The organism is Streptomyces sp. NBC_00727 (assembly GCF_045161745.1).
Lineage (GTDB): Bacteria > Actinomycetota > Actinomycetes > Streptomycetales > Streptomycetaceae > Streptomyces.
This window is the reverse complement of the sequence record NZ_CP108981.1, coordinates 5,875,974-6,105,358: the sequence shown is the minus strand read 5'-3', so window position 1 is coordinate 6,105,358 and position 229,385 is coordinate 5,875,974. Positions and strand designations below refer to the sequence as shown.

At 72.7% G+C, this 229,385-nt stretch carries 202 protein-coding genes and 4 pseudogenes (2 of these 206 cut by a window edge); 91 read left to right on the top strand and 115 right to left on the bottom strand.

Features of this window, described 5'->3' with window-relative positions:
• The 13 genes from OG242_RS27610 to OG242_RS27550 all read left to right on the top strand — a co-directional run.
• Window positions 1-7,945: the 3' portion of an amino acid adenylation domain-containing protein gene (locus tag OG242_RS27610; RefSeq protein ID WP_405900718.1), read on the top strand. The gene continues 4,715 nt to the left of window position 1, outside the view; 7,945 of the gene's 12,660 nt are visible here — the last part of the coding sequence; its start codon lies off the left edge, out of view; the stop codon is at window positions 7,943-7,945.
• Entirely contained in the window at window positions 7,942-8,724 is a 783-nt protein-coding gene (locus OG242_RS27605; protein ID WP_405900717.1) for a thioesterase II family protein, read from the top strand. The genes OG242_RS27610 and OG242_RS27605 overlap by 4 nt, the downstream gene beginning before the upstream one ends.
• A 43-nt stretch (window positions 8,725-8,767) precedes the next feature.
• Entirely contained in the window at window positions 8,768-9,805 is a 1,038-nt protein-coding gene (locus OG242_RS27600) for a TauD/TfdA family dioxygenase (RefSeq protein ID WP_405900716.1), read from the top strand.
• A gap of 8 nt (window positions 9,806-9,813) precedes the next feature.
• The gene (locus tag OG242_RS27595; protein ID WP_405900715.1) at window positions 9,814-11,637 is read left to right on the top strand and encodes a non-ribosomal peptide synthetase; all 1,824 of its coding nucleotides are present in this window, start codon (window positions 9,814-9,816) and stop codon (window positions 11,635-11,637) included.
• 62 nt (window positions 11,638-11,699) lie between these two features.
• A complete protein-coding gene (locus OG242_RS27590; protein ID WP_405900714.1) occupies window positions 11,700-15,509 on the top strand; it encodes a condensation domain-containing protein in 3,810 nt (1,269 codons plus the stop codon).
• Window positions 15,510-15,686: 177 nt separating this feature from the next.
• The gene (locus tag OG242_RS27585; protein WP_405900713.1) at window positions 15,687-22,826 is read left to right on the top strand and encodes an amino acid adenylation domain-containing protein; all 7,140 of its coding nucleotides are present in this window, start codon (window positions 15,687-15,689) and stop codon (window positions 22,824-22,826) included.
• Window positions 22,823-23,038 carry an MbtH family protein gene (locus OG242_RS27580; RefSeq protein WP_405900712.1) on the top strand — a complete coding sequence of 72 codons (216 nt, stop codon included), beginning with the start codon at window positions 22,823-22,825 and terminating at the stop codon, window positions 23,036-23,038. Before OG242_RS27585 ends, OG242_RS27580 begins: the two co-directional genes overlap by 4 nt.
• A 162-nt stretch (window positions 23,039-23,200) precedes the next feature.
• Entirely contained in the window at window positions 23,201-23,614 is a 414-nt protein-coding gene (locus OG242_RS27575) for a cobalamin B12-binding domain-containing protein (RefSeq protein WP_405900711.1), read from the top strand.
• Complete coding sequence (locus tag OG242_RS27570; protein WP_405900710.1) at window positions 23,611-25,962, top strand: amino acid--tRNA ligase-related protein; 2,352 nt, start codon at window positions 23,611-23,613, stop codon at window positions 25,960-25,962. Before OG242_RS27575 ends, OG242_RS27570 begins: the two co-directional genes overlap by 4 nt.
• Complete coding sequence (locus tag OG242_RS27565; RefSeq protein ID WP_405900709.1) at window positions 25,959-27,257, top strand: glutamate synthase-related protein; 1,299 nt, start codon at window positions 25,959-25,961, stop codon at window positions 27,255-27,257. The genes OG242_RS27570 and OG242_RS27565 overlap by 4 nt, the downstream gene beginning before the upstream one ends.
• Entirely contained in the window at window positions 27,254-27,700 is a 447-nt protein-coding gene (locus tag OG242_RS27560; RefSeq protein WP_405900708.1) for a hypothetical protein, read from the top strand. The genes OG242_RS27565 and OG242_RS27560 overlap by 4 nt, the downstream gene beginning before the upstream one ends.
• Before the next feature lie 78 nt (window positions 27,701-27,778).
• Window positions 27,779-29,068 carry an MFS transporter gene (locus OG242_RS27555; RefSeq protein ID WP_405900707.1) on the top strand — a complete coding sequence of 430 codons (1,290 nt, stop codon included), beginning with the start codon at window positions 27,779-27,781 and terminating at the stop codon, window positions 29,066-29,068.
• A 7-nt stretch (window positions 29,069-29,075) separates the two neighbouring features.
• Window positions 29,076-29,837, top strand: a complete 762-nt coding sequence (locus OG242_RS27550; protein WP_405900706.1) for a 4'-phosphopantetheinyl transferase family protein — start codon at window positions 29,076-29,078, stop codon at window positions 29,835-29,837.
• A gap of 118 nt (window positions 29,838-29,955) precedes the next feature.
• Here the strand turns inward: OG242_RS27550 and OG242_RS27545 are convergent, their stop codons facing one another.
• The 6 genes from OG242_RS27545 to OG242_RS27520 all read right to left on the bottom strand — a co-directional run bounded on the left by OG242_RS27545 (window position 29,956) and on the right by OG242_RS27520 (window position 36,581).
• Complete coding sequence (locus OG242_RS27545) at window positions 29,956-30,561, bottom strand: class F sortase (RefSeq protein ID WP_405900705.1); 606 nt, start codon at window positions 30,559-30,561, stop codon at window positions 29,956-29,958.
• Window positions 30,562-30,610: 49 nt separating this feature from the next.
• Window positions 30,611-31,291 carry a hypothetical protein gene (locus OG242_RS27540; protein ID WP_405900704.1) on the bottom strand — a complete coding sequence of 227 codons (681 nt, stop codon included), beginning with the start codon at window positions 31,289-31,291 and terminating at the stop codon, window positions 30,611-30,613.
• A gap of 206 nt (window positions 31,292-31,497) precedes the next feature.
• Window positions 31,498-32,355 carry an ATP-binding cassette domain-containing protein gene (locus OG242_RS27535; RefSeq protein WP_405900703.1) on the bottom strand — a complete coding sequence of 286 codons (858 nt, stop codon included), beginning with the start codon at window positions 32,353-32,355 and terminating at the stop codon, window positions 31,498-31,500.
• Window positions 32,352-34,079, bottom strand: a complete 1,728-nt coding sequence (locus OG242_RS27530) for a dipeptide/oligopeptide/nickel ABC transporter permease/ATP-binding protein (RefSeq protein WP_405900702.1) — start codon at window positions 34,077-34,079, stop codon at window positions 32,352-32,354. The genes OG242_RS27535 and OG242_RS27530 overlap by 4 nt, the downstream gene beginning before the upstream one ends.
• Window positions 34,076-35,017, bottom strand: coding sequence for an ABC transporter permease (locus tag OG242_RS27525; protein WP_405900701.1), 942 nt, complete (start codon window positions 35,015-35,017; stop codon window positions 34,076-34,078). Before OG242_RS27525 ends, OG242_RS27530 begins: the two co-directional genes overlap by 4 nt.
• A 28-nt stretch (window positions 35,018-35,045) precedes the next feature.
• On the bottom strand, window positions 35,046-36,581 hold the full coding sequence (locus OG242_RS27520) for an ABC transporter substrate-binding protein (RefSeq protein WP_405900700.1): 1,536 nt from the start codon (window positions 36,579-36,581) through the stop codon (window positions 35,046-35,048).
• A 158-nt stretch (window positions 36,582-36,739) separates the two neighbouring features.
• On the opposite strand from OG242_RS27520, the gene OG242_RS27515 reads away from it, so the two are divergent.
• Window positions 36,740-37,369, top strand: coding sequence for a TetR/AcrR family transcriptional regulator (locus tag OG242_RS27515; protein ID WP_405900699.1), 630 nt, complete (start codon window positions 36,740-36,742; stop codon window positions 37,367-37,369).
• Between the two features lie 4 nt (window positions 37,370-37,373).
• Here the strand turns inward: OG242_RS27515 and OG242_RS27510 are convergent, their stop codons facing one another.
• Entirely contained in the window at window positions 37,374-38,294 is a 921-nt protein-coding gene (locus OG242_RS27510; RefSeq protein WP_405900698.1) for an SGNH/GDSL hydrolase family protein, read from the bottom strand.
• A 313-nt stretch (window positions 38,295-38,607) separates the two neighbouring features.
• Here OG242_RS27510 and OG242_RS27505 point away from each other — a divergent pair, with 313 nt between their 5' ends.
• Complete coding sequence (locus OG242_RS27505; RefSeq protein ID WP_405900697.1) at window positions 38,608-40,902, top strand: glycoside hydrolase family 3 C-terminal domain-containing protein; 2,295 nt, start codon at window positions 38,608-38,610, stop codon at window positions 40,900-40,902.
• A gap of 1 nt (window position 40,903) precedes the next feature.
• Window positions 40,904-42,079, top strand: coding sequence for a serine hydrolase domain-containing protein (locus tag OG242_RS27500; RefSeq protein WP_405900696.1), 1,176 nt, complete (start codon window positions 40,904-40,906; stop codon window positions 42,077-42,079).
• Between the two features lie 61 nt (window positions 42,080-42,140).
• Here the strand turns inward: OG242_RS27500 and OG242_RS27495 are convergent, their stop codons facing one another.
• Together OG242_RS27495 and OG242_RS27490 are read right to left on the bottom strand one after the other, a co-directional pair.
• Window positions 42,141-42,728 carry a TetR/AcrR family transcriptional regulator gene (locus OG242_RS27495; protein WP_405900695.1) on the bottom strand — a complete coding sequence of 196 codons (588 nt, stop codon included), beginning with the start codon at window positions 42,726-42,728 and terminating at the stop codon, window positions 42,141-42,143.
• 10 nt (window positions 42,729-42,738) lie between these two features.
• On the bottom strand, window positions 42,739-44,034 hold the full coding sequence (locus OG242_RS27490) for a glycoside hydrolase family 1 protein (RefSeq protein WP_405900694.1): 1,296 nt from the start codon (window positions 44,032-44,034) through the stop codon (window positions 42,739-42,741).
• A gap of 219 nt (window positions 44,035-44,253) precedes the next feature.
• Here OG242_RS27490 and OG242_RS27485 point away from each other — a divergent pair, with 219 nt between their 5' ends.
• Window positions 44,254-45,822 carry a family 20 glycosylhydrolase gene (locus tag OG242_RS27485; protein WP_405900693.1) on the top strand — a complete coding sequence of 523 codons (1,569 nt, stop codon included), beginning with the start codon at window positions 44,254-44,256 and terminating at the stop codon, window positions 45,820-45,822.
• 7 nt (window positions 45,823-45,829) lie between these two features.
• Here the strand turns inward: OG242_RS27485 and OG242_RS27480 are convergent, their stop codons facing one another.
• On the bottom strand, window positions 45,830-46,504 hold the full coding sequence (locus OG242_RS27480; protein WP_405900692.1) for an ArsR/SmtB family transcription factor: 675 nt from the start codon (window positions 46,502-46,504) through the stop codon (window positions 45,830-45,832).
• 65 nt (window positions 46,505-46,569) lie between these two features.
• Between OG242_RS27480 and OG242_RS27475 the strand changes: the two genes are divergently transcribed.
• The gene (locus tag OG242_RS27475) at window positions 46,570-48,297 is read left to right on the top strand and encodes an isocitrate lyase/phosphoenolpyruvate mutase family protein (protein ID WP_405900691.1); all 1,728 of its coding nucleotides are present in this window, start codon (window positions 46,570-46,572) and stop codon (window positions 48,295-48,297) included.
• Here OG242_RS27475 and OG242_RS27470 read toward each other — a convergent pair.
• The 8 genes from OG242_RS27470 to OG242_RS27435 all read right to left on the bottom strand — a co-directional run bounded on the left by OG242_RS27470 (window position 48,259) and on the right by OG242_RS27435 (window position 56,367).
• Window positions 48,259-48,855, bottom strand: a complete 597-nt coding sequence (locus OG242_RS27470) for a hypothetical protein (RefSeq protein ID WP_405900690.1) — start codon at window positions 48,853-48,855, stop codon at window positions 48,259-48,261. The two genes, OG242_RS27475 and OG242_RS27470, sit on opposite strands and share 39 nt — an antisense overlap.
• A 14-nt stretch (window positions 48,856-48,869) precedes the next feature.
• Window positions 48,870-50,033, bottom strand: a complete 1,164-nt coding sequence (locus OG242_RS27465; RefSeq protein WP_405900689.1) for an ROK family glucokinase — start codon at window positions 50,031-50,033, stop codon at window positions 48,870-48,872.
• A gap of 109 nt (window positions 50,034-50,142) precedes the next feature.
• Window positions 50,143-50,985 (bottom strand): ATP-binding cassette domain-containing protein, encoded by an 843-nt coding sequence (locus OG242_RS27460; RefSeq protein ID WP_405900688.1) that lies wholly within the window; start codon window positions 50,983-50,985, stop codon window positions 50,143-50,145.
• Window positions 50,982-52,028 carry an ABC transporter permease gene (locus tag OG242_RS27455; protein WP_405900687.1) on the bottom strand — a complete coding sequence of 349 codons (1,047 nt, stop codon included), beginning with the start codon at window positions 52,026-52,028 and terminating at the stop codon, window positions 50,982-50,984. Before OG242_RS27455 ends, OG242_RS27460 begins: the two co-directional genes overlap by 4 nt.
• Window positions 52,025-53,008, bottom strand: a complete 984-nt coding sequence (locus tag OG242_RS27450; RefSeq protein ID WP_405900686.1) for a sugar ABC transporter substrate-binding protein — start codon at window positions 53,006-53,008, stop codon at window positions 52,025-52,027. Before OG242_RS27450 ends, OG242_RS27455 begins: the two co-directional genes overlap by 4 nt.
• A gap of 171 nt (window positions 53,009-53,179) precedes the next feature.
• A complete protein-coding gene (locus tag OG242_RS27445; protein WP_405900685.1) occupies window positions 53,180-54,355 on the bottom strand; it encodes a cytochrome P450 in 1,176 nt (391 codons plus the stop codon).
• Window positions 54,356-54,439: 84 nt separating this feature from the next.
• A complete protein-coding gene (locus tag OG242_RS27440) occupies window positions 54,440-55,150 on the bottom strand; it encodes a response regulator (RefSeq protein WP_405900684.1) in 711 nt (236 codons plus the stop codon).
• Window positions 55,147-56,367 carry a sensor histidine kinase gene (locus tag OG242_RS27435; protein ID WP_405900683.1) on the bottom strand — a complete coding sequence of 407 codons (1,221 nt, stop codon included), beginning with the start codon at window positions 56,365-56,367 and terminating at the stop codon, window positions 55,147-55,149. The genes OG242_RS27440 and OG242_RS27435 overlap by 4 nt, the downstream gene beginning before the upstream one ends.
• A gap of 146 nt (window positions 56,368-56,513) precedes the next feature.
• Between OG242_RS27435 and OG242_RS27430 the strand changes: the two genes are divergently transcribed.
• Entirely contained in the window at window positions 56,514-56,717 is a 204-nt protein-coding gene (locus OG242_RS27430) for a hypothetical protein (protein WP_405900682.1), read from the top strand.
• Between the two features lie 5 nt (window positions 56,718-56,722).
• Here OG242_RS27430 and OG242_RS27425 read toward each other — a convergent pair whose 3' ends face one another.
• Window positions 56,723-57,646, bottom strand: coding sequence for a DMT family transporter (locus OG242_RS27425; RefSeq protein WP_405900681.1), 924 nt, complete (start codon window positions 57,644-57,646; stop codon window positions 56,723-56,725).
• Window positions 57,647-57,801: 155 nt separating this feature from the next.
• Here OG242_RS27425 and OG242_RS27420 point away from each other — a divergent pair, with 155 nt between their 5' ends.
• From OG242_RS27420 to OG242_RS27400, 5 genes are all read left to right on the top strand, one after another.
• Window positions 57,802-58,446 carry a TetR/AcrR family transcriptional regulator gene (locus tag OG242_RS27420; protein ID WP_405900680.1) on the top strand — a complete coding sequence of 215 codons (645 nt, stop codon included), beginning with the start codon at window positions 57,802-57,804 and terminating at the stop codon, window positions 58,444-58,446.
• A gap of 179 nt (window positions 58,447-58,625) precedes the next feature.
• Complete coding sequence (locus OG242_RS27415) at window positions 58,626-59,060, top strand: hypothetical protein (RefSeq protein ID WP_405900679.1); 435 nt, start codon at window positions 58,626-58,628, stop codon at window positions 59,058-59,060.
• Window positions 59,061-59,088: 28 nt separating this feature from the next.
• A complete protein-coding gene (locus tag OG242_RS27410; RefSeq protein ID WP_405900678.1) occupies window positions 59,089-59,673 on the top strand; it encodes a TIGR03086 family metal-binding protein in 585 nt (194 codons plus the stop codon).
• Between the two features lie 97 nt (window positions 59,674-59,770).
• Window positions 59,771-60,517, top strand: a complete 747-nt coding sequence (locus OG242_RS27405; protein WP_405900677.1) for an SDR family oxidoreductase — start codon at window positions 59,771-59,773, stop codon at window positions 60,515-60,517.
• 84 nt (window positions 60,518-60,601) lie between these two features.
• Window positions 60,602-61,432, top strand: coding sequence for an aldo/keto reductase (locus tag OG242_RS27400; protein ID WP_405900676.1), 831 nt, complete (start codon window positions 60,602-60,604; stop codon window positions 61,430-61,432).
• Window positions 61,433-61,454: 22 nt separating this feature from the next.
• Here OG242_RS27400 and alc read toward each other — a convergent pair whose 3' ends face one another.
• Both alc and allB read right to left on the bottom strand, forming a co-directional pair.
• Window positions 61,455-62,570, bottom strand: coding sequence for an allantoicase (alc, locus tag OG242_RS27395; protein WP_405900675.1), 1,116 nt, complete (start codon window positions 62,568-62,570; stop codon window positions 61,455-61,457).
• Entirely contained in the window at window positions 62,567-63,916 is a 1,350-nt protein-coding gene (gene allB / locus OG242_RS27390; protein WP_405900674.1) for an allantoinase AllB, read from the bottom strand. The genes alc and allB overlap by 4 nt, the downstream gene beginning before the upstream one ends.
• A gap of 314 nt (window positions 63,917-64,230) precedes the next feature.
• On the opposite strand from allB, the gene OG242_RS27385 reads away from it, so the two are divergent.
• Window positions 64,231-65,031 (top strand): IclR family transcriptional regulator, encoded by an 801-nt coding sequence (locus OG242_RS27385; RefSeq protein WP_405900673.1) that lies wholly within the window; start codon window positions 64,231-64,233, stop codon window positions 65,029-65,031.
• Between the two features lie 51 nt (window positions 65,032-65,082).
• On the opposite strand, the gene OG242_RS27380 is transcribed toward OG242_RS27385, so the two are convergent.
• Together OG242_RS27380 and OG242_RS27375 are read right to left on the bottom strand one after the other, a co-directional pair.
• A complete protein-coding gene (locus tag OG242_RS27380; RefSeq protein WP_405900672.1) occupies window positions 65,083-65,763 on the bottom strand; it encodes an ABC transporter ATP-binding protein in 681 nt (226 codons plus the stop codon).
• Window positions 65,760-66,839, bottom strand: a complete 1,080-nt coding sequence (locus tag OG242_RS27375) for an ABC transporter permease (protein ID WP_405900671.1) — start codon at window positions 66,837-66,839, stop codon at window positions 65,760-65,762. Before OG242_RS27375 ends, OG242_RS27380 begins: the two co-directional genes overlap by 4 nt.
• Before the next feature lie 110 nt (window positions 66,840-66,949).
• Between OG242_RS27375 and OG242_RS27370 the strand changes: the two genes are divergently transcribed.
• Window positions 66,950-68,353, top strand: a complete 1,404-nt coding sequence (locus OG242_RS27370; RefSeq protein ID WP_405900670.1) for a sensor histidine kinase — start codon at window positions 66,950-66,952, stop codon at window positions 68,351-68,353.
• Window positions 68,350-68,982, top strand: coding sequence for a response regulator transcription factor (locus OG242_RS27365; RefSeq protein WP_147969653.1), 633 nt, complete (start codon window positions 68,350-68,352; stop codon window positions 68,980-68,982). Before OG242_RS27370 ends, OG242_RS27365 begins: the two co-directional genes overlap by 4 nt.
• Before the next feature lie 19 nt (window positions 68,983-69,001).
• On the opposite strand, the gene OG242_RS27360 is transcribed toward OG242_RS27365, so the two are convergent.
• Entirely contained in the window at window positions 69,002-69,304 is a 303-nt protein-coding gene (locus OG242_RS27360) for a DUF5955 family protein (protein ID WP_405901743.1), read from the bottom strand.
• A 198-nt stretch (window positions 69,305-69,502) separates the two neighbouring features.
• Here OG242_RS27360 and OG242_RS27355 point away from each other — a divergent pair, with 198 nt between their 5' ends.
• Together OG242_RS27355 and aceB are read left to right on the top strand one after the other, a co-directional pair.
• Complete coding sequence (locus OG242_RS27355; protein WP_405900669.1) at window positions 69,503-70,096, top strand: NTP transferase domain-containing protein; 594 nt, start codon at window positions 69,503-69,505, stop codon at window positions 70,094-70,096.
• A gap of 232 nt (window positions 70,097-70,328) precedes the next feature.
• Window positions 70,329-71,948, top strand: a complete 1,620-nt coding sequence (gene aceB, locus OG242_RS27350; RefSeq protein ID WP_405900668.1) for a malate synthase A — start codon at window positions 70,329-70,331, stop codon at window positions 71,946-71,948.
• Window positions 71,949-72,245: 297 nt separating this feature from the next.
• On the opposite strand, the gene OG242_RS27345 is transcribed toward aceB, so the two are convergent.
• The 9 genes from OG242_RS27345 to OG242_RS27305 all read right to left on the bottom strand — a co-directional run bounded on the left by OG242_RS27345 (window position 72,246) and on the right by OG242_RS27305 (window position 80,866).
• Window positions 72,246-72,428 (bottom strand): DUF397 domain-containing protein, encoded by a 183-nt coding sequence (locus OG242_RS27345; RefSeq protein ID WP_405901742.1) that lies wholly within the window; start codon window positions 72,426-72,428, stop codon window positions 72,246-72,248.
• 17 nt (window positions 72,429-72,445) lie between these two features.
• A complete protein-coding gene (locus tag OG242_RS27340) occupies window positions 72,446-73,330 on the bottom strand; it encodes an IS3 family transposase (RefSeq protein ID WP_405900667.1) in 885 nt (294 codons plus the stop codon).
• Window positions 73,327-73,578: a transposase gene (locus tag OG242_RS27335; protein ID WP_405900666.1), complete on the bottom strand. Its 252-nt coding sequence runs from the start codon at window positions 73,576-73,578 to the stop codon at window positions 73,327-73,329. The genes OG242_RS27340 and OG242_RS27335 overlap by 4 nt, the downstream gene beginning before the upstream one ends.
• Window positions 73,579-73,826: 248 nt before the next feature.
• Entirely contained in the window at window positions 73,827-74,189 is a 363-nt protein-coding gene (locus OG242_RS27330; protein ID WP_405901741.1) for a hypothetical protein, read from the bottom strand.
• A gap of 632 nt (window positions 74,190-74,821) precedes the next feature.
• Window positions 74,822-75,742, bottom strand: coding sequence for a sucrase ferredoxin (locus OG242_RS27325; protein WP_405900665.1), 921 nt, complete (start codon window positions 75,740-75,742; stop codon window positions 74,822-74,824).
• Window positions 75,739-76,950, bottom strand: a complete 1,212-nt coding sequence (locus OG242_RS27320; RefSeq protein WP_405900664.1) for a cupin domain-containing protein — start codon at window positions 76,948-76,950, stop codon at window positions 75,739-75,741. Before OG242_RS27320 ends, OG242_RS27325 begins: the two co-directional genes overlap by 4 nt.
• On the bottom strand, window positions 76,947-77,267 hold the full coding sequence (locus tag OG242_RS27315; RefSeq protein WP_361340950.1) for a BatC protein: 321 nt from the start codon (window positions 77,265-77,267) through the stop codon (window positions 76,947-76,949). The genes OG242_RS27320 and OG242_RS27315 overlap by 4 nt, the downstream gene beginning before the upstream one ends.
• A gap of 145 nt (window positions 77,268-77,412) precedes the next feature.
• Window positions 77,413-79,701, bottom strand: a complete 2,289-nt coding sequence (locus tag OG242_RS27310; RefSeq protein WP_405900663.1) for a glycosyl hydrolase family 18 protein — start codon at window positions 79,699-79,701, stop codon at window positions 77,413-77,415.
• A 169-nt stretch (window positions 79,702-79,870) separates the two neighbouring features.
• Complete coding sequence (locus OG242_RS27305; RefSeq protein WP_405900662.1) at window positions 79,871-80,866, bottom strand: fibronectin type III domain-containing protein; 996 nt, start codon at window positions 80,864-80,866, stop codon at window positions 79,871-79,873.
• A gap of 132 nt (window positions 80,867-80,998) precedes the next feature.
• Here OG242_RS27305 and OG242_RS27300 point away from each other — a divergent pair, with 132 nt between their 5' ends.
• Both OG242_RS27300 and OG242_RS27295 read left to right on the top strand, forming a co-directional pair.
• A complete protein-coding gene (locus OG242_RS27300; protein WP_405900661.1) occupies window positions 80,999-82,060 on the top strand; it encodes an amidohydrolase family protein in 1,062 nt (353 codons plus the stop codon).
• A 37-nt stretch (window positions 82,061-82,097) separates the two neighbouring features.
• A complete protein-coding gene (locus OG242_RS27295; RefSeq protein WP_405900660.1) occupies window positions 82,098-82,688 on the top strand; it encodes a TIGR03086 family metal-binding protein in 591 nt (196 codons plus the stop codon).
• A 46-nt stretch (window positions 82,689-82,734) separates the two neighbouring features.
• Here the strand turns inward: OG242_RS27295 and OG242_RS27290 are convergent, their stop codons facing one another.
• A complete protein-coding gene (locus tag OG242_RS27290; protein ID WP_405900659.1) occupies window positions 82,735-83,418 on the bottom strand; it encodes an alpha/beta fold hydrolase in 684 nt (227 codons plus the stop codon).
• A 60-nt stretch (window positions 83,419-83,478) separates the two neighbouring features.
• Here OG242_RS27290 and OG242_RS27285 point away from each other — a divergent pair, with 60 nt between their 5' ends.
• Window positions 83,479-84,303, top strand: a complete 825-nt coding sequence (locus tag OG242_RS27285; RefSeq protein WP_405900658.1) for a chitosanase — start codon at window positions 83,479-83,481, stop codon at window positions 84,301-84,303.
• 55 nt (window positions 84,304-84,358) lie between these two features.
• Here the strand turns inward: OG242_RS27285 and OG242_RS27280 are convergent, their stop codons facing one another.
• The 4 genes from OG242_RS27280 to OG242_RS27265 are packed head-to-tail and all read right to left on the bottom strand — an operon-like array spanning window position 84,359 to window position 86,418.
• Window positions 84,359-85,072, bottom strand: a complete 714-nt coding sequence (locus tag OG242_RS27280) for a helix-turn-helix transcriptional regulator (RefSeq protein ID WP_405900657.1) — start codon at window positions 85,070-85,072, stop codon at window positions 84,359-84,361.
• A gap of 41 nt (window positions 85,073-85,113) precedes the next feature.
• Complete coding sequence (locus OG242_RS27275) at window positions 85,114-85,290, bottom strand: DUF6104 family protein (RefSeq protein ID WP_405900656.1); 177 nt, start codon at window positions 85,288-85,290, stop codon at window positions 85,114-85,116.
• Complete coding sequence (locus OG242_RS27270) at window positions 85,287-85,724, bottom strand: cupin domain-containing protein (protein WP_405900655.1); 438 nt, start codon at window positions 85,722-85,724, stop codon at window positions 85,287-85,289. Before OG242_RS27270 ends, OG242_RS27275 begins: the two co-directional genes overlap by 4 nt.
• Entirely contained in the window at window positions 85,717-86,418 is a 702-nt protein-coding gene (locus tag OG242_RS27265) for a DUF2249 domain-containing protein (RefSeq protein WP_405900654.1), read from the bottom strand. Before OG242_RS27265 ends, OG242_RS27270 begins: the two co-directional genes overlap by 8 nt.
• 185 nt (window positions 86,419-86,603) lie before the next feature.
• Here OG242_RS27265 and OG242_RS27260 point away from each other — a divergent pair, with 185 nt between their 5' ends.
• A complete protein-coding gene (locus tag OG242_RS27260) occupies window positions 86,604-87,032 on the top strand; it encodes a hypothetical protein (protein WP_405900653.1) in 429 nt (142 codons plus the stop codon).
• Between the two features lie 204 nt (window positions 87,033-87,236).
• Here OG242_RS27260 and OG242_RS27255 read toward each other — a convergent pair whose 3' ends face one another.
• The 10 genes from OG242_RS27255 to OG242_RS27210 all read right to left on the bottom strand — a co-directional run bounded on the left by OG242_RS27255 (window position 87,237) and on the right by OG242_RS27210 (window position 96,735).
• Complete coding sequence (locus tag OG242_RS27255) at window positions 87,237-88,688, bottom strand: nucleobase:cation symporter-2 family protein (RefSeq protein WP_405900652.1); 1,452 nt, start codon at window positions 88,686-88,688, stop codon at window positions 87,237-87,239.
• Window positions 88,689-88,961: 273 nt separating this feature from the next.
• Window positions 88,962-90,359 carry an 8-oxoguanine deaminase gene (locus OG242_RS27250; RefSeq protein ID WP_405900651.1) on the bottom strand — a complete coding sequence of 466 codons (1,398 nt, stop codon included), beginning with the start codon at window positions 90,357-90,359 and terminating at the stop codon, window positions 88,962-88,964.
• A 42-nt stretch (window positions 90,360-90,401) separates the two neighbouring features.
• The gene (locus OG242_RS27245; RefSeq protein ID WP_405900650.1) at window positions 90,402-91,799 is read right to left on the bottom strand and encodes a nucleobase:cation symporter-2 family protein; all 1,398 of its coding nucleotides are present in this window, start codon (window positions 91,797-91,799) and stop codon (window positions 90,402-90,404) included.
• Between the two features lie 67 nt (window positions 91,800-91,866).
• Window positions 91,867-92,790, bottom strand: coding sequence for a factor-independent urate hydroxylase (pucL, locus tag OG242_RS27240; protein ID WP_405900649.1), 924 nt, complete (start codon window positions 92,788-92,790; stop codon window positions 91,867-91,869).
• Between the two features lie 7 nt (window positions 92,791-92,797).
• The gene (uraH, locus tag OG242_RS27235; RefSeq protein WP_405900648.1) at window positions 92,798-93,190 is read right to left on the bottom strand and encodes a hydroxyisourate hydrolase; all 393 of its coding nucleotides are present in this window, start codon (window positions 93,188-93,190) and stop codon (window positions 92,798-92,800) included.
• A gap of 19 nt (window positions 93,191-93,209) precedes the next feature.
• Window positions 93,210-93,719, bottom strand: coding sequence for a 2-oxo-4-hydroxy-4-carboxy-5-ureidoimidazoline decarboxylase (gene uraD, locus OG242_RS27230; RefSeq protein WP_405900647.1), 510 nt, complete (start codon window positions 93,717-93,719; stop codon window positions 93,210-93,212).
• A 176-nt stretch (window positions 93,720-93,895) separates the two neighbouring features.
• The gene (locus OG242_RS27225; protein ID WP_405900646.1) at window positions 93,896-94,273 is read right to left on the bottom strand and encodes a helix-turn-helix domain-containing protein; all 378 of its coding nucleotides are present in this window, start codon (window positions 94,271-94,273) and stop codon (window positions 93,896-93,898) included.
• A complete protein-coding gene (locus tag OG242_RS27220) occupies window positions 94,270-94,521 on the bottom strand; it encodes a hypothetical protein (RefSeq protein ID WP_093704808.1) in 252 nt (83 codons plus the stop codon). The genes OG242_RS27225 and OG242_RS27220 overlap by 4 nt, the downstream gene beginning before the upstream one ends.
• 65 nt (window positions 94,522-94,586) lie before the next feature.
• Window positions 94,587-95,774 carry a lactonase family protein gene (locus OG242_RS27215; RefSeq protein ID WP_405900645.1) on the bottom strand — a complete coding sequence of 396 codons (1,188 nt, stop codon included), beginning with the start codon at window positions 95,772-95,774 and terminating at the stop codon, window positions 94,587-94,589.
• Between the two features lie 121 nt (window positions 95,775-95,895).
• Window positions 95,896-96,735 (bottom strand): GntR family transcriptional regulator, encoded by an 840-nt coding sequence (locus tag OG242_RS27210; protein ID WP_405900644.1) that lies wholly within the window; start codon window positions 96,733-96,735, stop codon window positions 95,896-95,898.
• 227 nt (window positions 96,736-96,962) lie between these two features.
• Between OG242_RS27210 and OG242_RS27205 the strand changes: the two genes are divergently transcribed.
• The 8 genes from OG242_RS27205 to OG242_RS27170 all read left to right on the top strand — a co-directional run bounded on the left by OG242_RS27205 (window position 96,963) and on the right by OG242_RS27170 (window position 106,997).
• Window positions 96,963-98,231, top strand: coding sequence for an extracellular solute-binding protein (locus tag OG242_RS27205; RefSeq protein WP_405900643.1), 1,269 nt, complete (start codon window positions 96,963-96,965; stop codon window positions 98,229-98,231).
• A gap of 45 nt (window positions 98,232-98,276) precedes the next feature.
• Window positions 98,277-99,266: a carbohydrate ABC transporter permease gene (locus OG242_RS27200; protein WP_405900642.1), complete on the top strand. Its 990-nt coding sequence runs from the start codon at window positions 98,277-98,279 to the stop codon at window positions 99,264-99,266.
• Window positions 99,263-100,105: a carbohydrate ABC transporter permease gene (locus OG242_RS27195; protein WP_405900641.1), complete on the top strand. Its 843-nt coding sequence runs from the start codon at window positions 99,263-99,265 to the stop codon at window positions 100,103-100,105. Before OG242_RS27200 ends, OG242_RS27195 begins: the two co-directional genes overlap by 4 nt.
• A gap of 91 nt (window positions 100,106-100,196) precedes the next feature.
• On the top strand, window positions 100,197-101,825 hold the full coding sequence (locus tag OG242_RS27190) for a beta-N-acetylhexosaminidase (RefSeq protein WP_405900640.1): 1,629 nt from the start codon (window positions 100,197-100,199) through the stop codon (window positions 101,823-101,825).
• 40 nt (window positions 101,826-101,865) lie between these two features.
• A complete protein-coding gene (locus tag OG242_RS27185; RefSeq protein ID WP_405900639.1) occupies window positions 101,866-103,299 on the top strand; it encodes a cellulose binding domain-containing protein in 1,434 nt (477 codons plus the stop codon).
• A 230-nt stretch (window positions 103,300-103,529) separates the two neighbouring features.
• A complete protein-coding gene (locus OG242_RS27180; protein WP_093704824.1) occupies window positions 103,530-104,369 on the top strand; it encodes a TIM barrel protein in 840 nt (279 codons plus the stop codon).
• Window positions 104,370-104,413: 44 nt separating this feature from the next.
• The gene (locus OG242_RS27175) at window positions 104,414-105,313 is read left to right on the top strand and encodes a 2-hydroxy-3-oxopropionate reductase (RefSeq protein WP_405900638.1); all 900 of its coding nucleotides are present in this window, start codon (window positions 104,414-104,416) and stop codon (window positions 105,311-105,313) included.
• Window positions 105,314-105,539: 226 nt separating this feature from the next.
• A complete protein-coding gene (locus OG242_RS27170) occupies window positions 105,540-106,997 on the top strand; it encodes a catalase (protein ID WP_405900637.1) in 1,458 nt (485 codons plus the stop codon).
• 242 nt (window positions 106,998-107,239) lie between these two features.
• On the opposite strand, the gene OG242_RS27165 is transcribed toward OG242_RS27170, so the two are convergent.
• Window positions 107,240-107,533 carry a DUF1330 domain-containing protein gene (locus OG242_RS27165; protein ID WP_405900636.1) on the bottom strand — a complete coding sequence of 98 codons (294 nt, stop codon included), beginning with the start codon at window positions 107,531-107,533 and terminating at the stop codon, window positions 107,240-107,242.
• 35 nt (window positions 107,534-107,568) lie between these two features.
• Window positions 107,569-108,135: a carboxymuconolactone decarboxylase family protein gene (locus tag OG242_RS27160; RefSeq protein ID WP_405900635.1), complete on the bottom strand. Its 567-nt coding sequence runs from the start codon at window positions 108,133-108,135 to the stop codon at window positions 107,569-107,571.
• A gap of 82 nt (window positions 108,136-108,217) precedes the next feature.
• Between OG242_RS27160 and OG242_RS27155 the strand changes: the two genes are divergently transcribed.
• Both OG242_RS27155 and OG242_RS27150 read left to right on the top strand, forming a co-directional pair.
• Window positions 108,218-108,574 carry a winged helix-turn-helix transcriptional regulator gene (locus tag OG242_RS27155; RefSeq protein WP_405900634.1) on the top strand — a complete coding sequence of 119 codons (357 nt, stop codon included), beginning with the start codon at window positions 108,218-108,220 and terminating at the stop codon, window positions 108,572-108,574.
• A 46-nt stretch (window positions 108,575-108,620) separates the two neighbouring features.
• Complete coding sequence (locus OG242_RS27150) at window positions 108,621-108,863, top strand: cold-shock protein (RefSeq protein WP_405900633.1); 243 nt, start codon at window positions 108,621-108,623, stop codon at window positions 108,861-108,863.
• Between the two features lie 173 nt (window positions 108,864-109,036).
• On the opposite strand, the gene OG242_RS27145 is transcribed toward OG242_RS27150, so the two are convergent.
• The 7 genes from OG242_RS27145 to gcl form a co-directional block, all read right to left on the bottom strand.
• A complete protein-coding gene (locus OG242_RS27145; RefSeq protein WP_329029649.1) occupies window positions 109,037-109,861 on the bottom strand; it encodes an alpha/beta hydrolase in 825 nt (274 codons plus the stop codon).
• A gap of 172 nt (window positions 109,862-110,033) precedes the next feature.
• On the bottom strand, window positions 110,034-110,732 hold the full coding sequence (locus OG242_RS27140; RefSeq protein ID WP_405900632.1) for an IMP cyclohydrolase: 699 nt from the start codon (window positions 110,730-110,732) through the stop codon (window positions 110,034-110,036).
• Between the two features lie 159 nt (window positions 110,733-110,891).
• Window positions 110,892-111,203: a hypothetical protein gene (locus OG242_RS27135; RefSeq protein ID WP_405900631.1), complete on the bottom strand. Its 312-nt coding sequence runs from the start codon at window positions 111,201-111,203 to the stop codon at window positions 110,892-110,894.
• Entirely contained in the window at window positions 111,200-112,585 is a 1,386-nt protein-coding gene (locus OG242_RS27130) for a hypothetical protein (RefSeq protein WP_405900630.1), read from the bottom strand. Before OG242_RS27130 ends, OG242_RS27135 begins: the two co-directional genes overlap by 4 nt.
• A gap of 7 nt (window positions 112,586-112,592) precedes the next feature.
• Entirely contained in the window at window positions 112,593-112,733 is a 141-nt protein-coding gene (locus tag OG242_RS27125; RefSeq protein WP_405900629.1) for a hypothetical protein, read from the bottom strand.
• Window positions 112,730-113,116 (bottom strand): hypothetical protein, encoded by a 387-nt coding sequence (locus OG242_RS27120; protein WP_405900628.1) that lies wholly within the window; start codon window positions 113,114-113,116, stop codon window positions 112,730-112,732. Before OG242_RS27120 ends, OG242_RS27125 begins: the two co-directional genes overlap by 4 nt.
• A 154-nt stretch (window positions 113,117-113,270) precedes the next feature.
• Window positions 113,271-115,046 carry a glyoxylate carboligase gene (gene gcl, locus OG242_RS27115; RefSeq protein ID WP_405900627.1) on the bottom strand — a complete coding sequence of 592 codons (1,776 nt, stop codon included), beginning with the start codon at window positions 115,044-115,046 and terminating at the stop codon, window positions 113,271-113,273.
• Window positions 115,047-115,384: 338 nt separating this feature from the next.
• Between gcl and OG242_RS27110 the strand changes: the two genes are divergently transcribed.
• Entirely contained in the window at window positions 115,385-116,083 is a 699-nt protein-coding gene (locus OG242_RS27110) for a hypothetical protein (protein ID WP_330454547.1), read from the top strand.
• Between the two features lie 153 nt (window positions 116,084-116,236).
• Window positions 116,237-116,461 (top strand): hypothetical protein, encoded by a 225-nt coding sequence (locus OG242_RS27105; RefSeq protein ID WP_132901000.1) that lies wholly within the window; start codon window positions 116,237-116,239, stop codon window positions 116,459-116,461.
• A gap of 24 nt (window positions 116,462-116,485) precedes the next feature.
• Here OG242_RS27105 and OG242_RS27100 read toward each other — a convergent pair whose 3' ends face one another.
• Window positions 116,486-118,093 carry an AMP-binding protein gene (locus tag OG242_RS27100; protein ID WP_405900626.1) on the bottom strand — a complete coding sequence of 536 codons (1,608 nt, stop codon included), beginning with the start codon at window positions 118,091-118,093 and terminating at the stop codon, window positions 116,486-116,488.
• Entirely contained in the window at window positions 118,090-119,766 is a 1,677-nt protein-coding gene (locus tag OG242_RS27095) for an AMP-binding protein (protein ID WP_405900625.1), read from the bottom strand. The genes OG242_RS27100 and OG242_RS27095 overlap by 4 nt, the downstream gene beginning before the upstream one ends.
• A 136-nt stretch (window positions 119,767-119,902) precedes the next feature.
• On the opposite strand from OG242_RS27095, the gene OG242_RS27090 reads away from it, so the two are divergent.
• Window positions 119,903-120,748: a response regulator transcription factor gene (locus tag OG242_RS27090; RefSeq protein ID WP_405900624.1), complete on the top strand. Its 846-nt coding sequence runs from the start codon at window positions 119,903-119,905 to the stop codon at window positions 120,746-120,748.
• Window positions 120,749-120,782: 34 nt separating this feature from the next.
• Here the strand turns inward: OG242_RS27090 and OG242_RS27085 are convergent, their stop codons facing one another.
• Window positions 120,783-121,928, bottom strand: a complete 1,146-nt coding sequence (locus OG242_RS27085) for a winged helix DNA-binding domain-containing protein (protein ID WP_405900623.1) — start codon at window positions 121,926-121,928, stop codon at window positions 120,783-120,785.
• Window positions 121,929-122,043: 115 nt separating this feature from the next.
• Here OG242_RS27085 and OG242_RS27080 point away from each other — a divergent pair, with 115 nt between their 5' ends.
• Window positions 122,044-122,922 (top strand): DMT family transporter, encoded by an 879-nt coding sequence (locus tag OG242_RS27080; protein WP_405900622.1) that lies wholly within the window; start codon window positions 122,044-122,046, stop codon window positions 122,920-122,922.
• A gap of 112 nt (window positions 122,923-123,034) precedes the next feature.
• Here OG242_RS27080 and OG242_RS27075 read toward each other — a convergent pair whose 3' ends face one another.
• Both OG242_RS27075 and OG242_RS27070 read right to left on the bottom strand, forming a co-directional pair.
• Entirely contained in the window at window positions 123,035-123,619 is a 585-nt protein-coding gene (locus OG242_RS27075; RefSeq protein WP_405900621.1) for a TerD family protein, read from the bottom strand.
• A gap of 233 nt (window positions 123,620-123,852) precedes the next feature.
• The gene (locus OG242_RS27070) at window positions 123,853-124,083 is read right to left on the bottom strand and encodes a DUF6296 family protein (RefSeq protein ID WP_405900620.1); all 231 of its coding nucleotides are present in this window, start codon (window positions 124,081-124,083) and stop codon (window positions 123,853-123,855) included.
• A gap of 171 nt (window positions 124,084-124,254) precedes the next feature.
• Between OG242_RS27070 and OG242_RS27065 the strand changes: the two genes are divergently transcribed.
• Entirely contained in the window at window positions 124,255-124,716 is a 462-nt protein-coding gene (locus OG242_RS27065) for a DUF5709 domain-containing protein (protein ID WP_405900619.1), read from the top strand.
• Window positions 124,717-124,837: 121 nt separating this feature from the next.
• A complete protein-coding gene (locus tag OG242_RS27060) occupies window positions 124,838-125,200 on the top strand; it encodes a nuclear transport factor 2 family protein (protein ID WP_405900618.1) in 363 nt (120 codons plus the stop codon).
• Between the two features lie 26 nt (window positions 125,201-125,226).
• Here the strand turns inward: OG242_RS27060 and OG242_RS27055 are convergent, their stop codons facing one another.
• The 6 genes and pseudogenes from OG242_RS27055 to OG242_RS27030 all read right to left on the bottom strand — a co-directional run bounded on the left by OG242_RS27055 (window position 125,227) and on the right by OG242_RS27030 (window position 131,499).
• The gene (locus OG242_RS27055; protein ID WP_405901740.1) at window positions 125,227-126,612 is read right to left on the bottom strand and encodes an LLM class flavin-dependent oxidoreductase; all 1,386 of its coding nucleotides are present in this window, start codon (window positions 126,610-126,612) and stop codon (window positions 125,227-125,229) included.
• Window positions 126,613-126,654: 42 nt separating this feature from the next.
• Window positions 126,655-127,410 (bottom strand): annotated as a pseudogene (locus OG242_RS27050) (ABC transporter ATP-binding protein); the annotation flags it as partial.
• Window positions 127,386-128,258 (bottom strand): ABC transporter permease, encoded by an 873-nt coding sequence (locus OG242_RS27045; RefSeq protein ID WP_405900617.1) that lies wholly within the window; start codon window positions 128,256-128,258, stop codon window positions 127,386-127,388. The pseudogene OG242_RS27050 and the gene OG242_RS27045, both read right to left, overlap by 25 nt.
• Window positions 128,255-129,322: an ABC transporter substrate-binding protein gene (locus tag OG242_RS27040; protein ID WP_405900616.1), complete on the bottom strand. Its 1,068-nt coding sequence runs from the start codon at window positions 129,320-129,322 to the stop codon at window positions 128,255-128,257. The genes OG242_RS27045 and OG242_RS27040 overlap by 4 nt, the downstream gene beginning before the upstream one ends.
• A gap of 20 nt (window positions 129,323-129,342) precedes the next feature.
• Window positions 129,343-129,867, bottom strand: a complete 525-nt coding sequence (locus tag OG242_RS27035; RefSeq protein WP_405900615.1) for a flavin reductase family protein — start codon at window positions 129,865-129,867, stop codon at window positions 129,343-129,345.
• 363 nt (window positions 129,868-130,230) lie between these two features.
• Complete coding sequence (locus OG242_RS27030) at window positions 130,231-131,499, bottom strand: ROK family protein (protein ID WP_405900614.1); 1,269 nt, start codon at window positions 131,497-131,499, stop codon at window positions 130,231-130,233.
• Window positions 131,500-131,852: 353 nt separating this feature from the next.
• Here OG242_RS27030 and OG242_RS27025 point away from each other — a divergent pair, with 353 nt between their 5' ends.
• Window positions 131,853-134,303 (top strand): endonuclease/exonuclease/phosphatase family protein, encoded by a 2,451-nt coding sequence (locus OG242_RS27025; RefSeq protein WP_405900613.1) that lies wholly within the window; start codon window positions 131,853-131,855, stop codon window positions 134,301-134,303.
• Between the two features lie 21 nt (window positions 134,304-134,324).
• Here OG242_RS27025 and OG242_RS27020 read toward each other — a convergent pair whose 3' ends face one another.
• The 3 genes from OG242_RS27020 to OG242_RS27010 all read right to left on the bottom strand — a co-directional run bounded on the left by OG242_RS27020 (window position 134,325) and on the right by OG242_RS27010 (window position 136,907).
• Entirely contained in the window at window positions 134,325-135,245 is a 921-nt protein-coding gene (locus tag OG242_RS27020; protein ID WP_405900612.1) for an alpha/beta fold hydrolase, read from the bottom strand.
• 187 nt (window positions 135,246-135,432) lie between these two features.
• On the bottom strand, window positions 135,433-136,677 hold the full coding sequence (locus OG242_RS27015; RefSeq protein WP_405900611.1) for a beta-ketoacyl-[acyl-carrier-protein] synthase family protein: 1,245 nt from the start codon (window positions 136,675-136,677) through the stop codon (window positions 135,433-135,435).
• Complete coding sequence (locus OG242_RS27010; protein WP_405900610.1) at window positions 136,674-136,907, bottom strand: acyl carrier protein; 234 nt, start codon at window positions 136,905-136,907, stop codon at window positions 136,674-136,676. The genes OG242_RS27015 and OG242_RS27010 overlap by 4 nt, the downstream gene beginning before the upstream one ends.
• 330 nt (window positions 136,908-137,237) lie before the next feature.
• On the opposite strand from OG242_RS27010, the gene OG242_RS27005 reads away from it, so the two are divergent.
• A complete protein-coding gene (locus OG242_RS27005) occupies window positions 137,238-138,767 on the top strand; it encodes a peptidoglycan-binding protein (RefSeq protein ID WP_405900609.1) in 1,530 nt (509 codons plus the stop codon).
• 41 nt (window positions 138,768-138,808) lie between these two features.
• Here the strand turns inward: OG242_RS27005 and OG242_RS27000 are convergent, their stop codons facing one another.
• Window positions 138,809-139,369, bottom strand: coding sequence for a dihydrofolate reductase family protein (locus OG242_RS27000; protein WP_405900608.1), 561 nt, complete (start codon window positions 139,367-139,369; stop codon window positions 138,809-138,811).
• Between the two features lie 101 nt (window positions 139,370-139,470).
• Between OG242_RS27000 and OG242_RS26995 the strand changes: the two genes are divergently transcribed.
• Window positions 139,471-140,517, top strand: a complete 1,047-nt coding sequence (locus OG242_RS26995) for a hypothetical protein (protein WP_405900607.1) — start codon at window positions 139,471-139,473, stop codon at window positions 140,515-140,517.
• A 62-nt stretch (window positions 140,518-140,579) separates the two neighbouring features.
• Here the strand turns inward: OG242_RS26995 and OG242_RS26990 are convergent, their stop codons facing one another.
• The 6 genes from OG242_RS26990 to OG242_RS26965 form a co-directional block, all read right to left on the bottom strand.
• Complete coding sequence (locus OG242_RS26990) at window positions 140,580-144,335, bottom strand: S8 family serine peptidase (RefSeq protein ID WP_405900606.1); 3,756 nt, start codon at window positions 144,333-144,335, stop codon at window positions 140,580-140,582.
• A 118-nt stretch (window positions 144,336-144,453) separates the two neighbouring features.
• Entirely contained in the window at window positions 144,454-145,605 is a 1,152-nt protein-coding gene (locus OG242_RS26985) for an XdhC family protein (protein ID WP_405900605.1), read from the bottom strand.
• A gap of 33 nt (window positions 145,606-145,638) precedes the next feature.
• Window positions 145,639-147,096: an NCS2 family permease gene (locus OG242_RS26980; protein ID WP_405900604.1), complete on the bottom strand. Its 1,458-nt coding sequence runs from the start codon at window positions 147,094-147,096 to the stop codon at window positions 145,639-145,641.
• A 273-nt stretch (window positions 147,097-147,369) separates the two neighbouring features.
• Window positions 147,370-149,754, bottom strand: coding sequence for a xanthine dehydrogenase family protein molybdopterin-binding subunit (locus tag OG242_RS26975; RefSeq protein ID WP_405900603.1), 2,385 nt, complete (start codon window positions 149,752-149,754; stop codon window positions 147,370-147,372).
• A gap of 3 nt (window positions 149,755-149,757) precedes the next feature.
• Window positions 149,758-150,354, bottom strand: a complete 597-nt coding sequence (locus tag OG242_RS26970) for a (2Fe-2S)-binding protein (RefSeq protein ID WP_093704893.1) — start codon at window positions 150,352-150,354, stop codon at window positions 149,758-149,760.
• Between the two features lie 2 nt (window positions 150,355-150,356).
• Window positions 150,357-151,247: an FAD binding domain-containing protein gene (locus OG242_RS26965; RefSeq protein WP_405900602.1), complete on the bottom strand. Its 891-nt coding sequence runs from the start codon at window positions 151,245-151,247 to the stop codon at window positions 150,357-150,359.
• A gap of 257 nt (window positions 151,248-151,504) precedes the next feature.
• Between OG242_RS26965 and OG242_RS26960 the strand changes: the two genes are divergently transcribed.
• Window positions 151,505-153,211: a PucR family transcriptional regulator gene (locus OG242_RS26960; RefSeq protein WP_405900601.1), complete on the top strand. Its 1,707-nt coding sequence runs from the start codon at window positions 151,505-151,507 to the stop codon at window positions 153,209-153,211.
• 161 nt (window positions 153,212-153,372) lie between these two features.
• Window positions 153,373-154,158, top strand: a complete 786-nt coding sequence (locus tag OG242_RS26955; RefSeq protein ID WP_405900600.1) for a hypothetical protein — start codon at window positions 153,373-153,375, stop codon at window positions 154,156-154,158.
• Window positions 154,159-154,205: 47 nt separating this feature from the next.
• Here the strand turns inward: OG242_RS26955 and OG242_RS26950 are convergent, their stop codons facing one another.
• On the bottom strand, window positions 154,206-154,970 hold the full coding sequence (locus OG242_RS26950; RefSeq protein WP_405900599.1) for a GntR family transcriptional regulator: 765 nt from the start codon (window positions 154,968-154,970) through the stop codon (window positions 154,206-154,208).
• 147 nt (window positions 154,971-155,117) lie between these two features.
• Here OG242_RS26950 and OG242_RS26945 point away from each other — a divergent pair, with 147 nt between their 5' ends.
• Window positions 155,118-155,966: a (2Fe-2S)-binding protein gene (locus OG242_RS26945; RefSeq protein WP_405900598.1), complete on the top strand. Its 849-nt coding sequence runs from the start codon at window positions 155,118-155,120 to the stop codon at window positions 155,964-155,966.
• Between the two features lie 205 nt (window positions 155,967-156,171).
• Window positions 156,172-157,251, top strand: coding sequence for a DUF2637 domain-containing protein (locus OG242_RS26940; protein WP_405900597.1), 1,080 nt, complete (start codon window positions 156,172-156,174; stop codon window positions 157,249-157,251).
• Between the two features lie 51 nt (window positions 157,252-157,302).
• On the opposite strand, the gene OG242_RS26935 is transcribed toward OG242_RS26940, so the two are convergent.
• Window positions 157,303-157,668 carry an ATP-binding protein gene (locus tag OG242_RS26935; RefSeq protein WP_405901739.1) on the bottom strand — a complete coding sequence of 122 codons (366 nt, stop codon included), beginning with the start codon at window positions 157,666-157,668 and terminating at the stop codon, window positions 157,303-157,305.
• Between the two features lie 156 nt (window positions 157,669-157,824).
• Window positions 157,825-159,690 (bottom strand): serine/threonine-protein kinase, encoded by a 1,866-nt coding sequence (locus OG242_RS26930; RefSeq protein ID WP_405900596.1) that lies wholly within the window; start codon window positions 159,688-159,690, stop codon window positions 157,825-157,827.
• A 220-nt stretch (window positions 159,691-159,910) separates the two neighbouring features.
• Here OG242_RS26930 and OG242_RS26925 point away from each other — a divergent pair, with 220 nt between their 5' ends.
• From OG242_RS26925 to OG242_RS26915, 3 genes are all read left to right on the top strand, one after another.
• Window positions 159,911-160,501: a TetR/AcrR family transcriptional regulator gene (locus OG242_RS26925; protein ID WP_405900595.1), complete on the top strand. Its 591-nt coding sequence runs from the start codon at window positions 159,911-159,913 to the stop codon at window positions 160,499-160,501.
• 150 nt (window positions 160,502-160,651) lie between these two features.
• Entirely contained in the window at window positions 160,652-161,044 is a 393-nt protein-coding gene (locus OG242_RS26920; RefSeq protein WP_405900594.1) for a ribonuclease domain-containing protein, read from the top strand.
• A gap of 71 nt (window positions 161,045-161,115) precedes the next feature.
• Window positions 161,116-161,505: a barstar family protein gene (locus tag OG242_RS26915; RefSeq protein WP_405900593.1), complete on the top strand. Its 390-nt coding sequence runs from the start codon at window positions 161,116-161,118 to the stop codon at window positions 161,503-161,505.
• 11 nt (window positions 161,506-161,516) lie between these two features.
• On the opposite strand, the gene OG242_RS26910 is transcribed toward OG242_RS26915, so the two are convergent.
• From OG242_RS26910 to OG242_RS26870, 9 genes are all read right to left on the bottom strand, one after another.
• Complete coding sequence (locus tag OG242_RS26910; RefSeq protein WP_405900592.1) at window positions 161,517-163,865, bottom strand: collagenase; 2,349 nt, start codon at window positions 163,863-163,865, stop codon at window positions 161,517-161,519.
• Between the two features lie 229 nt (window positions 163,866-164,094).
• A complete protein-coding gene (locus tag OG242_RS26905) occupies window positions 164,095-164,796 on the bottom strand; it encodes a GntR family transcriptional regulator (protein ID WP_405900591.1) in 702 nt (233 codons plus the stop codon).
• 69 nt (window positions 164,797-164,865) lie between these two features.
• Entirely contained in the window at window positions 164,866-165,867 is a 1,002-nt protein-coding gene (locus OG242_RS26900; RefSeq protein WP_405900590.1) for a proline racemase family protein, read from the bottom strand.
• A 15-nt stretch (window positions 165,868-165,882) separates the two neighbouring features.
• Complete coding sequence (locus OG242_RS26895; protein ID WP_405900589.1) at window positions 165,883-166,791, bottom strand: dihydrodipicolinate synthase family protein; 909 nt, start codon at window positions 166,789-166,791, stop codon at window positions 165,883-165,885.
• 41 nt (window positions 166,792-166,832) lie between these two features.
• On the bottom strand, window positions 166,833-168,260 hold the full coding sequence (locus OG242_RS26890; protein ID WP_405900588.1) for an FAD-dependent oxidoreductase: 1,428 nt from the start codon (window positions 168,258-168,260) through the stop codon (window positions 166,833-166,835).
• Entirely contained in the window at window positions 168,241-168,579 is a 339-nt protein-coding gene (locus OG242_RS26885) for a (2Fe-2S)-binding protein (protein WP_405900587.1), read from the bottom strand. Before OG242_RS26885 ends, OG242_RS26890 begins: the two co-directional genes overlap by 20 nt.
• Before the next feature lie 44 nt (window positions 168,580-168,623).
• Entirely contained in the window at window positions 168,624-169,790 is a 1,167-nt protein-coding gene (locus OG242_RS26880) for an NAD(P)/FAD-dependent oxidoreductase (RefSeq protein ID WP_405900586.1), read from the bottom strand.
• Between the two features lie 74 nt (window positions 169,791-169,864).
• Window positions 169,865-171,607 carry a pyruvate dehydrogenase gene (locus tag OG242_RS26875; RefSeq protein ID WP_405900585.1) on the bottom strand — a complete coding sequence of 581 codons (1,743 nt, stop codon included), beginning with the start codon at window positions 171,605-171,607 and terminating at the stop codon, window positions 169,865-169,867.
• Between the two features lie 114 nt (window positions 171,608-171,721).
• Complete coding sequence (locus OG242_RS26870; protein WP_405900584.1) at window positions 171,722-173,266, bottom strand: protein phosphatase 2C domain-containing protein; 1,545 nt, start codon at window positions 173,264-173,266, stop codon at window positions 171,722-171,724.
• A 265-nt stretch (window positions 173,267-173,531) separates the two neighbouring features.
• Between OG242_RS26870 and OG242_RS26865 the strand changes: the two genes are divergently transcribed.
• On the top strand, window positions 173,532-174,509 hold the full coding sequence (locus OG242_RS26865) for a helix-turn-helix domain-containing protein (protein ID WP_405900583.1): 978 nt from the start codon (window positions 173,532-173,534) through the stop codon (window positions 174,507-174,509).
• Between the two features lie 147 nt (window positions 174,510-174,656).
• Window positions 174,657-175,139, top strand: coding sequence for a DUF456 domain-containing protein (locus OG242_RS26860; protein ID WP_405900582.1), 483 nt, complete (start codon window positions 174,657-174,659; stop codon window positions 175,137-175,139).
• Here the strand turns inward: OG242_RS26860 and OG242_RS26855 are convergent.
• Window positions 175,136-176,533 (bottom strand): DNA-3-methyladenine glycosylase 2 family protein, encoded by a 1,398-nt coding sequence (locus OG242_RS26855; RefSeq protein WP_405901738.1) that lies wholly within the window; start codon window positions 176,531-176,533, stop codon window positions 175,136-175,138. The two genes, OG242_RS26860 and OG242_RS26855, sit on opposite strands and share 4 nt — an antisense overlap.
• A 71-nt stretch (window positions 176,534-176,604) precedes the next feature.
• Window positions 176,605-177,768: a ribosome small subunit-dependent GTPase A gene (gene rsgA, locus OG242_RS26850; RefSeq protein ID WP_405900581.1), complete on the bottom strand. Its 1,164-nt coding sequence runs from the start codon at window positions 177,766-177,768 to the stop codon at window positions 176,605-176,607.
• Between the two features lie 326 nt (window positions 177,769-178,094).
• Between rsgA and OG242_RS26845 the strand changes: the two genes are divergently transcribed.
• Window positions 178,095-178,595 carry a DUF5949 family protein gene (locus tag OG242_RS26845; RefSeq protein WP_405900580.1) on the top strand — a complete coding sequence of 167 codons (501 nt, stop codon included), beginning with the start codon at window positions 178,095-178,097 and terminating at the stop codon, window positions 178,593-178,595.
• Window positions 178,596-178,733: 138 nt separating this feature from the next.
• Here the strand turns inward: OG242_RS26845 and OG242_RS26840 are convergent, their stop codons facing one another.
• The 7 genes from OG242_RS26840 to OG242_RS26810 all read right to left on the bottom strand — a co-directional run bounded on the left by OG242_RS26840 (window position 178,734) and on the right by OG242_RS26810 (window position 182,046).
• The gene (locus tag OG242_RS26840; RefSeq protein WP_405900579.1) at window positions 178,734-179,144 is read right to left on the bottom strand and encodes a rodlin; all 411 of its coding nucleotides are present in this window, start codon (window positions 179,142-179,144) and stop codon (window positions 178,734-178,736) included.
• Window positions 179,145-179,267: 123 nt separating this feature from the next.
• Window positions 179,268-179,432 (bottom strand): hypothetical protein, encoded by a 165-nt coding sequence (locus OG242_RS26835; protein WP_405900578.1) that lies wholly within the window; start codon window positions 179,430-179,432, stop codon window positions 179,268-179,270.
• Between the two features lie 221 nt (window positions 179,433-179,653).
• Window positions 179,654-180,064, bottom strand: coding sequence for a rodlin (locus tag OG242_RS26830; protein ID WP_405900577.1), 411 nt, complete (start codon window positions 180,062-180,064; stop codon window positions 179,654-179,656).
• Window positions 180,065-180,223: 159 nt separating this feature from the next.
• A complete protein-coding gene (locus OG242_RS26825) occupies window positions 180,224-180,514 on the bottom strand; it encodes a hypothetical protein (protein ID WP_405900576.1) in 291 nt (96 codons plus the stop codon).
• 259 nt (window positions 180,515-180,773) lie between these two features.
• Window positions 180,774-181,007, bottom strand: coding sequence for a chaplin (locus tag OG242_RS26820; protein WP_132901047.1), 234 nt, complete (start codon window positions 181,005-181,007; stop codon window positions 180,774-180,776).
• A gap of 290 nt (window positions 181,008-181,297) precedes the next feature.
• The gene (locus OG242_RS26815; protein ID WP_018523736.1) at window positions 181,298-181,699 is read right to left on the bottom strand and encodes a rodlin; all 402 of its coding nucleotides are present in this window, start codon (window positions 181,697-181,699) and stop codon (window positions 181,298-181,300) included.
• Window positions 181,700-181,857: 158 nt separating this feature from the next.
• Window positions 181,858-182,046, bottom strand: a complete 189-nt coding sequence (locus OG242_RS26810; protein WP_405900575.1) for a hypothetical protein — start codon at window positions 182,044-182,046, stop codon at window positions 181,858-181,860.
• Between the two features lie 36 nt (window positions 182,047-182,082).
• Here OG242_RS26810 and OG242_RS26805 point away from each other — a divergent pair, with 36 nt between their 5' ends.
• The gene (locus OG242_RS26805) at window positions 182,083-182,988 is read left to right on the top strand and encodes a chaplin (RefSeq protein ID WP_405900574.1); all 906 of its coding nucleotides are present in this window, start codon (window positions 182,083-182,085) and stop codon (window positions 182,986-182,988) included.
• A gap of 87 nt (window positions 182,989-183,075) precedes the next feature.
• Here the strand turns inward: OG242_RS26805 and OG242_RS26800 are convergent, their stop codons facing one another.
• From OG242_RS26800 to OG242_RS26780, 5 genes are all read right to left on the bottom strand, one after another.
• Complete coding sequence (locus OG242_RS26800; RefSeq protein ID WP_405900573.1) at window positions 183,076-184,011, bottom strand: dihydrodipicolinate synthase family protein; 936 nt, start codon at window positions 184,009-184,011, stop codon at window positions 183,076-183,078.
• On the bottom strand, window positions 184,008-184,997 hold the full coding sequence (locus tag OG242_RS26795; RefSeq protein WP_405900572.1) for an ABC transporter ATP-binding protein: 990 nt from the start codon (window positions 184,995-184,997) through the stop codon (window positions 184,008-184,010). The genes OG242_RS26800 and OG242_RS26795 overlap by 4 nt, the downstream gene beginning before the upstream one ends.
• The gene (locus tag OG242_RS26790; RefSeq protein WP_405900571.1) at window positions 184,994-186,961 is read right to left on the bottom strand and encodes a dipeptide/oligopeptide/nickel ABC transporter permease/ATP-binding protein; all 1,968 of its coding nucleotides are present in this window, start codon (window positions 186,959-186,961) and stop codon (window positions 184,994-184,996) included. The genes OG242_RS26795 and OG242_RS26790 overlap by 4 nt, the downstream gene beginning before the upstream one ends.
• Before the next feature lies 1 nt (window position 186,962).
• Window positions 186,963-187,913 (bottom strand): ABC transporter permease, encoded by a 951-nt coding sequence (locus tag OG242_RS26785; RefSeq protein ID WP_405900570.1) that lies wholly within the window; start codon window positions 187,911-187,913, stop codon window positions 186,963-186,965.
• Between the two features lie 95 nt (window positions 187,914-188,008).
• Window positions 188,009-189,604, bottom strand: a complete 1,596-nt coding sequence (locus OG242_RS26780; RefSeq protein WP_405900569.1) for an ABC transporter substrate-binding protein — start codon at window positions 189,602-189,604, stop codon at window positions 188,009-188,011.
• A 170-nt stretch (window positions 189,605-189,774) separates the two neighbouring features.
• On the opposite strand from OG242_RS26780, the gene OG242_RS26775 reads away from it, so the two are divergent.
• From OG242_RS26775 to OG242_RS26765, 3 genes are all read left to right on the top strand, one after another.
• Window positions 189,775-190,494: a FadR/GntR family transcriptional regulator gene (locus tag OG242_RS26775; protein ID WP_405900568.1), complete on the top strand. Its 720-nt coding sequence runs from the start codon at window positions 189,775-189,777 to the stop codon at window positions 190,492-190,494.
• Between the two features lie 183 nt (window positions 190,495-190,677).
• Window positions 190,678-191,679: an acetylxylan esterase gene (locus OG242_RS26770; RefSeq protein WP_405900567.1), complete on the top strand. Its 1,002-nt coding sequence runs from the start codon at window positions 190,678-190,680 to the stop codon at window positions 191,677-191,679.
• 18 nt (window positions 191,680-191,697) lie between these two features.
• The gene (locus tag OG242_RS26765; RefSeq protein WP_405900566.1) at window positions 191,698-193,134 is read left to right on the top strand and encodes an exo-alpha-sialidase; all 1,437 of its coding nucleotides are present in this window, start codon (window positions 191,698-191,700) and stop codon (window positions 193,132-193,134) included.
• 54 nt (window positions 193,135-193,188) lie between these two features.
• Here the strand turns inward: OG242_RS26765 and OG242_RS26760 are convergent, their stop codons facing one another.
• Window positions 193,189-193,878: a FadR/GntR family transcriptional regulator gene (locus tag OG242_RS26760; RefSeq protein WP_405900565.1), complete on the bottom strand. Its 690-nt coding sequence runs from the start codon at window positions 193,876-193,878 to the stop codon at window positions 193,189-193,191.
• A 150-nt stretch (window positions 193,879-194,028) separates the two neighbouring features.
• On the opposite strand from OG242_RS26760, the gene OG242_RS26755 reads away from it, so the two are divergent.
• The 4 genes from OG242_RS26755 to OG242_RS26740 all read left to right on the top strand — a co-directional run bounded on the left by OG242_RS26755 (window position 194,029) and on the right by OG242_RS26740 (window position 198,174).
• Window positions 194,029-194,988 (top strand): dihydrodipicolinate synthase family protein, encoded by a 960-nt coding sequence (locus OG242_RS26755; protein WP_405900564.1) that lies wholly within the window; start codon window positions 194,029-194,031, stop codon window positions 194,986-194,988.
• Window positions 194,985-195,920 (top strand): ROK family protein, encoded by a 936-nt coding sequence (locus tag OG242_RS26750; RefSeq protein WP_405900563.1) that lies wholly within the window; start codon window positions 194,985-194,987, stop codon window positions 195,918-195,920. Before OG242_RS26755 ends, OG242_RS26750 begins: the two co-directional genes overlap by 4 nt.
• Window positions 195,917-196,597: an N-acetylmannosamine-6-phosphate 2-epimerase gene (locus tag OG242_RS26745; protein ID WP_405900562.1), complete on the top strand. Its 681-nt coding sequence runs from the start codon at window positions 195,917-195,919 to the stop codon at window positions 196,595-196,597. The genes OG242_RS26750 and OG242_RS26745 overlap by 4 nt, the downstream gene beginning before the upstream one ends.
• 62 nt (window positions 196,598-196,659) lie before the next feature.
• Complete coding sequence (locus tag OG242_RS26740; RefSeq protein ID WP_405900561.1) at window positions 196,660-198,174, top strand: sialate:H+ symport family MFS transporter; 1,515 nt, start codon at window positions 196,660-196,662, stop codon at window positions 198,172-198,174.
• On the opposite strand, the gene OG242_RS26735 is transcribed toward OG242_RS26740, so the two are convergent.
• From OG242_RS26735 to OG242_RS26705, 7 genes are all read right to left on the bottom strand, one after another.
• Window positions 198,105-198,956: an FAD-dependent oxidoreductase gene (locus OG242_RS26735; RefSeq protein ID WP_405901737.1), complete on the bottom strand. Its 852-nt coding sequence runs from the start codon at window positions 198,954-198,956 to the stop codon at window positions 198,105-198,107. The two genes, OG242_RS26740 and OG242_RS26735, sit on opposite strands and share 70 nt — an antisense overlap.
• A 146-nt stretch (window positions 198,957-199,102) precedes the next feature.
• A complete protein-coding gene (locus tag OG242_RS26730) occupies window positions 199,103-200,329 on the bottom strand; it encodes an acetyl-CoA C-acetyltransferase (protein ID WP_405900560.1) in 1,227 nt (408 codons plus the stop codon).
• A 151-nt stretch (window positions 200,330-200,480) separates the two neighbouring features.
• Window positions 200,481-202,682 (bottom strand): B12-binding domain-containing radical SAM protein, encoded by a 2,202-nt coding sequence (locus OG242_RS26725; RefSeq protein WP_405900559.1) that lies wholly within the window; start codon window positions 202,680-202,682, stop codon window positions 200,481-200,483.
• Entirely contained in the window at window positions 202,679-204,046 is a 1,368-nt protein-coding gene (locus OG242_RS26720) for an MFS transporter (protein ID WP_405900558.1), read from the bottom strand. The genes OG242_RS26725 and OG242_RS26720 overlap by 4 nt, the downstream gene beginning before the upstream one ends.
• Window positions 204,047-204,073: 27 nt before the next feature.
• Window positions 204,074-204,667 (bottom strand): flavoprotein, encoded by a 594-nt coding sequence (locus tag OG242_RS26715; protein ID WP_405900557.1) that lies wholly within the window; start codon window positions 204,665-204,667, stop codon window positions 204,074-204,076.
• A complete protein-coding gene (locus tag OG242_RS26710) occupies window positions 204,667-206,034 on the bottom strand; it encodes a radical SAM protein (RefSeq protein ID WP_405900556.1) in 1,368 nt (455 codons plus the stop codon). The genes OG242_RS26715 and OG242_RS26710 overlap by 1 nt, the downstream gene beginning before the upstream one ends.
• A gap of 94 nt (window positions 206,035-206,128) precedes the next feature.
• Window positions 206,129-206,326 (bottom strand): aroma-sacti cluster domain-containing protein, encoded by a 198-nt coding sequence (locus OG242_RS26705; protein ID WP_018100617.1) that lies wholly within the window; start codon window positions 206,324-206,326, stop codon window positions 206,129-206,131.
• Window positions 206,327-206,532: 206 nt separating this feature from the next.
• Between OG242_RS26705 and OG242_RS26700 the strand changes: the two are divergent.
• From OG242_RS26700 to OG242_RS26675, 6 genes and pseudogenes are all read left to right on the top strand, one after another.
• Window positions 206,533-206,691 (top strand): annotated as a pseudogene (locus OG242_RS26700) (helix-turn-helix transcriptional regulator); the annotation flags it as partial.
• Window positions 206,692-206,697: 6 nt separating this feature from the next.
• Window positions 206,698-207,072: an aroma-sacti cluster domain-containing protein gene (locus tag OG242_RS26695; protein ID WP_405901736.1), complete on the top strand. Its 375-nt coding sequence runs from the start codon at window positions 206,698-206,700 to the stop codon at window positions 207,070-207,072.
• Between the two features lie 35 nt (window positions 207,073-207,107).
• Window positions 207,108-210,182: an AAA family ATPase gene (locus OG242_RS26690; protein WP_405900555.1), complete on the top strand. Its 3,075-nt coding sequence runs from the start codon at window positions 207,108-207,110 to the stop codon at window positions 210,180-210,182.
• Between the two features lie 44 nt (window positions 210,183-210,226).
• Window positions 210,227-211,054 carry a S8 family serine peptidase gene (locus OG242_RS26685; RefSeq protein WP_405900554.1) on the top strand — a complete coding sequence of 276 codons (828 nt, stop codon included), beginning with the start codon at window positions 210,227-210,229 and terminating at the stop codon, window positions 211,052-211,054.
• 13 nt (window positions 211,055-211,067) lie between these two features.
• Window positions 211,068-211,592 (top strand): GAF domain-containing protein, encoded by a 525-nt coding sequence (locus OG242_RS26680; protein ID WP_405901735.1) that lies wholly within the window; start codon window positions 211,068-211,070, stop codon window positions 211,590-211,592.
• Window positions 211,585-212,574: a hypothetical protein gene (locus tag OG242_RS26675; RefSeq protein WP_405900553.1), complete on the top strand. Its 990-nt coding sequence runs from the start codon at window positions 211,585-211,587 to the stop codon at window positions 212,572-212,574. Before OG242_RS26680 ends, OG242_RS26675 begins: the two co-directional genes overlap by 8 nt.
• Here OG242_RS26675 and OG242_RS26670 read toward each other — a convergent pair.
• Entirely contained in the window at window positions 212,534-213,472 is a 939-nt protein-coding gene (locus tag OG242_RS26670) for a LysR family transcriptional regulator (RefSeq protein WP_405900552.1), read from the bottom strand. The genes OG242_RS26675 and OG242_RS26670 overlap by 41 nt on opposite strands.
• Before the next feature lie 151 nt (window positions 213,473-213,623).
• Between OG242_RS26670 and OG242_RS26665 the strand changes: the two genes are divergently transcribed.
• Window positions 213,624-215,177 (top strand): 3-hydroxyacyl-CoA dehydrogenase, encoded by a 1,554-nt coding sequence (locus OG242_RS26665; protein ID WP_405900551.1) that lies wholly within the window; start codon window positions 213,624-213,626, stop codon window positions 215,175-215,177.
• Between the two features lie 29 nt (window positions 215,178-215,206).
• Window positions 215,207-215,431: pseudogene (locus OG242_RS26660) on the top strand (VOC family protein); the annotation flags it as partial.
• Between the two features lie 79 nt (window positions 215,432-215,510).
• On the opposite strand, the pseudogene OG242_RS26655 reads toward OG242_RS26660, so the two are convergent.
• A pseudogene (locus OG242_RS26655) lies at window positions 215,511-216,029 on the bottom strand (helix-turn-helix domain-containing protein); the annotation flags it as partial.
• A gap of 161 nt (window positions 216,030-216,190) precedes the next feature.
• Between OG242_RS26655 and OG242_RS26650 the strand changes: the two are divergent.
• Window positions 216,191-216,535 carry a CU044_2847 family protein gene (locus OG242_RS26650; protein ID WP_405900550.1) on the top strand — a complete coding sequence of 115 codons (345 nt, stop codon included), beginning with the start codon at window positions 216,191-216,193 and terminating at the stop codon, window positions 216,533-216,535.
• 4 nt (window positions 216,536-216,539) lie between these two features.
• Here the strand turns inward: OG242_RS26650 and OG242_RS26645 are convergent, their stop codons facing one another.
• Window positions 216,540-217,667: a YihY/virulence factor BrkB family protein gene (locus OG242_RS26645; protein WP_405901734.1), complete on the bottom strand. Its 1,128-nt coding sequence runs from the start codon at window positions 217,665-217,667 to the stop codon at window positions 216,540-216,542.
• A gap of 74 nt (window positions 217,668-217,741) precedes the next feature.
• Between OG242_RS26645 and OG242_RS26640 the strand changes: the two genes are divergently transcribed.
• The 12 genes from OG242_RS26640 to OG242_RS26585 form a co-directional block, all read left to right on the top strand.
• The gene (locus OG242_RS26640; protein ID WP_405900549.1) at window positions 217,742-219,379 is read left to right on the top strand and encodes an acyl-CoA dehydrogenase family protein; all 1,638 of its coding nucleotides are present in this window, start codon (window positions 217,742-217,744) and stop codon (window positions 219,377-219,379) included.
• 267 nt (window positions 219,380-219,646) lie between these two features.
• Window positions 219,647-220,903 carry a GAF domain-containing protein gene (locus OG242_RS26635; protein WP_405901733.1) on the top strand — a complete coding sequence of 419 codons (1,257 nt, stop codon included), beginning with the start codon at window positions 219,647-219,649 and terminating at the stop codon, window positions 220,901-220,903.
• An 87-nt stretch (window positions 220,904-220,990) separates the two neighbouring features.
• A complete protein-coding gene (locus OG242_RS26630) occupies window positions 220,991-221,599 on the top strand; it encodes a GNAT family N-acetyltransferase (RefSeq protein ID WP_405900548.1) in 609 nt (202 codons plus the stop codon).
• Between the two features lie 149 nt (window positions 221,600-221,748).
• A complete protein-coding gene (locus OG242_RS26625) occupies window positions 221,749-221,832 on the top strand; it encodes a putative leader peptide (protein WP_309500612.1) in 84 nt (27 codons plus the stop codon).
• A 115-nt stretch (window positions 221,833-221,947) separates the two neighbouring features.
• Window positions 221,948-223,645 carry a nitrite/sulfite reductase gene (locus OG242_RS26620; protein ID WP_405900547.1) on the top strand — a complete coding sequence of 566 codons (1,698 nt, stop codon included), beginning with the start codon at window positions 221,948-221,950 and terminating at the stop codon, window positions 223,643-223,645.
• Window positions 223,642-223,821 (top strand): hypothetical protein, encoded by a 180-nt coding sequence (locus OG242_RS26615; protein ID WP_405900546.1) that lies wholly within the window; start codon window positions 223,642-223,644, stop codon window positions 223,819-223,821. The genes OG242_RS26620 and OG242_RS26615 overlap by 4 nt, the downstream gene beginning before the upstream one ends.
• On the top strand, window positions 223,818-224,534 hold the full coding sequence (locus OG242_RS26610; protein ID WP_405900545.1) for a phosphoadenylyl-sulfate reductase: 717 nt from the start codon (window positions 223,818-223,820) through the stop codon (window positions 224,532-224,534). Before OG242_RS26615 ends, OG242_RS26610 begins: the two co-directional genes overlap by 4 nt.
• Before the next feature lie 23 nt (window positions 224,535-224,557).
• On the top strand, window positions 224,558-225,103 hold the full coding sequence (cysC, locus tag OG242_RS26605; protein ID WP_405900544.1) for an adenylyl-sulfate kinase: 546 nt from the start codon (window positions 224,558-224,560) through the stop codon (window positions 225,101-225,103).
• Complete coding sequence (gene cysD, locus OG242_RS26600; protein WP_405900543.1) at window positions 225,100-226,035, top strand: sulfate adenylyltransferase subunit CysD; 936 nt, start codon at window positions 225,100-225,102, stop codon at window positions 226,033-226,035. Before cysC ends, cysD begins: the two co-directional genes overlap by 4 nt.
• Before the next feature lie 2 nt (window positions 226,036-226,037).
• On the top strand, window positions 226,038-227,375 hold the full coding sequence (locus OG242_RS26595; protein WP_405900542.1) for a sulfate adenylyltransferase subunit 1: 1,338 nt from the start codon (window positions 226,038-226,040) through the stop codon (window positions 227,373-227,375).
• Between the two features lie 234 nt (window positions 227,376-227,609).
• The gene (locus OG242_RS26590) at window positions 227,610-228,716 is read left to right on the top strand and encodes an aliphatic sulfonate ABC transporter substrate-binding protein (RefSeq protein ID WP_405900541.1); all 1,107 of its coding nucleotides are present in this window, start codon (window positions 227,610-227,612) and stop codon (window positions 228,714-228,716) included.
• A gap of 34 nt (window positions 228,717-228,750) precedes the next feature.
• On the top strand, window positions 228,751-229,385 hold the 5' portion of the coding sequence (locus tag OG242_RS26585) for an ABC transporter ATP-binding protein (RefSeq protein ID WP_405900540.1). The gene runs 154 nt beyond the window's last position; the window shows 635 of its 789 coding nt (coding positions 1-635); its start codon is at window positions 228,751-228,753; its stop codon lies beyond the right edge, outside the window.

Below are 229,385 nucleotides of genomic sequence, written 5' to 3'. Positions count from 1 at the left end.
GGGTCGGGGTGACCTGGCCGGGATTCTCCTGGAGCGCGACGCCACCTTCGCCACCGCACTCATCGCCGTACTCAAGACCGGCGCCGGCCATGTACTGCTCGACCCGGACTTCCCCGACGAGCGCCTGAGGTCCGCCGCCGACGAGGCCGCCATCAGCCACCTGGTCACGGGCCCGGAGCCGGCCGGCCGTCTCTCCGGGGCCTGGATCACCTGCACCGAGGGTCCGGACGGCTTCACCGACCACGACTCCGGCAACCTCGGTGTGCCCATCGGGGGCGACGACCTCGCCTGTGTGATGTTCACCTCCGGGTCCACGGGGCGCCCCAAGGGCATCCTCTCCTCGCACCGCAACCTCGTCTCCACCCTTGTCGGGCAGACCTACCTCCCGACGAGCCCGGACGAGGTGTTCCTCCAGTCGTCCCCCGTCTCCTGGGATGCCTTCAGCCTGGAGTTCTGGGGCCCGCTGCTGCACGGCGCGACGGCCGTCCTGCAGCCCGGGCAGAAGCCGGAGCCGGCGCTCATCGCGGAGCTGGCCCCGAAGCACCGCGTAACGACCCTGCTGCTGTCGGCCAGCCTCTTCAACTACCTCGTCGACGAGCACCCCGAGACGTTCGACTCGGTCACCACGGCTTACACCGTCGGGGAAGCCGCCTCCCCCGCCCACGTGCACAAGCTCCAGACCGCACGGCCGGGGATCAAGGTGATCAACGGGTACGGGCCGGCGGAGGCGATGATCTACGCCACCACCCACACCATCGAGCCGAGCGACGCACCGCACACCGCCATCCCCATCGGAACACCGCTGGTCAACAAGCCGTTGTACGTGCTCGACGCGGCCCTGCGCCTGTGCCCGCCGGGTGCGACGGGTGAGTTGTACGTGTCCGGGGACGGTCTCGCCCACGGCTACCTCAACCGCTCCGACCTCACTGCCGCGAGCTTCGTCCCCCACCCCTACGGGCCCGCCGGCAGCCGCCTCTACCGCACCGGCGACCTCGCCCACTTCGACCACGACGGACGCCTCCACTACGAAGGCCGCGCAGACCACCAGATCAAGATCCGCGGCTTCCGCATCGAACCCGCCGAGGTGGAGGCCGCCCTCCTCGCACACGACGGGGTCACCCAGGCCGTCGTCACCAGGCACCACGACCAGCTCTCCGCATACGTGGTCACGACCGGCGACGCGGTGAGCATGCCGGAGCTCCGGCGCCACCTGGTGGACCGCCTCCCCGAGCACCTCGTCCCCGCCCATCTCACCCCGCTCGACCGGCTGCCCCTCACCGCGAACGGGAAGATCGACAAGCGCGCACTGCCCGAGCCGGTCGCGCTGGTGGGCAGCGAGCGTGCGCCACAGAGCCAGCTCGAAGAGGTCGCGGTGGCCCTGTTCAGCAAGGTTCTCGGTACCCCGGGGCCGGTGGGTGTCGAGGACAGCTTCTTCGCCCACGGCGGGCACTCCCTGCTCGCCGCCCGCCTCACCAACCACCTCGCCGAGGTGCTGGGCGTCCGGCTGACCATCCGGGACGTCTTCCAGCACCCGACGCCCGCGCGCCTCGCGCAGTACATCGCCTCGCTGAAGGGGCGGCCCGCGCTGCCGCCCCTGGTCGCCGGGGAGGCGGGCGACGGCTGCGACAGCCCGGTCTCGTTCGCCCAGCGCCGCCTCTGGCTGCTGGCCGAGCTGGACGGCGGGAGCACCGCGTACAACGTGCCGATGGCCGTACGGCTGACCAGCCCCCCGGACGCCGACGCCCTTGAGGCCGCGCTCAACGACGTCATCGAGCGCCACGCTCCCCTGCGGACCGTCTTCGCGACTGTCGGCGGCGAGCCGAGGCAGCTCGTCCAGCCGGCCGAGCAGGCTCGGGTCACCGTCGAGCGCCGGACGTCCACGCAGGAAACCCTGGACGGCGACCTGGACGCGGCCGGCCGGCACCGCTTCGACCTGAGGACCGAGAACCCGCTGCGGGCCACCCTCTTCGAGGTCGGTGACGGCCACACCGTCCTGTTCCTGCTTTTCCAGCACATCGCGACGGACGGGCGCTCCGCCGGTGTGTTCTTCGACGACCTGTCCCGGGCGTACGAGGCGCGGAGCGCGGGTTCGACGGTGAGCGTGCTGGAGCCGCTGCCGGTGCAGTACGCGGACTACGCGGTCTGGCAGCAGCGGGTGCTGGGCTCGTCCGACGACACGGACAGCGTGCTCTCGCAGGAGCTGGCCTTCTGGCAGGGCGCCTTGGCTGAGTTGCCGGAGGAGCACGGGCTGAGCCTCGACCGCCCCCGTCCGGCAGTCGCCTCGCACCGGGGCGGTCAGGTCGAAGTGGCTCTGGACGACGACCTGTTCGAGCGCGTCGGTGAGCTGGCCCGCGCGGAGGGATGCACCCCGTTCATGGTCATGCACGCGGCCCTCGCCGCAGCCCTCACGCGGCTCGGTGCCGGCACGGACCTGGCCATCGGCTCCCCCGTCGCCGGCCGCACCGACGAAGCACTCCGCGACCTGGTCGGCTTCTTCGTCAACACCCTCGTCCTGCGCACCCACACCGACGGCAACCCCACCTTCCGCGAGTTGCTGGAGCGGGTCCGCAGCGCGGACCTCGACGCCTTCGCCCACCAGGACGCACCGTTCGACCTGGTCCTGGACGCCCTCAACCCGGCCCGCACGCTCTCCCGTCACCCGCTCTTCCAGATCTGCCTCACCCTGGAGGCCGGGGAAGCTCCGGCGCTGGACCTGGGCGGTGGCCGTACGGCCGAGGTGCGGGGGCTGACCAACGGGTCGGCCAAGTTCGACCTGGAGTTCCTGCTCCGCTCGGACGACAGCCGCCGCCTGCACGGCGCGGTGGTCTTCGCCGAGGACCTGTTCGACCACGCCACCGTGCAGCGCATGGTGACCGTCCTGGGCGAGGTCCTGCGCCAGGCGGTGGCCGACCCGGAGGTGCGTCTCGGGGCACTGGAGGTGGTGTCGGACGCGGAGCGGGAACTGCTGCTCGGGCCGTGGGCCGGGACCACCGCCGCCATCGAGGACGCGTCACTGGTCGCACGGTTCGAGGACCAGGTGGCCCGCACGCCGGAGGCCGTCGCGCTCATCGACGGCGACCAGCGGATCACGTACGAGGAGCTGAACGCCGCCGCCAACCGCTGGGCCCACGAGCTGCGGGCGCGCGGACTCGGCCGGGGTGGTCTGGCCGGCGTCCTCCTGGAGCGCGGCGCCACCTTCGCGGCCACCGTGATCGCGGTGGTCAAGGCCGGGGCCGGTTACACCCTGCTCGACCCGGACTTCCCGGACGAGCGACTGCGCTCCGCCGCTCACGACGCGGGTATCACCCTGCTCCTCACCGACGACGCCCTCGCGCCGCGCGTGGAGGGCCCCTGGGCCGTGGTCTCCTGCTCCGGCGGGGCACCGGCGGACATGGCGGACGGCAATCCGGGCGTGCTGGTCCGGGGCGACGATGTGGCGTGCGTGATGTTCACGTCCGGGTCCACCGGGCGGCCCAAGGGCATCCTGTCCTCGCACCGCAACCTGGTGTCCACGGTCACCGCGCAGACCTACGGCAACTTCGGACCGGACGAAGTCTTCCTCCAGTGCTCACCGGTCTCCTGGGACGCCTTCAGCCTCGAATTCTGGGGCGCACTCCTCCACGGCGGCACCACCGTCATCCAGCCCGGCCAGAAGCCCGAACCCGCCCTCATCGCCGAGCTCTCGCGCCGGCACGGCGTCACAATGCTCCAACTCTCCGCGAGCCTCTTCAACTACCTCACCGACGAACACCCCGAAGCGTTCGAGTCGGTCACGGTTGCCTATACGGGTGGTGAGGCCGCCTCCCCCAACCACGTCCACAAGCTCCAGCAACTCTCACCCCACACCACCGTCACCAACGGATACGGCCCCGCCGAATCCATGGGCTTCACCACCACCCACACCATCACTGCGGCAGCCGAACCCCACTCGACCATCGCCATCGGCACACCCCTCACCAACAAGGCCGCCTACATCCTCGACACCACCCTCCAACCCGTACCCCCCGGCGTCACCGGCCACCTCTACCTCACCGGCCACGGCCTCGCCCACGGCTACCTCAACCGACCCGACCTCACCGCCACCACCTTCATCCCCAACCCCCACGGAACCCCCGGCACCCGCCTCTACCGCACCGGCGACCTCGCCCACTTCGACCAGCACGGCCACCTCCACTACAACGGCCGCGCCGACAACCAGGTCAAGATCCGGGGCTTCCGGATCGAACCCGGCGAGATCGAGGCCGCGCTCCTCACCCACCCCCACATCACCCAGGCCACCGTCACCACCCACCACGACCAGCTCTCCGCCTACGTCGTCCTCGGCACGGCCACCGTGACGACGGAGGACATCCGCCGGCACCTGGTCGAGCGGCTGCCCGAGCACATGGTCCCCGCCCACCTCACCGTCCTCGACCGGCTCCCCCTCACCCCGAACGGGAAGATCGACCGGCGCGCACTGCCCGAACCGGCGACCGTCGTCTCCCAGGGCCGCGCACCGCGGAGCCAGCTCGAAGAGGTCGCGGTGGCCCTGTTCAGCAAGGTTCTCGGTACCCCGGGGCCGGTGGGTGTCGAGGACAGCTTCTTCGCCCACGGCGGGCACTCCCTGCTCGCCGCCCGCCTCACCAACCACCTCGCCGACGTGCTGGGCGTCCGGCTGACCATCCGGGACGTCTTCCAGCACCCGACGCCCGCGCACCTCGCCCGGCACATCGCCACCCTCGACGGCCGGCCCGCGCTCCCGCCGCTCACCGCCGGGGCCTGGACCGGCGACGGCGACGCGCCCGTGTCCTTCGCCCAGCGCCGCCTGTGGCTGCTGGCCGAGCTGGACGGAGGCAGCGCCGCGTACAACGTGCCGATGGCCGTACGGCTGACCGGCCACCTGGACGCCGAGCTGCTCGAAGCCGCGCTGCACGATGTGGTCGCACGCCATGCCCCGCTGCGGACCGTGTTCACCACGGTCGACGGCGCACCCCGCCAGCACGTTCTGCCTGTCACGGACGCCCGTGTGCCCGTCGAGCGGCGCGAGGTGACCAGCGACGGGCTGGACGAGGCCATGGCCGGGGCCGCACGCCATGTCTTCGACCTCGGGAGCGAACTTCCCCTACGGGCCTCTCTGTTCAAGGTCGACGACCGCTCCTGGGTGTTCTTCCTCCTGGTGCACCACATCGCGACGGACGGGCGGTCCACCGGTGTGTTCTTCGACGACCTGTCCCTGGCGTACGAGGCCCGGGTCGCCGGTTCGACGGTGAGTGTCCTGGAGCCGCTGCCGGTGGAGTACGCGGACTACGCGGTGTGGCAGCAGCGGGTGCTGGGCGCGTCCGACGACGCGGACAGCGTGCTCTCGCAGGAGCTGGCCTTCTGGCACAAGACACTGGAAGGGCTCCCCGAGGAGCATGCCCTGAACCTGGACCGCCCGCGCCCCGCACGGGCCTCGCACCGGGGCGGCCAGGTCGAAGTGGCTCTGGGCGACGACCTGTTCGAGCGCGTCGGTGAGCTGGCCCGCGCCGAAGGGTGCACCCCGTTCATGGTGGTCCACGCGGCCCTGGCTGCCGCCCTCACCAGGCTTGGCGCCGGCACGGACCTGGCCATCGGCTCCCCCGTCGCCGGCCGCACCGACGAAGCACTCCGCGACCTGGTCGGCTTCTTCGTCAACACCCTCGTCCTGCGCACCCACACCGACGGCAACCCCACCTTCCGCGAGTTGCTGGAGCGGGTCCGCAGCGCGGACCTCGACGCCTTCGCCCACCAGGACGCACCGTTCGACCTCGTCCTCGACGCCCTCAACCCCACCCGTACCCTCTCCCGCCACCCGCTCTTCCAGATCTGCCTCACCCTGGAAACCGAGGGTGTGCCGGAGCTGCGGCTCGGGGACGCGCGGGTCACCGCTGTCCCCGAGGTCACGAGCGGGGCGGCCAAGTTCGACCTGGAGTTCCTGCTCCGCACGGACAACGGCCAGGGTTTGCACGGCACGGTCCTCTTCGCGGAGGACCTGTTCGACCGCTCCACCGTCCAGCGCGTGGTGACCGTCCTCTCCACGGTCCTGCGCCAGGCGGTGGCCGACCCGGAGGTGCGTCTCGGGGCACTGGAGGTGGTGTCGGACGCGGAGCGGGAGCTGCTGCTCGGGCCGTGGGCCGGGACCACCGCCGCCATCGAGGACGCGTCACTGGTCGCACGGTTCGAGGACCAGGTCGCCCGGACGCCGGAGGCCGTCGCGCTCATCGACGGCGACCAGCGGATCACGTACGAGGAGCTGAACGCCGCCGCCAACCGCTGGGCGCACCAGCTGCGGGCGCGCGGACTCGGCCGGGGCGACCTGGCCGGGATTCTCCTGGAGCGCGACGCCACCTTCGCCACCGCACTCATCGCCGTACTCAAGACCGGCGCCGGCCATGTGCTGCTCGACCCGGACTTCCCGGACGAGCGACTGCGGTCGGCGGCGACCGAGGCCGCCATCAGCCACCTGGTCACACGACCGGAGCTCGCCGGTCGTCTCCCCGGCACCTGGACCACCTGCACCGAAGGCCCGGACGACGTGGCGCACCACGAGGCGGGCAACCTCGGCACACCGATCCGCGCTCAGGACGTGGCGTGCGTGATGTTCACGTCCGGGTCCACCGGGCGGCCCAAGGGCATCCTGTCCTCGCACCGCAACCTGGTGTCCACGGTCACCGCGCAGACCTACGGCAACTTCGGACCGGACGAAGTCTTCCTCCAGTGCTCACCGGTCTCCTGGGACGCCTTCAGCCTCGAATTCTGGGGCGCACTCCTCCACGGCGGCACCACCGTCCTCCAGCCCGGCCAGAAGCCCGAACCCGCCCTCATCACCGAACTCTCGCGCCGGCACGGCGTCACAATGCTCCAACTCTCCGCGAGCCTCTTCAACTACCTCACCGACGAACACCCCGAAGCGTTCACCACCGTCACCATCGCCTACACCGGCGGCGAAGCAGCCTCCCCCAACCACGTCCACAAGCTCCAGCAACTCTCACCCCACACCACCGTCACCAACGGATACGGCCCCGCCGAATCCATGGGCTTCACCACCACCCACACCATCACTGCGGCAGCCGAACCCCACTCGACCATCGCCATCGGCACACCCCTCACCAACAAGGGCGCCTACATCCTCGACACCACCCTCCAACCCGTACCCCCCGGCGTCACCGGCCACCTCTACCTCACCGGCCACGGCCTCGCCCACGGCTACCTCAACCGACCCGACCTCACCGCCACCACCTTCATCCCCAACCCCCACGGAACCCCCGGCACCCGCCTCTACCGCACCGGCGACCTCGCCCACTTCGACCAGCACGGCCACCTCCACTACAACGGCCGCGCCGACAACCAGGTCAAGATCCGGGGCTTCCGGATCGAACCCGGCGAGATCGAGGCCGCGCTCCTCACCCACCCCCACATCACCCAGGCCACCGTCACCACCCACCACGACCAGCTCTCCGCCTACGTCGTCCTCGGCACGGCCACCGTGACGACGGAGGACATCCGCCGGCACCTGGTCGAGCGGCTGCCCGAGCACATGGTTCCCACCTACCTCACCGTCCTCGACCGGCTCCCCCTCACGCCCAACGGGAAGATCGACCGGCGCGCACTGCCCGAACCGGCGACCGTCGTCTCCCAGGGCCGCGCACCGCGCAACCCGCTGGAGGAGACCCTGGTCGGTCTCTTCACGCGGACGCTGGGCGCCGAGAACGCGCTGAGCATCGACGACGACTTCTTCCACCACGGCGGCCACTCGCTCCTGGGCGCCCGGCTCACCAACCACATCGCCGTCTCCCTGGACGTCCGGCTCACCGTCCGCGACGTCTTCGAGCACCCGACGCCGGCCCGGCTGGCCGAGCACATCACCGCGCTGAAGACCGCGCCGGCCGCCAAGAAGGCCCGGCCCGCCCTCCGCCGTCGTACCGAGACAGAACGGATCAGCTCATGACCTCCGCGTCCCCCGCACCCGAAGACGTCGTCTGGGACCTTCCCGGTGACGGTCCGCACCGCCTGTCGCTGCTGGTGCTGCCCCACGCCGGGGGCAACGCCCACGCCTACGGCGGCTGGCGCGAGCACCTGCCGGCCGATGTACGGCTGCTGATCGGCCAGTACCCGGGCCGCGGCGCCCGCTACTGCGAGGACCTGCCGGTCTCGGTCGACGACCTGGCGCAGCCCGTGGTGGACTCGCTGCCCGCCGACACCGGGGAGCTGGTGGTCCTCGGGCACAGCATGGGGTCGTTGGTGGCCTTCGAGGTGGTACGTGCCCTGCGGGCCGCCGGCCGCACACCGCGGCTGCTGGTCGCCTCCGCGTGCCGGGCGCCCGTGCTGCCGAACCAGTGCCCGGTGCACCCGGAGCTGCTGGACGACGACCAGCTGGTCGCCGCCATCAAGGAGCGCGGCGGCACCGACGACGGCATCCTCGACGACCCGGAGCTGCGGGAGATCGTCCTGCCGTCCATCCGCGCCGACTTCGCGATCGACGACGCCTACCGGTGCACCGCCCCGGACGCCCGGCTGGACTGCCCGGTCGCCGTGTTCGGCGGGGACACCGACCCGATCGTCCCGGCGGAGATGCTCGCCGGCTGGTCGCTGGTGACCGGTCACGAAGTCGTGCCGCAGGTGCTGCCCGGTGACCACTTCTACTTCCAGCAGGACCTGGCGGGCTTCTTCGCCCACCTCAACCCGGTCCTCGACGCCCTGCGCGACTCCGCCGCCGCGTCCGCGTAACCACACACCCGACTTCGTTCGAGCCAAGGAAGAGGAACCCATCGTGACCGCTCTCGCCCAGCCGCCCGCCTCCGCCACCGGTATCACCCCCGTCCGGGAGCCCGGCAAGCCGGTGATCGTCCACACGCCGGAGTTCGGCTCCATGGCGGAGGCCACCGCGTGGCTGACCGTCCAGCGGCCCGCGATCCAGGCCGAACTGCACCGCTCCGGTGCGGTCATGCTGCGCGGCCTGCCGGTCCAGGACGCGGCGACGTTCGCCGAGGCACGTGACGCACTCGTCGCGGAGCGGGCCGGCTACAAGGAGAAGGCCACCCCGCGCACCGACTTCGGCGAGGGCGTGTTCTCCTCCACCGACCTGCCGGCCGTCCAGCCCATCCGGCTGCACAACGAGAACAGCTACACGCTGGACTTCCCCGGTGTGCTGCTCTTCGGCTGCGTCACCGCGCCCGAGACCGGCGGCGCCACCACCGTCGGGGACATGCGCGCCGCCCTCGCCATGCTGCCGCCGGAGCTCACCGCGCGGTTCGCGGAGGCCGGCTGGCTGCTCGTACGCAACTACTCGGACCTGGCGGGCATGCCCTGGCGCAAGGCGTTCTCCTCGGAGGACCCGGCCGGTGCCGAGGAGTACTGCGACGCGCACGCCATCGGCTACGAGTGGCTGGACGAGGACACCCTGCGTACGCGGCAGCGGCGTTCGGCGGTCATCACGCACCCGGTGACCGGTGAGCGGGTCTGGTTCAACCACTTCGCGTTCTGGAACGCCCGCAGCCTCGACGAGGACGTCCGCGAGGTGCTGGTCGAGACGTTCGGCGCGGACGGGCTGCCGTTCAACACCTTCCTCGGGGACGGCACCGCCCTCACCGACGCGGAGGTGGACGCGATCAACGAGGCGTACCGGGCGGTCACCGTACGGGAGACCTGGCAGGCGGGTGACGTGATGCTCGTCGACAACATCCTCTGCGCGCACGGCCGCGAGGCGTTCACCGGGGACCGGAAGATCCTCGTCGCCATGGGTGAGCCGGTGCCGCTGTCCGACTGCTCCCCCGCCTCCGTTCCCTCCACCACCCTGTACGGAAAGTGAGCCCCGCCATGACCGCCGTACTCCCCGAGCGCACGGCCGCCCCCGCCCTCGCCCATCCCGCCGGCTGCCCGTGCGAGACGTGCGCCGCCGCCGGGACCGGCGCCGCCGACCTGATGGCCCGGCTGGCGGCCGTGCCCGGTGACCGCACCGCCGTGGTCGCCGGCGATCAGAACCTCACCTTCCGCCAACTGCGGGAGCAGGCAGCCGCGTTCGCTGCCGGACTTGCCGCGAGAGGCGCCGGGCCGGAGAGCGTCGTGGCGCTGTGCCTGCCGCGCGGCGCCGCTCTGGTCACCGCGATCATCGGCACTCTCACGGCGGGCGCCGCGTACCTCCCGGTGGACCCGGCGCTCCCCGAGGAGCGGCGGCGGCTGCTCGTCGAGGACTCCGGGGCCGACCTGGTGGTCACCGACGGCACCGCTCCGGCACCCGCCGGGCCCCGTGCGGTCACGGCCGACGAGCTGACCGCCTTCCCGGGCGGGGTCTTCGCTCCGGTGCCGGTGGGACCGGGCGCTCTCGCGTACGTCATCTACACCTCCGGCTCCACCGGCCGGCCCAAGGGCGTGGAGATCGGGCGCGGTTCGGCCTCGCTGCTGCTGCGGGAGCTGGAGGACGAGGGTGCGGCGAGCGGCGAGGGCGGGCGCGTCGGGTGGAACGCGTCGCCGTCGTTCGACGCGTCGGTGCAGCAGTGGGTGCGGCTCTCGCGCGGCGACACGCTGGTGGTGATCGACGAGGAGACCCGCCGCGACCCGGCCCTGCTGGCCGCCTTCGTGGACGCGCAGGGGCTCACCGATCTCGACATCACCCCGTCGCACGCCGAACCGCTCCTGGACCTGCTCACGGCGGACGGCGGCCCGCGTCCGCTGACGCTGCTGGTCGGCGGCGAGGCGATCGGCCCGGCGCTCTGGGACCGGCTGGCCGCCGCGCACCGCTCGGGTGTGCTGCGCGCGGTCAACGTGTACGGGCCGACCGAGTGCACGGTCGACGCGACGGCCGGCTGGATCGAGGAGCCGGGCGAGCCGCACATCGGTGCCGTGCTCCCCGGGCTGCGGATGCGGCTGCTCGACGAGCACCTGGCGCCGGTCGGCCCCGGTGAGGCCGGGGAGCTGTATCTCGCAGGGCCCCGGATCGCCCGTGGCTACCGCCGAAGCCCGCACCTGACCGCCCAGCGTTTCGTCGCCGACCCGTTCGGCGCGCCGGGCGACCGCATGTACCGCACCGGGGACCGCTGCCGGCTGCTCCCGGACGGGCGGCTGGTGCACCTGGGGCGGCTCGACGGCCAGGTGAAGCTGCGCGGCCACCGCATCGAGGTGCAGGAGGTGGAGGCCGCCCTGACACGGGCGGGCGCGGCCGAGGCGGCCGTCGTCCTGGGCGAGGACGCCGGGGGCACCCCGTGCCTGATCGCCTACCACCGGGGCGGGGATGCCACCGCGCTGCGCACCGCTGTGGCAACCGCACTCCCGGCGTACATGACGCCGTCCGCGTTCGTCGCGGTCGGCCGGTTCGCGACGACGCCCAGCGGCAAGCTGGACCGGGGTGCCCTGCCGGCCCGGATCGGGGCGGCCGAGGCGGCCCCGGAGCAGGACTCGGGGCTCGACGGGCGGGCGGAGGAGCTGATCGCCCGGGTGTGGGCGCAGGTGCTGGGCGCCGCGTCGATCGGCCCGGACGACAACTTCTTCAAACTGGGCGGCCACTCGCTGCTCGCCATCAAGCTGGTCTCGCGCGTGCGGGCCGAACTCGCCGTGGCGCTGCCGGTGAAGGCGGTCTACGCCCACCCGAGACTGCGCGATCTCGCCGCCCACATCGAGGAGTTGCTGGCCGTCAAGGATGGCTGACCTCCGCCTCCGCACCGGCCCGTCCTCCCGCCCGCCCCCGCCATCCCCGAGGAGCAGCAACCGTGATCCCCCTCTCGTACGCCCAGCACCGGCTGTGGTTCCTGAACCGTCTCGAAGGCCCGTCGGCCGCGTACAACGCGCCCGTCGTGCTGCGCCTCGACGCGGCGCCCGACCGGGATGCCCTGGAGGCGGCGGTGCGTGACGTGGTGGACCGCCACGAGGTGCTCCGTACGGTCTACCGGGCCGTGGACGGGGAGCCGTACCAGGACATCGTCGGCGATCCCGACGTGCGCCTGGAGGTACGGGAGTGCGGGCCCGACGACGACGTGGACGCACTGGTCACCGCCTTCGTGCGCCTTCCGTTCGACGTCACCCGCGATCTGCCGCTGCGGGCAACGCTGTTCACGGTCGACGGCACACGTTCCGTGCTGGTGCTGCTCGTCCATCACATCGCGACCGACGGCTGGTCCGTCGGCTGCCTGCTCAACGACCTCGACCGCGCCTACACGGCCCGGTGCGAGGGCCGCGCACCCGGGTGGGAACCCCTGCCCGTGCAGTACGCGGACTACGCGCTGTGGCAGCGGGACATGCTCGGCGACCCCGCCGATCCCGAGAGCCTGGCGTTCGAACAACTCGCTCACTGGCGAGCGGCGTTGGAAGGTGCTCCGGCCGCGACCCGGCTGCCCGCCGACCGTTCCCGCCCCGCCGAGCCGAGTCACCGGGGAGCGCTGGTCACCGCCCGCCTCTCCGCCACCGCCCACAAGGCGCTCGCCCACACCGCCCGCGCCCACCGCGCGACGTTCTTCATGACCGCACGGGCCGCCCTCTGCGCCGCACTGGCGGCGGCGGGGGCGGGGCCCGACGTGGTGGTGGGGACACCGGTGGCGGGCCGGCCCGAGGAGGATCTGCACGACCTCGTCGGCTTCTTCGTCAACTCGCTCGCCCTGCGCGCCGATCTGTCCGACGACCCGGACCTCGGCACGCTGCTCGACCGGGTCCGCGAACGGGACCTGGCCGCCATGGCCCACGAGGAGCTGCCGTTCGACCTGCTCGTCGAGGACCTCAACCCGGAACGGTCCCTCGGCCTGCATCCGTTCTTCCAGGTCATGCTGACCACGCAGACCGAACAGGACACCACCTGCGTCCTGGGCGCCGTATCCGGCGCCCTCGACGTCGCGGACCTGGCCACCGCCAAGTTCGACCTGAGCTTCAACTGTGCCGAGACATACGGCCCGGACGGCGATCCCGCCGGGGTACTGCTCGGCCTGCAGTACGCGACCGACCTGTACGACGAGGAGACGGCACACCTGCTCCTCACTCTGTTCCACCGCGCGCTGACCGCGTACGCCGAACAGCCGGCCGGCACACCCCTCAGCCGGACCGGCCTGCTCACCGCCTCGGACCGCGAGGCGATCGACCGCCGTCACGAGGCCCTGACCCGGGCCGCAGAGCGGACCGCCGCCACCCAGGGCGAACCGCGCGACGGCGGGAGCCGGCGCACCTCCGACGCCGACCCCCGCGAGGAGATCCTTCGCGGACTGTTCGCGGAGGTGCTGGGCCGGGACGAAGTCGGCCCCGACGACAGCTTCTTCAAGCTGGGCGGGCACTCGCTGCTCGCCGGAAAGCTCACCAACCGCGTCCGCAAGGCGCTCGGCGTCCAGGCCGCCATCCGCGACGTGTTTCTCGCACCGACCCCCGCCCGGCTGCTGCGCCGCCTCGCCGAGCAGGGAGAAGGGCTGGTCCGGCCGCCGCTGCGACCGGTGCCCGCCTCCCTGCGCCCGGAGCGGCTCCCGCTGTCCGCCGCTCAGCAACGGCTGTGGTTCGTAGGTCAGTTGGAGGGACCGAGCGCCACCTACAACATTCCGGTCGTGATCCGGCTGCGCCGCCCGGTCGAACCGGCCGCGTTCCGGGCCGCGCTCGCCGACGTCGTACGACGCCACGAGGTGCTGCGGACGGTGCACAGGCCGGTGGACGGCGAGCCGTACCAGGAGGTGCTGGAGCACGCCGAGCCCGTCCTCGATGTGGTGCGGACGGAGGGGCCCGAGGAGCTGCGGGCGGCCGTGGACGCCGCCGCCGGGTACGTGTTCGACCTCGCCGCCGAGATCCCCTTCCGGGCCTGGCTCCTGGAGGAGGCCGGCGGGGGCCAGGTGCTGGTCCTGCTCGTGCACCACATCGCGGGCGACGGCTGGTCCACCGACTGCCTCCTCGCCGACCTGGACCACGCCTACCGGGCCAGGTCCGAGGGCCGGGCGCCCGGGTGGCAGCCGCTTCCCGTCCAGTACGCCGACTACACGTTGTGGCAGCACGAGTTGCTGGACGGTGAGCACGGGGTGGCCGGTGAGCAGCTCGCGTACTGGCGCACCGCTCTCGACGGGATGCCGCCGCTGCTCGCGCTGCCCACGGACCGGCCCCGCGGACCCGAGCCGGACGGGCGGGGCGCGCTCGCCCCGTTCGAGGTGGACGCCGGGACGCATCGGGCGCTGCTGCGGTGCGCCCGGCAGAACGGTGTCACGCTGTTCATGGTGGTGCAGGCCGCGCTCGCCGCCCTGCTGACGCGGCACGGGGCGGGCGAGGACCTGGCGATCGGCACCACCGTCGCCGGCCGGGGTGACGAGGCGCTGCACCCGCTCGTCGGGTTCTTCGTGAACACGCTGGTCCTGCGTACGGACACCTCGGGCGACCCGGCCTTCACCGAGCTGGTGCGCCGGGTCCGCGACACGGGCCTGGGCGCGTACAGCAACCAGGATCTGCCGTTCGACCGGCTCGTGGAGCACCTGAGCCCGCACCGCTCGTCCGCGCACGCCCCGCTCGTCCAGGTGATGCTCCAGGTGCACGCGGCGGGGGCGGCCGACGCCTCCGCGACCCCGTCCGCGCTCGACGGCGAGCCGGTGGCGTTCCCGGGTGCGGGCGCCAAGTCCGACCTGACCTTCGCGCTCACCGAGACCACCGGCCCGGACGGGGCGCCGGCCGGGCTGCGGGGTGTCCTGGAGTACGCCACGGCCCTGTACGACGCGGAGACCGCCCGGCTGCTGACCCGGCGGCTCGCGGAGACGCTGGACGCATGCGCCGCCGACCCCGGTGCCCTGCTCTCCGCGCTGGGTGAGGGGCGGCCCGCGCCCGGCGGCCCGGAGGCGGTGCTCGACGCGCAGGGGCGCCGCGCCCCCGTCCGGGTGCCGGGCGAGGTGCACGAGCCGGCGCCGGGCGGTGGTCTGCGGGCGACCGGGCGGCGCGCGTACCGGGACGCGGACGGGGTGCTGCGGCCCGTGGCCGACCGGACCGTGAACGGGTATCCGGTGGAGCCCGGGCAGATCGAGGGCGTCCTCACCCGGCACCCGGCGGTGACCGGGGCGCGGGCCCTCGTCCGTGACGGCCGGCTGGTGGCCTTCGTCACCTGCGCGCCGGGCACGCCGCCCGCCGAGAGCGCGCTGCGCGCCTGGGCCGCCGAGCGGCTGCCCGAGTACCTGGCACCGGCCCGGGTGGTGCGGGCGTCCTGGCTGCCCGCGCCGGGCGAGGAACCGGCGGTGCTGTCGGAGGAGGACGCGGCGGCGCCCGCAGCGGCGGCCGGCGGGGGCGCGGACGCGCGGCTGCTGGGGATCTTCCGGGAGGTGCTGGGCGGGCGGGACGTCGGGGCCGACGACAACTTCTTCAAGTCCGGCGGGCACTCGCTGCTCGCGGTGCGCCTGCTGAACCGGATCCGCTCCGAGTTCGGCCAGGACCTGACGCTCCGCGACGTGTTCCGCAACCCGACGGCGGCCACGCTCTCCCAGCGGCTCGCCGGTGCCGTGGCCGACGCGATCGAACCCGAGGACGCCGGTCCGGCCGCCGCCCCCGCGCTGCGCCGCCGGACCAGGGCGGGTGCCCGCCGGGGGTGAGCCGGCCGGGCGGGCGGGGGTGCGGAGCGGCAGCTCCGCACCCCCCTTTCTGCCGGTCCGAGCTGCCGGACGGACTGCCGAGGGGGGCAGTCCCGGGCCCCTAGCGTGAAGGCCACGGAGGCGAGAGGAACCGTTCGCCGCCCCGGTCTCTCGGCCCCAACCGGAGGAAAACCCAGGATGCCCCCCATCAGAACGGAAGACCTGCTCGACGGCGGTCCCTCTCCCTCGCCCGCCCCGCCGGTGCTCGACCTCATCGCCGGTCAGGCGCGCACCAGGCCCGACGCGCCGGCCCTGGTCCACGACACCGCGCGCCTCACATACGCGGAACTCGTGTACGCCGTACGGGAGCGGGCCCGCGCCCTCGCGGCCGAGGGCGCCGCCCCCGGCCGCCTCGTCGCCCTCCACCGCCCGCGCGGGATCGACGCCGTCGTCGGCCTCCTCGCCGTCCTGAGCACCGGAGCCGCCTACCTGCCGCTCGACATCCAGGCCCCCGACGCCCGGAACGCGGCCATCCTCAAGGCCAGTTGCGGCGACCTGGCGCCCACGCCCGCCGAGGTGGCCGCGGCCGGTGAACTCGTCCTGCCCGGCCCGGGTGCCTCGGCCGGCGCCGCCTACGTGATCTACACCTCCGGTTCCACCGGCACGCCCAACGGGGTCGTCGTCGCCCACGATTCGCTCGCCCACTTCGTCGCGGGCGCCGCACCCGCGTACGGCATCGGGCCCGCCTCCCGGGTCCTCCAGTTCTCGCCGCTCCACTTCGACGCCAGCGTGCAGGAGCTGTTCGCGACTCTCGGGGCCGGCGGGACGCTGGTGCTGCGTACGGACGACATGCTGGACGTACGCGATCTGCTCGCCGGCTGCGCACGGCACGGGATCACGCTGCTCGACCTGCCGGCCGCGTACTGGCACGAGCTGGTCCACGTCCTCGGCACCGGCTCGGTGCGGCTGCCCGGCTGTCTGGAGACGGTGATCATCTACGGTGAGGCCGCGCTGCCGGAGCGGGTCGCCCAGTGGCGCGAGCTGACCGGGGAGCGGGTGCGGCTGCTCAACGCGTACGGGCCCACGGAGACCACGGTGGTCGCGACGGTCGCGGACCTGACCCGCCACGGGGACGGGCCGGTGCCGATCGGCCGCCCGCTGCCCGGGGTCCGGGCCGCCGTCGTTGCCGGTGAACTCTGGCTGCTCGGTGGCGGGTTGTCGCGGGGCTACCTGGGCAACCCCGAGCTGAACGCCCGCCGTTTCACCGAGCTCGACGGGGAGCGCGCCTACCGCACCGGAGACCTCGTCACGATCGGCGAGGACCGCCAGATCCTGTACCACGGGCGGCTGGACGACGAGGTGAAGATCGGCGGGCAGCGCATCGACCCCGCCGCCGTCGACTCCGTCCTGTCGGCGCACCCGAAGGTCCGGGAGGCGGCCGTCGTCGCCCAGCAGGACGCCGACGGGGTCAAGCGGCTCGTCGCGTTCGTCGTCACCGAGGGCGGTGTCGGGGCCGAGGAGCTGCGCGGACTAGTGCGCGAGCGCATGCCGGCCGCGGCCGTCCCGGCCTCCGTCGGGATCGTCGCCGCCCTGCCCCGTACCAGCTCGGGGAAGATCAACCGCAAGGTGCTGCGGACCACGGACCCGCGTCTTTCGGTCGTCCACGAGGAGCCGCTGCCCGCCGAAGACCGGGTGCCGCTCTCGCACGCGCAGCGCCGGCTGTGGCTGCTCGACCAGCTCGACGGCCCGTCCTGCGCGTACAACATGCCGATCGTCCTGGAGCTGGACGGGGTCCCCGACCGGGCGGCGCTCGCCGCCGCGGTCACGGACCTGGTGGAGCGGCACGAGGTGCTGCGCACGGTGTTCCTCGCGCCGGAGGACGAGCCCTACCAGCACGTCCTGGCGGCCTCCACCGTCCGGGCCCGCATCGTCGAGTGCCGGGCCGGTGAACTCCGCGGCCGGGTGGCTGACTTCGTCTCCGAGACGTTCGACCTGGCGCGGGAACTGCCGTTGCGCGTGGCGCTGTTCGTGCCCGAGGACGCGGCCGGTGACGGACCGGCGGCGGTGCTGGCGGTACTGCTGCACCACGTGGCGGGCGACGGCTGGTCGCTGGAGCCGCTGATGAACGACCTCGCCACCGCGTACGCGGCCCGCCTCGCGGGCCGTGCGCCGGAGCAGGAGCCGCTTCCCGTCCAATACGCCGACTACACCCTCTGGCAGCACGACGTCCTCGGTTCGGCCGACGACCCGGACTCGGCCGTCTCGCGCGGGCTCGCGCACTGGCGGGCCGCGCTCGACGGGCTGCCCGCCGTCACCGATCTGCCGCTGGACCGCCCCCGGCCCGCCGTGCCGGACCACCGCGGCGGCCTGGTCACCACGCGCCTGGAACCGGCCACGCACACCGGACTCGCCCGGCTGGCCGACGCGTACGGCGCCAGCATGCTGATGGTGCTCCAAGCCGCGCTGGCCCTCGCCCTGCGCGCGGCGGGCTGCGGGGAGCGGGTGGCCGTGGGCACGCCGGTCGCGGGTCGCGACGACGAGGCCCTCGGGGCGCTGGTGGGCTTCTTCGTCAACACGCTGGTCCTGCCGACCGACACTTCGGGTGACCCGGCGTTCGTCGAGCTCCTTGAGCGGGTACGCGACACGGACCTCGCCGGCTACGACCACCAGAGCCTCCCCTTCGACCTGCTGGTCGAGCATCTGAACCCGCCGCGCACGCCCGGCGTGCACCCGCTCTTCCAGACGATGCTGACGCTGCTCACCGCCGCCCCGGACGACGCCCCGTTCGCCTTCGGCGGACTCACCGGCCGCTTCCGGGCTGACGGCCCCGCGACCACCAAGTTCGACCTGACCGCCGCGTGCGTGGAGCACCGGGACGCCGACGGCACGCCCGCCGGCCTCGAACTCGGCCTGGAGTACGCGTGCGACGTCCTCGACGAGGGCACCGCCCGCCTCCTCCTGGGCGCCCTGGAACGGGCACTCCGCGTGGCAGCCGCCGAACCGGAGGTGCCGGTCGCCGACGCCGCGCTGCTGGGCGAGGACGACCGCTGGTCCCTGGACCGGCGCCGTGAGCGCGTCGCGGCCCTCACCGCCCGGCAGACCGCCGACGCCGACGAAGCCGCAAGCAAGGGTGCGCCCGACGTGGAGCACGTCGACACGTTGCGGGAGATGTTCGCGGAGATCCTGGGGCTCGACGAGGTCGGCCCGGACGAGAGGTTCTTCGCCATCGGAGGCCACTCCATGAGCGGGGTGCGGCTCGCCAACCGGATCCGCGCCCGCCTGGGCGCCGACGTGCACGTACGGGACCTGCTGCTCGCCCCGACCCCGGCCGCGCTGGCCAGGCGCATCGCGGAGGCCCGGTCGGCCACGGAGGACGGGGGCCCCGCGCTCGTCCGCCGCACCGACCGGCCGGAGCGCCTGCCGCTGTCGCGGGCGCAGCGCCGGCTGTGGTTCATCGACGCGCTCGAGGGTCCCAGCGCCTCGTACAACATCCCGCTGGTCCTGCGTCCGGCCGAGCCGCTGGACGCCGGGGTGCTCGGCCTCGCCCTGGCCGACGTGGCGGAGCGCCACGAGGTGCTGCGGACCCGCTACCGGTCCGTGGACGGGGAGCCGCACCAGGAGATCCTGGGGAGCGCACAGCCCGTTCTCGACGTCCGGACCGTGCCGGCCGGGCAGTTCCGGGCCGCGGTCGCCTCGGCCGCCGGGCATGTCTTCGACCTCGCCGGTGAGATCCCGCTGCGGGCCGCCCTCCTGACCCCGGACGACGGCGGCGGGCAGGTGCTCGTGCTGCTCGTCCACCACATCGCGGCCGACGGCTGGTCCACCGGTCCGCTCCTCGCGGATCTGGCCACCGCCTGTGCCGCCCGCGCCGAGGGCCGCGTACCGGACTGGCAGCCGCTTCCCGTCCAGTACGCCGACTACACCCTCTGGCAGCAGGAGCTTCTGGACGGGCCGCCGGCGCACGACCACCTCACGTTCTGGGAACGTGCCCTCGCCGGTGCGCCGCCCGTCCTCGGACTCCCCGCGGCCCGTCCGCGTCCGGCCGAGGCCACCCACCGGGGCGGTCACGCACCGCTCACCGTGGACGCGGCCACCCACGAGGCGCTGGAGGTGCTGGCCCGGCGCCACGGCGCGACGCTGTTCATGGTCGTTCAGGCCGCCCTCGCGGCCGTCCTCACCCGGCACGGCGCCGGCACCGATCTGCCGCTGGCGACCATGACGGCGGGGCGCGACGACGAGGCGCTGAGCGATCTGGTCGGCTTCTTCGTCAACACGCTGGTCCTGCGCACCGACACGTCGGGCGACCCGGCGTTCGACGATCTCCTTGAGCGGGTACGCGACACCGACCTCGCCGCCTACGCCCATCAGCGGCTGCCGTTCGACCGGATCGTGGAGCATCTCAACCCGGCCCGCTCCACCGCCCACCACCCGCTCGCCCAGTACGTCGTGCAGCTCCACCACGACTACACCTCCGCCCCGGCCGATGGGCCGCTGCTGCGGCTCGAACCGGCGCCGCTGGAGGCGCTGTCCACCAAGTTCGACCTGACCCTCTCGCTGTGGGAGCGCAAGGACGACGAGGGGCGGCCGGCGGGTCTGGCGGGCGGTCTGGAATACGCCACCGATCTCTTCGACCCCGCCACCGCCGGTCTGCTCGCCGCCCACGTCGGACGACTGCTGCACACCGTCGCCGCCGACCCGGGGGTGCGCATCGGTGCGGTGGAGCTGCTCACCGACGCCGAGCGGTTCCGGCTGGTCGCGGAGTACAACGACACCGCCACGGTGACGCGGGACCGGGCCGCCGTCCACGAGGTGATCTCCCGCCGGGCCGCGCTCAGCCCCGAGCTGCCTGCCCTGATCACGGACACGGAGACCGTCGGCTACGGGGAACTCGACGCCCACGCCGATGCGTTGGCCGCCCGTCTGCAAGCGGCGGGGGTGCACGGGGGCGACACCGTCGGGGTGCTCCTTGAGCGGGGCGTGCCGCTGGTGGTGACCGCGTTGGCCGTCCTCAAGTGCGGTGCGGCGTACGTTCCGTTGGACCCGGCGCTGCCCGCGGCCAGGATCGCGCTGATGGTCGAGGACGCGGGTGTCCGCCTCGTCGCGACCGACGCCGGACAGGCGAGTGCGGTGCCGGATGAGGTCCCCGTACCGGTCCTCCTGGTCGACGCGCCCTCCGGGGCCGTCGCGCCCTCGGACCGCGAGGCCGTGGGGGCCGACGGGGTCGACGGGGACGACCTGATGTACGTGATGTTCACGTCCGGGTCGACCGGCCGGCCCAAGGGCGTCGGCGTCACCCACCGCAACGTCACCGAACTCGCCGCCGACCGGGACACCGCGTCGGGCGGCCCCCGCCGGATGCTGGTCCATTCCGCGACCGGGTTCGACGCCTCGGTCTTCGAGATGTGGGTGCCGCTCCTCAACGGCGGAAGCCTCGTCGTGATGCGGGGCGACGGCACCGACCTCGCGGAGACCGCCCGCGCCGTGCGCGAACACGGCGTCACCGCCGCCTACTTCACCACCGGCCTGTTCCATGTGATGGCCGACGAGGCGCTGGACACGCTGCGGCTGCTGCGCGAGGTGTGGACGGGCGGCGACGTCGCCTCACCGGCCGCCGTGCAGCGGGTGCTGACGCACTGCCCGGACACCGTCCTGGTCCACTCCTACGGCCCCACCGAGACGACGTTCGCCTCGCACAACCAGTGGCTCACCGGCGGCCGGGGCTCGCTCGGCGGGTCCGGGCTGCACCTGGGCCGGCCGATGGACAACACCCGCAGCCATGTCCTGGACGGGGCGCTGCGGCCCGTGCCGCCCGGGGTGCCCGGTGAGCTGTACATCGCCGGTTCGCATGTGGCGCGCGGCTACACCGGCCGGCCGGATCTGACCGCCGAGCGGTTCGTGCCCGACCCGTTCGAGGCCGACGGCAGCCGCATGTACCGCACGGGTGACCGCGTGGTGTGGACGCCGGAGGGCGAGCTGCGGTTCCTGGGGCGGGCGGACGGCCAGGTCAAGCTGCGCGGGGTACGGATCGAGCCCGGCGAGGTCGAACACGCGCTCGCCGCCCACCCCGCCGTGGGCCAGGCGCTCGCCGTGGTCCGCGAGGACCTGCCGGGCGAACGGAGCCTCGTCGGCTACGTGGTGCCGCGTGCGGGGTCCGCGGCCACCGGGGCGGAGCTCCTCGCCCTGACCCGTACCGCACTGCCCGCCCATCTGGTGCCTTCGGCGGTCGTCGTCCTGGACGCCCTGCCGCTGACCGTGAACGGCAAGCCGGACCGCCGGGCACTGCCGGCGCCGGACCGTCCTGCCGTCGAGCACCGGGCGCCGCGCAACGCCCGGGAGGAGGTGCTGTGCGGGCTGTTCGCAGAGATCCTGGGTGTCCCCCGGGTCGGTCTGGACGACAACTTCTTCACCCTGGGCGGGCATTCGCTGCTCGGTGTGCGCCTGGTGAGCCGGGTGCGTTCGGTGCTGGGCGCCGACCGGTCCGTCCGGGACCTGTTCCGCGCCCCGACCCCCGCCGGGCTGCTCGGCGCGCAGGACTCCGACGGCACGGCCGGCGCCATGGGCGTCCTGCTGCCGCTGAACACCCGGGGCACCCACCGCCCGCTGTTCTGCGTGCACCCCGGCACCGGCGTCGGCTGGTCGTACGCGGGCCTGGCCCGTCACCTCGGGGACGAGCAGCCGCTGTACGCCCTCCAGGCCCGCGCGCTGAGCGAACCCGGCTACCGCCCGCGCACCGTCGAGGAGATGGCCGACGACTATCTGGAGCGCATCCGCCAGGTCCAGCCCTGGGGGCCGTACCGGCTGCTGGGCTGGTCCTTCGGCGGGATCGTCGCCCACGCCATGGCCGTCCGGCTCCGCGCCGCCGGTCAGCGCGTCGAACTGCTCGCGCTGATGGACGTCCACCAGACCGGGCCGGGCAGCGTGTCCGTGCTGCCGCCCCAGGAGCGGGAAGCGGTGCTCGGGGAGGACGAGCTGCCGGCCGCAATGGAGCGGGTGCGCCGCGAGGACCCGGTGCTCGGCGGCTTCAGCACCGAGGAGATACGGGCCGTGCTGCGCGCCTCCGAGACCCACGCATCCCTCATGGCCCGGCACACGCCCGAGGTCGCCGACACCGGCGCGGTCTTCTTCACGGCCCACCGGCCCGGCGAACCGGAAGGCGCTCTCGCCGCCACCTGGAATCCGTTGCTGACGGGAACGGCCGAGAACCACACCGTGGAATCCAGTCATCTCCGGATGACCGAGGAAGAACCTCTCGCGCACATCGGGAAAGTCATCGCGGAGAAACTCTCCGCACTGCAGGAGAAGAACCTGCGGGAAAACGAAACGAGGAGTTATTCATGAGCGACATCGTGAACCCTTTCGACGACGCCGAGGGCTCCTTCCACGTCGTGGTGAACGACGAGGGACAGCACTCCCTGTGGCCGGCCTTCGCCGACGTCCCGGCGGGCTGGGACAGCGTCTGGGGGGCGGGGACCAGGGCCGACGCCCTGGAGTACATCACCACCCACTGGACCGACATCCGCCCCCGCAGCCTGGTCGCCCAGTACGCCTGACCGGCCCCATGCCGATGCCGCGCCCCGCATCTCCTGCGGGGCGCGGCATTTTCGTATGCTCGCCGGCCGGAAATCCGGGCACCTTCCCGGAAAGCGAAACTGCCGCCTGTTACTGCCGCTCGACTTCCGCCTGGAAAGCCTTCGGATAAATAATATCGAGGCATGAAGATACTCCTGAGCGGAACCGCTTCGGACTCCCACACCTGGAACCTCGTGCATCTCGGGCTGTTCCTGGAGGAGCGGGGGCACGACGTCGTCGCGCTGGGTCCCTGCGTGAGTCCCCGTCTGCTCACGGCCGCCTGTCGCCGGCATGCCCCCGACGTGGTCGTGCTGAGCAGCGTCAACGGCCACGGTTACCGGGACGCCCTCGCGGCGGTACGCGCGCTGCGCGTCGAACCGGAGCTGGCCGCGCTGCCGGTGGCCGTCGGCGGCAAGCTCGGCACCGCCGGCCTTTCCGGGGAGGCCGAGGCGGCCCGGCTGCGCGAGGCGGGCTGCGACGCCGTCCTCGGTGACGGGGCCGACGACCTGGAGGCCCTGTGCTCGTTCCTCGCGGCGCGTGCCCGGGTGGTGGCATGAGCACCGCCGAAGCCCCGCGCCCGTTCGGGGCGTTCGTCGCGGCCTCGGCTGCCGCCGGACGGCTCGTCGTCCAGCCCCGCATGGGCTTCGGCGACCCGGGAACCATGCGCACCGGCCTGGAGCGGACGAGATCGGCCACCGCGACGACCGTCGGCACCCTCACCATCGACAGCTACACCCGCGTCGGTGACCTCGACGGTGCCCGTGCCGCCCTCGCCGAGGGCGCCGGACTCAACGGCTACCCGATCGCCACGCACCCGCTGGACGTCACGCGCGCCCTGCTCGACGGACTGTACGACGACGACTTCCCGGTCCAGGTCCGGCACGGCTCCGCCCGCCCCCAAGCCATCGTCCGGGCCCTGGTCGCCGCCGGTCTCGACGCGACCGAGGGCGGGCCCGTCTCGTACTGCCTGCCCTACGGCCGCACCCCGCTCCGGAAGTCCGTCGCGGCCTGGGCCGAGGGGTGCGAGCTCCTCGCCGCGAGCGCCCTGCCCGGCTCGGTGCCGCATCTGGAGAGCTTCGGCGGCTGCCTGCTCGGCCAGCTCTGCCCGCCCGGCCTGCTGGTCGCGACGAGCGTGCTGGAGTGCCTGTTCTTCGCCCAGCACGGGGTGCGCAGCGTCTCGTTGAGCTACGCCCAGCAGACCGACCCGGGCCAGGACGAGGAGGCGATACGGGCCCTGCGCAGGCTGGCGGGTGAGTTCCTGCCGGCCGGCGTCGACCACCATGTCGTCCTCTACACCTACATGGGCGTCTACCCGCGCACCGAGCGCGGCGCGACCCGGCTCCTGGAGGCGTCCGCCCGGCTGGCGGTACGGGCCGGGGCGGACCGGCTCCTCGTCAAGACGACCGCCGAGTCCCGCCGTATCCCGACCGTCGACGAGAACGTCCGCGCCCTGGAGACCGCCGCCGCGGCCGCCGCGCTCGCCGGACCCCCGGTCCCGGCCGGCCCGGACGACGGGAGCGAGGTCTACGCGGAGGCGCGCGCCCTGATCGAGGCCGTCCTCGGTCTGCACCCCGACCTGGCCCGCGCGCTGCCCGCCGCCTTCGCACGCGGGCTGCTGGACGTGCCGTTCTGCCTCCACCCCGACAACGCGGGCCGCTCCCGCAGCGTGATCGGCGCGGACGGGCGGCTGCGCTGGTCGGACACCGGCGCAATGCCGATCCGCTCCGACGCCCCGGCCGACCTGGCGCCCCTCACCGCGAACGGCCTGCTCACCGCCCTCCACCACATGGCCGACCGCTACGACCGGCCGCCGGCCGACCCCGTACCGGCGTACACGCGCCCCGCCACCGCACGCGCTCTCCCCCCGACCCCTCACCACCGCCACGAACAGGAGCCCGTCATGGACCACGCCCCGCAGCCCGCAGGTCCCGCCCTCCCGCCCCCGCTCGGTGAGCACCTGCGCTCCCCGCAGCTGCGCGCCGCCATGCTCGTCCAGCAGGAGGCGCTCTCGGCGGCCCGCGACTTCCTGCGGCAGGCGGGCTTCACGGAGCTGCTGCCCCCGCTCGTCGGACCCGTCACCGATCCGGGCGGCCGGGGCGCCAAGGCCCTGGACGTCGACTACTACGGGCGCCCGTACAAGCTGATGACCAGCGCCATCCTCTACAAGCAGGCGTCGCTGCACGGCTTCCCGAAGCTGTTCTACATCGCGCCCAATGTCCGCGTGGAGCCGGAGGAGACCGCCACCACCGGCCGCCATCTGGTCGAGTTCCACCAGATCGACGTCGAGATCGCCGGTGCGAGCCGCGAGGACGCCCAGGAGGTCGCCGCCGGACTGCTCACCCACGTGGCCGAGCACGTGTGGACCGCGGTACCGGACGTCCTGGCCGAACTCGGCCGTCAGGAGGCGGACTTCGCCGATGTCCGCAGTGGCAAGTTCGACGTGTGCACCCATCAGGAGGCGGTCTCGCGGCTCGTGACGGCCGGCCACCCGCAGAGCCCGGACAGCGAGATCGACTGGACCGGTGAACGGCTCCTCTCGCTGGAGAGCGACCGGCCGTTCTTCATCAACGACTACCCGAAGGGATCGCGCGGCTTCTACGACCGCGAGGACCCCGAACGCCCGGGGGTCCTGCGGAACTTCGACCTCATCGCCCCGCACGGCTACGGCGAGCTCGTCTCGGGGAGCGAGCGGGAGTCGGACTACGCGACCATCGTCACGCGGATGCGCGAGAGCGGCGAGAACCCGGCCAAGTACGCCTGGTACCTGAAGGAGGCCCGCGAGGGCATCCCGGCCAGCGCCGGCTTCGGGATGGGCCTTCAGCGCCTCGTCCGCTTCCTCACCGGCCTCGACTCCCTGTGGCAGGTCAGCGCCTACCCGAAGCTCCCCGGGGTGGTGGCACCGTGAGCGCCCTCTCCGCCCCCGGCTTCCCCGAGCGCGAGATCCGCGCCCGCGCCCGGCGCGGCACCGCCGAGGTGTTCCCCGACCCCGGCTCGTACGGTGCCGAGCTCTACGGCCCCGGCGCGGCGGCCGGGGCCGACGCGCTCGACCGGGCCCGTATCGTCCCGCCCGTCTTCATGCCGGAGCGGCTGGAGAAGCTGATCGAGCTGGCCCGCGAGCCCGAGTCCGGTGACGTCGACCTGACGGTCCGGACCGGGGGCTTCACCGCCTCTCTACCGCTGTACCTGTCGGCCTTCGGGTCCACCCGGGCGGGCAGCGGTGACCTCGCCGTCCAGGCGTCCCGGCAGGCCGGCCACCTCGGCATCCCCATGGTCATCGGGGAGAACATGGTCCCCGTCCACGGCTACCGGCGCGGCGGCGGCGACGCCGCCCGCTCCGCGCTCCTCGCCCGCATCGACGCGTACCTCGAAGCGGCACCCGAGGGCGTCGGCGGGATCGTCGTCCAGCAGTCCACCGAGGATGCCGACTCGGAGGTCTGGAACCTCCTCTACAGCGACCCCGCCACCCGGCCCCTGCTCGAATCGGGGCGCCTGGCTTTCGAGTTGAAGACCGGCCAGGGCGCCAAGCCCGGTCTCGGCGGCATGACCGTCGTCGCGGGCGCCGAGGCGGCACAGCTGGCGGGCCGGTTCACGGTCACCGAGGCGTTCGGCCCGGACGACGAACGCCGGCTGCGCTGCGCCACACCGGGCACCTTCACCGACGAGATCCTGCGCCAGCAGCTGCGGTTCATGCGGAACAACTTCCCCAAGGCCCGTACGTGGGTGAAGTTCCACCCGGGCCGCGACATCGGCCTCGCCGTGCGCACCGCGTGGGGCGCCGGGGCGGATGCCGTCACGGTGGACGGCGCGGAGGGCGGGACGGGCTGGGCCCCCCGGGTCTTCCTCGACCAGGCGGGCCTGCCGCTCGCCGAGTGCCTGCGCCGGATAGGCCGGCCGCAGGGCTGCCTCCTCGCGAGCGGCCGGATGTGGGAGGGCGGACGGGCCGTGCGCGCCCTCGCCCTGGGGGCCACGGCCGTCGGCCTCGGCCGCGCCGCGCTGATCGCGGTCGACGAGGACCCGGAACACGGGCTGGTACGGCTCGCGGAGAGCATCGCGCTCGAACTGCGGCTTCTGGTGAGCGCGTTGGGCAAGTACGCGGTGGGTGCGCTGGCCCCGGATGACCTGTGGTGGCCGGAGGGCGGCGCCGTCGTCGCCGGGGCGCCGCTGCCCGCCGACCCGGCGTCCGAGGGAGCGACGCCGTGAGCGCGGGGGCGTATCGGAGGCGGGGACGGCCTGTCGGGCTGCGGTCACGGGATACCTCTCGCCTCGCCGGGCCCGGGCGCGCCGTCCGGCCCCCGTCCCGACAGGCCCCCGGCATCACCGGCCGCCGACGTACCGTCCGGGCCCGGTTCGAGCTGCGGGAGACCCCCGGTGTCACCGTCGGTTCCGCCGACGAAGGCCTACGGGACGCCGACACCCCGGGCCCCCTGGCCGACACCGCCCGGCTCGCCGCCCAGCGCGCCCTCACCGAGGCGGGCCGTGGCTATCTCGGCGGCCGCCTGGAACTCCGTACCCACGGCCCCGCCCGTGCCGCGCGCGACCGCCGTGCCCTGCGGCGCGCCGCCGGCCGGGCCGCCGCGCTGGCCGTCGCCGCGACGCTGCGCGGCGACGGCACCGGCGTCAGCGTCCGCGCGACGCGCCGCTGACCCGCCCACCTCACTCACGCACCGAGCCCGCCCCAGCCCGGCAGCAAGCCGGCCCACTCCCCCAGGAAGCCGAACCCCATGACAACGAACCCCTCCGCCCCGTCGGCCAAGACGGGGCCCGCCCCCGACTGGCGGCGCATCGGCAGCTTCGTCACCGGCCAGGCCGCCGTGCAGTGCGGCAGCTTCGCCCTGATCATCGCCATGAACTGGACGGCGGTCCAACTGGGCGGGCGGGGCGCGGTGACGCTCGTCATCCTCGCCTCCACACTGCCGCGAGCCCTGATGCTGCTGTTCGGCGGTGCCCTCGCCGACAGCCTCGGCCCCCGGGCCGTCCTGCTCCGGGCCACCGCCACCCGGCTGGCCGTCCTCGCGATCGGCGCCCTGGTCACGGCGGGCGCCGACAGCATCTGGCCGCTGGTCGCGGTCGCCGTGGTCGAGGGCTCACTGCTCGGCCTGACCGGTCCGGCGTCGGGCGTCCTGCTCACCCGGCTGGCCCCCACGGAGCACCTGGGCCGGGCCAACTCCCTGTTCTCCATGGTCATGCGGCTGGCCCCGATCGCCGGATCGCCGCTGGGTGCCTGGCTGGTCGTGGCCGGCAGCCTGTCCGGGGTCATGCTGGTCGCCGCGGCGGGGTGTGCGGTCTGGCTGGTCTGCGCGTTCCACGTGACCCGCGGCATGGCCCGGCCCGAGCGCGGCGCCGGGGCGGGTGGCACCTCGCTGTTCCGGCGCTCCGGCGACGGCCTGGCGCTGCTGGGCGGCCACCCCAGGCTGCGCTGGATGTTCATCGCCTGCTTCTGCATGGACTTCGCGTTCCTGTGGCCGGCCGAGGTCGCGCTGCCGTTGCGCGCGTCCGGCGAGGGCTGGGGCATCGGGTCGGTCGCGGCGGCCCTGACCGCGTTCAGCGCGGGCGCCCTGGCGTCGGCGGCGGCCGGTGCAGCCCTCGCGCACCGCATCCCCGTGCCGGTCAAGCTGATCGTCACCGGTACCGGGCTCGCCGTCGGCATGGGCTCCATGGCCCTGGTCCCCTCGCCGTCCGTCCTCGCGATCGTGGCGTGCACGGTCGGCCTGTTCTCGGGACTCAACGGACCCGCCCTGGTCACCGCGTACCAACAGGCCGTGCCCGAAGGGAAGCTGGGCGCCGCGATGTCCACGTTCTCGCTGTCCAGCATCGGGGCCGCGCCCCTGTCGCTGGCCGTCTTCAGTTCGCTGTCCGCCCCGCTGGGTGTGACCGGCACCTGGCTGCTGTGCGCGTGCGTCGCACTGTTCTCGCCGGTCGCCGCGACGCTCGCCCTGCGCGCGCCCCTGACGCGGAGCACCCCCACCACGAAGGTGTCCGCCGCCCCCGAGCCCACCGCCACAGCCGTGTGAGGCAGACATGTCCCTGCTGGAACCCAGCCCGTCGCCCGTCCTCGACTCCCTCCTCCTGCCCACCGCGCTCCCCCCGCTGCCCGCCACCCTGCCCCCGCTGACGGACCCCGGCCCCGGCCGCCCGCAGCTCTGGCTGGTCGCCACGGCCGTGCACGAGGAGACCGCGGCACGCTACGCCCCGCTGGTCCTCGGGCCTTCGGAGCTGGCCCGCGCCGAGGAGTTCCGCCGCCCCACCGACCGCGCCACCTACCTGTGCGCCCATGTCGGGCTGCGCCGGGTCCTCGGCAAGCACCTGGGCGTCGCGCCCCGGACCGTCTCGGTGGCCCGCGCCCCCTGCCCGTGCTGCGGCGAACCGCACGGCCGGCCCGTGCTCCCGGGCGAGCCCCTGCACTTCTCGCTGTCGCACTGCGAGGGCCTGAGCCTGATCGCCGTCGCCGCCGCTCCGGTGGGCGTGGACGTCGAGCCCGTACCGGACCCGCAGACGCTCGTCGAGGCCGCCGACGTCGTCCACCCCATGGAGGCGGCGGAACTCGCCGCCCTCGCACCCGCGTTGCGCCCGGCCGCCTTCGCCCGGGTGTGGACCAGGAAGGAGGCGTACCTGAAGGGCCTCGGCATCGGCCTGGGGGCCGACCCGTCGACGGATTACGTCGGCGCCGGGGAGGTGCCGGCCGCCCCGCCCGGGTGGCTGGTGGCCGATGTCGCCGTCCCCTACGGCCACCGGGCCGCGGTGGCCGTCCACCGCAGGTCCATCGGCGCCGGCCCCGACTGACCGGCACACCTGGGCGCACAACCCGACGGTGGCCCTCCTCGGGGACGCGGAAGGCCGGCGCCTCGCCCCCGAGGCACCGGCCATTCCCTACCGCTCGCGGCCATCAGGCTCTGTGCCGTCAGACCTTCTGCTTCTTCAGTGATGTCAGGTGGGCGAAGACGACCACGTTGGAGGCGTAGCCGTCCTTCTTGTTGAAGCGCCCGCCGCAGGTCATCAGGCGGAGTTCCGGACGGCCGGTACTGCCGTACACCTTGTCGTCGGGGAACTTGTCCTTCGTGTACGTCTCGACCGCGTCGACCGTGAAGACCGCGGTCTGCTTGTCGGCCCGGGTGACCGTCACCTTGTCGCCCTTGTGCAGGGCGTTGAGGTTGAGGAAGATCGCCGGTCCGGTCTCGGTGTCGCGGTGGCCGACGATCAGGGAGGTCCCCTTCTCGCCGGGCGAGGGCCCGTCGCGGTACCAGCCCACCTCCCTCGGCTTGCTCATGGGCGGGGCCTCGAGGTGCCCCTTCTTGTCGAGCCCGAGGCCGGTGACCGGCGCCTCGATGAAGATGGCGGGCACCGCGACCTTCACCGGACGCGACGGCGACAGGGGTGCGTGCGAGGCCGGCCGGTCGCCGCCGCCCGCGGCGTCGTTGCCGTGGGCGGCGGCGACCGGATCGTCGGACGAGTCGGAACTCGCCCAGACGATGCCGGTCACCAGCGAGGAGGTCACGCACAACGTCATGGTGAGACGACACGCCCGGCTCGGGCCCCGTCGGCGTCTTCTGCGCGGGTTATGCCTCGTTGCGGGCACGGCGGCGTGCGGCTCGGCGGACCATGATCAGCCCGGCGGCCCCGGCGGCGCCGGCCGCGATCGCGGCGGTGGTCCCGACGTTCGAGTCGCTCTCGGAGCTGATGCTGTCCATGTCCGGGACGCCGCCGCCGCCGGCGGGAACGCCGCCGGAGGGCTGCTCGTAGCCGCTGTCGGAGCCGGCCTCGGAGCCCGAAGCCTCCGAGCCGCGCTCGTTGTTGTCACCGGGGCCGTTGTGGCCGGACGGCTTGGTGCAGTCGACCTTAAACGCCTTGTTCTTCGGGCCGGACGGAACGATCCACACCAGCTGGTACGTGCCCTCGGGGAGCAGGTACTCCTGGCTGCGCGCCGAGCCGTTCACCAGGGGGAGGGTGCTGGCGAGGGTGTCCCCCGGGGGGACGGTCGGGGGCTGCGCGGTGATGGTCCACGGGACGGCCGGCATGTCGCCGAAGTTGCTGGCCTGGAGGACGAACTTGCAGACCTCGTGGCCGTCGCCGCCGCGCGCCGCCCAGCCGCCGGGGCGGATGTCGATGTCACCGCTGTCGCCGGGGGCGGCGAAGGCGGCGGTCGCCCCGCCCAGCGTGGCTGCGGCGACGGCGATCGCGGCGGCCGCGACGGCGCCCGCGCGGGCGCTGCGGGAACGGGCAGAAGCAGACATACGCATGCTGAACTCCTTCGAGCCGGGATGATTGTCGTACTGATCAATCGATCGCCTAAGAGATGCCATGACTCGGGGGATAAATGCTGCGTAACACTCTGAAAAGTGCGATAAGTAGCCTGAGTAGCCGATAGCGGCCCGGCCCGGAACGGCCCGCACACACGAACGGGGCGCCCGCCGGGCGCCCCGTTCCGCACTGCCGTCCGCGCAGGTCAGGCCGTGGATGCCCCCGCTCCGGCCGCCGCACGCCGCCTGCGCTGCTCGGCCACGTCCGCCACCGGCGAGGCGAGCAGCAGTGCGCGCGTGTAGGCGTGGCGCGGGTCGGAGGTGACCGTCGCGACGTCGCCCGTCTCCACGATCTCGCCGCGGTGGATCACCGACACGCGGTGGCTCATGAAGCGGACGACGGCCAGGTCGTGCGAGACGAAGAGGTACGAGACACCCGTCTCCTGCTGGATCTCCAGGAGCAGGTCGAGCACCGTCCGCTGGGTCGTCAGGTCCAGCGCGGACACCGGCTCGTCGCAGATGACCAGCCGGGGCCGCAGGGCCAGCGCCCGCGCGATGGCGACCCGCTGGCGCTGGCCGCCGGAGAACTCCCGGGGCAGCCGGCCCGCCGCGTCGGACGGCAGGTGGACGCGCTCCAGCAGCCCGGCGACCCTCCCCCGGGCGTCCCGCGCGCCCGTGCCCTGCCCGATCAGCGGCTCGGCGAGGGTGTCCCCGATGGTGCGGGACGGGTTCAGCGAGGTGTACGGGTCCTGGAAGATGACCTGGAGGTCGCGGCTGAGGGCCCGGCGGCGCCGGGCGTCGGCGTGTTCGATGCGCTCGCCGTCGAAGGTGATCGAGCCCGAGCGGACCGGGACGAGCCCCAGGACCGCACGGCCGATCGTGGACTTGCCCGAGCCGGACTCGCCGACCAGGCCGAGGGTCTCCCCCGGCCGGACGAACAGGCCGACGCCCTTGAGGACTTCGGTCTCCGGGGCGCGCCATCCCTTGCCGGGGAAGGAAACCCGCAGGTCGCTCACGTCGAGCAGGGCGTCAGCGGCGGACGCGTCGCCGGGGATCTTCTTCATGCGGTGACGGTCCTTGTTTCTCGGGGCTGCCAGGGTGCGCGGGCCGGGGCGTCGTCGAGCACGGCGGCCAGCAGGGTGCGGGTGTACGGGTCCTGGGGTGAGCCGAGGATCTGTTCGGTGGTGCCGGTCTCCACGATGCGGCCGGCGTTCATCACGGCCACCCGGTCGCAGACGTCCGCGACGACACCCAGGTTGTGGGTCACCAGGAGGACGCCGAGGCCGCGTTCGTCCCGCAGCCGGCGCAGCAGGTCGAGCACCTCGGCCTGGACGCGTACGTCGAGCGCGGTGGTCGGCTCGTCGGCGATGAGGAGGTCCGGGTCGCAGGACATCGCGCCGGCGATCAGGACGCGCTGGGCCATGCCGCCGGAGATCTCGTGCGGGTAGAGGCGCATGGTGCGGTCCGGGTCGGGGATCTCGACGAGGCGGAGCAACTCGCGTGCCCGGTCGGCGGCTTCCCTGCGGCCGAGCCCGAGGTGGTGGCGTACGGGCTCCATGAGCTGGCTGCCGATGGTGAAGGCGGGGTCGAGGTTACTCATGGGTTCCTGCGGTACGTACGCGAGGGTGCGGCCGCGCAGCGCTCGGTGGTCGCGTTCCCGCATGCCCGCCGTCTCGCGGCCGTTGACCGTGATGCTGCCCCGGGTGACGCGCCCGCCCTCCGGCAGCAGGCCGAGCACGGAGAACGCGGTCTGGGTCTTCCCGGACCCCGACTCCCCGACCAGGCCCACGATCTCACCGGGGCGCACATCGAGGTCGACGCCGTGCACGACCTCCTTGTCGGTGCCGTCGGGCCGGGCGTAGGCGACGGTGAGGCCGCGCACGGAGAGCAGTGCGGCCCGTGGCCCGGTGGACTCGGTGACCGGTTCCGGCGCCTCGGCGCGCCGGCGGCGGGCGGGCCGGGGTGCCTGGTCCTCCAGGGCGTCGCGTACGGCTCCGGCCAGCAGGACGAGGGCGCAGTTGGTGAGGCCGAGGGCGAGGCCGGGCCAGAGGATGAGCCGGGGCGCGCGCTGGATGTTCTGGAACGCCTCGTTGAGCATGGCGCCCCAGGTCGCCGACGATCCGCTGCCGACGCCCAGGAATTCGAGGCCGGCCTGGAGGGCGATGGCGATGCCGGCGACCAGCGCGACCTGGATGATGATGGGGCCGCGCACCACGGTCAGGACGTGGCGGGCGACGATCCGCGTGTCGGAGAGTCCGGAGACCTTCGCGGCGTCCACGTACAGCTCGCCCCGGACGTTGGCGACGATGCCGCGCACCAGGCGGAAGAAGCTGGGCGCCACCAGGACGCCGAGGACGATCATCAGGACGTGGACGTCCGGGCCGAGGATGGCGCGGGAGGCGAGCAGCACGACCATGGCGGGCAGGGCCATGACGAGGTTGACGGTCCAGTTGGCGGCGGAGTCGAACCGGCCGCCGCGGTATCCGGCGAAGAGTCCCGACGGCACGCCGAGCGCCAGGGCGATGGCGAGGGCGAGCAGCGCGCCGCCGAGAGTGGTGCGCCCGCCGTACAGCACCCGGGCGAGGATGTCGCGCCCCGCCGAGTCCATGCCGAGGGGGTGGTCTCCGCTCGGCCCGGCGAACGCCTCGCTCAGCGACGAGGCGCCGGGGTCCTGCGAGGCGATCAGGGGCGCGAGGAGCACGGCCGCGACGATGAGCAGGAGCAGGGCGGCGGACAGGCCGCCCAGGGGGTTGCGCAGGACCCTGCGCAGGGTGCGGCCGGTACTCATGCGACCCTCGCCTTGGGGTTGAGCCAGCCGATCAGGATGTCGACCAGGAGGTTGATCAGGACGACGCCGACGACGGTGAGCATGACGAGGGCCATGATCACCGGGATGTCGCCGCGGGTGGTGTAGGTGACGGTCATGGAGCCGATGCCGGGGAGCCCGAAGATCTGCTCGACGAGCACGGCGCCGCCGAGCAGGCCGACGAACTGCATGCCGAGCACGGAGAGCGCGGGCGCCGAGGCATTGCGCAGGACGTGCTTGAACACGATGCGGGACGCGGGCAGTCCGCGGGCGCGCAGGGTGCGTACGTAGTCCTGCCGCAGGGCGTCGATGACGGCGCCGCGCACCTGCTGGGAGACGCCCGCGACGGAGGCCACCGACAGCGAGAGCACCGGCAGGGTGATGGTGGAGAGCCAGCCGCTGGGCGAGTCGGTGAAACCGGTGTACCCGATGGCGGGGAACCAGCGGAGCCGTACCGCGAAGACCAGGACCAGGACCAGGGTCAGCAGGAATCCCGGCAGGGCGTACCCCACCACGCCCAGCACCTGCACGAAGCGGTCGGCGGCCCCGCGCCGCACCCCGGCCCACACCCCCAGCAGGAAGGCGAGGACCGTGGTGACGGCGGTGACGCCGAGCATCAGGCTGGCCGTGACCGGGAGGCGGTTGCCGACGGCCCGGCCCACGTCCTCACTCGTGAACCAGGAGGTGCCGAGGTCGCCGCGGACGGCATGGGAGAGCCAGGTCCCGTACTGCTGGAGCACCGGGTCGTCCAGGCCCAGCGACGCGTTCTTGGCGTCGATGGCGCTCTGGGAGGCGCTCTCGCCGAGCAGTTGCCGGCCCACGTCGATGTGCGGGACGGACAGCAGCAGGTAGGTGAGGAAGGAGATCACGACCAGGAGCACGGCTCCGGAGGCGATCCTGCGGGCGATGAAGTTCAGCATGACACTCGGTATCCGTCGGCGCGGGGCGTTACTTGGCGGGCGCGTAGTTGTAGATCGAGGGGACGGCCATGCCGGACTGCGGCGAGATCTTCACGGTGCCGTCCGAGACGTGCAGATAGCTCATCCGGTAGAAGGGGACGAACCAGGCGTCCTCGACCAGGTGCTGGTTGAGTTCGCGCGCGGCGGACTCGGCCTCGTCCTCGCTGCCGGCCGTGAGGGCGGGCAGCAGCTTCTGCGTCACCTTGTCCGTGGTGCCGAACATGTTGAAGGCGCCCGGGGTGACCAGCTCGTCGGCCGCCGCCCAGTCGGAGGCGGACTGGCCCATGTTCATGACCATGCCGGAGTAGAGGCGGTCCTTGAACACCTTCTGGATGGCCGATGCGCCGTCGAGCGTGTCCCAGACGAGCTTCACACCGATGGCCTTGAAGTCGGACTGCAGCGAGGCGGCGAGCGCGTCGTTGACGATCGCCGTGATGCGCGGCAGCTTCAGGGTGAAGCCCTTCGCGTAACCAGCCTGCTTCAGAAGGGACTTGGCCTTGGCGGGGTCGTGCGCGTAGTAGGTGTCGAGCTTCTTGTCGTAGGCCTGGGTCTCGGGACCGAAGACCTGCGAGGTGGTCTGCCCGCGGTTCTGGCGGATGCGGTCGAGCATGGTGTCGCGGTCGATGGCGTAGTTGAGCGCCTGCCGCACGCGTGCGTCGCGCAGGGCGGGGGTGAGCTTGCCGTCGCGGTCGAAGAGCAGCAGCCCCTGGAAGTCGAACTCCTGCTTCTCCGTCTTCACCTCCGGGTCGGACTCGATGGCGACCTGCTGGTCGGCGGACTGCAGGAGCGCCGCGTTGATCTGCCCGGTCTTGAGGCCGTTGGTGATCGCGGTCTCGTTGTCGAAGAAGCTGAAGTTGATGTTCTTGTACGGGAGTTCCTTGCCCCAGTAGTCGGCGTTGCGGCTGTAGGACCATTTGGTGCCGACGGTGGTACGCGTCTTGTCGAGGCGGTACGGGCCGGTGCCGTCCGGGGTGGTCTTGAGGCTGTCGCCGTTCGCGAACTGCTTGGGGTTGGCCATGAGGCCGGGCGCGTCGCTGAGGTAGAACTCCATCGCCGGGTTCGGCTGCTTGAGCTTCAGCGTGACGTGGGTGGCGTCGGTGACGTCGACGGCCTCCAGATCGTTCAGCCACTTCGCGGAGGCGCCGCCGCCCTTCTGGAAGCGGTCCAGGTTCGCCTTGACCGCCGCTCCGTCGAAGGCGGTGCCGTCGGCGAACTTGACGTCCTTGCGCAGGGTCAGCGCGAGGTGGGTGCGGGTCTTGTCGTACGTCCACTCCGTGGCGAGCATCGGGCTGAAGGTGCCGTCGGGCTCGCGCTTGATGAGGGTGTCGTACACGGCCTGGAAGTACGGCAGGGCGCTGCCGGTGGCGACCGCGGGGTCGAGGCTCTGCGGGAGGGTCATCGTCGCGATGTTCAGCGTGGACGATCCGGCACCCGCGGCGCCGCCGCTCTCGCCGGCGCATCCCGCGAGGGCGAGCGAGGCCGCGACGCAGGCGGCCATCGTCGCGGTTCGGGCAGTTCTGCTCATGTCTTTCGCTCCGTCTGGAGAGCCGGGGCGCCGCCCCGGCGAAGATTGCGGGTGAGCCTACCTACGGAATTAACCACTTGGTAGGTTTTCGCTCGGTGGAATTGACCGAGCGGTAAGTTCTGCCCGACGAGGCCCGACCGCGGCAGGAGACGACCGAAGTGACCGACCTCGCGCCCGAGGCGCCCCGGCGGCTGTCGAAGGGCGAGCGCACCCGCGCCCGCATCATCGGCTCCGCGACCGAGCTGTTCGCCCGCTCCGGCTACCTCGCGGTCTCGCTGCGCGACATCGCCGCGCACGCCGGGCTCACCCATGCCGGGCTGCTGCACCACTTCCCCGGCAAGGAGGCCCTGCTGCTCGACGTGCTGAGCCTGCGCGACGAGCTGGACGGGCGCCGGCTGTTCCCCGCCGTGCTGGCCCCGGGCACTCCGGAGCCGGAGCCCGCGGAGCGGTTGCGCGTGCTGCTGGACGTGGTCACCCGCAACGCCGGCACGCCGGGCCTGGTCGCGCTGTACGCGAAGCTGTCGGCGGAGGCGTCCGATCCGGAGCACCCCGCGCACCTCTACTTCGTGCGGCGCTACCAAATCCTGCGCCGCGAGCTCACCGGCCTGCTGGCGGAGCTGTTCGCGGCGGCGGACGTACGGGAGGACCCGGCGGCCGTGGCCCAGCAGTTGCTGGCCCTGATGGACGGGCTCCAGACGCAGTGGCTGCTGGAGCCGGACGCGGTCGACATGGCGGAGCAGGTCCGCGCCTTCCTCCGGCGGTACGGCGTACGGGCGGAGCTCGGCTGAGGCGTCAGTGACCGAGGGCGGCGAGGACGGCATCGGCCATGCTCCTGTGTCCGGACGCGTTCGGGTGGAAGCCCGCGCCCTGGTCCGAGTCGGCCGGTTCGATCCAGCGCACCCCCGCGGCCCGGCAGGCGTCGTGGCCGACGGACGGGCCGTAGGTGTCGACGTAGCCCGCGCCGTGCGTCCCGGCCCGCTGCGCCATCATCGCGTCGAGCTGCTTCTCCTTGTCCCGGACCCAGCCGAAGTCGCCTTCGGCGAGCGGGATCGTGGCACGGCAGGAGCTGCCGTCGTCGGGGAGCAGCGACGGGTAGCCGACGAGCATGACCCGGGCCTGCGGCGAGCGGGCGTGGATCGCGTCGAGCACCGCGTCGATCTTCGGTGCGGTGGCGTTGATGCGGGAACCGATCTCGTCCGTGCCGAACAAGGTGAAGCTGGTCCTGCACGGCGAGCCGTGCGGCGCGAGGTAACCGACCAGCACGCAGCGGGTGATGACCCCGGCCAGGTCGAGGTCGTTGCCGCCGACGCCCAGGGTGACCAGGGTGGTGTCGGGCCGCAGCGCGTCGAGCTGCGGGGCCACCGCGTCCTGCGGACCGGCCATGTGCGTGGTGTCGGCCCCCGCGCAGGTGACGTCGGTGAACGACTCGGCGCCCACCGCCGCCGCCACGAGCGACGGGTAGTTGCGGTCGGAGCGGCCGCAGACGGTGTCGGTCTGCTGCGGGATGCCGAGCCCGGAGCTGTACGAGTCGCCGAGCGCCACGTAGCGCACGGCGTCGCCGGACGCCGGGGCGGCCGGGGCCGCGACACCGGGCGAGGCGGCGCCCGCCAGCAGCGCGACGGCTGCCGCCGCCGCGAGGGCCAGGCGCGGGGCGCGGGCCGGGTGGCCCGCCTCTCGGAGCGCGGGGGTGGTCGACCGACCGGATACCGACATGACCGTTCCTCGATTCGTGGGAGTGCGGGGCGATTCATGGGAGTGCGGGGCCGATGAGGCGGTCGGCAGCAGGGAGCTCATCGGAGCGGACCGCCCGAGCTCGAAAACCGTACGGTGATCGGTTTCTGGCCGTCAAGAGGCGCGTCCAAAATGAAATCCGGCCGATCGAGGGGCCTTCGGACGCCGCACGCGGGGACCCTTGACAGCGAAAACCGATCACCATACGTTTTTGGGTCGCATGCCGTCTTGCCCCGATTCGCTCCACCGGACGCCCGGCCCGCCCCTCCTTCACGAAAGCCCGACAGGTACTCGTATGACTCAGCGATCCACCCCCAGCCCCTCCCCCGCCACCGGCCTCCCGCTCACCGAGAAGGCCGCTCTGACCAGCGGGTCCGGGGACTTCGTCAGCCAGGGGTCCGAGGCGGCGGGCATCCCCGCCGTCCGGATGTCCGACGGCCCGCACGGGCTGCGGCTGCCCCGGGAGAGCGGCGACGGCGGCCAGCTCGACCTGCACAGCGCGGGGCCGGCCACCTGCTTCCCGCCCGCCGTCGCCCTCGGCAGCAGCTGGAACCCGGAGCTGGCCGAGGAGGTCGCCGCCGCCATCGCGGCCGAGGCGGTGGCGCACGGCGTGCACGTGGTGCTCGGGCCGGGCATCAACATCAAGCGGTCACCGCTGTGCGGCCGGAACTTCGAGTACTTCTCCGAGGACCCGCTGGTCTCGTCGGAGCTGGGCGGCGCCATGGTGCGCGGGCTGCAGAACGCCGGGGTCGGGGCGTCCCTGAAGCACTACGCGGCCAACAACCAGGAGACCGACCGGATGCGGGTCAGCGCCGACATCGACGAGCGCCCGCTGCGCGAGATCTATCTGCGCGCCTTCGAGCGCGTCGTCCGCCGCGACCGCCCCTGGTCCGTCATGGCCTCCTACAACGGCGTCAACGGCGTGCCCGTCTCGCAGAACACCCGCCTGCTCACCGAGATCCTGCGCGACGAGTGGGACTTCGACGGGATCGTCGTCTCCGACTGGGGCGCGGTACGCGACCGGGTCGCCGCCCTCCGCGCCGGCCTCGACCTCCAGATGCCGGGCCCCGGCGGGCGCACGGACCGCGAGGTGGCCGCCGCCGTGGAGTCGGGCGCGCTGGACGAGGCGGTGCTCGACCGGACCGTCGAACGGCTCGCCCTCTTCGCCGGCCGCGCGACCGGCGGGACCGGCGCACCCGCAACGTTCGACGCGGACGCCTCGCACCGCATCGCCGGGCGGGCCGCCGACCAGTGCGTGGTGCTCCTGAAGAACGACGACGCGCTGCTGCCGCTGGACCCGGCGTCCGGCAGCGTGGCCGTCATTGGGGAGTTCGCCCGGACGCCCCGCTTCCAGGGGGCGGGCAGCTCGCAGGTCACCCCGACCCGGCTCGACGTTCCGCTGGACGCCCTGCGCGAGCTGGCCACGGGCGCGGACGTACGCTTCGCCGCCGGGTACGCGCTGCCGGGCGCGGAGGACGGGCCGACGGACGCCGAACTGGCGGAGGAGGCGGTACGGCTGGCTGAGTCGTCCGACACGGCGGTGCTGTTCCTCGGTCTGCCGGCGCAGGACGAGTCCGAGGGCTTCGACCGCGACCACCTGGACCTCCCGGCCGCCCAGACGGAGCTGCTGCGGCGGGTCCTGGAGGCCAGCCCGCGCGTGGTGGTGGTGCTGTCCAACGGCGGTGTCGTCCGCACCTCGCCCTGGCAGGAACGGGTGCCCGCGCTCGTCGAGGGCTGGCTGCTCGGCCAGGCGGGCGGCGGTGCCCTCGCCCGCGTCCTGTTCGGCGCGGTCAACCCGTCCGGGAAGCTGACGGGGACCGTCCCGCTGCGGTTGGAGGACTCCCCGAGCCATCTCTCGTTCCCCGGCGAGGAGGGCAGGGCCCGGTACGGCGAGGGGATCTTCGTCGGGTACCGGGGGTACGACGCCCAGCGCCGCGAGGTCGCGTTCCCGTTCGGCCACGGCCTGTCGTACACGACGTTCGGCTACGAGGACCTGGCCGTACGGACGGACGGCGACGGCTTCCACGTCACGCTGACCGTCACCAACACCGGCACGGTCGCCGGGCGCGAGGTCGTCCAGATCTACGTCTCCGGGCCGGACGGTTCACGCGTCCTGCGCCCGGTGCGCGAACTGCGGGGCTTCGCCTCGGTGTTCCTGGAGCCGGGCGAGAGCCGCGAGGTCGCGGTGCGCGTGGCGCGGCACGATCTGGCGTACTTCAGCGAGCGGGAGGGCGGCTGGAAGGTCGAGGGCGGCCGCTACCGGTTCGAGGCCGGCGCCTCCTCGCGCGACATCCGCGCCCATGTGGAGAACGAGGTGGAGGGCGACCCCTCCGGACTGCGGCTGACCGGCCGCAACACCCTCGCCGAGTGGTTCGAGCACCCGGTGGGCGGCCCGCTGCTGATGGAGGCGTTCGCGCAGGCCCGTACGGACGCCTCCTCGGGCGCGCTCGCCGATCCCGTGATGCGGCGGTTCCTCGCGGGGGTGCCAGTGGACGTGATCTGCGAGTTCCCGCAGAGCCCGTTGTCCCCCGAGAGCCTGCCCGCCCTGGCGGACGAGGTGGAGGCGCGCATGGAACAGCGGGAGGGCTGAGGTGCTCACCGGCTGGGTGGCGCCCGGCTGGGAGCCAGTCCGCGACGCTTTCGTACGCGGCTGCGCCGATGACCCCGGCGCGGCACAGCTGGCCGTCCACCATCACGGGCGCCCGGTGGTGGACCTCGCCGCCGGCCCGCCCGGCTTCGGGACGGACTCGGTCGGCGTGCTGATGTCGGTGACCAAGGGCCTCGTCGCGGTCTGCGCCCACCTGCTGAGCGAGCGGGGCGCCCTGGACCTCGACGCGCCCGTGGTCCGCTACTGGCCGGAGTTCGCCGCCGCCGGGAAGGCCGGTACGACGGTGGCCGACCTCCTCACGCACCGGGCGGGGCTGCCCGCGTTCTCGGCCGGCCCTGCGGGGTGCGGGCTGCCCGGGCTGTTCGACCGGGACGCCCGGGTGAGCGGCCTGGCGGCGATGCGGCCGGTGTGGGAGCCGGGCACGGCGTGCCTCTACCACGCGCTGACGTACGGGCACCTGGTCGGCGAGGTGGTGCGCCGGGTGAGCGGGCGGAGCGCCGGCGCGTTCTTCGCCGCCGAGGTGGCGGGGCCTCTGGGGCTCGACGTGTGGATCGGACTGCCGGCGCAGGAGGAGCACCGGTTCGCCCGGCAGTTCTCCGTACGCCCCGACCCCACGCCGGAGCAGGTCGCCGGCTTCCTCGCCGGGCTGGGGCTCGCCCCGGACGCGCCGCTGTCCCTCGCGCTCCGGGCGTCGCAGGCGGAAGTCGCGGCGGCGGTCCGGGGGCTGGCGACCCGCGAGGGCCGCGCAGCCGAGCTGCCCGGCGCCGGCGGGATCGGCAACGCCCGGTCGCTGTCGCGGATGTACGCCGCGCTCATCGGCCCGGTGGACGGGGTGCGGCTGCTGTCCCCGGCCACGCTGGGCCGGGCGGTCGCCCCGCGCGACGACGTGCCTCCCCCGCCACCGCTCGACGGCGGGGACCCTGCGGGCCGCTCCCGATTCGGGCTCGGCTTCGAGCTGCCCCGGAAAGGGCTGCCGATGCTGGGCGCCGGTTCGTTCGGGCACGCGGGGGCGGGCGGGCGGCTGGGGATGGCCGACCCCGCCGGCGGTCTCGCCGTGGGGTACGTGTGCACGGCGATGGCCTGGGAGCCGGCGGCCGGACCGGATCCGCGCTGGGCGGACTGGACGGAGGCGGTGACCGCGACGGCGGCGGCGCTCTGACCCGTACGGGAAAGGGAAAAGGAGGAGGGGCGGCGCACAGGCGCCGCCCCTCCTGCGCTGCTCAGGCCCCTTCGGGCGCCGTGCGCGGGTCGAGGATGGAGAGCAGGTCCTCGATGGGCTGTTCCATGTCCGTGGACCGGTCGATCAGCCACTGGAGCTGGATGCCGTCGGCCACGGCGACCAGGAGCACGGCCAGCCGCTCCGGGGGGATCGCGGAGCCGATCCGCCCCTCCGCGATCCCGTCCCGGACGAAGTCCGCGACGCGTTCGCGCACCACCGGGTAGCGCTCGGCGAAGTGGGCGTGGGCGGGGTGGGCCGGGTCGCTGGCGGCGGCGGCCATGGAGACGAACAGCTCGACCAGGCCGGGGGTCTTCGCGCCCTCCCGGATGATCTCGCGGTAGCCGTACGGATCGGCGCGCTCCGCCTGCCGCGCCCGCGCGGTCTCGTCACGCATGCGCAGGACCTGGGTGAGCAGGTCCTCCTTGGAGTCGAAGTAGTGCATCAGCCCGGGCAGGCTGAGACTGCACTTCGCCGCCACCTTCCGCAGGGAGGTACCCCGGTACCCCTCGGCGGCGAAGATCTCCAGTGCCGCGTGCAGGATCTCGCTGCGCTTGGCCTCGCCCTTCTCGTACGGGCCCCGTTTCGCCATGCCGGTCACCCTAACGCGAGGACGCGGCGGTCACCGAGTCGAGCTCCGCCGCCGCGGGCAGCCGGCGGTCCCGGGACAGGCCGCCCAGCCAGCGCGCCGACTCCTTGGGCGTACGGGCGAAGGTCTCGCGGTCCACCGCGATCAGCCCGAACGTCGGCCGGTAGCTCCCCCACTCGTAGTTGTCGAGCGCGCTCCAGTGCAGATAGCCGCGTACGTCGATGCCCTCGGCCATCGCCTCCGCGAGGCTCGCCAGGGCGCGGGCGGTGTAGGCGATGCGGCGCTCGTCGTCGTCGGTGGCGATGCCGTTCTCGGTGACCAGGATGGGCACGTGCCGGCCGACCACCTCCGCCGTGTGCCGCACCGCTTCCCCGAGCGCCTCGGGGTAGAACTCCCAGCCGGTGAGCGTCAGTTCGGCGCCCGGGGGCGGGGGCAGGGTGCCGTCGGCGCCGATCCGGTGGCGGGTGTACGCCTGTACGCCGATCCAGTCGTCCTCGCGGGCGGCCTCCAGGAAGACGTCCTCGCGGGGCCACGCGTGGGCGGTCGCGGCGGACTCGGCGCCCGGTTCGGGCTGGTAGACCTGGTTGGCCACGGTCCAGCCGACCTGAACGCCGGGCACGGTCTCCTTCAGGACCGCGGTGGCGGCCCGGTGGGCGCGGATCAGGGCCCGGATCACCTCGGCGTCCGGGGCGAAGGCGGCCGGGTCGACGGCGGCGGCCCCGGCCTCGCGGGCGGCGTTCGCCCCGTGCGCGATGCTCTCCCAGCCGTGCTCGGCGGCATGGCGTTTCAGGGCGTACATCAGGGCCATGATGTTGGGCTCGTTGATGGTGGCGACATGGCGGACGCCCTCGCGCAGGATGTCGGCGCAGGTGCGGGCGTAGGCGGCGAACAGTTCGTCCGCGCCGGTGGCCGTCCAGCCGCCGAGGTCGCTGAACCACTGCGGCGAGGTGAAGTGGTGGAGGGTCACGACCGGGGTCAGCCCGCGCTCCAGCGCGCCGCGCACCATGGCCCGGTAGTGCGCGACGGCGGCGCGCGAGACCCGGCCGCGCTCCGGTTCGACGCGCGCCCACTCGATGCTGAACCGGTATGAGTCGAAGCCGAGTTCGCGCAGGAGGTCCATGTCCTCGGGCCACCGGTGGAAGCTGTCGGCCGCGTCCCCGCTGGGCTCCTGGACGAAGCTCCCGGGGTGGTTCTCCAGGGTCCACCAGTCGCTGGAGACGTTGTTGCCCTCGACCTGGTGGGCCGCCGTCGACGCTCCCATGAGGAAGCCTTCCGGCAGGGCGAAACCGGGTCCGGCCTCGTGCACCATCGGGTTCTCCTTTCGCCCGGAGGCGGGCCGTTCGCCCCCTCCGCAAAAAGCGTTCATTGATCGGTTTTCGTGTTAGCGTACAGGTGGCAGCGGTACGGGAGAAGAGGCGGCCGGTCCGGTCTCACTCCGGCGCCGAATGCCCGGGGGGCCGGACTCGCCGGAACCTGACGCCGCCGCTCCGGCTCCCCGGTCCACAGCCCGCGCCTCAGGGAGAAGCCCGTGAACGCCGTCATCCCGCACGCCGACGCCCGACCGTCCTCCCCCGCCGGCGCACTGCCCGCCGCCGGCCCCTGGAACGTACGGGCGGCCGACCCGGCGCTGGAGGAAGTGGCCGCGACCGTACGGTCACTGCTCGGACCGCACCTGCCGGACGCGGCCGACGGCACGCCCCGCGCACTCGTCCTCGGTCTGGACGACGTGGCCTCCGCGCCGCCCCTGGGCATCGCCCCCGACGGCGGTACGGACCCGGTGGACGAGGGCTACCGGCTCCGCGTGGACGCCGACGGCATCACGTGCCTCGCCCGCACGCCGGAAGGGGTGTTCCGGGGCGCCGCGACGGCCCTCCAGCTCATCGCCACCGCCCGCGTCACCGGTGAACTGCCGTTCCAGGAGCTGGCGGACGCCCCCCGCTACGCCTGGCGCGGGCTCATGGTCGACCCGGCCCGCAGCTTCCTCACCCCGGACGAGGTGCGCCGGATCATCGACCTCGCCGCGCTCTACAAGCTCAACGTCCTGCACCTGCACCTCACCGACAACGAGGGCTGGCGCGTCGAACTGCCCGGCACCCCCGCCCTGACCGCCCCGGGCGCGGACTTCTACACGGTGGCCGACTACCGCGCGCTCCAGGAGTACGCGGCCCGGCGGTTCGTCACCGTCGTCCCCGAGATCGACCTGCCGGGCCACTGCGCGACGCTCCGGGCCGCCGTGCCCGGACTGCCCCCGGCCCCCGCCCCGGCCGGACTCGCCGACCGCTTCCCGTTCGTTCCGCCGCTCGACCTGACCGACGAGACGAGCCGCGCCGCCGTCACCCGTGTCCTCACCGAGGTCTGCGCGCTGACGGCCGGCCCCTTCGTGCACATCGGCGCCGACGAGGCGTTCGGCGCGACCCCGGAGAGCTTCGAGGCCTCCGTACGCGAACTGCGGGCGCTCGTCCGCGGATTGGGCAAGCGCCCGGTGGCCTGGCAGGAGTCCTCACGCGCCGGCGCCGGGCCCGATGACATCGCGCAGTACTGGGTGGACGTGCCCATGATGGACCTCCCGGACACGGCGGAGGAGCTGGCCGCCCGCCCCGAACTCGTGGCCGCCGGGCGGACCATGGAGATCATCACGGCGCTCAGGAAGTTCTTCGCCCCCACCGACGACGACCTCCGCCGCACCGTCGAGGGCGGCGGCCGCGTCCTGCTCTCGCCCCAGTCCCACCTGTATCTGGACCGCCCTTACGCGGCCGGGTTCGCCCCGCCCGAGCAGGCCGCCGAGGCCGCCCGGCTCGGCTTCGACGGATACCGCCCGCTGGGCGTCCGGCACACGGCGGCATGGAACCCGGCCGCGTACGAGATCCCGGACGCGAACGTCGCCGGCGTGGAGGCCACTGTTTTCGCCGAGCGCTTCAAGGGCTTCGAGGACGTCTCCGTACTCCTGCTGCCCCGGCTGCCCTCGGTCGCGGAGGCCGCGTGGTGCGGGCACGCGCCGGAGTGGGCGGAGTACCGCGACCGTCTGGCCCACCACGGCCGCCTGTGGACCGACCGGGACCTGCCCTACTTCGCGTCCACGGAGGTGGACTGGCGCTGAGGGCCGCTCACGCCCGCACCCCGAGCAGCGCCCCGAACGCCTCGGTCCCCGCCGGCGTCACCTTCACCGCGCGCCCCGAGCCGACGCGCCGGACCCAGCCGCGCTCCAGGGACGTCGTGCACAGCGCCGCGCCGAGGGCGCCGGCGAGGTGGGAGCGGCGCTCGGTCCAGTCCAGGCAGGTGCGGACGAGGGGGCGGCGGGCCCCGGCGGGCTGCCGGTAGTCCAGGGCGTCGGCCAGCCAGTCCCGGCCCGCCGGGGTGACGGCGGTCCCGGAGCCGGTGTCGACCAGGCCGCGCGCGGTCATCGCGTCCGCCAGGGCCACGCCGAGCCGGCCCGCCAGATGGTCGTAGCAGGTGCGCGCCCGGGCCTCCGCGTCCTGGCGCCCCGAGGCGGCCAGGGTGTGCGGGCGGGGCGTGCCGGGGGCGTACGCGGCCAGCGCCTCGGTCAGGGAGGCGGCCTCCGGGCCTGCCAGCCGGACGTAGCGGTGACGGCCCTGGCGCTCCTCGGCCAGCAGACCGCCGGCGACGAGGCGGGAAATCTGCTCGCTGGCCGTGGACGCGGTGACGCCCGCGTGCCGGGCCAGCTCGCCGGCCGTCCAGGCCCGTCCGTCGAGCAGCGCCTGGCAGAAGGCGGCCCGCGTGCGGTCGGCGAAGAGGGCGGCGGTGTCGGCGAGTGGGGACATGCCCTCATGGTGCCGCAGGGACGGTTCGGCGGGCGCCGAAGTGTTCCGGGCCTAGCGTCGGAGCCATGAGCCACGCGACGACGACACATGAGTTCAGCCAGTACGCGGAGGTCCGGGCGGCGCTCGCCGACCCCGCGCTCGTCCCTCCGGCACCGGCCCCCGACGCCGGACCGCGCGGCGCGAGCGTCGCCTGGCTGCGGGCCACGGTGGCGAGGTTCGCCTCCGGTGAGCCGCATCGGCGGCGCCGGGCCCTGGTGGAGGCCGAGCTGGCCCGGTTGGCCCCTGCCGACCTGCACCGGGCGGCGACGACACCGGCTTCCGGCGGGGAGGGCAACCTGCGCACACGCGTGGTGCGTGCCCTCGCCGCCGCCCTGGACATGCCGGAGCCGGAGCGGATCGCGCGGGAGGTGGATGTCGTGGCGGACGCGTACTTCGGGGCGGGGGGCCCGGCGAACGCCCCCGGCGCCGTGGACCGTGAACCGGCGGCCGCCGGTGAGGCCGGCCCGGCGGATCCCACCGACGGGGCCGTCGCCACGCCCGCCGACCACGCCGTGGCCCGGCTCGTGGCGCTGCTCGCGCCGGGGACGGCGGACGAAGCCGGTTTGGAGGCCGTCGCCAACCGTATCGGGCTGCTCGTGCAGGCCTGCGCCGCGACCGCCGCGCTGGTGGAAGCGGCCGGGGCGGGCGTGCCCACCGCCCGGGTGCTCGGGGAGGACCCGCCGGTGCGCGTCATGCGCCGGGTCGCCGCGCGGGCCACCCGCCTCGCCGGGCGGGAGATCGCCGAGGGCGACGAGGTGGTCCTGGACCTGGTGGCCGCCCAGCACGGGCACCCCGTGCCGCTCACCTTCGGGGCGCCGCCCCGGGTGTGTCCCGGCAGGGCGCACGCCCTCGCGCTGGCCGACGGGCTGCTCGGGCGGCCGATGACCCCGTTCGCCCGGCTCCACCACCGTGGCGAGGCCTTCCTGCTGCCGAACGCCTGGGACTGCGCGTCGGCCGCCGCGCTGGCCGCCGAGGGGTTCGAGGCGGTGGGGACCACGAGTCTCGGGGTCGCCGCGGGGCTCGGCCTGCCGGACGGGGCGGCGGCGACGAAGGAGGCGACCGTGGACCTGGCCCGGCGGCTAGGTCGTGTCTGGAGTTCCAGCGCGGACGCCGCGACGCCGCGGGGGAACTCCAGACAGGACCTGGGGCGCGGGTCGTTCCTGTTCAGCGTGGACGCCGAGGGCGGGTTCAGCGACGACCCGGCGGAGGTCGCGGCGCTGGCCCGCCGGCTGTACGAGGCGGGGGCGGCGGGGATCAACCTGGAGGACGGGCGGGCCGACGGCACCCTGGCCCCGGTGGGGCTGCACGCCGCGAAGATCGCCGCAGTCAAGGAGGCCGTGCCCGCGCTGTTCGTCAACGCCCGCACGGACACGTACTGGCTGGGGCGCGAACAGGAGCGGACCGCCGGCCGGCTCGCGGTCTACGAGCAGGCCGGCGCGGACGGGGTCTTCGTGCCGGGGCTGACGGACCGGGCGGAGATCGCCGCGCTGACCGCCGCCCTCGTCACCCCGCTGAACGTGCTGTACAGCCCGGCCGGGCCCACCGTCGCCGAGCTGAGCGCCCTGGGGGTGCGCCGGGTCAGCCTGGGCTCGCTGCTCTACCGGGAGGCGCTGGGCGCGGCCGCGGCCACCGCCGCCGCGATCCGGGACGGCGGGCCGGTGCGGGGCGGGGCACTGTCGTACGCCGATGTGCAGGCGCTGGCGACCGGTGCCGGGTCAGGGGGTCGCGGCGGAGACGACGTACACGACGGGTGACATCGGGTCCGTCATGTCGACGGTGATGTCCTGGGTGGGGCGCGGGTCCTCGTTGGTGTGGGTGGTGCCCGCCCAGGACACGCCGTCGCCGAAGTGCCAGCCGGCGATCTTCGTGTCGCGCTTGCTGATGGTGACCTTGCCGGGTTCCAGGGCGGCGCGGCCGGTGCCGAGGTTGGTCAGGAAGCTGTCCAGGCCGTTGGACGTCGTGCGGAACTGCACGTACATCCGACTGGCCTTCCAGTTGTTCGTCTCGTAGTACTGGACCTCGGTCGCGTAATAGGGGAGCGGGGTCTCGAAGATCCGGCGCAGCATCCGCGACGGCCAGCCGGGGCGCATCCCCTGTGCGGCGGCCTCGGCGGCCTTGTCCTGGCCCGAGCGGCGGCTCTGGCCCGCCGAGATCAGCAGATAGCCGGCCGGGACGCCGATGAGCAGCACGATGATCGTCGCGGTGATCAGGCGCCGGCGGATCAGGTGGCGGCGGGTCTCGGGCCGCTGTCCGTCGCCCTCGTCCGGCGGCGGGGACTGGCGCGGCACGACGGGGTGCTCGGCTGCGGTCATGGGTGTGGGGGTCCCTACGAAGTGCGGGTGTTGCGGTTGCTGCGGAGGGTGCTCGCGGCCTGGTCGTAGATCTGTGCGTACCGCTCGTACCGCTCGACGCGGCGGCGGTTGGTACGCCGGAAGCGCCGCGCGACCAGCCGGGCGAGGTCCGCCGCGCCGACCATACCGGCCTCCGGGCCGAGCTGCGCCTTGGCGATCCTGGCCTCGGGGCGGTAGCCGCGCCCGGTGAGCTGGCGCTTGAAGGCGTCCCGGGCCGGGCCGATGAGGAGGTCGTCGGCGGCGCTGACCCCGCCGCCGATGACGAAGCAGGAGGGGTCGAGCGCGGCGGCCAGATTGGCGATGCCGACGCCCAGCCACTGGCCGATGTCCTGGAGGAGCTCGACGCACATCGCGTCGCCCTCGCGGGCCAGTTCGGTGATGAGCGGTCCGGTGATGTCGGGGATGTTGCCCTTGACGCGCTCGATGAGCCCGTGGGCCACCGGCGAGTCGGCGGCGGCCAGCTCGCGGGCCTCGCGGACCAGCGCGTTGCCGGAGCTGTACTGCTCCCAGCAACCGCGGTTGCCGCAGGGGCAGCGGTGGCCGCCGGGCACCACCTGCATGTGGCCGAACTCACCGGCGACGCCGTACTTGCCGCGCTTGACCTGGCCGTCCTCCAGGATGGCGCCGCCGATGCCGGTGCCGAGGGTGATCATGACGAGGTGGTCCTCGCCGCGTCCCGCGCCGAAGCGCCATTCGGCCCAGGCGGCGGTGTTGGCGTCGTTGTCCACCATGACGGGGACGACGAGCCGGGAGGCGAGGGCGTCGCGCAGGGGCTCGTCGCGCCAGGCGAGGTGCGGGGCGAAGAGGACCTTGGAGCGGTCCGCGTCGACCCAGCCGGCCGCGCCGATGCCGACGGCGTGCACGTCGTGCCGGTCGGAGAGGTCGAGGACCAGCTCGACGATGGTGTCCTCGACGACCTTCGGGCTCTTGGACTTGTCCGGGGTCTCGGTGCGCACGGTCTCCAGGATCGTGCCGTCGGCGTCGACGACACCGGCCATGACCTTGGTCCCGCCGATGTCGATGCCGACGGTGGGGACCCGGGGCGCCGTGAGGTGCGAGCGCCTTTCCCGGGTGCCCACGGTCCGCAGGACGGTCGCGCGGGCGGAGCCGCGGTGTGCGAAGTCGCGGTACGTGCTCATCGTCCCTGGGTGGATCGGTGTGACCGGGAGGGGTGATCCCGGTGGCGGACGGCGCCCGTCCGTCCCGATTCTGCCACCCCTGAAGCGGCTGGGTCGCCGGGCGCCTCCGCTACACGGTGCCGGCGGGGCCCGGGCCGGTGGCGCGCTCCAGCTCGTGGCTCAGCTCCTCCAGCTCGCTGCCGCCCGCCATCTGCCGGGTCAGTTCGTCGAGCGTGACGCTCTCCTTGGTGTGGCTGCCGGCCATGACGCCCCGCTTCAGCAGGACGAACCGGTCGCCGACGAGGTACGCGTGGTGCGGGTTGTGCGTGATGAGGACCACGCCGAGGCCGGCGTCGCGGGCGGCCGCGATGTACTTCAGGACGACCCCGGACTGCTTGACGCCCAGCGCGGCCGTCGGCTCGTCCAGGACGAGCACCTTGGCGCCGAAGTGGACGGCCCGCGCGATGGCGACGCACTGGCGCTCGCCGCCGGACAGGGTGCCGATGGGCTGGTCCACGTCGCGCAGGTCGATGCCCATGCGCAGCAGCGCCGAGCGGGTCGTCTCACGCATCAGTCCGACGTCGAGCCGCTTGAAGGGACCGGCGCCGGTCGTCGGCTCGGAGCCCAGGAAGAAGTTGCGCCAGACGGGCATCAGGGGGACGACCGCGAGGTCCTGGTAGACCGTGGCGATGCCCCGCTCCAGGGCGTCGCGCGGGTTGGCGAGGGTGGTCTCCTCGCCGTCGACGAGGAACCGCCCGGCGTCGTGCCGGTGCAGCCCGGCGATGATCTTGATGAGGGTGGACTTGCCGGCGCCGTTGTCGCCGAGCACGCAGGAGATCTCGCCCGCGTGGACCTCCAGCGAGACCCCTTCGAGCGCCTTGATGTTGCCGTAGAACTTGGCCACGTCGTCGAGCTCGACGAGGGCCTGCCGGCCGGTGTCCTGGGGCCCGTCCTGGGCCTTGGGGGCCGTCATTTCGTCGCCTCCGCGCGCTTGCGTACCCATGCGTTGAGCAGGGTGGCCAGGAGCAGCATCGCCCCCAGGAAGAACTTGAACCAGTCGGGGTTCCACTCCGCGTACACGATGCCCTTGCTGGTCATGCCGAAGATGAAGGCACCGACCGCCGAGCCGATCGCGGAGCCGTAGCCGCCGGTGATCAGGCAGCCGCCGATGACGGCCGCGATGATGTAGATCAGCTCGTTGCCGACACCCTCGCCGGACTGCACGACGTCGTAGCTGAACAGCAGGTGCTGCCCGGAGACCCAGGCGGCGAAGGCGACGCCGAGGTAGAGCCCGATCTTCGTACGGATGACGGGGACGCCGACCGCGCGGGCCGCGTCGGCCCCGCCGCCGACCGCGAAGATCCAGTTGCCGAAGCGGGTGCGGAGCAGGATCCAGGTGGCGACGGCCACCAGGACGGCCCACCACAGGAGCGTCACCTTGAGTTCGACGCCGCCGACGGTCCAGTAGGAGGCGAAGAGCTTGCGGGCGGAGGGGAAGCCCTCCATGTTGCCGATGGTCTTCGTCGAGACGGTCCCGCTGATCAGCTTGGTGAAGCCGAGGTTCAGGCCGGTCAGCATCAGGAACGTGCCCAGCGTGATGATGAAGCTGGGCAGTTTCGTACGGGTCAGCATGAAGCCGTTGAACGCGCCGAAGGCGAGCGTGACCAGCAACGACACGAAGACGCCGACCCAGACGTTGGCCGTCATCTGATAGCTGAACATCGAGGAGATCAGCGCCGAGCTGGTGACCATCACACCGGCGGAGAGGTCGAACTCGCCGCCGATCATCAGCAGCGCGACGGGCGCCGCCATGATCCCGATGGTGGAGGCCGCGTACAGCACGGTCACGAAGCTGGTGGCGCGCAGGAAGCTGTCGGCGACGATCGCGAAGAAGAGGAAGACGGCGAGCGCGCCGACGACGGAACCCAGCTCCGGGCGGCCGAGCAGCTTGCGCAGCGGTGAGGTGCGCAGCAGCCGCTCGTCGACGACGGCCGACGATCCGGGGCCGGCCGTCATCGGGTGCCCCGGTCGGCGTACTCGGCGAGCTGGGCGGCGTCGTCGGAGGTGATGATCTGCGGGCCGGTCAGGACCGGACGGCCGCCGCCGAGGACGTTGCGGTTGTAGCGGTAGAGCCAGAGCAGGTCGACGGCCTCGTAGCCCTGGAGGTAGGGCTGCTGGTCGACGGCGAAGCCGAGGGTCTTGGACTGGAGCGAGGCGGCGACCTTGGGGTTCAGGTCGAAGGTGTCGATCTCGGCCTTGCTGCCGGCGGTCTGCTTCGCCTTGACGGCGGCGTCCGCGAAGGGTGCGCCGAGCGTGACGACCGCGTCGATGTCCTTGTCGGACTGGAGCTTGGCCTCGATGGACGACTGGACGTCGGGCATGTTGGTGCCCTCCACGTACAGGTTCTGCATCTGGCCGTCGAAGGTCTTCTTCGCGCCCGCGCAGCGCTGCTCGTGGCCCACGTTGCCCTGCTCGTGGAGGATGCACAGGGCCTTCTTGCGGCCGCGCTTGTTCAGTTCCTCACCGACGGCCTCGCCGGCGATGGACTCGTCCTGGCCGATGTGGGTGAGCGCGCCGTACTTCTTGGACTCTGCGGAGCCGGAGTTCACCGTGATGACGGGGATGCCGGCGCGGACGGCCTTGGCGACGACGTCCTTCATGGCGTCGGGCTTGGCGAGCGTGACGATCAGTCCGTCGACCTTCTTGTCGATGGCGGCCTGGACGAGCTGGGCCTGCTGCTGGCCCTCGTCGTTCTTCGAGTACACGAAGTTGATGTTGTCCTTCTTGGCCGCCATCTCGGCGCCCTTCTGGACGATGTCCCAGAAGGTGTCGCCGTCGCCCGAGTGGGTGACCATGGCGAAGGTCCAGCGGGGCGTGTTCACCGCGGACCGGCCTTCGGCGGCGGCCTTGGCCGCACGCTCCTCCGCCCGCTTGCCGCCGGTGCTGCTGCATCCCATGAGGGACACCCCCAGCACCGCCGCAAGCACGGCGCCCATCGCACGTACCCCTGTCCGAACCCTTGCCACGACGCCGTGCCCTTCTTGTGCTGCTCGCTGTGCTGCCGGTGGTGCCGGGGCCCTGTGGTCCCGGCCCGGCTGGGCAAGTATCCCCGAGCCCGCGCCGCCGCAACCCGGAGGGGCACGAAGAGTGGGGCGGCGGCGCGTCGCTCACCAGCGCACCGGCAGGCGGCGCACTCCGCGGATCAGGGTGCCGGGCAGCCAGTCGAACGGGGCGGCGTCCGGGTCGGCCTCCAGGCCGGGGCAGCGCTCCAGGAGCGTACGGACGGCGATGCGGCCCTCCATGCGGGCCAGCGGCGCGCCCATGCAGAAGTGGATGCCGTGTCCGAAGGCGAGGTGGCCGCGGGTGTCGCGCCGGATGTCGAAGCGGTCCGGCTCCGGGAAGCGGGCCGGGTCGCGGTCGGAGCCGGCCAGCGAGACCAGCACCGCTTCGCCGGTCCCGATGGTCCGGGAGCCGATTTCGACGCGTTCCCGGGCGAACCGGATGGTGGCCGTCTCCACGGGCCCGTCGTAGCGCAGCATCTCCTCGACCGCGCCGTCGAGCAGGGACGGGTCGGCGCGGAGCGCGGCGAGCTGGTCGGGGTGGTCGAGGAGGGCGCGTACGCCGTTGGAGATGAGGTTGACCGTCGTCTCGTGACCGGCGACGAGCAGCAGGAAGGCCATGCCGACCAGCTCGTCGGGCGACAGCGCGTCGTCGTCCTCGTCGCGGGCGGCGATCAGCGCGCTCAGCAGGTCGTCGCCGGGTGAGCGGCGCTTGTCCTCGATCAGCTCACCGAGGTAGACGCCCATGGCGCGGATCGACTCGCCCTCCTCCAGCGCGTTCGCGGGGGCGACCACCCCGTTGGACAGCTTGCGGAAGGCGGACCGGTCCAGGTCGGGGACGCCGATCAGCTCGCAGATGACGGTCATCGGCAGCGGGAAGGCGAGCGCGTCGACGAGGTCGGCGCGGCCTTCCGGGACCATCACGTCGAGCAGCCCGTCGGTGATCTCCTGGACCCGGGGGCGCAGCGCCTCGATCCGGCGCGGGGTGAACGCGCGAACGACCAGCTTGCGCAGCCGGGTGTGGTCGGGGGCGTCCATCTCCAGCATGTTGGCGTTGATCGGGTCGCCGCCCATCTCGCCGGGCAGCGCCCGCCAGTCCTTGCCGAAGCGCTGGTCGGCCAGGACGGCCCGGCCCTCTTCGTAGCCGACGACGAGCCAGATCCGTTCGAACTCGTCGGTGCGGATGAGGTGCAGGGGTCCGGCCGCGCGCATCTGCTCGTAGTACGGATAGGGGTTCGCGGTGAAGTCGGCCAACCCGCGCAGATCTATCTCGACTTCGGACATGGGCCCGCCCTCCCGTTCGCTTGGTTCCGGCCCTGGGGACCGGTCCGTTCAGCGTAGGCCGGGGGCCCGCCGGGGGCGGGTACTTCAGGGCGGGCTCGATCCGCTCTCGTCGTCGAGCAGACCGGCGTCGTGGACGAGCAGGGCGATCTGGACGCGGTTGTTGAAGCCGAACTTGGCGAGGATGCGGGAGACCTGGGTCTTCACGGTGGCGACGCTGAGGTAGAGCGTCGCGGCGATCTCCGCGTTGGACCGCCCCTGTCCGACTGCGACGGCAACCTCGCGCTCCCGGTCCGCGAGCAGCGCGACGCGCTCGCGTGCCCGCTCGGCCCGGTCCGCCTTGTCGTCGCGTCCGCCGCCGGCCGCCCTGGCCATGAGCTGCCGGGTGACCGCGGGCGACAGGACGGGGTCGCCGGCCGCGACCCGGCGCACCGATTCGACGATCTGCGCGGGCGGGGTGTCCTTGAGGACGAACCCGGCGGCTCCGGCGCGGATGGCGCGCAGCACCTGTTCGTCGGCGTGGAAGGTGGTCAGGACGATGATCTCGGGCGCGTCCGGGCGGCCGCGCAGGAGTTCGGTGGCGCTCAGCCCGTCCATGACCGGCATCCGGATGTCCATCAGGACCACGTCGGGCCGCAGCCGGTCGACGAGCGCGGCGGCCTCGCTGCCGTCGGCGCCCTCGCCCACGATGTCGATGTCGTCGGCGCCGCCCAGCATCAGGGTCAGCCCGGCCCGGACGAGCGGGTCGTCGTCGACGATGAGCAGCCGGACGGGCGCGGCGGGGGCGTCGGTGGTCATGGCGCCCACGGTAGCCAGGCGCGGACGGCGAACCCGCCCTCGGGTCCGGGTCCGTGGTCGAGACGGCCCCCGGCGAGGGTGGCCCGTTCGGTGAGGCCGATGAGCCCCTGGCCGGAGCCGGGGACCTGGGTGAAGGGTTCGGCGGGGGCCGGGTTGCGCACCTCGGCGGTGATGCCGGTGCCCGGTCCGCCGGTGACGGTGACGGTGACCTCGGCGCCGGGTGCGTGCTTGCGGGCGTTGGTCAGCGCCTCCTGGGCGATGCGGTAGACGGTGCGCCCGGAGGCGGCGGGCACGGTGCCGGGGTCGGCGATGCGGTTGTCGAGGGTGACCTTCATGCCGGCCTGCCGGGATTCGGCGATCAGCGCGTCGAGCGTGGCGAGGGTGGGCTGCGGGCGGTTGCCGTCGGTGTCGCCGTCGCGCGGGCTGCGCAGGACGCCGATGATCTCGCGGAGGTCCTGGAGCGCCTCGTGCGCGCTGTCCCGGATGACCCCGGCGGCGCGGGCGACTTCGGGTGGGGGCGCGTCGGGCCGGAACTCCAGGGCGCCGGCGTGGACGCTGAGCAGGGTCAGCCGGTGGGCCAGCACGTCGTGCATCTCGCGGGCGATGTCCTCGCGGGCGAGCCGCTGGGCCTGTTCGGCGCGCAGGGCGGCCTCGGCTTCGGCGCGCCGGGCGCGTTCCCGCAGGGAGACGACGAGCTGACGCCGGGAGCGCACGATCATGCCCCAGCTGAGGACGAGCAGGATCAGCAGGAGCCCGATGATCGTGGACGCGAGGAACGAGGTGTTCGGATCGGGGCGCAGATACGGCTGTACGGGGGCCACGGCCAGGGCCAGGGCTCCGACGAGGGCGACCGGGCGGAACGGCCGGTGGACGGCGACGCTGAACAGCGCGACGAGCAGGGCCCCGGCCGCGACCGGCTCGACGGTGGACAGCACGGTCAGGGCGACGGCGAGCCCGACCGGCCAGCGCCGCCGGAACCACAGGGCGCAGCAGGCGGCGGCGCCGACGAGGGAGTCCACCAGCACGAAGGCGTCGGATGTGGTGGGGTCGGCCTCGATGGTGGCGAGGGTCGCCAGGCCGATGCCCGCCGCGCAGAGGAACGCCGTGAGGTCGACGGCCCAGTCCCGCACGGTGCGGCGGGACCGGCCGCGGTCGCCGGGCAGCTCGGGGCCGGCCATCGCCGAGGGCAGCAGCCAGGGGTACTCCGTACGCGTCATGTCGACAAAGCTACGCACGCGGGGGGCGTGTTCCGGGGGTTCGGGGCGCGGCAGCGACCAAAGTCGCGGAGGCGGAGACTTTCGGACCCGGCGGGCAGACCGGCGGCCGACGCGGTGGTGGCGTCCCGGCGGCCAGGCTCGGGGCCATGAAGAAACTCTGCGAGACGGTCGGGTTCCTGGTCTTCGTCCAGGGGGTCGCCGGGCTGCTCCATGAATGGTTCGACTGGTTCCGCCTCTTCAACCTGGTGCAGCGGCTGCCGTTCGCCGCCGAGTACCCGCTCTTCGTGTCGATCGTGCTGGTGGTGGCGGGGGCGGCGGTGATGGTCGCGTCGGACGCGATCAAGGAGTGACCCGGTCAGGGCGCGGCCGGGTCCGCGCTGCGCCGCCCCCAGGCCGTTCCGGCGAGGACCAGCACGGCGCCGGCGATCCCGGCGGGGCCCAGGCGCTCGCCGCCGATCGCGATGCCGACGGCGGCGGCCCACAGCGGTTCCGTACCGAGCAGCAGACTGACCCGGGACGGCGAGGTGCGGCGTACGGACCACATCTGCACGAAGAACGCGAAGAGCGTGCAGAACACCGAGAGGAAGAGCAGCCCGCCCCACTCCCGGACCCCGAACCCGGCGGCGACCGTCCACGGCGCCTCGCCCGTCCCCGGCACGGCGGCCAGCAGGGCGAAGACGGCGACGGAGCTGCCGAGCTGCACGGTCGTCAGGGACAGCGAGTCCGCGGACTGCACGGACTTGATGCGGGCCATGAGCAGGACGTGCAGGGTCCGGGCGAGGGCGGCGGCGAGCATGAGCAGGTCGCCCACCGAGGGGCTGGTGAAGCCGCCGCCCTGGGTCAGCAGCACCACCCCGGCGACGGAGAGCCCGGCGGCGGCGAGGAAGACCCCGGTCGGCCGGGTCCGGGTCACGGCGGCCTCGGCGAGCGGGGTGAAGATCATGGTGAGGCTGATGATGAGCCCGGCGTTGGTGGCCGAGGTGTGCACGATGCCGTACGTCTCCACCAGGAAGATCCCGCTGAGCACGAGGCCCAGCAGCCCGGCGCCCCGCCACTGCGCGGCGCTCAGCGCGCGCAGCCGGCGCCGTCCCGCGACCACCAGGACGGGCAGCACGACGGCGAACCGCAGCACGAGCACGGCGACGACGGTCTGCGGGGTGGTGATGCCCTTGGCGGCGAGATAGCTGGACCCCCAGACCACCGCGACCAGCAGGACGGGCAGGTCGCTGAGCCAGGCCCGGCGCGGCGGGGCGAGTACGGGGACGGCGATGGAGGACACCCGGGATTCCTGCTTTCTCCACAGGGACGACGTGGAGACGGCACCGGCTCGCACTGGGGGAACGGTCACGCTACCGGGCGCCCTCCTACAATGGCGAGCCCCGGGGACGGGCCCGACGGCGGCCGCCCGCACCTCACTGAGCACGGAGTCGCCCGATGGCCGGAACACACCAGGACGGCAGGGTCGAGCGCGGCAACCGCACCCGGCAGCTGGTCCTCGCCCGAGCGGCCGCGGTCGCCTCGGTGGAAGGTCTCGGCGGGCTGTCGCTGGGCCGGCTGGCCACGGATCTCCGGCTGAGCAAGAGCGGGGTGTTCGCGCTGTTCGGCTCCAAGGAGGAGCTTCAGCTGGCGACCGTGCGGGCCGCCGCCGCCGTCTACGACGAGCACGTGGTGGTCCCCACGCGTGAGACGCCCGCCGGGCTGGGCCGGGTGCGGCGGATGTGCGAGGCCTGGATCGCCTACTCGCGGGACCGGGTGTTTCCCGGCGGCTGCTTCTTCTACGCGGCGCTCGCGGAGTTCGACGCCCGGGAGGGAGCGGTGCACGAGGCGCTCGCGGCCGCGCAGGCCGGCTGGTTCGCCTTCGTGGAGCGGCGGATCGGGGAGGCGCGGACGCTGGGCGAGATCCGGGACGACTGCGACGCGGCCCAGCTGGCCTTCGAGATCATCGCGTTCCTGGAACTGGCGAACGGCGACTCGGTGCTGCGCGGCAGCGCGGAGAGCTATACGAGGGCGTGGCGCGCGATCCTGGGGCGGCTCCGGGCGGTGGCGGTGGACCCGCCGTCGGTGGCGGACGAGGCGTAGGAAGCCCGGCGGGCGGGGCGGGGCGGGGCGGTGGCTGTGGCTGTGGCGGTGGCGGTGGCGGTGGCGGTGGCGGTGGCGGTTGAAACTAATAGCACGATCGTTCGTTCAAATGTATGGTCGTGGGCAGCCACCGCGGGAATCCGCGAGGGACGGCCTCACCTGCCAGGAGGAGCTCGACCGTGCCGCACATGCTCTGGAGCACTCGATGGCAGCCCGGCCCCGCCGCCCGGGCCGTGGAACCCGGCGCCGAGGTGGTCGTCGGGGTCACCGAATTCGTCACGCACCGCCCGTGGCGCTCGTTCTCCGTCGGCGCGGCCGGCATGCGGCTGCGCCGCAGCTGGCCGCGGACGCCGGGCGCGGTCGGCATGTGGCTCTGGGTGGACGTGGGCCCCCGGATGAACCGGTCCGGTTCGATCACCGTCTGGACGGCCCAGGAGCACCTGATGGGCTTCGTCGCCCGCCCCGACCACCGCGAGATCGTCCGCGCCCACCGGGACGGGGGCACCCTGCGCTCGGCGACCTGGACGGCCCCGTTCGCCGGCCGCTCGGCGGTCTACGACTCCGCGTGGCGGCTGGTCTCCGGGGCGGCACCGTGGCCCGTCGGCACGCCCTGACCCGCCTCCGCTTACGAAGGGACCCACCGTGGACATCATCGAGCTCGACCGGATCGCGGTGCTCGAATCCGTACGCCTCGTCGACCGGGCGGGCCCCGGCGACTGGGACCGCCCCACGCCGTGCGACCGCTGGGCCCTGCGCCGCCTGGTGGAGCACATGGGCACCCAGCACCTCGGCTTCGCCGCCGCCGCACGGGGCGAGGGGGCCGACGCCGCCGCCTGGGCGCATCAGGCGGCGGGGGACGATCCGGCGGCCTGGTACCGGGGGACGGCCCGGACGCTGCTCGACGCGTTCGGCCGGCCGGGGGCGTCGGAGCGGCGGTTCGCGCTGCCGGAGATCAGTGCGGAGACGACGTTCCCGGGGGCCACCGCGATGGGCTTCCACTTCATCGACTACGTCGTGCACTCCTGGGACGTGGCCGCGGCGCTCGGGCTGCCCCTCGCGCTGCCGGACGACGTGGTGGAGGCGGCCCTGCCCGTCGCCCTGCGCGTCCCGGACGGACCGGCGCGCGAGCGCCCGGACGCCTCCTTCCGGCCCGCACTGCCGATGGCGGAGGGCGGCCCGCTCCCCCGCGTGCTGGCGGCGCTCGGCCGCTCGCCGGACTGGCGCTGACCGCACAGGAGTCGGCGTCCGTTTCCCGCCGGTGTCCTGGGCGCCGAACGACTTTCCTGGTTCCTGTCAGCACGACCGGCAACGAACAGGAACCGCGATGAACAGCACCCTTCCCACCCCCCGCGCCGCGCTCGTCACCGGCGGCAGCCGGGGCATCGGCGCCGCGACCGCCCTGCGGCTGGCCCGGGACGGCGCCGATGTGGCGCTGACCTACGTCCGGGACGAGCGGGGCGCCAAGGAGGTCGTCGCCGCGATCGAGGCGGCCGGCCGCCGGGCCGTCGCCCTGCGCGCCGACTCGGCCGACCCCGAGGCCACAGCCTCGGCGGTGCACCGGACGGTCGAGTCCCTCGGAAGGCTCGACATCCTGGTGAACAACGCGGGGATCGGGGTCCTCGGCCCCATCGACACCCTCACGCCCGCCGATGTCGACCGGGTGCTCGCCGTGAACGTCCGGGCGGTGTTCCTCGCCTGCCGGGCGGCGGCCGAGGTGATGGAGAGCGGGGGCCGCATCATCTCCCTCGGTACGGCCCTGAGCCGGTACGCGGGCGGCCCCGGCGCCACGCTGTACGCGATGAGCAAGTCCGCGCTCTCCGGGCTGACCAAGCCGCTGGCCCGCGAGCTCGGCCCGCGCGGCATCACCGTCAACCTGGTCCAGCCCGGTGCCGTGGACACCGACATGAACCCCGCCGACGGCCCGTACGCCGACGGGCAGCGCGCGGCCAACGCACTGGACCGGTTCGGCACCGCGGCGGAGATCGCCGCGCTGATCTCATACCTCGCGGGCGCGGAGGCCGCCTTCGTCACCGGCGCCGAACTGGCCGTGGACGGCGGCCACGCCGCCTGACGTCGCCCTGCCGCCCGCCGCCTCCCCGCCTACGCTGGGCGGGGAGGCATGCCCCGTAACGGCAGACGACGAGAAGGGACGATCATGTCCGGTACCCCGGTGCACACCCTGAACGACGGCCGTACGATCCCGGCGGTCGGGCTCGGCACCTATCCGCTCGACGACGCCGCGGCGGAGAAGGCCGTCGCCGGAGCCCTGGACATCGGCTACCGGCTCGTGGACACCGCGCTGAACTACGGCAACGAGACCGGTACGGGGCGCGGCGTCGCCCGCAGCGGAGTACCGCGCGAGGAGGTCTTCGTCACGACCAAGGTGCCCGGCCGGCACCACGGTTACGAGAAGACGCTGGCCTCGTTCGAGGAGTCCCGCGCCCACCTCGGCCTGGACTACGTGGACCTCTGTCTCATCCACTGGCCGCTGCCCAAGGTGGGGCTGTACGTGGACACCTGGCGGGCGCTGGTCAAGCTGCGCGAGGAGGGTCTCGTACGGTCGATCGGGGTCTCCAACTTCACCGCCGAGCACCTGAAGCGGCTGGAGGACGAGACGGGCGTGGTGCCCGCCGTCAACCAGATCGAGCTGCATCCCCGGCTGCCGCAGGAGGAGCTGCGGGCGGTGCACGCGGCGATGGGGATCGTCACGCAGAGCTGGAGCCCGCTGGGGCGCGGCCGTGACCTGCTGGCCGACCCGGAGGTGGTGGCGGTCGCCGGGGCGCACGGCGTGACCCCGGGCCAGGCGGTGCTGCGGTGGCACACGCAGCTCGGTGCCGTACCGATCCCGAAGTCGGCCGATCCGGGGCGGCAGCGGGAGAACCTGGACCTGTTCGGCTTCGAGCTGACGTCCGAGGAGCTGGGCCGGATCTCGGGCGGTCCCCGGGAGCGGTTCGGCGGGGACCCCGAGGAGCACGAGGAGTTCTGAGGCGCCCCGGGGTCCTGTTCCGTCAGCCGCCGAGTTCCGCGTGGCGGGCGGCGAGCCGCGCCGCGCCGCGTTCGGTGAGCGAGCCGAAGAGGCGCAGCCGTGAGATGCCGCCGTCCGGGAAGATGTCGATCCGCACCTGGTCGGCGCGTACGGCCTCCGGCAGCACGAAGCGGTGGTTGGTGTCGGGCTGGAGCCGGGTCCGGGGCAGGAACCCGGTCCACGCGCCGGTCTCCGCGTCATGGGCCGTCAGCCGCGCCCAGCCGGCCGCGTTGCCCTTGAGGTAGGCGGTGTCGATCTCGACGGCGCGGATGTCCGCCTCTTCGACGAGGTGGTAGTGGATCCAGTCGTTGCCCCGGTCGCGCCGGCGGCGGGTCTCCCAGCCGTCGTCCATCTTGTGGGAGCGGCCGGGCTGGATGGTGTTCGTCGCCGGGGAGTAGAAGCGGTCGGATGCGTCCTCGACCCGGCCGCCGTTCTCCAGGGCGACGACGTCGAACGTGCCGAGCGCGGTCAGCCAGCCGGGGTCGGGGGCGACCTCGCCGTACACCCGCAGGCGGGCGACCCCGCCGTCCGGGTGCTGGTTGAGCCGCAGGTGCGTGAAGCGGCGCTCCGTGTCGACGGTGAAGCCGTTGGCCGCGTGGCCGCCGACGGCGGTACGGGGGACGAGCGTCGTCCACTTCACGTCCGGGGCGAGCAGTTCCTCCGGGGAGGGCGAGCCGGGCAGGGAGACGGCCTCGACGGAGACGGCCTGCGGGTGGTTGCCGCGGAAATGGGCGGTGTCGACGACCAGGCCGCGCACGATGCCGGGCGCGCCGAGGCGGATCAGCGCCCAGTCGTGGTCCTCGTCCACCGGGTGCGGCTGCGAGGCGCTCGCACCGCGCCGGCGGCGGGTCTCCCAGCCGTCCATGATCTTGCCCTTGTGCCCGAAGCGCTCCGGGTCGAAGTGGGCGGGCTCCGGCTTGAGCAGGTTCTCGCGCTCGGCGAAGAACTCGTCGTTGGCGGCGATGACGCCCGCGCCGAGCCGCCGGTCGGCGAGGTCCACGAGGTGATTGAAGGGGAGGTCGGCGGTGCGGTAGTCGGCGTAGGGGTCGCCGCCGCCGTACGGGTTCGCGTCGCCGGTGAAGTGCGCTGTCGCCGTCATGCTCGGGGGTCCCTTGTCTGGAGGCGGCCGGTGGGTTCGGTGAGGACGCCGTCGGCGGCGATGCGCACACCGCGCAGCCAGGTGGAGCGCACCACGCCGTGCAGGGTGCGCCCCGCGTACGCGGTGACCTGGTTGCGGTGGAACAGCTCGGCCGGGTCGACGGTGAAGGTGTCTTCGGGGGCCAGGACCGCGAAGTCGGCGTCGCGGCCGGCCTCGATGGCGCCCTTGTGGTGCAGTCCGGCCAGTGCGGCGGGGGCGGCCGACATCCAGCGGGCGACGTCGTCGAGGCTGTGGCCGCGCCGGCGGGCCTCGGTCCAGATGGCGGGCAGGCCGAGCTGGAGGGAGGAGATGCCGCCCCAGGCGGAGGCGAAGTCCGGGGTCTTGAGGTCGGTGGTGCAGGGCGAGTGGTCGGAGACGATGCAGTCGATGGTGCCGTCGGCGAGCCCCTGCCACAGCGCGTCCTGGTTGGCGGCCTCCCGGATCGGCGGGCAGCACTTGAACTCGGTCGCCCCGTCGGGGACCTCCTCGGCGGTGAGGGTGAGGAAGTGCGGGCAGGTCTCGACGGTGAGCCGGACACCCTCGCGCCGGGCGGCGGCGATCAGCGGCAGGGCGTCGCTGGAGGACAGGTGCAGGACGTGGACGCGGGCGTCGAGCCGCCGGGCGTGGGCGATCAGGCCCTCGATGGCGGTGTTCTCGGCGTCGCGCGGCCGGGACGCGAGGAAGTCGGCGTAGGCGGGGCCGCCCTGCTGCGGCGCGGACTCCAGGTGGTGGGGGTCCTCGGCGTGGACGATGAGCAGCCCGCCGAAGCCCGCGATCTCCGCCATGGACCGGGCCAGCTGCTCCTGGTCCAGCTCGGGGAACTCCTCGACGCCGGAGGGCGACAGGAAGCACTTGAAGCCGAAGACCCCGGCCTCGTACAACGGGCGCAGATCCTTGACGTTGGCCGGGATCGCGCCGCCCCAGAAGCCGGTGTCGACGTGCACCTTGGGCTCGGCGACGCCCTGCTTGATCCGCAGGTTCTCGGCCGTGGTGGTGGGCGGCAGCGAGTTGAGGGGCATGTCGAGCAGCGTGGTGATGCCGCCGGCCGCGGCGGCGCGGGTGGCCGTCCAGAACCCCTCCCACTCGGTGCGGCCGGGGTCGTTCACGTGGACATGGGTGTCGACGAGGCCGGGCATGAGGACGTCGTCGCCGAAGTCCTCCACCCGGGCGCCGGCGGGGGCCTCGGTGTCGTACGGCAGGACGGCCTCGATGGTCCCGCCGGTGACGGCGACCGATGCGGGCCGGGTCCCCTCGGGGGTGACGACGCGCGTCGAGCGCAGTAGCAGCTTCACGTCCGAACCGGACACCCGTGCTCCTCACATCGCACTTTCAACGAACTGTTGAAGGAGTCTTCACTCGGGAGCGCGACCCGTCAAGACCTCTTCCCCGCTCCCCGGCCACCCTCCCGCCCCCACTGGACGTTTCCACAAAGTAGAAGGTCTATTTCGGAGTACGGAACGTAGAATGGGCCAGGTGCGGCGCGGCCGGGCCGCCGCACCACCTGCGGACACCCGGACAAACGGGCGCTGACCGGCCACGACGGCCCCCGTCGGCAGTGGGCCGATCGGAAAGGGCCCGGTAGGCTGCTGACTTGCTCCTCCGCCTCGAAAGGACCGTTGACGTGCCGCCGTCCCACGCCAGCACTTCCGACTCCAAGCCCGCCGGTTCCAGCGGTGGTGTGCAGTCCCTTGAGCGCGCCTTCGACCTGCTGGAGCGGATGGCCGACGCGGGGGGCGAGGTCGGCCTGAGCGAGCTCTCCGCGAGCAGCGGACTGCCCCTGCCGACGATCCACCGCCTGATGCGCACGCTGGTGCAGTGCGGTTACGTACGCCAGCAGCCCAACCGGCGTTACGCGCTCGGCCCCCGCCTGATCCGCCTCGGCGAGTCCGCCGCACGGCTGCTCGGCACCTGGGCGCGCCCATATCTGGCCCGGCTGGTCGAGGAGACCGGCGAGACGGCCAACATGGCGCTGCTCGACGGCGACGAGATCGTGTACGTGGCGCAGGTGCCGTCCAAGCACTCGATGCGCATGTTCACCGAGGTCGGCCGCCGGGTGCTGCCGCACTCGACCGGCGTGGGCAAGGCGCTGCTGGCGCACACCCCGCCGGACGAGGTGCGCGCGCTCCTCGCCCGTACGGGCATGCCCGCCGCCACCGACAAGACGATCACCACGGCGGACGGCTTCCTGGAGGCGCTGGACCAGGTCCGCCGGGTGGGCTACGCGGTCGACGACAACGAGCAGGAGATAGGGGTCCGCTGCCTGGCGGTGTCGGTGCCCAACTCCCCCACGTCCGCCGCGATCTCGATCTCCGGCCCGGCGGGCCGGGTCACCGAGGCGGCCACGGAGCGGATCGTGCCGATCCTCCAGCAGGCGGCGAAGGAGCTGTCCGACGCGCTGGCGAGCAGCGGCGCGGCGGGCTGAGAAGCCGTGAGACGGGCCCGGACCTCCGAGAGGTCCGGGCCCGCCCGCGTTTCAGGCCCGCGCCGGAACCGTCAGCCGGCCGTCGAGCATCGTGACCGTCCGGTCCACGCGGTCCAGGTGCGCGCGGTCGTGGGTGACCAGGACCGTCGCGGTGGAGCGCTGCCGGGTCAGCGAGACCAGCAGGTCCAGGACCGCCGCACCGCGCTCGTGGTCCAGGGCGCTGGTCGGCTCGTCGACGAGCAGCAGGGCCGGGTCGTTCATCAGGGCGCGGGCGATGTTGATCCGCTGGCGCTGGCCGCCGGAGAGCTGGTGGGGCCTGCGGCCGGCCTGCCCGGCGAGGCCGACCGCGTCGAGCAGGTCGAGGGCGCGGGCACGGGCGGCACCGGCCCGGCCGCCCGAGAGGTGCGTCATGACCTGGAGCTGTTCCACTGCGGTCAGGGACGGCAGCAGGTTGGGCTGCTGGAAGACGATGCCGATCCGCTCGCGGCGCAGCGCCGCCTTCTCCGCGCGCCCGAGCCCCGTGGTGTCCGTACCGGCGACGACGACCGCCCCCGCGTCCGGGGCGACCAGCGTCGCGGCCACCGCGAGAAGGCTCGACTTGCCGGACCCGGACGGGCCGACGACGGCGGTCAGGGTCCCGGCGGGCACGTCGAGCGCGACCCGGTCCAGGGCGGTGAGGCGCCCGTCGCCGTCCGGGTAGGTGAGGGTGACATCGGTGAGCGTGAGGGTCATCGGGCACTCCCGAGCGCGGTGAGCGGGTCGACGGCGGTGATCCGCCGGATGGACAGGGCGGCCCCGGCCGCGCCGAGGGCGATCATCACGGCGGCCGGGACGAGGACCGTCGCCGCGTCCAGGACGAACGGCACGGCCCCGCCGGCGACCAGGGCACCGACGCCGGAGGCGAGGGCGGTGCCCAGGCCCGTACCGAGGGCGAGCATCACGACGGCCTGCCCGAGCGCGTCCCGGAGCAGATACGGGGTGGAGGCGCCCAGCGCCTTGAGCACGGCGACGTCGCCGCTGCGCTGGATCGTCCAGACGGTGAAGAACGCGCCGATGACCAGGGCGGAGATGGCGAACAGGAAGCCGCGCATCAGCTGGAGCGACCCGTTCTCGGCCTGGTAGGAGCCGATGGCGGTCAGGGAGTCGTCGAGCGAGAGGGTGCGGGTGCCCGCCACCCGGTCACCGGCGGCCAGGTCGGCGGAGCCGGTGGTGGTCAGGGCGATCACGGTGGCGCCGCCGTCCGCGTGCCCGGCCTGCTGCCAGTCGGCGAGGTCGGTCCACACGACGGGGGTGTGGCTGTACGAGGCGTCGCCCGCGACGCCGGCCACGGTGACCTCCCGGCCGCCGAGGGTCAGCCGGGCCCCGGTGTGCACGGCCAGCTCGTCGGCCGCCGCGCGCGAGAGCACGGCCTCGCCGGGCCCGACCCGGGTGCCCGGGGGTGCCAGGCCGCCGCCGGGCTCGACGCCGAACGCGGAGACGGCGGCGGTGCGCTCTCCCGTACCGGCGGTGGCGTTCAGGGTGCGGATGCCGAGCGGCTGCGCGGCCTCCACGCCGGGCCGCCCGGCCCAGGCGCGCCAGGCGGCCTCCTCGACGGACGAGTCGGTGAAGGACACCGACCGCCCGTCCGGCGGGGCGGCGAACGCCAGGTGGTCGGCGTTCAGCCCGGTGACGGCCGAGGTGTTCTCCCGGGCAAGGCCGGCGGTGAGGCCGGACAGCAGGCCCACGAGCAGCGTGATCAGCACGACCACCGTGCCCATGAGCGCGAACCGGCCCTTGGCGAACCGTAGATCTCTCCATGCGACGAACATGGCTCCAGCGTCGTTTCCCCGGGCCTCGGAGACATCACCCCCGGGCTGGTGACGACATCAACCTTTCGATTGACCGGCCCGGGGCGGGCCGCGCCTACGCTGGATCCATCATGGAAACCCGCGTTCACCCCCCGGTCGCCGCCGCGCTGCGGCTGTGCCTGCACGGCCTGATGCTGGGCCTGCTGGCCCTCGCCGCCGCCAAGGCGTACGGCGACGGCGCCCCGCACCCCGGCGCGGTGACCGCGGTCGCCGGTGTGCTGGCCTCCGTGTACGTGGCGGGGGCGGCGGCTGGGACCGGTCGTTCGGGTCAGGCCGGATCAGGGAGCGGGCTCCGGTGCCGTGCATCGCAAGGCGGAGGATTGAGGCAGATGGGGCCTCCCCTGTTCGAGCGGAGCCGAGAACTTGGGGAAGGAGCGTTGGTGATTGACGACAACGCCGCGAGGTGTGGTGCCGGGGCCCGCGAGCCCGGCCTGACCCGAACGGCCGGCCCCGGGGCCGTGCAGCCGGAGACCCGGGCCGGCGCTGCGTGGCTGGCGGTGCTCGGTCTGCTGTGGGCGGCGCTGCTGGTGCTGTCGCCGGACGCGCTGTGGGTGGCCTTTCCGCTCTACTTCCTCCAGTTGCACCTGCTGTCGACGCGCTGGGGTCTGCCCGCTGTGGCCGTGACGGCGGCGGCCGCCATCGCGAGCTTCCTGCTGCACGGGCAGGCGGTAACGCCGGGCACGTTCATCGGCCCGCTGCTGGGCGCGGCCGTCGCCGTCGCCACGGTCCTGGGCTACGAGGCGCTGTTCCGGGAGAGCGAGCGGCGCCGCCGGCTCATCGAGGAGCTGGTCGCCACCCGTGCGGAGCTGGCCGAGGCGGAGCGCACCGCCGGCACCCTCGCCGAGCGGGAGCGGCTGGCCCGCGAGATCCACGACACCCTCGCCCAGGGCCTGTCCAGCATCCAGCTCCTGCTGCGCGCCGCCGAGCGCACCCTGCCCGAGGACGCCCCGGCCGCCGCCCATGTGCACCGGGCGCGCGAGGCGGCGCAGGACAACCTCGCGGAGGCCCGCCGCTTCGTCCGCGCCCTGACCCCGCCGGACCTGGAGAACGGCTCCCTGGCCGCCGCGCTGGAACGGCTCTCGGCCCGCACGAGCACGCCCGCGCTCACCGTGCAGTTCGCGGTCAGCGGCACACCGGTCGGACTGCCGACGCCCTACGAGGTGGCGCTGCTGCGGACCGCCCAGTCGGCGCTGGCCAACACCGTGCGGCACGCGGGGGCCCGGCGGGCGGAGATCACGCTGAGCTTCATGGACACCTCGGTGTCGCTGGACGTGGTCGACGACGGACGCGGCTTCGCTCAGGACGCGCCCACGGGCGGCGCCACGGCGTCCGGCGGCTTCGGCCTGCCCGCGATGCGCTCCCGGGCCCGTTCGCTCGGCGGCACCCTGAGCGTCGAGTCGGCGCCCGGCCAGGGCACCGCCGTCGCGCTGACGCTGCCGCTGCCCGTGGACCGGACCGGGCGGGACGCGGCATGAGCGCGCCCGTCCGGCTGCTGCTCGCCGACGACCATCCGGTGGTACGGGCGGGGCTGCGGGCCGTCCTGGACACCGAGCCGGACTTCCGGGTGGTCGCGGAGGCCGCCACCGCCGAGGAGGCCGTCGCCCGGGCCGCGGCGGGCGGGCTGGACGTCGTGCTGATGGACCTCCAGTTCGGCGCCGGGATGCACGGCTCGCAGGCCACCGCCGCGATCACGGCGGCCCCGGACGCGCCCCGGGTGCTGATCCTGACGACGTACGACAGCGACGCGGACATCCTGGCGGCGGTCGAGGCGGGGGCGGCGGGCTATCTGCTGAAGGACGCGCCGCCCGAGGAGCTGGCCGCCGCGGTCCGTACGGCGGCCGCCGGGCGCTCGGCCCTGGCCCCGGCGGTCGCGCACCGGCTGATGGACCGCATGCGTACCCCCGCCCAGGCGCTCACCAAGCGCGAGCTGGAAGTGCTGCAACTGGTCGGCGAGGGCCTGTCGAACGCGGAGATCAGCAAGCGGCTCTTCCTGAGCCAGGCGACCGTTAAGTCCCATCTGGTGCACATTTACGCCAAGCTCGGCGTCGACTCGCGCACGGCCGCCGTCGCGGCGGCCACGGCCCGCAGGCTGATCCGCCGCTGAAACCGTGTCCGCCGCCCGGTCAGCGGCGCGGCGGCTCGCCGAACAGGTCGACGGCGATCCGTACGTCCCGCAGCGCCGACGCCAGTGCGCTGACCGAGCCGATCGCCCCCGCGACCAGCAGCAGCGAGCGGCGCAGCCGCGGGATCTCGGGCGCCCCGCTGCGCGCCATGGTGTCCAGCGCCGCCAGCTCGTCCTCGGCGACGGGCCGGTCGGGGAACTGCGCGGGATGCCCGGCCAGGGCCCGCCGGAGCCGGGAGACCGCCGTGCGCAGCTCCGCCACTCTGGGGTCCTCACCGCTGCCGGTCACCCGCTCCTGCCCCACACTCTTCAACAAAGCTCCCCCTCGCACGTCCTTGTGCCGGTGTCGTTGCGCCCGGTCCCCGCACCGTGGTCAAGTGTCCGGGGGTGCGGGCAAGTTAACGCCATAAAAGGTGCCGGCCGCCACTCCGCGTACGTAACACACGCCGTACGGGTACGGGCTGGTGCGCGTTGACGGCCGCGGTGGGGTATCCAGGGCGGTATGACACACGCACACATCGCCGGACTCCTGCTCGCCGCGGGCGGCGGGCGCCGGCTCGGCGGACGCCCGAAAGCCCTGCTGGAACACCGCGGCCGGCCGCTCGTGGAGCACGCGGTGCGCACCCTGCGCGAGGGCGGCTGCGGGCCGGTCCACGTGGTGCTCGGCGCGGCGGCCGACGAGGTGCGGGCGCGGGCGGATCTGGACGGGTGCGCGGTGAGCGTCAACCCGGAGTGGACCGAGGGCATGGGCTCCTCACTGCGCGCGGGGCTCGGGGCCCTCGCGGACACGGGGTCGGACGCGGCGCTCGTGCTGCTGGTCGACCAGCCGGGCATCGACGCGCGGGCGGTGGCCCGGGTGCTCGCGGCGTACCGGGACCGGACGAGCCTGGTGGCGGCCTCGTACGCGGGGGAACGCGGCCATCCGGTGCTGTTCGGGGCGGACCTGTGGGCGGACATCGCGGCGGGCGCGGTGGGCGACCAAGGGGCGCGGGCGTATCTGCGGGCCCACCGGGAGGCGCTGACGCTCGTGGAGTGCGGCGATGTGGCACAGGCGTACGACATCGACACTCCGGCGGACCTCTCGCACCTGGAGTGAGGGCCCTGGCACGCTGCGCCAGCACACAGGCGGTTGTGTCGACCCGAAGAATCTCGACATCAACAAACCATTGAACTTCCACCATGAGGAAACTACTATCCACTGATCAGAAGCCCTCTGCACCTCAGACGGCGGCCACAGCCGTATCCCGGAGCCCTGGCACGCCGTGCCGAATCGGGCGGCCCGACGGCCGTGACGCCGTCCGCACCGCCCGCTGAAGGAGTGACAGCTCATGTCCGCACCAGCGCCGTCCTCGCTGGCCATCGTCGATGCCGAGCCCCTGCCCCGGCAGGACGAGGTCCTCACCCCCGCGGCCCTCGCGTTCGTGGCCGAGCTGCACCGCCGGTTCACACCCCGGCGCGACGAGCTGCTCGCCCGCCGCGGTGAGCGCCGTGCCGAGATCGCCCGCACCTCCACGCTGGACTTCCTGCCGGAGACCGCGGCGATCCGTGCGGACGACTCCTGGAAGGTCGCACCGGCCCCGGCCGCGCTGAACGACCGCCGGGTGGAGATCACCGGTCCGACCGACCGCAAGATGACCATCAACGCCCTGAACTCGGGCGCGAAGGTCTGGCTCGCCGACTTCGAGGACGCCTCCGCCCCCACCTGGGAGAACGTCGTCCTCGGCCAGCTCAACCTGATGGACGCGTACAACCGCTCCATCGACTTCACCGACCCGAAGTCCGGCAAGTCGTACGCGCTGAAGCCGGCCGACGAGCTGGCGACCGTCGTCACCCGCCCCCGCGGCTGGCACCTGGACGAGCGCCACCTCCAGCTCGACGGCACCCCCGTGCCCGGCGCGCTGGTCGACTTCGGCCTCTACTTCTTCCACAACGCCCAGCGCCTGATCGACCTCGGCAAGGGCCCGTACTTCTACCTGCCGAAGACGGAGTCGCACCTGGAGGCCCGCCTCTGGAACGACATCTTCGTCTTCGCCCAGGACGAGCTGGGCATCCCCCAGGGCACCGTCCGCGCGACGGTCCTGATCGAGACGATCACCGCCGCGTACGAGATGGAGGAGATCCTCTACGAGCTGCGCGACCACGCCTCCGGGCTGAACGCGGGCCGCTGGGACTACCTCTTCTCCATCGTCAAGAACTTCCGTGACGGCGGCGCCAAGTTCGTCCTGCCGGACCGCAACGCGGTGACGATGACCGCCCCGTTCATGCGGGCGTACACCGAACTCCTCGTCCGCACCTGCCACAAGCGCGGCGCCCACGCGATCGGCGGCATGGCGGCCTTCATCCCGTCCCGCCGCGACGCCGAGGTCAACAAGGTCGCGTTCGAGAAGGTCAAGGCCGACAAGGACCGCGAGGCGAACGACGGCTTCGACGGCTCCTGGGTCGCCCACCCCGACCTCGTCCCGATCGCCATGGCCTCCTTCAACGCGGTCCTCGGCGAGAAGCCGAACCAGAAGGAGCGCCTGCGCGAGGACGTCTCGGTGGCCCCCGGCGACCTCATCGCCATCGACACCCTGCACGCCAAGCCCACGTACGAGGGCCTGCGCAACGCCGTCGCCGTCGGCATCCGCTACATCGAGGCCTGGCTGCGCGGCATGGGCGCGGTCGCCATCTTCAACCTGATGGAGGACGCGGCCACCGCCGAGATCTCCCGCTCGCAGATCTGGCAGTGGATCAACGCGGACGTGGTCTTCGAGAACGGCGAGCACGCCACGGCGGACCTGGCCCGCAAGGTCGCCGCCGAGGAACTGGCCGCGATCCGCGAGGAGACCGGCGAGGAGGCCTTCGCCGCCGGCCAGTGGCAGGAGGCCCACGACCTCCTCCTCCAGGTCTCCCTGGACCAGGACTACGCGGACTTCCTGACCCTCCCGGCGTACGAACGGCTGCGCTGACTAGCGGCTGCGCTGACTGGTCCCCTCCCCCGGCTCCAGTGCGCCGCTGCCCAGCCCCTCCCTGGCGACCTGGGCCATGCGGCGCACTGTTGCCACGGAGGCCGACATGACCATGAGCAGGTGCCCTCCCGGTCGGTCAACGCGGAGCGCGCCCGGGCGATACGCACACAGTCCTCGTCGCTGTCCTGGCCGAGACGGATGAGACCGCGGGCGGGACGCAGTCCGTTTATCGCCGGCGGGCGAAACTCCGCCCACGCCCGGGGCCCGCCTCCACCACCGGAGACGGGCCCACACCGATCAAGCTCCCGCCGCGAACCTGACGAACTCGTCCCAGCCCTTGCGCCCCACAGCGAAGGGCGGGAGGGCGAGGTCCTTGGAGTCCCGCACATGAACGGCCTGTTCGGCGACCGCGACCTCCACGCAGCTGTCACCCTGGCTGCCGCTGTAGCTGGACTTGAACCAGATGAAGTGACCCCTCAGGTCCCGACACTTCCGTTTTATGCCGCGAGGTCCAGTCGTTGATGGCAGCGGATCCTCGCCTGGTACGGCGTGATGTAGCCGATGGCCGAGTGGATCCGCTCCCGGTTGTAATGTTCGGCGATCCACCGGAAAACGTCCTGCCGAGCCTGCGCCCGGGTTTCCCGGACGGTCGTCCCGATCTCTGCTTTCAGGACGGCGAAAAAGCTCTCCGCGGCAGCGTTGTCGAAGCACGAACCGGTGCCCCCGGCGCTCTGTCGAATGTCCAACTCACCTAGTACACAACGGAATTGGTAGGACGTGTATTGGGATCCGCGATCGGAGTGAAAGATCGCGTTTCCTGACGTGTGTCCACCCGCATGGGCCATCCGGATGGCGTCCGCAACCAGTTCGGTGCGCATGCGGTCGGCCATCGACCAGCCCGCAACCTCCCGCGTGCACAGATCGATCACCGTCGCCAGATACAGCCATCCCTCAGCCGTCGGCAGGCAGGTGATGTCCCCGACGAATTCCAGACCCGGCAGCGGCGCGGTGAAGTCCCGCAGGATCAGATCCGGCGCCGGCGGCGCCGTGCGGCCCTGTCGCGTCAGCGACCGCGACTTCCGTCGCGATATCCCGACGATTTCACGCTCCCGCATGATCCGTGCGACGCGCTTGCGGTTCACCACGTGCCCCTGGTCCCAGAGTTTCCAGGTGATCCGCAGGGCCCCGTAAGCTCCCCGGGAATCCGTGTGGATCTCCCGGATTCGGCAGGCCAGGACCTCCTCCTCATCGACCTTCTCCTGCCGCGCCTCCTTGTTCTGGCGCCAGGCGTAGTAGCCGGAGCGGCCCCAGCCCAGAACATCACACATCCGCTTCACCCTGTGGGCGCCTCTGTGCTCGTCGACGAAACGGAAGCGGATCACCGTGTCGTCTCCCGCGCGAAATAGGCGGCGGCTTTCCGCAGGATCTCGTTGTCCTCCTTCAGCCGGGCGTTCTCCCGCCGCAAGCGCCTGAGCTCTTCCCTCGCGTCAGGGGTCACGCCGGCGTCACCCCCGCCGCCCGCTGCCTGGGCGCGGGTCCGGTCCTCCCGAACCCACTTGCGCAAGGTCTCCAGATGGATACCCAGGCCCTGACCGATATCGGTGAGGGAACGGTCCGGCGAGGAACGCACCAGGTCAGGTCCACAGCGTCCCGCTTGAACTCTTCGGGGTAGCTCTTCCGCTTCACCACCTTGGATCACTTCCCCTGGATGACGAAACATCCAGCGTCCAGGTGTCGGAATTTCGGGGGTCACTCCACGACTGAATCGCTCCACCAGACCGTGCGCCTGCACGGCCTATCCGCCGGTAAGCACCAGAGGGTACAGGGACCCGAGATCGATGATGTCCGCGAGGAGCCTCTCGTGCAGGAGGGGCAGCTTCATGCAGCCGTTCCCGCCGACGGAGTGGGCCGGACCAGCTCCGGAAAGGCGTCTTCCCACGCATCACGCAGATGCGGGCTGATCAGCCTGCGCAGTACCGGCCACTGCTCCAGCAACAGCCGTCGGTTCAGGAAAGCGGCCAGATCCTCACGCATGCCCTCCGCCAGGACGGTCCGGTACAGAGTCATGCACGACTTGGGGCGGTCCAGGCTGTAGGTGCTGCGGCCGGACCAGACGATGTGAAGTGGCAGGTCGACAGCCCCGTGAACAGGACCGTCGAGCTCCTCCAGGCGATTGGGCAGCCGACGGCGGTACCGGTCACGCAGTGTCTCGGCTCGGGAGGTTGCGGGCGGAACGTTCATGTCCTCATTATCGCCGATGCGCGCGATGACACCGCGAAATCGGGGCATCCCCCGGACATCCTCAGGACGTGAAGAATCATCTCCATGTGGGCGATCCTATGAGCCAGGCGACTTGTTTACAGGGTCAACAGATACCTCCTCGCAAGCCCGCCCCCGCCGCGCGGAAGGCCCCCCTCCATGAAGCACCGGGACTACCCCGAGTTCCGCCTCGGGCTTCCCGGCGACGGTCCCACCGCGCACGGATGCCTGTGCACCGAATGCGGGAACAACAGCTCCCTCGGATTCCTGGTACGTCAGGGGTCATCCGTCAGCGCCACCGAATGGCACGGCCTGAGCGACCACACGCGCCGGCAGCGGACCGCACTCCGTGCCCGACGGCTCCCTCGTCGATGCGCCCGCCGAGGGAAGCCGGGTATCGGGTGGCGGCCCGGGACATCGAGTGCAACTCCGTCTCCGCCGCCGCCTCGCTCGTCATCTGCTACGGAGTGAGCGGTCCGGAGGCGTGGCGGGACGCCTCCGGGCATCCGCTCTCGGACTACCTCACCCCGGGCTGGTGCGCGCTTCCAACATGTCCGGCAGGGACATGGATTCCCGTTCAGGGGCTTGGCCACCCGCCTGGCGGCCGGCCACAGTCAATCGTGATGTACGCGGCCACGCTCCACGCGCGTGACCTCGTGGAGCATCGCCGCGCTCGTGGCCAGGCCGTTGCAGGTCAGTTGGCGGGGCGGGGTGCGGTGGGCGGTGACTTCCACGTCGTACGGGGTGGTGCTCGGGGCGGGGCCGGTGAGGCGGATCAGCCAGTGGGGGCCGGCTCGGGTGGTGCCGGCGACCGTGTAGGCGTGGCGGGCGGCCGGGCCGTAGCGGGCCAGTACGGCGGCGACGGCGGCCTGCTGGGCGGGGAAGAGGTCGGTGTAGCCGCGCAGGTGGGCGGCGTGGACGCGGCCCGCGAGGTGCTGGTCGACCACCGTGACGGACGAGGCGGCGTCCAGGCCGCCGTAGTAGACGCCGTCGGGGGCGACGAGCACGTTGGCGGCGAAGCGGTCGCCGCCCACGTGCGTGCACTCCCACACCAGGTCGGGCCACCGCTCGCTCAGCGCGCCGGCCACCGGGCGTCCGCGCACGGCGCAGCACGTGTCGTGCCGGCCGTGGGTGCAGACGAGGACGACGGGCGGGTGGCCCGTCTCCCCCGGCTCCCCGGGCGCTTCGAGCACGTCGGCGATGCGGGCCAGGTCCTCGTCGCGTTCCCAGGTCCCCCACTGCTGACGGTGGGCGCCCGTGGCGTCGTACCGGAGTACGGCCCAGCGGCGGGGGCCCGGCCGCGGGGCGCGGCGGCCGTGGCGTCGGATCAGGAGGATGCGGGCCCGGACCGCCCGGGCCGCCTCGAAGAGGAGGGACTGGGCGACGGGGTCGAGCGGGAGGCCGTCGTAGCCGTTGGCGGGCCAGGGTGCGTGGTGTTCGAGGAGGACCCAGACGAGCCCGTACGGGGCCGTGCCCGGGAGGGCGTCGCCGCGGGCCCGGGCGGCGTCGGCGCAGAAGAAGCGTTCCGCGCTCACTGAGGGGCCGGGACGAGGACGCCGGCGCGCAGCAGCCTTCCCGCGCGGGCGAGGCCGAGGTCGCCGGCGGTGCGCACCTCGCCGGCGAGCAGGCGGTCCAGGGCCGGCAGGTCGGCGTCCGGGAAGTCGAGCCAGCCCACCCGGGTCACCAGGCGGCAGCCTTCGAGGCGGGCCTCCAGCGCACCTCTGAGCCGGACCGGGGTGCCGGGGACCAGTCCGTCCACCGCGGCCAGCTGGGCGAGCGGGCCGAGCGGGGCGGGGCGGGACTGGGCGCGCCGGGTGCGGTGGAAGTGCGGGGCGGGATCGGCCTCGGCGAGGGCGGCGCGGAGGCGTTCGCGGACCGGGGCGGCCTCGTCGTCCGGGCCGGTCACGCCGAGCGGCAGGGAGCCGCGCATCCACGGGTCGTCGCGCAGTTCCGCGAGCGCGGAGCGCATGAGCTGTTCGGCCAGGGCGTACCGGGTCCAGGCGTGCACGCCGAGCGTCAGGTGGACCGAGACCTCGCCCTGCGCCTCGGCGGCGTGCAGCCAGCCGCGCGGCAGGTAGAGGACGTCGCCCGGTTCGAGCACCGTGTCGAGGTAGGGCTCGCCCCCGGCGGCCTCGGCGACGGCCCCGCGGTGGTCGGTCCAGGGCTGGTCGCGCAGGGGGTCGGGGTGCACGGGCGGGTGGACGATCCAGCGCTTGGTGCCCTCGATCTGGAGCACGAAGACGTCGTGGACGTCGTAGTGGGCGTCGAACCCGCGGTTCTGTGGCGGGGTGACGTACGCGTTGGCCTGCACCGGGTGGCCCAGCTCGGCGGCGAGCGCGGCGGTGAGGTCGCCGACGGGGGCCCAGGTGCGCTGGAGGGCCTGCAGGACGAGGGTGGCGCCGTCGGCGAACTCCCGCCACAGGGCGGTGTCGTCGGCCTGGTCGCCGATGGTGGCGCCCACCCCGGCGGGCGAGGTGAACGAGGCGTCGGGGAGCGTGGCGCCGTTCTTGGCGACGCGGAGGAACGGCGTACGCAGGCCGCGCCGCGAGACGAGTTCGTCGACGGCTGCGGCCGAGAAGAGGTCGGAGAAGTCGCCGGCCCGGCGGGTGAGCAGGGCCGTGCGGGCCCAGATGTCACGGGCGAACGTCTCCCGGCCGGTGCCGGGCGTCAGACGTGACTCCAGGACCCCGGGGGCCGCCGTCGCGGCCCGGGGGTCCTGGATGCCGGCCGGGGACGTGCTCAAGAACGGTCCGCGCCGCCGTCGGCACCGCCGTCGTGGACACCGGGCGTACCCGCCGCGCCACCGTCCGCCGGACCCTCGGCGCCACCGTCCGCACCGCCGTCGTGGACACCCGGCGTGCCCGCAGCACCGCCGTCCGCGGGGCCTTCCGCCCCACCGTCCGCACCGCCGTCGTGGACGCCCGGCGTACCCGCCGCACCGCCGTCCGCGGGGCCTTCCGCCCCACCGTCCGCACCGCCGTCGTGGACGCCCGGCGTACCCGCCGCACCGCCGTCCGCGGGGCCTTCCTGCTGGTTCGGGTCCTGCTCGGGGCTGGTCATGTTTCCTCCCGCGCATCGAACGGCTGGGGCCGGACCCGTACCGGATCCGGTTGTGAGGCACGGCGGTGCCACCGAGGGCACCGCCGCGACCAGCCTACCGCTATGGGCGGTAAGTCTCGATTTGAGAGAATTCAGGGTGTACGGACTACTTCAGTCCGTTGTCCAGGGCGCCCATCAGCGTGCCCTGGGTGGTGTCGCCCGACATCTCCCAGACCATGACGCCGAGCAGGCCCTTGTCCTTCACGTAGTCGGTCTTCTTGCCGATGGACCAGGTGTCGTCGAAGGACCACCACTGGCTTCCGGTGTAGCCGTACGTGGAGATGGACTGTTCGTCGTGATGGACCGTCATCGTCGGATAGGCGCCGATGAGGTTCGAGTAGCCCCGGGTGCCGGCCTCCTCGGCGAACTGCCCGGGGGCCGCCCCGCCGGCCGGCTGCCACTCGTCCGCGACGCCGCCGTCGGTGACGCCCTGCCAGCCCCGTCCGTAGAAGGGGATGCCGAGGGTCAGCTTGCGGGGTTCGACTCCCGCGTCGGTGTACGCCTTGACGGCGCTGTCCGCGCTGAAGTGGAAGCCGTACGGGTCCTGGGTGTCGTTGTAGAGGTTGGCCTGGTGGCCGGTGCGGTTCGGTTCCCAGGAGTTGTCGCTGCCGGAGCCGTGGAAGTCGTATCCCTGGACGTTGGCGACGTCGAGGGAGTCGAAGACCTTGGACAGGTCCCAGCCCTCGTCGATCTTCTGCGGGTCGGCGGGGGTGAAGGCGGTGAGGAGGCGGTGGCCGCCGCCCAGCGCGTCGAGCTGCTTGCGGAACTCGGCGAGCAGCAGGGTCAGGTTGTCCTTGTCGTCGGGCGAGTAGTGGTTGCCGGGGTGTCCGGTGCCGGTGCCCGGCCACTCCCAGTCGATGTCGAAGCCGTCGAAGATGCCGGCCGCGCTGCCCGGGCCGCCCGCACCGTTGTACTCGGGCAGGTTGCCCTTGATGTACATGTCGATGCAGGAGGAGACGAACTTCTTGCGTGCGGCGTCGGTGGCGGCGACGTCGGAGAAGTACTTGGAGTAGGTCCAGCCGCCGAGCGAGACCACGATCTTGAGGTCGGGGTGCAGCTTCTTCAGCTTCTTGAGCTGGTTGAAGTTGCCCCGCAGCTTGCCCCAGCCGTCGTCCGCGACGCCGTCCACGGACTGGGCGGCGCTGAACGGGCGGGCGTAGTCGGCGTCCGCGTCACCCGCGCCGGTGCCCTGTTCGGGGTCCTGGGGGTCAGCGGTCGTGCCCTTGGTGACGCCGTTGAGGCAGGTGAGGTTGTTGGGGTCGATGTTGGCGAAGGCGTAGTTGACGATGTCGAGCTTGCCGGCGGCGCCGGAGGTCTCCAGGTTCTTGACGAAGTACTGGCGGCCGTAGATGCCCCACTGGACGAAGTAGCCGACCTTCGCGTAGTTGCCGGCGCCGACGATGTCGTCGGTCTTCACGGTGAGGGCGTTGCTCGACGGCGAGGCGTTGTCGGCGGGGTCCCTGGCCTTCACGGTGAAGGTGTACGAGGTGGAGGGCGAGAGGCCCCCGACGGTGGCGGTGGCCGTGGTGCCGGAGACCGTGGTGGCGAGGGCGGAACCGCGGTAGATGTCGTAGGCGGCGACGCGCTGGTTGTCCGTCGACGCGGTCCAGGCGAGCGTCACGGACGAGGAGTCGGTGGCGGTGGCGTGCAGGGCGCCGGGGGCGGTCGGGGCGGAGGTGTCGGTGGCCGGGTCGACGGTCGTGACGGTCAGCGGGGCGCTCTCGGCGGAGACGTTGCCCCGGGTGTCCTTGGCCCGGACGGTGAAGGCGTACGCGGTCGCCGGGGTCAGGCCGGTGACCGTCGCGGAGGTGGCCGCGGTGGCGGAGCCGACGACATTGCCGCCCGCGAGGATGTCGTACGAGGCCACGGGGAAGTCGCCCGCGGTGGCGGCCGTCCAGGACAGCGACGCGGTGCGGGCGGTGACGTCGGTCTGCTTCAGCCCGCCGGGCACGCCCGGCGGCGCGTCGGCGGAGCCGTCGCACTTGTCGCCGTTGATCCGGCAGCCGGTCGGCACCTTGATCGGGCCGGTGGCGACGAACCAGAAGCTGTACGGCTCGGTGGTGCTGTGCGCGGCGACCGTGCCGTTGTAGTGGGCGTTGACCGCGGTGATGTGGCTGCCCTGGGTGGTGACGGTGCCGTTGTACGAGGAGCTGATGGCGACCCCGGCGGGCAGGTCGAACTCCAGGCTCCAGCCGGTGACGGCGGTGTCCGTGTCGTTGCGCAGGACGTAGGTGCCCTTCCACCAGGGGCCGTTGTCGGCGGTGGTGAAGGTGGCCGTGAGCTTGCCGGCCGCGTGGGCGGGGACGGCCTGCAGGGACAGGAGCGTGAGGAGGAGGCCGAGGACGGCGAGCAGCGCGGTCGCCGTTCTCCGTCTGAGTGTCAGGTGCTCGAACATGGTTCTCCCTTACGGCAGGGACCGGTGAGGCGGTCCTCGGGGAGGTGCGGATGTCGTGCCATGGAGCACACGGGAAGGTAATTGGTCTGGACCAAGTCGTCAATAGGTACAGACCACTTGAGACGTGAATCGAGACGGTCCGGGGCCCCGGCCGGCCCCGGCGGGCGCCTCAGTCCTCGAGCACCACCGTGCGTACGGCCGAGAAGTCGCCCCACTTGCCGTCCGGCAGCTTCGCCCGGATCTTCATCGAGTAGCGGGTGCCGCGCGGGTCGGTGACGGTGAGCCGGTAGTGCGCCCGGCCGGCGGGCGGCTCGCCTCCCCAGACGATCGTGGTGGTCAGCCGGCCGTTCATGTAGAGCTGGTACGCGGGGATCTTGCCGCCCGTCTCCGGCTGCTTCCAGTCCAGGTCGACGGCGTACTCCTTGCCGTCCGCCTCACTGGTGATCCGCAGGTCGGTGGGGGCGGTGGAGGCGGGGGCGCCGGGGGCCGAAGCGGTGGTGACGTCGAGACTGTTGCTGTCGGGCGAGGAGGTGTCGGCCGCGTCCCGTGCGCGGACCGTGAAGGTGTAGACGGTGCCGGGGCGGAGTCCGGTCAGCCGCGCGGTGGTCTGCGTACCGGGCACGCTGTGGATGCGCGAGTCCTCCTGGTAGATGTCGTACGCGGTGACGCCGACGTCGTCCGTGGAGCCGCCCCAGGACAGGGTCGCGGCCCGGCTGCCGTCGGCCTTGCCCCGCAGCTTCACCGGCCGGGTCGGCGCCTCGTGGTCGGCGGGGGTCGGGGCGGGCGTGGTGACGGAGGCTGCGGCGCTCGGCGCGGAGAGGTTGCCGGCCGCGTCACGGGCACGGACGGTGAAGGTGTACGCGGTGGACGCGGTGAGCCCGTCGACGTCGATCATCACCCGTTGCGCGGTGACGGACTTGACCTTCTTGCCCTGGCGGTAGACGTCGTAGCCGGTGACGGCCTTGTCGTCGGTGGCCGCCTCCCACATGACGTGCGCGGAGGTGGCGCTGCTCGCCTGCGCGGTCACCCCGTGCGGCGCGGTGGGCTTCCTGGTGTCCGCCTCGGCCTCCGAGCCGCAGGCGGTGGTGAAAGCGGCGAGGAGCAGGGCGGCGGAACAGGCCAACGCGGCATGCGTGTGGGGGGATCGCACGGTCTTGCCTTCCATCCGGGAGCAATGGTCCAGACCTGTATCGCATGCGGTGGGGGTCGCCGACAAGAGGACGGAGCGGAACCTTCCGCATTGTGCCGGTGTGCCCCGGGCCCTGATCACGCGGGGCGGCTGACGTACCGTCGGCGGATGCTGTGCGTACGAGGTGTGGTGCTGCCGGAACGCGAGGAGCGGGCGTTCTGGATCGAGGGCGAGGTCCTGCGGGAGGGCGAGCCGCCGGGCGGTTTCCCGGGCCGGCACGCCGAGACCGTCGTCAACGGCGGCTGGCTGCTCCCCGGGCTCGTCGATGTACACACCCATCCCGGGGCCACCGACACGAGCAAGCCGTTCGACGAGGAGCTGCTGCGCGAGCAGTTGCGCGCGCACCGGGACGCCGGGGTGCTGGCCGTCCGCACACCCGGCACGGCCGCGCGGATGCCGGCCTGGGTCGACGAGGACCGGGAACTCCCCCGGGTCACCTCGGCGGGCCGGTGGCTGGCCACCCCAGGCCGGTTCTTCCCCGGCTTCGGACGGGACGTGAGCGAGGCGGACCTCGTCCGGGCCGCCCTGGAGGAGTCGGCGGCCTCCTCCGGCTGGTGCAAGGTCGTCGGGGACTGGCGAATGGACGAACCCCCGGTGCCGCTCGCGCTCCTCACCGAGGTGGTGACCGCCGTCCACGCGGCGGGCGGCAGGATCGCGGTGCACTGCCAGACCGCCGAGGGCACGCGGAACGCGGTGCTCGCGGGCGCGGACAGCCTGGAGCACGGCATGCATCTGGACCCCGCGCTGCTGGACCGGATGGCGGCGCAGGGCACGGCGTTCGTGCCGACGCTGGCCGCGTTCGGCCGGGGAGTGGACGCGATGCGCGCGCGGGAGCCGAGTGCGCGCCGCGATCTGTGGCTGGCCGGCTGGGAGACCATGTTCGGCAACGTCCGGGCCGCCCACGAAGCGGGCGTCACGGTGCTGGCCGGCACCGACTCGTTCCCCTGCGGGACCGTCGCGAGCGAGGCGGCATGGCTGGCGCGGGCCGGACTGCCGGCCGGGGCGGCGCTCGGCGCGGCGTCCTGGACGGCCCGCTCCTGGCTCGGCCTGCCCGGCCTGGTGGACGGGGCACCCGCCGACCTCGTCGCGTACGACACCGACCCGACCGCCGATCCGGCGGCGTTGGACCACCCCCGGCGGATCGTTCTGCGGGGACACGTGGTGCGCTGAGCGATGAGTCCCGGGCGGTCCGGCAGTCTGCACGGGTATGGATACGCAACAGCTGGACCTGGAGCCCGCCGCCCGCCGGATCACCGCGCAGCTCGACGCCGTCGACGACGCCACGCTGGGGGCCGCGACCCCGTGCCCCGGGGTGACCGTGGGCGCCCTGCTCGCCCATGTCGAGGGTTTGGCCGTCGCCTTCCGCGACGCCGCCCGCAAGGACCTGGGAGCGACCACCGACAGCGCCCCCTCCGTGGAGTCCGGTGTCCTGGAGCCGGGCTGGCGCACCACGCTGCCCGCCGCGCTCGACGAGATGGTGGCCGCCTGGCGCTCCCCGGATGCCTGGGAAGGCATGACCAGGGCGGGCAGCGTGGATCTGCCGGCACAGGTGGCGGGGATGGTCGCGCTGAACGAGCTGGTGCTGCACGGCTGGGACCTGGCGAAGGCGACCGGGCAGCCGTTCGACGCCGAGGACGCCCATCTGCGCAGCTCGCTCGCGCTCCTGGCCGAGCTGGGCGACAACCCGCCCGCCACCTCGCCGTTCGGCCCGCCGGTCCCGGTCCCGGAGGACGCGCCGCTGCTGGACCGCGCCGTCGCCCGGGGCGGCCGCCGGCCGGACTGGCGGCCGGAGGGCTGAGACGCGGGCCCGGGGGGCGGGCTGGGGCGCCCACGCGCCCCGCGCCTCAGCTCGTGAAGAACTCCGTGATCCGCTGAGCCGTCTGCTCCGGGTCCGCCTCGTGCAACCGGTGGCCGCCGCCCATCGTGACGAGGTGGCAGTCCGGGATCAGCGACGCCATGTCCTGGAGCCGGCCCTGCGGCATCGTGCTGGCGGGCCCGCCGGCCAGGATCAGCGTGGGCGCGACGATCTCCCCGAGGCCCTCCGCCCACGCGGGATCGGGGTCCGCCAGCTCGGTGTTGACCGACGCGAGCACCGCCTCGTCGTAGTCGGCCGGCCCGTCCGGGGTGAGGGCCGGGCCCGCCGCTCCGGGGAACGGCGCCGGGGTCTCCACGAGCACCAGCCGCTCCACCCGGTCCGGGTGCTCCTGCGCGAGGAGGTGGGCGACGACGCCGCCCATGCCGTGGCCGACCACGCCCGCCCGGTCCAGCTCGCACTCGTCCAGGAACCCGAGCACGTCGTCGCGCATCAGCTCCAGGTCGTACTCGTCTGGCCAGTCGCTCTCGCCGTGGCCGCGCAGGTCGATTCCGTACACCCGCCACTCCTGCCCCAGCAGGCGCCCGGCCGCTTCCCAGCTCGCCGCGCTCGCGCCGAGGTCGTGCAGCAGTACGACGGGCGACCCGAACGGGTCACCCCAGCTCCGGTACGCCAACCGCACGTCGCCGACATCCACCACAGACTGATCATCCATGCCCCCGACGCTACCGCCGAATGCGCCGGTGCCACGCCTCCGGCCTGGCAGGCTGGAACGGTGAAGCTCTCCGCGCGTTCCCTGGTCACCCCGCTCGTCGCCCTCCTCATGTCCGCCACCACCCTCACCGGCTGCGCCCAGGCGGGGGGTTCCGCCGGCAAGGGCTCGGGGGACGGGCTCGCCGCCCCGGCGAAGAAGGACATCGCCATGCAGCTGGTCTCCAGCGCGGAGAACTCGACGCTGGACTGGAAGGCGCAGTACAAGTACATCGAGGACATCGGGGACGGGCGCGGCTACACCGGCGGCATCATCGGCTTCTGCTCGGGGACCGGCGACATGCTCCGCGTCGTCGAGCGGTACGCGAGGTCCCGGCCCGGCAACGCGCTGGAGCGCTTCCTGCCCGCGCTGCGGGAGGTGAAGGGCAGCGACGCGCACACCGGGCTCGGCGGGCCGTTCACCCGGGCCTGGGCCGAGGCGGCCGGCGACGCGAGGTTCCGGGAGGCGCAGGACGCCGAGCGGGACGACTCGTACTTCGATCCGGCGGTCCGCCGCGCGAAGGAGGACGGGCTCGGGACGCTGGGCCAGTTCGTCTACTACGACGCGTACGTGATGCACGGGGAGGCCGACGCCGACGGCAGCACCGGTTTCCGTACCATCCGCAACCGGGCGCTCGCCGACGCCCGGCCGCCCGCGCAGGGCGGTGACGAGCGCGCGTACGTCGACGCGTTCCTCGACGCCCGGGCCGCCGCGATCCGCGAGGAGCCCTCGCACAGCGACACCAGCCGGGTGGAGACCGCGCAGCGGGTGTTCCTGCAGCGGGGCAACCTGGAGCTGGACCCGCCGCTGGACTGGAAGGTGTACGGAGACCGCTACCACATCGACTGAGCCGCCCGTGGCGCGCAGGCGACGGGCGGCGCCAGCCTGCCGGGCACGATCGTCGTCAGGCGGCGCCGTCCAGCGGCCGTTCGTCCGAGGGCGCCAGATGGGCGAGGCACAGGGAGGGGCCGACGAACGGCTCCAGACGGTCGACCCGGAGCGGCGCGCGTACCTCTTCCAGGGCCCCCCGCATGAGGCCGAGATGCAAGGAGCACACGATGTCCCGGTGCTCCCGCGCGATCTCCAGGAACGGGCAGTGGCGCAGCGGGACGACGGCGTCCGGCTCGCTCCCCTCCACGGGGCCGGGTGCGAACCCGGCCTCGTCGAGCACGCGCGTCAGCCGGCCGATCGCCTCTTCGGCTGTGAGCCGCTGCGCGGGGGAGGGAGTGTCGGCGAGATAGCGGCCCCACGCCTCACCCGTGCTGGCGGCGGCCTGCGCGGGCTGCTCCAGGCTCTCCGCCGCCAGGCCCGTCAGCATGTGCGCGAGCAGTTGGTAGCTGCGGCGGTCCGCGGTGGTCCGGGTCGCGGTGGCCCGGTACACGGCCCGGGGCCGGCCGGGCCGGCCGAGCGCCTCGCTGTCGCGCTCGGCGAGCCCTTCGCCGACGAGGGTGTCCAGGTGGAAACGTACGGTGTTGGAGTGCAGCCCGGTGCTCTCGGCGATCTCCCGCACCCCCACGGGACCGGGTGCGGAACGCAGGACGCCCAGGACATGGCCCCGGCTCTCGCCCACGGCGCCGGAGCCGCTCCCGGCCGGATCGCGGAACATCGACTCACTCATTCGGTCAATTTTACCCAGCGTGTGCCGGAGAAACGAGGTCGTCACTCGTCGTCATCGAGGTCGTCGAGCCGGGCCAGCCAGGTGGTGAGCCGGTCCACCGGGACCTCGAAGTCGGGGTTCAGGTCGACGAAGTACCGCAGCTCACCGGCGAGCCAGGCGAGGTTCACGAATTGCGCGCCCCGGTTCGCCCGGAGCGTCTCCAGGGCCTGGTCGATCATGACCGCCGCCCGGCCCCGGCGTGCGCCGACGCCAGGGCCGACTCGGGGTGGGGACGGATCTGCATGCCCGGCCGGCGGCGGTGCACGGTGATATAGGTGAGGCCCTCGGGCCCCGCCGTGATGCTCCGCGTCGAACCGTGCGGCAGCCATACGAGCGCCCCCTCCGCGAGGGACAGATCCCCCTGCGGCGTGTGCATCGTGCCCTCACCGCCGACGACCAGGACCAGGACGTCGAGGTCGGACTCGGCGTGGCTGCCGATGCGCTCCCCGGCCGGCAGCCGGACCAGGTTGGCGTCGAGCTGCCGCCCGGACTCGGCCGGCTTCCACAGCACACCGGAGGCGTCGGGGGTGCGGGCGGGGGCGTGTACGTCGCAGAGGAGCCGGGCGGCGGGGGCGGGCTCGTGGGCCGGGTCGTGCGGCCGGGGCTCAGGCACTCGCGGCCACCCGCGTGATGCGGACCTGCCACTGCTCGGGCCCGGACTCGACGTACTCCCAGGTGAACGCGTCGGGGTGGGTGGCCTCGAACTCCCGGTGCAGCGGCTTGGGGTCGTGGTTGTTGACCAGGACGAAGGACTCCCCGTCCGCGAGTCGGGCGAAGCGGGTGAAGATGCGGGGGTGGCGGCGGCCGTGCGGGATCTCGCGGACGTCGATGACCGCCGAGTCCGCTGGCCGGCCGCCCTCCAGGACGGTGGTGAAGTCCTCGGCGAGCGCGGGCAGATCGACGCCCGGCAGGGTCCGGAGCGCGGGCAGCAGTACGTCGCGCTCGGCGCCCAGGAGCACCGCGAGCCCGCCGCCGAGCGTACGGAGGGCGCGCTCGCGCCCGGTCCCGTCGCCTGCGGAGGCCAGCGCGTCGAGCTGCTCCCGGACCACCGCGACCTGGGCCCGCAGCGCGCGGACGGCCAGCCGGGTCCCGGCCGCGCCGGACGCCGCCGCGTACAGCGACAGATCGGCGGCCGTCAGATAGCGGCGCAGCTGCTCGACGAGCGGGGCGGCGGACTCCGCCTGCGACGCGTCCACCGCTTCGAGCCGCTCCAGCAACTGCCCCTGGGCGTGCTCGACGACACCTTGCGCCTGCACGTCCGGGTCCGTGCCGGTCGCCTGGATGAAGACCTCTGCGGCAGGTGACATGGGTGGCACTCCTTCGTCGTCGGACTGAGCACGGTCCGTGCTGCACGGAATTATTACATGTGGCATCGTAAAAACTGGCGAAAGTGCGCAGCAGGTGGCCACCCCGTCCGGAACGGCTCTCTTTATTACCTGTACCGTTCGTAGAAACGAGACGTAGTCCGGACGCAGAGGAGAGGCGCGTTTCCATGAACGCCACGTCGGCCGCGATCGCGGGTGCCCTGACCTTCCTATGGCTCGGGATGGTGCTGGCGATCTCCTTCCTGGAGGCACCGCTGAAGTTCCGCGCCCCCGGAGTGACCATCCCCATCGGACTGGGCATCGGCCGCATGGTCTTCCGCGCACTGAACCGCGCCGAGATCGCCCTGACCGCCGCCATCGCCGTAACGATCGCCCTGGGCGACCCGCCCACCCCGGTGATCGCCCTCACCGCCGCCGTGGCACTCCTGCTCACCGTCCAACTGGCAGCGGTCCGCCGCCCCTTGAACCGAAGGTCGGACCGCGTCCTGGCAGGCGAAGACCTCCCCCGCTCCCGCGGCCACGTCTACTACGTGGCCTTCGAAGTGACAAAGGTGGCCGCCCTCCTGGCCCTGGGCATCACCCTGACAACGGCATGACGGCCGCCATCCGCAGGCTCCGAGGCGCACCGCCGCCAGACGGCCGTTCTGTCAGCGGTGGTGCCGAGCCCCTCCGGACAGGGCCCGGCTCCCGGTCAGATCATGGGTCCGGCCGGCAGCCCCGGCGACCGCTACCACATCGACTGAGCCGCCTGTGGCGCGCACGGCCAACCCCCGTACGCGCCACGCGTCCTTGACGCTACGTCAGTGGGCGGCGACCTCCATCGCCTTGACCGGGTCGTGTCCGCCGGGGGCGGTCCCCGCCTCCTCCGGTCCGGGTTTGCGGCCGAGGTGGTTGAAGGCCAGGTTGAGGACGATCGCCACGACGCAGCCGGTGGAGATCCCCGAGTCCAGGACGACGAGGAGGTCCTTCGGGAAGGCGTGGTAGAAGTCCGGTGCGGCGATCGGGATCAGCCCGACGCCGACGGCCGCGGCGACGATCAGCGCGTTCTCGCCCTTCTCCAGTGCGGCGCCGGCCAGGGTCTGGATGCCGCTGGCCGCGACCGAGCCGAACAGGACGATGCCCGCGCCGCCGAGGACCGGCAGCGGCACCAGCGCGATGACGGACGCCGCCACCGGGACCAGGCCGAGCAGGATGAGGATGCCGCCGCCCGCCGCGACCACGAAGCGGCTGCGGACCTTCGTCATCGCGACGAGGCCGATGTTCTGCGCGAAGGCGCTGCACATGAAGCCGTTGAACAGCGGACTGATGGCGCTGCCCAGGGTGTCGGCGCGCAGCCCGCCCTCGATGGTCCGTTCGTCGGCGGGGCGGCCGACGATCTTGCCGAGGGCCAGCATGTCGGCCGTGGACTCGGTCATGCAGACCAGCATCACGATGCTCATCGAGACGATCGCCGCGATCTCGAACTGCGGTGCCCCGAAGTGGAACGGGGTGGGGAAGCCGATCGCGTCGGCGCTCCTTATGGCACCGAAGTCGGTGATGCCCACGGGGATCGCGATCAGGGTGCCGATGATGAGCCCGAGCAGGATCGCGATCTGCTGGAGGAAGCCGCGCAGGAGTTTGCGCAGGGCCAGCACGACGACGAGGGTGACCGCCGCCATGGTGATGTTGGTGGTGGAGCCGTAGTCGTGGGCGGTGGCGTTGCCGCCCTGGGACCAGTTGAAGGCGACCGGCAGCAGCGACACACCGATCAGGGTGATGACCGTGCCGGTGACCACCGGCGGGAAGAAGCGGACCAGTTTGCAGAAGTAGGGGGCGAGGACGAAGCCCAGGAGGCTCGCCACGATGATCGCGCCGAAGATGACGGCGATCCCGTCGTGCCCCCGGTCCTTGCCGATCGCCACCATCGGGGTCACCCCGGCGAACGAGACGCCGTTGACGAACGGCAGCCGGGCGCCTATTCGCCAGAAACCGAGCGTCTGGAGCAGGGTGGCTATGCCCGCGGTGAACAGGCTCGCCCCCATCAGGAAGGCGGTCTCCTTCGGGCTGAGGCCCACGGCGGGCCCCACGATCATGGGCGGGGCCACCACGCCCGCGTACATCGCGGCCACGTGCTGGAGGCCGCTGGTGAACATCTTCAGCGGGGGGAGGGTCTCATCGACCGGATGCCTCCGGTCGGACGGGGCCGTCTCCGGCGCTCCGTCGGGGTGGGGAGTCGCACTTGCGTCGTCGCGAAACCTGGGCGTAGCTGCCACGGCGGTTCCTCCGGTCGGTTACACGTCGGCGGTGACGTGGGGTTCAGGGAGGTGGTGCCGGGGCCGGTCCGCCGGACCGGGCCCCGTGTGCTGCGGTGGTGCGGTGAGGCAGGTCGTACGGCTGGTGCGGGCAGCCGGGATCGCCGGGGCGGGAGGCGCGTACGCGTGTGCGGCGCGCCTCCCGCGCCGGTTGCCGCGGACCCCGCTCGGGTCCGCGGCGGCCGGGCCGAGGGCCGTCCCCCTCGTCCGGCCGCTTTCGGGGCCGCCGGGCCGTCAGGCCCCGGCGGCGATCCGGGCGAGGCGGCGGGCCTCGTCGCGGGTGGCGCGGGCGATGGCGTCCTCGTCCGCGGTGACCAGGCGGCCGGACTCGACGACCGGCTTGCCGTCGACCAGCGACAGGGTGACCGGGGCGGCGGCGCCGAAGACGAGCGCGGTGACCGGGTCGGCGATGGAGGCGTGGGCGAGGGTGTCCAGCTTCCAGAGGACCAGGTCGGCCAGCTTGCCAGGCGCCAGGGAGCCGGTCTGGGTGGCGCGGCCGAGGACCTGGGCGCCGCCGTGGGTGCCCAGGCGCAGGGCCTGACGGGCGTTCAGGGCCCGTTCGCGGCGGGGGCCGAGGCGGTTGATGAGGAGGGCGTTGCGCAGTTCGGTGTGGAGCTCGCCGGACTCGTTGGACGCGGTGCCGTCGACGCCGAGGCCGACCGGGACGCCGGCGGCGAGCATGTCCGGGACGCGGGCGATGCCGGCGGCGAGGCGGGCGTTGGAGGACGGGCAGTGGGCGACGCCGGTGCCGGTGCGGGCGAAGGCGGCGATGTCGGAGTCGTTCATGTGGACGCAGTGCGCCATCCACACGTCCTCGCCGAGCCAGCCGGTGGACTCGAAGTAGTCGGTCGGGCCCATGCCGAACAGCTCGTGGCAGAACTTCTCCTCCTCCACGGTCTCCGAGCCGTGGGTGTGCAGCCGCACCCCCTTGCGCCGGGCCAGTTCGGCGCCCTGGCGCATGAGTTCGGTGGATACGGAGAACGGCGAGCAGGGGGCGACGGCGACCTGGGTCATCGCGTCGAAGGAGGCGTCGTGGTGGGCGTCGACGGTCGCCTCGGTGGCGGCGAGCGCGCCCTCCAGGGTCTCCACGGCGAAGTCAGGCGGCAGCCCGCCGTCCTTCTCGCTGCGGTCCATGGAGCCCCGGGCGAGGGTGAAGCGTACGCCCATGTCGCGGGCGGCCCCGATGATGGCGCCGGACAGGTCGCCGGAGCCCTTCGGGAAGACGTAGTGGTGGTCCATCGCGGTGGTGACGCCGCCGAGGGCCATCATGGCGAGCGAGCCCTGCGCGGCGGCGCGGGCCATCGGCTCGTCGATGCGCGCCCACGTCGGGTACAGCGCGGTCAGCCACTGGAAGAGGTTGTGGTCCGTGGCCAGGCCGCGGGTGATCCACTGGTAGAAGTGGTGGTGCGTGTTGATCAGGCCGGGCGTGGCGAGGTGGCCGGTGCCGTCGATCCGGCGTACGACGTTCTCCAGGCCCTCCGGTGCCCGGCCGGCGCCGACGGACTCGATACGGTTCCCGGCGACGACGACGTATCCCGAGGCGTACTCGGTGTCGGCGGCGTCGACGGTCGCGATCGAACAGTTCTCGATGACGATGCGTTCCACCCGGTCGGGGGCTGCCGGTGCTGCCATGGTGCTTCCTTCTCTCATGCGGGATGTGGGCACGGCAGGACCCTAGGAGGATTTGAGTGCCACGGCGGCGCGGCCGTGGGTGCCGAGATGGTGGAAGAACAGGTTGAGCAGGACCGCGACGAGCGCTCCCGCACTGATGCCGGAGCCCAGGACGGTCTGGGCCCAGGACGGGAAGTCCGCGTAGAAGCCGGGCGCGGCGAGCGGCACGATGCCGGCGCCGAGGGCCACGGCGACGAGGATGATGTTGGAGCTGTCGTCCAGCCCGGCCTCGGAGAGCGTACGGATGCCGCTGACGGCGATCGAGCCGAACAGGACGACGCCGGCGCCGCCGAGCACGGGCATGGGGACGAGCGAGACGACCGCGCCGAGCACCGGGAAGAGACCGAGGAGCAGCAGGGCGGCGCCCGCCGCGGCGACGACGTACCGGCTGCGGACCTTGGTCAGCGAGACGACGCCCACGTTCTGCGCGAAGGCGCTCGTGGGGAAGCCGCCGAAGACCGGGCCGACGAGGGTGGCGATGCCGTCGGTGCGCAGGCCGCGGGTGAGGGTGCGTCCGTCGGTGCGGCGGTCGCAGATCTCACCGACGGCCAGCATCCCGGCGGAGGACTCGGTCATCAGGACGAGCATCACGATGCACAGCGAGAGGATCGCGGCCGGCTGGAACTCCGGCGCGCCGAAGGCGAACGGGGTGGGCACGGCGGCGAGCGGGGCGTCGCGCAGCGAGGAGAAGTCGGCGAGCCCGAAGGGTACGGCGGCCAGCGTGCCGACCAACAGGCCCATCAACAGAGCGACTTGGCGCAGGAACCCGCGGCCGAAGCGCTGGATGAGCAGGATGACGACGAGGGTGAACGCGGCGAGCGCGAGGTACTTCATGTCGCCGAAGTCCGCGGCCGTCTTGTCGCCGCCCTGCGCCCAGGAGACCGGTACGGGCATCAGGGTGACCCCGATGAGGGTGATGACGACCCCGGTGACCAGGGGCGGGAAGAAGCGCAGGAGTCTGCCGAAGAACGGCCCGACGGCCAGGCAGAACACTCCGGCGACGAGCACCGCCCCGTAGATCGCGGGGAGTTGGTGTCCGGGTGCGCTGGTCTCGGCGATGGCGAGCATCGGGGCGATACCGGCGGACGACGCGGCGTTGACGAACGGCAGCCGGTTTCCGGCGAGGCCGCGGATGCCGAGGGTCTGGAGCAGGGTGGCGCAGCCGGCGATGAGCAGGCTTGCCGCGATGAGCCGGGTCATGCCCGCCGCGTCGAGACCGACTGCCTGGCCGATGATCAGCGGAGGGGTGACGACGCCCGCGTACATGGCGGCGATGTGCTGGAGCGCGGCCGGCAGGAGCCGCGAAGGAGTGAGCTTCTCGTCCACCGGGTGCACCGCACGCTCCGGCGGGGTGGAGCAGGGGCCTTCTGCTTCCGCGGGCCCGGATGCTGGCTGTGCCATGAGGGTTCCCTCCGGCCCGGCCGGCGCCCGGCCGCGCGAGGCGGGCGGGCACCGGCGCGGCGCCGCGTCAGAGGTTGGTCATGTCGACCGGGATCTGCGGCTCGACGCCGTCCCGGAGCACGGTGCCCTCGATGAGCCCGTACGGACGGTCGGCCGCGAAGTACACCTCGTTGTCGTTCTTGAGCCCGAACGGCTCCAGGTCGACGAGGAAGTGGTGGTTGTTCGGCAGCGAGAAGCGGATCTCGTCGATCTCGCTGCGGTTGTTGATGATGCGCGAACCCATCTGGTACAGGGTCTGCTGGAGCGAGAGCGAGTACGTCTCGGCGAAGGCGTGCAGCATGTGCTTGCGCGCCTGCTCGTAGGACTTCTCCCAGTTCGGCATGCGCTGCTCGTCGCTGGTCCAGTTGTAGCGCCAGCGGGCGGAGACGTCGGTCGCGAGGATCCGGTCGTACGCCTCCTTGAGCGTCGTGTACTTGTCCTTGACGTAGCCCCAGAACTCGGAGTTGGTCGAGTTCAGCACGGTCAGGTCCTTGAGCCCGGAGATCACCTGCCACTTCTCACCGTCGAAGGTGATCTGGGCCGTGCGGGTCTCCTGGTTCTTACGGACGAAGGAGTGCTTGACCTCGTCGGACCCGATGAAGCGGGAGTTCGCGTCGGAGGTGGCGATGCGCTCCCAGTCGTACTCCTCGATGCGGATGCGCGCGGTCTTGATCGGCTCCTGCGAGGTCACGAAGTGACGGGCGAGGTGGATGCCGAACTGCTCGGCGGACTCGATCCCGTGCTCCTTGGCGAACGCGAACACCGTGTTCTTGGTGGTGTCCGTGGGCAGGACGTGCGCGTTGGAGCCGGAGTAGTGGACGTCGTCCATCTCGCCGGAGAGCGCGACCGAGACGTTCAGGTCCTTGATGTGGTGGGTGTCGCCGTCCCGCGTGATCTTGACGACGCGGTTCTCTGCTTTGCCGTACTGGTTCTGGCCGAGAATCGTGGGCATGTGTCTGCTAGCTCCCTCGGTATACGGAGTAGCCGAACGGGTTGAGCAGCAGCGGTACGTGGTAGTGCTCGCCCGGGGTGACGGCGAAAGTGATCGCCACCTCGGGGAAGAACGCGCCGCTGTCCCTTACGCGGGGGGCGTCCTGCTGCGCCTCGGCTTGCTTCTTGGCGGTGAAGTACGACTCGGTCTCGAAGCCGAGCCGTACGTGGGTGGTGCCTTCCGGCAGGGCCGGCAGGTCCTTGCAGCGCCCGTCCGCATCGGTCGCGGAGCCCCCGAGCGTCACCCACTCGGCGTCGGCGCCCGAGCGGGCGGCGAGCGAGACGGCGACGTCCGCGGCGGGGCGGCCGATGCTGGTGTCCAGGATGTGGGTGGACACCGATGCGGTGGCGAAGGTGCTCAAGACCTTCCCTCTCCTTCTGTTAGGTGTCTTCCGTGACGAGGCGGGTGAGCCGGATGCGGTTGATCTTGCCCAGTTCGGTGCGCACGATCCCCCGCTCCTGCTCGGGCGAGTTCCCGGTCCGGGACTTCACCGCGTCGCGCATCTGCTCACCGGTGGCCCCGGTGGCGCAGATCAGGAAGACATGTCCGAACCGCTCCTGGTAGGCCAGGTTGAGTTCGAGCATCTCGGTCTTGAGCTCCTCGGACGCCCCGGCCATCCCCCGCTGTTCGCGGGAGGAGGTCGGGTCCCCGGGCTTCGGGCGGCCGATCGGCGGGTGACCGGCCATGGCCTCGGCCAGGCCCTCCGCGTCGAGTGCCGCCGTGGCGGTGTCGCTCGCGGAGAGCAGGGCTTCGGTGGTGGCGTACGGGCGGTGGGAGAGGATCGCTCTTCCCCATGCCGCACTGGCACACACCTCGTGCAGTGCGGCGGTCGCCTCGGCGTCCGCCTGGGTGTTGAACCGGGCGAGGCCCGGCGTGGAGCTCGAAGTCACGGGAGCCTCCGTGGCTGTTCTTCGCTGTGCGTTGGTCGGGCTGCGGATAGCTAACGCCCTCCGCAACAGGACGTCAACAGTTTGTTGAAATTCCGTTCACGGAAAAGGCCGCCGTCCGGTGGTCCGGACGGCGGCCTGATCGATCATGCGTCGGCTGCCTGGGCAGACACGTCCAACTAGCCGCTCTTCGCGCCGTTTTCCCTGTTCAGGTAGTTGTACACGGTGAACCGGGAGACTCCCAGGGCCCCCGCCACGGTCTCGACCCCGTGTCGTACGGAGAAGGCACCGCGTGCCTCCAGGAGCCGGACGGCCTCCTGCTTGGTCTTGCGGTCCAGCTCGGCCAGCGGCATGCCGTGCCGGCGCTCCATCGCGGCCAGGATGTGGTCCAGCGACTCCGAGAGCTGGGGCAGCCGGACCGCCACGACGTCCTCGCCCTCCCAGGCCAGCACCACGTCGTCGGGGTGCGCGTCGCCGGGTCCGAGGAGCTCGGCGCCCATGGCGTCGGCGAGCGGCTTCACGGCGGTGACGAGGGGGTGGTCAACCGGTCCGGTCACTTCGGGTCCTCTCCGATGACGTTGACCTGGAGCGAGACCCGGGTGGCACCCGATGCCAGCGCCTGCCGCAGCAGGCTGTCCACGGCGGTGAGCACCTGGTCGGCACCGCCCTCCGCCGTGTTGCCGAACGGGCCGACGTCCACGGCGTCCAGCTCGGCCGACTGGATGACCTCGCGCGCCACGACCGCGTGCGCGGGCGCCTCGTCGAGATCGAAGGGCTCGGTGGTGAACTCCACTCTCAAGCGCATGGTGCCTCCCTGATACGTCGCACCGCGTCCGGTGCGACCTGCGGCTCGGGCTCGACCCTAACGCCCTACACCGGCAGCACGCAGACCGCCGCCGGAGCCGCGTACGGGGTCCCGACCCCGGTCAGGGCGCCGGAGGCCGCGTCCACCCGGAAGGCGGTGACCGTGCCGGACTTCTGGTTGGCGGCGAAGAGCAGGGTGCCGTCCGGCGAGAACGCGGTGTGCCGGGGGAAGTCGCCGCCCACGGGCACGGTGTCGATCAGGCGCAGCGCGGCCCCGCCGTCCTCGATGGCGTACCGGGTGATGCTGTTGTGCCCCCGGTTGGCGAGGTAGGCGAACCGGCCGTCCCCGGTGACCAGGAACTGGGCGGGGTAGCTGGTGCCGGAGCCCGTGCCGGTGGACTGCGGGTCGCCCGGGGCGAGGGTGCCGGTGGCGGGGTCGTAGCCGCAGACGACGGCCGTGTTGTCGAGCTCGCAGGCCAGGTACGCGTGGCGGCCGTCGGGGTGGAAGGTGAGGTGGCGAGGTCCGGCGCCCGGCCGCAGCACGGCGTACGAGAGCTGTTCCAGGGTGCCGTGCGCCTCGTCGAGCCGGTACGTGTAGACCGTGTCGTTGCCCAGGTCGACGGCGAGTATGTGGCCCCCGTCGGGGGCGGTGATGATCTGGTGCGCGTGCGGGCCGCCCTGCCCCGGTCCGGGGGCGGGTGAGCTGTGGGCGACCAGGTCGGTGCGCTCCCCCACCGATCCGTCGTCGGCCAGCGGGTGCACGGCGACGCTGCCCGAGGTGTAGTTGGCGCTGAACAGCCACCGCCCGCCCGGGTGGACCGAGAGGTGACAGGGGCCGGCGCCGCCGGTGGACCGGGTGCCCAGGACCCGGAAGGTGCCGTCGTCGGCGAGGGCGACCGCGGTGACGCCACCGTTCTGCTGCTCGTCGACCGCGTAGAGCGTGCTGCCCGTGGGGTGGAGGGCGAGGTACGAGGGGTTCTCGACGCCCGTGACGACGGTGCGGCCGGTGATGCTCCCGGCCGCCGGGTCGTACGCGGCGACGCCGATGCCGGTGCCCCCGGGGCTGGTCGAGGTGTAGGTGCCGAGGTAGAGGGTGCGGGTGCTCCGGGTCGCTGGGTGTCCGGGGTGCGGCGGGCGGTGGGGGTGGTGGGGTGCGGGGCGGTGCGCGGGGCGCGGGAGGCTGGGGGCGGCGGCGAGGGCGCCGCCCGCTAGGAGGGCTCCGAGCAGGGTGCGGCGGCTGGTGGGGGACGTCATGCGAGGCACCTCGTGGGGTCGGTCGCTTCGGATGTGCCAGCCACAGTGGCCCTCCCCCGAGGGCCACCGCAAGAGGTGCACCGGCCATTGCGCATGACGCAACACAAGGCACCGTCACCCCTCAGTCTCCCGACTGGATGTCACCCCGCGTCGAGGAGGTGATCGGCTCGCGCTGCGCGAAGTCGCCCGGGGGGATGCCCGGATGGTGGCCACCCTCGACCGGCTCGACGGCGGCGGCAGGACCGAGGGCCAGCCGGGAGACGATGCGGTAGCGGTCGCCCCGGTAGAGCGAGTGCACGTACTCGACGGGGCGGCCGGTGGTGTCCGAGGTCAGCCGCTCGAAGAGCAGGGCCGGGGAGAGTTCCGGCACGTCCAGGAGGCGGGCCTCGGCCCGGGTCACCACGGTCGGCTCGATCGCCTGGACCGCCTCGTGGACGTGCACATCGTGCCGCTCGCGCAGGTGCTCGTACAGGTCGCCGTCCTCCAGCTCCTCGGCGGAGAGGCCGGGCACCAGCTCGGCCCGGATGTGCAGGTGCTCGATGGCCATGGGGGCGCCGTCGACGAGCCGCAGCCGGGCGACGTACACGATCTCGGCGGCCGGTGACATGCGCAGCTTGCGGCCGACCCGGGCGCCGGCCTGGAGGGTGGTGAACTCCAGCAGCCGGCTCGACCAGGCCCCGGCCGCCTGCGGCACCGACAGGGCGAGGTCGGCCGAGATCAGCTCCTGGGTGATCTTCTCGGGCGCGACGAACATGCCCCGGCCGTGCTCGCGCACGAGGAGCCCCGTCGCGACCAGCTCGTCCACCGCCGCGCGCAGGGTGGGGCGGGAGACGCCGAGCGTGGCACACAGGGACCGCTCCGACGGGATCGCGTCGCCCGGGCGCCGGGACTCGATCATTTCCAGGATGGCGTCACGGGCCCGCTCCCGTTTGAGCACCGTCCCCGATGCGTCGGCGTCCATGCGCTGCCCCCTTCTGGCGGGTTACGTACTTGACCACTGGGCCACTGGTCAGATGGATTGTAGCCGCTATCGCGAGCCATCCCTCCGAGAGATCGCCAAACTCCTTTGAATACAAGGGGCTTGACGGCTTCATTGGTCCATGCCACCTTCATCCACCAACAAGAGGTGAGCTGTCCAGCGGCCTTCACTGGTCAGGTGGTCAGGTCCTGTTCTCCCAGAGGTGAACCGTGAAGTACCGCTTGCTTGCCGGTGGGTCCGCGCTCGTTCTGGCCGCCGTCCTCAGTGCCTGTGGCTCGTCCGACGACTCGTCCGACGCGTCCGGTGACGGCCGGACCAGCATCGACGTCTGGCTGATGCGCGACAGCGTCTCGGCGCAGTTCCAGAAGGAGTTCGTCAAGGGCTTCGAGAAGGCGCACCCCGACATCCGGGCCCGGGTCCAGATCCAGGAGTGGGACGGCATCGGCGAGAAGATCACCGCCGCGCTCGCCAGCAACGACGCCCCTGACGTCATCGAGAGCGGCAACACCCAGGTCGCCCAGTTCGCGCAGAGCGGCGGGCTGCTCGACCTCAGCGACAAGGTCGACGAGCTGAACGGCACGGACTGGCTCAAGGGCCTCGCCGAGCCGGGCGCGTACGAGGGCAAGCAGTACGGCATCCCGTACTACGCGGCCAACCGGGTGGTCATCTACCGCACCGACCTCTTCGAGAAGGCGGGCATCGACGCGAAGACCATCAAGACCCGCGACCAGTGGATCGCCGCGACCGAGAAGCTCAACCAGGGCGGCACGCAGGGCATCTACCTGCCCGGCCAGCTGTGGTACGCCCTGGCCGGCTTCGTCTGGGACGAGGGCGGCGACCTCGCCACCGAGTCCGGGGAGAAGTGGAAGGGCGCCCTGGACACCCCGGAGGCGCTGCGCGGGATGGAGTTCTACGGGAAGCTCCAGGCGCTCGGCAAGGGGCCCAAGGACTCCGACGAGGACGACCCGCCGCAGGCCGATGTGATGGCCCAGGGCAAGGTCGCCCAGGTCATCTCCACCCCCGGCGGCGCCAACATCGTCATCGAGAAGAACCCGGACCTCAAGGGGAAGCTCGCCTTCTTCCCGATCCCCGGCAAGACCGCCGACGCTCCCGGTGCCGTGTTCACCGGCGGTTCCGACCTGGTGATCCCCACCGCGTCCGGCAAGCAGGAGGCGGCGCTCACCTTCATCAAGGAACTCACCGGTGACACCTGGCAGAAGAAGCTGGCCGTCGCCATGAGCTACGTGCCGAACCGGACCACGCTCGCCTCCGCGGTGGCCGGTGACCCGGGCGCGGCCGCGATGGCGGTCGGCGCGGCGAACGGCCACGCCACGCCCAACACACCGGGCTGGGCCGCGGTCGAGGCGGAGAACCCGATCAAGGACTACATGGCGGCCGTGCTCACCGGCGGCGACCCGGCGAAGGAGGCCGCCAAGGCGTCCGCCGACATCACCCGGGCCATGAACACCGACTCCTGACCCCGCACCCGCCCATCCGCCCAGACCGTCGAGAGGAGGCGTGCCGTGTCGGTCATCCGGGAACGGACCGCACCCCCCAGCCCAAAGCGCCGGGCCGCACCCGGCACGTCCGGACCGCCGCCCCGCCGGCGGCGGCGGTCAGGGGAACCGCGCGGCCTGTGGCCGTACGCCCTGATCGCACCCGCCGTCGGCGGCATGCTCTACCTGCTGGTCTATCCGCTGCTGCGGGCGATCCTGATCTCGCTCCAGGACTTCCGGCTGCGGCAGCTGATCACGGGTGACGCCGAGTTCGTCGGACTGCGCAACTACCGCACCCTGCTGACCGATCCGCGGTTCTGGGAGGTGGTCCGGCGCACCTTCCTGTTCATGGCGGTCAACGTGGTCCTGATCATGGTGATCGCGACGCTGGTGGCGCTGATGACCGAGCGGCTGGGGCGGATCGCCCGGACGGTGGTGCTCAGTGCGCTGGTGCTGGCGTGGGCCATGCCGGTGATCGCGGCCACCACGGTCTTCCAGTGGCTGTTCCACTCCGAGTTCGGCATCGTCAACCATCTGCTGACCGGCGCGGGGTTCTCCTCGTTCGACCGCTATCCGTGGTTCGCGCACGGCACCGCCGCCTTCGCCATCCTGGTGCTGCTGATCGTGTGGCAGTCGGTGCCGTTCGCGGCGATCACGCTCTACTCCGCGCTGACCACGGTCCCTGCCGAGCTGTACGAGTCGGCGCGCCTCGACGGGGCGAGCGCGGCCCGGATCTTCCGCTCGGTGACCCTTCCGGTGCTCCGGCCGATCTTCCTGCTGGTGTTCTCGCTGGAGGTGATCTGGACGTTCAAGGCGTTCGTCCAGATCTGGGTGATGACCCGGGGCGGCCCGGGCGACGCCACCACGATCCTGCCCGTGTACGCGGTGCAGACCGCGCTCGCCGGCCAGCGTTACGACCTGGGCTCGGCCGCCTCGATGGTCACCGTGGTCCTGATGTCCGGGGTGCTCGTCCTCTACTTCCGCCAGATGCTCCGCCAGGAGGACGAGATCCGATGAGCCGTGCCCGTACCGCGCGCATGCGGCGGCTTCCGCTGAACGCCGCCGCCACTGTGACCGTCCTGGTCTGCCTGTTCCCCGTCTACTGGATGATCTCCACCGCGTTCAAGCCGTCCCGGGACATCCAGTCGTCCGACCCGCAGCTCTTCCCGCACACCTGGACGCTGGACCACTTCCGTACCGCCGTGCAGGCCGACGGATTCGGGATGTTCTGGCGCAACAGCCTTCTGGTGACGGTCAGTTCGATCCTGCTGGCCCTGGTGGTCGCGCTGGCTTCGGCGTACGCGGTGGCCAGGCTGCGCTGGAAGGGGCGGCGGCAGTTCATGCTCATGGTGTTCATCGCGCAGATGGCGCCCTGGGAGTCGCTGATCATCCCGATCTACATCATCTCCCGCGACACGGACATGCTGGACCGGCTGCCCACGCTGACCCTCGTCTACTTCATGGTGACGCTGCCGTTCTCGGTGATCGTGCTGCGGGGCTTCATCGGGACGATCCCGCCGGAGCTGGAGGAGGCCGCGCAGGTCGACGGCTGCACCCGGACGGGGGCCTTCCGGAAGGTGGCGCTGCCGCTGCTCGCGCCGGGTCTGATGGCCACCTCGCTGTTCGGCTTCATCACCGCCTGGAACGAGTTCGCGTACGCCAACTTCCTGATCATCAAGCACCAGGACAGCCGCACCCTGCCGGTCTGGCTGTCGTCGTTCCAGAACACCTTCGGCACCGACTGGGGCGCCACGATGGCCGCCTCCACCCTGTTCGCCCTGCCCGCGCTGGTGGTCTTCCTGCTGCTCCAGCGCCATGTCACCTCCGGCTTCGCGGCCGGCGCAGTCAAGGGTTAGGCCGTGTCCGGCGGATCAGGGCCGGGGTCGCGACCCTGATCCGCCGGACACGGCCTGACCGACGACCCCGCACCCCTCCCGGAGGCCCCGCATGCCCGAACCCCGCCCCGAACACTCCCTCGTCCCCCGCCCGCGCAAGGTGGCCTCCCGCCCCGGCCGCTTCACCCTCGCCCCGGACACCGGCATCCGCGCCTACCCGGGCGCGGAGGGCGCCGCCGACCTGCTGCGCACCCTGATCGGCCCGACCACCGGGCTGCGCCTCGCCCCCAGTGCCACCGGCCGCGTCGTGCTCGCCCTGGAACCGCAGCTCAGCGGCCTGGGCGAGGAGGGGTACGGGCTCACCATCGGCCCGGACACGGTGCTGCTGCGGGCGGCCCGGCCGGCCGGGCTGCTCTGCGGGATCCAGACGCTGCGCCAGCTCCTGCCCGCCGAGGCGCTCTCGGGGCGGGCCCGGCGCGGGGGTGCCTGGACGCTGCCCTGCGTGGAGATCAGCGATGTGCCGGCGCACCCGTGGCGCGGCACGATGCTCGACGTCGCCCGGCACTTCCAGCCGGTCTCCTACCTGCGCCGTTACGTGGACCTGATGGCGCTGCACAAGCTGAACACGCTGCACCTCCACCTCACCGACGACCAGGGCTGGCGGATGCCCGTCGCCGCGTACCCGGAGCTGACCGGTATCGGCGGGCACCGGACCCAGTCGATGGCGGGTCCGCCGGGCGGCCCCGTCGAGAGCTTCGACGGCGTCCCGCACTCGGGGGCGTACACCACTCAGGAGCTGCGCGATCTCGTCCGGTACGCGGAGGGACGCGGGGTGCGGGTGGTACCGGAGATCGAGATGCCGGGCCATGTGCGCGCGGCCCTGGCCGCCCGTCCGGAGCTGGGCAACGACCCGTCGCGGCGGCTGGGCGTGTGGACCAAATGGGGTGTCTGCGACACGGTGTTCGGGGTCCACGAGGAGGTCTTCGACTTCTGCCGGAACGTGCTGGACGAGGTCATGGACGTCTTCCCGTCGCCGTACATCCACGTCGGCGGCGACGAGTGCCCGACGACCGAGTGGGAGAACAGCCCGGCGGCCCGGGACCGGGCGGCCGCCGAGGGTCTTCCCGACGCGCGGGCGCTGCACGGCTGGTTCATGGGCCGGATCGGCGCGTACGTCACCGAGCGGGGCCGCATCCCGGTCGGCTGGGCGGAGACCGGAACCGAACTCCCCCTGGACTTCACCGTGATGACCTGGCGCGACCCGGCCCACGCCCGCGCCGCCGCCCGCCGCGGCCACCAGGTGGTCGCCGCCCACTACCGGGCCACCTACCTCGACTACGCGGAGTCCGCCGACCCCGGCGAACCGCTCGCGCAGCCGGGCCCGCCGGTGGACCTGCGCGCGGTGCACGGCGACCGCTCGCTGACCGACGACTGGGACGCGGCGGACGCGGTCCGGCTGCTCGGCACGCAGGCCCAGTTGTGGACGGAGTACGCGCCCACTCCGGACCGGATCGAGTACCAGACGTATCCGAGGCTGTGCGCCCTCGCGGACCGCGCCTGGTCCGGCGGCCGCGACGGCTGGCCCGGCTTCCTCGCCCGCCTGGGCCACCACACGGCCCGGCTGGACGCCCTCGGCGTCCGCTACCGCCCCCTGAACCCCCGGCCGCTCACCGCGGCGTACCCAGGAACAGCGCCGACCCCCGTGACATCCCACTCCCCAGGAACAGCGCCGACCCCCTGAAGTCGCACTCCCCCACGACGTTCCCGGAAGGAACAGACGCATGAAGTCACACGCGAAGAGCCGGCTGCGCGCCGCCGCCGCGGCCGCCGTCACCGTGGCGCTCGGCTGTACGGCCCTGGCCGCCGTCCCCGCGACGGCGAACGCCGCCGGCGAACCGATCGCCGTGCAGTACCGCACGAGCGCGTCCGGTGCCACGGCCGACCAGAGCGAGCCCTGGCTGAAGGTGCGCAACACCGGCAGCGGGTCCGTTCAGCTGAGCGACGTCAAGGTCCGCTACTACTTCAAGGGCGACGCGGTGGGCGAGGTCTACCGGTTCGCCTGCTCCTGGGCGGTGAAGGGCTGCGGCAACATCACGGGGACGTTCGGCACGCTCGCGCACCCGACGGCCACCGCCGACCGCTACCTGGAGATCGGCTTCACCTCGGGCGCGGGCTCGCTGGCACCGGGCGCCGACACCGGTGACATGCAGCTGCGGTTCTACCGGTCGAACTGGCAGCCGCTGACGCAGAGCGACGACTACTCGTTCGGCGCCGGCTCGACCGCGTACGGCGACTGGTCGAAGGTGACAGCGCAGCTCGGCGGCGCCACGGTCTGGGGCACGGCGCCCGAGGGCAACGACCCCACCGATCCGACCGATCCCACGGACCCGACCGACCCGGGCGAGGACGGGCCGGCCCTCTTCGACGACTTCAACTACAGCGGCCACAGCGACCCGCAGATCGCCGCGCACGGCTGGAGCGTCCGCTCCAACGCGGGCGGGCCGGGCGTGCCCGGGGCCACCTGGGCGCCGGACAAGGTCACGTTCGCCACGCAGAGCGGCAACTCCATCATGAACCTGGAGACGTCGACGGCGGGCAGCGGCGAGTCGACGAAGCAGACCGAGATCCTGACCCAGTCCATGAAGTTCCGCAACGGCACCTACGCGGCGCGGGTCAAGTTCGACGACGCGCCGAAGTCGGGCCCGGACGGCGACCACCTCGTCCAGACGTTCTTCACCATCAACGACCTCAAGGCGCCGATGGCGGATGACTACGCCGAGTACGACTTCGAGTACCTGCCCAACGGCGGCTGGGGCGAGAGCGGCAACATCCTCTACACGACCTCGTGGGAGACCTACCGGCCCGACCCGTGGGAGGCGGTCAACCAGCACACCGAGTCCCGGCAGAGCTACGCCGGCTGGCACGACCTGGTGGTGACCATCGACAACAACGCGATCACGTACTACATCGACGGGCAGCTCTTCGGCACGCACGGGGCGGCCTATCTGCCGGAGCGCGGTATGTCGATCAACTTCAACCAGTGGCTGATCGACCTGGCTGGCCAGACGAGCACCACGCCCCGCGCGTACGACCAGCAGGTGGACTACGTCCTGCACGTGAAGGACCAGGTCCTCACGCCGGCGCAGGTGAACGCGAAGGTCGCCGCGTACCGCACGGCGGGGACGACGTTCCAGGACACGGTTCCGGCCGGGTGATCCGGTAGCGGGACGGACGGGCGGGGCGGAGGCCGACGGGTCTCCGTCCCGCCTTTCGCGTGTCCGGAGCATGTCCGGAGCTTCTGCCCGGGGCCACTGTCCTGAGTCGTAGGGACCTCCTGACCGGCCCGAATTTCCGGGCACCCCCTTGACAGCCCCACTCCCCGCCGGGCAATCTTCCATTAAGCAGAAACAAACTTCCGCAATACGGAAGGAGCGCCGAAACCCTCATGGGCTACCCGGACCAGCGCTTCGATGTGAACCTTTCGATCCTCTTCACGGAACTCCCGCTCCTGGAGCGTCCCGCGGCAGCCGCCGCGGCCGGCTTCACGGCGGTCGAGCTGTGGTGGCCCTGGATCGAGACCCCCACCCCCGACCAGGCCGAGCTCGACGCCCTCAAGAAGGCGCTCGACGACGCCGGCACCCAGCTGGTGGGCCTGAACTTCTACGCCGGACAGCTCCCCGGCCCCGACCGCGGCGCGCTCTCCGTGCCCGGCACGGAGTCGGACCGCTTCCGGGCCAACATCGAGGTGGCGGCCGACTTCGCCGCCTCGGTCGGCTGCAAGGCGCTCAACGCGCTCTACGGCAACCGGGTCGACGGCGTCGACCCCGCCGCCCAGGACGAACTGGCCCTGGAGAACCTGGTGCTGGCGGCCCGCGCCGCCGACCGGATCGGCGCGGTGCTGCTGATCGAGACCCTGAACGCGCCGGAGTCCCCGCGCTACCCGCTGGTGAGCGCACCGGCGGGGATCGAGGTCGTCGACCGGGTCAACGCGGCGACCGGCCTCGGCAACGCGAAGTTCCTGCTGGACCTGTACCACCTGTCGATGAACGGCGAGGACCTCAGCCAGGTCATCACCGCGTACGCCGACCGGACCGGACACGTCCAGATCGCCGACAACCCGGGCCGCGGCGCGCCCGGCACCGGCTCGCTCCCCCTGGAGCAGCTCCTCGACGAGCTGACGAAGGCCGGTTACGAGGGCTGGGTCGGGCTGGAGTACAAGCCCGGCGACCGCCCGAGCGCCGACTCCTTCGACTGGCTCCCGGCCGCCGCGCGGCCCGCCCGCTGAGTGCGGCGGGAGCCCTCTCTACACGCTGATCGGAAGGCACCCTCATGAGCAACAACCTCCCCAAGGTTGCGTGGATCGGTCTCGGCATCATGGGTTCGCCCATGTCGGAGAACCTGATCAAGGCCGGTTACGACGTCACCGGTTACACCCTGGAGCAGGACAAGGTCGACCGGCTGGCCGCGGCCGGCGGCACCGGCGCCTCCTCGATCGCCGAGGCGGTCAGGGACGCGGACGTGGTCATCACGATGGTGCCCGCGTCCCCGCAGGTGGAGGCCATCTCGTACGGCCCCGACGGCATCCTGGAGAACGCGAAGCGCGGCGCGCTGCTGGTCGACATGTCCTCGATCACCCCGCAGACCTCCGTGGACCTCGCGAAGAACGCCGCCGAGAAGGGCATCCGGGTCCTGGACGCCCCCGTCTCGGGCGGTGAGGCCGGCGCGATCGAGGCCGTGCTGTCCATCATGGTGGGCGGCGAGCAGGCCGACTTCGACGCGGCGAAGCCGCTGCTCGACGCGCTCGGCAAGACCATCGTGCTCTGCGGCCCGCACGGCTCCGGCCAGACGGTGAAGGCCGCCAACCAGCTGATCGTCGCGGTGAACATCCAGGCGTGCGCCGAGGCCGTGGTCTTCCTGGAGAAGTCCGGCGTGGACCTCGCCGCCGCGCTGGACGTCCTGAACGGCGGCCTGGCCGGTTCGACCGTGCTGACCCGCAAGAAGGACAACTTCCTGAACCGGGACTTCGCCCCGGGCTTCCGGATCGACCTGCACCACAAGGACATGGGCATCGTCACGGACGCCGCCCGCAACGTCGGTGCCGCGCTGCCCGTCGGCGGTGTGGTCGCCCAGCTCGTCGCCTCGCTGCGCGCGCAGGGCGACGGCGGCCTGGACCACTCGGCGCTGCTGCGCTCGGTCGAGCGCCTGTCGGGACAGCCCGTCGAGGGCTGATCCGGCCGCTCCTCCTCCCCCTCAGACTTCCGGACGGTGCCGTCGCTGACACCTGTCCTGTCGCGCCCAGGCGCCGGCACCGTCCGGAACACCCTCCCACCACGAATTTCAACAAACTGTTGACGCCGCATCCCGGGCCTCTTTACGCTCCGGACACGCCCCCAGGACTCTGCCCCCTGGCCGTCGCAGTTCAGCAGCTCCCCGTACGGAAGGTCGCCCCGACACCATGACGCAGCGTGTGCTTACGACCGAGTCCGGCGCCCCGGTCGCCGACAACCAGAACTCCGCCACCGCGGGTGCCGGAGGCCCGATCCTCCTCCAGGACGGCCACCTCCTGGAGAAGCTCGCCCGCTTCAACCGGGAGCGCATCCCGGAGCGCGTGGTGCACGCCCGGGGCTCCGGCGCGTACGGCTACTTCGAGGTGACCGACGACGTCACCGCGTTCACCCGCGCCGACTTCCTCTCCGAGGTGGGCCGCCGCACGGAGACGTTCCTGCGCTTCTCCACCGTCGCCGACTCGCTGGGCGGCGCGGACGCGGTGCGCGACCCGCGCGGCTTCGCGCTCAAGTTCTACACGGACGAGGGCAATTACGACCTCGTCGGCAACAACACCCCGGTGTTCTTCATCAAGGACCCGATCAAGTTCCCCGACTTCATCCACTCGCAGAAGCGCGACCCGTTCACGGGCCGCCAGGAGCCGGACAACGTCTGGGACTTCTGGGCGAACTCCCCCGAGGCCACGCACCAGATCACCTGGCTGATGGGCGACCGCGGCATCCCCGCCTCGTACCGCCACATGAACGGCTTCGGCTCGCACACGTACCAGTGGACGAACGCCGCGGGTGACGCGTACTTCGTGAAGTACCACTTCAAGACGAACCAGGGCGTGCGCTCCCTCTCCGCCGGCCAGGCCGCCGAGCTCGTCGGCAAGGACGGCAACTCGCACCAGACGGACCTGCTCCAGGCCATCGAGCGCGGCATGAACCCGTCCTGGACGCTGTACGTGCAGCTCATGCCGGCCGCCGAGGCCGCGGACTACCGTTTCAACCCGTTCGACGTCACCAAGGTGTGGCCGCACGCGGACTACCCGCTGCAGCGGGTGGGCCGACTGGTGCTGGACCGCAACCCGGACAACGTCTTCGCCGAGGTCGAGCAGGCCGCGTTCTCGCCGAACAACTTCGTGCCCGGCATCGGCCCGTCCCCGGACAAGATGCTCCAGGGCCGCCTGTTCGCCTACGCGGACGCGCAGCGCTACCGCCTGGGCATCAACCACACCCAGCTCCCGGTGAACGCGCCGCGCACCGCGACCGTCGACAACTACGGCCGCGACGGTCTCCACGCCACGCGGTACGGCTCGCGCCACGACAAGAACTACGAGCCCAACTCGTACGCGGGCCCCGCCCAGACGGACACGGCGCTCTCCGCCCCGCTCCCCGTCCAGGGCTGGACCGGCACCCACGAGGCGCCCGCCCACACCAAGGACGACGACTTCTTCCAGGCCGGCGAGCTGTACCGCCTGATGTCGGCCGACGAGAAGGACCGCCTGATCGCCAACATCGCCGGCGGCCTGTCCCAGGTCTCCCGCGACGACGTCGTCGAGAAGAACCTCGCCCACTTCCACGCCGCCGACCCCGAGTACGGCAAGCGCGTGGAGGAGGCGGTCCGCGCCCTCCGCGAGGACTGACCTCTCCCCGAGCCCTGCCCGCGCCGACGCGTCCACCCGGATGAGGGGTTGTGCGCGACGCGGGCAGGACGAGGCCGCGGCGGTGGCGTGATGCCAGTGCGGTGGTACGCGGGAGGGCGGCCCGGTCACCAGACCTGAAGGCCCGTGCAGCCCCCCTTCGCGCCACCGCCGCGGCCCCTGTTCCCCCTGAACGAGGGCGCGGAGTACGGATACGGTCCCGTACTCCGCGCCCTTTCATTGCGTTACTCGATGCCTTCGACGATCCGGAAGTCGCGCTCGACGCCGTCGGAGAGGGCGGCCAGCGCCTCCTGGTAGGCCGCGCTCTCGCGGGCCGCGACGGCCTGCTCGAAGCTGTCGAACTCGACGAGGACGGTGCGCTCGGCGATTCCGGCGTCATACGCCTCGACCCGACTACCGAGGGAGAAGGTCCGACCGCCCCCGGCCTTGACGGCCGGACGGGCCAACTCGTCGTAGGCAGCCAGCTTCTCGGGGTCCGAAATGGTGCGGTAGACGCTGACCCAGTAGCCCTTGGGCATGGAACCTCCAGTGTGTGGTGATGAGTACGTCCGGCTTACGGGTTGGTCTCGGGGAAACGAGCGCCCCAGGGCTCCTCTTCCAGGAGAAGCCCGTTGGCCAGGAGGCTGATGGTTCGGTACCAGCCGACCAGCACGAGCAGTTCGAGTAGTCGAGCCTCGTCGTAGTACATGCTCAGGTCGTCCCAGGCGGACTGCGTCAGCCGGGTCGTGCCGTCGAGTTCGTCGACTGCGTGGAGCAGCGCCGTGTGGCGCGGCGACCACGGCGCACTGCCGACCGCGTCGGGCTGAGCGGTCGCCCGGAGCAGTTCCGGGCCGAGCCCTGCCGGCGGCGCCATGGTCGCGGCGTGGGCGCCCCATTCGTAGGCGCAGCCGGACCGCGCGGTCACGCGGGCGATGACGATCTCCCGGTCCATGGCGGGGAGAAGCCCGTGGCCCAGCAGTCCGGCGCCGAGGGAGAACATGCGTGAGGCCAGCTCCGGGTTGCGGTGCAGTACGCGGAACAGCGCGAGCGGCTCGTGCGGCACACCCGGCGGCATCCATCGACGGAGCGCCCGGTCGACGTCGGCGGCGTAGGGCGGGTTGAGCGGTTCGATGCGGGACATCCCGGCACCTCCTGCTTCACTTCTTCTGCTTCGCTTTTCGAATCACTATGATACTTCGATAACCGAAGCGCAAGGAGTGACCATGGAAGCCGGAACACCACGCCCGGGTTGGCCGGTACGAGGGTCCGAGTCGGGGCGCCCGGTGATGGCCGCACTCGACCTGCTCGGACGGCGTTGGACGATGCGGATCCTGTGGGAACTGAGCCAAGCTCCGGCCGGCTTCCGCGAGTTGCAGCGCCGGTGCGAGCGCATGTCCTCCAGCGTGCTCAGCACCCGGATCGAGGAACTGTCCGCCGCGCGCCTGCTCGCCCTGGACGACGACGGCTACCGCCTCACCCGGCTCGGCCGCGATCTTGTCGAGGCGCTGAGCCCGCTGAATGCCTGGAGTCGGCGATGGGCCGAGGAAATGGGGCCCGCGGCGCCAGAAGAGCTGGAATGATCACCACACGGCCGACTCCTGCGGCTACGGGCGAAGGGAGTGGCGCATGGGTCGCCGGACAGCGGTCGTGACCGCGACGGTGCGTGAGTGGTACGACGAGGAGGGCTGGGGCGTCCTCGACTCACCGGAGACCCCCGGAGGGTGCTTCGGCCACTACTCCGACATCCAGGCCCCCGGCTTCCGCACGCTGTCACCAGGCCAGAAGGTCGACCTCACCTGGGAAGCCCCCGGCTTCAAGCAGGACGGCTACGACTACCGCGCGGTGAGCATCACCCCCCAGCGCGCCTGACATCAACGGCCGCAGGTGGATTGCGGATGAGCAGGAGACGGCGGGGCCGAGGAAGGCTTCGCCGGCCGCAAGCGTGTTTTCCCACTTCTCAGGCATAGACAGCGGTCGGCTTTTGAGGACCGGCTTCTGGGGATCCTGTCGGGGCACCTCCGGGCCCCTGCCGTCCGGGCCGTCTATCCGAGAAAGGCGATCAGCGCGGCGGTGAGTGCGGCGGGTGCGTCCTCCTGGACGAGATGACCGGCGCCGCCGATGGGCTCGAAGCGAGCGCCGGGGATACGGTCGGCGAGTTCTCGCCCCTTCTCAACGGGGATCCAGGTGTCGTCCTGTCCCCAGCACACGAGTGTGGGCACGGCGATCTCGTCGTACCGGTCCTGGATCTCGTCGGTGTACCGCTGGTCGGCCTGGGCGATCTGACGGTAGAAGGCCGCCTGGCCCAGAACGCCGAGCCAGGGCTGGACCAGACGGTCGAGGACGTCCGGGTGGAGCCCCGGCTCGCTCGCCGAACTGACGTACTCCCGCACCAGCGCCCGGTGCAGGGCGGGCGGCAGCTGCTCGAACACCTCGGCGTGGCCGCCCACGAGCCGGAAGAAGGGCGAGCCCCAGGGTGCCAGGGCCACCACGTCGACCAGGGCGAGGGCACGGTAGCGGACGCCGTGCAGGAGATGGGCCCGAAGGGCCACACAGCCGCCGAAGTCGTGAGCGACGACGGCGGGTTCGTCCAGGCCCCAGTGGTCCAGCAGTTCGGTGAAGACCTTGCCCTGGGCGGCCAGGGAGACGTCCTGCCCCGCGGCCATCTCCGAGGCTCCGTACCCCGGCATGTCCCAGACGAACACCTGGTGGTCCCGGGCCAGAGCCTGTGCGACGTCACGCCACACACAGGAGGAGAAGGGGGTGCCGTGCAGGAGCACGACCGGATCCCGGCCGGGCCGCCCCAGGCTGTCCCAGCGCACGGTTCCCGACGCGCTGTCGTACGTCTCACCTAGCTGCCACTCACGCATACGTCCACTCCCCCGGACAGATCTGCCGTCCCACGATGATCAGGTCGTACCCCCTGAGCCCGCAACACCGGGCACATTCGCACGGCGCAGCGGGGGCTCGTCCCGTTACGTGTATGAGCTCGCGGAACGGGGCCCCCGGAGGACAGCCGGAAGCGCGCCGCGGGCCGGACGGCTACCCGGCCGTCACGTCCGCGGCATGCCGGACCCGCCCCTCCACCCCGTCCTGCGGGGCGAAGGCCGTGGCGGCGACGCGATACTCGTGGTCCAGCGCCTGCCACACCTCCTCCAGGAGCTGTTCGGCGTCCCCGGCACCGACCAGGACGTCCAGGTGGTGGCGGGCCGTCGCGACCTGGACCCCGTCCGACTCGTAGGTGGAGAGCAGAACGCCGTGACCGACCGGCAGTTGGCCCAGCGCGGTGACGGTGGTGTCGGTGCTCTCCCGGCCGTTCCCGGGCCGGCGCGCGGCCCCCAGCCATGCCTTCCCGTCGGCCCGCTCGACCACGACGGTGATCCGGGGCGTGAAGATCGGCGGGTCCGGCTCGTACTCCAGACCGTGTAGCGCCTCGGTCGGTGACTGCCCGCCGGTCAGCCGGGCCGCCACCTCGGCGACCTGCTCTCCGTTTCCGTACACGGTCCAGGGGCCCGCGACGCACGCGGCGACGTAGTGGCGCAGCGCGTCGCTGTCCTGTGCGCCCACGGGTACGACCGCGAGCTCCCCGGCCGCGGAGCCGCCCAGGCGGCGGGCGCGGGACGCCTCGCTGCGCCCGGTCAGCGCGTACGCGGCGGTGAGGACGCCGTCGTACGTACGACCCAGCACGACCAGCCGACCGGGGTACCGGTTGGCGCGGAGTGCTTCGCCGAGATGCTTCATGTTCCAGTCCTCTTACTCGTCGCAGGTTCCGGTGCCCGGTCCGGTCGGCGCAGGAGAGTCAGGTCTTCGAGCCGGAACAGGGCGGTCAGCGGGCAGTCGTTGCGTTCGGGCGCTTCGCCCGCGCCCTGTTGCCGGTGTGGTCCGGGGCCGGGAGGTCGCTCAGCCGCCGGGCCCCGCCGGGTAGACGTGGTCGATGTACTGCAGGCGCGCCAAGCCCGCGACGAGGAACACCACCGGCGGTGCCAGCCACCAGCGGCTGAAGGACCGGCGCGTCACGGGGATCAGAGTGAGCAGAGCTGTGAGAACGCCGAGCACGATCAGCAGCCCGGCCGCGAATCCGATCCCTGTCAGCGTGCTGTCGTCCCAGGCTCCTTGCGGCTGAACCATCAGAGCGCCGTAGGCGATGTAGGCGTTGAGCAGATTCACGAGGATGAGGAGTACGCCCCACGGCCCTCTGATCGCACCGGTCACTTCAGAGCGCTCCTCGCCTCGTCCAGGTTCTTGTCGAAGCCGCGGCCGTACGCCTGGGCGCTCTCGTCCTGCCAGTAGGGTCCGCCGTTGTAGCGTGTGGCGAGTTCCTGGCGCTGCTCCCGCGTCATCTCGTCCGCGGGTACGTCGGCGAAGCTGCTCTCATCCTTGAGCATGGCCAGGTAGTCGGAGGCGATGAAGATATTCTGCCCGGGGTCCTGGAGTGAGGCCTCGATGGTGTCGCGTTGCCCCGACGTGAGGTGTGCGGGGTCGTATCCGAGTACCTCCGCAGCTCTCCTCACCTGGATGGCGATAGGGCCGAAGGATGTTTCGTCCGGTTCTCCGCTGAGCCGTGGGACCAGGCGTTCCGGAGCGCCGAGCAGCCAGCCGTTCTCGCCCAGGCCACGGATGGTGTCGACACCATCGTCCATCCAACCCCATTGGCCGCCCACCTCCTGCCAGGCGATACCCGCGACCATGTCGGCCGGCAGGCCGGACCGCTGTGCCGCTTCGGAGATGAAGTCCTTGTTCGCCGCGATCCACTCGCGGCGCTCCTCGGCGTTGCGCGGCACGGCCCAGTAGGCGTCCGTGGCCTCAGGGAGCTCGGTGAGGCGCATCCTGATGTCCATGAGGGACGGCGATATGTCGTCCTTGCCCACTGTCTTGGTGAACTCCGCCTTGGATTCGCTGCCGGGAAGGTGGACCAGTGCGTCCCGACGTGCTTCGGCGGCTTCTGCTCGAAGCGCGGGTATGGAGTCGATCAGACTCTTCGCGTCGACGAAGGTGCCGCCGCGGAAGTCGGGCAGGGCGTTGTACGCCTTGTCGAGCGCCGCCGTACAGGCGTGCCGGGCTTCGCTTTCCACGGTCTTGGCGCGGTGGTAGGCCGCACTGGCCTGGTCGTGGGCGTGGTTGGCTTCGTCCTTGATGCCATCGATGTCCACCGTGAGCTCGGCCGCCCAGTCCATGAACCCGGTCGTGCCCCGCAAGTCCTCCCATTGATGCATCGGGCCGGCGTCCAGCGCTGTGCGTGTCACGACGTCGGCGACCTGGGATATGAGGCCGGTCAGCGTCTGCTCCGCGGACTTGCCGTCCGAGTAGTGGAACTTGGCGGTCTGCAAGGCGGAGACGTAGTGCAGGAGCGCGCTCTGCGCCTTGTCGTAGCCGTCGGCCAGATGCGTGATCAGGTCACGGGCTTCACGGAGCCGGTTGTCGTACGGCTTGCGGTTCTCGCTCACCCAATGCGTGTGGGTCGCGGCCCGCTTCGCGCCGGGCTCGACCTCGAGCAGCAGATCACGCAGCCTTTTGAATTCCAAGGCGTTGCGCTCCACGAGAGCGGGGTTGCAGTCCTCCAAGAACCGGACGTCCTGCCGGTAGGTGTAGGCCATCCGGGGCTCACCTGTCTTCCGGGGCCACGTACTGCCCCAGCTCGAGAATGGCGTTCATCATTCCGCCGGCCACGTCGCCTTCGTACTCGACGAAGCCTCCGTTCGCTTCTCGGAGCCGCGTGGACAAGGCGGCGAGCAGCGACGTCACGTCCTGATACTGGTCGTCCGCGAAGCGGGCGAACCGGTCGACCTTCGCCGCGACGTCCGGGTGGACTGGTCGTCCGCGAAGCGGGCGAACCGGTCGACCTTCGCCGCGACGTCCGGGTGCGAGCGTGGCGCGCGTGCCATCGTGCAGAGGTCGCCGTCGGGTCGCCCCTCGTAGAGGAGGCCTGCCAGTTCGATCAGGAAGTTCGAGTTCCCGTTGAGCGATTCGTGGTTGACGCCCAGCTGACCGCTTGCGCCTCCCCGGCCGCCGCCCCCACCGGTGCCGCTGTCGGCCATGTAATGGTCGAGCTGCATCTGCGTCGCATGCTCTTCGGCCACCTGGGCCTTCGGCTGCTCCCACTCGCCCCACGCCATATTGCGCTTCATCCCCCGACGGTTTGCGCGGCTGACTCCTGCCCTGTCGATTATCCACCAGCCTTCGGCCTGAAGGTTCAGCGGGGCGAGGACGGGCAACGCGGAGAGCGCCTGCGAGGATCCGCAGGCGCTCTCCGGGGGCCGGGGGGCGCAGACCCCTGAACGGTCACGCCTCCGCGTACGGCCTGATTGCCGTCGGGGCGTGGGACGGGTCCGTCGCGATGTCCTCGAACTCGTTGACCGACGCGATGTCCGAGCCGCTCATCGAGATGTTCGTGACGCGTTCCAGGATCGCTTCGACCACCACCGGGACACGGTGTTCCGCGGCCAGCTTCTTGGCTTCCTCGAAGGCCGGGAGGAGGGCGTCCGGTTCGGTGACGCGGATGGCCTTGCAGCCCAGGCCCTCGACGACCTTGACGTGGTCGACGCCGTAGACGCCCAGTTCCGGGGAGTTGAGGTTCTCGAACTCCAGGTTGACCTGGAAGTCGATGTCGAAGTTGCGCTGGGCCTGGCGGATCAGGCCGAGGTACGAGTTGTTGACCAGCACGTGCACGTACGGGATGCGGTGCTGGGCGCCCACCGCCAGCTCCTCCAGCATGAACTGGAAGTCGTAGTCGCCGGAGAGCGCGACGACCGAGCCCTCGGGGTCGGCCGTAGCGACGCCCAGCGCGGCCGGGATCGTCCAGCCCAGCGGGCCCGCCTGGCCGCAGTTGATCCAGTGGCGCGGGCGGTACACGTGGAGCATCTGGGCGCCCGCGATCTGGGAGAGACCGATCGTCGTGACGTACCGGGTCTCCGGGCCGAACGCGCGGTTCATCTCCTCGTACACCCGCTGCGGCTTCAGCGGGACGTTGTCGAAGTGCGTACGGCGCTGCAGGGTCGCGCGGCGCTCCTGCGTGGACGCCGCCCACTCCGAGCGGTCCTTCAGACGCCCCGCCGCCTTCAGCTCGCGGGCGACCTCGACGAACAGCTCCAGGGCCGCCTTCGCGTCGGACACGATGCCGAGGTCCGGGGCGAAGATCTTGCCGATCTGGGTGGGCTCGATGTCCACGTGGACGAAGGTGCGGCCCGCCGTGTAGACGTCGAGCTTGCCGGTGTGGCGGTTGGCCCAGCGGTTGCCGATGCCGAGCACGAAGTCGGACTCCAGGAAGTTCGCGTTGCCGTAGCGGTGCGAGGTCTGGAGGCCGACCATGCCGGCGTTCAGCTCGTGGTCGTCGGCGATGATGCCCCAGCCCATCAGGGTCGGGACGACCGGGACGCCGGTCAACTCGGCGAACTCGACCAGGAGTTCCGACGCGTCGGCGTTGATGATGCCGCCGCCCGCGACGAGCAGCGGGCGCTCCGAGGTGTTCAGCATCTCCAGCGCGCGCTCGATCTGCTTGCGGGTCGCGGCGGGCTTGTGCACCGGCAGCGGCTCGTACAGGTCGGGGTCGAACTCGATCTCGGTGAGCTGCACGTCGATCGGCAGGTCGATGAGGACCGGGCCGGGTCGCCCCGTACGCATCAGGTGGAACGCCTGCTGGAAGACGCCCGGGACCTGCGCGGCCTCCAGGACGGTGGTGGCGGCCTTGGTCACCGGGGCGGCGATCGAGGCGATGTCGACGGCCTGGAAGTCCTCCTTGTGCAGGACGGCGGTCGGCGCCTGGCCGGTGATGCACAGGATCGGGATCGAGTCCGCGATCGCGGAGTACAGGCCGGTGATCATGTCGGTGCCGGCGGGCCCCGACGTACCGATGCAGACGCCGATGTTGCCCGGGCGGGCCCGGGTGTAGCCCTCCGCCATGTGGGAGGCGCCCTCGACGTGGCGGGCGAGCGTGTGGTGGACACCGCCGGACGCCTTGAGGGCCGCGTAGAAGGGGTTGATCGCGGCGCCCGGCACACCGAACGCGTTGCTGACGCCTTCGCGCTTGAGGATCTCGACTGCCGCGCGGGCAGCGGTCATACGAGGCATTGAGTGCTCCTGCTCGTCCCTGGGTGGAGTCGGGGGTTGAGTCGGGCTCTGTCGCGCCACCTGAGAGCACCAATTCACCGATTCCGCATTGCGGAAAACTTCTTCTGTTATGTGGAAGCCAATCTAAAGCGAGACCGGAGGGCCGTCAAGAGAACCGCGCCCCGGGCGGCGAAGGGCACCAAGTGCCGCGATTCCCGCCCCGGCGGCGAACTCTTGGTGGAGCATGGGTGGATGCGGAGCGGAGCCGGCCCGGTACGCGGGCGCGGGCGCTGCCGCGTGGAACGGAAGCGGCCGGAAGCGGCACCGAAGCCGTACGGAAGGAGCCCCGGGTGGAGTCAGTGCCGGTACGGTGCCCGGCCTGCCGCCGCGACCACGCGTACGTGACGCCGGTCTACCCCTGCCCGTGCGGGGAGCCGACCGCCCCGCCGTTGCTGCGCGGCGCACCGGTCACCCCGATCACCCACCGCACCTGGAACGACGACTGGGTGACCGTGCGCTGCCGGGGCTGCGGGCGGCACGACCAGTGGCCGCAGCCCGAGCTGTGCTGCCCGTGCGGGGCGGTGCTGCGGGTGCCGGTGCGGCCGGTGGCGTCCGCCGGGGCGGTCCGGCCCGCGCACATACCGCTGCCGCGCACCGCGGCGGCACCGCGGCCGGCGTTCCGCCCCCTGACGATCCGAACCGCGCGCGACGCGGTCTCGGCGGCGGCGCACTACCTGACCTGGCTGGGCTTCCGCGAGGTCACGCATCCGGCCAACCGGCCCGCGTCCCGGATCGACCTGCGGGCGGCCGGGCTGATCGCCCAGGTGGACTCCAGCACCCGGCCGACCGCCCTGCGCGATGTCGAGTGCCTGTGGCTCAACGCGCTCAACGGCTCGGTGCGCGGGGTGCTGTTCTCGCTCGCGGGGTACGCGCCGGAGGCCCGGCAGCGCGCGGACGCGCTGTTCGTCCCGCTGTTCGTCATGGACCTCACCGGCTCCCCGCAGCCGGTGAACGGCGCGGCGGACGAGCTCTTCAGCACCGGCGCCTGACCCCACGCGCCTCACATTTTCGGACACCTGGGCCGGTCGGCGTGTCGTGCCTCACAGAAACCGCCCGGCCACACTGCGTGTGATCCGTCACGTTCTGGCCAACGGCCCCCGATGTGCGGTTCGTTGTCAGTGGCGGGCCCTACAGTGGAACGCATGGTCTTAACTCCACGGACTTCACCACCCTCGGACACGCCCGCGCACGCCCCCGCGCTCCCCAGGCGCTCCGCCCTGGAGGCCAACGAGGCGATCCGCGCGCTCGTGGACGCCCGCGCGGGCCAGGACTGGTCCGCCGTGGAGTCGGCGGCCTACGAGGTGCTGCTCCTCCAGTGGGCGGCGGCGACGCGTGGTGACGCGGGGGACGTGATCGAGGCGGCCTGAGCCGCTCGGTCCGGAGGAAGCGCCCTAGCGGCCGTAGTTCTCCCGGAGTTCGATCTTGCGGACCTTGCCGCTGACCGTCATCGGGAAGGTCTCCAGGATCTGAAGCAGGCGCGGCACCTTGTAGTGCGCCAACTGCCCGTCGCAGAAGGCCCGTACGTCCTCCAGGGCCGGCGGGTCGGCCGGGTCCGCGGGGATGACGCAGGCCAGCACCTCCTCGCCGTACCGCTCGTCGGGCACGCCGACCACCTGCACATCGGCGATCTTGGGGTGGCGGTAGAGGAACTCCTCGATCTCGCGCGGGTAGATGTTCTCGCCGCCCCGGATGATCACGTCCTTGATGCGGCCGACGATCTGTACGTAGCCGTCCTCGCGCATCACCGCGAGGTCCCCGGTGTGCATCCAGCGCCCCGCGTCGATCGCCTCGGCGGTCCGCTCCGGCTGGTCCCAGTAGCCGAGCATCACGCTGTAGCCCCGGGTGCACAGTTCGCCGGACTCGCCGCGCTCCAGGGTCACCCCGGTCGCCGGGTCGATCACCTTGACCTCGATGTGCGGCATGACGCGGCCGACCGTGCCGGTGCGGCGCTCCAAGTCGTCGTCGCGGCGGGTCTGCGTGGAGACCGGGGAGGTCTCCGTCATGCCGTAGCAGATGGACACCTCGTCCATGTGCATCTCGGCCACCACCCGCTTCATCACCTCGACCGGGCACGGCGACCCGGCCATGATCCCGGTGCGCAGCGAGGACAGGTCGTACGAGGCGAAGTCCGGCAGATTGAGCTCGGCGATGAACATCGTGGGCACCCCGTACAGCGAGGTGCAACGTTCCTGCTGCACGGCGCTCAGCACGGCGGCCGGTTCGAACGAGCCCCCCGGGATCACGATGCACGCGCCGTGCGAGGTAATGCCGAGGTTGCCCATCACCATGCCGAAGCAGTGGTAGAAGGGCACCGGGAGGCAGACCCGGTCCTGCTCGGTGTAGGCGACCAACTCCCCCACGAAGTATCCGTTGTTGAGGATGTTGTGGTGGGAGAGCGTCGCACCCTTGGGGAAGCCGGTGGTGCCCGAGGTGTACTGGATGTTGATCGGGTCGTCGCAGGACAGCTCCGCCTCGCGGGCGACGAGTTGATCGACCGTCACCTGCGGTGCCACGGAAAGCAGTTCGTCCCAGGACGCGTCACCGATGTAGTGCACCGCGCGCAGGTCCGGGCAGTCGGCACGGACCTCCTCGACCAGGGCCCGGTAGTCGCTGGTGCGGTGTGCGAGGGAGGCGGCCAGGAGGGAGATCCCGGCCTGCTTCAGCACGTACTCCAGTTCGTGCGCCCGGTAGGCGGGGTTGATGTTGACCATGATCGCGCCGATGCGGGCGGTGGCGTACTGGACGAGCACCCACTCGGGGCAGTTGACCGCCCAGATCCCGACCCGGTCCCCCTTGGCCACGCCCGAGGCCATCAGCGCGCGGGCCAGCTCGTCGACATCCGCCGCGAACTCGGCGTACGTCCAGCGCCGCCCGGACGGCACGTCGACCAGCGCCTCGCGGTCGGGCCAGGCCGCGACCGCCCGGTCCAGGTTGCGTCCGATGGTGTCGCCGAGCAGGGCGGTGGTGCCCGTGCCGTGCGCGTAGGACAGCTCGGTCATGCCAGGTCCCCCTCGGCGTATTCGGTGCCGCCGCCCTGGGCGGTGCGCTCGCGCAGTTCGATCCGGCGGATCTTGCCGGAGACGGTCTTGGGCAGCTCGGCGAACTCGAGCCGGCGGACGCGCTTGTACGGGGCGAGCACGGACCGGGAGTGGGCGAAGAGCACCTTGGCGGTGTCGGGCCCGGGTTCCCAGCCCCCGGCGAGCACCACGTACGCCTTCGGGACGGAGAGGCGCACCTTGTCGGGCGCCGGGACGACGGCGGCCTCGACGACCGCCTCGTGCTCCAGCAGGGCGCTCTCCAGCTCGAACGGGGAGATCTTGTAGTCGGAGGACTTGAAGACGTCGTCGGCGCGCCCGACGTACGTGATGTAGCCGTCCTCGTCGCGGGAGCCGATGTCACCGGTGCGGTAGTAGCCGCCGGCCATCGCGTCGGCGGTGCGCTCGGGGTCGCCGTGGTAGCCGGTCATCAGGCCCACGGGGTGCGACGACAGGTCGAGCGAGATCTCGCCCTCGGCCGCGCCCGGCTCGCCGCTCACCGGGTCGAGCAGAACCACGTCGAAGCCGGGGCTGGGCCGCCCCATCGAGCCGGGCTTCAGGACCTGGCCGGGGCTGTTGGCGACCTGCACGGCGGTCTCCGTCTGGCCGAAGCCGTCGCGAATGGTGACGCCCCAGGCGCGCCGGACCGCCTCGATGACCTCCGGGTTCAAGGGTTCGCCGGCGGCGACCACCTCGCGCGGCGGGGTCTTCAGCTGGGTCAGGTCCGCCTGGATCAGCATGCGCCACACGGTGGGCGGGGCGCAGAAGCTGGTGATGCCGGAGCGGTCCATCTCGGCCATCAGCCGGCCCGCGTCGAAGCGGGTGTAGTTGAAGATGAAGACGGTCGTCTCGGCGCTCCACGGGGCGAAGAGGTTGGACCAGGCGTGCTTGGCCCAGCCGGGCGAGGAGATGTTGAGGTGGACGTCGCCGGGCTTGAGCCCGATCCAGTACATCGTCGCCAAGTGGCCCACGGGGTACGAGACATGGGTGTGCTCGACGAGCTTGGGGCTGGCGGTCGTGCCGGAGGTGAAGTAGAGCATCAGCGGCTCGTCCGCGTCGGTCTCGCGGTCCGGCGTGAACGTGCCCGGGGCCTCGGCGGCCTCCGCGTAGTCGAGCCAGCCCTCGGCCGGGGCGCCGACGCAGATCCGGGTGTAGCGGCCGGGCACCTCGTCGAACTTGGCGGTGTCGGTGTCCCGGACCAGGACGTGCCGGACCCGGCCGCGCTCGACCCGGTCGCGCAGGTCGGCGGGGCCGAGGAGCGGGGTCGCCGGGATGACGACGGCGCGCAGCTTCATCGCGGCGAGCGCGGTCTCCCACAGCTCGGCCTGGTTGCCGAGCATGACGAGGATGCGGTGCCCCTCGCGTACGCCCTGGGCGCGCAGCCAGTTCGCGGCCCGGTCGGAGCGGGCGGACATCTCGGCGAACGACACCTCGGTGCGGGTGCCGTCCTCCTCGACGATGTGGAGGGCGGTGCGGTCGTTGTCCCGGGCGATGACGTCGAACCAGTCGAGCGCCCAGTTGAAGTGGTCGCTGCGGGGCCAGCGGAAGCCCGCGCGGGCGGCGGCGTAGTCCTCGCGGTGCCGCAGCAGGAAGTCCCGGGCGGCCCGGAACGTCTCGGTCGCACTCGTTTCCGGCATGTGCCCTCCTCTTTACCGGCCCGGCCGGTCCCTTGGGTCCTCACATGATGTAAACAGTGACCCAGGTCTCACCACCCCCGGACGGGGGTGTCGCGGGGCCGCCATTCCATCGGGGGCCGGGCAGAGAGGCGTCAGGGTGCCGGAATCCGTCGACGCGGTCGAGATGCAAGCGGCGCTGCTGCGGCTGCGCCGGACGAGCGGTCTGCCGGTGGCGTTCGGCGGGCTGCTCTCGGACAGCCGCCACGCCAGGATCGCCGAGGTGAACGGGGCCCGGACGGCGGCGCTGCGCGGCCTGGTCATCTCGTCGGGCAGCGGCCTGGGCGGCAAGTCCATGGCCCTGTCCAGGCCGTGCGCGGTGACCGACTACCGCTCCTCGCGCCACATCAGCCACGAGTACGACACGGCCGTCGCGGCGGAGGGCCTGCGCTCGGTGGTCGCCGTCCCCGTCGTGGTGCGGCGCGAGGTGCGGGGTGTGCTGTACGGGGCGCTGCGCGAGCCGCTGACGCTCGGGGACCGCACGTTCGACGCGGCGGTGGCCGCCGCCCGTGACGTGGAGCAGGCGCTGGTGGTACGGGACGAGGTGCGGCAGCTGCTGGCGGCGGGCCGCCCGGAGCCGGACGCCGCTTCCGGGGTGGCGGCGGGGGCCTGGGAGGACGTCCGGGAGGCGCACCGCGAGCTGCGTGCCCTGATGCCGAAGGTGCTGGACCCGGCGCTGCGCGACGAGCTGCTCGCCGTGTGCGGGCGGCTGGCGTCGGCGACGGGCACCCGGGCGCCCGGGGCGCGGGAGGTCCGGCTCGCGCCGCGCGAGGTGGATGTGCTGGCGTGTGTCGCGGCGGGCGCCACCAACGCGGTGGCGGCGGACCGGCTGGGGCTGCGCCCGGAGACGGTGAAGGGCTATCTGCGGTCCGCGATGCGCAGGCTGGGGGCGCGCACCCGGCTGGAGGCGGTGGTCGCGGCCCGGCGTGCGGGGCTGTTGCCGTAGGGCCTGTCGTTCGGATCAGGCCCTGGCGGCCCGCTCAGCGGCCCAGGTCCACGAACGAGGTGAACCGGACGTCGTGCCCGGTGGCCCGGGTCATCGCCGCGATGAGGTCCGCCGCCTCCTGCGTCACCGCGTCGCGCTCGGCGGCGGTGAGCGGGCGCAGCTCCTGCACGGTGACGGCGGCCGGGGCGTCGCGCGGGGTGTCCAGCCGCCAGACCGCCGCGAAGAACCCGTCCACCAGCACGCTGCCGTACACCTGGTTGCCCACCCCGTTGAGGCCCTTGAGGGGCGCCGGGATGACGCGGGTGCGGTCGGCGTGGCCGAGGAGGACGTTGTCGAACTCGGGCAGGAAACGGGGCGGGGCGGGGGTGTCCTCGGCGGGGCGCGGGGCGTCGGGCAGGTCGAAGAGTTCGACGCCGTGCTCGTCGCGGAAGGTGACCAGCCGGGGCCGCAGCCGCTCGAAGACCTCCTTCAGCCGGGTCAGCCCGGCCCAGGTCTGCATGTCCTTCACGGATGCGGGGCCGAACGCGCCGAGGTAGCGCAGCACGGCGTCCTCGATGTCCGTGGCCTCCTCCCCCTCGCGGCCGAGCCAGCGCTCGGCCGTGGTGAGCGCGACGCCGCCGCTCACGCCCCAGAGGCCGCGCGGGGTGACCTGAACCAGGGGCAGCAGACAGCGGGCGGCGGTGCTCAGGGCCTGCGGATCCGCGTCCGGCCACTCGGTGAGCAGCCGTGTGCGGACCTCCTTCGGGGTGCGGGGCGTCTCCTCGACGTACGCCCTGCTCAGCTCGCGCAGCCGGTCCAGGTCGACGCCCGTGAGCCGCTTGCGGAAGATGCCGAGCTCCCGGTCGCGGGCCGGCTGCACCAGGGGGCGCAGGGTCAGGGCGTCCTCGGCGGTGTGGGTGTGGATCGTGGAGCGCAGGGTGACGATGCGGACGACCTCGCGCGACTCCATCAGCGTGGAGAGCGCGGCGGGCCGGAACCCCTGGAGCCGGGCGAGGAGCTGGTAGTACGGCGGCTTGGTGTTCTGCGCCTGGAGGCCGACGAGGTGGGAGACCGCGTCCCGGGGGCTCATCGCTGCGCGTTTCAGCAGCAGTTGGCGCTCCAGGGTCGCCCGGCTCAGCGCCCTGGTCGTGAGCACGGGGGCGGGCGCGGCACCGGCGGGGGTCTTCTTCTTCACGGCCATGACGGCACGCTACGACGGAATGAGGCCGGATTCGGTCCTAATGGACTACCCGGGGCCGCCACGCCCTCCTCCGGCGAAGCCGGAATCGCGGCGGGCCCGCCCGCATCATGGTCCCGTGATCGCCGTCCTCTTCGCCGTCCTGACCGCTGTCAGCAACGGCTCCGCCTCCGTCCTCCAGCGCCGCGCCGCTCTCGACGTCCCGCAGACCGAGGCCATGCGGGTGTCGCTGATCGGTCATCTGCTGCGCCAGAAGGTGTGGCTCGCGGGGATCGCGCTGGTGATCGTCGCCGCCGTCTGCCAGGCCGTCGCGCTGGCCACCGGCCCTATCTCCGTGGTTCAGCCCATCTTCGTGATCGAGCTGCCGGCGACGCTGCTACTGGCCGGGTTCATGATGCGGGCACGGCTGCCCCGGTCCGTCTGGCTGGGGGTGGCCGCGGTGACGGCGGGGCTGGCCCTCGGCATGGCGACGGCCGCGCCGGGCGGCGGCAGCGACGCCGTGCACGGGGCCGCGTGGGTGCCGGCGCTGATCCTGACGGGGGTGTTCGAGGCGCTGCTGATCGCGGGCGCGCTCGCCACCCGGGGCAATGTCCGGGCCGCTCTGCTGGCCACGGCCGCCGCCTGCGGGTACGCGCTCACCGCCGCGCTGATGAAGGACGCGATGGCACGGCTCGACGAGGGCGGGGTCGGCGCGCTGTTCAGCTCCTGGCAGCTGTACGCCACCGCCGCGGCGGGCGTCGGCGCGCTGTTCCTGCTGCAGAACGCCCTGCAGGCGGGCACGCTCGTCGCCGTGCAGCCGTGTCTGACGCTGGGCGACGCCCTGATCAGTGTCCTGTACGGGGTGACCCTGTTCGGCGAGGATCTGCGCACCGGCTGGTGGGTGCTGCCCGAGCTGCTGGCGCTGGGGCTGATCGCGGCGGGGTGCGTGGAGCTGGCGCGTTCGCCGCTGGCCACCGGGAATCCGACAGCCCCGGCCCGCGCGCGCCGGGTCGACTGACCGGGCGCGCACGGACCGGGGCAGGCCGTAGGGGGGTGTCTTGCCGATCAGGGCCGGGTCCGCGACGCCTGGCACGGCCTGACCGACCCTGATCGACAAGACACCCCCTGTACTACTTGCTGATCGCGAAGCGCATCAGGGCGTGCTCGTCGCCCTGCTTGATCTTGCCGGTCTCGTTGATCACCTGGAGCTTCCAGCCGGCGCCGACGCGCATGGCCTTGGCCACGGCGCAGCCGTTGTCGCTGGTGAGCAGGCTCGGCCAGATGTCGGCGACCTGCTGGCTGCTGCCGCCCGTCGCGTCGTAGACCTTGATGCTGACGTTGCGCGCGCTCTGGAAGGAGCTGCCCTTCTTGTAGGCAGCGGCGACGAAGACGACCGCCGTGACGTTCGACGGCACCTTCGCGAAGTCGACGGTCACCGTCTCGTCGTCGCCCTCGCCCTTCCCGGTCTGGTTGTCACCGCTGTGCAGCAGCGAGCCGTTGCCCAGCGGGTCCAGGGAGTCCAGGCCGGCGAGGCGGACCGGGTCCGCGCCCTGCATCGCGATGGCGATCAGGTCGAGGTCGGTGCCCTTCTTCTGCTTCAGCTTCCCCATCAGCCCGCCACTGCTGCCGACGGTGGGGTCCCAGGAGACGCCGATGGAGAGGTGGGTCACCCCGTCCAGGTCCGCCGGGCCGTCTTCCTTCTTCAACGTGATCATGCGTGATCCTCTTCGTGGCGAGATTCCTACAGGGTGAGTCTGCCTGGTGTCCTTCCGCAGCCCCTCACCAGGGGCAAAATTTCGACCAAGTGTTGGACATGCGGGACCGGATTGTCCTGCCTCGGCACGATGTACGCATGCGTGTCCACGTGCTAGGAGAACGCCCGGCGGGGGCGCGGCGCTCGGGGTCGAGCGATCCGCGTCCCGGAACGGGCGTCGGTTGTCGGCCGGTCTCAGGCGGCCTGTTCCCGTACGGCGACCGGCGTTCCCAGGCGTTGGTGGCCACCGCTGGCGAGCATCCGCACCTCCTCGTGATCGCTGATCTCGGCGCGGACGATGCCCGTCTCGTCCTCGTAGACGGGGTGTCCGCCCGCTCCGCTCCGTGCGGTCCGGTGGACGGTGACGGTGTCGTCCTCCACGGCCGACGACTGGAACACGAGCTGGTAGCTCTCCGGGTAATCCATGGGGGCTCTCCAGACGACATCTCCGGGCCGGCCCCTAGGGGCGGTGCCCGGCCTGCACTGTCCATGGTTGCGCACACCCGGCCGGGATGCAGGCCGCGTGTGTGCGCTCTGCGGGGGCGGGCACTCGCTGCCTATCCTGAGAAAGAGCCCCGCCGCGGAAAGGGAAGCGCCATGGATGATGCCGACCGGGGCGACGACGTCTATCAGCCCCAGGAACAGTCGCAGGCCTCCGACCCGATCGAGCAGCTCGATACGGAGGACACCCTGGACGACCCGGACGTCGACGACGTCCTGGACCGGGGCTACTCGCCGCCCGAGCGCCCGTACGCGGTGGACGACGTGGGCACCACCGCCGCCGAGCAGCACCGGGGCGAGACCCTGGAGAGCCGGCTCGCCCGCGAGGTGCCGGAGGACGGCGCCCCGCCCGGTGACGGCGTGGGCGACGTCGTGGGCGGGGACGGGGAGCCGTGGGACGGCGAGGTCGGCACCGTACGCGCCGGGCGGCTCACCCGGGACCTGGACATCGACGACCCGGACAGCACGGCGGGCGAGGACGTCGGCATCGACGGCGCGGCGGCCTCCGCCGAGGAGGCCGCGGTGCACGTCATCGCGGACGGGCGGGACCGGGCCTGACCGGGGCCCTTTCCCTTACCTGGCAGGTAATCGACGCCCCGCGCGGCGTCGGACATCGTGTTCCTCACGAGCACAGCGCTCCCGGCCCACCGGTCGGCGAGCCCTACCGGAGGGACCCACGATGACCTCGTACGACGACGCCGTGCAGCGCTACTTCGCCGCCTGGAACGCCGGGCCCGACGAACTGGAGAAGGCCGTCGCCGCGGCGTTCACCGACGACGCCACGTACACCGACCCGCTGGCCGACGTCCGGGGCCACGAGCAGCTGGCGGCCGCCGTTGCCGGGGCGCGGCAGCAGTTCCCCGGCTTCGTCTTCCGCCTCATCGGTGCGGTGGACGGGCACCACGCGCTGGTCCGCTTCGGCTGGGAGCTGGTCGCGCCCGACGGCTCGGCGCCCGTCGCCGGCTTCGATGTGGCCGCCCTCGCGGAGGACGGCCGGATCGCCTCGGTCAGCGGCTTCCTGGACCGGGTGCCGGCCGTCTGATCACGCGACGGGGTGCGGACGGTCGGTCACCGGGCCATCGCCAGACCGATGCCGTAGTCGCCGGCGCCGCGGACGATGTCGTCGAAGAGGCGGTTGGCGGGGCGCGGCAGCCCGTAGTGGCCGCGCAGGGTGCTCGCGGTGTACTCGGTGCGGAACAGGCCGCGCTCCTGGAGGATCGGCACCACGCGGTCCACGAAGACCTCCAGGCCGGACGGGAGGACGGCGGGCATGATGTTGAAGCCGTCGGCCGCCCCGCTGTCGTACCAGTGCTCGATGGTGTCCGCGACCTGCTCGGCGGTCCCGGCGAAGGTGCGGTGGCCGCGCCCGCCGCCGAGCCGCCCGATGAGCTGCCGTACGGTGAGCCGCTCGCGCCTGGCCAGCTCCACGATGAGGGTGTAGCGGCTCTTGGCGCCTTCGATGTCGTCCTCGGTGGGGATGTCCTCGGGGAGTTCCGCGTCCAGATCGAGGTCGTCGGGGGCGATCCTCAGCTGCCGGGCGAGCTGGCGCTTGGCGTATTCGGGGACGATGAGGCCGTCCAGCTCGGCGTCGAGCGCCAGTGCCTCGGCCTCGGTGTCGCCGATGACGGGGACGATGCCGGGCAGGATCTTGATGCCGTCGGGGTTGCGGCCGAGGGCGGTGGTGCGCTCCTTGACGTCCTTGTAGAAGGCGATGCCCTCCTCCAGGGTCTGCTGGGCGGTGAACACCGCCTCCGCGTACCGGGCCGCGAAGTCCTTGCCGTCCTCGCTGGAGCCGGCCTGCACGAGCAGCGGGTAGCCCTGCGGGGGCCGTTGTACGTTGAGCGGTCCGTCGACGCGGAAGAACTCGCCCCGGTGCCCGATCTGCCGCACCCGCTCCGCCAGGGCGTGCACCCCGCGCTCCTTGTCGGCGATCACCGCGTCGTCGGCCCAGCTGTCCCAGAGCTTGGTGGACACCTCGACGAACTCGCCGGCGCGCCGGTAGCGGTCGCGGTGCAGCGGGGTGTCGTCCAGGCCGAAGTTGCGGGCCGCGTCGGCGCCCGCGGTGGTGACGATGTTCCAGCCGGCCCGGCCGCCGGAGACGTGGTCCAGCGAGGCGAACCTGCGGGCCAGGTTGTACGGCTCGTTGTAGCTGGTGGACGCGGTGGCGATGAGGCCGATGTGGCGGGTGGCCCCGGCGAGCGCGGTGAGCAGGATGGTGGGTTCCAGCTTGGCGGCGGGCCGGCGGCCGGGGTCGCCCATCAGGACGGGGCTGTCGGCGAGGAACAGCGAGTCCAGCCTGCCGCGTTCGGCGATCCGGGCGAGGTTCTTGTAGTGCTCGATGTCGGAGTCGGCCTCGGCCGGGCTCTCGGGCAGCCGCCAGGACGCCTCGTGGTGGCCGGTGGACATGAGGAAGGCGTTGAGGTGGAGCTGCTTGCGCTCAGGCGTGGCGGCCATGGGGTCCTTCGCTTCGGTGAGGGGCTGGGGGTTGCCGACCCCTGGGGGCTGGGCGACCCCGAGGGCGGTGAGCAGGGTGTCGCGGTACTCCTGGAAGCGCGGGTCCCGGCGGGAGCGCGGGGCCGGGAGGTCGACGGTGAGGTCGACGGAGATCCGGCCGTCCTCCAGGACCAGGACCCGGTCGGCCAGTTCAACGGCCTCGTCGACGTCGTGGGTGACCAGGAGCACCGCGGGGCGGTGGCGTTCGTAGAGTTCGCGCAGCAGGTCGTGCATCTTGATCCGGGTCAGCGCGTCCAGGGCGCCGAACGGCTCGTCGGCGAGGAGGAGTTCGGGTTCGCGGACGAGGGCGCGGGCGAGGGCGGCGCGCTGCTGTTCGCCGCCGGACAGCTCGTGTGGCCAGGAGCGGTCGCGGCCCTCCAGGCCGACCTCGGCCAGGGCGGTGAGGCCGCGTTCCCGGGCCCCGGAGCCACGCAGCCCGAGGGTGACGTTGTCGATGAGCCGGAGCCAGGGCAGCAGCCGGGAGTCCTGGAAGGAGAGCGAGACCCGGTCGGGGACGGTGAGCTCACCGGAGCCCTCGACGGTGTGGTCGAGGCGGGCGACGGCCCGGAGCAGGGTGGACTTGCCGGAGCCGCTGCGCCCGAGCAGTGCGGTGAACTCGCCGGGCGCGACGGTGAGGTCGAGCTCCTTGAGGATGTTGCGGTCTCCGAAGCGGCGGACCAGTTTCCGGGTGCGGATGGCGGGGCGCGGGGCTTCCTCCGTCGCGCCGGGGACGGTCAGCCGGCCAGGGTGCGTCGCCATGACAGGACCTTCCTCTCGACGGCGCGTACCGCCGCGTCCGATGCGAAGCCGAAGATCCCGTAGGCCACCAGGCCCACGATGATCACGTCGGACTGGGCGTACTGCTGGGCCTGGAACATCATGTAGCCGATGCCGCTGGTGGCGTTGATCTGCTCGACGACGATCAGCCCGAGCCAGGAGGCGGTGACGCCGAGGCGCAGCCCGACGAAGAAGCCGGGCAGTGAGCCGGGGACGACGACCTTGCGGATGAACTGCGCGCGGCTCAGGTCGAGCCCTTCGGCGAGTTCGACGTAGCGGCTGTCGATGCCGGTGAGCGAGGCGTAGGTGTTGATGTACATGTTCACCGCGACGCCCAGCGCGATGACGGTGACCTTCATCTGCTCGCCGATGCCGAGCCAGAGGATCAGCAGCGGGAGCATGGCCAGGGAGGGGATCGCGCGTTTGATCTGGAGCGGTCCGTCGAGGAGGTATTCGCCGGTCCGGCTCAGTCCGGCGGCGACGGCGAGGAGGACCCCGGCACTCACCCCGAAGAAGAGGCCGAGTCCGGCGCGCTGGAGCGAGATGAGGACGTGGTCCTGGAGCCGGCCGCTGGAGACGAGGTCGGACGCGGTGGAGAGGACCGTGCCGGGGCCGGAGAGTATCCGGGGGTCGAGGTAGCCGGTCGCGGATGCCGCCCACCACAGGGCGATGACCAGCACCGGTCCGATGAGCCGCCCGAAGGGTACGGCCCGCCCGGGTCCCAGCCGTCTGCGCGTATCCCTCGGTGCGATCGGTGGTGCCTTCGCGGGGGCGGCGGCGGTGTTCACCGGCGGGGCGGTGCGGGGGGTGTGCGTCAGCAGCTCGGTCATGACTTCTCCCGGTACTGGGCGGGTACGGACTTGGCCGCCAGCGCCTCGAAGCGGCGGTCGAACAGCTCGGCGGCGTCCTGCTCCGGTACGAATCCGCCGGCGGCGAGCAGGTCTGCGGTCTCCTGCTCCCAGGCGATGGCCTCGTCCCAGGAGGCCGGGAAGAGCGGCTTGTTGAGCGAGGCGACGATGCGCTTGCCGTCCTCCCGGGAGACGCCCTGGTCCTTGACGTAGTACGTGTCGATCCACTCGTCGGTGTTCTCCCACGCCCAGACCTGGCCCCGGGCCCACAGCGGGATGAAGCTGCGGACGGCGGCGGCCTTGGCCCGGTCGTTCAGCACCTCGTTGGGTGCCCAGAGCACCGTGAGCAGGTCCACGACGTCGGTCTTCACGCCGCGTGCCCCGTCCTTGCCGTACTGGGTGAGGTACTTGGTGAGCGTGGGTTCGCCGAGCGGGGCGACGTCGACCTGCTTGGACTGCAGGGCGGTGAGGAACTGGGTGCTGGGCAGGGCGACCAGCTCCACGTCCTTGTTGGAGATTCCCGCCTGCTTCAGCGCCCGCAGTACGACGACCCCCTGGGCCTGTCCCTGGGAGAACCCGATCTTCTTGCCCCGGAAGCCGGCGACGGACCGGATGTCGGAGCCGGGTGCGGTGGCGAAGACGTACGAGGGATTGTTCCGCACCTGCACGGCGACGATCTTCGCGCCGACGTCGATGGCGCGGGCCTGGATCGGCGGAATTCCGGCGTTGACGGCCAGGTCGATGGAATGTGCCCGGAATCCTTGGATGATATCGGGGCCCGCGTTCAGGTTGGGCCATTGCGAAACGGTGAACGGGAGGTCCTTCTTCAGTCCGGCGGGGCCGAGTTGGAGTCGGGTGGAGCGGACGGCGACGGAGAGTTCCGTACCGGGTGGCGGCTTCCCGGATGGCAGTTTTCCGGCCGGTTCGGCGCTCGCGGCGGATTTCGTCCGCGGCGAGCAGGCGGCGAGCGTGCCGATGAGGGCGGTGCCGGTGAGGGCGAGGAACGACCGGCGGCCGAGGGGCGGTGATGTGCGGTGGCGTGGCATGGGTGAGGTCCTGGTCCGGGTCAGAGGGAGTGGTAGGCGCCGTCGTGGAAGAGCAGGGGGCTGCGGCCCTCGTCGAGCTGGGCGTCCACCACTCGGGCGATGACGATGCGGTGGTCGCCGGCCGGGACGATCTGCTCGGTCTCCACCCGCAGGTGGCCGGCCACGTCGTCGAGCAGCGGTTCGCCGCCGGGCAGGCGGTGCCAGCGGGTCGGCGCGGCGAAGCGGTCGATGCCGCTGGTCGCGAACGTGGCGGCCAGGGGCTGCTGTTCGGCGCCGAGGAAGTGCACGACGGCCGTACGGGCGCGCTCGAAGTGCGGCCACGAGGAGGTGGCGGTCCCGATGCCGAACGAGATCAGCGGCGGGGTGAGCGAGAGGGAGGTGAGAGAGGTGGCGGTGAAGCCGACGGGTCCGCGGCCGGAGTCGGTGGTGATGACGACGACCCCGGCGGGGTAGCGGCGGAACGCCTGCCGGAATCGGTCGGGGGCGATCCCCGCCGGGGCGGGGGCGGCGGCCTGGGCGGCGTACGAGGGCACAGTGACGGTCAACGTCTCTCCCGGGATGGAAAGTCGGAAAGGGCAGCGCGGAATTGCCGTTGTCGCACGGAAACGCGCGCGGCGGTGCGCACGGAGGCGGGTACGGAATCGCGCACGGCGAGGCGCGCGGACGCGCGGAACGTTCGCCGAATATCAGCGGGTGTTTACCGGAGGCCCGGACAGCAACCGCAACACGGACACGCCGTGGCGGCCGTGGGCGTGGACGAGCGGAAGGGCCGCGTCACCGAGGACGCTTTACCTGAATTCCGCTGTCGGCTGGTCATGAATCCATCATCCCGTCGGTCTCTGCGGCCGGTCAACAATGCAACTGACTGAATTAAGTCGGATTACGGGAGGGGTGCGGCGGGTCCGCATTCAGGACACCGCGGGCAGCGCCGGCCACGGCCCGAGCGGGTCTGTGTACAGCGAGCCGAGCGCCACCGCGCCGCCCGCCACGGCCGGCACCGAGCCGGTGAAGCTGCTCGGCACCACGGCCCGCTCCGGGTCGTCGCACACCCAGGAGCGCTCGGCCACCTCCGCGCGCAGATCGGCCAGGCACTCCGGCATCCGCCCGGCCCCCGGCTCGACGACGACGAGCACCTCCGGGTCGAACATGTCCAGGAGCAGCGCCGCGGCCCGCCCGACCAGCCGGGCCCGCCGGCGGAACAGCGCCACCGCCCGCGCGTCCCCGGCCAGCGCCCGGTCCAGCAGCTCCGGGAAGGACCCGGTCACCAGCCCCTGGGCGGCGGCGCGCCGCACCGTGGCCCGCTCCGAGACCTCCGACTGGAGGCAGCCGGACCGCCCGCAGGAGCACGGCTCAGCACCGCCCGATCCCCCGGCGCCCAGCGGCAGATGGGCGACGCTGCCCGCCCCGGAGCGCGGGCCGCGGTGCAGGGCGCCCTCGGTGGCGAAGGCGGCGTCGACGACCGCGCCGACGAAGAGCAGGACGGTGCTGGCCCGGGTCGACTCCTGGCCGAAGAGCTGCTCGGCCCGGGCCAGTGCGCGGGAGTGGCTGTCCACGTGGACGGGCAGCCCGGTCGCGGCGGCGAGCAGGTCGCGGGCGGGGACGTCCTGCCAGCCGAGCTGCGGGTGCGCGACGATCACGCCGCTCTCGGGGTCGACGCGGTGCCCAGTGGCCAGGCCGAGGGCGAGGACGGTGCGCCCGCCGGCGTGGGCGGCCACCAACGGGGGCAGCCGGGAGGCGAGTTCGGCGAGGAGGCGGTGGGGGTCGGTGGTGCGGTGGGGCTGTCGGTCCTGAGCGACGATCCGGCCGCGCAGGTCCATCAGCGAGAGGGTGGAGTGGGCGACGGCTATGTGGGCGCCGGCCACCAGATAGCTCCCGGTGTCGATCTCGACGGGGATGTGCGGCCGGCCGAGCCCCTTGGGGCCGGCGGTCTCGGCGCTCTCCCGGACCAGTCCGCGGGCGAGCAGCCGGCCGACGTGCCCGCTGACGGAGGCGGGCGAGAGGCCGGTGAGGCGGGCGACGGTGGACCGGGCCACGGGGCCGTGGTCGAGGATCGCGCCGAAGACCGAGCCGGTGCCGGTCTGGCGGCGGACCGGCACCGGGGCGGGTATGTCGGCGCGGCGCAGCGGCGCGGCGGGGGTCTCGTGGGGGCGACGGGCGGGGGCGGACAGACTCTTCACAGCGTCTTCCAGACCTCGGGGGCGGCGATGGGCGCGGTGTCGGCGTGGCACGGGGCCGCGGTCGCGGGTCCTCGGGGAGCGGGAGGGCGGCGCGGGCGGGGTGCCTCAGGCGCGGTGACACACGGCGGAGCACACCCGCTTGAGGTCGATGTGACCCCGCGTCGTGAGGTGTGCGGATCGCTGCATGCCGCGCAAGGTAGCCGGGTGGGCGCAACCCGGTCAAACCATCGCCGCATCCTGGACAGCTCCGCTCGTCATCGAACGTTTTACGGAATTCACCTCTGATGCCTTGTCATCGCCTGTTCTACGCGCATAGCTTGTGCTCCCTCACCACACTCTGAGGGGCATTCTCCGTGCGCATATCCACCACCCGTTCCGCCTTGCTGGCCGGCGCGGTAGCCGTGACGCTCTCGGCGACCGCGCTGCCCGCCGCCTTCGCGGCCCCGTCCTCGTCCGCCGTGATCTCCGAGGTGTACGGGGGCGGCGGGAACTCGGGTGCGACGCTCACCCGGGACTTCGTCGAGCTGGCCAACGCCGGCTCCGCCGCGTACGACCTGTCCGGCCTCAGCGTCCAGTACCTGCCCGGCGCACCGTCGGCGGGCTCGAAGTGGCAGGTGTCCGAGCTGAGCGGCTCCGTCGCGCCCGGCGGCCGGTATCTCGTCGCGGAGGCGGCGGGCACGGGCGGCACGGTGGCCCTGCCCACCCCGGACGCCACCGGCACCGTCGCGATGTCCGCCACGGCCGGCACCGTCGCCCTGGTCTCCGGGACCACCCCGCTGACCTGCAAGACGGCCGCCGACTGCGCTGCCGACACCCGGATCGTGGACCTGGCCGGCTACGGCACCGCGGTCGTCCGGGAAGGCAGCGGACCGGCGAAGGGCGCCTCCGCCACCGCCTCCGTGGCGCGCGCGGCCTCGCTCGCGGACACCGACGACAACGCCGCCGACCTCACCGCGGCGGCCCCGTCCCCGGTCAACGCGGCCGGCGAGACCTCGGGCGGCGGCGAGGACCCGGGCGACCCGGGCAACCCCACCGAGCCCGGCACCGTGCGCGTCCACGACATCCAGGGCACCACCCGGGTCTCCCCGCTGGACGGCAAGGCGGTCGCCGGGGTCCCGGGCGTCGTCACGGCCGTACGCGCCTCGGGTTCGCGCGGCTTCTGGATCCAGGACACCGCCCCGGACGCCGACCCGCGCACCGGCGAGGGCGTCTTCGTGTACACCGGCTCCGCCGCGCCGGCCGTGCAGGTGGGCGACTCGGTGCTGGTGAGCGGCACCGTGGCCGAGTACTACCCGTCGTCCACCACCCAGTCGGTCACCGAGATCACCGCTCCGAAGGTCACGGTCGTCTCGTCCGGCAACGCGCTGCCCGCGCCGGTGGTGCTGGACGCGAAGGCGGTGCCGTCGGCGTACGTGCCCTCGGCCGGCGGCGGCTCGATCGACGCGCTGCCCCTGGAGCCGTCGACGTACGCGCTGGACCTGTACGAGTCCCTGGAGGGCACCCGCGTCCAGATCGCCGACACCCGCGTGACCGGCGCGACGACCGCGTACCACGAGGTCTGGGTGACGGTCGAGCCGAAGCAGAACCCGACCCGGCGCGGCGGCACGCTCTACGCCTCGTACACCGACCAGAACACCGGCCGGATCAAGGTCCTGTCGCTGGACCCGGCCGCGCCGGTGCCCACCGCGAACGTGGGCGACGTGCTCGCCGGCACCACCTCCGGCGTCCTGGACTACGACTCGTACGGCGGCTACAACCTCCAGGCCACCGCGCTCGGCAAGGTCACCGACCACCACCTGCGGCGCGAGGTCACCCGCAAGCAGAAGGGCAAGGAGCTCGCGGTCGCCACATACAACGTGGAGAACCTCGACGCGCTCGACGACCAGGCGAAGTTCGACACCCTGGCCGAGGGCGTCGCGGTCAACCTGTCCTCGCCCGACATCGTGTCCCTGGAGGAGATCCAGGACGACAACGGCGCGGTCAAGGACGGCACGGTCGGCTCCGAGGCGACGCTGAAGCGGTTCACGGACGCGATCGTCGCGGCGGGCGGCCCGCGCTACTCCTGGCGCTATGTCGCCCCGCAGGACGGGAAGGACGGCGGCGAGCCCGGCGGCAACATCCGCAACGTGTTCCTCTTCAACCCGAAGCGCGTGGACTTCGTGGACCGCCCGGGCGGCGACGCGACGACGCCCGTCGCGGCCGTGAAGACGAAGAAGGGCGTCACGCTTTCGGTGTCGCCGGGCCGGATCGCCCCGGCCAGTGCGGCCTGGGACGACAGCCGCAAGCCGCTGGTCGGCGAGTTCCGGTTCCACGGGAAGCCCGTCTTCGTCGTCGGCAACCACTTCGCGTCCAAGGGCGGCGACCAGCCCCTGCACGGCCGCTACCAGGAGCCGGTGCGCAGCTCGGAGACCAAGCGCGTGCAGCAGGCGAAGGAGGTCAACACCTTCGTCAAGTCGCTGCTCGCGGCGGACAAGTCGGCGCGGGTCGTGGTCCTCGGTGACCTCAACGACTTCGCGTTCTCGCCGACCGTGGGCGCGCTGACCGACGGCAAGGTCCTCAAGCCGCTGATCACCACGCTGCCGAAGAACGAGCAGTACAGCTATGTGTACGAGGGCAACTCGCAGACCCTCGACCACATCCTGACCAGCCCGGGGGTGCGCCGCTTCGACTACGACGTGGTGCACATCAACGCGGAGTTCGCCGACCAGGCGAGCGACCACGACCCGCAGATCGTGCGGGTCGACGTGAACGCCCCGGACCACGGTCACGGGCACGGAGGCCACGGGCACCACGGCCACCACTGACCCGGCGCGCGGGCGGGCGGCTCAGCCGCCCGCCCGTGGCAGGGCATGACCGGCCGCCCCCGTACGCGGACGCGGCAGCGCGGCGAGCGGCAGCAGCGCGGGCGCGGACTCCAGCGGCCGGTCGGTGACGAAGCGCGCCACCAGGTCCGCCACGTCGTCGGGCCGTTCCAGGACGACCCAGTGGTCCGACTCCCCGATGGTCAGGAAGCGGCTGCCCTCGATCGTCGCCGCGAAGGCGCGCTGCCGCCGCGGCGAGGTCACGGTGTCGTGCTCGCCCGCGAAGACGAGCGCGGGCACCCCGGTCAGGCCGCCGGAGAAGTCCGGGCGGTGGTCGAGCGCCCGGCGCAGCGAGCGTTCCGCGTGCGGCGAGTGCGTGAGGGCGTGCACGAAGGACCGGCGCACATAGCGCAGGGCGAGCTCCCTGCGGTGGACGGGGCGCTCCGGGTCCAGGCACATCAGCGCCTCGGCGGTCAGCGCCGCGAGCCCTTCCGCGTCCCCGGCCTCCAGCCGTCCGACGGCACGGCCCCACCCCTCGCGCTGGGCCTCGCTGATGTGCGACGGTACGCCGCCGAGGACCAGGCGGGCGATCCGGCCGGGGTCGCGCCGGGCGCAGCCGAAGGCGATCGAGGTGCCGTAGGAGAAGCCGAAGAGGTTGACCCGGTCCGCGCCCAGGTCGTCGATGATGCCGCTGACGGCGGCGTACAGGAGGTCGTCCCCGGTGCCGGGCGGCAGCGGGTCGGCGCCGCCCATGCCGGGCAGGTCGGCGGTGACGACCGAGGCGTGCGGGCCCAGGTGCTCGTCCATCTGCGGCCAGCCGTACATGCCCTGGAGCGCGCCGCCGAGGACGACGACCGGTTCGGTGCGGGGCGCGGGCTGCGGCAGGAGTCGGTAGTGGTAGCGCAGCCCGTCCACGGTGAGGGTCCGGATGATCTCTTCGCTCATGTCGTTCGGTCCTTGGGGGTGTCTTGCCGATCAGGGCCGGGTCCGCAACGCCTGGCACGGCACCTCGCCGCGTTGCCGAAACGCCCTAATCGCTCCGCGATGAGGACGCCCCGGCGCCTTGCGATGCACCGCACCGGACGCCGCGCCCTACCCGACCCCGACCGACAAGACACCCCCTTGACCCCGGTCACCTGGTGAGGACGAGGGCGGCGTTGTGGCCCCCGAAGCCGAGCGAGGTCTTGACGGCCGCGTCGAACGCGGCGGGCCTGGCCTCCTTGCTCACCACGTCGACGGGGATGTCCGGGTCGGGGGCGTCGAGGTTGACGGTGGGCGGTACGAGCTGGTGCTGGAGGGCGAGCACGGTGAGCGCGGTCTCGATGCCGCCGGCGGCGCCGAGGGTGTGGCCGGTCATCGCCTTGGTGGAGGTGACGAGGGGGTGCTCGCCCAGGACGCGTCGGAGCATGACCGTCTCGATCAGGTCGTTGGAGACGGTGGAGGTGCCGTGCGCGTTGACGTGGCCGATGTCGCCGGGGCCGGCCCCGGCGTCCGCGAGTGCGGTGCGCAGGGCCCGTTCGATGCCGAGCCCGTCGGGGTCGGGGGCGACGGCGGAGTAGGCGTCGCTGGAGGAGCCGTAGCCGGCGACGTGGGCGCGGACGGCGGCGCCCCGGGCGCGGGCGTGCTCGGGGCGTTCCATGACGAGGAGTCCGGCGCCCTCGCCGACGACGAAGCCGTCGCGGTGAGTGTCGAAGGGGCGGCAGGCGGCCTGCGGGTCGTCGATGCGGGTGGAGACGGCCTTGAGCCGGCAGGCGCTGGCGATCAGGAGCCGGGAGCAGACCGATTCGGCGCCGCCGGCGACGACGATGTCGCAGGCGCCGGTGCGCAGCATCTGGTGGGCGGTGCCGATGGCGACGGTGCCGGAGGAGCAGGCGGTGGAGACGGCCTGGCTGGGACCGCGTGCGCCGAGGTCGGTGGCGACGCTGCTGGCGGCGCCGTTGACGACGGCGAGCGGGGCGAGCTTGGGCGAGACGCGGCGGGCGCCGCGCTCGGTGAGGGCGGTGTGCTGTTCGTCGTAGAAGGGCAGGCCGCCGTGGGCGGAGCCGATGACGACGGCGACCCGGCCGCTGTCCCAGACGGCGGGGTCCAGGCCCGCGTCCGCGACGGCTTCGCGGGCGGCGATGACCGCGAGGTGCGAGAAGCGGTCCATGAGCCGGTGCGCGGCGACCCCGAGGACGGCCCGGGTGTCCAGGTCGGTGACGCTGTACATGAAGTCGCAGGGCAGGCCCTGGAGTTCGTCCCGGTGGGGGACGCGGGGCGCGCACGCGGGGTCGTTCAGCGCACGCCAGGTGGCGTCGGCGCCGACACCGGCGGAGGTGACGAGGCCGATGCCGGTGACGGCCGCGGCGAACGGCGGCAGGCGGTAGGGGGCCGTCACGCGGCGGCCTTGCGGTGCACGGCGTCGACCAGCTGGCCGACCGTGTCGCGCGAGGTGAGCTGGACGTCGTCGAGGTCGACGTGGAGCCGGTCCTCGATGAGGAGCCGCAGCTCCTCCAGCGCCAGGGAGTCCAGGCGCAGCTGTCGGAGGGGCACGTCGGGGCGGATCGCCACGGGGTCGGTTCCGAAGTTCGCCGTCAGCAAGGTGCTGATCTCGTCTGCCGTGCTCATGCTCATCGGGCACTTCTCCGCTGTCGTACGCGGTGACGCCTTGCCGCGTGAGATGTGAGTGCCATCGGGGACGCCGGCCGGTCCGGAGTTCTCTGTTATACGCCCTGGCGGCGACGCGTCCGGTCCGCGTTCCCTCGTGCGGTGGGCTGCTGTCCACGTGTACGAATCCCGCGCGGCGCGGGCCTGCTCACGGGCCGTCAACTCCGTCGGAGTGGTGGCGGCTCGACACGCATGCAGGCTGATTGTCATACCTTCGGCGGCTCTCTATCGTGAGCAGGCTTCGCGGGTGCCCGGCCCCCGTGCGCCCTCCCCCACAGAGCAGGAGCAGGTATGCCCACACGTGCCTCCGTACTGGCGGCTCTCACCGCCACCGTCCTGGCCGCGACCGGTACCCCGGCTCTCGCCGCCGCGGACACCGGGCACCCGATGGACCGGGCGTTCGAGCGGGCCGCCGAGGAGTTCGACGTACCGCGTGATCTGCTCGCCGCCGTCGGGTACGGCGAGACCCGGCTCGACGGCCACGCCGGGCGCCCCGGCCAGGCGGGCGGCTTCGGTGTGATGCACCTGGTCAGCAACCCGGCGCACCACACCCTGGAACGGGCCGCCGCCCTCACCGGCGAACCGGTCGCCGCCCTGCGCTCCGACACCGGCGCCAACATCCTGGGCGGCGCGGCGGTACTGCGTGGTTACGCGGACAAGCTCGGCCTCGACGCCCGGGACCGCGACGACATCGACGCCTGGTACCCGGCCGTCGCCCGGTACAGCGGTACGGACGGGCAGGCCGCCGCGCTCTACGCCGACGCGGTCTACACGTTCCTCGCGGACGGCCTCGACGCGCTCGCTCCGAACGGCGAGCGGATCACGGTCACCGGCCGGCCGGTCTCCCCGCACAAGGACGGGATCGCCGCCGCGGACACCGGCGTCCGCAGCGTCGACTACCCGGCGGCGCTCTGGGTCCCGGCCGACCCGAACAACTACACCACCGGCCGCACCGCGAAGATCGACAAGGTCGTCATCCACGTCACCCAGGGCTCGTACGCGGGCTCGATCAGCTGGTTCCAGGACCCCGTGTCCGTGGTGAGCGCGCACTACGTGGTGCGCTCGTCGGACGGCCAGATCACCCAGATGGTGCGGGACGCGGACACCGCGTACCACGCGCGCAGCGCCAACGCCTCCTCGCTCGGCATCGAGCACGAGGGCTTCATCGACGACCCGACCTGGTACACGGACGCCATGTACCGCTCGTCCGCCGCCCTGACCGCCTCCCTGTTCGACCGGTACGGCATCCCGAAGGACCGGGCGCACATCATCGGCCACAGCGAGGCCCCGGGCAACGACCACACGGACCCCGGCCCCTACTGGGACTGGGACCGCTACATGGAGCTGGTCAACGGCACCGGGACGGGCGGCGAGACCCGGGACGGGCTGAGCTTCGCCACGTACACCACCCAGCGCAGCGGCTCGACGGGGCCTCAGGTCACCGCCCTCCAGCGGCTGCTGACCGACCAGGGCTACCCGGCGGGCGAGGCGGACGGTGCCTTCGGGCCGGCCACGGCGACCGCGGTGACGTCGTTCCAGGCGGCGCACGGCCTCGACGCCGACGGGGTCGTGGGCGCCAGGACGTGGACGGCGCTGCTGTCCGCCGGGACGACGCCGGTGCTCGCGGAGGACGCGACGGGCGAGGACGTGAAGCGGCTCCAGCGCGCGCTGACGGCGGCGCTGGGCTCGACGGTGGAGGCCGACGGCACCTTCGGCCCGGGGACCGCGACGGCGGTGCGCTCCTACCAGACGAGCCGGGAGCTGACGGCCGACGGGATCGTGGGCCCGGCCACCTGGACGGCGCTCCAGTCGGGCCGCTGACGGTCCGGTGGCGTCCCGGGCCGGCCCCGGGGCGCCACCGGTCAGGCGCGGTCGTAACAGAGCTCCACGACCCCGGTGCCGAAGGTGCGGCTGCCGGTGAGGCGGAGGGGCCGCAGGGTCTCCTCGGCCGGGAACATCGGCTTGCCCCGGCCGATGAGGACCGGGTGGAGGTAGACGCGGTACTGGTCGATCAGGTCGTGCGCCGCGAAGGACGCGGCGAGATCGGCGCCGCCGAGGGCGAGGTCGCCGCCGGGCTGCTCCTTGAGGGCCCTGACCTCCTCGGGGATCACCTCGCGGACGATGGTGGTGTTCCAGTCGGCGTGCTCCAGCGTCCGCGAGTAGACGTACTTCGGCATGTTCCGCCAGATGACGGCGAAGTCGGCCATCGGTCCCTCGTTGGCGGGGTCCTGGTCGGCGGTGGGCCAGAAGTCGGCCATCAGCTGGTGGGTGACGCGGCCGTCCAGCATGCCGCCCATACCGGCCAGTTGCTCGTTGAAGTAGCTGTGGAGCTCCTCGTCCACCGTATGCCAGTCGATGTTCCGGCCCGGCCCCTCGATGAAGCCGTCGAGTGACATCGACATCCAGTAGATGATCTTGCGCATCGGGTACCTCACCGGGCGTTCGCGGGGACGGGGCGACGAAACTCCGCCGACGTTACCGTCCGTGCTTGACGCCGGGCCGGAGCGGCGCATAGGAGTCGGGGATGAGAGTCGCAGAAGCGCGCGCCGCCGCCGAGCACTGGGTCGCCGCCCACGCCCGCCCCGCCCCCGGCTACCTCGGGGCGTACTTCAGCGGGTCCACGGTCGGGCGCCCCGACGACGCGGAGCTGCCGGTCTCCTCCGACGTGGACGTGGTCGTGGTGACGGCGGGGAACGAGGCACCGGCGAAGCCCGGCAAGCTGCTCCACGAAGGCGCCCTGCTGGAGATCACGTACGAGCCGTGGTCCTTGCTGGCCGACCCGGACGCGGTGCTGGGCGCGTACCACCTGGCGGGCGGCTTCCGCCACGACACGGTCATCGACGACCCCACGGGCCGGCTGCGCGCGCTGCACGCGTACGTCGCACCGCGCTTCGCCCAGCGGGATCAGGTGCGCCGGAGGTGCCGTGACGCCCGGCACCGCGTGGAGAGCCGGCTCACCGCCCTGGACCCCGGACAGCCCTTCGCGACCCGCGTGATGGCGTGGCTCTTCCCCACCGGCGTCACCACACACCTCCCGTTGGTGGCCGCGCTGCGCAACCCGACCGTCCGGCTGCGCTACCCCGCCGTGCGCGACGTCCTGACGGCGTACGGGCAGGAGGCCCTCTACCCGGAACTCCTGGCGCTCCTGGGCTGCGAGGAGGTCTCCGCGCGGCGGGTGCGGCACCATCTGGCCGAGCTGACGCGGACGTTCGACGCCACGGTCCCCGTCGCCCGCACCCCGTTCTTCTTCAGCAGCGACCTCACCATGCGGGCGCGCCCCATCGCGGTCGACGGCAGCCGCGAGCTGATCGACCGGGGCGACCACCGCGAGGCGGTCTTCTGGCTCCTGGCCACCTTCGCCCGCTGCCACACGGCCCTCGCCGTGGACGCGCCTGACCTGCACACCGCCCGGCTCCCGGCGTTCCGCGAGGCCGTCGCCGACCTCACGGGCCTCACCGACACCGAGGAACTGCTCGCCCGCCGCGACGAGGTCCTGCGCTTCGTGCCCCGGCTGTGGGCGGTCACGGAGGAGATCCTGGCGGCCGATCCGGAGGTCGGGTCAGCGCCGTAACGAAGGCGGCCGCCCACCCCGGGAAGGGATGAGCGGCCGCCTCGTACGGAGTGTTCAGCGGGTCACTTCAGGCCGAACGCCCGGATGATCTCCTGGTCCACCGCGAGGCCCCCGGCGGCCTCGGCGTGGGCCTTGAGGGAGACCGCGGCCGCGCCCTTCTTCGGGGTCTTGAACCGGGCGGTCCAGGAACCCGTCCGGTCCTTCTTGAGCTGCACCGCGCTCCAGGTCTTCCCGTCGTCGTAGCTCACCGACAGGGACGCCTTCGCCGCCTTCACGGCGCCCTCCAGCCACTCCTGCGTGGTGGACGACAGACCGATCTCGGTCCACTTGCCGGCCCGGACGTCACCGGCGAGGTCCGTGGCGACGTCGTAGTCGAGCTGGAGCATGGGGATGTCGACCTGGTACGGATCCTCGGGGCCGTTGGCGCCCGAGACGAACGACCACTCCGTGTGGGTGCGCACGGACGTCTTCCAGGTGTCCGCGTCGCGCGAGGCGTCGAGGACCAGGCGGTAGGGCAGCTCCTCGGCGGGCAGGTCCCCGACGTAGCCGGCGCGGCCCGCGGCCTCGTCGAGCAGCTTGTCGCCCTGGTAGACCGCGGCCTTGCCGGTGTCGTACTCCTTGTCCGGCATGGCGCCCGAGTGGCCGGCCCCGCTGTCCGTCCACGGGGTGATGTTGTACTGGATGTCGCCCCACTGGGAGCGGAACGGCCCCCAGTAGCCCGTGCCGAGGCGCGGCCGGGTGACGGGCGCGAACCACTGGGCCTTGTCGGTGCCGCCGGCCCGGTAGTCCATCTCGCCGCCGCGCTCCTCCAGCGCGGTGTCGGTGCCCTCGGCGTTGTACTGCGCGTGGTCCTCGTACCAGAACGAGGCGCCCGGCAGCGGGGTGACCCACTCGGTGCGGGTGGAGGGGTACTTCTCGTACTCGGCGAAGCCGATGCCGGGGCCGTACTCGGGGATGTCGTAGCGGAAGCCGCCGCCGACGACGTCCCGGTGGCCGTAGAAGGTGTTCTCGATCTTCGCCAGCTGACGGGTGGAGGGGGCGAAGGCGAGCGAGCGGTCCGGGACCGTGCCGTTGTGGCGGTCGACCAGGTCGTAGACGTAGCTCGCGTACTTGTGCTGCTCGACGGTCAGCTTCCTGCCGCGCTGGGCGGCCTTGATCAGGCTCTCGCCGGCGAGCCGCTGGACGGTGGCGACCGGGAGGGCGAGCGTGGTGCCGTAGTCGCCGTAGGACTCCATCAGCCGGCCGTCGCCCTGGTTGACGACGAACAGCGCCTTCGCACCGGCGGCGAAGGCGGCGGCGGCCCGGTCGGCCGGGGCCACCGTGTCGCTGCTGCGGATCACGACGGCCTTGCCCTTGGCGTCGAGGTGCTTGTAGTCGGCGGCCGAGCCGTTGCCCGCGTAGACACCGCGGAGCCTGGCGCGGCTGTCCTCGGCGACCGGGGAGCCGTTCTGCACGGTGGCCGGGACGTCCCGGCCGTCGGCGGTCAGGTCGAGCAGCTTCTCGCCCTGGCGCCAGCGGGTCAGGAAGGAGAAGTCGCCCTGGGTGACCTTCTTGGTCGGGGCCGCCCACAGCTGGTCGTAGGTCAGCGGGATCTGGTACGCGTCACGCTGGACGGTGCCGTCGGGTGCGGTGCGCGCCATGTCGTAGCGGAGCTGGCGGGTCTCGGTCTCCTTCGGCGTGCGCACGCTGACCTTGCGGGCCTTGGAGGCGTCGAGGGTGGCCGTGACCGGCTTGTCGAGGACGATCTCGGGGGCCGCCAGGAAGGCGAGGGCCTTGGAGTCGGCGGTGTCGCCCTTGACGTCGGCGGCGGTCCAGGCGGTGTAGTTGCCCGGGGGCAGCCTCAGCGTGGTGTCGCCGGACACCTGCACCGGTGACAGGTTCGGGTCGCCGAGGGCGCCGATGACGACGACGCCGTCCATGGGCTTGCCGGAGCGGTCGCGGAGCCGGAGCGTGAGGTCGTAGAGCTCCTGCTCCTTGTTGAGCGCGAATCCGGTGTGCGCGACGACGGCTCCGGAGGCGTCCTTGGCGATCACCTGCCCGGAGAAGGTGGTGTTCGGCTCGACCTTCGACGGGTCGAGCGTGAGGACGGCCTCGGCGGTGGAGCCGGCCGGGACGGTCAGCTTCTTCACCGAGAGCGTGTACGCGTCCGAGGCGCTGTCCGTCGCCAGGTCGAGGATGACGTCGGCGGTGCCCGTGTTGCGGTAGGTGATGGTGCGCTCTGTGACCGGGTCGGAGGCGCTGTGCGGCCAGTCGTACGCGGCGACCGCGACGGAGCCCGTGGCCTCGATGGTCGTGTCGATGGCGGCCTTCACGTCGACCCGGCCGGTGCCCTGCTCGTACGGGGTGTAGGCGGGCAGCACCTTCGACGAGGACATCAGCGCGTCCTTGATGCGCTGGCCGGTCCAGTCGGGGTGGCGCTGCTTGAGGATCGCGGCGGCGCCCGCGACGTGCGGGGTCGCCATCGACGTACCGTCCATGGACTGGTACATGCCCTCGATGCCGGGGACCGACTGCGAGGCGGCCGCATTGATGCCGACGCCCGGCGCCGAGAGGTCCGGCTTGAGGCCGTAGGAGCGAGTCAGCGGCCCCATGGACGAGAAGTCCGCGCGGTTGTCCTGCTTGTCGACGGCGGCGATGGTGAGCGCCTTGTCCGCCGAGCCGGGCGAACCGATGGTGCCCGCGCCGTACGCGTTGCCGGCGGCGATCACGAAGAGCGGGCCGCCGTCCGCCGAGAGGGAGTTGACGGCCTGGGACATCGGGTCGCTGCCGTCGTCCGGGATGCTGGAGCCGAGGCTCATGGAGACGACGTCGGCGCCCTCCGCCTTGGCCCACTCCATGGCCTCGATGATCCCGGAGTCCGCGCCGGAGCCCTCGTTGCTGAGGACCTTGCCGACGAGCAGCCCGGCCTCGGGGGCGACGCCCTTGTTGACGCCGTCGGACGCGGCGCCCGAGCCGGCGATCGTGGAGGCTACATGCGTGCCGTGGCCGTTCTTGTCGTCGACCTCCTCGCCCGGCACGAAGCTCTTCGACTCCAGGATGCGGTCCTTGACGTCCGGGTGGCCGGCGTCGATGCCGGTGTCCAGGACGGCGACCTTGATGCCCTTGCCGTCGTAGCCCTCGGCCCAGGCCTGCGGGGCGTTGATCTGCGGCACGGAGTCCTTGAGCGCGGCCTCGGCGCGGCCGTCGAGCCAGAGCTTGGCGATGCCGTTGTCCAGCGAACGGGCCGTGGCGGTGCGCGCGATGTCGTTCCAGAAGGAGCGCGCGGTGTCCTTGCCGGCCTTGAGGGCGGCGCCGTGGATGGACTCCAGCTGTCGTACGGCCTTGCTGCCGCGCGGGGCGACGGGCAGCGAACGGGCCTTGGAGGCGGGGTAGGTGGCGATCAGCGGAATGCCGCCGGTCGCCTTGTCGTCGTAGCCCATCTTCGCGAGCACGGAGACGTTGAAGAGGTGGCGGTCGAGCTTGCCGGCCGCGAGCAGGCTCTGCGCCTCGTCGGGCAGGACGTAGATGTCGTCCCCGGCCTGCTGGACGTGGACGCCGCCGGTGGCGCCCTCGGGGCGGTCCACGGTGACGGTGTCCTGGTTGCCCGTGCCGTCCGTGTAGTGGACGACGTCGCCGGTGACGAGGGTGATGTCGTAGCGGTGAACGGGCCCGGCCGCGGGAGTGGTCCCGGCGGCGGGGGCCGGGGCGGCCGAAGCGGTGCCCGTGACGGGCAGCAGCACGCCGCTCACCAGGGCCGCGGCGGTGGCTATGAGGAGGGTGCGTCGCCCGGCTCGAGCGGGTCTCGCCCGGCCGGTCGCGGTGGAGGGGGTGAATGTCATGCCTGTTGATCTACCGGTAAACCCGCCGCCGCGGGACGGTCCGCGCCTGGCGCGAATGTGCCGTGGCGGCTACCCGCCGGACCCGGACACCGCGTGGCCGGGGCGCGCGGGGGCCACTTCAGGCCACGGAGCCGATGCGGCCCGCCGGGGGCAGCCCTCCGGGGTGGTGGATCGGCGTGTGCGCGCCGGTCAGCGGGGCGCCGCTGCCGCCGCGCCGGACGGCGACGATCTCGGCGGCGATGGACAGGGCTGTCTCCTCGGGCGTACGGGCTCCGAGGTCGAGGCCGATCGGCGAGTGCAGGCGGGCCAGCTCCAGCTCGGTGGCCCCGGCCTCGCGCAGCCGTTCGTTGCGCTGGAGGTGGGTGCGGCGGGAGCCCATCGCGCCGACGTACGCGACGGGCAGCTTGAGCGCCGCCTCCAGGAGGGGCACGTCGAACTTGGCGTCGTGCGTGAGGACGCACAGGACCGTGCGGCCGTCCACGGTGGTGCCGGCCAGGTAGCGGTGCGGCCAGTCGACGACCAGCTCGTCGGCGTCCGGGAAGCGGGCCTTCGTCGCGAAGACGGGCCGCGCGTCGCACACCGTGACGTGGTAGCCGAGGAACTTGCCGGCCCGGACGAGGGCCGCCGCGAAGTCGATGGCCCCGAACACGATCATCCGGGGCGGCGGGACGCTGGACTCCACGAGCAGCGCGAGGGGCTGCCCGCAGCGCGAGCCGTCGGCGCCGATGGTGAGGGTGCCGGTGCGCCCCTGGTCGAGCATGGCGCGGGTTTCGGCCACCGCGGTGCGGTCGAGCTCGGGGTGTCCGCCGAGCCCTCCCTCGTACGTGCCGTCGGGGCGCACCAGCAGGGGGCGGCCGAGGAGTTCGGCGGGGCCTTCGGTGATCCGGGCGATCGCCGCGGCCTCCCCCCGTACGGCGGCGGCGAGCGCGGCGGTGAACACCGGGCGGGCGGGGTCGTCCGCCCGGACCGGGGTCACCAGGATGTCGATGACGCCACCGCAGGTCAGGCCGACCGCGAAGGCGTCCTCGTCGCTGTAGCCGAAGCGTTCGAGGCGGGTCAGGCCGTCGTCGAGGGCCTGTTGGCACAGTTCGTACACCGCACCCTCCACACACCCGCCGGAGACCGAGCCGATCGCCGTGCCGTCGCGGTCGACGGCCAGCGCGGCCCCCGGCTGGCGGGGGGCGCTGCCGCCGACGGCGACGACGGTGGCCACGGCGAAATCGCGTCCCTGCCCGGCCCAGCGGTCGAGCTCTTCGGCGATGTCCAGCATCTCGGTCTCCTTGGCGGGTGTGGGAGCGGCGGGTCAGCTGACGCCGAGCCAGCTCTCGATCGGGTGCAGGGCGAAGTAGACGACGAAGATCACCGTCAGGCCCCACATGAAGGCGCCGACCTCGCGGGCCCGGCCCTGGGCGGCCTTGATGGCGGCGTAGGAGATGACGCCCGCCGCGACACCGGTGGTGATGGTGTACGTGAACGGCATCAGGACCACCGTGAGGAACACGGGGATGGCCACGGCGCGGTCGCTCCAGTCCACGTGCCGGGCGTTCTGCATCATCATGGCGCCGATGACCACGAGGGCGGCGGACGCCACCTCGGCGGGCACGATCGCGGTGAGCGGGGTGAAGAAGAGGCAGGCGGCGAAGAACAGGCCGGTGACGACGGAGGCGAGGCCGGTCCTGGCCCCCTCGCCGACGCCGGTCGCGGACTCCACGAAGACCGTCTGCCCGGAACCGCCGGCGACACCGCCGATCGCGCCGCCGGCGCCGTCGATGAACAGCGCCTTGGACAGGCCCGGCATGCGGCCCTTGTCGTCGGCGAGCCCGGCCTCCGTACCGACGCCGATGATGGTGGCCATCGCGTCGAAGAAGCCGGCGAGCACCAGGGTGAAGACGATGAAGCCGACGGTCATCGCGCCGACGTCGCCCCAGCCGCCGAAGTCGACGTCTCCGAAGAGCGAGAAGTCCGGCGAGGAGACCGCGGAGCCCTTGAGCTCCGGCGGGCCGCTGCTCCAGATCTTCGGGTCGACGTCCGCGACCTTGTTGATCACGACGGCGACCACCGTGCCGACGACGATGCCGATGAGGATCGCGCCGGGGATGTTGCGGGCCTGGAGCATGAAGATGAGCAGCAGGGTGACCGCGAAGACCAGCACGGGCCAGCCGGCGAGTTCCCCGGCGGGGCCGAGGGTCACCGGGGTCGCGGTGCCCTTGCCGACGAAGCCGGCCTTGTAGAGCCCGATCAGGGCGATGAAGAGGCCGATGCCCATGGTGATGCCGTGCTTCAGCGGGAGCGGGATCGCGTTCATGATCAGCTCACGCAGACCGGTGACCACCAGGAGGCAGATCACCAGGCCGTACATCACGCACATGCCCATGGCCTGCGGCCAGGTCATTTCGGGGGCGACCTGCGAGGACAGGACTCCGGAGACGCTGAGGCCCGCGGCGAGCGCGAGGGGGACCTTGCCGACGAAGCCCATCAGCAGGGTGGTCGCCGCCGCCGCGAGCGCGGTGGCGGTGATCAGCGCCGGCTGGCTGAGCACGTTCTGGTCGACGTCCTTGCCGCCGAGGATCAGCGGGTTGAGGAGAAGGATGTACGCCATGGCCATGAAGGTCGTGACGCCGCCGCGCACTTCCCGCGCCACGGTCGAACCGCGGTCGGATATGTGGAAGTACCGGTCGAGCCATGATCTGCCGGCGGGGACGCGCGAGCCGGGGCCCGCGTCCTCCGCACCGGTCTTCGGCTGCACTGACTGCTGGGTCATGATGCCTGACTCCCAAGGTTCACAGGGGCACCCGCGATGAAGAATCGAAATGCGGGATTTGGGATGACTGCGCTGGCGGCACGACCCGGGGGACGGCCCGAGACGAACTGTTCATGCAGGAAGGAATCGGAACGGGTGGTGCTGTTCCGGTGCGGGGGGCTGGGGGCCGCGAGCGGTGCGGGGACCCTGGGCCTCCGGGCGGTGCGGGCCGGGGAAGTGTGACGTTCGCCGGTGGCGCGCACCGCCCGGAGAGCGGTGGGGGCGGAGCCCCGGTCAGACGCCGGTGAGGTGTTCGGGCCGCACCGGTGTCCGGTCGAGCTCCAGACCCGTCGCGTTCCGGATCGCCGCGAGGACGGCCGGGGTGGACGACAGGGTCGGGGCCTCGCCGATGCCGCGCAGCCCGTACGGGGCGTGGTCGTCGGCGAGTTCGAGCACGTCGACCGGGATGGTCGGCGTGTCGAGGATGGTGGGGAGGAGGTAGTCCGTGAAGGAGGGGTTGCGCACCTTCGCGGTCACCGGGTCGACGATGATCTCCTCCATGACGGCGATGCCCATTCCCTGGATGGTGCCGCCCTGGATCTGGCCGACGACCGACAGCGGGTTGAGCGCCTTGCCGACGTCCTGGGCGCAGGCCAGTTCGATGACCTTGACCAGGCCGAGTTCGGTGTCGACCTCGACGACCGCCCGGTGCGCGGCGAAGGAGTACTGGACGTGGCCGTTGCCCTGTCCGGTGCGCAGGTCGAAGGGCTCGGTGGGCCGGTGGCGCCACTCCAGCTCGATGTCGATCGCCTCGTCCTCCAGGACGTCCGCGACGTCGGCCAGCACCTCGCCGCCGTCGGTGACGACCTTGCCGCCCTCCAGGAGGAGTTCGGCGGTGGCCCAGGCGGGGTGGTAGGTGCCGAACTTGCGGCGGCCGAGCTCCAGGACCTGTTCGCGGACGGCCTCGCAGGAGTTCTTGACCGCGCCGCCGGTGACGTACGTCTGGCGGGATGCGGAGGTGGACCCGGCGGAGCCGACCCTGGTGTCGGCGGGGTGGATGGTGACCTGGGCGACGCCGAGTTCGGTACGGGCGATCTGGGCGTGCACGGTGACGCCGCCCTGCCCGACCTCGGCCATGGCGGTGTGCACGGTCGCGACGGGTTCGCCGCCGATGACCTCCATGCGGACCCGGGCGGTGGAGTAGTCGTCGAAGCCCTCGGAGAAGCCGACGTTCTTCAGGCCGACCGCGTAGCCGACGCCGCGTACGACGCCCTCGCCGTGGGTGGTGTTGGACAGGCCGCCGGGCAGCGCCCGTACGTCGGCGTGCTCGCCGGCGCTCTCCCACTGGCGCTCCGGCGGCATCGGCATCGCCTTGACGCGGCGCAGCAGTTCGGCGACCGGGGCGGGCGAGTCGACCACCTGTCCGGTCGGCAGCAGGGTGCCCTGCTCCATGGCGTTGAGCTGCCGGAACTCGACCGGGTCCATGTCCAGCTCGGCGGCGAGCTTGTCCATCTGGGCCTCGTAGGCGAAGCACGCCTGGACGGCGCCGAAGCCGCGCATGGCGCCGCACGGGGGGTTGTTGGTGTAGAGGGCGATCGCCTCGATGTCGACGTCGTCGACGACGTACGGGCCGACGGCCAGCGAGGAGGCGTTGCCGACGACGGCCGGGGAGGCGGAGGCGTAGGCGCCGCCGTCCAGGACGATGCGGCACTTCATGTGCGTGAGCTTGCCGTCGCGGGTGGCGCCGTGCTCGTAGTGGAGCCGGGCCGGGTGGCGGTGGACGTGCCCGAAGAAGGACTCGAAGCGGTTGTAGACGATCTTCACGGGCTTGCCGGTGCGCAGGGCGAGCAGGCAGGCGTGGATCTGCATCGACAGGTCCTCGCGCCCGCCGAAGGCGCCGCCGACACCGGAGAGCGTCATGCGGACCTTGTCCTCGGGCAGGCCGAGGACGGGCGCGATCTGGCGCAGGTCGGAGTGGAGCCACTGGGTGGCCACGTACAGGTCGACGCCGCCGTCCTCTGCGGGTACGGCGAGGCCGGATTCGGGGCCGAGGAACGCCTGGTCCTGCATGCCGAAGTAGTAGTCGCCCTTGACGATCACATCGGCCCGGGCCTCGGCCGCCGCCGCGTCGCCGCGGACGATCGGCTGGCGGTGGACGATGTTGGGGTGCGGCACATGGCCGATGTGGTGGTCGTCGCGGCCCTCGTGGATGAGGGGGGCGCCGGGCGCGGTCGCGGACGCCTCGTCGGTGACGACGGGCAGCTCGCGGTAGTCGATCCGGATCTTCGCGGCGGCGCGGCGGGCCGTCTCCGGGTGGTCGGCGGCGACGAGCGCGACGGGCTCGCCGTGGTGGCGGACCCGGCCGTGGGCGAGGACGGGGGTGTCCTGGATCTCCAGGCCGTAGTTCTTCATCGCGGCCGGCAGGTCGTCATAGGTGAGGACCGCGTAGACGCCGGAGGTGGCCAGCGCCTCGGAGACGTCGATCGAGACGATCTCCGCGTGGGCGACGGTGGAGCGCAGGGTGTGGCCCCAGAGCATGTCCTCGTGCCACATGTCGGAGGAGTACGCGAACTCGCCGGTGACCTTCAGGATGCCGTCGGGGCGCAGCGTGGACTCGCCGATGCCGCCCTTGGTGCGGGTGCCCTGGTTGATGTTGGTGGGGGAACCGGTAACGCCCATCGTCTAGACCGTCTCTTCCGCGCGGGCGGCCGCGAGGCGGACCGCGTCGAGGATCTTCTCGTAGCCGGTGCAGCGGCAGAGGTTGCCGGAGAGCGCCTCGCGGATGTCCGCGTCGGACGGCTGCGGGGTGCGCTCCAGGAGTTCGTCGGCCGCGACCAGGAGGCCGGGGGTGCAGAAGCCGCACTGGACGGCTCCGGCGTCGATGAAGGCCTGCTGGATCGGGGAGAGCTCCCCGGTGTCGCGGGTCTCGTCGCCCGCGGCCGGCTCGGCCTTCCAGCGCTTGGCCCGGTCGAGGGAGGTGCCGCAGGCGCCGGAGGCGCAGCCGGTGCCGGGGTGGGCCTCGGCGCGGTGGGCGGCGAAGTCGGCCAGCCCTTCTACGGTGACGACGTCGCGGCCCTCGACCTGTCCGGCGGCGACCAGGCAGGAGCAGACGGGGACGCCGTCGAGGCGGACCGTGCAGGAGCCGCACTCGCCCTGCTCGCAGGCGTTCTTGGAGCCGGGCAGGCCCATGCGCTCGCGCAGGACGTAGAGGAGGGACTCGCCCTCCCAGACGTCGTCGGCTTCGTGGCGGCGGCCGTTGACCGTGAAATTGACGCGCATGATCAGGCGGCTCCTTCGGTGCTGCGGCCGTTGCCGCGGTATGACTCCCAGGCCCAGCCGAGGGTGCGGCGGGCCATGATGCCGACGGCGTGCCGGCGGTAGCTCGCGGTGCCGCGGACGTCGTCGATCGGGTTGCAGGCGCCGGCGGCGAGCGTGGCGAACTGCTGGGCGACGGACGGGGTGATGATCGTCCGGCTGTCCCAGAACCCGCCCTCTTCCAGGGCGGCGTTCAGGAACTGCTCGGCCTCCTTGGCCCGTACGGGTGTCGGGGCGGCGGAACCGATGCCGGTGCGGACCGTGCGGGTCTCGGGGTGCAGGGCGAGGCCGAAGGCGCAGACGGCGATGACCATCGCGTTGCGGGTGCCGACCTTGGAGTACTGCTGCGGCCCGTCGGCCTTCTTGATGTGCACGGCCCGGATCAGCTCGTCCGGTTCGAGGGCGTTGCGCTTGACGCCGGTGTAGAAGGCGTCGATGGGGATCATCCGGGTGCCGCGTACGGACTCGGCCTCCACCTCGGCGCCCGCGGCGAGCAGGGCGGGGTGGGCGTCACCGGCCGGGGACGCGGTGCCCAGGTTGCCGCCGACGCCGCCGCGGTTGCGGATCTGCGGGGAGGCGACGGTGTGCGAGGCGAGCGCGAGACCGGGCAGTTCCGCCCGCAGGTGCTCCATGATCTGGCTGTACGGGACCGAGGCGCCGAGCCGTACGTTCTCCTGGCCCACCTCCCACTCGGTGAGCTCACCGACGCGGTTCAGGTCCAGGAGGTATTCGGGGCGCCGGTGGTCGAAGTTGATCTCGACCATCACATCGGTGCCCCCGGCGATGGGCACAGCCGTCGGGTGCTCGGCCTTGGCGGCGAGCGCCTCCTCCCAGCTTGCGGGGCGAAGGAAGTCCATGGTGGCTCTCTTCTTCTCAATCGGATCTTCACGCTGGGCTGGGTGACGGCCGGCCCTCGAACTTGTTCATGTCTTGTTCACGCGGTGTGTGGCCCAGTACACAAGCCCTGCTCCACCTGGTGCAGTCACCGAACCCATGAAGCGGTTGGCCGGTCTCCGCTCATGTCTTGTAGATTCGAACGAATGGCGGGGCTCAACGGCCTCGCCGCAACACCCAGACTTCACCCGTACCAACGAAAGAGATCGGCGGCGACCCGATGCGGCTGCGCGCACTGCTGGAGAACGACGCGCTGGGCCTGCGGCTGCTCGGCGGCGACGATGAGCTGGACCGGTCGGTCCGCGGGGTGATGACCACCGACCTGCGCGACCCGAGCCGCTACCTCACCGGCGGCGAGCTGGTCCTGACCGGTCTGGCCTGGCGCCGGGACGCCGAGGACTCGGAGCCCTTCGTGCGCATCCTGGCGGGCGCCGGGGTCGCCGGTCTCGCGGCGGGCGAGGCGGAGCTGGGTGACATCCCGGACGACATCGTCGAGGCGTGCCGCCGGCACCGGCTGCCACTGTTCGCCGTCCACGAGACGGTCGCGTTCGCAACGATCACCGAGTACGTGGTCCGCCAGGTGTCCGGCGAGCGGGCGGGCGACCTGGCAGCGGTGGTGGACCGGCACCGCAGGCTGATGACCTCGGGCCCCGCGGGCGGCGGCCCGGAGGTGGTCCTCGACCTTCTCGGCTCCGACCTGGACCTCCATGCCTGGGTGCTCTCCCCCACCGGCCGGCAGATCGCGGGCGCGGGCGCCCCGCTGTCCGCCGCCGCCGGGGCGGAACTGGCCGGGCTGCATCTGGCCGCCGTCCGCTCCGGCCGCCGCGCCCCGCACCGGGCCGCCCTGGGCGGTACGACGTATTCACTCTTCCCGATCCGGAACAACGGCCGGGGCGGGGCGGCTCCGGCCACCCGCGACGTGCGCGAATCGGTGCTCTCCGACTGGCTGCTGGCCGTGGAGGCCGACGCGAGCGACTGGCCGGCCGCGCGGCTCGACCTCCTCCAGGGCGTCACCCAGCTGATCGCGGTCGAACGCGACCGGCGCGACGCGGCCCGCACGGTGCGCCGCCGGCTCGCCCAGGAGGTCCTGGAGCTGGTCCAGGCGGGCGCCGCGCCCGCCGAGATCGCCGCCCGGCTGCGCGTGGCCACCCCGGTCCTGCTCCCCGGCCTGGGCACCGCGCCGCACTGGCAGGTGGTGGTGGCCCGGGTCGAGTGGGACGAGGACGGCGCTTCCGGCTCCGGGGTCCGGGGCGGCCCGGTCGCCCAGGCACTCATGGAGGAGATCCTCGTCGACCCGGCCGTGACCGGACCCGACTCGGCGGACCGGATCGCCGTCGCCCACACGGGTGACGAGGCGATCGCCCTGGTGCCGCTGCCCGCCGCCTCGGACCGGGCGGAGGGCGCCGAGGGCGCGGCGGAGGGCGACGGACCGGCCCTGCACGCCGACGCCCTCCTCGCCGCCGTGCGCGCCCCGCTCTCCGCGGGTCTCGCCGACGACGGCCGCCTGACACTGGGTGTCAGCGCCTCGGTGCACTCGGCCGAGGGGCTGCGCGGCGCCCTGGAGGAGGCCCGGCACGCGCGCCGGGTGGCGGCGGCCCGTCCGGGACGGGTCTGCGCGGCCGGCCACCACGAGCTGGCCTCGCACGTCCTGCTGCTGCCGTTCGTCCCGGACGACGTGCGCAAAGCGTTCACCGCGCGGCTCCTCGACCCGCTGCGCGAGTACGACCGGCGCCACCGCGCGGAGCTGATCCCGACGCTGGAGGCGTTCCTGGACTGCGACGGTTCCTGGACCCGCTGCGCGGCCCGGCTGCACCTCCACGTCAACACGCTGCGCTACCGGGTCGGGCGAATCGAGCAGTTGACGGGGCGTGACCTGGCGCGCCTGGAGGACAAGCTCGATTTCTTCCTGGCCCTGCGCATGAGCTGAATTCCCGGGCCCGGCAAAGGCCCGGCGACCTCCCGCCGATTGTGAAAACTTTCACCTGACATTGCCTCGACCTCTTGGCCCGGCGTGCCATTCCATGCTGTGATGCGGCTCATACTCAGCTCGAAGGCGCGCTCGGGGAGGGCAATGTGGCGCATACCGCCATGTCTGGTTCCGGAACGACAGCAGATGACGATCCTCCGCTCCAGACCGCGGTATGGCGGCTGCGCTCGCGCGGTTGCTGGACGGACGCCGCGGCCCTGCTGGAGCACGACGCCGCCACCGACCCGGCCGCGGCCCTCCAGCGGACGGCCCTGCTGACCGAGCGGTGCCTGTACACCGGGCAGGGCTGGACGGACGCCGAGGACGCCCTGCGCACCGCCGAGGCCATGGCCCACGACGACGAGGAGCGCGGCGCGGCCGCGTGCGAACGGGGCTACCTCGCGTACGCCTCGACCCTGCTCGGTGTACGGGACCGGGCCGACGAGGCCCGGGTGGCGCTCGGCCGGGCCGCCGCCCTGCTCTCCCCCGCCGCCCAGGGCAGGCCGCTGCTCGACTTCCGGCGCGGCCTGATCGCGCAGAACATCGCGGACTCCCCGCAGGCCGCCCGGGCCGCCTACCGCAGGGCCCATGCCGGCGCCACCGCGCAGGGCGACGCGCTGCTGCTCTCCTCCACCTGGCGCCACCTCGCGCTGATCGCCCTGCGCGAGGGCGAGCTCACCGAGGCCCGGCACGGCTTCGCGGAGTCGCTGCGGATAAGGGAGGAGCTGGGCTACCTGGTCGGTACGGCTCCGGCGCTCATCGCGATGGCCGACGCCGAGCCGGAGCCCGAGGCGGCGACCCGGCTGCGCGCCGAGGCGGGCCGCCTCTTCCGGCTGCTGGGCGGCGTGCCGACCTGGCTGGGCCCGCACCTCGACCCGCCCCCGCCGGAGACGGCCGAGGCGAACTGAGACCGCGCGACGCCTGGTGACCCCGTACGCGCCACGGCGTACGGGGCTCAGCCGTCGGCGCCCGCGAAGTGTTCGCGTACCAGCGACTGGACGACCGCCACGTCCTGGGCGATCAGCGCGTCGAGCAGCGCGGTGTGCTCGGAGGCGTCGGCCAGCAGGTCGGCGCGCCGGGTGACCGGGTTGTCCACCAGGGGCCACTGGGAGCGGCGGTGCAGGTCGTCGGCGACCGCCACCAGGCTGCTGTTCCCGGCGAGGGTGAGCACCGCGCCGTGGAACGCCCGGTCCGCCTCCGCGTAGCTCGCCCGGTCGCCGACGGCCGCCGCGGCCACGGTGGCGTCGGCCAGCGGGCGCAGGGCGCACCAGCGGGCGGGCGGGACGGTGCGGGCGAGCCGCAGCATGACGGGGACCTCGATCAGGGCCCGGACCTCGGCCAGCTCCGCCAGCTCGCGCGGTCCGCGCTCGGCGACCCGGAAGCCCCGGTTCGGCACGACCTCCACGGCCCCCTCGACGGCCAGCTGCTGCATCGCCTCGCGTACCGGGGTGGCCGACACGCCGAAGCGGGCGCCGAGCGCGGGCGCGGAGTAGACCTGCCCGGGGGCCAGCTCGCCGTCGACGAGGGCGGCGCGCAGGGCCGCCAGGATCTGGCCGCGCACCGAGTGCCGGCGGACCTGGACGCGCGGGGCCTCGTGCGGGTGCTCGCCGTGGGTGTGCTCGCCGCGGGCCTGCTCGGGCACCCGGACGGACGAGGCGGGCACGGCTGCGGACGCCCCGTACGGGGGCCGGACCTCCTCGCGCGCTCTGCCCTGCTCCACGGGCACCTCCTCGGCCGGTCGCGGGCGCGGCTCGCGCGTGGGGGCGCCCTCAGTGCACGATAGGCGCAAGGGGCCCCAGTTCAAACATCGATACGGCAGGGTAAGGTAAGGCTTACCTGCTGACGATCGTGAATCGGTGGTCCCCGCATGACCCTGCCCGCCCTGCTCCCCGCAGTGACGGCCTCCCCCGTGGCCGACGCGTACGCGCGCCTGACCGAGGTCTTCCCCGGGCTGCGCGCCGAGATCCTCGCCGACGGCCGGAGCGCCCCCGGCGGTCCCGGCTGGGTGGGCGCGCACGAGCTGGCGGCCGGCGGCAAGGCCCTGGACACGTTCCTCGCCTTCGACGCCGAGCAGGTGCGGCGGGACTACGGCCAGGAGGGCCGGCCCGATGTGATCGCCAGCTTCGGACTGCACCGCTACGCCTGGCCGGCCTGTCTCCTGGTGACCGTTCCGTGGTTCCTGCACCGCCGCGTGCCTCGCGTCCCGGTCGAGGACGTCTCGTTCCAGCGGGCGCTGGGCCATCTGACGCTGCGGGTGCGGGAGTTCGCCTGTCTGCCCGACGATCCGGCGGCCGTGCTGCCGGGGGCCCGGGTGGTGGCCGACGAGGCCGCGCTGCGGGCCGAGGTGCTGGACGCGGTGGCCGAACACCTCGGCCCGGTGCTCGACGGCTTCCGTCCGCGCATGCGGCGCGGCAAGCGGGCCCTGTGGGGGATGGCGACCGACGAGATCGTCGAGGGCCTCTGGTACGTCGCCCATCTGCTGGGCGAGGAGCAACGCGCCATGACGGAGCTGGAGGCGCTGCTGCCGGGCACCACCAAGCCGTACGTCGGCACCGCGGGCTTCCGCGAGCTGACCGGCCCGAACGGGGAGTCGCTGCCCACCCGGGACCGGGCGAGCTGCTGCCTCTTCTACACGCTGCGCCCCGAGGACACCTGCGTCACCTGCCCGCGTACGTGCGACGAGGAGCGCGTCCGCAAGCTGACGCCCGCCCCCTGATCGACTCCGCCGATCCACACCGCCCGGACGGGTGACATCGATTCGAACGTCATGCGCACACCACTGAGGGGTGTTCGACCAGATCGTCCACATCGACGGCCTCCGGCACCCCATTGGCGTTCTCTTGTCCCGAAACCGTCTGGACGTGAGGGAGTTTCCGCCACGATGGCGTCCGAAACCCCCTACGTGACGCAAGGGACCGCGCATGAGACTGACCGACATATCGCTTGACTGGCTGCTTCCGGGCGCCGTGCTGCTCGTGGGGGTCATGGCGGCGGTGGCGGTCGTCGCGCGCGGCAAGCGCGCCTCCGGCACATCCGCGGCCGACGACAGCTGGGAGCGCAGCGAGGAGCGGCGCAGACGCAAGGAAGCCCTGTACGCCACCGCTTCGTACGTGCTGCTGTTCTGCTGCGCGGCGGTCGCCGCCGCGCTCTCCTTCCACGGGCTCGTCGGCTTCGGCGAGCAGAACCTCGGCCTCTCCGACGGCTGGGAGTACCTGGTGCCCTTCGGCCTGGACGGTGCGGCCATGTTCTGCTCGGTCCTGGCCGTACGGGAGGCCAGCCACGGGGACGCGGCGCTGGGTTCGCGCCTCCTGGTGTGGACCTTCGCCGGCGCCGCCGCCTGGTTCAACTGGGTGCACGCGCCGCGCGGCATCAACCACGCGGGTGCCCCGCACTTCTTCGCGGGCATGTCGCTCTCGGCCGCCGTGCTGTTCGACCGCGCGCTGAAGCAGACCCGCCGGGCCGCCCTGCGCGAGCAGGGCCTCGTGCCCCGCCCGCTGCCGCAGATCCGGATCGTGCGCTGGCTGCGCGCGCCCCGGGAGACCTTCGGCGCCTGGTCGCTGATGCTCCTCGAAGGCGTACGCACGCTGGACGAGGCGGTCGACGAGGTACGCGAGGACCGCAGGGAGAAGGAGCAGAACCGTCTCCGCAGAAGGGACCAGGAGAAGCTGGACCGGGCCCACATCAAGGCCCTGAACCGGCAGAACCGGGCCTGGGGCCGGCTCGGGCGGGGCGGCGCCCAGGTCGAGGTGGCCGCGCTCGCCCCTGCGACGGGCTCCGCGCAGTCCGTCGCGGAGCCCGCCATATCCGAGCCGGGTCAGCTGCCCCTGCGACCCCGGCCATCCCTGCAAGCCGTGAACCACTCGAACTCGGCGAGCGTCCCTGAACTGGGCGCCAGCGAATCGGCCCCGGTCGATCTCACCGCCGAGGACGACACCCAGGCCCTGCCCCGGCTCGATTCGCTGGAGCAGAAACTGAAGGCCCTGGAGCAGCAGTTCGGCTGAGAGGCGGGACGGCGGTCGCGTACGAACGGCCCTGACGGCCCGCGAGGGCCTTCAGGGCCGTTCGCCGTCCAGCTCGAACCACACCACCTTGCCCAGCGCGCGGGGGCTGACCCCCCACGAGTCGGCGAGGCTCTCCACCAGGATCAGCCCCCGGCCGTGCGTACCGTCGTCGGCGGGCGGTACGTGCGACTCGGGCGGCATTCCGGTGACGAAGTCCCGCACTTCCACGCGGAGGCGGCGGGGTGCGACGCTCACGGCGACGACCGCGCCGTCGTCCGTGTGCACCAGGGCGTTGGTCACCAGCTCGCTGAGCAGCAGCTCGGCGACCCGGGCCGGCTCCTCCTTCCACCGGTAGCGCAGTAACTCACGTACCGCTCCGCGCACTTCTCCCACTGCCGCCAGGTCGGCCCGGTCCACCCTGCGATGCATCCGGGCCTCTTCGTGACACTCCATCGTTTCCCCCGCCCACACGGCCATTCGCCCCCTGTCTCGAAGGTGCTCACGCAATGCATGCCCCGCCTACCGGCTGTCACGCTTGCGGAGCCCTTCGGACAGGGCCGAATCCTGCGGGGTTCAGGCGCGTTTGTAGTAGTAGTCGAACCCCTCGACGTTGTGGTTGACGCCACTGCCGCTGATGACGAAGTAGGACGCCTTGAGGTCGGCGCACATGGGATTGGCCGCCCCCACCGGCCGGGCGGCGCTGACGTTGATGCGGTTGGTGCCGGACTTCGACGTCACCTTGGCCTCGTAGGAACAGGAGGCGTAGGCGAAGCCCGAGATGCGCACGACCCCGGCGGCGGTGATGGCGATGTTCTCCGGCTGGCCCACGTTGTACATCTCGCCGTACTTCCAGGTGCCGACGAACGCCGTGGGCACCGTGCTGCCGCTGCCCGAGCCGCCGGTGGAGGAGCCGCCCGACGTGCTGGTCGAGCCACCGCCGCCCGACGTGCTCGTGGAGCCGCCCGAGCTGCTGCCGCCCGAGCTCCCGCCGCTGGTCGTGGTGGAGCCGCCGCCCCCGGTGGAAGACGAACCGCCGCCGCCCGTGGACGAACCGCCGCCGGTGGACGACGAGCCGCCGCCGCTCGCGTCCCCGGCGCTCCGGCCGTCCTTGCCCGGCTCCCCGTCCTTGCCGGAGTCCGCCTCTTTCTTCTTCTTGCCGGGCGACGCCTTCGGGCTCCTGCTGCCGGTCGGCGACGCGCTGCCGGCCGCCGAGGGCTCCGGTGCGGCGGTCGGGCCCGTCGACGTGGCGGCCGTGGGCGCCGCGTGCGCGTCGCCGCCGTCGTGGCTGAACGGCTGGAGGACGGCCAGCGTGCCGCCGCCCCCGCCGAGCACGATCACCAGCGGGACCGCGACCATCCAGGGGCGCCGCTTCTCCCGCTTCGGCTTCCCCGCCGTCTTCTCGCCCTCCACCACCGCCGCCACCTCTGGCGCCGCCCGGAGGTCCATCGTCGCGCGGTCGCCCTCCTGACGCAGCGGCTCCGCCTCCGCGTCGAGCAACCGCGCCGACTGGCGGGCCAGATGGCTCACGACGACGGCGGGCAGCCACGAGGAGGCGACCGGGTCCGCCTCGCGCCCCGGCTCGGCCAGCAGCTCGTCCACGGAGGGCCGCTCGTCGACCGGCTTGGCCAGGAGCCGGGTGATCAGCGCCTTCAGATCCGCGTCCCGGACCCGCTTCAGCTCGGGTTCGGCCTCGGCGATCCGGTACATGATCGCGTGCTGGTTGCTCGCCCCGTGCCCGAACGGGAGCGTGCCGGTCGCCGCGTACGTCAGGACACAGCCGAGGGTGAAGACATCGCTCTTGGGGACCGCGCTCTCCCCGCGCACCTGCTCCGGGGCCATGAAGCCGGGCGAGCCGATCATCATGCCGGTGCTGGTGAGCAGGGACTCGATGGTGGTCCCGACGGCGCGGGCGATCCCGAAGTCGATGACCTTGGGCCCCTCCATCGTGAGCATCACGTTGGAGGGCTTGAGGTCGCGGTGGACGATGCCCGCCGCGTGGATGTCCTTCAGCGCGTGCAGCAGCCCGGTGGCGAGAGCCTGCACGGAGGCGGCGGGCAGCGCGCCGTGGCCCCGCACGACCTGTTCCAGGGAGAGTCCGGGGACGTAACCGGTGGCCACCCACGGGAACTCGGCGTCCGGCGCCGCGTCCAGGACGGGCGCGGTCCAGCGCTCGCCGACGCGCCGGGCCGCCTCGACCTCGCGGCGGAAGCGGGCCCTGAACTGCGGGTCCGCGACATGCTCCGCGTGCACCACCTTGACCGCGACCGTGCGGCCGCCGTCGGACCGGGCGAGGTAGACCCGGCCCATGCCGCCCGCGCCGAGCCGGCCGAGCAGGAGATACGGCCCGACGCGCGCCGGGTCCGACGCTGTCAGCGGTTTGATGCCTCCGTCGAGGTAGTCCTCGTTGTCCGCGTGGTCGTCATTGTTCACGCCGGTCATGTTCGAGCGCTCCCCGTGTGTTCCGAACAGCAGTCCCCCGGGACCGCCTCCGTCACCTGAAATCCCCATGTGCGGCCGCGACTTGGCGCGACAAGCGTTCAGTGTGAAGCAAAGCGGGCACCAATTGGAACAACTTCCGGAAAAAATTCCGGAACCTTCTTCTACGCTGTTCCCGGCGGCACCATGGGGAGCCACTGATTCCGGAAGCGGGGCGGCACCGATGAGTCCGAAGCAGCAGCGCGGTGAGGCCACGGCCGCCCAGGTGCTCGACTGCGCGCTGGAGCTGTACGCCTCCCAGGGGGAGGCCGGCCTCACGCTGAGCGCGATCACCTCGGCCAGCGGCGTGAGCGCGGGCAGCATCTACCACCACTTCGGCAGCCTGCAGGGCGTCGTCCTGGCGCTCGCGCAGTCCTGGCTGGGCCGCCTCCTCGGCGAGGTGGCCGAGGCGATGCGGCAGGTCACGGACGCGCGTGGCGGGGTGTACGCGCTGACGGAGGCGTACCTCCGCTTCGTCCAGGAGCATCCGGACGCGGCCCGGCTGATGCACTCGGTCACCGCCGACCGCGAGGCCATCACCAACGCCCGGCAGCTCCGGGGCGCCCAGGAGGCCCGGATCGCCCCGCTCGCCGCCTGGCTCCACGCGCACCGGGAGTCGGGCGAGCTGGCCGCGCTGCCGCTCCCCGTCCTGGAGTCGCTGATCCTGGGACCGGTGACGAGCATCGCGCGCCGCTGGCTCGCGGTGGGGGACATCGACATCGAGGAGGCCGTCCGCACGGTCCCGTACCACATCTGGCGCTCCGTCAGCCCGTGAACGGGGCACGGACTCCCGTTCGAGCGCCGCACGCCCGTGGCACTCCGGAGCCCGCCGGGGCGGGGTGTGTTCCCTCTCCACGGTTAACTCTCGAAGAATTCACCCCAGTTGGCGTTGACGGGTCGCTGTCTACGCGCGTCATCATGGAGCATGCGAATCCCCCCACGGATCACCACGCTCGGCGGCGCGGCCGCCCTTCTGTCCGCTCTCCTCGTCGGCGGCCCCGTCACGGCGGCCGCGTCGGCGACGACCACGTCGGTCGGCAGCGTCTGCTACTCGGACCTGCCGTCCCAGGCCCACGACACCCTGGACCTCATCGACTCCGGCGGCCCGTTCCCGTACGACCAGGACGGCACCGTCTTCCAGAACCGCGAGGGCGTGCTGCCCTCGCAGAGCACCGGCTACTACCACGAGTACACGGTCATCACCCCCGGCTCCTCCACGCGCGGCGCGCGGCGCGTCGTCACGGGTGAGGAGAGCCAGGAGGACTACTACACCGCCGACCACTACGAGACGTTCGACCTCGTCGACCACGACTGCTGACCACTCCCCCGGTCCGGTCCGCGCCGCAGTCCCCCACCTGCGGCGCGGACCGGCGCGAGTACGCTCGCTCCATGACCGTCACCTACGTGATCGAGGGTTCCCGGATCACCGGCCCGGACAGCTTCTGGACCGTGGTCGGTGAGGCGGTGAACGGGCCCGGCGGCTACTTCGGCCGGAATCTCGACTCCTTCGCGGACTGCCTGGGCGGCGGCATGGGGACCCCGGACGACGGCGACTTCGTCCTCGAGTGGCGCGACCACACCCTGTCGGCAAGGGCGTTGGGGTACGCGGAGACCGCCCGCTATCTGGAGCGGCTGGCCGCCCGCGCCCATGAGAGCAACCGCAGCCGCCTGCGCGAGGAGTGTGCGCAGGCGGCTGCGGGGCGCGGTCCGACCCTCTTCGACCGGCTGGTGGAGATCATCCGGGACCGGACGGGGCCGGACGCGCTCAGGCTGCTCTGAGGGGTGCCGGGTCAGTAGCGCGTGGCGACGCTCACCTGCCCGAAGTCCTGCACGCCGTAGAGGCTGATGTAGTGCGCCCCGGCGGCCGGGTGGTCGACCGTGAGGGTGTGCGCGTTGCCGCTGCCGGTGGCCTTGGCGGTGTACGAGCCGGTGGTCGCCCAGCCGGACGCGCTGTAGTAGAGGTCGGCGTCACCCGTGCCGCCACTGGTGGTGATGGTCAGCCGGTCGGTGCCGGCGGGTATGTAGAGGTACAGGTAGGCGTAGTTGCCCCGGGTGGCGTGCTGCCCGTCGCGGGCGCAGTCCTGGCCGAGTTCGCGGGCGTCGGTGCCGGTGCACTGGGCGGCGGGCTCGGTCGGCGGGTTGGTCGTGGTGCCGCAGCTGCCGGCCGCGCAGGCCGTGAGCCAGGTGTTCCAGTCGGCGTCGTAGCGGCTGCCGATGGTGGAGGTGAGCAGCGTGCGGGCGCCGTTCCAGTCGCCGGCGCGGTAGAGCCCGAGGAGCTTGTCCATGTCGGCGCGGTGCGACTGGAGCATGTAACGGACGGCCAGGTAGCCCCAGTTGTAGACGCGGGTCTGGTCGCCGTTCTCGTAGGTGGTGTCGAAGAGGGTGCGCAGGGTGTAGGTGTGCGAGGCGGCCTGGGTGAGGGCGTCGTCGTAGGTGACGTCGCGGTACGAGTAGGAGACGTACTCCGCGAAGCCCTCGATCCACCAGACGGTCGGGGTGGTGACACCGGCGTCGAAGTCGCCCGCCATATCGAACCGGCCGTCGAGGTAGTGGGTGTACTCGTGGTTGAGGTTCCAGATCTGGAAGTCCGGCCGGACCCACTCGGCCTCGTACGCGATGAACCTCGGCTGGTTGCCGGCCGCCGACGGGTCGCCCTCCAGGTACATCCCGCCGTTGTTGGTGTCGATGCCGTAGATGGCTCCGGCGTACGTCTGGTAGTCGGTGCTCGAGTCGAAGACGACGACCTCGATGGTGGTGTTGCGGTCCCCGGCGACGGGCCCGTTGTCCCTGGCCACCTGGTGGAAGTAGGCGTCCTGGCCGCGCAGGCTGGTGCAGGCCTTCGTCAGGTCGGCCGAGGACATCTGCTGGGCGAGGATGCGGATGCTGTCGCTGCAGGTGTACGAGACCGGCAGGACGGCGCTCTTCAGGCGGGCGGCCAGGTCGCAGGTGCCGTACGCGGAGCAGTTCGCGCTGTCGTAGTAGTCGGCCATCTCGGCGAGGCCGACCCACAGCGGCGCGGTCCGCCCGGTGAGAGAGCTGCGGCCGAGGAGGTCGATGACGAGCGGCTTCGCCTTGGGGCGCAGCGTGTCCTCCTGGAGGAAGCGCGCCAGCTCGCGGCCTGCGTTGGAGGCCAGGTACGACTGGTCGGTGCCCAGGAGGTCCAGGTGGTCGCGGGCGAAGCCGGCGAGCGTGTCGAGCAGGCTCGGGTCGGCCTCGACGGCGCTGATGAACGCGGGCAGCTGGTGGCCCCGGAAGGTCACCGTGTAGACGTTGTTGACCGCGTTGAGCATGTACCAGGAGCTGTTGTACGAGGAGTCGTAGCCGGCCAGCAGCCGCTTCAGGACGGACAGGTAGCGGGCGTTCTGCTCGGCGCTGTCGATGAGCGTGACGGCCTCGGCCAGGGTCTCGCCGTTGGCGTCGGTGACGTCGCGGGAGTGCGCGGAGGCGAAGAAGGCGTCCAGGCCGCCCTGGATCGCGGTGCGCAGGGCCGTACCGTACGAGCCGACGGTGCCCGGGTCGTAGTACTGCACGTAGTACCCGGCCCGGAGGTAGAGCACCAGTTGTGGCATGCCGGTGCTGCTGTCGCCGGGGTAGGCGGCCGATCCGTCGCGCAGGGCGTTCGCGACGGTGACCATCTGCGCCTCGCGGAAGGCGAGGTAGCCGTCGTTGCCCTTGACGGAGAAGAGGGTGTTGACGCAGTCGGTGGTGGACGCCTTGATCTGCTGGACGAGGGCGCTGCCGGTGCGGCCGGTGAAGTCGCTCACGGAGCAAGCCGCCGCCCGCACAAGGGACTTCGCCTTCATGGAGGGGGCCGGGTGGCTCGGTTCGGCGGCGCGCGGGTCGTCGTAGTCGCGCCGCAGCACGTCCTTGGAGGCGCTGAGCGGAGCCCGGTCGGCGGGGCTCACGGCCGTGTCGCCCAGGTGGGCGGGGTCCTGCGCGGGCGCGGTGAGGGCCTGCGCGGCGGGGCCGCCGGGCTCGGGCGACGCCTCGCCGGCCGTCCGGTGCGCGGCGGTGGCCGGGGCGGAGGGCCGGGGCGCGTCGGCCCTGGCCGGTGCGGTGAGCATGCCGACGCCCAGGCAGGCGGCCAGGGCCGCGGTGGTGAGCCCGGTGAATCTCTGTCGGACCGTTCGTTTCTTCACGTGCCGCCTCCCAGCGGTGTGGCGACCGCGCGACGCTGCGCGGCCGTGGGGGATGGCGCGGAGTGAGGCCGGACTGGGCCGTCCACGGGGGTGGCATGGACGACGCGTGACATGGACACGACCTCTGCGCGACCATCAGTACAATGGCACATGTCACATGGTTTTAGGAAGCGGCCGTCAGAACAATTGCGCGGGCATCAACGGCACTTGGAAATAAGCGCTTCGGGAATCAGGCCTGACCGGCCGGAGCCGTCGCCGCTTCGGCCCGGTCGTCGCCGGCCCACAGGGAGCGGACGTGCGACATGTGGGCGAGCATGCAGGCCTCCGCGCCCTCCGCGTCGCCCGCGACCACCAGGTCGAGGAGCTGGACGTGCTCCTCCGCCGACGCCGTCAACTGCCCCGAATCGGCAAGGCGGTTCAGCCCGAAGAGCCGGGAGCGCTTGCGCAGCTCGCCGACCTCCTCGACCAGCCGGCGGTTGCCCGCGAGGGCCAGCAGGGCCAGGTGGAAGCGGCGGTCCGCCTCCAGGTAGCCCAGGATGTCGTGGCGGCGGGCGGCCTCGACGATCTCCAGTGCGACGGGCCGCAGCGCCTCCAGCTCGTGCGTGAGGCCCATCCGCGCGATCCGGCCGACGGTGGGGACCTCGATCATCGCGCGCAGCTCGGTGAAGTCGTCGAGGTCCTGCTCGGTCAGTTCGGTGATCCGGAAGCCCTTGTTGCGGACGGCCTCGACCTGGCCCTCGCGGACCAGGTCGAGCATCGCCTCACGGACGGGGGTGGCGGAGACGCCGAACTGGGCGGCGAGCGCGGGCGCCGAGTAGACCGTACCGGGGCTCAGTTCGCCGGAGATGAGCGCCGCACGCAGCGCGTGCGCCACCTGGTCGCGCAGGTGCTCCTGCGCCGAGATGGCGTTGAGCGACGTCAGGCGGGCCATGTCTGTTCCTCCAGGACCGTGCGGGGCCCCAGAATACAATGTGACGTTGCCCCCGACACGGGTACGGGTTCACAGCAGGAACCCCTCCGGGAACGGGTCGTCGGGGTCGAGGAAGTACTGCGCGGTCCCGGTGATCCAGGCCCGTCCCGTGACCGTCGGAACGACTGCGGGCAGCTCGCCCACCGTCGTCTCGCCGACCAGCCGGCCGGTGAACCGGGTGCCGATGAAGGACTCGTTGACGAAGTCCCGGTCCAGCGGGAGCTCGCCCCGGGCGTGCAGCTGGGCCATCCTCGCGGAGGTGCCGGTGCCGCACGGCGAGCGGTCGAACCAGCCGGGGTGGATGGCCATCGCGTGCCGCGAGTGGCCCGCGTCGGAGCCGGGTGCGATCAGCTGCACGTGCTTGAGCCCGTGGATGGCCGGGTCCAGCGGATGGACCGGCCGGTCGGTCGCGTTGACCGCCTCCATCAACGACAGCCCCGCCGCCAGCAGTTCGTCCTTGCGTGACCGGTCGAACGGCAGGCCCAGGTCCTCCAGCCGCACCATCGCGTAGAAGTTGCCGCCGTAGGCGAGGTCGTACGGGACGTCGCCGAACCCGGGCAGCTTCGCGGTGAGACCGAGTGCGGCGCTGAAGGCCGGCACGTTGGTGAGGGTGACGGAGGTGGCGGCCCCGCCCTCCACGCGGACGTCCACGGTGACCAGTCCGGCGGGGGTGTCCAGCCGTACGGTGGTGACCGGTTCGGTGACCGCGACCATGCCGGTCTCCACCAGGACGGTGGCCACCCCGATGGTGCCGTGCCCGCACATCGGCAGGCAGCCGGAGACCTCCATGAACAGCACCCCGAAGTCGGCGTCGGGCCTGGTCGGCGGCTGGAGGACGGCACCGCTCATCGCCGCGTGGCCGCGCGGCTCGTACATCAGCAGGGTGCGCACCGCGTCCCGGTGCGCGAGGAAGTGGGCGCGGCGCTCGGCCATGGTGGCGCCGGGGAGCGTGCCGATCCCGCCGGTGATGACACGGGTGGGCATGCCCTCGGTGTGCGAGTCGACGGCGTGGAAGACGTGGCGGCTGCGCATCGTCGCTCTCCCCTCTCAGTCCAGGCCCTCGGCGAGCGCCTTCTCGGTTGCGGCGCGTACGGAGGCCAGGGCGTCCGCGCCCAGCGGGAGGCGGGGCGGCCGGGTGGGGCCGCCGTGCCGGCCGACGATGTCCATGGACGCCTTGATCGCCTGGACGAACTCCGGCTTGGAGTCCCAGCGCAGCAGCGGGTGCAGCCGCCGGTAGAGCGGCAGGGCCCGTTCCAGGTCCCCGGCGACGGCCGCCCGGTACAGCTCGACGCAGCCGGCCGGAAGCATGTTGGGGCAGCCGGCGATCCAGCCGACGGCCCCGGCCAGGGCGAGTTCCAGCAGGACGTCGTCGGCGCCCACGAGCAGGTCGAGTCCGGGCGCCTCCTCGGCGATCTCGTACGCCCTGCGGACGTCGCCGCTGAACTCCTTGACGGCGACGACCGAACCCTCGGCGTGGAGCTGTCCGAGCAGCCGGGGTGTCAGGTCCACCTTGGTGTCGTACGGGTTGTTGTACGCGACGACGGGCAGGCCGGCCGCGGCCACCTCGGCGTAGTGGGCGCGGACGGCCGCGTCCTCGCAGAGATAGCCGTTGGGCGGCAGCAGCAGGACGGACCCCGCCCCGGCCCCGGCGGCCTCCTCCGCCCGGCGCCGGGACTGGGCGCTGTCGTACGAGGAGACGCCGGGCATCACCCTGGCCCCGTCCCCGGCCGCCTCGACGGCGACGCGCACTACGTCCTGGCGCTCCCGGTCGGTGAGGGTCTGGTACTCCCCCAGCGAGCCGTTGGGCACCACGCCGTCGCAGCCCGCGGTGATGAGGTCACGGACGTGGGCGGCGTACGCGTCGAAGTCGATGGACCGGTCCTCGCGCAGGGTGAGCGGGGTGGCGACCATGACGCCCCGCCAGGGGGCGCGGGCGGGGGTGGGCTCGGCTGTCATACGGGCTCCTTGAGGGTCGATGGGAGTACGGGTACGGGTGCTCAGGCGTCCTCGGACCGGACGGCCCGGGCGAGCGTGGCGAGGGGGACGGGGCAGGCGAGCGGGCGCCGGTCGGGAGGCGCGTCGCCGTCCGGGCCGGCGAGGGCCCGGACGGCGAAGCCACAGGTCCGGCCCTGGCACCAGCCCATGCCGGCCCGGGTGAGGAGCTTGGCCGTACGGCTGTCCCCGGCGCCCAGCTCGTCGACGGCGGAACGGATCGCGCCTGCGGTGACCTCCTCGCACCGGCAGACCTCGGTGCCGGGGGCGAGCCAGGCGGTCCACCCGGGTCCGGGCCGGTGCACGGTCCCCATCAGCGCGGCGAAGCCACGCATCCGGCGCCGACGCCGGCGCAGTGCCGCCACGCGGGCCGGGACCAGTCCGCCGCGCGCGTCGGCGATCACGGACAGGGCGGCCAGCTCCCCCTCGGCCAGGGCGAGCCGGACCCCGCCGATGCCACCGGTCTCGCCGGCGGCCCAGACGCCGGGCACGGTGGTGCGCAGGTCCTCGTCGAGCCGGAGTACGGCGGAACCGTCCGCGTCGGTCCGGGTGGCGCAGCCGAGTCCGAGGGCGAGGTCCAGTTGCGGGACGAGGCCGTGGCCGACGGCGAGCGCGTCGCAGTCGATGCGCCGCCCGGTCCCCGGCACGGGCCGCCAGGCGCGGTCGACCCGGCTGACCGTGACCCCCTCCACGCGTTCGGTGCCGTGGACGGCGGTGACGGCCCGGTGCGTGAGCATCCGCACCCCGTACCGGGCCAGCCCTGCCCGGTGGCGTGCGCCCTCCACGAGGCGGTCAGGGTTCGCGGCCAGGGCCCGGGGCGCGCGGCCGTACGCCCGGTAGCCGGCGGCCTCCACCACTGCGGGCACCCGGGCTCCGGCGCGGGTCAGGGAGAGGGCGACCGCCTGGAGCAGCGGTCCGCTCCCGGCGACGACGACGCGCCGGCCCGGCAGCACGAGGCCGGACTTGAGCATGGCCTGCGCGCCGGCCGCGCCGACCACACCGGGCAGCGTCCAGCCGGGGAAGGGCAGTTGGCGCTCCAGGGCGCCGGTCGCGAGCACGAGGCGGCGGGCGCGCAGGGTGACGCCGTCGCGGCCGTCGGGTCCGGTGAGCGCGTGCAGGGTCCGGTCCTCGCCGGTGCGCGTCACCGCCCAGACCTGGTGGCCGGTGAGGTGGCGCAGGCGCCCGGCTTCACGGTGCCGGGCGAGGCGGGCGGTGAGCGCGGTGAAGGCCGACCAGCCGTGGTGCAGGGCCTCGGGCCGGGCGGCGCCGAGGCCGGGGGCGGGCGCGCGGTAGTACTGCCCGCCGGGGGCGTCGGCCGCGTCGACCAGCAGCACGTCGAGTCCGGCGTCGGCGGCGGTGACGGCTGCGGCGAGCCCGGCGGGTCCTGCGCCCACCACGGCGACGTCCGCGTGGTCAGGACCGGGGTGCGGCATGTCCGTTCCCTTCCTGGGTGGTGACGGCGTCGCCGGGGCGGGCGGGCAGCAGGCAGGCGCGGAGGTTGGGCCGGCCGTTGACCGTGGCCAGGCACTCGAAGCAGGAGCCGATCCCGCAGAAGGCTCCCCGGGGCCGGCCGCCCACCCGGGTGGTGCGCCAGCTGAGGACGGAGGCGGCCCACAGCGCGGCCGCGATGCTCTGTCCCGGCAGCGCGCGTACCGGGCGTCCGTCGAAGGTGAACTCGAACCCGTCCCCGGGCTCGGCTCCGGCCAGGCCGGCCGGGGTACGGGCGGGGTCGCGTCGGCGTACTCGTCTCACCGGGGCTCCTGTCTCGTGGGGCGGTGGTACGGGAAGGGGGCGGCTCACCCGGACCCGGTGTTCGCCTCGAAGCGGTCCGGCCTGAACGGCTCGGGGTCCAGCGGCGGTTGCTCGTCCCGGATCGCCGCCGTGACGAGCGCCGCGGTCGCCGGGGCCAGGCCGATGCCCGCGCCCTCGTGGCCGCAGGCGTGGAAGAGCCCGGGGACCCGGCGGTCCGGGCCGATGGCGGGGAGGTGGTCGGGCAGGTACGGGCGGAAGCCGTGGTAGGCGCGCAGCACCCGGGCGGTGCCGAGGACCGGGAACAGCGCTGCCGCCGCCTCGGCCAGCCTGCTGATCACCGGCACGGACAGGGTGCGGTCGAAGCCGACGCGTTCGCGGCTGGCGCCGATGAGGACGGGCCCGGCGGGGGTGCCCTCCACGACCGGTGACGTCTGGAGGGCGGCCGACGCGCTGGAGACGTCGGCGACGTACTCCGCGGCATACACCTTGTGCCTGATCAGCGGCGGCAGCGGCTCGGTGACGAGGACGAACCCGCGCCGGGGCAGCACGGGCAGCTCCACCCCGGCCAGTGCGGCGAACTCCCCGCCCCGTACGCCCGTCGCGTTGACCACGGCGGGGGCGTGCAGTTCGCCTGCCGGGGTGCGGACGCCGCGCACCGCGCCCGTGGGGCCGGTGAGCACGGCGGTGACCGGCCCGCCGAGGTGCAGGACCGCCCCGGCGTCGCGCGCGGCCCGGATCAAGTGGGCTGCGGCGAGGGCGGGCTGGACCTGGGCGTCCTCCGGGTAGAGGACGCCGCCCGCCAGGCCGGGCGCCAGGTGCGGTTCCAGGTCCGGCAGTTCGTGCGGGGCGACCGCCGCGGTGCGTACCCCCGCTGCGGCCTGTCCGGCGGCGGTCGCGGTCAGGGTGGCCAGGGACGCCTCGTCCGCCGCGACGACCAGGCCGCCCTTCTGCTCGTACTCGACCGCCCGGGGCAGCACGTCGGACAGCTCCCGCCAGAGGGAGGCGGAGAGCCGCGCGAGGGCGAGTTCCGGTCCGGGCGGCTTGTCGGAGACCAGGAGGTTGCCCTCCCCCGCCCCCGTGGTGCCGCCGGCGACCGGTCCGCCGTCCACCACCGCGACCGAGAGCCCGGACCGGGTGGCGTAGTACGCGCAGGCGGCGCCGACGACACCGGCTCCGACGACGACAACATCCAGAGGCTGTCTCGTGAACACGCCAGTAATATGTCACATGGCTCTGAGAGTGCCAAGGGCGCGTCACGTGAGTCGCTGTGACGCGCCGTCAGGGCCTAGGGCCGCGGCACGTTGCGGAGGTTGGAGCGGGCCATCTGCAGCATCCGGCCCACTCCCCCGTCGAGCACGATCTTGCTGGCGGACAGGGCGAAGCCGGTGACCATGTCCGCGCTGATCTTCGGCGGGATGGAGAGGGCGTTGGGGTCGGTGACCACGTCGACGAGCGCCGGGCCCTTGTGCTTGAAGGCGTCCTTGAGTGCGCTCGACAGCTCCTTGGGCTTCTCGACGCGGACGCCGTACGCCCCCGCCGCGCGCGCCACGGCGGCGAAGTCCGGGTTCTTGTAGGTCGTCCCGAAGGACGGCAGGCCGCCGACCAGCATCTCCAGTTCCACCATGCCCAGCGAGGAGTTGTTGAACAGGACGACCTTGACCGGCAGGTCGTACTGGACGAGGGTCAGGAAGTCGCCCATGAGCATGGTGAATCCGCCGTCGCCCGACATCGAGACGACCTGCCGGTCACGGTCGGTGAACTGCGCGCCGATGGCCTGCGGCAGCGCGTTGGCCATCGAGCCGTGGCTGAACGAACCGATCACCCGCCGCTTGCCGTTGGGCGTCAGATAGCGGGCGGCCCAGACGTTGCACATGCCGGTGTCGACGGTGAACACCGCGTCCTCGTCGGCGAGTTCGTCGAGCACCGACGCCACGTACTCGGGGTGGATCGGGACGTGCTTCTCGACCTTGCGGGTGTACGCCTTGACCACGCCCTCCAGCGCGTCGGCGTGCTTCTTGAGCATCCGGTCGAGGAACTTGCGGTCGCTCTTCGCCTTCACCCGGGGCGTGAGACAGCGCAGCGTCTCGCGGACGTCGCCCCAGACGGCCAGATCGAGCTTGGTACGCCGTCCGAGGTGTTCGGGACGCACGTCGACCTGCACGATCTTCACGTCGTCGGGCAGGAAGGCGTTGTACGGGAAGTCGGTGCCGAGCAGGATGAGCAGATCGCACTCGTGGGTGGCCTCGTAGGCGGCGCCGTAGCCGAGCAGCCCGCTCATGCCGACGTCGAACGGGTTGTCGTACTGGATCCACTCCTTGCCGCGCAGAGCGTGCCCCACCGGGGCCTTGACCCGCTCGGCGAACTCCATCACCTCGGCGTGCGCGCCCGCCGTGCCGCTGCCGCAGAACAGCGTCACCCGTTTGGCCTCGTCGACCATCCGGCAGAGCTTCTCGATCTCGGCGTCGCCCGGCCGCACGGTGGGCCGCGAGGTGACCAGGGCGTGTTCGGCGGACCGCTCGGGGGCGGGCTGCCCGGCGATATCGCCCGGCATGGTCACGACGCTGACGCCGCCCTGTCCGACCGCGTGCTGGATGGCGGTCTGGAGCAGCCGGGGCATCTGCTGCGGGTTGGAGATCATCTCGTTGTAGTGGCTGCACTCCTGGAAGAGCAGCTCGGGGTGGGTCGCCTGGAAGTAGTTGAGGCCGATCTCGCTGGACGGGATGTGCGAGGCGAGCGCGAGCACCGGTGCCATCGAGCGGTGGGCGTCGTACAGGCCGTTGATGAGGTGCAGGTTGCCGGGTCCGCACGACCCGGCGCAGGCCGCCAGGTTCCCGGTGATCTGCGCCTCCGCGCCGGCCGCGAACGCCGCGGTCTCCTCGTGCCTGACCTGGATCCACTCGATGCCCGCGTGCCGCCGCACGGCGTCGACGACCGGGTTGAGGCTGTCCCCGACGACCCCGTACAGGCGCTTGACGCCCGCCCGGGCGAGGATGTCGACGAACTGCTCCGACACGTTCTGCTTGGCCATGGGTGACGCACTCCCTCTGCCTGTGCTCCGTGCACGTCCGGCTGTCCGGGACGCGGGGCGTCAAACCCCGGCCCGGACGGGTATCCGGAGTCCATCAACCCATGGCGTGGGCCGTTACGCCTCCCAGACGGCGACCGCCGTCCGGTCGTCGGCGTACCCCTTGACCCGGAGCTGGGTGTCCGCGAGGAACGCCCCGAGCCCCGGCGCCTCCACCGGCGACCAGCGCGTGGCGAGCTCGGCGGCCAGTTCCGGTTCTCCGCGCAGCGGCTCGGCGAGACCCGCGCCGCACAGCAGCAGGGTGTCCCCCGGCCGGGCGACGGAGGCGCGGAAGCGGAACGGTTCCGCAGGGGGCGGAAGCGGGTCCTCGACGTACGGGGCCGGTCCGGTGATGATGTCCAGGTCCATGGTCAGCCGGTCGCCGTCGGGCCCGCTCTCGGGCGTGGAGCCGAAGCCGACCACGGGCTCGCCGCTGAGCGCGGCCGGTGGCGGCAGCGCGGGTTCGAGGTCGTGCCAGCCGCCGTCCCGGAGCCGGAAGAGACCGCCGCCGCCGATGCCGAAGAAGACCCGGGTGCGGCAGTCGGGGTCCGCGGACAGCAGCAGGCACCGCAGGCTCGCGGTGTACGCGTCCGGTTCGACGCCGAGTTCGGCGGCGCGGGCCCGCAGCTTGCCGAAGGCCCGGTCGGTGAGCCGGTGCAGCCCGGACTTGAGGTCGGCGCGGCGGCCCGCCCTTATGTCGTCGGAGAGCCGGGCGAGGCTGCGTCCGACGGCCTCGCCGATCCAGCGGCAGGCGTCCGCCGACGCCGTGTACGCCCCTTCCGCACCCCGGGACGCGCCCGCGACGGCCACCAGGACCAGGGCGTCGTCCCCGCTGCCGAAGCGTGCCGTCAGCAGCGCGTCGTGGCGCGGCTCGCCCCGGAACCGGGCGGAGTCCCCGCGCACCGACGCGGCGCGCAGGGTGTACGTCCCGTAGGTGGCGCCGTCCAGCACCGTGTCCGGGACGAGGCGGTCGAGCTCGTACGGGTCGGTGGCGGGCAGCGCCGTGGGCTCGGCGTCGTAGGTGGGCGGCCGGGCCCCCACATGGGCGACCGGCGGCCGGGGCGCGGCGGCTTCCGCGGGCCGTTCGCCGTCGCCGGCCCCGGCGCCCCGTTCGTCCGCCGTCGGCCGGTCGGCGACGGGCCGCCCGGGCAGCGGGGACGCGGAGCGCTCCGGGTCCGGTGCCCCGCCGTCGAGACGGGGATCGGCGAGGGCGGGCGGCTCGGGAGCCGGCGGCCCCGGAAAGGTACGCGGCTGCGCCGGCCCGGTCAGCGGCTCCCACGGGGCGCGGGCCACCGCGCCGGGCGGCCTTCCCCACGGAGCGCCTGACACGGCACCGGGCACGCTGTCCGCCCCGGCACCCGGCGAGGTGGCGGCCCCGGCACCCGGCGACGGGCCCGCCCCCGCGTCCGCCGTCCGGGCGGCGGCGCCCGATGGCGCCTCCCGCGCCGCCGGAACCCCGTGCGCCGCGCCCTTCTCGGACGCCACCGTTCCGGACGCCGAGTCGAAGCGGTCGTCGAGACTGTCGGCCGCCTGGGCCGCCCCGGTGTCCGGGGCGGATTCGTCGTACAGCCTGCGCCACCAGTCGTCCTCGTGGGCCGCCGGTTTCTCCCCCTGCTGACTCATGTCCTTATTGTCGACCGCCGGGGGCGTACGAAAACAGGATCCGGAAAATGGGTCCGCCGGGCGGCCCCACCCCCCACGGGAAGGACGCCCGGCGGACCGGTCGGTGAGCCCGCGTCGGCACGGTGGCCGGTGCGGGCTGTGCCGACACATTGGCAGAGTGGCGCACGGTACGGCGATGATGTGCCGTGGCGAGATTGCGCCGTGGCGACTTTTCGCCACGCGGATGCGCCGGCACGCGTACGCACTGCTCGGGGAGGGGTCGGGGATGCTGGGAGCCATAGGTCTCGACGAGAGGCAGGAGTCGGCCTACCGCGCGCTGGTGGCGCTGGGGGCCGCCGAACTGTCCGATCTGTCGCACCGGCTGGCCCTTCCCGAACAGGACACCGAGCGCACGCTGCGCCGGCTGGAGCAGCACGGCCTGGCCGCCCAGTCCTCCGCCCGCACGGGCCGCTGGGTCGCGGCGCCGCCCGGGGTCGCGCTCGGGGCCCTGCTCACCCAGCAGCGCCACCAGCTGGAGCAGGCGGAGCTGGCGGCGGTGCTGCTGGCCGAGGAATACCGGGCGGACGCCGCCGAACCGGCCGTCCACGACCTGGTCGAGGTCGTCACCGGGGCGAGCGCGGTCGCCCACCGCTTCCACCAGCTCCAGCTGGGGGCGGCGAGCGAGGTGTGCGCGCTGGTCACCGGCAAGCCGATCGCGGTCAGCGGCCTGGAGAACGAGTCGGAGGAGGAGGCCGCGACGCGCGGGGTGTCGTTCCGGGTGGTCATCGAGCGCGAGGTGCTGGGCCTGGAGTCCGGGATCATGGAGCTCTCGGCGGCGCTCAGCCGCAACGAGCACTGCCGGGTCGTCGAGCGGGTCCCCACGAAGCTGGTGATCGCCGACGGGGCGCTGGCGATGGTGCCGCTGACCGGCCGGGGCGCGGAGCCCGCCGCGCTGGTCGTGCACGGCTCGGGCCTGCTGGAGTCGCTGACCGGGCTCTTCGAGGCGGTGTGGCGCGAGGCGATGCCGCTGCGGCTCGGGGAGAGCGGCTCGGTGCTGCAGGATCCGGGCGGCCCGGACCCGACGGACCTGGAGATCCTGTCGCTGCTGCTGGCCGGGCTGACCGACGCGAGCGTCGCCAAGCAGCTGGACCTCGGGCTGCGGACCGTACAACGCCGGGTCAAGGGCCTGATGGAGCTCACCGGGGTCTCCACCCGGCTCCAGCTCGGCTGGCACGCCTACGAACGGGGCTGGGTGGCCCGCTAGGTCCTGTCTGGAGTTCCCCCGCGGCGTCGCGGGGGAACTCCAGACAGGACCTAGGAGGCGTCGTAACCGCCTCTGAGCTGCGCCGACGGCCGCCCCGGCCGGTCGTGCGAACGGGCGGGACCCGTCGGTCTCCGGCACGCTGGTCAGATGAGTGTGTGGCAGCTCGTCGCCGTCGGCCTGGTCATGCTGCTCGGGCTGATCGGTGTCCTGGTGCCGGGTGTGCCGGGGCAGGCGATCGTCTGGGCCGCCGTCCTGTGGTGGGCGCTCACCGACATGACCCCGGCCGCCTGGGGCGTGCTGATCGGTGCCACGGCGCTGCTCCTGCTGAACCAGGCGCTCAAACCGCTCCTGCCGCCGCGCCGGCCCCACGAGTCGGGGGCCCCGCGCCGGACGCTGCTGCTGGGCGGCCTCGGCGCGATCGGCGGCTTCTTCGTCGTCCCCGTGGTCGGGGCGGTCGCCGGGTACATCGGGGTCATCTACGGGGCGGAGCGGCTGCGCCTCGGCAGCCGGGGCGCGGGCTGGGCGTCGGTCCGCTCCGTGATGCGGGCGACCGGCTACTCGGTGCTCGTCGAACTGTTCGCGTGCCTGCTGGTGACGGGCGCGTGGCTGGGCGCGCTGGTCTGGGGCTAGGTCCTGTCTGGAGTTCCCCCGCGACGCCGCGGGGGAACTCCAGACAGGACCTGAGCCCGGCGCACCCCGTACGAGCGCCACGGGCTCCAGCGGGCGGCGCCCGGCATCCCGTACGGGTCCACGTCCGGGTCGCCCAGGGCCCGCATCCGGATCAGCGCGGCGGTGGCGGGGCCGATGCCGGGCAGCCGGCGCAGCGCCTGCTCGGCCTCGTCCCGGTCGGCGCCCGCGTCCAGCCGTACGGTGCCGTCGGCGAGCGCCGTCGCGAGCGCCCGCAGAGCCGGGTCACCGGCCGCTTCGGCGAGCACGGCCGGCTCGGGGAAGACATGGGTCAGCCCGCCGCACGGCACGTCCAGCGCCTTGCCGTACGCCTCGACGAGCTCCCCCGCCGCCGCGTCGCCCACCAGCGCCCGTACGGCGAACTCCTCCGCGTCCGCGGCGCCCGGCGAGCGCACCCCCGGCCGGGCCGCGACGTCCAAGGCGAGCCGCGGATCGGCGGCCAGCAGTTCGTCGACGGCGTACGGGTCGGCGTCCAGGTCGAAGAGACGGCGCAGCCGCTGCACCGCCGTCGTCAGGTCGCGCAGATCGGTGAGGTGGATGCGGGCCTCCAGCCAGCGCCCGGCGGACCGCTCGTCCACGGCGGCGACGCCGGTGCCGTACGGGAGACGCAGCGTGCGCCGGTACGTACGGCGGCCGGGCTCCCCGGCGGCCTCCTCGACCCGGGCGACCGTACCGGCGGCGAGCAGGTCGAAGACGTCCCGGGCCGCGTACGGCCCCCGGTGGGCGAGCCGGAGCGGGATGCCGGCGGTGCGCGCCTCGCGGACCGCGGCATCCAGCCGCGTTCCGGCCTCGGCGCGCAGGGCGCTCGGGGTGCGGGCGTAGATCTGCCGGACGGTGTCGTTGAACTGGCGGAGACTGCCGAACCCGGCCGCGAAGGCGATCTCGGTGACGGGCAGGGCGGTGGTCTGGAGGAGCATTCGGGCGGTGTGGGCGCGCTGGGCGCGGGCCAGGGCGACGGGTCCGGCGCCGAGTTCCGCGGTGAGCTGGCGCTGCACCTGGCGGGAGCTGTAGCCGAGCCGGTGGGCGAGCCCGGGGACGCCCTCCCGGTCCACCACGCCGTCGCCGATCATCCGCATGGCGCGCCCGACGACGTCCGCCCGGACGTTCCACTCGGCGGAGCCGGGGACGGCGTCCGGGCGGCAGCGGCGGCACGCCCGGAAGCCGTTGCCCTGGGCGGCCGCCGCGGTCGGGTAGAAGCGGACGTTCTTCCGCTTCGGGGTGACGGCGGGGCAGCTCGGCCGGCAGTAGATGCCGGTCGTCTCGACGGCGAAGAAGAACGCGCCGTCGAAACGGGCGTCGCGGCTGCTCACCGCCTCGTACCTGGTGTCTTCGTCCATCACACCGTCCAGTGTGCGCCCGCCGGGGGCCTCGCACTCGCGGTTTTCGGACGTCGACCAGGAGCGTCCGGCTACCGGATCCGGCCGCGCTTGGCCTCCATCGCGGCCCGGCCCTCGGCACCCTTGCGCTTCCAGTCGCGCCGGATCTCGGCCCGGACCCGGGCGTCGGTCTTGGCGACCATGCGCTGGTTCTCGCGCAGGAGCTTGAGGTAGCTGTCGAAGCGGCGCTCGGGCAGGGTGCCGTCCTCGATGGCGGCCCGCACGGCGCAGCCGGGCTCCGCCTCGTGGGCGCAGTCGTGGAAGCGGCACTCCTCGGCCAGGTCCTCGATCTCGGAGAAGACCTGGCCGACCCCGACCCCGGCGTCCCAGAGGCCGACCCCGCGCAGTCCGGGGGTGTCGATGAGGACCCCGCCCGCGGGCAGGACGAGCAGATTGCGGGTGGTCGTGGTGTGCCGGCCCTTGCCGTCCACGTCACGGGCGGCCTGGACCTCCATCACGTCCTGGCCGAGCAGCGTGTTGGCGAGGGTGGACTTGCCGGCGCCGGAGGCCCCGAGGAGCACGCTCGTACCGCCGGAGACGATCGCCGAGAACACGTCGATGCCCTCGCCGGTGGCGGAGCTGACGGGGAGCACCTGGACGCCGGGCGCGATGCGCTCGATGTCCTCGACGAGGTGGGAGAGGGTGACCGCGTCCGGGACCAGGTCGGCCTTGGTGAGGACGACGAGGGGTTCGGCGGTCCGCTCCCCGGCCCCGGCCGCGTCGCCGAGCAGCGCGTCGCCGCCGGCGCTGGACATGGCCAGGGCGAGGAAGCGCTCGACCCGGCCGAGGTCGAGTTCCACGGCCAGCGAGACGCAGATGGCGATGTGGTCCACGTTGGTGGCGAGCACCTGGCCCTCGGAGCGCTTGGACGAGGTGGAGCGGACGAAGGCGGTGCGCCGCGGCAGCAGCGTACGGACGAATCGCGGGTCGCCGTCCGGATCGACGGCGGCCCAGTCGCCCGTGCAGATGATCCGCATCGGGTCGCGCGGCACGACGAAGGCGGTGTCCGCCCAGACGGTGCCCCCGGGCGTGACGATGTCGCAGCGCCCGCGGTCCACCCGCACCACGCGGCCGGGTACCAGTCCCTGCGCGGCGTACGGGGCGAACTCGGCGGCCCAGTCGTCGTCCCAGCCGTAGGCGGCGAGCGGGTGCGGGGAAGAGGTGGAGAGGGAGGAGGGGAAAGACGGGAGAGACAAGGGAAACCCTTCACAGGGTGGCCCCGGCGGTGCGCGCGTCGGCGCGGAGGTCTGAAGAGGTCAGCCGGTGGCCACGGAGGTGACACAGAGGAACTTCGACTTGTGGGCAGCGCCCATCGCAGCGACCGTCGTCAATGTCCTCACCTCCGCATTCGTCCGAGTCCGGAACCGGCGGCCGTCCGCCGTCCGTCTCGCCGCACACGATAGCCCCAAGCGCTCCGGCGGCTCAACGGGTTATTTCGCGCGGGCCGGGTTGTCGGCAGTCGTCCCCCGATCGGGTGATACGCATGGAGTTGGACCGGTCGCGGACGGTTAGGGTGCCGCACATGACCTCCTCCCAGACAGCCAACGGCTCCTTCACCCAGGCCCAGTTGGGCACCCTCATCCTGATCGGCTGGAGCGGCGAGTACCGGCAGAGCGGGCGCGACGCGGCCTTTCTGCTCGCCTATTCGCTGGGCGACGGATCGGACGGCCCGGCGGCCGGCGAGCACGCCATGCGTCTGGCGCTGCAGCGCAGCGGCCTCGCCGTCGGCGGCGCCCCGGTGCGTGCCGACGAGACGCCGGGACTCCCCGTGAAGCTCCTCGTCCAGGCCGGTCAGGCCGTCCTGACGCTGCCTCACCTCACCGCGCAGTACCCGGTGCCGCCCGAGTGGCTCGCGGCGGCGGGCGAGCAGGGCGAGGTGCACGCGATGTTCGCCACCCGCCCGTGGCCGCAGGGCGCGCCCGGTCTCCCGGTCGGCGAGGCGGAGCTGCGCGCGTTCGCCGGTGATCCGGACGTCATCGCGACCTCGGCACACTGCGTGCTCCCGGTGCGCAGCCTCCGCTGACCCGGCTCACGGAAGAGGCCCACCACCCGGCGAGGGTGGTGGGCCTCCGTCATGCCGTACGCGCACACGTCGCACAGGACGGACGACGCACGGCGGGCCGCCCGGAGCGGGGCCGCCCACCGTGGGCGGGGTACGGGATCAGTTGTTGCCGACGCCGTTCCCGGAGAGGACCGGGATGTCCTCCACCAGGTGCGACAGGGGCTCGTCTCCCTTGGCCTGGGTGGAGTTGTCGGCGCACTGCTGGTTCTGCGGGTTGGACAGGACGTTGACGTCCTGGACCGTGACGGGCACGAGCAGGCCCACCAGCGAACCGACGTTGGCCTTGACCGGGGCGCCCACGCACAGGTCGTTGAGCGAGCCCTGGATGAGCTGGGCCTGCGGGCTGCCGTCGCCCTCGGTCACGGAGTTGCCGTACGAACTGGCGGCTCCGTTGCCGTTGACCGAGGTGGTGCCCCCGTCGTTACCGATCGCCATGGCCGAGGGGGCCGCGGCGGCCGACAGGCCGACCAGGGACACGGCCACTGCCGCGCCGGCCATCATCTTCTTCATCACGCTTCACCTTTCGGAGCGTTCCGTTCTGGAACGTACTGATCAACCCCGGGCGGAGGTTTCGGTTCCGCCGATCCACCCATATGGGTTGCTTCCGGCATGAGTTCGAGGGGGCGGCCCGCGTCAGCCCCGGCCGGCCGCGTCGTCCGAGGTCCGCGCCGCGGGCACCAGGCCGCCCGCGTGGGAGGGCTCCGGGGCCGGGGCGGCGCGTGCGGCCTGCCACTCGGCGAGGAGTCGGTCGTAGATCGGGGTGGCGCTCTGCGGGTGCCGGCTGTGGTGCTGGTCCATGAGGGGGCCCTACCCGTTGCGGCGGGAACCGGCCGCCCCCGCTACGGCAAGCGGCCCAGCGTGCCGCCCGTACGGACGACCGCCGGGCCGCGCGGGTCCGGGTACGCACATGGGGCCGGCGGTCCGCGGCGGCCGGGGTTCGGCTGCCGCGGACCTACCGGCCCCACGGGTGCGTCAGGAAGGACCGGGCAGCTGGTGAACTACCCGTGTGTCAGAGCCCGTCAGTCGTTGGCGACACCGTTGCCCGAGAGGATCGGGATGTCGTCCAGGATGTGCGACAGGGCCTCGTCACCCTTGGCCTGGGTGGAGTTCTCGGTGCACTGCTGGTTCTGCGGCGAGGACAGGACGTTGATGTCCTGGACCGTGACCGGCACAAGGCCGACCAGCGAACCGATGTTGCCCTTCGCCGGCAGGGCGATGCAGGGCTTGTTGAGCGAGCCCTGGATGAGCGCGAACTGCGGGCTCCAGTCACCATGGGTGGCGGAGTTGCCGTACGACTGCATGGCACCGTTGCCGTTGACGGTGGTGGTGCCCTGGTCGTTGCCGATGGCCATGGCCTGCGGGGCGATCGCGGCGGAGACGCCGACGACCGATGCGGCGACGGCTGCCGAGGCCATCATCTTCTTGATCATGAAACTGCCCTTCTGGTTTTTCTCTGGTTGCCCGCGGTGCCGAGCGCACTGATCAACTCGGCGTCGCGGGAATGGTTGTGGCACGTCACTCGAAAGGTGCGCGGGCGACCGGTGGCCGCGCACGGTCGAACGTGCGCGCGCCGCGTCGTCGGGGTCCGGTCAGCGGGCGAGCGGCAGGCCGCCGAGGAGGGGGGCCGCGCCCTTCACCGCTCCGGTGGTCTGGCCGGCGATCTTGGTGACGGTGCCGTTCTCGTGCAGGTTGTCGGCGGCGCCGCTGACGGTGTCGAGGACCGGGTCGACCGCCTGCGGGGCGGCCGCCGTCACCTGGTTGATGCCTCCGTCGAGGCTGAAGCTGGGGGCCGTGGGGGTGGTGACGGCGAAGGCGGGAGCAGCCGTGCCGAGTGCGACCACGGAACCGGCGACGAGTGCGGCGGACTTCGCGTACTTCACTTTCGGGTTCCCTTCTCCGGCGGCGGTTCCCTCGGTCGCGTCCCCGCGCCGCACGGGCCTTCTTTGGCCGTGACTTCCGCCGCTTTCCCCTTGCCTAACGACCCGGCCGGGACTGGGCAACTGGGGGAACCGCTCATTTTTCATCGCGCGCGTTAGAAATTACCGGTGGGCCGGGAACGGCGGCCGCGCACGGGAAAACCCCGGACCGCGTGGAGCGTGGTCCGGGGTTTTCGGGCCGAGAGAATTCGGCGCGTCTGAATCAGTCGTTGACGCAGGCGTTGCCGAAGGCCGGGTTCAGCAGGCCGATGACGTCGATGGTGTTGCCGCAGACGTTGACCGGGATGTGAACCGGAACCTGGATGGTGTTGCCGGAGATGACGCCCGGGGAGGCGACAGCGGCACCCTCGGCGCCCGAGTCGGCGAACGCGGGGGTGGCGGCACCCACGGCCATGAGCGTACCGGCGGCGACGGCGGCGATCTTGGTGTACTTCACTTGGAACCCTTTCTTCGGCGGAGTCCGGAGCGGTCACGGCTTTCGTGCCGCACGAGCGCGGACCTGATCGCTCGTAACTCCGCCGCCTTCATTCGTAACGATTTGGGGCGGTATGCGAAACTGCTCAGCGAGCAGATGTCTGGAATACCGCCCGAATGACGCAGTTCGGGTCACCCGGCCGTGTTCCCGCCCGGAACGTGCGAGGTAGGGGCGGGAACACGCGGGGAGGGCAGCGGCGGGCCCGGGCCGCTAGGAGGAGGAACGCCTGCGACCCGGGCCCGACGGCCGGATCAGCTGTTGCCGGCGCCGTTGCCCGAGAGGACCGGGATGCCGTCCAGGATGTGCGACAGCGGCTCGTCGCCCTTGGCCTGGGTGGAGTTCTCGGTGCACTGCTGGTTCTGCGGGTTGGACAGGACGTTGACGTCCTGGACCGTAATCGGCACGAGGCCGATGAGCGAACCGACGTTCGCCTTGACCGGCAGGGCGACGCAGGGCTTGTTCAGCGAGCCCTGGACCAGGTCGAACTGGGGGCTGCCGTCACCCTTGGTCACGGCGTTGCCGAACGACTGCGAGGCACCGTTGCCGTTGACCGAGGTCGTCCCGCCATCGTTGCCGATGGCCATCGCCTGCGCGGCGCCGAGCCCGAGGATGGAGGCGGCAACGGCACCCGTAGCCAGGACCTTCTTGATCACGATGAACCCTTCTCGTACTGGATGCCCCGCAACCGGAGCGCCCTGAACAACTGCCGGGCCGGCGTTTGGTTATCACCATTCACCCGAATGCCGGGAAGACACGGACGTCCGTACGAAAGTGATCGAGTCATACTGTCGGAAATCGAGAGACGAAACGTTCACTCGTAACCTTGCCGCGCGATCACAGAAAATTCACCGGCTTCACGTTTCTCGCGCACGAGGACGTCGTTATGGGTGTCGTCAAGCCGCTCCGCCCGAAGGGCCTTCCCGTACATGGGCAGGTCCGACGGCTGCTGCACCGCCTGATGAACGAACTGCGGGCCGTGCGTCCGCGAGAAATGACCCAAGGAAGGGCACCAATGCGAAAAGCCTTGAGTAAAAGCATGCTCGTCATGGCGGCGGCGTCAGGCGTACTGACCGCCTCCGGCGGCTATGCCTTCGCCGATGCCACGGCCGACGGTGCGGCCGTCGGCTCGCCCGGCGTCGCTTCGGGCAACGTCGTGCAGGTCCCGGTGCACGTGCCCGTCAACGTGTGCGGCAACACGGTCAACGTGATCGGCGCGCTCAACCCCGCCTTCGGCAACGAGTGCGAGAACGAGGGCGGCGACTCGGAGAACGGCGGCTCGCAGGGCGCGAGCGCCCAGGGTGTGGCGGCCGGCTCCCCCGGCGTGCTCTCGGGCAACGTGGTCCAGGCACCGGTCGACATCCCGGTCAACGTCTGCGGCAACAGCATCAACGTGGTCGGTCTGCTGAACCCGGCCGCCGGCAACGAGTGCGAGAACGGCGGTGGCGACGAGGGCAACCCGCCCACCGAGGAGCCGCCGACGCACCACAAGCCGCCGCACCACAAGCCCCCGCACCACAAGCCGCCGACGGGTCACCACGACCACGACTGCGACTGCGGCCACGAGCACAACCCGCCGAAGCCGCACCACCCGCCGAAGCCCCCGAAGCCGCCGGTGCACCACCACGACGACGACTGCCCGCCCAGCCACCACCACAACCCGCCGAAGCCGCACCACCCGCCGAAGCCCCCGAAGCCGCCGGTGCACCACCACGACGACGACTGCCCGCCCAGCCACCACCACAACCCGCCGACGCACAACCCGCCCACGCACAACCCGCCGACCCACACCGGTTGGCACCACACTCCGCCCAAGCACCACAAGCCGCCGCAGATGGCGCACACCGGTGCCAACGAGAACCTGGGCATCGCCGGTGGCGCCAGCGCCGCGATGGTCCTCGGTGGCGGCCTGCTGATGCGCCGCGCCCGCGCCGCGAAGAAGTGATCTGACGCTTCCCCGAGCACGAAAAGGTCCGGTCCGACAGCCCTGAGCTGTCCGGCCGGACCTTTTGTTCTCGGTGCTCCGTATCCGTCAGACCGTGCCGAGCCCGGCGCGCTCCAGGCAGGCGGCGACCGCCGCCGTCTCCTCCGCGTCGAGCCGGCGCATCGGCGGGCTCATCACATTGGTGGAGATGACGCCGCGCAGCATCAGCGCGGTCTTGAACGCGCCGAGCCCGGCCGCCGTGGCGGACGCGGTGCCGGGGCGGGCGGCGCGGACGATGTCGAACAGCGCGACCAGGCGGTCCTGTTCGGCCCTGGCCGCGGCCCAGTCACCGCGCACCGCCGCCTCGTGGAGACGTACGTACCCGTGCGGGTCGACGTTGCCGAGTCCGGGGACCGAGCCGTCGGCGCCGCCGAGCATCATCGCGTCGACGACCAGCTCGTGGCCGGTGAGCACGGAGAACTCCGGCAGTTCGCGGGCGCCGATGACCAGCCGGCGGAACGAGCCGTCGTCGCCGCTGGAGTCCTTCACCCCGGCCAGCACCCCGTCGGCGGCGAGCGGCAGCAGCAGCTCCGGGTCGAGCTTGCTGTGGACGCAGACCGGCACGTCGTACGCCAGGACCGGCAGGTCGAGGGCGGCGGCGACGTCCCGGAAGTGTCGGTCGGTCTCCGTGGCGTCGGTGCGCGTGTAGAACGGCGCGGTCACGACGACGGCGTCGGCGCCCAGCTCCGCGGCACGGCGCGCGCGCTCGATCGCCCGGTTGGTGGTGGTCTCGATCGCGCCGACGAGGACCGGCACCTGGCCGCCGGCCGCGGCGGTGACGGCCTCGATGACCCGGTCCTGCTGCCCCGGGGTGAGGTAGGCGGTCTCGCCGGAGCTGCCGAGGGCGAAGAGACCGGTGACACCGCCGTCGACGAGGTGGCCCACGACCCGCTCCAGGGAGGGGAGGTCGAGCTCGCCGTCCGCGGTGAGCGGGGTGACGACGGGCGGGATCACTCCCGTGTAGCGGGGGGTTCGGGCGGTCATGCGGTGCTCCTTGCGGACGGTACGGGGATCGGGTCGGTCTGGGGGTGGACGCAGTGGTAGCGGTGCCCGTCCGGCCCCTCGGTGCGTTCCGGGAAGACGGTGGCGCAGGCGTCGTCCGCCTTCCAGCAGCGGGTGCGGAAGGGGCAGCCGGTCGGCGGGTTGGTCGCCGAGGGGACGGGGCCGGTGAGCACGATGCGCTCGGTGGTCTCCAGCAGGCTGGGCGTGGCGGAGAGCAGTGCCTCGGTGTACGGGTGCGAGGGGGCGCCGGCGACGTCGGCCGCGCGGCCCTCCTCGACGATGCGGCCGAGGTAGAGGACGGCGATGCGGTCGGCGAGGTAGCGCACGGTCTGGATGTCGTGCGAGATGAACACCATGCCGAGGCCGAGGCGTTCGCGCAGGTCGACCAGGAGGTTGAGGACCTGGGCGCGGACCGACACGTCGAGCGCGGAGGTGGGCTCGTCGGCGACGATGAGTTCCGGTTCCAGGGCCAGGGCGCGGGCGATGGCGACGCGCTGGCGCTGGCCGCCGGAGAGCTGTCCGGGCAGGGCGGCCAGGGTGTGGCCGGGCAGCCCGACCAGGTCGAGGAGTTCGGCGACGCGGGCGGTGCGTGCCTCACGGGTGCCGCGGCGGTGCACGTCGAGCGGGTCGCGCAGGATCTGCTCGACGGTGAGGCGCGGGTTGAGGGCGGTGGAGGGGTCCTGGAAGACGACGCCGACGGCGGAGCCGAAGTCCTGGCGGCGCTGGGTCCCGGTCATCTCCCACAGGTCGCGGTCGTGGAAGGTGACCGTGCCCTCGGTGGGCTTCTGGAGGCCGGTCAGGACCCGGGCGAGGGTGGACTTGCCGCAGCCGGACTCGCCGACGAGGCCGACGATCTCGCCGCGCTTGACCTCCAGGTTCGCGTCGGTGAGGGCGTGGACGGCGTCGCGGCGGAAGACGCCTCCGCTGCGTGCCTTGTGGCGTACGTGGACGCCGTCGAGCCTGATCACAGGGCGCTCCCTTCCAGCTGTGCGGTCTTCGCGGGGTGGTGGCAGGCGAAGCCGTGGTCCTGCGTGGCGGCACGTGCGGTGAGTGCCGGGGTGGTGGTGCGGCACAGCTCGGTGGCGGCGCCGCAGCGCGAGGCGAACCGGCAGCCAGGCCCGAAGCCCTGGGGGGCGGGGACGACGCCGCGGATCTGGTGCAGCCGGTCGGCGCCGGCCTCAAGGGAGACGACCGAGCCGAGCAGGCCGCGGCTGTAGTGGTGGGTGGGGGCGGTGAGTACGGAGCGGGTGTCGCCGATCTCGGCGAGGCGTCCGGCGTACATGACCGCGACGCGGTGCGAGAGGTCGCCGACGAGGGCGAGGTCGTGCGAGACGAGCACCATGGCGAAGCCGAGTTCCTCGCGGAGCCGTACGAGGAGTTCGACGACCTGGGCCTGGACGGTGACGTCGAGGGCGGTGGTCGGTTCGTCCGCGATGAGCAGGCGGGGGCTGCGGGAGAGGGCCATGGCGATCAGGACGCGCTGGCGCTGGCCGCCGGAGAGTTCGTGGGGGTAGCTGCGCAGGGTGCGTTCGGGTGAGAGGCCGACCAGGTCGAGGAGTTCGGCCGGGGTCTTCGTACCGCCGCGTGACGTGAGCTGCTTGAGCTGGGTGCCGACGAGTACGGAGGGGTTGAGGGAGGAGAGCGCGTCCTGGTAGACCATCGCGATCTCGGGGCCCATCAGGGCGCGGCGCTCCTTGGGCGCAAGCTCCAGGAGGTTGCGGCCGCGGTACAGGATCTCGCCGCTGACCTCGGCGTTGCGGGCGAGGAGGCCCATGACGGCGAGGCTGGTGATGGACTTGCCGCAGCCGGACTCGCCGACGAGGCCCAGGGTCTCGCCCTCGTGGACGGTGAACGACAGGGAGTCGACGACCGGCGTTGTGCCGTACCGGTCGGGGAAGCGGATCGCGAGGTCGCGTACGACGAGGAGTTCGGCGGCGTCCTCGGGGACCGGGGTGATGGTGGGTTCCTGGGCGTTGACGCGCCGGGCGAGCTTGGCGAGGGCGGCGTCGATGTCCACGGTCGAGCGGGCCTCGACGGGGTCGGGGGCGGTGGTGGCGTCGGAGGGGACGGCGGCGCGGGCGGCCTTCGGTGCGGCGGAGGCGTCGGTGAGGCCCTCGGAGAGGATGTTGAGGGCGAGCACGGTGACGAGGAGTGCGAGGCCGGGGAAGAAGGTGGCCCACCAGCCGCCGGCGAGGAGGATCTGCCGGCCGTAGGCGAGGACGCTGCCCCAGCTGGGGTCGGGGTCCTGCACGCCGGCGCCGATGAAGGAGAGGCTGGCCTCGAAGATGATCGCCTCGGCGACCATGACGGTGGCGAACACCATGACCGGGGCCATGCAGTTGACGGCGACGTGCCGGAGCACGATGTAGCCGCGCCGGGCGCCGATGACCTTCTCTGCGGCGACGTAGTCCTCACCGTACTGGGACAGCACGTTGGCGCGGACGACGCGGGCGAGCGAGGGGGTGTAGACGAAGGCGATGGTGAAGATGATGACGGGGATGCTGGTGCCGAAGACCGCGACGAGGACGGCGGCCAGCGCGATCGGCGGGAACGACATCACCACGTCGAGGGTGCGCATGACGGACTCGTCGCCGAGCTTGCGCGAGGTGGCGGCGAGCGCCCCGAGCAGGGAGCCGGCGACCAGGGCGACGGCGGTCGCGCCGAGGCCGATGATCAGCGAGTAGCGCGAGCCGTGCACGACACGGGCGAAGACGTCGCGGCCGGCCCGGTCGGTGCCGAACCAGTGGTCGGCGCCAGGTGCCTGGACGGGGGTTCCGGTGGTGAGGGGGTTCTGGGTGAGCAGCGGTGCGAGGACCGCGCCGAGGATGACGACGAGCAGCACGCCGAGCGCGATGCGGGAGGTGACCGGGAGCGCGCGGAAGGCGATGCCGGGGCGGGAGAGCTTGGTGGTCAGCCGGCTGGTGGCAAACATGTCAGACCGTCCTGATGCGCGGGTTGACCAGCAGGTAGAGCAGGTCGACGATGACGTTGACCACCAGGAAGGCGATGGCGATGGTCAGTACGGTGCCCTGGACGAGGGCGACGTCGCCGCCCGTGACACCTTCGAGGATGAGCTTGCCCATGCCGGGCAGGTCGAAGATCGCTTCGATGACGACGGCGCCGCTGAGCAGGTAGCCGACCTTGACGCCGAGCACGGTGAGCGGGGTGACGAGCGCGTTGCGCAGCACCGAGCGGATCACCAGGAGGACGGGCAGGCCGTTGCCGCGGGCGGTTCGGACGTAGTCGCGGTCGAGTTCGGCGACCATCGAGGTCCGTACGAGCCGGGCGAGGGACGCGGCGACGGGGACGGCGAGCGAGATGGCGGGCAGGGCCATGCTGCGCAGCCAGCCGCCGAAGGAGTCGGCGGGGTTGGTGTAGCCGCCGGTCGGGAAGACCCGGGAGTTGAGCGCGAACTGCTGGATGAGCAGGACGCCGAGCCAGAACGAGGGGATGGCGACGCCGGCCATGGACAGCACCCGGAAGAGCTGGTCGGGCCAGCGGTCGCGGTACATCGCGCCGAGCACGCCGGCGACGACGGCGAGGACGATCGCGACGACCAGGCCGAGGATCGTCAGCTGGAGGGTGAGCGGAAACGCGGCGGTGATGCGGTCCGCGACGGGCTGGCTGGGCGGGACCGTCATTCCGAGGTCGAGGTGGAGCAGTTGGCCCAGGAAGTGGAAGTAGCGTACGGGCAGCGGGTCGTTGAGCCCGTTGGCCTCGGCGAAGGCCGCGCGGGCCTCGGGTGTGGCGCTCTCCCCGAGCGCGTTGAAGGCCGGGTCGACCGGCGAGAACTGCAGCACCACGAAGACGAGCAGCGCGATGCCGAGGATCATCACCGGCATCATCGCGACGCGGCGCAGCGCGAGCCGGAGAAAAGCAACCATCGTCGGGTTCCTTGCGGTTGGGCGGTCCGGTCCGGGACACCGGGTGGGGTGTACGTGTCCCGGACCGGGGCTTTGGGGCGGGGGCCGGAGGGCCCTCAGCCGCGGCTGACGTCCAGGAAGGACAGGCCTGTGGTGGGCAGGGGCTTGAAGCCGGGGAGCGCCTTCTCGTTCCAGGCGGTGGGCAGCTTGCGGTGGAGGATCGGGTAGAGGGCGGCCTCGTCGGCGACGAGGTCGGTGACCTGGCCCCAGAGCTCCTTGCGCTTGGCCTCGTCGGCGGCCTGGGCGGCCTTGTCGAGGGTCTGCTTCACCTTCTTGTACGCGGCGGACTTGCCCCAGCCGTAGCGGCTCTCGGGCCAGAAGCCGTAGTAGAACCAGCGCAGCAGCAGGTCGGCGTCGTTGCCGAAGACTGAGGGGTCGCCGGGGGCGACGAGGACCTCGAAGTCGCCCTTGTCGATCTTGGCGTACTGGGCCGGGGACTGGGCGATGTTGAGCGTGACCTTGACGCCCGCGGCCTCCCAGCTCTCCTTGAGCAGCGGGGCGACGTCCTTGACCCAGCCGGTGTCGGTGGTCAGTACGGTGAAGGAGAGGCCCTTGACGCCCGCCTCGTCGAGGAGCTTCTTGGCCTTGGCCACGTCGTGCGTGTAGACCGTGGCGGCCTTGTGGTAGTCGGGGTGGGTGGCGGGCACGTAGCCGGTGGCGGCCGACGCGTTGCCGACCATCGCGGTGGAGATGATCTTCTCGGTGTCCAGCGCGTAGTGCAGGGCCTGGCGCACCCGCTTGTCGGCGAACCGCTTGTCGGCGGTGTTGAACATCAGGAAGAGCAGCCCGAAGGACTGGACGGACTCGGTCTTGGCGGAGCCCGAGAGGCGCTTGACGTCGATGTAGGGGACGTCCTCGATGGCCTGGACGCGGCCCGACTCCATGGCGCTGACGCGGGCGGACTGGTCGGACATGAGGCGCCAGACCATCTTCTTGGCCTTGGCGGGGTGGGAGCCGTTGTACTTGTCGTACGCCTCGAAGACGATCTTGTCCTCGCGGGTGGCGGAGACGAACTTGTACGGGCCGGAGCCGACGGGCTTGGCGTCGAAGGCCTTGGGGTCGGGCTCGACGATCTTCTTCGGCACGATCCGGGCCACGGCGATGCGGGACGGGAAGAGCGCGAAGGGGTACTTGAGCTTGAACTCGACCGTGCCCGCGTCGACGGCCTTGACGGTGTCGATGAAGGGCACGAACTGCGCCATGAGCGAGGCGTTCTTCGGGTCCAGGATGCGTTCGAAGCTGAACACCACGTCGTCGGCGGTGACGGCCGATCCGTCGTGGAAGGTCGCGCCCTTGCGGAGCGTGGCGCGGTAGGTGGTGGCGTTGATCTTCTTCGGCATCTCGGTGGCGAGAGCGGGCCGTGCCACGAGCGTTGCCGGATCGAGATCCACCAGGCCCTCGAAGATGTGCATATTGGCGGCGTACGGGGTCGCGCCCGAGGTGATCATCGGGTCGAAGCCGGTCGACAGCGGGTAGGACAGACCGGCCTCGATGAGGTCGCTGCCGCTGCCCTTGTCCGTCGAGCCGTTGGCGGTCGAGGACGGTCCGCCGCACGCGGAAAGGCCGGCCGTGATGGCGGCCGCGGCGCCGACGGCACTGGTGTAACGCAGGAAGGTGCGGCGCTCGACACCGGCTGCTCTCAGCTCGGGCACGGGTCCTCCAGGGACTTGAGGTGGGGCGTCGTGGACGGGAAAAAGGGGGCTGGCGCAGGTTCACGGGGGGCCGCGGTACCTGATGCATCAGACGTCAGATGTCTGATGCCTTGATAGCGTGGGAACGTAGCTTGACAATCGAGAGGGGTCAAGAGGTGGGGAGTTCACATATGTCCGGAACGAAACCCGGCCGGCAGCTGCTCCGGCAGGAAGTCGTCGACGGCATCAAGCGGTACATCCTCGAAGAACGGCTCCGCCCCGGGGACCCGCTGCCCACCGAGCCCGCCCTGTGCGAGGCGCTCGGCGCCAGCCGCTCCAGCGTCCGCGAGGCCGTCAAGATCCTCGACGCGCTGGACATCGTCGAGGTCCGCCACGGGCACGGCACCTACGTCGGCCGGCTGAGCCTGTCCGCGCTCGTGGAGAGCCTGACCTTCCGCGGGCTGCTCTCCCCCGACGACGACTTCCAGGTCATGGCGGACCTGGTCGACGTGCGCGAGCTCTTCGAGCGCGGGATGGCCGACCGGATCGTCTCGCAGCTCAGCGCGGACCAGCTGGACGCGCTGGACGCCCTGGTGGCCACCATGCGCGAGACGGGGGCCCAGGAGGGGCACGGCTTCGTCGACGCCGACCGCGCCTTCCACGCCCTGCTCGTGGCCCCGCTGGGCAACGAACTGATCGGCCAGCTCTCGATGGCCTTCTGGGACGTGTACACCATCGTCGCGCCGCACCTGGACGGGTTCACGCAGGCCGACGAGACGGAGACCATCACCGCCCACCAGAACATCGTGGACGCCGCCCGGGCCGGTGACATCACCGGGTTCATGAAGGCGCTCGGCGAGCACTACGCGCCCGTGCGCCGCCGGATCGCGGAGGCCCGCGCCCGGGGCTGAGCGGAGCCGCCCGGCGGCCCCCGGGCCGGGGCGGGCCTGCGGACGGACCCCGGGGCAACCCTTGACGGCCGCCGCGGGCGGTGCCTAGGGTCCGTGTGCCGACAGGACATCTGACGTCATGCATCTGATGTCCATGGCCACGCTCAGGGCACTTCCCCCGCCGCGCCCCCAGGAGGCACCTCCATGCCGTTGACGGACCTCTCGCTCGACGAATGCCGCGACTACCTGCCGCCGCTGCCCGTCCCCGCGGACTTCGACGCCTTCTGGTCCCGGACCCTGGACGAGGCCCGCGCGGACGCGTCCGTCAAGCCCGTGTTCACCGAGGTCCGCACCGGGCTCACCCAGGTCCGTACGTACGACGTGACCGTCCCGGGCTTCGCCGGGCAGCCGGTGCGCGGCTGGCTGCGGATGCCCGCCGGGGCGGCCGAACCCCTCGGCTGCGTAGTGGAGTTCCTGGGTTACGGACGCGGCCGGGGCCTGGCCCACGAGAACCTGCTGTGGGCCTCGGCCGGTTACGCCCACCTGCTGATGGACACCCGGGGGCAGGGCTGGTCGGCGGCTGGCGGCGCCACCGCCGACCCGGACGGCGGGGCGTCGGGCGTGGTGCCCGGCTTCCTGACCCGGGGCATCGAGAGCCCCGAAACCTTCTACTACCGGCGGCTGTTCACCGACGCGGTGCGCTGCGTGGACGCGGTGCGCGAGCACCCGGAGGTCGACCCGGCCCGGATCGTGGTGACCGGGGTCAGCCAGGGCGGCGGCATCTCCCTGGCCGTCGCCGGTCTCGTGCCGGGGCTCGCCGGGGTCATGCCGGACGTGCCGTTCCTGTGCAACGTCCGCCGGGGCGCCGAGATCGCGGGGCGTCCGCCGTACACCGAGATCGCCGAGTACCTGAAGCTGCACCGCGACCGCACCGAGTCGGTCTTCGCCACCCTCGCGTACTTCGACGCCGCACTGCACGCCACCCGGGCGACGGCCCCCGCGCTGTTCTCCATCGCGATGATGGACGACATCTGCCCGCCCTCCACCTGCTTCACCGCCTACAACGGATACGCCGGACCCAAGGACGTACGGGTCTACCCGTTCAACGGGCACGAGGGCGGCGCGGAGTACCAGCAGCGGGAGCAACTGGCCTGGGTGGCCGCCCTGTTCACCGGCCTGTCATCGGGGCAGGCCGGTCGCTCCTGACGAGAAGAGAGATCGTCCATGCAGCGAACCGTTCCTGTCGCCCTGCTCGGCGCCGCCCTCCTGGTGGTCGCCACGACCGGCACCGCGCAGGCCGCGTCACCCGCCCCCGGCACGCTCACGTCCCAGGACCTGACCGTCGACGGAGTCGGCTCCCCCCACTACCGCATCCCGGCTCTGACCACCTCGAACAAGGGCACCGTGCTCGCCGCGTACGACGCCCGCCCGACCCTGGGCGACCTGCCGTCGAACATCGGCATCGTGCTGCGGCGCAGCACCGACGGCGGTACGACCTGGCAGGCGCAGCAGGTGGTCCGCAAGGACGCCGCCCCCAAGGGGTACGGGGACCCGAGCCTGCTCGTCGACCGGACGACCGGCCGGATCTTCCTGTTCTACGCGGCCGGCGAGAACCAGGGCTTCCTCGGCTCGGCCACCGGCAACGACGAGAGCGACCCGAACGTCCTCCAGGCGGACTACAGCTACTCCGACGACGACGGACTCACCTGGACCCACCGCCGGATCACCAAGCAGATCAAGAACCCGGCCTGGGGCGGGATGTTCGCCGCGTCGGGCGAGGGCATCCAGCTGCGCAACGGCGCCCACAAGGGCCGGCTGATCCAGCAGTACGCCATCCGGAACAACGGGGCCAACTACGCGGTCAGCGCGTACAGCGACGACCACGGCGAGACCTGGCACATGGGCACGCCGGTGGGTCCGGGCGGCGACGAGAACAAGACCGTCGAGCTGAACGACGGCACGGTCATGCTCAACAACCGCTCGGCGCCGTACCGTACGGTCGCGTACTCGACCGACGGCGGGGTCACGTACACGCCGTTCGTCCAGGACACCCAGCTGCCCGACCCGGCGAACAACGGCTCGGTCATGCGGTACGCCCCGGAAGCGCCGGCCTCGGACCCTCAGTCCACCTGGCTGCTGTTCAGCAACACCGAGGCCACCTCGCGCAAGAACCTCACGGTCAAGATGTCCTGCGACAACGGGAGGACATGGCCGATCAAGAAGGTCGTCGACGCGGGCGCCGCCGCCTACTCGACGCTGACGCGGCTGCCGAGCGGCCGGCTCGGCCTGCTGTACGAGCGGGGGAACTACGAGCACATCACGTACTCCTCGTTCGACCTGAAGTGGCTCGGCGGCACCTGCGCGGACATCACGATCACACCGCCGGCCGTACTGAAGGCGGGGACCACCACCGAGATCACCGTCCGGGTCGTCAACCGGATGGACGTCCGCCGCGACGCGGGCACGGTCGATCTGACCGTGCCCGCCGGCTGGACGACGAAGCAGGTGGCGTTCCCGGCGACCCGGCCGGGCGAGGGTGCCAATGTGAAGGTGCCCGTCACCATCCCGGCCGGCGCCTCCGGTGACGTGAAGCTGACCGCGACGTACCGGGCGAGCGGGAAGACGGCGTCGGGGAGCAGGACGGTGACGGCCACGCCGTAACGCGTGCGGGCGCGGCCCCCGGCTCCCTCGCGGGCCGGGGGCCGCGCCCGTGCGTCAGCCCGCGTCCAGCCGGTCCCGGATGCCATCGAAGTGCGTCCGCATGGCCCGTACCGCGCGCTCGCCGTCGGCCGCCGCGACCGCCTCGACGATCTCGCGGTGCTGGGCGCAGGTGACCGAGGGGTCCTGGTGGCCGTCGTCGAAGTCCTCGCGCACCCGGTCCATCGCCGCCCAGAACGCGTCGAGCACCTCGCTGAGCAGGTGGTTGTCGAGCGAGGCGTACAGGGCGAGGTGGAAGGCCCGGTCCGTGGCGCGGGCGACCCGGCCGCCGTCCGCCGCCTCGGCCTCCATCTTCGCGACGAGCGCGCGCAGCACGTCGAGGTCCTCCTCCGGGACGCCCGCCGCGACGGCCCCGACGAGCCCGGCCTCCAGCGCCTCGCGCACCTTCATCAGCTCGGCCAGGCCCGGTTCGCCCTGGCGGTGGCGGACGGCGGCGCGGAAGGCCAGGCCCTCGGCGAACGGTGACAGGGAGAGCGAGCCCACGAAGGTCCCGTAACCCCGGCGGATCTCCACGACGTTGACCGCCTGGAGCGACTTCAGGGCCTCGCGGACGGAGACCCGGCCCGCCTCGAAGAGGTCCATCAGCTCGGTCTCGGTGGGCAGGGCGTCGCCGGGCGCGAGGCAGCGCTCCAGAATGAGCTCCTTGATCCTTCGCTCGATGTCCTGAGCCATGGTGGGCCGCGCCACAACGTCCTCCCGAGGTGCCGTTGCCCCTTGACCGGTCGCAGGAGCATCTGATTAAGGTGAAGCAGACATAGGACATCTTACGTCTCACGTCTCGATCCGGGTAGCCGCTCAGGCCCCGGACCGGCATCCCGATCAGCTGGAGCCTCCACCATGTCTCTGACCGCACCGCTGCGCGGCGTCGTCCCGCCGGTCTGCACCCCGCTCGACTCCCGCGGGGAGGTCGACACCGCCTCCCTCACCCGCCTCGTCGAGCACCTCATCGGCGGCGGCGTGCACGGGCTGTTCGCGCTCGGGTCCACCAGCGAGGTCGCCTACCTCACCGACGAGCAGCGCGCCACGGTCCTGGAGACCGTCGTCAACGCCACCGACGGCCGCGTCCCCGTCCTCGCCGGGGTCATCGACACCACCACGGCCCGGGTCGCCGAACACGCCAGGACCGCCGCCGCCCTCGGCGCGGACGCCCTGGTCGCGACCGCGCCCTTCTACACCCGCACCCACCCCCGGGAGATCGCCGCCCACTTCCGCCGGCTGCGCGCCGAGGTGGACCTGCCGCTGTTCGCGTACGACATCCCGGTCGCCGTGCACAGCAAGCTCTCCGCCGCCCTGGTCCGCGAGCTGGCCGAGGACGGCACGCTGGCCGGCCTCAAGGACAGCAGCGGCGACGAGGGCGGGCTGCGCCGGCTCGTCGTCGAGCTCGGCGGCCGCGGGGGCCGGGCGCGGGGTCCGGTGCCGGACTTCAGCATCCTCACCGGTTCCGAACTGACGGTGGACGCGGCCCTGCTGGCCGGCGCCGACGGGGTCGTCCCGGGCATCGGCAACGTGGACCCGGCCGGTTACGTACGGCTCTACGAGGCCGCGCGCGCCGGGGACTGGACGCTGGCCGCCGAGGAGCAGGAGCGGCTGGTCGAGCTGTTCGCGATGGTCGACGCGGGCCCGGAGGCGGACATGGGCCGCAGCTCGTCGGCGCTCGGCTCGTTCAAGGCGGCGCTCCGGCTCCTCGGGATCATCGAGTGCGGCGACACCGTCTTCCCGCAGATCCAGCTGTCCGCGGAGTCCGTCGCGTTCGTCTCCGGGCGGCTGCGCGGCGCCGGTCTGCCGCCGGTCCGATGACGGGCGTCGTCGGGCTGGACCTGGGCGGTACGAAGATCGCCGCCGCGCTGTTCGGCGCGGACGGCACGGTGCTGGCCCGGCACTCCCGGCCCACCCCGGCCCGCGACGGCGCGGCGGCGGTGCTCGACGCGCTCGCCGCGGCCGCCGCCGAGGTCGACCCCGGCCGCACCGCGACCGCGCTCGGCGTCGCGGCGGCGGGCGTCATCGATCCCCGTACCGGCATGGTCACCAGCGCCACCGACTCGATCCGGGGCTGGGCCGGCACCCCGCTCGGCACCGGGCTCGCGGACCGCACCGGCTACGCGGTGGCCTGCGACAACGACGTACGCGCCACGGCGGGCCCGGAGCTGGACGCGCTGCGCGCCGAGCACGGCGGCCACGCCTCGCTGCTGTTCGCGGCCATCGGCACCGGCGTCGGCGGCGCGGTCGCCGCCGACGGGCGGATGGTGCACGGCGCGTCCGGTGTCGCCGGGCATCTGGGCCATCTGCCGAGCCCCGAGGCGGCCGGGCTGCCCTGCACCTGCGGGGCCACCGGCCATCTGGAGGTCATCGCCTCCGGCCCCGGCATCGCCGCCCACTACGAGCGGCTGACCGGCGCCGTCGTGGACCGCCTGGAAACCGTCGCCGCGCGCGCCGCCGAGGGCGACACCGACGCCGTCACCGCGATCACCACGGGCGCGTCCGCCGCCGGGCATGTGCTCGGCGGGCTCGCCAACGCGCTCGGCCCCGACCGGGTCGTCGTCGGCGGCGGGGTCCCGCGCATCGGCCCGCTGTACGAGGACGCGCTGCGGGCCGCCTTCGCCGCCGAGCTGATGGGACCGCTGCGCGGGCTCGTCCCGCGCGCCCCGCTGTTCGGCCACGACGCGGCCGTGCTCGGCGCGGCGGCCCTCACCACCACCCTTCCCCTCCACCACCCGGGAGCTCTCCGATGAGCGCACAGGAACTGGCCACCACTCTCCAGGGCAGGCTGATCGTGTCCTGCCAGGCGCCCCCCGGCGACCCGATGCGGGACACCTCCACGCTGGTGCGGCTCGCACAGTCGGCGGTCGCCGGCGGCGGCGCGGCGATCCGGGCCAACGAGCCGGAGGTCGTCGCCGCGATCACGGCCGCGGTGGACCTGCCGGTCATCGGGCTCTGGAAGGACGGCGACGTCGGGGTGTACATCACGCCGACCGTCCGGCACGCCCTGGCGGTGGCCGAGGCCGGCGCGGCCGTCGTCGCGGCGGACGCCACCGACCGGCCGCGCCCCGACGGCTCGACGTTCGCGGAGCTGGTCGAGGCGGTCCACGCGGCCGGCGCCCTCGTCATGGCCGACGTCTCCACCCTCGCCGAGGGCGTCACCGCGGCCGGGCTCGGCGCGGACTTCGTCTCCACCACCCTGTCCGGCTACGTGCCCGGGCAGCCGAAGCAGACCGGGCCCGACCTGGACCTGGTCGCCGCACTCGCCGCCGCGATCGACGTACCCGTCGTCGCCGAAGGCCGTATCAACACCCCCGAGGACGCGGCCGAGGCCCTGGCGCGCGGCGCGCACAGCGTCGTCGTCGGCACCGCCATCACCGCGCCCACCGCCCTCACCGCCCGCTTCGTGACGGGCATCACCCGGCGCTGACCTGCCCCTTTTCGCGGGACGGCTGTTCAAAGGCGAACACCGTCCCGCATTCTGGAGTCACCGTGCACACCACCACACCCCCCACGCTCCCCTGGTACCGCCAGGTGAGCCGCACCCAGTGGAAGTCGTTCTTCGCCGCCTGGATCGGCTATGTACTCGACGGCTTCGACTTCGTGCTGATCACCCTCGTCCTGACCGAGATCAGTGACGACTTCGGGCTGAGCACGGTGCAGGCGGCCAGCCTGATCTCCGGCGCCTTCATCACCCGCTGGCTCGGCGGCGCCGTGCTCGGCGCCCTCGGCGACCGCTACGGCCGCAAGCTGTCGATGATGGCGAGCATCCTGCTGTACTCGCTGGGCACCTTCGCCTGCGGATTCGCGTGGAACTACACCAGCCTGTTCGCCGCCCGGCTGGCCATCGGCATGGGCATGGCCGGCGAGTACAGCGCCAGCTCCACGTACGTCATGGAGAGCTGGCCGCCCGCACTGCGCAACCGGGCCAGCGGCTTCCTGATCTCCGGCTTCTCGGTGGGCTCGGTGCTGGCCGCCCAGGTCTACGACTGGGTGGTGCCCTCGCTCGGCTGGCGCTGGATGTTCTACCTCGGCCTGATCCCGATCGCCATCGCACTGTGGATGCGGCGGGCGCTGCCGGAGGCGGAGGAGTGGACGGAGTCCGTCCCGGACGAGGGCGCGAAGCCCAATCCGTTCCGGCCGCTGTTCCTGACCCCGCGCCGGGCGACCGTCAACACGGCCCTGGTGGCCGTCGCCACGCTCTCCCTGTTCCTGGTCTTCACGCCGGGCGGCGCGGGCATGGTGCCGGTGCTTTCGGTGGTCGCCGGGGTCTCGCTCGCGGCGCTCGCGGTGCAGCTGGGCGGGAAGCGCGGCTGGGTGCTGTACCTGTCGATGATCGTGACGCTGTTCTTCGCATTCCTGTACTCCTGGCCGATCCAGGCCCTGCTGCCGACGTACCTGAAGACGGAGCTCGGGTACTCCACGGGCCAGGTCACCGACGTCCTCTACTTCGCGGGCTTCGGGACGATGGTCGGCTGCTGGATGGCTGGCTTCCTCGGCGACCGGATCGGCACGAAGAAGGCGTACGCGCTGACGCTGCTGGCCTCGCTCGCCTTCGTCTACCCGGTCTTCGCGGTGGAGGACAACCTGCTGCTCCTCGGCGGCCTGCTCTTCCTGCTCCAGGCGACCAGCTTCGGGATCTCCGGTCTGCTCCCCCGCTACATCGGCGGCCACTTCCCGACCCGCAGCCGGGGCGCGGCGCTCGGCTTCACGTACAACGTGGGCGCGCTGGGCGGGGCGGTCGCCCCGGTGCTGGGGGCCCATCTGGCCTCCGGGATGAGCCTGGGCCGGGCGCTCGCCGTGCTGACCTTCGCGGGCACGGTGATCGTGGTGCTGCTGGTCGGCCTCGACGTGCCGGCCCGGCTGAACCGGCTGGCGGACCCGGACGCGGCGGACGACCACCTGGCCCCCGGGCGGGGCGCCGGGAATTCCGCCGCTCAGCGGGCGGCCATGCCCTCCTGCGCGAAGTCCGGCAGCTCGTCGGAGACGAGTTCCTCGGCACCGTGATCGAGGAGGCGCTGCATCTTGCCGGACCGGGGCAGCATCGTCCCCTCGCAGGCGCGGACGGCCTCACCGACGGTGTCGTGCCGCGCGAGGGCCAGGGCGAGTTCGCAACCGTCCAGCACGGCGCTGCCCCGGCCGACGAGTTCGGCGACGGCGGGGTGGTCGTTGTCGACGTTGTGGAACCAGGCTTCGAGGAAGCTGATCCCGCTGTACTCGGGGGTGGCCTCGGAGAGGGCGCGGCGGACCGCGGACCGGGCTCCGTCGGCGCCGATGACGAGGTCGGCCTCGACGACGGTGCCGTCGGCGAAGCGCAGTCGGCGGGGGCCGCCCGCGGGTCCTTCGACGGAGCGCAGGGTGCGCCCCCAGCGCACGGTGCCGGGCTCCAGTGAGTCGAGCAGGAGCCGGCGCAGGGTGCCTCGGTCGATCTCGGGCTTGAAGAGTTCCCCTGCTCCGGGGACGTGGTGGAAGAGGATCGTGCCGGTGGTGTCCAGCTGGCGCATCTCCTGCCCTTCGGGCCTCGAGAGGCGGTGGAAGTCGTCGAGCAGGCCGGCTTCGCGCAGGGCGGTCTGGCCGTTGTCCTGGTCCAGGTCGAGGGTGCCTCCCTGGTCGCGGGCCCAGGGGCCGCTCTCGCCATCGTGGACGAGGAGAGCGGCCGCCCCGCCGACGACCCGGCCTGTGCCGCCCTGGCCCTCTTCGCCCCGGAGGCCCCCCGCGCGGCCCCCGGCCACGGCGACCCGCGCGCGGCGATCACCCGCGCCTTCGCCCTTCTCGAGAACGGCTGGCAGGGGCTCGACGGGGGCGGGTGAAGGAGGCCGGCCGGACAGGCCGAGCCGTTCGACGCTGGCGGCGCGCCCCCGCCCGGGGTGCGGGGCCGTTTCGCGTCGCCGGGCCCGGGTCGTCCCGGGCGGGGCGGCCCCGGGGCCGTCGGCGCTCAGGGCGCGACGCGCTCGAAGACCGCCGCGAGGCCCTGGCCGCCGCCGATGCACATGGTCTCCAGGCCGTAGCGGGCCTCGCGGCGGTGCAGCTCCCGGGTGAGGGTGGCGAGGATGCGGGCGCCGGTGGCGCCGACCGGGTGGCCGAGCGAGACACCGGAGCCGTTCACGTTGATCCGCTCCTCGTGGTCCTTCTCGCCGAGGCCCAGTTCGCGGGTGCAGGCCAGCACCTGGGCGGCGAACGCCTCGTTGAGCTCGATCAGGTCGAGGTCGTCGAGGGTGAGGCCGGCCCGGCCGAGCGCGGCGTGGGTCGCGGGGACCGGGCCGAGACCCATGGTGGCGGCGGGCACCCCGGCCCGGGCGAAGGAGACCAGCCGGACGAGCGGGGTGAGGCCGAGCCGTTCGGCGGTGGCGGCGCTCGTCACCAGGCAGGCGGCCGCCGCGTCGTTCTGGCCGCTGGCGTTGCCCGCGGTGACGGTGGCCTCCGGGTCGGACTTCAGCATGACCGGGCGGAGCGCGGCGAGCTGTTCGGCGGTGGTGTCGGGGCGGGGGTGCTCGTCGGCGGTGACCACGCTCTCGCCCTTCCTGGTCCGTACGGTGACGGGCACGGTCTCCTTCTCGTACCGGCCCTCGGCGGCGGCGAGCCCGGCCCGCCGCTGCGAGCGCAGGGCCAGCGCGTCCTGGTCCGCGCGGCTGATCCCGTACGTGCGGCGCAGGTTCTCGGCGGTCTCGATCATGCCGCCGGGCACCGGGTGGTGGATGCCGCCGGCGGTGACCCGGCCCCGGGCCAGCGCGTCGTGGAGCTGGAGGCCGGGGCCCTTGATGCCCCAGCGCCCGTCGTGCGTGTAGTACGGGGCGCCGCTCATCACGTCGACGCCGCCCGCGATGACGACCTCGCTGAACCCGGCCCTGACCTGCATGGCCGCGTCCAGGACCGCCTGGAGCCCGGAGCCGCAGCGGCGGTCGGTCTGGAGGCCGGTCACCGACTGCGGGAGCCCGGCGTCCAGGGCGGCGACCCGGCCGATCGCGGGGGCCTCCGCCGACGGGTAGGAGTGGCCGAGGATCACCTCGTCGACCCGGTCCGGGTCGATGCCGGTCCGGGCGACGACCTCGGCGATGACGCGGGCGGCGAGGGCGGCCGGCTTCTCCCCGGCGAACACCCCGCCGAAGCGGCCGATGGGGGTGCGCAGGGGTTCGCAGATCACGACATCGGAGGCGTCGGGCACGGCGGGGGCCTTTCCGGGGGCGGTGGGGCGTCGGTGGACAGGGGTCCGGCACGACCCTCGCACCCGGCGACCGAGCCGGTCCAATACCCAGTTTCCCTGGGATCGAGACGCCCGGCGTCTCAATCGGCCGGCCCGGCCACCGCGGACGGCCTCAGGCGCGGGCCTGCGTCGAGAGCATCAGGCGCAGGGCGCGGGTGAGGGCGTTGTCCGCGGTGAAGTCCACGCCTGCGGGCACCTCCACGAGGTCGCCGTGGGCGAGTACGAGGACCCCGCAGGAGCCGGGGCGGGCGGTGCCGGTCCCGTCAAGCCATTCCCCGTAGCCGCCGGATGTGGTGTCCAGGTGCTCCCGGCTGCGACGGCTGACCTGCGCCATCAGGTCGTCGACACCGGTCAGCCCCTCGATGGAGGCGAACGGGATGGTCACCACCGGCTCCTCGACCAGGCGGACGCGGGGTTCTTCGTCGCGCCCGGGGCCCTCGGGGGCCTCGGGCATCAGTCCCCGGCCGAAGCGGGCGTGGTAGAGCAGGGTGTGCGCGGCGTCGATGCCGCCGACGAAGGGGCGGTCGAAGCTGGTCCTGCGGAAGCCGGCGCTGTGTTCGCGCGGGACGCGGGGGTCCTCGGACTCCGGCCAGTGCACCTCACCGGACGCGCGGTCGCGCCAGGGCACATAGCGCCGGATGTCGTCGGAGGCGGAGGTCGGCAGGAGGTCGACGCCGAACCGGCCGGGGTCCTTGGCGACGATGGAGCCGGGGGTCAGCGCGAACAGGCCGATGCCCGCGGTCGTCCACAGCTTCTCGTGGTCCTGGAGGAACTCGTACGTCGCGAGCGCCTCGTCCCGGGTCTCGGTGGGGAAGCCGGTGAAGCCCATCATCTGCGCGGCGATGCCGTTGCGCGCCAGCTCGGCCAGGACGTCCGGGACGGCGTCGATCTTCACCCCCTTGTCGATGAGGTCGAGGACCCGCTGGCTGCCCGACTCGTAGCCGAAGGAGACCGCGACGCAGCCGGAGGCCGCGAGGAGTTCACCGACGGCGCGCTCGGGAAACGTCCGCTCCAGCCGCAGTTCGGCGGACCACCGCAGGTCCAGGGAGGATTCGGCGAGGGCGGCGGCGAGGGTGCGCAGATAGCGCGGGGACATGGCGTCCACCGCGAAGTAGAGGGTCCTGCCGTAACGGCTCACCTCCCGCAGGTCCTCAAGGACGGCGGCGACGGGGCGTTCGCGCGAGGGCGAGGTCGGCCGGTCGGTGTTGAGGCCGTAGTCGCAGAAGGTGCACTTGTTCCAGTAGCACCCCCGGGTCGGGCTGTAGAGGATCACCGGTTCGGGCGCCCAGTACCGGTCCCAGTCCCACACGTCGTACGCCGGGGAGTCGAGCGTGTCCACGCTGCTGTACGCGATGACGGGGTCCGGCCGTTTCCTGGTCATCACGCCGCCGATGCCCTCGAAGGCGTCACCGCCCCGGACCGCGCCGTTCCCGACCGCGTCGAGGATGCCGATGAGGGCGCTCTCGCCCTCGCCCGGAACGATCAGGTCGGCGTCCTGGAAGACCCGCCACGCGGCCGCCGGGTCCGAGGCGTACTTGACCACGTCGCCGACCTCGGTGCCGCCGAAGACGATCACCGTGTCGGGCAGTACGCTCCGGATCAGGCGGGCCATCCTGAGGGCGACGGGCAGCTGACTGGTGTAGTTGACGGAGAGTCCCACCACCGCCCAGGGGCGTTCGCGCAGCTTCGGGACGAACTCGTCGGCGAAGTAGCCCTCGAAGGGTCGGGCCACGGCCGCCGGGACCCCGGGGTCGGACAGGTCCGCCGTGCTGCACAGGTTGACGGCGGACTTCACCCGCATCGAGAAGCCGTCCGCCGCGCCGGGCGGCATCTCGAGGGCGATGAGCTCCCACCACCGGCTCGTCACCGCGACCGCCTGGGCGTAGGTCGGGGGGTGGTAGAAGAGCTCGGGGTCCTGGAACACGCGGATCGCGTCGCGCGCCGATGTCGCGGTCAGGCCCTCGGCGGCCAGGGCCTGCCGGTAGCGGATCTCGTCGTGGCGGCGGGGGGCGGCGGACCTGGCCTCGATCTCGGCGCGCAGGGTGCGGGCGGCCGCGAGCGTGGCGCCGAAGCGTAAGGGGTCGGCGAGGTGGGTGAAGGCGTCGAGATTGGCGTCCACGCAGGCGTACTCGGTGTGGCCGGCCGCCCTGGCGGCGCCCACGAGGTACGGGATCGAGTGGTAGGCGGTCGTCGGGTCGGTCACCGGCGGATTGACCAGCAGGTACGCGGTGTTGCCGGTGCCCCGGCCCGGCCGCGGGCCGTGGTCCGGTCCGCCCTCGAACCGCGGCATGCCCAACGGGACGAACACGCTCATCGCTGCGACTCCTGACTGTCGTCCTGCCCTGGATGTGTGGAGCGGGCGGCCGGCACGCCGGGTGCGGGCCCGGCGGCCGTGGCCGCGGCGGGTACGGGCGCCGGCGGGGCGTATTCGGTGTCGGCGCGGTGGTCGCGGAACACCCGCTGGGTGAGTGCGCCCAGCACGGTGAGGGCGATGGCCCCGCCCGCCACCGGGAAGAAGGGGGCCGCGCCAAGGTGGCGGACTCCGAAGCCGGCCACCGCGACGGAGATCGGGAAGGTGCCCATGACGGCCAGCATGACCAGGCTCATGACCCGGCCGATGAGCGCGGACGGCGCCCAGACCTGGAGCATCGTCACCACGACGATGTTCTGCCAGCCGCTGGCCAGGGCGTAGACGCACACGCACACCGCGGCACCGGTCAGGCCCCCGGCGTACGGGACGGCGCCCAGGGCGATGCCCATGACGACCGCGAGCGTGGCGAACAGATAGGCGGGCGACTCCACCGGACGGCTGCGGGCGGCGACCAGGGAGCCGGCCAGACCGCCCAGGCTCAGGCAGGTGAGCAGGATTCCGTAGCCGGTGGCGCCCATGCCCTGATGGGCCAGTTCGGGCAGCGCCACCTCGATCGTGCCGTTGAAGCCCAGGTTGCAGACGAGGGCCACCACCAGCACGATGTGCAGCAGCCTTCCGTGGCGCAGCAGTTCACGGAAGGACGTCTTGCGGACCGGGGTCTCGTCGGTGGCGACGGGCCCGTCTTGTTCCGGCGCGTCCGCGCCGGTGCGTATTCGGGCGAGGACCAGCGCCGACACGAGGAAGGACGCGGCGTCGACCGTGAGCGCCGGACCCGCGTCGAAGGCGGCCACCAGGGCGCCGCCCGCGGTGGGTCCGAGGAGTCCGCCCACCTGGTTGACCATGGTCGACAGGGCGTTGCCCCGGCCGAGGTCCTCCTTGCGCAGCAGGGCGGGCAGGAGGGTGTACGAGGCGGGGATGAACATGCCGGAGCAGGCGCCCAACACGACGGCTATGGGGGCGAGCTGACCCAGTGTCGGTGTTCCGGCCGAGGCGAGCACCGCGAGGGTGCCGACGGCCGCGGCGCGCACCAGGTCGGCTATGAGCATGACCCGCCGGCCGCCGATCCGGTCGGCCACCACCCCGCCCAGCGGAATGGTGACGACGCGGGGGATGCCGTAGCAGGCCAGGACCGTGCCGAGCAGGACCGGGCCGCCGTCGCCGGAGAGGATCAGCCAGGGCAGCGCGACGGCGTAGCAGTAGTCGCCGACCGTGGAGGAGAGCTGCCCGGCGAGCAGCAGCCGGAAGCCGCGCACCGACATGGGTCCGCCCGCCAGTGCCGTACGGAGCCGGTGTCCGGCTGCTGCCACGTCTCCCCCTTGTGCTGGATGGTGTGCTCAGCCCCCGAGCGGGCCGACCGGCATGTCAAGGAACTCGCCGATCACCGCCGTCACGGTGGCGGGCGGCGGCAGCCCGAGGTTCTTGCGTACGTCGCCCGCGGCGATCTGCCATCCGGCGGCGGGCACCGGGTCCACGACGGCATGCCCGTCCGCGCGCAGTCGGTCCACGTTGCGGCGGACGGCGGGGCGCTCCCACATTAGGCTGTTCATGCTCGGAAAGAACACCACCGGGCGTTCATGGGCGAGCAGTGCGGAGCTGAGGAGTCCGGAGGCGAGTCCGTTGGCGGCCTGGCCGAGCATGTTGGCGGTGGCGGGCAGGACGACGAAGCGGTCCGCCCAGACGGCGGGGGCGACATGACCGGTCGTCAGTTCGTCCTCGCCGTCGCAGTACACGTCCCGGCACAGCAGCCGCATGGTCGCGGCCGGAATGAGCGCGGCGGCGGAGCGGGTCATGGCCATACGGATCTCGACGCCGGTTCCCAGGCCGGTGCGCAGAGCCATGAGGTACTGCGGAACGGCCAGTACGTTGCCGGAGCCGCACACTCCGATGAGCAGCCGGCGCGGGGCGTCCGGGCCGGTCCGCGCCGTCATCAACGGGCTCCGGCGGGCTCACCGGCCACATCGCGCAGGCCGCACTGGGCGGCGATGAGATCGAGCCTGTCCTGGACGTTGTACTTGTAGCCGGGGCAGGGCGGATGGCCTTCCTGCCATGCCTTGGGGCAGGAGCCGCCGCAGGTGGGCATGAAGACGCAGCTCTTGCACCAGGTGGCGCCCTCGGCGATCTGGTCGTTCCAGCCGTCGAAGGGGCCCAGCGGCCGGACCGGTTCGGTACCCGCCCGGTCGATGTGCGTCAGCGCGAGGGTGCGCTCGGCCTCGGGGACGAGGGGGTACTCGCTGCACGAGAAGATGTTGCCGGTGCTGCTGATGATCTCGGACGAGCGGGTCGTGGCGGGGCAGAGGACCTTCCGCGCGGTGGTCGGCAGCAGCTGGGTGTGCAGCCCGTGCTCGGAGAGCAGCCTGAGCCACCCCGTCTCGCGTTCGGCGAACTCGTACTTGGACACCTCGATCGCCGTTACGTCGTTTCCCCACGAGTGGACCGGAGCGATCGAGAAGGACACGCGTGGGTGGCTGAAGCCCAGCTCCGCCATCAGCTCGACATAGCGGGGGACGGAGTCCTGGTTGTGCACATCGACATTCGTCCGGAACGAGAAATGGGTGGGGCCGAGATCCGGTTCGTCGAGTACGGAACGCACGGCGCGCACGATGTTCCAGAAAGATCCTCGTCCGCTTTTCAGCGGCCGGTGTTCATTGTGTATATCCGGCGGTCCGTCGATCGTGATCTCGAAATGGGTGACCCCGCAGGAGCGGATGAGCGTGTTGATTTTCGCGGGGGTGAGGAGGGAGCCGTTGGTGACGATCACCGAGGAGTAGGCGACCCCGTGCTCGGCGGCGGCGGCGACGAAGCGGGGGGCGAGGTCGCGGATGACCGCGTAGCCCATCATCGGCTCGGCCCCGAACCAGTCGATGCGGGCGCTGCGGGTCTCCGGGGCGGTCACGGCGCGCAGCACGCGGTCGCGCACCCGGCTGCGGTGGTCGCGGGAGAGGCCGCCCCGGGTGTGCTCCTGGCCGCAGTAGGCGCAGCCCATGTTGCAGTAGGAGGTCGGCAGCAGGGCGATGTGCACCGCCGAACGGTCCGCGGACGCCTGCCGGTTGCGGTCGAGCACGGCGGACAGCTCGTCCTCGCCGGCCGGCACGAGCAGCCGCGCCGCGCGCAGGGCGCCGGTCCAGGCCGGGGAGATCGCCGCGGCGTCACCGGCCTCCAGTGCCCGCGCGGTGGGGAGGTCCACCGCCACGGTGCTCGCGGTGCGGGTGCCGTAGGCGAGCCGTACCGGGACGCCGCCGGTGTCGGCGTACGCGCGGTCGCTGAGCACCAGGTATCTGCTGACTTGGTCCATCATCACGCTCCCACTGGGTGTCCGGGCACACGGCGGTCCGGTGCGTCCTCGCGGGCGGGTCCGGCGGCCGCGACCGCCGGACCCGCCGGGGCTGGAATCAGCAGAGGACGTTGACCTGGTTGTCGTTCACCTGGCCCTCGACCGCGGCCGACACCGCGTTGAGCCGGGCCTGGATCGAGCCAAGGACCGCGACCTCGTCCGGGCTGAGGCCGTTGAAGATCTCGCGCTCGGAGTCCGACAGCAGGTCGACCGGGGTGCCGGCGCTGCGCAGCGCGTCGAGGGGTGCTTGCGACATGGGTCACTCCTTCATGGAGACGGTCACGGGCTGGTGCAACGGCAAGGCTGCTCCGGCGCCCCCCGGCTTCATATCCCCCGATCGACTATGAATCCGGTGGGCCTGTGATCCCGCTCAAGGCGTTCTTGTCCGGAACATGCCCCGCAGCTACTCTGACCCCCGGGAGTGAGGTATTTCCCCTGCCGGCCCGTGCTTCGCTCACCACAATGGGGGTAAAGGGTTTGACCAGGCGTGAGATTCTCATCGCTTCGCTCGTGGCCGCCGGCTCCTCGAACCGGGATATCGCCGAAGCTCTCTGCATCAGCCCTCACACGGTGGCGGCCCACTTATGCAACATGCTCCGAAGAACGGGCGCGTCGAACCGTACGGAAATGATTGCGCGGCTGTACGCCCAGGGCGTTCTGGTCCAGGGGATATGGCCGCCGCTGCCCGCCGACGAGCGCAAGCGGCAGGAGGCTCCCGAGACCATCGGCGCCCTCGCGGCAGCGGTCGCGGAGTGCTCCATCGGACCGGCGGGCGTCACGCTCGACTGGCCGCACTACGGGAACGAGGTACCGGTAGCCATGACCTTCGACGCCCTGCACGCACTACGTGAGGCCGGCCACCCGGTGGACCTGCTGGCGGTCGAGCAGCGCTCGGTCCTCTCGGGGCTCAGCGAGCACGAGGTCCGGGTGCTGAACTCCGTCAAGGAGCGGCTGGAAGCGGTGTCCGGTGAGGTGGAGGGACAGGACATCAAGCTCCTGTGAACGGCGGCGCGCGGTGCGGCGGTTGCCGTGCCACGGTGCCGGACGGAGCACGGTTCTGCCCCGAGTGCGGCACACCGGTGGTCGCGGGGGCGCCGTCATCGGACAGCCGCAGAATCGTCACGGCGGTCTTCATCGACCTCGTCGGCTCGACCGTGCTGGCCGAGACCCTCGACCCCGAGGCGCTGCGGCGCACGATGGACCGGTACTACCGGGCCTGCACCACGGCGGTCGCCGAACACGGCGGCGTGGTCGAGAAGTTCATCGGCGACGCCGTGATGGCCGTCTTCGGGGCGTTCGTCACCCACGAGGACGACGCGCTGCACGCGGTCCGGGCGGCGTGCGCCGTACGCGAGTCCGTGGCGGCCATCGCGACCGGTCCCGGGGTGCGGCTGGACATCCACTGCGGGATCGCCTCGGGAGAGGCCGTGGTGGCGGGGGCGCTCGGCGGCGCGGCCAGGGTGGTCGGGGATGTCGTGCACACCGCCGCCCGCCTCCAGTCGCACGCCGAGCCGCACGAGATCCTGATCGGTGAGGAGACGGCCGGGCTGGTGGGCGGCCGGGTCCGCATGGAGGCCGTCGCCCCGCTGCGGGTGAAGGGCAAGCGCGAACCGGTCGCCGCCCGGCGGGTGTTGTCCGTCCTCGACGCGGCGAGCCGCGAGGACCTGGTGCCGCTCGTCGGGCGCGAAGGCGAACTGCGCGTCCTATGGGCCGAGTTCGCGGAGACCCGGGACGAGCGCCGCAGCCGCCCGGTCACGGTCGCCGGTCCCCCGGGCATCGGGAAGTCGCGCCTGGTACGGGAGTTCCTGGACCGCGTCGGGGAGGACGCCGTCGTCCTGCGGGCCGGCTGCCAGGCGTTCGGTGCCGGGCTCGCCCACCGCCCGCTGGCCGAGGCGGTCTGGTCGCTGCCCGGCGGCTGGGAACAGGCGCAACGGGCACTGGAGACGCTGCGCCCGGGCGCGGACCGCGCCGTCACCGCCCTCGCCGTCGCCCTGGGCATCCGCACCGGGAGCGGGCTGCCGGTGAGCGTCGACGAGATCGGGTGGGCGTTCCGGCGGCTCCTGGAGGCCCTGGGCCGCGACGCCCCGGTGGTCCTGGTCCTGGAGGACTTCCAGTGGGCGCAGCCGACCCTCTCCGGCATGGTCGCCGATCTCGCCGAAGGCGCCCGGGACACCCCCCTGCTGATCATCCGCGTGGCGCGCGCCGAGACGGGTGCCGCGGTGCCGGCCGGGGACCTCGCCCTGCGCCTCGACGCGCTGCCGCCCGCGCAGACCGAGCGGCTGGTGGAACTGCTCGCGGACCGGGCGGAAGTGGCCGCGCAGGAGGCGGTCACCACCGACGACCTGGCCCGGGTGGTGCGGGAGTGCGACGGCAATCCGCTCTTCGCCGAACTGCTCCTGGAGAACCTGGCCGGCCACCGGGCCGTGGACCAGGGCGTTCCCACGTCGATCCGGGTCCTGCTGACGGCCTGGCTGGACCGGCTGCCGGCCACCGACCGGGCCGTGCTGGAGCGCGCGGCGGGGGTGGGCGGGTCGTTCACCGCCGCGGACGTGCGCGCGCTCGCCGAGGACGAGCCGGCACTGGCGGACGGGGTCCTCGACGACGCCCTGGGCCGGCTGCTGCGCTCCCGGGTGGTCCACCCGTACGGCCCGCCCGGCACCTACCGGTTCACCCGCGCGCTGGCCCGGGACACCCTGTACGAGATGACCTCCAAGGCCCGGCGCGCCACCTGGCACACCGTGCTCGCGGACCGGCTCGAAGGCGGGGCGCCGGGCCCCGCCGCGGAGGGGGACCTCGCCCACCACCTGGAGTCCGCGTGCCGGCTGCGGTCCGAGGCCGATCCGGGCGACCCCGGGCTGCCCGCGCTGACCGGGCGCGCGGCCCGCGCCCTGGTGGCCACGGGGTACGGGGCGCTGCACCGCCGCGACCTGCCCGCCGCCGTCTCGCTGATGGAACGCGGGCGCGCCCTCACCCCGGACGGCGACCCCCAGCACCGGGTGCTCGCCGCCCGCATCACCGACGCGTATGCCGCGCTGGGCCGTTGGGACAGCGCGCGGCGGGCCGTGGCGGAGGCGGAGCGCCGGAACGGGGACGACGCCCCGACCCGGGACACCTGCGCCATCCTGCGGCAGCTGATCGCCCTGCGCTCGGGGGGACCGGAGCCCGCCGGCGCCGCGTACGCGCCCGGCGGCGGGCCCGCCGTGCCCGGGCCGGCGGACGACCTGAGCTGGTGCAGGCTGCACCAGCTGTCCTCGCTGCGGAGCTTCGCGGAGGGCCGGGTCGGCGCGGCGGAGGGCTCCATGCGCGACGCGCTCTCCCGGGCGCGCGGGCTCGGCGACACCTACGAGGGCAACCGCATCCTCGCGTCGATCTGTGAGCTGACGCAGTGGTCACCGACCCCGCTCACCCAGGCCATCGCGCTCTGCGAGGAACTGGTCCGGCGGTTCGACGGCGACCGGAGCCTGCTCGTGCCGGTGCTCCTGGCCCGGGCCCGGCATCTAGCCCTCTCGGACCGGGTGGACGCGGCCCGCGAGGACATCGCGCTGGTCCGTGTCCACTGCGACGACCTGGCGCTGGCCCTCGGCACGCTCGCCGCCGGCCAGACGGCGGGGTTCGTCGAGTCCCTGGCCGGGGCGCACCTGACGGCCGCCGGCCATTACGGGGCGGCGGCGGACGGGCTCGCCGCCCTGGGGCAGACGCGGACCGCGGCCACCTTGCGCCTGTACGCGGCCCGGGAGCGGTTCTGCGCCGGGGACGGCCCCGGTCCGGACGCGGCCGAGCTGGCCGACCCGCCCGCGGACCGGCCGGAGGAGACCCGTACCCGGGCCGTCCGGCTGGCGCTGCGGGCGCGGGTGCGGGCGCGGGCCGGGGCGTACGGGGACGCGGTCGGGGACGCCGGGCGGGCCGTCGCCGCCCTGGACGGCACCGACGACCCGTGCCTCATCGGTGACGTCTGGTTCGAGGCGGCCAGAGTGCTGGACGCCGCCGGTGAACCGGAGCGGGCCCGGCACGCCGCCGGGCGGGCGCTGGACGCCCTGACGGCGAAGGAGGCGGTGCTCCCCGCCCGGACGGTACGGGCCTGGAGCACGGCGGGACCGGAGGAGGACCGATGAGCGATCCACCCTGGAGACGGCCCTCGCGGCCCTACACTCCGGGCGTGCCGGCCTGGGGCGCGACGAGGGCGCAGGCTCATGAGGGGTTCGCGTCGATCCCCATGGACTCGGTCTCGCCGGAGTGGGCGTGGGGCGGGGCCGACGGTTCCGGGGTCCGGGTGTGCGTCGTGGACAGCGGGGTCGAGGGCGGCCATCCGATGGCCGGCCCGGTCGACCTCGCCGTGACGGCCGTCCCGGACGAGGACGGCGAGGTGGAGATGGTGCCGTGCGAGCCCACCGACCGTGCCGGACACGGCACCGCCTGCGCCGGGGTGATCCGGTCCGTCGCACCGGGGGTCTCGGTCTCGTCCGCCCAGGTGCTGACCGACGGCAAGACGGGCAGCGGCCCTGCCCTGATCGCCGGGCTCTCCTGGGCCATCGAGCAGAACTTCGACGTCATCAACCTGAGCCTGGCGACGACCCGGCCCGCCCTGACCGCGCAGCTCCACGAGCTCGCGGACCGGGCCTACTTCCGCCGGTGCGCGCTCGTCGTCTCGGCGCACAACCGGCCGGTGCCCAGCTATCCCTGGTCGTTCTCCTCGGTGATCTCCGTCGCGAGCCACGACGAGGACGACCCGATGACGTACTACTACAACCCCGCGCCGCCCGTGGAGTTCCACGCGCGCGGTGTACGCGTGCCCGTGGCGTGGCCCGGTGGCGGGACCATCCGCTCGACCGGCAACAGCTTCGCCGCGCCGCACATCTCGGGCCTGTGCGCGCTGATCCTCGGCAAGCACCCCTGGCTCACGCCGTTCCAGCTGAAGACGGTGCTGTTCCTCTGCGCCGGGAACACCACCGGTCGACTTGGAGGTGCGCATGACGAAACCTGTTGACGCCGCGACGCCCGTGGAGCGCCGCCTGCTGCAGTCCATCGTGGAAGTCGCGCGCCATGTCTTCGGCGCGGCGGCCTCCTCGGTCTTCCTGATCGACCCGGCGACCGGTGACCTCGTCTTCGAGGCCGTGGCCGGTGAGGGCGACGGGCAGCTCGTCGGTACGCGGTTCCCGGCGGGGACCGGCATCGCGGGCTGGGTCGCCGCGTCCGGTCAGTCGATGCTCGTCGACGACCTGCGCGAGTCGCGGCACTTCTCGGGCGAGGCCGCCGCCTCCACCGGGTACGTGCCCGACAGCATCATGGCCGCGCCGCTGTTCGGCGACGACGAGTGCGTCGGCGTCCTGGAGGTGCTGGACCGGGGCGCCGACGGCGTGCGGGAGATGGCGGACGTCGAACTCCTCGGGTTGCTGGCCGACCAGGCCGCCATCGGCCTCGAACTGCTCACCCGGCTGCGCGCCGCCGATCCCGGCAACCGTTCCGACAAGGCCCTGCGGCTCCTGGAGATGGCGGAGTCGCTGCTGGCACCGACCCATGGCTGAGCGGTGCGTCCTGCTGCTCACCAGGCGGGGCGACGGGGAGGCGACCGAGGCGTCGGAGCTGCTGCGCCGGATCGGGGTGCCCGTGCACCGGCTCGACGCGGACCGCCTGGCTGAGGTCCGGGCGGTGCACGGGCCGGACGGTGTACTGGCCCTGGACGGGCACCGGTTCGCCCCGACGGTGACCTGGCTGCGGCACTTCTCGCTGCGCGCCGCGCTCCCGGCCGGCCCGGCCGGCGGGCGGATGGTGTACCGGGACGCGTGGACCGCGCTGGCCCGGCAGCTGGCCGCCGCCTCCCCGGCCGCCATCGGCGCCGCCGATCCGGGGCAGCTGGTGCAGCGGGACCTGGCCCGGGCGCTCGGGGTGCGCGTACCGCGCGGACTGGTCACCACCGACCCGGCGGACGCGGCAGGGCTCCTCCCGGCCGAGCGGTACGTGCTCAAGGTCCTCGACCGGCATTACGTGGAGCCGGAGCCGGGCCGGCTCGACTGGCACCTGCCGCGGGTCGTCGACCGGGTCCGGCTCGCCGGACTGCCCGGCCTGCCGCGCGGCACACCGGTGATGCTCCAGGAGTACGTGGAGCACGACACCGAGTACCGGGTCTACCTCGCCGGGGACGAGCTGCACGCCTTCGAGGTGGCCAAGGAGCGTCCCGAGGACATCTGGACGCGCCCGGACGAGGTGGTGGTCCGTCAGGTCCGGCCCCCGGCCGCCGTGGCCTCGGCCGCACGTGCCATCGCCCGGGAGACCGGTGCCGTCTACGGGGCGTTCGACTTCCTGCGGGGGCGGGACCGGGGCGAGCCGGTCTTCCTGGAGATGAACGCCCACGGCGACTGGCACTGGTTCGAGCGGAAGGCCGGCGTCGACGTGGTGACCCGGGCCGTGGTGCGGACCGTGCGGGACCTGCACCGGTCCGCCGTCGGTGACGCGCGCCCGGCGGCGGTCAGTCTGCTCGCCTTCCTCGGCGCGGGCCGGGACGGGTGACGGGGCCGGACGGCGTGGGCAGCGCCCGCTCCGCGACGGCGAGCACGGCGTGCAGGGCGGCCGAGGGGTTGTCCGTCCGCCAGGCGAGCGCCGCCTGCCGTCTGATCGGCGGCCCGGCGAGCGGGCGGTAGACGAGGCCGCCGAGCTGGATGTGCTGGACGGAGGTGACGGTCAGCGTGACCCCGACGCCCGCCGCGACCAGCGCCAGAATGGTGTACGAGTCCGGCGCCTCCTGCACCACGCGCGGGTTGAACCCGGCCGCCTCGCACGCCGCGGTCATCGCGTCGCGCACGGTGGAGCCGGTGTTGGCGGGGAACGCGACGAACGGCTCCCCGGCCAGCGCGTCGAGCGGGATCTCCGGACGGGCGGCGAGCGGATGGTCGACGGGCAGCGCGCAGACCAGCACCTCCTCGTCGATCACCCGGCAGCTCACGCCCGGCTGCGTCACCGGCAGCCGGACGAACCCGAGGTCGAGCGAGCCGTCCGCGACCCGGGCGAGCGCCACGTTGGCGTAGGTCTGGCCGGTCATGACCAGCTCGATTCCCGGGTGGGCGGCCCGCACCGCCCGGGTGAGCAGCGGCAGGGTCTCGTGGCTGGAGGCGCCCGCGAAGCCGATGCGGACCCGCCCGTACGCGCCCTGTCCGGCCGCGCGCGCGGCCCGTACCGCCGTGTCCAGGTCGTCCAGCACGGTCCGCACCGGCTGGAGGAAGGACTCCCCCGCGCTGGTGAGCCGCACCGAGCGGGTGTTGCGTTCGAAGAGCTGGACGCCGAGTTCCTTCTCCAGGCGGCGGATCTGCTGGCTCAGCGGCGGCTGCGCCATCTGGAGCCGCTTGGCGGCGCGGCCGAAGTGCAGTTCCTCCGCCACGGCGAGGAACGCGGAGAGGTGGCGCAGCTCCATGCCGTCCCCTCCCCCGGGTCCGCCCGCATGATTGATTCGTCCGGCGTCCGGGTCTGAGCCTAATTCGGTATTGGACGGCGATCAATGGCCGCTGGAAGCGTCGGCGGTGCGGGCACCCGGCCCGCGCCCCATCGAGAGGACCGTGACCCGCATGCGTATCAGGATCGTCGGCGCCGGAGCCATGGGCCGCGGCATCGCCCAGTGGGCGGCCGCGGCCGGACACACCGTCGAGCTGTGCGACGTACGGGCCGAGGCGGTGGCGGACGCGGTCTCGTTTGTACGGTCCATGCTGGAGCGGGCCGTGGCGAAGGGGCGGATGCCGGCGGCGGACGCGCAGGCGGCGGTGGAGCGGCTGGTTCCGCTGGACGACCCGTGGGCGGCGGGCCCGGACGTGGATCTGGTGATCGAGGCGGTGCGCGAGGACCTGGCGACGAAGGCCGAGGTGTTCGGCCGCCTGGAGCGGGCGCTGCCCGCCTCCGCCGTGTTCGCCACCAACACCTCCTCGCTGTCGGTGACCCGGATCGCCGCCGCGCTGAAGGACCCGACACGCCTGGCGGGGCTGCACTTCTTCAACCCGGTGCCGCTGATGCGGATCGTGGAGGTGGTGCCCGGCGCGGCGACCCGGCCGGAGATCCCGCCGCTGCTGACCTCGCTCGTGGAGGGCTGCGGTCACCGCGCGGTGACGGTCGCGGACACGCCGGGCTTCCTGGTCAACCACGCCGGGCGCGGCCTGGTGACGGAGGCGCTCGCGCTGCTTGAGGAGGGCGTCGCCGAGCCCGCGGACATCGACCGGATCGCACGGGACGTACTGGGGCTGCGGATGGGCCCGTTCGAGCTGATGGACCTCACCGGGCTCGATGTGACCGCCGCCGTCATCGACTCCATCTGGGAGGGCTTCCGCTACGAGGACCGGCTCCGCCCCTCCTTCCTCACCCCGAACCGGGTGGCGGCCGGGCTGCACGGCCGCAAGACCGGACGCGGCTGGTACGCGTACGGCCCCGAGGCCACCGGACCCGCGCCGGAGCAGGCGGTCACCGGGGACGCGGACCGCCCGGTGCACGTCTTCGCGCCGGACCCCGCGCGGGAGGCCGACGCGACCGCGCTCCGCGAGGCGCTGGCCGCGGCGGGCGCCGCCGTGGAGAACGGGGAGCGGCCGTCGGGCGAGGCGGTGGTCCTGGTCCCGGTGTGGGGCACGGCCGTCGCCTCGGCGGTCGCCGCGCACGGGCTGCCCGCCGGGCGCACCTTCGGCGTGGACCCGCTGCGGGCGGCCGGGCGCCGACGCGTGCTCGCGGTGACCCCGGCGGCGGACGGGGCGGCGGGGCGCGACGCCCGCGCGGTGCTGGCGCGGGCGGCGGACGGCGAGGAGCCGTTCGCGGTGTCGGTGGTCCGGGACACGGCGGGCTCGGTCGCTCAGCGGCTGCTCGCCTCCATCGTGTCGGTCGCCGCGTCCATCGCGGAGCGCGCGCTCGCCGCCCCGGCCGACATCGACGTGGCCGTCACGACGGGGCTCGGCTACCCGGTGGGCCCGCTGGCCTGGGGCGACCGGATCGGCGCGGCCCGCATGCTGGAGCTGCACCGGGCGCTGCACGCGACGACCGGCGACCCGCGTCACCGCCCGACGCGCTGGGTCACGGAACGCGCGGCACTGGGGCTGGCGCTGACGGACCCGGGGACGTCGCCGGCGGACGTGCTCGGGGCGCGGTGACCGATTCGTACAAGACGGCGGGCGGGGCCCGCTCCCTCGACCCCGGCTTCACCCCGCCGTCCGGCGAGGACCGGCTCGGGCTGGCCTTCCTGTGCGACAGCCCGGCCGAGGTCGACGCGGTGTACGGGGAGCTGACCGGCGCCGGCCACCGGGGCCACCTGAAGCCGTGGGACGCGGACTGGGGCCAGCGGTACGCCGTCGTGCTCGACCCGGACGGCTGCGCGGTCTCGCTGTTCGCGCCCTCCGACGCCTAGGAACGGCCTGGGAACGGCCGAAGTACGCGGTCAGGGTGGTGCCGGCCAGGTCGCGCATGTCCCGTGCCAGATGGGCCTGGTCGGCGCAGCCCGCCTCGATTGCCGCGTCGGCGTACGGCAGCCCCGAGCGTACGAGGGCCAGGGCCCGCTGGAGGCGCAGCACCCGGGCGAGGGTCTTGGGCCCGTAGCCGAAGGCGTTCAGGGAGCGGCGGTGCAGCTGGCGGGGACCGAGCCCGGCGCTCCGGGCCGCCTCCGCGACGCCGGCGCCCGCCTCCAGCCGCGCGGCGACCGCGCGCATCACCGGGTCCGGGGGCTCGGTGCGGGCCCCCCGGTCCAGGGCGATGTCCTCCAGGGCCGCGGCCGGGTCGGCCGCTTCGGCGACGCGTTCGGTGAGGCGGCGGACCCGGGCGCCGGGCCACAGCGCGGCGAGCGGCACCCGGAGATCGCGCAGTTCGTGGGCGCGCACGCCCAGCAGGGCGGGGGCGGCGCCCGGGGCGAAGCGGATTCCGGCCCAGCTGCCGCCGGCGCCGGTGGCGGGCGCGGTGCGGGTGTCCGGCCCGGCGACGAGGAGGCGCTCACCGCTCCAGAGCAGGTCCATGCAGCCGTCGGGCAGCACCGGATGGGCCGTGCCCGGCTCCACGGTCAGGGTCCACACCCGCGCGCCGTCCAGTCGCGACGCGCGCTCTTCGTAGCTGTCGCCCATGCCACTAGTCTCGTCCACGGATACGGCAGCGAACGTAATCGGCTACGGGGGCGGTCATGGCGTCACTGATGGAGTTCACCACGGACAACGGGGCGACGGTGACGGTGGAGGTCGACCGGCACGCCCCCGGGGCGCAACTGGTGTCGCGGGACGGGCAGCACGCCCTGGCGCGGGCGGGGCGCACCTTCGACAGCGCGCTGGAGGGCATCCGTTCGGCGGCCGAGTCCGCGCTCGCCGTGTTCCGGGACGGGAGGCTGCAGCCGGACGGGGTGGAGCTGGAGTTCGGCGTGAAGATCACCTCGGAGGCGGGCGCGGTGATCGCGAAGAGCGCCCTGGAGGGCCACCTGACGGTGAAGCTGTCCTGGTCGCCGGGGTCGCAGAGCCCGGCGACCACCGGCTGAGGGCTCACTCGTCGTACGGGTTCGCCCGGTCCGTGTCCTTCTCGCGGCCGGGCTTCTGGAGCCGGGACTTCACGTCGTCCGGGGGCAGGAACCGGGACCAGCGCTCGGGGAACTCGGAGGGCATGTACGGGCTGTCGCCCTCGTCTCCGTCGTCCTCGTCGTCGTCCTCGTCGTCGAGCGGGCCGCCGTGCCAGCTCTCCGCCTGGGTGCGGGCCACGAACTCGGCGGCCTGGGCGGCGCGCACCCGGTCGTTGGCGGCACGGGCGGCGGCCGTGGCGACGGAGGGCCAGACCCGGTCGATGGCCGCGTTGACGGCGGCGCCGACCAGCACCGCGAAGGCGGAGATGCCGATCCACAGCAGTACCGCGATGGGGGCGGCCAGCGATCCGTAGATCGTGGGGCCCTCGACCGTACTGGTCAGGTAGATCCGGAGCAGGAAGCTGCCCACCACCCACATCCCCAGCGCCACCAGGGCGCCCGGCATGTCCTCTATCCACGGCGAGCGCACCGGCACGGACACGTGGTAAAGGGTGGTCAGGAAGGCTACGGAGAGCAGGATCACGAGCGGCCAGTACAGGACGCTTATGACCTCGGTGCCCCACGGTATGAACTCCACGACCCGGTCGGGCCCGACCACGAGCAGCGGCAGCACCACCGCGCCGAGCAGCAGCGCCACCACGTACAGCAGGAAGGCCAGCATCCGGGTCTTGACTATGCCGCGCTGCCCGTCGAGCCCGTACATGACGGTGATCGTGTCGATGAAGACGTTGACCGCGCGGGAGCCGGACCACAGGGCGATCGCGAAACCGATGGAGATCACGTCGGGCCGGGCGCCGGTCGTGACGTCGGCGAGCAGCGGCTTGGCGAACTCGTTGACGCCGCGTTCCGAGAGCACGGTGTGGGCCGCGCTGAGGATGTTGCGCTCGATGGAGGCGACCGTGGTGGTGCTCGTCCACTCGTCGACGTAACCGAGCAGGCCGATCAGGCCGAGCAGCAGCGGGGGCAGGGACAGCAGGGTGAAGAACGCCGCCTCGGCGGCGAGTCCCAGGATGCGGTACTCCATGCACGAGTTGACCGTGTCCTTGAGCAACTGCCAGGCGAGTTGCCGCTTGGAGACGTTGCGATAGAGCACTCGGGCCCGGTGGAGCCGGCCCGGTGGCCGCTCGGGTGTTTCATTTGCTGCCTGCACGTCCTTACCGTATCGGCATGGCAGCCACCTCCCACACCGTGTCCGACCAGCCCCCTCCCCTGCTCGGCCATGACGTCTTCGGCGCGGACCGGGTGCTCGGCGAAGCCGTGGAACGTCACCTTCCGCCCGAGGTGCTGGACGAGGCGAGAGAGGGGCTGGCCGCGCTCGGCCGGTCGGCCGGCTCCGCGCAGGCGGCGTCCTGGGGCACTCAGGCCAACGAGAACCCGCCGAAGCTGCGCACCCACGACCGCTACGGACACCGCGTCGACGAGGTGGAGTTCCACCCCGCCTGGCACCGGCTGCTCGGTCACGCCGTCGGCGCGGGCCTCACCGACGCCTGGGACCGGCCGGGCGGGCATGTGCGCCGGGCCGCCGGTTTCCTGGTCTGGACGCAGGCCGAGGCCGGGCACGGCTGCCCGCTCTCGATGACGCACGCGGCGGTGCCGGCCCTGCGCGCCGAGCCGGAGGTGGCCGCCGAGTGGGAGCCTCTGCTGACCTCGCGGGTGTACGAGGAGGGGCTGCGGCCGCCCGGGCGGAAGGCGGGGGCGCTGCTGGGGATGGGCATGACGGAGAAGCAGGGCGGCTCGGACGTGCGGGCGAACACCACGCGCGCCGAGCCGCTGTCCGGCGACGGCGAGTACGCGCTGACCGGGCACAAGTGGTTCTGCTCGGCGCCGATGTCCGACGGTTTCCTGGTCCTCGCGCAGGCCCCCGGAGGTCTCACCTGCTTCCTGCTGCCCCGGGTCCTGCCGGACGGCTCCCGCAACCCCTTCGCGATCCAGCGGCTCAAGGACAAGCTGGGCAACCGGTCGAACGCCTCGGCGGAGGTCGAGTTCGACGGGACGTGGGCGCGCCGGATCGGCGAGGAGGGGCGGGGCGTCCGCACGATCATGGGGATGGTGGCGGCGACCCGGCTGGACTGCGTGACCGGCTCGGCGGCGCTGATGCGGCAGGCGGTGGCGCAGGCGGTCCACCACACGACGCACCGGTCCGCCTTCGGCGGCCCGCTCGTGGACAAGCCGCTGATGCGCAACGTGCTGGCCGATCTGGCGCTGGAGTCGGAGGCGGCGACCGTGCTGGCGATGCGGCTGGCGGCGGCGTACGACGACGGGGGCGAGAGCGAGTCGGCGTTCCTGCGGATCGCGGTGCCGGCGGCGAAGTACTGGGTGACCAAGCGGTGCACGCCGCTGGTGGGCGAGGCGCTGGAGTGTCTGGGCGGCAACGGTTACGTGGAGGAGTCGGGGATGCCCCGGCTGCTGCGCGAGGCGCCGCTCAACTCGATCTGGGAGGGCTCCGGGAACGTACAGGCGCTGGACGTGCTGCGGGTGCTGCAACGCGAACCGCTCGCGCTGAACGCGTTCCTCCGGGAGGTCGGCCTGGCCCGGGGCGCGGACCACCGGCTGGACGCGGCGATCAAGGGCCTGCTGACGGAGCTGGCCGATCTGGCGGGGATCGAGGCGCGGGCGCGCCGGGTCGTGGAGCGCGTCGCGCTGGTGCTCCAGGGCTCGCTGCTGGTGCGCTGGGCGCCGGCCGAGGTGGCCGACGCCTTCTGCGCTTCGCGCCTGGGCGGGGACGGGGGCGCGGCGTTCGGAACCCTGCCGCACACCCTGGATCTGGCGTCGGTCGTGGCCCGGGCCCGGCCGGTTGCTTCCTGACCGGGCAGCGACGGGGGGTGGTGCTGCGCCGACACGGCACCACCCCCCATGCTGTACCCACCGGACGTGAGGGCCGGAGCCCCGCGGTGCGGTGTACCGCCACTCTTGTACGGGCCCGGGGCCCTCGCCAGAGTTGCAGAGGGTTGCAACCATTGTGTGGAGTTGCGGTTTCGTGGCCCGGGGGGCGGCAGGATGGGGCGCGGCCCGCGGACCGGGCCGGGCATCGGGGGAGGGGGAACCGGCGTGGAGACGACTCCGGTCGATGTGATGCGGCTGGCCGCCCAGGAGACCGCGCAGGCCAGGCGCCTGGTGCACCGGGCGCGGGAGGCGCGGATGGCGGGCGACCGCATGCCCGCCGTGCCCCGGGCGGAGATCGGCGCCTCCTGGGACCGGGTGCTGCGCAGCGGCCTCGATCCCGAGCAGACGACGCACAGCGCGCTGCTGGAGACGGACGAGATCGAGCACCGGCGCCGCAGCTCCACGCTGGGCGAGGTGATGCCGCTGCTGAGCGACGGCCTGACGAGCATCGCGGACGCCTCGCAGCAGATCATGGTGGTCACCGACGTCGAGGGCCGGGTGCTGTGGCGCGAGGGCAACACGGGGGTGCTGCGCCGGGCCGACGACATCTGCCTCGCGGAGGGCGCGGCGTGGTCCGAGGAGATCACCGGAACCAACGCGATCGGCACGGCGCTGGCCTCGCGCGCCCCGGTGCAGGTGCACTCGGCGGAGCACTTCGTGCGCACCCTGCACGGCTGGACGTGTGCGGCGGCGCCGGTCCGCGACCCCAGGGACGGCCGGCTGATGGGGATCGTCGACATCAGCGGACCGGCGTCCACCTTCCACCCGACGACGCTGGCCCTGGTGCGGTCGGTGGCCCGGCTCGCGGAGAGCGAGATCCGGGTGCGGCATCTGGAGGCGGTCGACCGGCTGCGCGCGGTGGCCGCGCCGGTCCTGGGCCGGCTGGGCGGCCGGGCGCTGGCGGTGGACGGCCACGGCTGGACGGCGGCGGTGACGGGGATGCCCCCCGTGGACCGGCTCCCGCTGCCGAAGTCGCTGGGGCCGGGCCGGGTGTGGCTGCCGTCGCTGGGGATGTGCCGGGTGGAGCCGCTGCCGGGCGGCTGGCTGGTGCAGGTGGCGGACGGGGCGATGGACAGCCCGCCGCGCCGGGTGGTGCTGGACCTGAGCCGGCCGCGCGCGCTCGCGGTGAACGTGGTGAGTCCGGTGGGCACCTGGACCCAGCGGCTCTCGCCGCGCCACGCCGAGCTGTTGTACGCGCTGGCGGTGCACCGGGAGGGGCGTACGGCCTCCGAGCTGGCGCAGGACCTGTTCGGCGACTCGACCAGGACGGTGACGGTCCGGGCCGAGATATCGCGGCTGCGGCGCCATCTCGCCGAGGTGCTGGCGCACCGCCCGTACCGCTTCGGCGAGGGCGTGGAGGTGGAGGTGGTCCGCCCGGAGCACCCGGCCGATCTGCTGCCGCGTTCGAAGGCGCCGGTGGTGGTGGCGGGGCGCGGGGCCTCCTGAACGAAGGGTGTCCGCGCAGGTCCGGGTGGTGGCGGCGGGCGGGGCCCGGCTTGGGTGCGGGCGGCGGGGCATGGTTGTCTGGCAGCCATGAGCAACCCCGTACGCCCCGCAGGTGCCGCCGTCGACGAGGTGACCGTCTGGTCCCTGGAGCAGACCTCCCCCGACGATCTGCGGCCGTCCGCCGTGCCGGACGGGGACGTCCGGATCGTGCGGTCCGAGGTGCCGCTGCCCGAGTTCAGCCGGTTCCTGTACACGGCGGTCGGCGGTGACGTCCGCTGGACGGACCGGCTGGGGATGACGTACGCGCAGTGGCAGGAGGCCCTGGACCGGCCGGGCGCGGAGACCTGGGTGGCGTACGCGAACGGCACCCCGGCCGGCTACATCGAGCTGGACCCGCAGGACGACGGCGTCGTCGAGGTCATGTACTTCGGGCTGATCCCCGCTTTCCGGGGGCGCCGGATCGGCGGGCATCTGCTGTCGTACGGGACGGCCCGCGCCTGGGACCTGGCCGAGCGGTGGCCCGAGCGGCCGGCGACGAAGCGGGTGTGGCTGCACACCTGCTCCAAGGACGGCCCGCACGCGATGGACAACTACCTGCGGCGCGGCTTCCGGCTGTTCGACACCCGCACGGAGCTGGAGGAGCCGGTGGCGACCCCCGGCCCCTGGCCCGGTTCCGGCCGAGAGCTGCTTCCATAGCAAATCCCCTCGCTTGTCCGGTTTTATGCTTCATCCCGGCGCCCGGCACTCACGTGACGGGCGCCACATCGTCTCGTACAGCGGGACAGTCTCGTCCACATCATGGATAGTGGTGGACTGCCGCGAGATCCCCATGACACGCTTCCGTCATGTCCGGAACTGGAATTGCCTTGGTGAGTCGACGCCACGTCGACCTCGGCCGCATGTCCAGCGCCATCTGTCCGGCGGGCTGAGAGTCCCAGCACCGCCGAGATCCTCTTGCTTCAGTTCAGCCCTGCGCACCGCCGCGCCAGACGCGAGTGTGCAGTTCAGAGCCGCCCTCCTGCAGTCCCGAAGGACGTATTTGCCATGGCCGCGAGCCCGGAGAACACCGCTACCGCGACGCCCCGCCGCAAGGCCGGGCGCCATCGTGGTGAGGGCCAGTGGGCCATGGGACACCACACACCCCTCAACGCGAACGAGCAGCTCAAGAAGGATGACGACAGTCTCAACGTGCGGACACGCATTGAGACGATCTACTCCAAGCGTGGCTTCGACTCGATCGACCCGTCCGACCTGCGCGGCCGGTTCCGCTGGTGGGGTCTGTACACGCAGCGCAAGCCCGGGATCGACGGCGGCCGGACCGGCGCGCTGGAGCCGGAGGAGCTCGAGGACAAGTACTTCATGATGCGCACGCGCATCGACGGCGGCCGGCTGACGACCGCTCAGCTCCGTGCCATCGGCGAGGTGTCGCAGGAGTACGCGCGCGGCTCGGCCGACATCACGGACCGGCAGAACGTGCAGATGCACTGGGTGCGCATCGAGGACGTGCCGGCCATCTGGCAGAAGCTGGAGGCGGTCGGGCTCTCCACCACCGAGGCGTGCGGCGACTGCCCGCGTACGATGATCGGTTCGCCGGTGGCGGGGATCGCCGCCGACGAGATCATCGACGGCTCCCCGGCGCTGGAGAAGATCCACGACCTCTACATCGGCAACAAGGACTTCTCCAACCTGCCCCGCAAGTTCAAGACCGCGATCTCCGGCTCGCCGGTGCAGGACGTCGTCCACGAGATCAACGACATCGCCTTCGTCGGCGTCGAACACCCCGAGCACGGCCCCGGGTTCGACCTCTGGGTCGGCGGCGGGCTCTCCACCAACCCCCGGCTCGCCGAACGCCTCGGCGCCTGGGTGCCGTTGGACGAGGTCCCCGATGTCTGGGCGGCCGTCACCGGCCTGTTCCGGGACTACGGCTACCGGCGGCTGCGCAACCGCGCCCGGCTGAAGTTCCTGGTCGCGGACTGGGGCGTCGCCAAGTTCCGCCAGGTGCTGGAGGACGAGTTCCTCAGGCGTCCGCTGCTGGACGGCCCCGCCCCCGCCGAACCGTCCTCGCGCTGGCGCGACCACGTGGGCGTCCACCCGCAGCAGGACGGCCGGTTCTACGTGGGCTTCGCCCCGCGCGTCGGCCGGCTGGACGGCACCACGCTGACCAAGATCGCCGAACTGGCGGAGGCCCACGGCTCGCACCGGGTGCGCACCACCGTGGAGCAGAAGCTGATCATCCTCGACGTGGAGCAGGACCGGGTCGAGTCGCTCTCCGCCGGTCTTGAGGCGCTGGGGCTCCAGGTGAAGCCCTCGACGTTCCGCCGGTCCACGATGGCCTGCACGGGCATCGAGTTCTGCAAGCTGGCCATCGTCGACACCAAGGACCGGGGCGCCTCGCTGATCGAGGAGCTGGAGCGCCGGCTGCCCGACTTCGACGAGCCGCTGACCATCAACCTCAACGGCTGCCCCAACGCCTGCGCCCGCATCCAGACCGCGGACATCGGCCTCAAGGGCCAGCTCATGGTCGACGCCGCCGGGAACCAGGTCGAGGGCTTCCAGGTCCACCTCGGGGGCGCGCTCGGGCTGGACGCCGGGTTCGGCCGCAAGGTGCGCGGTCTGAAGGTCACCTCGGAGGAGCTGCCGGACTACGTCGAGCGGGTCATCAGCCGCTACCTGGAGGAGCGCGAGGCCGACGAGCGCTTCGCGACCTGGGCCGCCCGCGCCAGCGCGGAGTCGCTGTCATGAGCGAGCGCGCCGCACCGTTCCACTGCCCCTACTGCGGCGACGAGGACCTGCGCCCGCACGAGGCCGGGCACGGGGCGTGGGAATGCGCTTCCTGCAATCGCGCGTTCCAGCTGAAGTTCCTGGGCCTGCTGAGCCGGGGACTGAAGGCCAACGACGCGGGAGGGGACGGAATATGACGGTCACTCAGAACATCGACACGCTCACCGGTGAGGAGCTGAGGGAGCTCGCCGAGCGGGCCGGACGCGAGCTGGAGGACGCCTCCGCGCTCGACATCCTGAAGTGGGCGGCCGAGACCTTCGGGCCCCGGTTCTGCGTCACCTCCTCGATGGAGGACGCGGTCGTCGCCCACCTCGCCTCCCGGGCGATGCCCGGCGTGGACGTGGTGTTCCTCGACACCGGCTACCACTTCGAGGAGACCATCGGGACCCGGGACGCGGTGGACGCGGTGATGGACGTCAACGTCATCACGCTGACCCCGCGCCAAACGGTGGCCGAGCAGGACGCCGAGTACGGGCCGAAGCTGCACGACCGCGACCCGGACCTCTGCTGCAAGCTGCGCAAGGTCAAGCCGCTGGAGGAGGGCCTGACCGCCTACGCCGCCTGGGCGACCGGGCTGCGCCGCGACGAGTCCCCGACCCGGGCGAACACCCCGGTCGTCGGCTGGGACGAGAAGCGCCGGAAGGTGAAGGTCTCGCCGATCGCCCGGTGGACCCAGGACGACGTCGACGCCTACGTCGCCGAGCACGGGGTGCTCACCAACCCGCTGCTGATGGACGGCTACGCCTCCGTGGGCTGCGCGCCCTGCACCCGCCGGGTGCTGGAGGGCGAGGACGCCCGGGCCGGCCGCTGGGCCGGGCGCGGCAAGACCGAGTGCGGGCTGCACGGCTGATGACGACTGATCAGGAGACTTCGATGAGCGTGACGGAGACGGGAGCCACCGTCTGGCTGACCGGTCTGCCGAGCGCCGGCAAGACCACCATCGCCTACGAGCTCGCCGGGCGGCTGCGCGGCGAGGGCCACCGGGTGGAGGTGCTCGACGGCGACGAGATCCGCGAGTTCCTCTCCGCGGGCCTCGGCTTCACCCGCGAGGACCGGCACACCAACGTGCAGCGGATCGGCTTCGTCGCCGAACTGCTGGCGGCCAACGGCGTCAAGGTGCTGGTCCCGGTCATCGCCCCGTACGCGGACAGCCGGGACGCCGTCCGCAAGCGCCACCAGGCCGAGGGCACCGCGTATCTGGAGGTGCACGTCGCCACTCCGGTCGAGGTGTGCTCGGAGCGCGACGTGAAGGGTCTTTACGCCAAGCAGGCGGCGGGCGAGATCAGCGGGCTCACCGGGGTGGACGACCCCTACGAGGCCCCCGAGTCGCCCGATCTGCGCATCGAGTCGCACCGCCAGACCGTGCAGGAGTCCGCGGCGGAGCTGTACGCGCTGCTGAGCGAGAGGGGTGCGGCGTGACGACCGTCGCGACTGTGCAAGAGGGCACCGACAATCCGTACGCGCTGAGCCACCTGGACTCGCTGGAGTCCGAGGCGGTGCACATCTTCCGGGAGGTGGCGGGCGAGTTCGAGCGGCCGGTGATCCTGTTCTCGGGCGGCAAGGACTCGATCCTGATGCTGCACCTGGCGCTCAAGGCGTTCGCGCCCGCGCCGGTGCCGTTCTCCCTGCTGCACGTGGACACCGGCCACAACTTCCCCGAGGTGCTGGCGTACCGCGACCGCGCGGTCGCCGAGCACGGGCTGCGGCTGCACGTCGCCTCCGTGCAGGAGTACATCGACGCCGGCAAGCTCCGCGAGCGCCCGGACGGCACCCGCAACCCGCTGCAGACCGTGCCGCTGACCGAGGCCATCCAGCAGCACCGCTTCGACGCGGTGTTCGGCGGCGGCCGGCGCGACGAGGAGAAGGCGCGCGCCAAGGAGCGGGTCTTCTCGCTGCGCGACGAGTTCTCCCAGTGGGACCCGCGCCGGCAGCGCCCCGAGCTGTGGCAGCTGTACAACGGCCGGCACGCCCCCGGCGAGCACGTCCGGGTCTTCCCGATCTCCAACTGGACCGAGCTCGACGTCTGGCAGTACATCCAGCGCGAGGGCATCGAGCTCCCGTCGATCTACTTCGCCCACGAGCGCGAGGTCTTCGACCGCTCCGGCATGTGGCTGACCGCGGGCGACTGGGGCGGGCCCAAGGAGCACGAGAAGACCGAGACCCGCCAGGTGCGCTACCGCACGGTCGGTGACATGTCCTGCACCGGCGCCGTCGACTCCGACGCCACCACGCTGGACGCGGTGATCACCGAGATCGCCGCCTCCCGGCTCACCGAACGGGGCGCCACCCGCGCCGACGACAAGATGTCCGAGGCCGCGATGGAAGACCGCAAGCGCGAGGGGTACTTCTAACCATGACCACGTCCACCCAGTCGGCCGAGCTGCTCGCGGCCACCACCCTGCTGCGGTTCGCCACCGCGGGGTCGGTCGACGACGGCAAGTCCACCCTCGTGGGACGCCTGCTGCACGACTCCAAGTCGGTCCTCACCGACCAGCTGGAGGCCGTCGAGCACGCCTCGCGCAACCGCGGCCAGGAGACGCCGGACCTGGCGCTGCTGACCGACGGACTGCGCGCCGAGCGCGAGCAGGGCATCACCATCGACGTCGCCTACCGCTACTTCGCCACGCCCCGGCGGCGGTTCATCCTCGCCGACACCCCGGGCCATGTGCAGTACACCCGCAACATGGTCACCGGCGCCTCCACCGCCGAGCTGGCCGTGGTGCTGGTCGACGCCCGCAACGGGGTCGTCGAGCAGACCCGCCGGCACGCCGCGGTCGCCGCGCTGCTGCGCGTCCCGCACGTGGTGCTGGCCGTCAACAAGATGGACCTGGTGGACTACGCGGAGCCGGTGTTCGCCGCGATAGCCGAGGAGTTCACCGCGTACGCGGCCTCCCTCGGGGTCCCCGAGATCACCGCGATCCCGATCTCCGCGCTGGCCGGCGACAACGTCGTGGAGCCGTCCGCCAACATGGACTGGTACGGCGGTCCGACCGTCCTGGAGCACCTGGAGACGGTCCCGGTCAGCCACGACCTGACCGGCTGCCACGCCCGCTTCCCCGTCCAGTACGTGATCCGGCCGCAGACCGCGGAGCACCCCGACTACCGGGGCTACGCGGGCCAGATCGCCGCCGGGGCGTTCCGGGTCGGCGAGTCCGTGACCGTGCTGCCCTCGGGCCGTACCTCCACGATCGCGGGCATCGACCTGCTCGGGGTCCCCGTGGACATCGCCTGGGCGCCGCAGTCGGTGACCCTGCGGCTCACGGACGACATCGACGTCTCGCGCGGCGACCTCATCGCCCCGGTGGGCGACGCCCCGGCCGTCACCCAGGACGTCGAGGCGACCGTCTGCCACGTGGCGGACGAGCCGCTGACCGTGGGCCGGCGGGTGCTGCTCAAGCACACCACGCGTACGGTCAAGGCGGTCGTCAAGGACATCCCCTCGCGGCTGACGCTGGACGACCTCTCGCAGCACCCGGCCCCGGGCAGGCTGGTCGCCAACGACATCGGCCGGGTCGTGGTCCGGACCGCCGAGCCGCTCGCGCTCGACGCCTACGCCGACTCGCGCCGCACCGGCTCCTTCCTGCTGATCGACCCGGCGGACGGCACCACGCTGTCGGCGGGCATGGCGGGCGCCTCGTTCGCCGCCGAGGAGCCGCCGGCCGCGGACGACGACGCGGAGTGGGACTTCTGATGAGCACCGACTTCTTCTCGACCTTCGCCAAGGAGGGCGGCCGCGTCGGCAGCGGCGCCCTCGGCAGTGGGCAGGGCGGTGTCGGGCGATGTGCGCGATGACGTACGCGCACTGCCTGCGCGCCCGACAGCACCGCACGCACCGCCTGTTCCGACGAAGACCTGCCGACTTCCCGGCCGCGCCCCCGTACGCACGAGGGGCGTGAGCACCGGGCCTCCGAGAGGAAGACCTCCCGTGCCTGCCCCCCGTACCACGCTGCGCCGCAGCGCCGCCGCCGTCGCCGCCCTGCCCCTGCTGGCCGTGGTACTGACCGCCTGCGGCTACGGCTCCCAGGCCACGGACGACGACAAGGCGAACGCCGCACACGGCGAGAAGCTCTCCGCCGACACCGTGCGCATCGGGTACTTCCCGAACCTCACGCACGCCACCGCGCTCGTGGGCGACCAGGAGGGTCTCTTCCAGAAGGAGTTGGGCGGCACCCAGCTCAAGACCGCCACCTTCAACGCCGGCCCGTCCGAGATCGAGGCGCTGAACGCCAACTCGATCGACATCGGCTTCATCGGTCCCTCGCCGTCCATCAACGGCTACACCAAGTCCGAGGGCAAGAACCTGCGGATCATCGGCGGCTCCGCGTCCGGCGGTGTGAAGCTCGTCGTGAACCCGAAGAAGATCAAGACCCTGGACGACCTCAAGGGCAAGAAGATCGCGACCCCGCAGCTCGGCAACACCCAGGACGTGGCGTTCCTCAACTGGATCTCCGAGAAGGGCTGGAAGGTCGACGCCCAGAGCGGCAAGGGCGACGTCTCCGTCGTCCGTACGGACAACAAGGTGACCCCGGACGCCTACAGGTCCGGTTCCATCGACGGCGCCTGGGTCCCCGAGCCGACTGCCTCCAAGCTGGTCGCCGAGGGCGCGGAGGAACTGCTGGACGAGTCGACGCTGTGGCCGGACGACAAGTTCGTGATCACCAACATCATCGTGTCGCAGAAGTTCCTCACGGAACACCCGGACGTCGTCGACGCGGTGCTGCGCGGCTCGGTGAGGACCAACGCCTGGATCAACGCCAACCCGGACAAGGCGAAGGCCTCCGCCAACGCCGCGCTGAAGAAGCTCACCGGCAAGGAGCTGCCGGCCGAGGTCGTCGACCCCGCCTGGAAGTCGATCCGGATCACCGACGACCCGCTGGCCGCCACGCTCGACGCGCAGGCCCAGCACGCGGTCAAGGCCGGTCTGCTGGAGAAGCCCGACCTCAAGGGCATCTACGACCTGAAGCCGCTGAACAAGATCCTCAAGGCCGCGGGCAAGCCCGAGGCCGACGACGCCGGCCTCGGCGTCAAGTAACCAGCCGCCCGAAGACTCCCAGGAGGTGACGACCATGGCGAACACCCTCACCAAGGCCGAGGACCGTGTCTCGGTCGGGCACGCCGCTCGTATCGCGCATGTCTCGAAGTCCTTCGCCGGGCCCGCGGGAACGCAGCTGGTCCTGGACGACATCAGTCTCGATGTCGCCCCGGGCGAGTTCGTCACCCTCCTGGGAGCCTCCGGGTGCGGCAAGTCGACGCTGCTCAACCTGGTGGCCGGCCTGGACCGGCCGACCGGGGGGACCATCGAGACCCCCGGCGGCCGGCCGGCGCTGATGTTCCAGGAGCACGCCCTGTTCCCGTGGCTGACCGCGGGCAAGAACATCGAACTGGCCCTGCGCCTGCGCGGGATGCCGAAGTCGCAGCGCCGCGCGGAGGCGGAGCGCCTGCTGGAGCTGGTGCGCCTGGGCGGGGCGTACGGCAAGCGGGTGCACGAGCTGTCCGGCGGTATGCGGCAGCGCGTGGCGATGGCCCGCGCGCTCGCCCAGGACAGCCAACTGCTGCTGATGGACGAGCCGTTCGCGGCGCTCGACGCCATCACCCGTGATGTGCTGCACGACGAGCTGACCCGGATCTGGCGCGAGACCAACGTCTCGGTCCTGTTCGTCACGCACAACGTCCGCGAGGCCGTGCGCCTCGCCGAACGCGT

Coding starts and splice junctions, on each gene's coding strand:
- OG242_RS27140 (WP_405900632.1), bottom strand. CDS start 110,732: ATGAAGCATCTCGGCGAAGCACTCCGCGCCAACCGGTACCCCGGTCGG.
- OG242_RS27180 (WP_093704824.1), top strand. CDS start 103,530: ATGGGCTACCCGGACCAGCGCTTCGATGTGAACCTTTCGATCCTCTTC.
- OG242_RS27370 (WP_405900670.1), top strand. CDS start 66,950: ATGGAAACCCGCGTTCACCCCCCGGTCGCCGCCGCGCTGCGGCTGTGC.
- OG242_RS27120 (WP_405900628.1), bottom strand. CDS start 113,116: ATGAAGCGCAATATGGCGTGGGGCGAGTGGGAGCAGCCGAAGGCCCAG.
- OG242_RS26750 (WP_405900563.1), top strand. CDS start 194,985: ATGACGGGCGTCGTCGGGCTGGACCTGGGCGGTACGAAGATCGCCGCC.
- OG242_RS26785 (WP_405900570.1), bottom strand. CDS start 187,913: ATGGTTGCTTTTCTCCGGCTCGCGCTGCGCCGCGTCGCGATGATGCCG.
- OG242_RS27085 (WP_405900623.1), bottom strand. CDS start 121,928: ATGGCCGTGAAGAAGAAGACCCCCGCCGGTGCCGCGCCCGCCCCCGTG.
- OG242_RS27070 (WP_405900620.1), bottom strand. CDS start 124,083: ATGGATTACCCGGAGAGCTACCAGCTCGTGTTCCAGTCGTCGGCCGTG.
- OG242_RS26865 (WP_405900583.1), top strand. CDS start 173,532: ATGCTGGGAGCCATAGGTCTCGACGAGAGGCAGGAGTCGGCCTACCGC.
- OG242_RS27000 (WP_405900608.1), bottom strand. CDS start 139,369: ATGCGCAAGATCATCTACTGGATGTCGATGTCACTCGACGGCTTCATC.
- OG242_RS26840 (WP_405900579.1), bottom strand. CDS start 179,144: ATGAAGAAGATGATGGCCGGCGCGGCAGTGGCCGTGTCCCTGGTCGGC.
- OG242_RS27305 (WP_405900662.1), bottom strand. CDS start 80,866: ATGGAAGGCAAGACCGTGCGATCCCCCCACACGCATGCCGCGTTGGCC.
- OG242_RS27310 (WP_405900663.1), bottom strand. CDS start 79,701: ATGTTCGAGCACCTGACACTCAGACGGAGAACGGCGACCGCGCTGCTC.
- OG242_RS27010 (WP_405900610.1), bottom strand. CDS start 136,907: ATGAGCACGGCAGACGAGATCAGCACCTTGCTGACGGCGAACTTCGGA.
- gcl (WP_405900627.1), bottom strand. CDS start 115,046: ATGACCGCTGCCCGCGCGGCAGTCGAGATCCTCAAGCGCGAAGGCGTC.
- OG242_RS27250 (WP_405900651.1), bottom strand. CDS start 90,359: ATGGCAGCACCGGCAGCCCCCGACCGGGTGGAACGCATCGTCATCGAG.
- OG242_RS27380 (WP_405900672.1), bottom strand. CDS start 65,763: ATGACCCTCACGCTCACCGATGTCACCCTCACCTACCCGGACGGCGAC.
- OG242_RS27465 (WP_405900689.1), bottom strand. CDS start 50,033: ATGAGCACGTACCGCGACTTCGCACACCGCGGCTCCGCCCGCGCGACC.
- OG242_RS27490 (WP_405900694.1), bottom strand. CDS start 44,034: ATGGTGCACGAGGCCGGACCCGGTTTCGCCCTGCCGGAAGGCTTCCTC.
- OG242_RS27185 (WP_405900639.1), top strand. CDS start 101,866: ATGAAGTCACACGCGAAGAGCCGGCTGCGCGCCGCCGCCGCGGCCGCC.
- OG242_RS27535 (WP_405900703.1), bottom strand. CDS start 32,355: ATGAAGAAGATCCCCGGCGACGCGTCCGCCGCTGACGCCCTGCTCGAC.
- OG242_RS27065 (WP_405900619.1), top strand. CDS start 124,255: ATGGATGATGCCGACCGGGGCGACGACGTCTATCAGCCCCAGGAACAG.
- OG242_RS27555 (WP_405900707.1), top strand. CDS start 27,779: ATGACAACGAACCCCTCCGCCCCGTCGGCCAAGACGGGGCCCGCCCCC.
- OG242_RS26905 (WP_405900591.1), bottom strand. CDS start 164,796: ATGGCCCGCCTGACGTCGCTCAACGCCATCTCGGCGCAGGAGCACCTG.
- OG242_RS27510 (WP_405900698.1), bottom strand. CDS start 38,294: ATGTCGGTATCCGGTCGGTCGACCACCCCCGCGCTCCGAGAGGCGGGC.
- OG242_RS27130 (WP_405900630.1), bottom strand. CDS start 112,585: ATGGCCTACACCTACCGGCAGGACGTCCGGTTCTTGGAGGACTGCAAC.
- OG242_RS26725 (WP_405900559.1), bottom strand. CDS start 202,682: ATGAGCGTGTTCGTCCCGTTGGGCATGCCGCGGTTCGAGGGCGGACCG.
- OG242_RS27530 (WP_405900702.1), bottom strand. CDS start 34,079: ATGAGTACCGGCCGCACCCTGCGCAGGGTCCTGCGCAACCCCCTGGGC.
- OG242_RS26650 (WP_405900550.1), top strand. CDS start 216,191: ATGGCGTCACTGATGGAGTTCACCACGGACAACGGGGCGACGGTGACG.
- OG242_RS27525 (WP_405900701.1), bottom strand. CDS start 35,017: ATGCTGAACTTCATCGCCCGCAGGATCGCCTCCGGAGCCGTGCTCCTG.
- OG242_RS26665 (WP_405900551.1), top strand. CDS start 213,624: ATGCGTATCAGGATCGTCGGCGCCGGAGCCATGGGCCGCGGCATCGCC.
- OG242_RS26610 (WP_405900545.1), top strand. CDS start 223,818: ATGACGGTCACTCAGAACATCGACACGCTCACCGGTGAGGAGCTGAGG.
- OG242_RS26775 (WP_405900568.1), top strand. CDS start 189,775: ATGTCCGGAACGAAACCCGGCCGGCAGCTGCTCCGGCAGGAAGTCGTC.
- OG242_RS27480 (WP_405900692.1), bottom strand. CDS start 46,504: ATGTCCCCACTCGCCGACACCGCCGCCCTCTTCGCCGACCGCACGCGG.
- OG242_RS26895 (WP_405900589.1), bottom strand. CDS start 166,791: ATGACAGCCGAGCCCACCCCCGCCCGCGCCCCCTGGCGGGGCGTCATG.
- OG242_RS26925 (WP_405900595.1), top strand. CDS start 159,911: ATGAGTCCGAAGCAGCAGCGCGGTGAGGCCACGGCCGCCCAGGTGCTC.
- OG242_RS27055 (WP_405901740.1), bottom strand. CDS start 126,612: ATGGCCGCCACGCCTGAGCGCAAGCAGCTCCACCTCAACGCCTTCCTC.
- pucL (WP_405900649.1), bottom strand. CDS start 92,790: ATGCCCACGATTCTCGGCCAGAACCAGTACGGCAAAGCAGAGAACCGC.
- OG242_RS27265 (WP_405900654.1), bottom strand. CDS start 86,418: ATGTCACCTGCCGCAGAGGTCTTCATCCAGGCGACCGGCACGGACCCG.
- OG242_RS27595 (WP_405900715.1), top strand. CDS start 9,814: ATGACCGCCGTACTCCCCGAGCGCACGGCCGCCCCCGCCCTCGCCCAT.
- OG242_RS27290 (WP_405900659.1), bottom strand. CDS start 83,418: ATGGATGATCAGTCTGTGGTGGATGTCGGCGACGTGCGGTTGGCGTAC.
- OG242_RS26860 (WP_405900582.1), top strand. CDS start 174,657: ATGAGTGTGTGGCAGCTCGTCGCCGTCGGCCTGGTCATGCTGCTCGGG.
- OG242_RS27455 (WP_405900687.1), bottom strand. CDS start 52,028: ATGACGGCCGGCCCCGGATCGTCGGCCGTCGTCGACGAGCGGCTGCTG.
- OG242_RS27570 (WP_405900710.1), top strand. CDS start 23,611: ATGAGCACCGCCGAAGCCCCGCGCCCGTTCGGGGCGTTCGTCGCGGCC.
- OG242_RS27450 (WP_405900686.1), bottom strand. CDS start 53,008: ATGGGCGCCGTGCTTGCGGCGGTGCTGGGGGTGTCCCTCATGGGATGC.
- OG242_RS27430 (WP_405900682.1), top strand. CDS start 56,514: ATGAAGAAACTCTGCGAGACGGTCGGGTTCCTGGTCTTCGTCCAGGGG.
- OG242_RS27545 (WP_405900705.1), bottom strand. CDS start 30,561: ATGACGTTGTGCGTGACCTCCTCGCTGGTGACCGGCATCGTCTGGGCG.
- OG242_RS26855 (WP_405901738.1), bottom strand. CDS start 176,533: ATGGACGAAGACACCAGGTACGAGGCGGTGAGCAGCCGCGACGCCCGT.
- OG242_RS27245 (WP_405900650.1), bottom strand. CDS start 91,799: ATGGCACAGCCAGCATCCGGGCCCGCGGAAGCAGAAGGCCCCTGCTCC.
- aceB (WP_405900668.1), top strand. CDS start 70,329: ATGTCCGCACCAGCGCCGTCCTCGCTGGCCATCGTCGATGCCGAGCCC.
- OG242_RS27440 (WP_405900684.1), bottom strand. CDS start 55,150: ATGACCACCGACGCCCCCGCCGCGCCCGTCCGGCTGCTCATCGTCGAC.
- OG242_RS27300 (WP_405900661.1), top strand. CDS start 80,999: ATGCTGTGCGTACGAGGTGTGGTGCTGCCGGAACGCGAGGAGCGGGCG.
- OG242_RS27045 (WP_405900617.1), bottom strand. CDS start 128,258: ATGACCGAGCTGCTGACGCACACCCCCCGCACCGCCCCGCCGGTGAAC.
- OG242_RS27420 (WP_405900680.1), top strand. CDS start 57,802: ATGGCCGGAACACACCAGGACGGCAGGGTCGAGCGCGGCAACCGCACC.
- OG242_RS27105 (WP_132901000.1), top strand. CDS start 116,237: ATGGTCTTAACTCCACGGACTTCACCACCCTCGGACACGCCCGCGCAC.
- OG242_RS26835 (WP_405900578.1), bottom strand. CDS start 179,432: ATGGACCAGCACCACAGCCGGCACCCGCAGAGCGCCACCCCGATCTAC.
- OG242_RS27355 (WP_405900669.1), top strand. CDS start 69,503: ATGACACACGCACACATCGCCGGACTCCTGCTCGCCGCGGGCGGCGGG.
- OG242_RS26695 (WP_405901736.1), top strand. CDS start 206,698: ATGATTGCGCGGCTGTACGCCCAGGGCGTTCTGGTCCAGGGGATATGG.
- OG242_RS27470 (WP_405900690.1), bottom strand. CDS start 48,855: ATGACCGCAGCCGAGCACCCCGTCGTGCCGCGCCAGTCCCCGCCGCCG.
- OG242_RS26745 (WP_405900562.1), top strand. CDS start 195,917: ATGAGCGCACAGGAACTGGCCACCACTCTCCAGGGCAGGCTGATCGTG.
- OG242_RS26705 (WP_018100617.1), bottom strand. CDS start 206,326: ATGTCGCAAGCACCCCTCGACGCGCTGCGCAGCGCCGGCACCCCGGTC.
- OG242_RS26975 (WP_405900603.1), bottom strand. CDS start 149,754: ATGGGCGTTACCGGTTCCCCCACCAACATCAACCAGGGCACCCGCACC.
- OG242_RS27275 (WP_405900656.1), bottom strand. CDS start 85,290: ATGATCGACCAGGCCCTGGAGACGCTCCGGGCGAACCGGGGCGCGCAA.
- OG242_RS26620 (WP_405900547.1), top strand. CDS start 221,948: ATGGCCGCGAGCCCGGAGAACACCGCTACCGCGACGCCCCGCCGCAAG.
- alc (WP_405900675.1), bottom strand. CDS start 62,570: ATGACGGCGACAGCGCACTTCACCGGCGACGCGAACCCGTACGGCGGC.
- OG242_RS27605 (WP_405900717.1), top strand. CDS start 7,942: ATGACCTCCGCGTCCCCCGCACCCGAAGACGTCGTCTGGGACCTTCCC.
- OG242_RS27040 (WP_405900616.1), bottom strand. CDS start 129,322: ATGCCACGCCACCGCACATCACCGCCCCTCGGCCGCCGGTCGTTCCTC.
- OG242_RS27315 (WP_361340950.1), bottom strand. CDS start 77,267: ATGACCAGCCCCGAGCAGGACCCGAACCAGCAGGAAGGCCCCGCGGAC.
- OG242_RS27260 (WP_405900653.1), top strand. CDS start 86,604: ATGAACGCCACGTCGGCCGCGATCGCGGGTGCCCTGACCTTCCTATGG.
- OG242_RS27580 (WP_405900712.1), top strand. CDS start 22,823: ATGAGCGACATCGTGAACCCTTTCGACGACGCCGAGGGCTCCTTCCAC.
- OG242_RS27280 (WP_405900657.1), bottom strand. CDS start 85,072: ATGAGTGAGTCGATGTTCCGCGATCCGGCCGGGAGCGGCTCCGGCGCC.
- OG242_RS26965 (WP_405900602.1), bottom strand. CDS start 151,247: ATGGACTTCCTTCGCCCCGCAAGCTGGGAGGAGGCGCTCGCCGCCAAG.
- OG242_RS26625 (WP_309500612.1), top strand. CDS start 221,749: ATGTCCGGAACTGGAATTGCCTTGGTGAGTCGACGCCACGTCGACCTC.
- OG242_RS27495 (WP_405900695.1), bottom strand. CDS start 42,728: ATGGCGAAACGGGGCCCGTACGAGAAGGGCGAGGCCAAGCGCAGCGAG.
- OG242_RS26920 (WP_405900594.1), top strand. CDS start 160,652: ATGCGAATCCCCCCACGGATCACCACGCTCGGCGGCGCGGCCGCCCTT.
- OG242_RS27005 (WP_405900609.1), top strand. CDS start 137,238: ATGCCCACACGTGCCTCCGTACTGGCGGCTCTCACCGCCACCGTCCTG.
- OG242_RS26930 (WP_405900596.1), bottom strand. CDS start 159,690: ATGACCGGCGTGAACAATGACGACCACGCGGACAACGAGGACTACCTC.
- OG242_RS27215 (WP_405900645.1), bottom strand. CDS start 95,774: ATGACGTCCCCCACCAGCCGCCGCACCCTGCTCGGAGCCCTCCTAGCG.
- OG242_RS27165 (WP_405900636.1), bottom strand. CDS start 107,533: ATGCCCAAGGGCTACTGGGTCAGCGTCTACCGCACCATTTCGGACCCC.
- cysC (WP_405900544.1), top strand. CDS start 224,558: ATGAGCGTGACGGAGACGGGAGCCACCGTCTGGCTGACCGGTCTGCCG.
- OG242_RS26970 (WP_093704893.1), bottom strand. CDS start 150,354: ATGCGCGTCAATTTCACGGTCAACGGCCGCCGCCACGAAGCCGACGAC.
- OG242_RS26875 (WP_405900585.1), bottom strand. CDS start 171,607: ATGGCCAAGCAGAACGTGTCGGAGCAGTTCGTCGACATCCTCGCCCGG.
- OG242_RS27365 (WP_147969653.1), top strand. CDS start 68,350: ATGAGCGCGCCCGTCCGGCTGCTGCTCGCCGACGACCATCCGGTGGTA.
- OG242_RS26715 (WP_405900557.1), bottom strand. CDS start 204,667: ATGACGGCGCGGACCGGCCCGGACGCCCCGCGCCGGCTGCTCATCGGA.
- OG242_RS26960 (WP_405900601.1), top strand. CDS start 151,505: ATGCGGCTGCGCGCACTGCTGGAGAACGACGCGCTGGGCCTGCGGCTG.
- OG242_RS26595 (WP_405900542.1), top strand. CDS start 226,038: ATGACCACGTCCACCCAGTCGGCCGAGCTGCTCGCGGCCACCACCCTG.
- OG242_RS26995 (WP_405900607.1), top strand. CDS start 139,471: ATGAGAGTCGCAGAAGCGCGCGCCGCCGCCGAGCACTGGGTCGCCGCC.
- OG242_RS26915 (WP_405900593.1), top strand. CDS start 161,116: ATGACCGTCACCTACGTGATCGAGGGTTCCCGGATCACCGGCCCGGAC.
- OG242_RS27460 (WP_405900688.1), bottom strand. CDS start 50,985: ATGACGGCCCCCAAGGCCCAGGACGGGCCCCAGGACACCGGCCGGCAG.
- OG242_RS27575 (WP_405900711.1), top strand. CDS start 23,201: ATGAAGATACTCCTGAGCGGAACCGCTTCGGACTCCCACACCTGGAAC.
- OG242_RS27400 (WP_405900676.1), top strand. CDS start 60,602: ATGTCCGGTACCCCGGTGCACACCCTGAACGACGGCCGTACGATCCCG.
- OG242_RS27075 (WP_405900621.1), bottom strand. CDS start 123,619: ATGATCACGTTGAAGAAGGAAGACGGCCCGGCGGACCTGGACGGGGTG.
- OG242_RS26770 (WP_405900567.1), top strand. CDS start 190,678: ATGCCGTTGACGGACCTCTCGCTCGACGAATGCCGCGACTACCTGCCG.
- OG242_RS26635 (WP_405901733.1), top strand. CDS start 219,647: ATGCGGCTGGCCGCCCAGGAGACCGCGCAGGCCAGGCGCCTGGTGCAC.
- OG242_RS26670 (WP_405900552.1), bottom strand. CDS start 213,472: ATGGAGCTGCGCCACCTCTCCGCGTTCCTCGCCGTGGCGGAGGAACTG.
- OG242_RS26755 (WP_405900564.1), top strand. CDS start 194,029: ATGTCTCTGACCGCACCGCTGCGCGGCGTCGTCCCGCCGGTCTGCACC.
- OG242_RS26990 (WP_405900606.1), bottom strand. CDS start 144,335: ATGACATTCACCCCCTCCACCGCGACCGGCCGGGCGAGACCCGCTCGA.
- OG242_RS27150 (WP_405900633.1), top strand. CDS start 108,621: ATGGGTCGCCGGACAGCGGTCGTGACCGCGACGGTGCGTGAGTGGTAC.
- OG242_RS27220 (WP_093704808.1), bottom strand. CDS start 94,521: ATGCGCTTGAGAGTGGAGTTCACCACCGAGCCCTTCGATCTCGACGAG.
- OG242_RS26800 (WP_405900573.1), bottom strand. CDS start 184,011: ATGACCGCCCGAACCCCCCGCTACACGGGAGTGATCCCGCCCGTCGTC.
- OG242_RS27100 (WP_405900626.1), bottom strand. CDS start 118,093: ATGACCGAGCTGTCCTACGCGCACGGCACGGGCACCACCGCCCTGCTC.
- OG242_RS27540 (WP_405900704.1), bottom strand. CDS start 31,291: ATGCGTATGTCTGCTTCTGCCCGTTCCCGCAGCGCCCGCGCGGGCGCC.
- OG242_RS27060 (WP_405900618.1), top strand. CDS start 124,838: ATGACCTCGTACGACGACGCCGTGCAGCGCTACTTCGCCGCCTGGAAC.
- OG242_RS26710 (WP_405900556.1), bottom strand. CDS start 206,034: ATGATGGACCAAGTCAGCAGATACCTGGTGCTCAGCGACCGCGCGTAC.
- OG242_RS26940 (WP_405900597.1), top strand. CDS start 156,172: ATGAGACTGACCGACATATCGCTTGACTGGCTGCTTCCGGGCGCCGTG.
- OG242_RS26985 (WP_405900605.1), bottom strand. CDS start 145,605: ATGCTGGACATCGCCGAAGAGCTCGACCGCTGGGCCGGGCAGGGACGC.
- OG242_RS27295 (WP_405900660.1), top strand. CDS start 82,098: ATGGATACGCAACAGCTGGACCTGGAGCCCGCCGCCCGCCGGATCACC.
- OG242_RS27405 (WP_405900677.1), top strand. CDS start 59,771: ATGAACAGCACCCTTCCCACCCCCCGCGCCGCGCTCGTCACCGGCGGC.
- OG242_RS27170 (WP_405900637.1), top strand. CDS start 105,540: ATGACGCAGCGTGTGCTTACGACCGAGTCCGGCGCCCCGGTCGCCGAC.
- OG242_RS26790 (WP_405900571.1), bottom strand. CDS start 186,961: ATGTTTGCCACCAGCCGGCTGACCACCAAGCTCTCCCGCCCCGGCATC.
- OG242_RS26805 (WP_405900574.1), top strand. CDS start 182,083: ATGCTCGTCATGGCGGCGGCGTCAGGCGTACTGACCGCCTCCGGCGGC.
- OG242_RS27175 (WP_405900638.1), top strand. CDS start 104,414: ATGAGCAACAACCTCCCCAAGGTTGCGTGGATCGGTCTCGGCATCATG.
- OG242_RS26765 (WP_405900566.1), top strand. CDS start 191,698: ATGCAGCGAACCGTTCCTGTCGCCCTGCTCGGCGCCGCCCTCCTGGTG.
- OG242_RS27475 (WP_405900691.1), top strand. CDS start 46,570: ATGAGCCACGCGACGACGACACATGAGTTCAGCCAGTACGCGGAGGTC.
- OG242_RS26870 (WP_405900584.1), bottom strand. CDS start 173,266: ATGAGTCAGCAGGGGGAGAAACCGGCGGCCCACGAGGACGACTGGTGG.
- OG242_RS27145 (WP_329029649.1), bottom strand. CDS start 109,861: ATGCGTGAGTGGCAGCTAGGTGAGACGTACGACAGCGCGTCGGGAACC.
- OG242_RS26900 (WP_405900590.1), bottom strand. CDS start 165,867: ATGCGCAGCCGCCACGTCTTCCACGCCGTCGACTCGCACACCGAGGGC.
- OG242_RS27330 (WP_405901741.1), bottom strand. CDS start 74,189: ATGAACGTTCCGCCCGCAACCTCCCGAGCCGAGACACTGCGTGACCGG.
- OG242_RS26890 (WP_405900588.1), bottom strand. CDS start 168,260: ATGCCGCACCCCGGTCCTGACCACGCGGACGTCGCCGTGGTGGGCGCA.
- OG242_RS27095 (WP_405900625.1), bottom strand. CDS start 119,766: ATGCCGGAAACGAGTGCGACCGAGACGTTCCGGGCCGCCCGGGACTTC.
- OG242_RS27190 (WP_405900640.1), top strand. CDS start 100,197: ATGCCCGAACCCCGCCCCGAACACTCCCTCGTCCCCCGCCCGCGCAAG.
- OG242_RS26980 (WP_405900604.1), bottom strand. CDS start 147,096: ATGACCCAGCAGTCAGTGCAGCCGAAGACCGGTGCGGAGGACGCGGGC.
- OG242_RS26955 (WP_405900600.1), top strand. CDS start 153,373: ATGTCTGGTTCCGGAACGACAGCAGATGACGATCCTCCGCTCCAGACC.
- OG242_RS27160 (WP_405900635.1), bottom strand. CDS start 108,135: ATGTCCCGCATCGAACCGCTCAACCCGCCCTACGCCGCCGACGTCGAC.
- OG242_RS27195 (WP_405900641.1), top strand. CDS start 99,263: ATGAGCCGTGCCCGTACCGCGCGCATGCGGCGGCTTCCGCTGAACGCC.
- OG242_RS27020 (WP_405900612.1), bottom strand. CDS start 135,245: ATGAGCGAAGAGATCATCCGGACCCTCACCGTGGACGGGCTGCGCTAC.
- OG242_RS26675 (WP_405900553.1), top strand. CDS start 211,585: ATGGCTGAGCGGTGCGTCCTGCTGCTCACCAGGCGGGGCGACGGGGAG.
- OG242_RS26630 (WP_405900548.1), top strand. CDS start 220,991: ATGAGCAACCCCGTACGCCCCGCAGGTGCCGCCGTCGACGAGGTGACC.
- OG242_RS26845 (WP_405900580.1), top strand. CDS start 178,095: ATGACCTCCTCCCAGACAGCCAACGGCTCCTTCACCCAGGCCCAGTTG.
- OG242_RS27550 (WP_405900706.1), top strand. CDS start 29,076: ATGTCCCTGCTGGAACCCAGCCCGTCGCCCGTCCTCGACTCCCTCCTC.
- OG242_RS27585 (WP_405900713.1), top strand. CDS start 15,687: ATGCCCCCCATCAGAACGGAAGACCTGCTCGACGGCGGTCCCTCTCCC.
- OG242_RS27445 (WP_405900685.1), bottom strand. CDS start 54,355: ATGTCCGAAGTCGAGATAGATCTGCGCGGGTTGGCCGACTTCACCGCG.
- OG242_RS26640 (WP_405900549.1), top strand. CDS start 217,742: ATGGCAGCCACCTCCCACACCGTGTCCGACCAGCCCCCTCCCCTGCTC.
- OG242_RS26830 (WP_405900577.1), bottom strand. CDS start 180,064: ATGATCAAGAAGATGATGGCCTCGGCAGCCGTCGCCGCATCGGTCGTC.
- OG242_RS27505 (WP_405900697.1), top strand. CDS start 38,608: ATGACTCAGCGATCCACCCCCAGCCCCTCCCCCGCCACCGGCCTCCCG.
- OG242_RS27435 (WP_405900683.1), bottom strand. CDS start 56,367: ATGACGCGTACGGAGTACCCCTGGCTGCTGCCCTCGGCGATGGCCGGC.
- OG242_RS26945 (WP_405900598.1), top strand. CDS start 155,118: ATGACCCTGCCCGCCCTGCTCCCCGCAGTGACGGCCTCCCCCGTGGCC.
- OG242_RS27210 (WP_405900644.1), bottom strand. CDS start 96,735: ATGGACGCCGACGCATCGGGGACGGTGCTCAAACGGGAGCGGGCCCGT.
- OG242_RS27375 (WP_405900671.1), bottom strand. CDS start 66,839: ATGTTCGTCGCATGGAGAGATCTACGGTTCGCCAAGGGCCGGTTCGCG.
- OG242_RS26615 (WP_405900546.1), top strand. CDS start 223,642: ATGAGCGAGCGCGCCGCACCGTTCCACTGCCCCTACTGCGGCGACGAG.
- OG242_RS27520 (WP_405900700.1), bottom strand. CDS start 36,581: ATGAGCAGAACTGCCCGAACCGCGACGATGGCCGCCTGCGTCGCGGCC.
- OG242_RS27155 (WP_405900634.1), top strand. CDS start 108,218: ATGGAAGCCGGAACACCACGCCCGGGTTGGCCGGTACGAGGGTCCGAG.